The sequence below is a fragment of the Lysinibacillus sp. A4 genome (genome assembly GCF_024919535.1).
Lineage (GTDB): Bacteria > Bacillota > Bacilli > Bacillales_A > Planococcaceae > Lysinibacillus > Lysinibacillus capsici.
In genome coordinates this window covers 1-230,686 of sequence record NZ_JANWTB010000003.1, presented here as the reverse complement: position 1 = coordinate 230,686, position 230,686 = coordinate 1, and the positions used below count along the sequence as shown (strand labels likewise).

Annotated in this window: 233 protein-coding genes, 1 other RNA gene, 1 pseudogene, 3 riboswitches and 4 other annotated features (1 of these 242 cut by a window edge); of the genes and pseudogenes, 183 read left to right on the top strand and 52 right to left on the bottom strand. The window is 37.8% G+C overall.

From position 1 onward, the window contains the following. The 8 genes from NY607_RS06455 to NY607_RS06420 form a co-directional block, all read left to right on the top strand. Positions 1–88, top strand: partial view of a chorismate-binding protein gene (locus NY607_RS06455; protein WP_131520498.1) — the 3' end only. The gene continues 1,241 nt to the left of window position 1, outside the view; the window shows 88 of its 1,329 coding nt (coding positions 1,242–1,329); its start codon lies off the left edge, out of view; its stop codon occupies positions 86–88. Further along, positions 88–1,116 (top strand): anthranilate phosphoribosyltransferase, encoded by a 1,029-nt coding sequence (gene trpD, locus NY607_RS06450; RefSeq protein WP_259419343.1) that lies wholly within the window; start codon positions 88–90, stop codon positions 1,114–1,116. Before NY607_RS06455 ends, trpD begins: the two co-directional genes overlap by 1 nt. Then, a complete protein-coding gene (gene trpC / locus NY607_RS06445) occupies positions 1,116–1,907 on the top strand; it encodes an indole-3-glycerol phosphate synthase TrpC (protein WP_259419342.1) in 792 nt (263 codons plus the stop codon). The genes trpD and trpC overlap by 1 nt, the downstream gene beginning before the upstream one ends. After that, positions 1,904–2,518 carry a phosphoribosylanthranilate isomerase gene (locus NY607_RS06440; RefSeq protein WP_131520501.1) on the top strand — a complete coding sequence of 205 codons (615 nt, stop codon included), beginning with the start codon at positions 1,904–1,906 and terminating at the stop codon, positions 2,516–2,518. The genes trpC and NY607_RS06440 overlap by 4 nt, the downstream gene beginning before the upstream one ends. Continuing rightward, positions 2,518–3,729 (top strand): tryptophan synthase subunit beta, encoded by a 1,212-nt coding sequence (gene trpB / locus NY607_RS06435; protein ID WP_004226717.1) that lies wholly within the window; start codon positions 2,518–2,520, stop codon positions 3,727–3,729. Before NY607_RS06440 ends, trpB begins: the two co-directional genes overlap by 1 nt. Then, positions 3,726–4,517 carry a tryptophan synthase subunit alpha gene (gene trpA / locus NY607_RS06430; protein ID WP_259419341.1) on the top strand — a complete coding sequence of 264 codons (792 nt, stop codon included), beginning with the start codon at positions 3,726–3,728 and terminating at the stop codon, positions 4,515–4,517. The genes trpB and trpA overlap by 4 nt, the downstream gene beginning before the upstream one ends. 157 nt (positions 4,518–4,674) lie before the next feature. Further along, positions 4,675–7,005 carry a single-stranded-DNA-specific exonuclease RecJ gene (recJ, locus tag NY607_RS06425; RefSeq protein WP_259419340.1) on the top strand — a complete coding sequence of 777 codons (2,331 nt, stop codon included), beginning with the start codon at positions 4,675–4,677 and terminating at the stop codon, positions 7,003–7,005. Between the two features lie 23 nt (positions 7,006–7,028). Then, complete coding sequence (locus NY607_RS06420) at positions 7,029–7,541, top strand: adenine phosphoribosyltransferase (RefSeq protein ID WP_004226730.1); 513 nt, start codon at positions 7,029–7,031, stop codon at positions 7,539–7,541. Between the two features lie 39 nt (positions 7,542–7,580). On the opposite strand, the gene NY607_RS06415 is transcribed toward NY607_RS06420, so the two are convergent. Next, positions 7,581–8,039, bottom strand: a complete 459-nt coding sequence (locus NY607_RS06415) for a MarR family winged helix-turn-helix transcriptional regulator (protein ID WP_009373748.1) — start codon at positions 8,037–8,039, stop codon at positions 7,581–7,583. Between the two features lie 184 nt (positions 8,040–8,223). Between NY607_RS06415 and NY607_RS06410 the strand changes: the two genes are divergently transcribed. The 7 genes from NY607_RS06410 to NY607_RS06380 all read left to right on the top strand — a co-directional run bounded on the left by NY607_RS06410 (position 8,224) and on the right by NY607_RS06380 (position 16,804). Further along, positions 8,224–9,474 (top strand): MFS transporter, encoded by a 1,251-nt coding sequence (locus NY607_RS06410; RefSeq protein WP_259419339.1) that lies wholly within the window; start codon positions 8,224–8,226, stop codon positions 9,472–9,474. Between the two features lie 114 nt (positions 9,475–9,588). After that, a complete protein-coding gene (locus NY607_RS06405; protein ID WP_009373750.1) occupies positions 9,589–10,680 on the top strand; it encodes a carbohydrate kinase in 1,092 nt (363 codons plus the stop codon). Positions 10,681–10,684: 4 nt separating this feature from the next. Continuing rightward, on the top strand, positions 10,685–11,599 hold the full coding sequence (locus tag NY607_RS06400) for a pseudouridine-5'-phosphate glycosidase (protein ID WP_048392113.1): 915 nt from the start codon (positions 10,685–10,687) through the stop codon (positions 11,597–11,599). Between the two features lie 205 nt (positions 11,600–11,804). Beyond that, entirely contained in the window at positions 11,805–14,000 is a 2,196-nt protein-coding gene (locus NY607_RS06395) for a RelA/SpoT family protein (protein ID WP_048392114.1), read from the top strand. A gap of 32 nt (positions 14,001–14,032) precedes the next feature. After that, complete coding sequence (dtd, locus tag NY607_RS06390) at positions 14,033–14,473, top strand: D-aminoacyl-tRNA deacylase (protein ID WP_048392115.1); 441 nt, start codon at positions 14,033–14,035, stop codon at positions 14,471–14,473. Positions 14,474–14,544: 71 nt separating this feature from the next. Next, positions 14,545–14,760: a DUF2642 domain-containing protein gene (locus NY607_RS06385; RefSeq protein ID WP_004226745.1), complete on the top strand. Its 216-nt coding sequence runs from the start codon at positions 14,545–14,547 to the stop codon at positions 14,758–14,760. Positions 14,761–15,397: 637 nt separating this feature from the next. Next, positions 15,398–16,804 carry a YfcC family protein gene (locus NY607_RS06380; protein ID WP_054550044.1) on the top strand — a complete coding sequence of 469 codons (1,407 nt, stop codon included), beginning with the start codon at positions 15,398–15,400 and terminating at the stop codon, positions 16,802–16,804. 47 nt (positions 16,805–16,851) lie between these two features. On the opposite strand, the gene NY607_RS06375 is transcribed toward NY607_RS06380, so the two are convergent. Then, positions 16,852–18,438, bottom strand: a complete 1,587-nt coding sequence (locus NY607_RS06375) for an N-acetylmuramoyl-L-alanine amidase family protein (protein ID WP_131520506.1) — start codon at positions 18,436–18,438, stop codon at positions 16,852–16,854. Positions 18,439–18,602: 164 nt separating this feature from the next. Then, positions 18,603–18,845, top strand: a binding site (T-box leader). Between the two features lie 227 nt (positions 18,846–19,072). Between NY607_RS06375 and hisS the strand changes: the two genes are divergently transcribed. The 15 genes from hisS to NY607_RS06300 all read left to right on the top strand — a co-directional run bounded on the left by hisS (position 19,073) and on the right by NY607_RS06300 (position 32,754). Further along, positions 19,073–20,341, top strand: coding sequence for a histidine--tRNA ligase (gene hisS / locus NY607_RS06370; RefSeq protein ID WP_054550047.1), 1,269 nt, complete (start codon positions 19,073–19,075; stop codon positions 20,339–20,341). A 65-nt stretch (positions 20,342–20,406) separates the two neighbouring features. Then, positions 20,407–22,176 (top strand): aspartate--tRNA ligase, encoded by a 1,770-nt coding sequence (gene aspS / locus NY607_RS06365; RefSeq protein WP_004226768.1) that lies wholly within the window; start codon positions 20,407–20,409, stop codon positions 22,174–22,176. Positions 22,177–22,315: 139 nt separating this feature from the next. Continuing rightward, positions 22,316–22,515: non-coding RNA, 6S RNA (ssrS, locus tag NY607_RS06360), on the top strand. Positions 22,516–23,065: 550 nt separating this feature from the next. Further along, entirely contained in the window at positions 23,066–23,788 is a 723-nt protein-coding gene (locus NY607_RS06355; protein ID WP_004226770.1) for a GntR family transcriptional regulator, read from the top strand. 4 nt (positions 23,789–23,792) lie between these two features. Beyond that, positions 23,793–24,512 (top strand): SIS domain-containing protein, encoded by a 720-nt coding sequence (locus NY607_RS06350; RefSeq protein ID WP_259419338.1) that lies wholly within the window; start codon positions 23,793–23,795, stop codon positions 24,510–24,512. A gap of 17 nt (positions 24,513–24,529) precedes the next feature. Then, a complete protein-coding gene (locus NY607_RS06345; RefSeq protein ID WP_131520508.1) occupies positions 24,530–24,808 on the top strand; it encodes an HPr family phosphocarrier protein in 279 nt (92 codons plus the stop codon). An 87-nt stretch (positions 24,809–24,895) separates the two neighbouring features. Beyond that, positions 24,896–26,071, top strand: a complete 1,176-nt coding sequence (locus NY607_RS06340) for a GNAT family N-acetyltransferase (RefSeq protein ID WP_131520509.1) — start codon at positions 24,896–24,898, stop codon at positions 26,069–26,071. Between the two features lie 226 nt (positions 26,072–26,297). After that, a complete protein-coding gene (locus tag NY607_RS06335) occupies positions 26,298–26,609 on the top strand; it encodes a PTS sugar transporter subunit IIB (RefSeq protein ID WP_103118482.1) in 312 nt (103 codons plus the stop codon). Between the two features lie 18 nt (positions 26,610–26,627). Further along, a complete protein-coding gene (locus NY607_RS06330; protein ID WP_004226783.1) occupies positions 26,628–26,948 on the top strand; it encodes a PTS lactose/cellobiose transporter subunit IIA in 321 nt (106 codons plus the stop codon). A gap of 47 nt (positions 26,949–26,995) precedes the next feature. Next, a complete protein-coding gene (locus tag NY607_RS06325; RefSeq protein WP_237898299.1) occupies positions 26,996–28,321 on the top strand; it encodes a PTS sugar transporter subunit IIC in 1,326 nt (441 codons plus the stop codon). 24 nt (positions 28,322–28,345) lie between these two features. Further along, complete coding sequence (locus tag NY607_RS06320; RefSeq protein ID WP_259419337.1) at positions 28,346–29,428, top strand: DUF871 domain-containing protein; 1,083 nt, start codon at positions 28,346–28,348, stop codon at positions 29,426–29,428. Positions 29,429–29,732: 304 nt separating this feature from the next. Further along, complete coding sequence (locus NY607_RS06315) at positions 29,733–30,494, top strand: tRNA threonylcarbamoyladenosine dehydratase (protein WP_048392126.1); 762 nt, start codon at positions 29,733–29,735, stop codon at positions 30,492–30,494. Positions 30,495–30,635: 141 nt separating this feature from the next. Then, the gene (locus tag NY607_RS06310; protein ID WP_237898297.1) at positions 30,636–31,022 is read left to right on the top strand and encodes a hypothetical protein; all 387 of its coding nucleotides are present in this window, start codon (positions 30,636–30,638) and stop codon (positions 31,020–31,022) included. Positions 31,023–31,231: 209 nt separating this feature from the next. Then, on the top strand, positions 31,232–31,750 hold the full coding sequence (locus NY607_RS06305; protein WP_237898296.1) for a hypothetical protein: 519 nt from the start codon (positions 31,232–31,234) through the stop codon (positions 31,748–31,750). A 287-nt stretch (positions 31,751–32,037) separates the two neighbouring features. Beyond that, positions 32,038–32,754, top strand: a complete 717-nt coding sequence (locus NY607_RS06300; RefSeq protein ID WP_237898295.1) for a hypothetical protein — start codon at positions 32,038–32,040, stop codon at positions 32,752–32,754. Between the two features lie 82 nt (positions 32,755–32,836). On the opposite strand, the gene NY607_RS06295 is transcribed toward NY607_RS06300, so the two are convergent. Further along, a complete protein-coding gene (locus tag NY607_RS06295) occupies positions 32,837–34,123 on the bottom strand; it encodes a replication-associated recombination protein A (protein ID WP_237898294.1) in 1,287 nt (428 codons plus the stop codon). 200 nt (positions 34,124–34,323) lie between these two features. Between NY607_RS06295 and cymR the strand changes: the two genes are divergently transcribed. The 5 genes from cymR (at position 34,324) to NY607_RS06270 (ending at position 39,724) form a co-directional block, all read left to right on the top strand. Further along, positions 34,324–34,743 (top strand): cysteine metabolism transcriptional regulator CymR, encoded by a 420-nt coding sequence (cymR, locus tag NY607_RS06290; RefSeq protein ID WP_004226809.1) that lies wholly within the window; start codon positions 34,324–34,326, stop codon positions 34,741–34,743. A 275-nt stretch (positions 34,744–35,018) separates the two neighbouring features. Further along, positions 35,019–36,167, top strand: a complete 1,149-nt coding sequence (locus tag NY607_RS06285) for a cysteine desulfurase family protein (protein WP_237898293.1) — start codon at positions 35,019–35,021, stop codon at positions 36,165–36,167. A 78-nt stretch (positions 36,168–36,245) separates the two neighbouring features. Next, a complete protein-coding gene (gene mnmA / locus NY607_RS06280; protein WP_259419336.1) occupies positions 36,246–37,370 on the top strand; it encodes a tRNA 2-thiouridine(34) synthase MnmA in 1,125 nt (374 codons plus the stop codon). A 74-nt stretch (positions 37,371–37,444) separates the two neighbouring features. Beyond that, positions 37,445–38,104, top strand: a complete 660-nt coding sequence (locus NY607_RS06275; protein WP_259419335.1) for a tetratricopeptide repeat protein — start codon at positions 37,445–37,447, stop codon at positions 38,102–38,104. Between the two features lie 174 nt (positions 38,105–38,278). Further along, positions 38,279–39,724 (top strand): MDR family MFS transporter, encoded by a 1,446-nt coding sequence (locus NY607_RS06270; RefSeq protein ID WP_237898290.1) that lies wholly within the window; start codon positions 38,279–38,281, stop codon positions 39,722–39,724. An 88-nt stretch (positions 39,725–39,812) separates the two neighbouring features. On the opposite strand, the gene NY607_RS06265 is transcribed toward NY607_RS06270, so the two are convergent. From NY607_RS06265 to hisA, 4 genes are all read right to left on the bottom strand, one after another. Then, a complete protein-coding gene (locus NY607_RS06265) occupies positions 39,813–40,562 on the bottom strand; it encodes a GTP pyrophosphokinase (RefSeq protein ID WP_237898289.1) in 750 nt (249 codons plus the stop codon). Beyond that, positions 40,552–41,430 (bottom strand): putative peptidoglycan glycosyltransferase FtsW/RodA, encoded by an 879-nt coding sequence (locus NY607_RS06260; protein WP_237898288.1) that lies wholly within the window; start codon positions 41,428–41,430, stop codon positions 40,552–40,554. Before NY607_RS06260 ends, NY607_RS06265 begins: the two co-directional genes overlap by 11 nt. Positions 41,431–41,561: 131 nt before the next feature. Further along, positions 41,562–41,849, bottom strand: coding sequence for a hypothetical protein (locus tag NY607_RS06255; protein ID WP_048392136.1), 288 nt, complete (start codon positions 41,847–41,849; stop codon positions 41,562–41,564). Then, on the bottom strand, positions 41,846–42,613 hold the full coding sequence (gene hisA, locus NY607_RS06250) for a phosphoribosylformimino-5-aminoimidazole carboxamide ribotide isomerase (RefSeq protein WP_237898287.1): 768 nt from the start codon (positions 42,611–42,613) through the stop codon (positions 41,846–41,848). Before hisA ends, NY607_RS06255 begins: the two co-directional genes overlap by 4 nt. A gap of 189 nt (positions 42,614–42,802) precedes the next feature. Here hisA and recD2 point away from each other — a divergent pair, with 189 nt between their 5' ends. The 16 genes from recD2 (at position 42,803) to mtnN (ending at position 60,520) form a co-directional block, all read left to right on the top strand. Then, on the top strand, positions 42,803–45,235 hold the full coding sequence (recD2, locus tag NY607_RS06245) for an SF1B family DNA helicase RecD2 (RefSeq protein WP_237898286.1): 2,433 nt from the start codon (positions 42,803–42,805) through the stop codon (positions 45,233–45,235). 123 nt (positions 45,236–45,358) lie between these two features. Further along, positions 45,359–46,792 (top strand): 4-hydroxyphenylacetate 3-monooxygenase, oxygenase component, encoded by a 1,434-nt coding sequence (gene hpaB / locus NY607_RS06240; protein ID WP_259419334.1) that lies wholly within the window; start codon positions 45,359–45,361, stop codon positions 46,790–46,792. 57 nt (positions 46,793–46,849) lie between these two features. Further along, positions 46,850–47,015, top strand: a riboswitch (M-box (ykoK) riboswitch). Between the two features lie 246 nt (positions 47,016–47,261). After that, the gene (corA, locus tag NY607_RS06235; RefSeq protein WP_131520515.1) at positions 47,262–48,227 is read left to right on the top strand and encodes a magnesium/cobalt transporter CorA; all 966 of its coding nucleotides are present in this window, start codon (positions 47,262–47,264) and stop codon (positions 48,225–48,227) included. Positions 48,228–48,295: 68 nt separating this feature from the next. After that, positions 48,296–48,511, top strand: a binding site (T-box leader). A gap of 87 nt (positions 48,512–48,598) precedes the next feature. Beyond that, positions 48,599–51,259 carry an alanine--tRNA ligase gene (gene alaS / locus NY607_RS06230; protein WP_259419333.1) on the top strand — a complete coding sequence of 887 codons (2,661 nt, stop codon included), beginning with the start codon at positions 48,599–48,601 and terminating at the stop codon, positions 51,257–51,259. Positions 51,260–51,347: 88 nt separating this feature from the next. After that, positions 51,348–51,614 (top strand): IreB family regulatory phosphoprotein, encoded by a 267-nt coding sequence (locus tag NY607_RS06225; protein ID WP_004226839.1) that lies wholly within the window; start codon positions 51,348–51,350, stop codon positions 51,612–51,614. A 2-nt stretch (positions 51,615–51,616) separates the two neighbouring features. Next, positions 51,617–52,033, top strand: coding sequence for a Holliday junction resolvase RuvX (gene ruvX / locus NY607_RS06220; protein ID WP_004226840.1), 417 nt, complete (start codon positions 51,617–51,619; stop codon positions 52,031–52,033). Positions 52,034–52,051: 18 nt separating this feature from the next. Then, on the top strand, positions 52,052–52,360 hold the full coding sequence (locus NY607_RS06215) for a DUF1292 domain-containing protein (protein ID WP_004226842.1): 309 nt from the start codon (positions 52,052–52,054) through the stop codon (positions 52,358–52,360). Positions 52,361–52,705: 345 nt separating this feature from the next. Next, positions 52,706–53,233, top strand: a complete 528-nt coding sequence (locus tag NY607_RS06210; protein WP_131520516.1) for a DUF1292 domain-containing protein — start codon at positions 52,706–52,708, stop codon at positions 53,231–53,233. A 149-nt stretch (positions 53,234–53,382) separates the two neighbouring features. Next, positions 53,383–54,510 (top strand): endolytic transglycosylase MltG, encoded by a 1,128-nt coding sequence (gene mltG, locus NY607_RS06205; protein ID WP_048392143.1) that lies wholly within the window; start codon positions 53,383–53,385, stop codon positions 54,508–54,510. 286 nt (positions 54,511–54,796) lie between these two features. Next, positions 54,797–55,429, top strand: a complete 633-nt coding sequence (locus tag NY607_RS06200; protein WP_131520517.1) for an O-methyltransferase — start codon at positions 54,797–54,799, stop codon at positions 55,427–55,429. Between the two features lie 5 nt (positions 55,430–55,434). Further along, positions 55,435–56,367 (top strand): peptidase U32 family protein, encoded by a 933-nt coding sequence (locus NY607_RS06195; RefSeq protein WP_131520518.1) that lies wholly within the window; start codon positions 55,435–55,437, stop codon positions 56,365–56,367. 14 nt (positions 56,368–56,381) lie between these two features. Then, complete coding sequence (locus NY607_RS06190; RefSeq protein ID WP_259419332.1) at positions 56,382–57,662, top strand: peptidase U32 family protein; 1,281 nt, start codon at positions 56,382–56,384, stop codon at positions 57,660–57,662. Further along, a complete protein-coding gene (gene udk, locus NY607_RS06185) occupies positions 57,662–58,300 on the top strand; it encodes a uridine kinase (RefSeq protein WP_004226858.1) in 639 nt (212 codons plus the stop codon). The genes NY607_RS06190 and udk overlap by 1 nt, the downstream gene beginning before the upstream one ends. Before the next feature lie 175 nt (positions 58,301–58,475). Further along, a complete protein-coding gene (gene greA / locus NY607_RS06180; protein WP_004226860.1) occupies positions 58,476–58,964 on the top strand; it encodes a transcription elongation factor GreA in 489 nt (162 codons plus the stop codon). A gap of 143 nt (positions 58,965–59,107) precedes the next feature. Next, a complete protein-coding gene (locus tag NY607_RS06175) occupies positions 59,108–59,767 on the top strand; it encodes a YrrS family protein (RefSeq protein WP_131520520.1) in 660 nt (219 codons plus the stop codon). Positions 59,768–59,827: 60 nt separating this feature from the next. After that, a complete protein-coding gene (gene mtnN / locus NY607_RS06170; protein ID WP_016994157.1) occupies positions 59,828–60,520 on the top strand; it encodes a 5'-methylthioadenosine/S-adenosylhomocysteine nucleosidase in 693 nt (230 codons plus the stop codon). A gap of 330 nt (positions 60,521–60,850) precedes the next feature. Here mtnN and sigK read toward each other — a convergent pair whose 3' ends face one another. Beyond that, positions 60,851–61,558 carry an RNA polymerase sporulation sigma factor SigK gene (gene sigK / locus NY607_RS06165; RefSeq protein ID WP_004226867.1) on the bottom strand — a complete coding sequence of 236 codons (708 nt, stop codon included), beginning with the start codon at positions 61,556–61,558 and terminating at the stop codon, positions 60,851–60,853. An 86-nt stretch (positions 61,559–61,644) separates the two neighbouring features. Then, the gene (gene pssA / locus NY607_RS06160) at positions 61,645–62,145 is read right to left on the bottom strand and encodes a CDP-diacylglycerol--serine O-phosphatidyltransferase (RefSeq protein WP_048392670.1); all 501 of its coding nucleotides are present in this window, start codon (positions 62,143–62,145) and stop codon (positions 61,645–61,647) included. Between the two features lie 136 nt (positions 62,146–62,281). On the opposite strand from pssA, the gene NY607_RS06155 reads away from it, so the two are divergent. The 12 genes from NY607_RS06155 to NY607_RS06100 all read left to right on the top strand — a co-directional run bounded on the left by NY607_RS06155 (position 62,282) and on the right by NY607_RS06100 (position 71,964). Next, a complete protein-coding gene (locus tag NY607_RS06155) occupies positions 62,282–63,064 on the top strand; it encodes a phosphatidylserine decarboxylase (protein WP_048392148.1) in 783 nt (260 codons plus the stop codon). Positions 63,065–63,100: 36 nt separating this feature from the next. Continuing rightward, a complete protein-coding gene (locus NY607_RS06150) occupies positions 63,101–63,622 on the top strand; it encodes a YqeG family HAD IIIA-type phosphatase (protein ID WP_237898284.1) in 522 nt (173 codons plus the stop codon). Continuing rightward, positions 63,619–64,722 carry a ribosome biogenesis GTPase YqeH gene (yqeH, locus tag NY607_RS06145; RefSeq protein ID WP_054550069.1) on the top strand — a complete coding sequence of 368 codons (1,104 nt, stop codon included), beginning with the start codon at positions 63,619–63,621 and terminating at the stop codon, positions 64,720–64,722. Before NY607_RS06150 ends, yqeH begins: the two co-directional genes overlap by 4 nt. A gap of 32 nt (positions 64,723–64,754) precedes the next feature. After that, complete coding sequence (aroE, locus tag NY607_RS06140) at positions 64,755–65,585, top strand: shikimate dehydrogenase (protein WP_259419331.1); 831 nt, start codon at positions 64,755–64,757, stop codon at positions 65,583–65,585. A 5-nt stretch (positions 65,586–65,590) separates the two neighbouring features. Further along, on the top strand, positions 65,591–65,893 hold the full coding sequence (gene yhbY / locus NY607_RS06135) for a ribosome assembly RNA-binding protein YhbY (RefSeq protein WP_048392151.1): 303 nt from the start codon (positions 65,591–65,593) through the stop codon (positions 65,891–65,893). A 9-nt stretch (positions 65,894–65,902) separates the two neighbouring features. Beyond that, positions 65,903–66,493: a nicotinate-nucleotide adenylyltransferase gene (locus NY607_RS06130; RefSeq protein ID WP_221679999.1), complete on the top strand. Its 591-nt coding sequence runs from the start codon at positions 65,903–65,905 to the stop codon at positions 66,491–66,493. Next, positions 66,462–67,034, top strand: coding sequence for a bis(5'-nucleosyl)-tetraphosphatase (symmetrical) YqeK (yqeK, locus tag NY607_RS06125; protein ID WP_048392153.1), 573 nt, complete (start codon positions 66,462–66,464; stop codon positions 67,032–67,034). The genes NY607_RS06130 and yqeK overlap by 32 nt, the downstream gene beginning before the upstream one ends. Next, a complete protein-coding gene (gene rsfS / locus NY607_RS06120) occupies positions 67,031–67,375 on the top strand; it encodes a ribosome silencing factor (RefSeq protein WP_004226890.1) in 345 nt (114 codons plus the stop codon). Before yqeK ends, rsfS begins: the two co-directional genes overlap by 4 nt. Then, positions 67,376–68,113 carry a class I SAM-dependent DNA methyltransferase gene (locus tag NY607_RS06115; protein WP_259419330.1) on the top strand — a complete coding sequence of 246 codons (738 nt, stop codon included), beginning with the start codon at positions 67,376–67,378 and terminating at the stop codon, positions 68,111–68,113. It begins immediately after the preceding gene. A 258-nt stretch (positions 68,114–68,371) separates the two neighbouring features. Further along, the gene (locus NY607_RS06110) at positions 68,372–68,998 is read left to right on the top strand and encodes a helix-hairpin-helix domain-containing protein (protein ID WP_259419329.1); all 627 of its coding nucleotides are present in this window, start codon (positions 68,372–68,374) and stop codon (positions 68,996–68,998) included. Positions 68,999–69,103: 105 nt separating this feature from the next. Continuing rightward, positions 69,104–69,673 carry a ComE operon protein 2 gene (locus NY607_RS06105; RefSeq protein WP_237898279.1) on the top strand — a complete coding sequence of 190 codons (570 nt, stop codon included), beginning with the start codon at positions 69,104–69,106 and terminating at the stop codon, positions 69,671–69,673. 14 nt (positions 69,674–69,687) lie between these two features. Next, positions 69,688–71,964, top strand: coding sequence for a DNA internalization-related competence protein ComEC/Rec2 (locus tag NY607_RS06100; RefSeq protein WP_259419328.1), 2,277 nt, complete (start codon positions 69,688–69,690; stop codon positions 71,962–71,964). Between the two features lie 28 nt (positions 71,965–71,992). Here the strand turns inward: NY607_RS06100 and NY607_RS06095 are convergent, their stop codons facing one another. Continuing rightward, positions 71,993–72,130 carry a YqzM family protein gene (locus tag NY607_RS06095; protein WP_004226902.1) on the bottom strand — a complete coding sequence of 46 codons (138 nt, stop codon included), beginning with the start codon at positions 72,128–72,130 and terminating at the stop codon, positions 71,993–71,995. 165 nt (positions 72,131–72,295) lie between these two features. Between NY607_RS06095 and holA the strand changes: the two genes are divergently transcribed. Continuing rightward, on the top strand, positions 72,296–73,306 hold the full coding sequence (gene holA / locus NY607_RS06090; protein ID WP_259419327.1) for a DNA polymerase III subunit delta: 1,011 nt from the start codon (positions 72,296–72,298) through the stop codon (positions 73,304–73,306). A 95-nt stretch (positions 73,307–73,401) separates the two neighbouring features. Here holA and rpsT read toward each other — a convergent pair whose 3' ends face one another. Next, positions 73,402–73,650, bottom strand: a complete 249-nt coding sequence (gene rpsT, locus NY607_RS06085; protein WP_004226906.1) for a 30S ribosomal protein S20 — start codon at positions 73,648–73,650, stop codon at positions 73,402–73,404. 163 nt (positions 73,651–73,813) lie between these two features. Here rpsT and gpr point away from each other — a divergent pair, with 163 nt between their 5' ends. The 7 genes from gpr to NY607_RS06050 all read left to right on the top strand — a co-directional run bounded on the left by gpr (position 73,814) and on the right by NY607_RS06050 (position 83,615). Continuing rightward, the gene (gpr, locus tag NY607_RS06080) at positions 73,814–74,830 is read left to right on the top strand and encodes a GPR endopeptidase (RefSeq protein WP_066036467.1); all 1,017 of its coding nucleotides are present in this window, start codon (positions 73,814–73,816) and stop codon (positions 74,828–74,830) included. 120 nt (positions 74,831–74,950) lie between these two features. Next, positions 74,951–75,805 (top strand): stage II sporulation protein P, encoded by an 855-nt coding sequence (gene spoIIP / locus NY607_RS06075; protein WP_225340378.1) that lies wholly within the window; start codon positions 74,951–74,953, stop codon positions 75,803–75,805. A 581-nt stretch (positions 75,806–76,386) separates the two neighbouring features. Next, the gene (locus NY607_RS06070) at positions 76,387–78,282 is read left to right on the top strand and encodes an acyltransferase family protein (protein ID WP_259419326.1); all 1,896 of its coding nucleotides are present in this window, start codon (positions 76,387–76,389) and stop codon (positions 78,280–78,282) included. A gap of 518 nt (positions 78,283–78,800) precedes the next feature. Beyond that, positions 78,801–80,627: a translation elongation factor 4 gene (lepA, locus tag NY607_RS06065; protein ID WP_004226914.1), complete on the top strand. Its 1,827-nt coding sequence runs from the start codon at positions 78,801–78,803 to the stop codon at positions 80,625–80,627. A gap of 772 nt (positions 80,628–81,399) precedes the next feature. Continuing rightward, positions 81,400–81,639 (top strand): hypothetical protein, encoded by a 240-nt coding sequence (locus tag NY607_RS06060; RefSeq protein ID WP_036076270.1) that lies wholly within the window; start codon positions 81,400–81,402, stop codon positions 81,637–81,639. Positions 81,640–82,146: 507 nt separating this feature from the next. After that, positions 82,147–82,536: a tautomerase family protein gene (locus NY607_RS06055; RefSeq protein ID WP_066036462.1), complete on the top strand. Its 390-nt coding sequence runs from the start codon at positions 82,147–82,149 to the stop codon at positions 82,534–82,536. Between the two features lie 215 nt (positions 82,537–82,751). Then, positions 82,752–83,615, top strand: coding sequence for a GH25 family lysozyme (locus NY607_RS06050; RefSeq protein WP_131520530.1), 864 nt, complete (start codon positions 82,752–82,754; stop codon positions 83,613–83,615). Between the two features lie 131 nt (positions 83,616–83,746). On the opposite strand, the gene NY607_RS06045 is transcribed toward NY607_RS06050, so the two are convergent. From NY607_RS06045 to NY607_RS06035, 3 genes are all read right to left on the bottom strand, one after another. Beyond that, complete coding sequence (locus NY607_RS06045; RefSeq protein ID WP_004226973.1) at positions 83,747–83,881, bottom strand: hypothetical protein; 135 nt, start codon at positions 83,879–83,881, stop codon at positions 83,747–83,749. A gap of 355 nt (positions 83,882–84,236) precedes the next feature. Then, positions 84,237–84,782, bottom strand: coding sequence for a GNAT family N-acetyltransferase (locus NY607_RS06040; RefSeq protein ID WP_259419325.1), 546 nt, complete (start codon positions 84,780–84,782; stop codon positions 84,237–84,239). A 13-nt stretch (positions 84,783–84,795) separates the two neighbouring features. Next, positions 84,796–85,137 carry a hypothetical protein gene (locus tag NY607_RS06035; protein ID WP_259419324.1) on the bottom strand — a complete coding sequence of 114 codons (342 nt, stop codon included), beginning with the start codon at positions 85,135–85,137 and terminating at the stop codon, positions 84,796–84,798. 149 nt (positions 85,138–85,286) lie between these two features. Between NY607_RS06035 and NY607_RS06030 the strand changes: the two genes are divergently transcribed. The 7 genes from NY607_RS06030 to NY607_RS06000 all read left to right on the top strand — a co-directional run bounded on the left by NY607_RS06030 (position 85,287) and on the right by NY607_RS06000 (position 90,462). Then, positions 85,287–86,039 carry an SMI1/KNR4 family protein gene (locus tag NY607_RS06030; RefSeq protein WP_259419323.1) on the top strand — a complete coding sequence of 251 codons (753 nt, stop codon included), beginning with the start codon at positions 85,287–85,289 and terminating at the stop codon, positions 86,037–86,039. A gap of 58 nt (positions 86,040–86,097) precedes the next feature. Next, on the top strand, positions 86,098–86,436 hold the full coding sequence (locus tag NY607_RS06025; RefSeq protein WP_131520534.1) for a cupin domain-containing protein: 339 nt from the start codon (positions 86,098–86,100) through the stop codon (positions 86,434–86,436). Positions 86,437–86,522: 86 nt separating this feature from the next. Beyond that, complete coding sequence (locus tag NY607_RS06020; protein ID WP_259419322.1) at positions 86,523–87,206, top strand: VOC family protein; 684 nt, start codon at positions 86,523–86,525, stop codon at positions 87,204–87,206. Between the two features lie 69 nt (positions 87,207–87,275). Next, complete coding sequence (locus tag NY607_RS06015) at positions 87,276–87,686, top strand: GNAT family N-acetyltransferase (protein ID WP_036076278.1); 411 nt, start codon at positions 87,276–87,278, stop codon at positions 87,684–87,686. 18 nt (positions 87,687–87,704) lie between these two features. After that, positions 87,705–88,694, top strand: a complete 990-nt coding sequence (locus NY607_RS06010) for a zinc-dependent alcohol dehydrogenase family protein (RefSeq protein ID WP_259419321.1) — start codon at positions 87,705–87,707, stop codon at positions 88,692–88,694. A gap of 266 nt (positions 88,695–88,960) precedes the next feature. Continuing rightward, positions 88,961–89,983: a DUF1835 domain-containing protein gene (locus NY607_RS06005; protein WP_259419320.1), complete on the top strand. Its 1,023-nt coding sequence runs from the start codon at positions 88,961–88,963 to the stop codon at positions 89,981–89,983. A gap of 50 nt (positions 89,984–90,033) precedes the next feature. Then, positions 90,034–90,462, top strand: a complete 429-nt coding sequence (locus NY607_RS06000; protein WP_259419319.1) for a GatB/YqeY domain-containing protein — start codon at positions 90,034–90,036, stop codon at positions 90,460–90,462. Between the two features lie 81 nt (positions 90,463–90,543). On the opposite strand, the gene NY607_RS05995 is transcribed toward NY607_RS06000, so the two are convergent. Next, entirely contained in the window at positions 90,544–92,241 is a 1,698-nt protein-coding gene (locus NY607_RS05995; protein ID WP_259419318.1) for a methyl-accepting chemotaxis protein, read from the bottom strand. Then, a complete protein-coding gene (locus NY607_RS05990; RefSeq protein WP_259419317.1) occupies positions 92,225–93,868 on the bottom strand; it encodes a pyridoxal phosphate-dependent decarboxylase family protein in 1,644 nt (547 codons plus the stop codon). The genes NY607_RS05995 and NY607_RS05990 overlap by 17 nt, the downstream gene beginning before the upstream one ends. 552 nt (positions 93,869–94,420) lie before the next feature. On the opposite strand from NY607_RS05990, the pseudogene NY607_RS05985 reads away from it, so the two are divergent. Next, positions 94,421–94,756: pseudogene (locus tag NY607_RS05985) on the top strand (hypothetical protein); the annotation flags it as partial. A gap of 213 nt (positions 94,757–94,969) precedes the next feature. On the opposite strand, the gene NY607_RS05980 reads toward NY607_RS05985, so the two are convergent. After that, a complete protein-coding gene (locus NY607_RS05980) occupies positions 94,970–95,722 on the bottom strand; it encodes a hypothetical protein (RefSeq protein WP_259419316.1) in 753 nt (250 codons plus the stop codon). A 424-nt stretch (positions 95,723–96,146) separates the two neighbouring features. Between NY607_RS05980 and NY607_RS05975 the strand changes: the two genes are divergently transcribed. From NY607_RS05975 to NY607_RS05905, 15 genes are all read left to right on the top strand, one after another. Then, positions 96,147–96,353, top strand: a complete 207-nt coding sequence (locus NY607_RS05975) for a helix-turn-helix transcriptional regulator (RefSeq protein ID WP_054550090.1) — start codon at positions 96,147–96,149, stop codon at positions 96,351–96,353. A 43-nt stretch (positions 96,354–96,396) separates the two neighbouring features. Beyond that, the gene (locus NY607_RS05970; protein ID WP_255501587.1) at positions 96,397–96,528 is read left to right on the top strand and encodes a hypothetical protein; all 132 of its coding nucleotides are present in this window, start codon (positions 96,397–96,399) and stop codon (positions 96,526–96,528) included. A gap of 220 nt (positions 96,529–96,748) precedes the next feature. Further along, positions 96,749–97,948: a DHH family phosphoesterase gene (locus tag NY607_RS05965; protein ID WP_259419315.1), complete on the top strand. Its 1,200-nt coding sequence runs from the start codon at positions 96,749–96,751 to the stop codon at positions 97,946–97,948. 101 nt (positions 97,949–98,049) lie between these two features. After that, a complete protein-coding gene (locus NY607_RS05960) occupies positions 98,050–98,898 on the top strand; it encodes a DUF4179 domain-containing protein (RefSeq protein WP_259419314.1) in 849 nt (282 codons plus the stop codon). Between the two features lie 64 nt (positions 98,899–98,962). Then, complete coding sequence (chrA, locus tag NY607_RS05955) at positions 98,963–100,147, top strand: chromate efflux transporter (protein WP_259419444.1); 1,185 nt, start codon at positions 98,963–98,965, stop codon at positions 100,145–100,147. A 173-nt stretch (positions 100,148–100,320) separates the two neighbouring features. Continuing rightward, positions 100,321–101,466 (top strand): radical SAM family heme chaperone HemW, encoded by a 1,146-nt coding sequence (gene hemW, locus NY607_RS05950; RefSeq protein ID WP_131520544.1) that lies wholly within the window; start codon positions 100,321–100,323, stop codon positions 101,464–101,466. Positions 101,467–101,555: 89 nt separating this feature from the next. Next, a complete protein-coding gene (gene hrcA / locus NY607_RS05945) occupies positions 101,556–102,584 on the top strand; it encodes a heat-inducible transcriptional repressor HrcA (protein WP_131520545.1) in 1,029 nt (342 codons plus the stop codon). Between the two features lie 17 nt (positions 102,585–102,601). Next, a complete protein-coding gene (grpE, locus tag NY607_RS05940; RefSeq protein ID WP_131520546.1) occupies positions 102,602–103,174 on the top strand; it encodes a nucleotide exchange factor GrpE in 573 nt (190 codons plus the stop codon). Between the two features lie 74 nt (positions 103,175–103,248). Continuing rightward, positions 103,249–105,090, top strand: coding sequence for a molecular chaperone DnaK (gene dnaK, locus NY607_RS05935; protein WP_131520547.1), 1,842 nt, complete (start codon positions 103,249–103,251; stop codon positions 105,088–105,090). Between the two features lie 233 nt (positions 105,091–105,323). Further along, positions 105,324–106,442 carry a molecular chaperone DnaJ gene (gene dnaJ, locus NY607_RS05930; protein WP_016995416.1) on the top strand — a complete coding sequence of 373 codons (1,119 nt, stop codon included), beginning with the start codon at positions 105,324–105,326 and terminating at the stop codon, positions 106,440–106,442. Positions 106,443–106,463: 21 nt separating this feature from the next. Beyond that, positions 106,464–107,405: a 50S ribosomal protein L11 methyltransferase gene (prmA, locus tag NY607_RS05925; protein ID WP_004227050.1), complete on the top strand. Its 942-nt coding sequence runs from the start codon at positions 106,464–106,466 to the stop codon at positions 107,403–107,405. Positions 107,406–107,486: 81 nt separating this feature from the next. After that, positions 107,487–108,224 (top strand): 16S rRNA (uracil(1498)-N(3))-methyltransferase, encoded by a 738-nt coding sequence (locus NY607_RS05920; RefSeq protein WP_259419313.1) that lies wholly within the window; start codon positions 107,487–107,489, stop codon positions 108,222–108,224. Between the two features lie 278 nt (positions 108,225–108,502). Continuing rightward, entirely contained in the window at positions 108,503–109,303 is an 801-nt protein-coding gene (locus tag NY607_RS05915) for a CsxC family protein (protein ID WP_131520548.1), read from the top strand. 320 nt (positions 109,304–109,623) lie between these two features. Then, positions 109,624–111,105 (top strand): BC_2427 family protein, encoded by a 1,482-nt coding sequence (locus NY607_RS05910; protein ID WP_259419312.1) that lies wholly within the window; start codon positions 109,624–109,626, stop codon positions 111,103–111,105. Positions 111,106–111,230: 125 nt separating this feature from the next. After that, a complete protein-coding gene (locus NY607_RS05905) occupies positions 111,231–111,998 on the top strand; it encodes a CsxC family protein (protein WP_131520549.1) in 768 nt (255 codons plus the stop codon). Positions 111,999–112,214: 216 nt separating this feature from the next. Here the strand turns inward: NY607_RS05905 and mtaB are convergent, their stop codons facing one another. Further along, positions 112,215–113,564 (bottom strand): tRNA (N(6)-L-threonylcarbamoyladenosine(37)-C(2))-methylthiotransferase MtaB, encoded by a 1,350-nt coding sequence (gene mtaB / locus NY607_RS05900; RefSeq protein WP_048392185.1) that lies wholly within the window; start codon positions 113,562–113,564, stop codon positions 112,215–112,217. Positions 113,565–113,877: 313 nt separating this feature from the next. Here mtaB and deoC point away from each other — a divergent pair, with 313 nt between their 5' ends. The 4 genes from deoC (at position 113,878) to NY607_RS05880 (ending at position 115,762) form a co-directional block, all read left to right on the top strand. Then, positions 113,878–114,549 carry a deoxyribose-phosphate aldolase gene (gene deoC, locus NY607_RS05895; RefSeq protein WP_237898270.1) on the top strand — a complete coding sequence of 224 codons (672 nt, stop codon included), beginning with the start codon at positions 113,878–113,880 and terminating at the stop codon, positions 114,547–114,549. Positions 114,550–114,684: 135 nt separating this feature from the next. Further along, entirely contained in the window at positions 114,685–114,912 is a 228-nt protein-coding gene (locus tag NY607_RS05890; protein ID WP_004227061.1) for a spore coat associated protein CotJA, read from the top strand. Then, positions 114,905–115,168, top strand: coding sequence for a spore coat protein CotJB (locus NY607_RS05885; RefSeq protein ID WP_016994107.1), 264 nt, complete (start codon positions 114,905–114,907; stop codon positions 115,166–115,168). The genes NY607_RS05890 and NY607_RS05885 overlap by 8 nt, the downstream gene beginning before the upstream one ends. 24 nt (positions 115,169–115,192) lie before the next feature. Beyond that, positions 115,193–115,762, top strand: coding sequence for a manganese catalase family protein (locus NY607_RS05880; protein WP_004227065.1), 570 nt, complete (start codon positions 115,193–115,195; stop codon positions 115,760–115,762). A gap of 46 nt (positions 115,763–115,808) precedes the next feature. Here NY607_RS05880 and NY607_RS05875 read toward each other — a convergent pair whose 3' ends face one another. Both NY607_RS05875 and NY607_RS05870 read right to left on the bottom strand, forming a co-directional pair. Continuing rightward, on the bottom strand, positions 115,809–116,465 hold the full coding sequence (locus tag NY607_RS05875) for a potassium channel family protein (RefSeq protein WP_004227067.1): 657 nt from the start codon (positions 116,463–116,465) through the stop codon (positions 115,809–115,811). 25 nt (positions 116,466–116,490) lie between these two features. Beyond that, the gene (locus NY607_RS05870) at positions 116,491–117,828 is read right to left on the bottom strand and encodes a TrkH family potassium uptake protein (protein WP_259419311.1); all 1,338 of its coding nucleotides are present in this window, start codon (positions 117,826–117,828) and stop codon (positions 116,491–116,493) included. Between the two features lie 116 nt (positions 117,829–117,944). Beyond that, a riboswitch (cyclic di-AMP (ydaO/yuaA leader) is annotated at positions 117,945–118,086 on the bottom strand. Between the two features lie 253 nt (positions 118,087–118,339). On the opposite strand from NY607_RS05870, the gene rpsU reads away from it, so the two are divergent. The 13 genes from rpsU to recO all read left to right on the top strand — a co-directional run bounded on the left by rpsU (position 118,340) and on the right by recO (position 129,726). Continuing rightward, positions 118,340–118,513: a 30S ribosomal protein S21 gene (rpsU, locus tag NY607_RS05865; RefSeq protein ID WP_004227078.1), complete on the top strand. Its 174-nt coding sequence runs from the start codon at positions 118,340–118,342 to the stop codon at positions 118,511–118,513. 312 nt (positions 118,514–118,825) lie between these two features. After that, positions 118,826–120,154: an NfeD family protein gene (locus NY607_RS05860; RefSeq protein WP_131520553.1), complete on the top strand. Its 1,329-nt coding sequence runs from the start codon at positions 118,826–118,828 to the stop codon at positions 120,152–120,154. A gap of 3 nt (positions 120,155–120,157) precedes the next feature. Further along, the gene (gene floA, locus NY607_RS05855) at positions 120,158–121,162 is read left to right on the top strand and encodes a flotillin-like protein FloA (protein WP_004227087.1); all 1,005 of its coding nucleotides are present in this window, start codon (positions 120,158–120,160) and stop codon (positions 121,160–121,162) included. A 26-nt stretch (positions 121,163–121,188) separates the two neighbouring features. Continuing rightward, complete coding sequence (locus NY607_RS05850; RefSeq protein WP_131520554.1) at positions 121,189–121,665, top strand: hypothetical protein; 477 nt, start codon at positions 121,189–121,191, stop codon at positions 121,663–121,665. A 55-nt stretch (positions 121,666–121,720) separates the two neighbouring features. After that, positions 121,721–121,981 carry a hypothetical protein gene (locus NY607_RS05845; RefSeq protein WP_048392190.1) on the top strand — a complete coding sequence of 87 codons (261 nt, stop codon included), beginning with the start codon at positions 121,721–121,723 and terminating at the stop codon, positions 121,979–121,981. After that, positions 121,971–123,083, top strand: a complete 1,113-nt coding sequence (locus tag NY607_RS05840) for a sporulation protein YqfD (protein ID WP_259419310.1) — start codon at positions 121,971–121,973, stop codon at positions 123,081–123,083. The genes NY607_RS05845 and NY607_RS05840 overlap by 11 nt, the downstream gene beginning before the upstream one ends. 2 nt (positions 123,084–123,085) lie before the next feature. Continuing rightward, positions 123,086–124,042, top strand: a complete 957-nt coding sequence (locus tag NY607_RS05835; protein WP_016994096.1) for a PhoH family protein — start codon at positions 123,086–123,088, stop codon at positions 124,040–124,042. 349 nt (positions 124,043–124,391) lie between these two features. Next, positions 124,392–126,512: an HD family phosphohydrolase gene (locus NY607_RS05830; RefSeq protein WP_259419309.1), complete on the top strand. Its 2,121-nt coding sequence runs from the start codon at positions 124,392–124,394 to the stop codon at positions 126,510–126,512. An 8-nt stretch (positions 126,513–126,520) separates the two neighbouring features. Continuing rightward, complete coding sequence (gene ybeY / locus NY607_RS05825; protein WP_048392192.1) at positions 126,521–126,994, top strand: rRNA maturation RNase YbeY; 474 nt, start codon at positions 126,521–126,523, stop codon at positions 126,992–126,994. Then, complete coding sequence (locus NY607_RS05820; protein WP_048392193.1) at positions 126,995–127,345, top strand: diacylglycerol kinase family protein; 351 nt, start codon at positions 126,995–126,997, stop codon at positions 127,343–127,345. 59 nt (positions 127,346–127,404) lie between these two features. After that, complete coding sequence (locus NY607_RS05815) at positions 127,405–127,818, top strand: cytidine deaminase (protein ID WP_081011012.1); 414 nt, start codon at positions 127,405–127,407, stop codon at positions 127,816–127,818. Continuing rightward, a complete protein-coding gene (era, locus tag NY607_RS05810) occupies positions 127,805–128,722 on the top strand; it encodes a GTPase Era (protein ID WP_004227129.1) in 918 nt (305 codons plus the stop codon). Before NY607_RS05815 ends, era begins: the two co-directional genes overlap by 14 nt. A gap of 218 nt (positions 128,723–128,940) precedes the next feature. Continuing rightward, entirely contained in the window at positions 128,941–129,726 is a 786-nt protein-coding gene (gene recO, locus NY607_RS05805) for a DNA repair protein RecO (protein ID WP_048392194.1), read from the top strand. Positions 129,727–129,750: 24 nt separating this feature from the next. On the opposite strand, the gene NY607_RS05800 is transcribed toward recO, so the two are convergent. Next, positions 129,751–131,151, bottom strand: a complete 1,401-nt coding sequence (locus NY607_RS05800; protein WP_259419308.1) for an S-layer homology domain-containing protein — start codon at positions 131,149–131,151, stop codon at positions 129,751–129,753. An 838-nt stretch (positions 131,152–131,989) separates the two neighbouring features. Here NY607_RS05800 and NY607_RS05795 point away from each other — a divergent pair. Beyond that, the gene (locus NY607_RS05795; RefSeq protein ID WP_259419307.1) at positions 131,990–133,708 is read left to right on the top strand and encodes an HD-GYP domain-containing protein; all 1,719 of its coding nucleotides are present in this window, start codon (positions 131,990–131,992) and stop codon (positions 133,706–133,708) included. Between the two features lie 44 nt (positions 133,709–133,752). Here the strand turns inward: NY607_RS05795 and NY607_RS05790 are convergent, their stop codons facing one another. Then, positions 133,753–135,138, bottom strand: a complete 1,386-nt coding sequence (locus tag NY607_RS05790; protein ID WP_259419306.1) for a glycine--tRNA ligase — start codon at positions 135,136–135,138, stop codon at positions 133,753–133,755. A gap of 427 nt (positions 135,139–135,565) precedes the next feature. On the opposite strand from NY607_RS05790, the gene ccpN reads away from it, so the two are divergent. From ccpN to NY607_RS05735, 11 genes are all read left to right on the top strand, one after another. Then, positions 135,566–136,198 (top strand): transcriptional regulator CcpN, encoded by a 633-nt coding sequence (gene ccpN, locus NY607_RS05785; protein ID WP_004227151.1) that lies wholly within the window; start codon positions 135,566–135,568, stop codon positions 136,196–136,198. Positions 136,199–136,213: 15 nt separating this feature from the next. Beyond that, the gene (locus NY607_RS05780) at positions 136,214–137,026 is read left to right on the top strand and encodes a pyruvate, water dikinase regulatory protein (protein WP_004227157.1); all 813 of its coding nucleotides are present in this window, start codon (positions 136,214–136,216) and stop codon (positions 137,024–137,026) included. A gap of 206 nt (positions 137,027–137,232) precedes the next feature. Next, positions 137,233–139,065, top strand: coding sequence for a DNA primase (gene dnaG, locus NY607_RS05775; RefSeq protein ID WP_081011013.1), 1,833 nt, complete (start codon positions 137,233–137,235; stop codon positions 139,063–139,065). A gap of 32 nt (positions 139,066–139,097) precedes the next feature. Next, positions 139,098–140,225: an RNA polymerase sigma factor RpoD gene (gene rpoD / locus NY607_RS05770; protein ID WP_004227165.1), complete on the top strand. Its 1,128-nt coding sequence runs from the start codon at positions 139,098–139,100 to the stop codon at positions 140,223–140,225. Positions 140,226–140,470: 245 nt separating this feature from the next. Next, the gene (locus NY607_RS05765) at positions 140,471–141,037 is read left to right on the top strand and encodes a hypothetical protein (RefSeq protein WP_004227167.1); all 567 of its coding nucleotides are present in this window, start codon (positions 140,471–140,473) and stop codon (positions 141,035–141,037) included. Positions 141,038–141,499: 462 nt separating this feature from the next. Next, positions 141,500–141,862 carry a cytochrome c550 gene (cccA, locus tag NY607_RS05760; RefSeq protein WP_016993532.1) on the top strand — a complete coding sequence of 121 codons (363 nt, stop codon included), beginning with the start codon at positions 141,500–141,502 and terminating at the stop codon, positions 141,860–141,862. 164 nt (positions 141,863–142,026) lie between these two features. Further along, positions 142,027–142,719, top strand: coding sequence for a tRNA (adenine(22)-N(1))-methyltransferase (locus NY607_RS05755; RefSeq protein ID WP_048392198.1), 693 nt, complete (start codon positions 142,027–142,029; stop codon positions 142,717–142,719). Position 142,720: 1 nt separating this feature from the next. Then, complete coding sequence (locus NY607_RS05750; protein ID WP_048392199.1) at positions 142,721–143,842, top strand: Nif3-like dinuclear metal center hexameric protein; 1,122 nt, start codon at positions 142,721–142,723, stop codon at positions 143,840–143,842. Positions 143,843–143,856: 14 nt separating this feature from the next. Further along, entirely contained in the window at positions 143,857–144,081 is a 225-nt protein-coding gene (locus NY607_RS05745) for a hypothetical protein (RefSeq protein ID WP_048392200.1), read from the top strand. Between the two features lie 112 nt (positions 144,082–144,193). Further along, entirely contained in the window at positions 144,194–144,442 is a 249-nt protein-coding gene (locus NY607_RS05740) for a DUF2164 domain-containing protein (RefSeq protein WP_048392201.1), read from the top strand. A 214-nt stretch (positions 144,443–144,656) separates the two neighbouring features. Beyond that, on the top strand, positions 144,657–145,196 hold the full coding sequence (locus NY607_RS05735) for an NADPH-dependent FMN reductase (protein WP_048392202.1): 540 nt from the start codon (positions 144,657–144,659) through the stop codon (positions 145,194–145,196). 65 nt (positions 145,197–145,261) lie between these two features. Here the strand turns inward: NY607_RS05735 and NY607_RS05730 are convergent, their stop codons facing one another. Continuing rightward, complete coding sequence (locus NY607_RS05730; protein WP_054550103.1) at positions 145,262–145,441, bottom strand: hypothetical protein; 180 nt, start codon at positions 145,439–145,441, stop codon at positions 145,262–145,264. A 261-nt stretch (positions 145,442–145,702) separates the two neighbouring features. Between NY607_RS05730 and NY607_RS05725 the strand changes: the two genes are divergently transcribed. Further along, entirely contained in the window at positions 145,703–146,329 is a 627-nt protein-coding gene (locus NY607_RS05725) for a hypothetical protein (protein ID WP_048392204.1), read from the top strand. A gap of 73 nt (positions 146,330–146,402) precedes the next feature. On the opposite strand, the gene NY607_RS05720 is transcribed toward NY607_RS05725, so the two are convergent. The 3 genes from NY607_RS05720 to NY607_RS05710 form a co-directional block, all read right to left on the bottom strand. Next, positions 146,403–146,939: a tubby C-terminal domain-like protein gene (locus NY607_RS05720; RefSeq protein WP_048392205.1), complete on the bottom strand. Its 537-nt coding sequence runs from the start codon at positions 146,937–146,939 to the stop codon at positions 146,403–146,405. Positions 146,940–147,093: 154 nt separating this feature from the next. After that, entirely contained in the window at positions 147,094–148,353 is a 1,260-nt protein-coding gene (locus NY607_RS05715) for a dicarboxylate/amino acid:cation symporter (protein WP_048392206.1), read from the bottom strand. 263 nt (positions 148,354–148,616) lie between these two features. Next, positions 148,617–149,666 carry a TRAP transporter substrate-binding protein gene (locus NY607_RS05710; RefSeq protein WP_048392207.1) on the bottom strand — a complete coding sequence of 350 codons (1,050 nt, stop codon included), beginning with the start codon at positions 149,664–149,666 and terminating at the stop codon, positions 148,617–148,619. A gap of 111 nt (positions 149,667–149,777) precedes the next feature. On the opposite strand from NY607_RS05710, the gene NY607_RS05705 reads away from it, so the two are divergent. Both NY607_RS05705 and NY607_RS05700 read left to right on the top strand, forming a co-directional pair. Then, positions 149,778–151,358, top strand: coding sequence for an ATP-binding protein (locus tag NY607_RS05705; protein ID WP_048392208.1), 1,581 nt, complete (start codon positions 149,778–149,780; stop codon positions 151,356–151,358). A gap of 17 nt (positions 151,359–151,375) precedes the next feature. Then, positions 151,376–152,077 (top strand): response regulator, encoded by a 702-nt coding sequence (locus NY607_RS05700; protein WP_016993520.1) that lies wholly within the window; start codon positions 151,376–151,378, stop codon positions 152,075–152,077. A gap of 47 nt (positions 152,078–152,124) precedes the next feature. On the opposite strand, the gene NY607_RS05695 is transcribed toward NY607_RS05700, so the two are convergent. The 4 genes from NY607_RS05695 to NY607_RS05680 all read right to left on the bottom strand — a co-directional run bounded on the left by NY607_RS05695 (position 152,125) and on the right by NY607_RS05680 (position 157,231). Further along, positions 152,125–153,093 (bottom strand): 4-hydroxy-3-methylbut-2-enyl diphosphate reductase, encoded by a 969-nt coding sequence (locus tag NY607_RS05695; protein ID WP_048392210.1) that lies wholly within the window; start codon positions 153,091–153,093, stop codon positions 152,125–152,127. A gap of 76 nt (positions 153,094–153,169) precedes the next feature. Then, complete coding sequence (vrrA, locus tag NY607_RS05690; RefSeq protein ID WP_004227219.1) at positions 153,170–153,664, bottom strand: VrrA/YqfQ family protein; 495 nt, start codon at positions 153,662–153,664, stop codon at positions 153,170–153,172. Between the two features lie 161 nt (positions 153,665–153,825). Beyond that, positions 153,826–154,533 (bottom strand): response regulator transcription factor, encoded by a 708-nt coding sequence (locus tag NY607_RS05685; protein WP_004227221.1) that lies wholly within the window; start codon positions 154,531–154,533, stop codon positions 153,826–153,828. Then, on the bottom strand, positions 154,526–157,231 hold the full coding sequence (locus NY607_RS05680; protein WP_259419305.1) for a sensor histidine kinase: 2,706 nt from the start codon (positions 157,229–157,231) through the stop codon (positions 154,526–154,528). Before NY607_RS05680 ends, NY607_RS05685 begins: the two co-directional genes overlap by 8 nt. 373 nt (positions 157,232–157,604) lie before the next feature. Here NY607_RS05680 and kdpA point away from each other — a divergent pair, with 373 nt between their 5' ends. Genes kdpA through kdpC form a run of 3 tightly spaced genes read left to right on the top strand, consistent with a single transcriptional unit; the run spans position 157,605 to position 162,034 of the window. Beyond that, the gene (gene kdpA / locus NY607_RS05675; protein ID WP_054550105.1) at positions 157,605–159,299 is read left to right on the top strand and encodes a potassium-transporting ATPase subunit KdpA; all 1,695 of its coding nucleotides are present in this window, start codon (positions 157,605–157,607) and stop codon (positions 159,297–159,299) included. A 15-nt stretch (positions 159,300–159,314) separates the two neighbouring features. Next, positions 159,315–161,378 (top strand): potassium-transporting ATPase subunit KdpB, encoded by a 2,064-nt coding sequence (kdpB, locus tag NY607_RS05670; protein WP_103118447.1) that lies wholly within the window; start codon positions 159,315–159,317, stop codon positions 161,376–161,378. Between the two features lie 11 nt (positions 161,379–161,389). After that, entirely contained in the window at positions 161,390–162,034 is a 645-nt protein-coding gene (gene kdpC / locus NY607_RS05665) for a potassium-transporting ATPase subunit KdpC (protein ID WP_115674097.1), read from the top strand. A gap of 50 nt (positions 162,035–162,084) precedes the next feature. Here the strand turns inward: kdpC and NY607_RS05660 are convergent, their stop codons facing one another. Beyond that, positions 162,085–163,140 (bottom strand): 2,3-butanediol dehydrogenase, encoded by a 1,056-nt coding sequence (locus NY607_RS05660; protein WP_259419304.1) that lies wholly within the window; start codon positions 163,138–163,140, stop codon positions 162,085–162,087. A 293-nt stretch (positions 163,141–163,433) separates the two neighbouring features. On the opposite strand from NY607_RS05660, the gene NY607_RS05655 reads away from it, so the two are divergent. After that, complete coding sequence (locus NY607_RS05655; RefSeq protein ID WP_048392216.1) at positions 163,434–164,735, top strand: DEAD/DEAH box helicase; 1,302 nt, start codon at positions 163,434–163,436, stop codon at positions 164,733–164,735. A gap of 12 nt (positions 164,736–164,747) precedes the next feature. After that, entirely contained in the window at positions 164,748–165,641 is an 894-nt protein-coding gene (locus NY607_RS05650; protein WP_259419303.1) for a deoxyribonuclease IV, read from the top strand. Between the two features lie 44 nt (positions 165,642–165,685). On the opposite strand, the gene NY607_RS05645 is transcribed toward NY607_RS05650, so the two are convergent. Beyond that, the gene (locus tag NY607_RS05645; RefSeq protein WP_004227236.1) at positions 165,686–165,922 is read right to left on the bottom strand and encodes a Nif11 family protein; all 237 of its coding nucleotides are present in this window, start codon (positions 165,920–165,922) and stop codon (positions 165,686–165,688) included. A gap of 165 nt (positions 165,923–166,087) precedes the next feature. On the opposite strand from NY607_RS05645, the gene NY607_RS05640 reads away from it, so the two are divergent. From NY607_RS05640 to NY607_RS05630, 3 genes are read left to right on the top strand one after another with little or no spacing between them, the layout of a single operon-like run. Further along, complete coding sequence (locus NY607_RS05640) at positions 166,088–166,834, top strand: metal ABC transporter ATP-binding protein (protein ID WP_131520575.1); 747 nt, start codon at positions 166,088–166,090, stop codon at positions 166,832–166,834. Positions 166,835–166,847: 13 nt separating this feature from the next. Then, the gene (locus tag NY607_RS05635; RefSeq protein ID WP_131520576.1) at positions 166,848–167,711 is read left to right on the top strand and encodes a metal ABC transporter permease; all 864 of its coding nucleotides are present in this window, start codon (positions 166,848–166,850) and stop codon (positions 167,709–167,711) included. Continuing rightward, positions 167,708–168,136, top strand: a complete 429-nt coding sequence (locus NY607_RS05630; protein WP_004227247.1) for a Fur family transcriptional regulator — start codon at positions 167,708–167,710, stop codon at positions 168,134–168,136. The genes NY607_RS05635 and NY607_RS05630 overlap by 4 nt, the downstream gene beginning before the upstream one ends. 64 nt (positions 168,137–168,200) lie before the next feature. Here NY607_RS05630 and NY607_RS05625 read toward each other — a convergent pair whose 3' ends face one another. Both NY607_RS05625 and serC read right to left on the bottom strand, forming a co-directional pair. Beyond that, positions 168,201–168,584 carry a hypothetical protein gene (locus NY607_RS05625; protein ID WP_048392221.1) on the bottom strand — a complete coding sequence of 128 codons (384 nt, stop codon included), beginning with the start codon at positions 168,582–168,584 and terminating at the stop codon, positions 168,201–168,203. 279 nt (positions 168,585–168,863) lie between these two features. Continuing rightward, positions 168,864–169,952, bottom strand: coding sequence for a 3-phosphoserine/phosphohydroxythreonine transaminase (serC, locus tag NY607_RS05620; RefSeq protein WP_131520577.1), 1,089 nt, complete (start codon positions 169,950–169,952; stop codon positions 168,864–168,866). A 395-nt stretch (positions 169,953–170,347) separates the two neighbouring features. Between serC and NY607_RS05615 the strand changes: the two genes are divergently transcribed. After that, positions 170,348–170,884: a hydrolase gene (locus NY607_RS05615; RefSeq protein WP_131520578.1), complete on the top strand. Its 537-nt coding sequence runs from the start codon at positions 170,348–170,350 to the stop codon at positions 170,882–170,884. 303 nt (positions 170,885–171,187) lie between these two features. Beyond that, a complete protein-coding gene (locus NY607_RS05610) occupies positions 171,188–171,424 on the top strand; it encodes a hypothetical protein (RefSeq protein ID WP_259419302.1) in 237 nt (78 codons plus the stop codon). A 216-nt stretch (positions 171,425–171,640) separates the two neighbouring features. Here the strand turns inward: NY607_RS05610 and NY607_RS05605 are convergent, their stop codons facing one another. Beyond that, complete coding sequence (locus NY607_RS05605; protein ID WP_131520580.1) at positions 171,641–172,153, bottom strand: PCYCGC motif-containing (lipo)protein; 513 nt, start codon at positions 172,151–172,153, stop codon at positions 171,641–171,643. Between the two features lie 79 nt (positions 172,154–172,232). Then, a complete protein-coding gene (locus NY607_RS05600; protein ID WP_131520581.1) occupies positions 172,233–174,527 on the bottom strand; it encodes a YhgE/Pip domain-containing protein in 2,295 nt (764 codons plus the stop codon). A 195-nt stretch (positions 174,528–174,722) separates the two neighbouring features. Between NY607_RS05600 and NY607_RS05595 the strand changes: the two genes are divergently transcribed. The 5 genes from NY607_RS05595 (at position 174,723) to cyoE (ending at position 179,292) form a co-directional block, all read left to right on the top strand. Further along, a complete protein-coding gene (locus NY607_RS05595; protein ID WP_048392230.1) occupies positions 174,723–175,202 on the top strand; it encodes a thioredoxin family protein in 480 nt (159 codons plus the stop codon). Positions 175,203–175,302: 100 nt separating this feature from the next. Beyond that, positions 175,303–176,004 (top strand): tetratricopeptide repeat protein, encoded by a 702-nt coding sequence (locus NY607_RS05590; protein WP_131520583.1) that lies wholly within the window; start codon positions 175,303–175,305, stop codon positions 176,002–176,004. Positions 176,005–176,779: 775 nt separating this feature from the next. Then, on the top strand, positions 176,780–177,337 hold the full coding sequence (locus tag NY607_RS05585; protein WP_131520584.1) for a hypothetical protein: 558 nt from the start codon (positions 176,780–176,782) through the stop codon (positions 177,335–177,337). A 37-nt stretch (positions 177,338–177,374) separates the two neighbouring features. Further along, positions 177,375–178,028 carry an alpha/beta hydrolase gene (locus NY607_RS05580; protein WP_066036432.1) on the top strand — a complete coding sequence of 218 codons (654 nt, stop codon included), beginning with the start codon at positions 177,375–177,377 and terminating at the stop codon, positions 178,026–178,028. Between the two features lie 313 nt (positions 178,029–178,341). After that, entirely contained in the window at positions 178,342–179,292 is a 951-nt protein-coding gene (gene cyoE / locus NY607_RS05575; protein ID WP_048392234.1) for a heme o synthase, read from the top strand. A gap of 69 nt (positions 179,293–179,361) precedes the next feature. Here the strand turns inward: cyoE and NY607_RS05570 are convergent, their stop codons facing one another. From NY607_RS05570 to NY607_RS05545, 6 genes are all read right to left on the bottom strand, one after another. Then, on the bottom strand, positions 179,362–180,096 hold the full coding sequence (locus tag NY607_RS05570; protein WP_259419301.1) for a metallophosphoesterase: 735 nt from the start codon (positions 180,094–180,096) through the stop codon (positions 179,362–179,364). 260 nt (positions 180,097–180,356) lie between these two features. Next, positions 180,357–180,806 carry a helix-turn-helix transcriptional regulator gene (locus NY607_RS05565; protein ID WP_009370152.1) on the bottom strand — a complete coding sequence of 150 codons (450 nt, stop codon included), beginning with the start codon at positions 180,804–180,806 and terminating at the stop codon, positions 180,357–180,359. Positions 180,807–180,944: 138 nt separating this feature from the next. Beyond that, positions 180,945–181,349, bottom strand: a complete 405-nt coding sequence (locus NY607_RS05560) for a hypothetical protein (RefSeq protein ID WP_004227282.1) — start codon at positions 181,347–181,349, stop codon at positions 180,945–180,947. Between the two features lie 90 nt (positions 181,350–181,439). After that, complete coding sequence (locus tag NY607_RS05555; RefSeq protein ID WP_048392236.1) at positions 181,440–182,774, bottom strand: hemolysin family protein; 1,335 nt, start codon at positions 182,772–182,774, stop codon at positions 181,440–181,442. A gap of 32 nt (positions 182,775–182,806) precedes the next feature. Beyond that, positions 182,807–183,148, bottom strand: a complete 342-nt coding sequence (locus NY607_RS05550; protein WP_233732834.1) for a MerR family transcriptional regulator — start codon at positions 183,146–183,148, stop codon at positions 182,807–182,809. A 215-nt stretch (positions 183,149–183,363) separates the two neighbouring features. Then, complete coding sequence (locus NY607_RS05545; RefSeq protein ID WP_231595623.1) at positions 183,364–183,849, bottom strand: hypothetical protein; 486 nt, start codon at positions 183,847–183,849, stop codon at positions 183,364–183,366. Between the two features lie 198 nt (positions 183,850–184,047). Here NY607_RS05545 and NY607_RS05540 point away from each other — a divergent pair, with 198 nt between their 5' ends. From NY607_RS05540 to NY607_RS05530, 3 genes are all read left to right on the top strand, one after another. Further along, positions 184,048–184,176: a hypothetical protein gene (locus tag NY607_RS05540; RefSeq protein WP_255349862.1), complete on the top strand. Its 129-nt coding sequence runs from the start codon at positions 184,048–184,050 to the stop codon at positions 184,174–184,176. A gap of 436 nt (positions 184,177–184,612) precedes the next feature. Continuing rightward, on the top strand, positions 184,613–184,780 hold the full coding sequence (locus NY607_RS05535; protein ID WP_259419300.1) for a hypothetical protein: 168 nt from the start codon (positions 184,613–184,615) through the stop codon (positions 184,778–184,780). A 159-nt stretch (positions 184,781–184,939) separates the two neighbouring features. Continuing rightward, the gene (locus tag NY607_RS05530) at positions 184,940–187,027 is read left to right on the top strand and encodes a methyl-accepting chemotaxis protein (RefSeq protein WP_259419299.1); all 2,088 of its coding nucleotides are present in this window, start codon (positions 184,940–184,942) and stop codon (positions 187,025–187,027) included. A gap of 60 nt (positions 187,028–187,087) precedes the next feature. On the opposite strand, the gene NY607_RS05525 is transcribed toward NY607_RS05530, so the two are convergent. From NY607_RS05525 to NY607_RS05510, 4 genes are all read right to left on the bottom strand, one after another. Continuing rightward, positions 187,088–187,660, bottom strand: a complete 573-nt coding sequence (locus NY607_RS05525; protein ID WP_259419298.1) for a 5' nucleotidase, NT5C type — start codon at positions 187,658–187,660, stop codon at positions 187,088–187,090. A gap of 12 nt (positions 187,661–187,672) precedes the next feature. Next, complete coding sequence (ispG, locus tag NY607_RS05520) at positions 187,673–188,788, bottom strand: flavodoxin-dependent (E)-4-hydroxy-3-methylbut-2-enyl-diphosphate synthase (protein WP_004230987.1); 1,116 nt, start codon at positions 188,786–188,788, stop codon at positions 187,673–187,675. 96 nt (positions 188,789–188,884) lie between these two features. Beyond that, entirely contained in the window at positions 188,885–189,229 is a 345-nt protein-coding gene (locus NY607_RS05515) for a hypothetical protein (protein ID WP_004230996.1), read from the bottom strand. Positions 189,230–189,281: 52 nt separating this feature from the next. Next, complete coding sequence (locus NY607_RS05510; RefSeq protein ID WP_103118434.1) at positions 189,282–189,800, bottom strand: DUF1189 family protein; 519 nt, start codon at positions 189,798–189,800, stop codon at positions 189,282–189,284. A gap of 194 nt (positions 189,801–189,994) precedes the next feature. Between NY607_RS05510 and NY607_RS05505 the strand changes: the two genes are divergently transcribed. The 4 genes from NY607_RS05505 (at position 189,995) to NY607_RS05490 (ending at position 195,434) form a co-directional block, all read left to right on the top strand. Then, a complete protein-coding gene (locus NY607_RS05505) occupies positions 189,995–191,626 on the top strand; it encodes a Na/Pi cotransporter family protein (RefSeq protein WP_054548525.1) in 1,632 nt (543 codons plus the stop codon). A 62-nt stretch (positions 191,627–191,688) separates the two neighbouring features. Further along, entirely contained in the window at positions 191,689–192,168 is a 480-nt protein-coding gene (locus tag NY607_RS05500; protein ID WP_004230999.1) for a DUF456 domain-containing protein, read from the top strand. A 175-nt stretch (positions 192,169–192,343) separates the two neighbouring features. Further along, on the top strand, positions 192,344–192,949 hold the full coding sequence (locus NY607_RS05495) for a superoxide dismutase (protein ID WP_016995356.1): 606 nt from the start codon (positions 192,344–192,346) through the stop codon (positions 192,947–192,949). A 280-nt stretch (positions 192,950–193,229) separates the two neighbouring features. Beyond that, positions 193,230–195,434, top strand: coding sequence for a peptidoglycan D,D-transpeptidase FtsI family protein (locus tag NY607_RS05490; protein WP_259419297.1), 2,205 nt, complete (start codon positions 193,230–193,232; stop codon positions 195,432–195,434). Between the two features lie 340 nt (positions 195,435–195,774). On the opposite strand, the gene NY607_RS05485 is transcribed toward NY607_RS05490, so the two are convergent. Continuing rightward, positions 195,775–195,966: a hypothetical protein gene (locus NY607_RS05485; protein WP_009370174.1), complete on the bottom strand. Its 192-nt coding sequence runs from the start codon at positions 195,964–195,966 to the stop codon at positions 195,775–195,777. Positions 195,967–196,209: 243 nt separating this feature from the next. Here NY607_RS05485 and NY607_RS05480 point away from each other — a divergent pair, with 243 nt between their 5' ends. The 9 genes from NY607_RS05480 to NY607_RS05440 all read left to right on the top strand — a co-directional run bounded on the left by NY607_RS05480 (position 196,210) and on the right by NY607_RS05440 (position 205,136). Further along, positions 196,210–197,184, top strand: coding sequence for a PstS family phosphate ABC transporter substrate-binding protein (locus tag NY607_RS05480; RefSeq protein WP_004231003.1), 975 nt, complete (start codon positions 196,210–196,212; stop codon positions 197,182–197,184). Positions 197,185–197,248: 64 nt separating this feature from the next. Continuing rightward, positions 197,249–198,196, top strand: coding sequence for a phosphate ABC transporter permease subunit PstC (gene pstC / locus NY607_RS05475; protein WP_004231004.1), 948 nt, complete (start codon positions 197,249–197,251; stop codon positions 198,194–198,196). Position 198,197: 1 nt separating this feature from the next. Next, a complete protein-coding gene (gene pstA, locus NY607_RS05470; RefSeq protein ID WP_048392246.1) occupies positions 198,198–199,076 on the top strand; it encodes a phosphate ABC transporter permease PstA in 879 nt (292 codons plus the stop codon). 12 nt (positions 199,077–199,088) lie between these two features. After that, the gene (gene pstB, locus NY607_RS05465; protein ID WP_131520599.1) at positions 199,089–199,922 is read left to right on the top strand and encodes a phosphate ABC transporter ATP-binding protein PstB; all 834 of its coding nucleotides are present in this window, start codon (positions 199,089–199,091) and stop codon (positions 199,920–199,922) included. A gap of 13 nt (positions 199,923–199,935) precedes the next feature. After that, a complete protein-coding gene (gene phoU, locus NY607_RS05460) occupies positions 199,936–200,595 on the top strand; it encodes a phosphate signaling complex protein PhoU (protein WP_048392248.1) in 660 nt (219 codons plus the stop codon). Between the two features lie 177 nt (positions 200,596–200,772). Next, positions 200,773–201,645, top strand: a complete 873-nt coding sequence (locus tag NY607_RS05455; protein ID WP_259419296.1) for a vWA domain-containing protein — start codon at positions 200,773–200,775, stop codon at positions 201,643–201,645. 77 nt (positions 201,646–201,722) lie between these two features. After that, positions 201,723–202,793, top strand: a complete 1,071-nt coding sequence (locus tag NY607_RS05450; protein ID WP_131520601.1) for a mechanosensitive ion channel family protein — start codon at positions 201,723–201,725, stop codon at positions 202,791–202,793. Between the two features lie 39 nt (positions 202,794–202,832). Beyond that, positions 202,833–203,043: a binding site (T-box leader), on the top strand. A gap of 138 nt (positions 203,044–203,181) precedes the next feature. Beyond that, positions 203,182–204,567, top strand: coding sequence for an anthranilate synthase component I (trpE, locus tag NY607_RS05445; RefSeq protein WP_259419295.1), 1,386 nt, complete (start codon positions 203,182–203,184; stop codon positions 204,565–204,567). Beyond that, positions 204,564–205,136, top strand: a complete 573-nt coding sequence (locus NY607_RS05440; RefSeq protein ID WP_131520603.1) for an anthranilate synthase component II — start codon at positions 204,564–204,566, stop codon at positions 205,134–205,136. The genes trpE and NY607_RS05440 overlap by 4 nt, the downstream gene beginning before the upstream one ends. A gap of 46 nt (positions 205,137–205,182) precedes the next feature. Here NY607_RS05440 and NY607_RS05435 read toward each other — a convergent pair whose 3' ends face one another. Both NY607_RS05435 and NY607_RS05430 read right to left on the bottom strand, forming a co-directional pair. Continuing rightward, positions 205,183–205,665 (bottom strand): hypothetical protein, encoded by a 483-nt coding sequence (locus NY607_RS05435; protein WP_131520651.1) that lies wholly within the window; start codon positions 205,663–205,665, stop codon positions 205,183–205,185. 3 nt (positions 205,666–205,668) lie between these two features. After that, on the bottom strand, positions 205,669–206,121 hold the full coding sequence (locus NY607_RS05430) for a hypothetical protein (protein WP_259419443.1): 453 nt from the start codon (positions 206,119–206,121) through the stop codon (positions 205,669–205,671). 150 nt (positions 206,122–206,271) lie between these two features. Here NY607_RS05430 and rpmG point away from each other — a divergent pair, with 150 nt between their 5' ends. The 5 genes from rpmG (at position 206,272) to tyrS (ending at position 211,359) form a co-directional block, all read left to right on the top strand. Next, positions 206,272–206,421, top strand: coding sequence for a 50S ribosomal protein L33 (gene rpmG, locus NY607_RS05425; protein ID WP_008408521.1), 150 nt, complete (start codon positions 206,272–206,274; stop codon positions 206,419–206,421). A gap of 112 nt (positions 206,422–206,533) precedes the next feature. After that, positions 206,534–207,127 (top strand): 5-formyltetrahydrofolate cyclo-ligase, encoded by a 594-nt coding sequence (locus NY607_RS05420; protein WP_259419294.1) that lies wholly within the window; start codon positions 206,534–206,536, stop codon positions 207,125–207,127. Further along, positions 207,120–207,329 carry a YqgQ family protein gene (locus tag NY607_RS05415; protein WP_004231021.1) on the top strand — a complete coding sequence of 70 codons (210 nt, stop codon included), beginning with the start codon at positions 207,120–207,122 and terminating at the stop codon, positions 207,327–207,329. The genes NY607_RS05420 and NY607_RS05415 overlap by 8 nt, the downstream gene beginning before the upstream one ends. A gap of 280 nt (positions 207,330–207,609) precedes the next feature. Then, on the top strand, positions 207,610–209,505 hold the full coding sequence (locus NY607_RS05410; RefSeq protein ID WP_237898259.1) for an LTA synthase family protein: 1,896 nt from the start codon (positions 207,610–207,612) through the stop codon (positions 209,503–209,505). A gap of 256 nt (positions 209,506–209,761) precedes the next feature. Beyond that, positions 209,762–210,003: a binding site (T-box leader), on the top strand. A gap of 141 nt (positions 210,004–210,144) precedes the next feature. Continuing rightward, positions 210,145–211,359 (top strand): tyrosine--tRNA ligase, encoded by a 1,215-nt coding sequence (gene tyrS / locus NY607_RS05405; RefSeq protein ID WP_131520607.1) that lies wholly within the window; start codon positions 210,145–210,147, stop codon positions 211,357–211,359. Between the two features lie 55 nt (positions 211,360–211,414). Here the strand turns inward: tyrS and NY607_RS05400 are convergent, their stop codons facing one another. Further along, on the bottom strand, positions 211,415–211,594 hold the full coding sequence (locus NY607_RS05400) for a DUF2759 domain-containing protein (protein ID WP_004231029.1): 180 nt from the start codon (positions 211,592–211,594) through the stop codon (positions 211,415–211,417). 169 nt (positions 211,595–211,763) lie between these two features. Between NY607_RS05400 and NY607_RS05395 the strand changes: the two genes are divergently transcribed. After that, entirely contained in the window at positions 211,764–212,408 is a 645-nt protein-coding gene (locus NY607_RS05395) for an MBL fold metallo-hydrolase (RefSeq protein WP_131520608.1), read from the top strand. Between the two features lie 75 nt (positions 212,409–212,483). Here NY607_RS05395 and NY607_RS05390 read toward each other — a convergent pair whose 3' ends face one another. Both NY607_RS05390 and NY607_RS05385 read right to left on the bottom strand, forming a co-directional pair. After that, positions 212,484–212,726: a DUF2626 family protein gene (locus NY607_RS05390; RefSeq protein WP_004231035.1), complete on the bottom strand. Its 243-nt coding sequence runs from the start codon at positions 212,724–212,726 to the stop codon at positions 212,484–212,486. A 117-nt stretch (positions 212,727–212,843) separates the two neighbouring features. Next, the gene (locus tag NY607_RS05385) at positions 212,844–213,554 is read right to left on the bottom strand and encodes a helix-turn-helix transcriptional regulator (protein WP_131520609.1); all 711 of its coding nucleotides are present in this window, start codon (positions 213,552–213,554) and stop codon (positions 212,844–212,846) included. Between the two features lie 327 nt (positions 213,555–213,881). Between NY607_RS05385 and comGA the strand changes: the two genes are divergently transcribed. The 20 genes from comGA to NY607_RS05285 all read left to right on the top strand — a co-directional run bounded on the left by comGA (position 213,882) and on the right by NY607_RS05285 (position 230,598). Then, a complete protein-coding gene (comGA, locus tag NY607_RS05380) occupies positions 213,882–214,901 on the top strand; it encodes a competence type IV pilus ATPase ComGA (protein ID WP_131520610.1) in 1,020 nt (339 codons plus the stop codon). Then, on the top strand, positions 214,876–215,949 hold the full coding sequence (gene comGB / locus NY607_RS05375) for a competence type IV pilus assembly protein ComGB (RefSeq protein ID WP_237898258.1): 1,074 nt from the start codon (positions 214,876–214,878) through the stop codon (positions 215,947–215,949). Before comGA ends, comGB begins: the two co-directional genes overlap by 26 nt. A 10-nt stretch (positions 215,950–215,959) precedes the next feature. Next, positions 215,960–216,298: a competence type IV pilus major pilin ComGC gene (comGC, locus tag NY607_RS05370; protein WP_131520612.1), complete on the top strand. Its 339-nt coding sequence runs from the start codon at positions 215,960–215,962 to the stop codon at positions 216,296–216,298. After that, a complete protein-coding gene (comGD, locus tag NY607_RS05365) occupies positions 216,298–216,735 on the top strand; it encodes a competence type IV pilus minor pilin ComGD (protein ID WP_131520613.1) in 438 nt (145 codons plus the stop codon). Before comGC ends, comGD begins: the two co-directional genes overlap by 1 nt. Then, entirely contained in the window at positions 216,728–217,042 is a 315-nt protein-coding gene (locus tag NY607_RS05360; RefSeq protein WP_259419293.1) for a hypothetical protein, read from the top strand. The genes comGD and NY607_RS05360 overlap by 8 nt, the downstream gene beginning before the upstream one ends. After that, complete coding sequence (comGF, locus tag NY607_RS05355) at positions 217,039–217,464, top strand: competence type IV pilus minor pilin ComGF (RefSeq protein ID WP_131520615.1); 426 nt, start codon at positions 217,039–217,041, stop codon at positions 217,462–217,464. Before NY607_RS05360 ends, comGF begins: the two co-directional genes overlap by 4 nt. Positions 217,465–217,480: 16 nt before the next feature. Next, positions 217,481–217,642 (top strand): hypothetical protein, encoded by a 162-nt coding sequence (locus NY607_RS05350; RefSeq protein ID WP_225340350.1) that lies wholly within the window; start codon positions 217,481–217,483, stop codon positions 217,640–217,642. A 20-nt stretch (positions 217,643–217,662) separates the two neighbouring features. Continuing rightward, positions 217,663–218,178 (top strand): shikimate kinase, encoded by a 516-nt coding sequence (locus tag NY607_RS05345; protein WP_004231053.1) that lies wholly within the window; start codon positions 217,663–217,665, stop codon positions 218,176–218,178. Positions 218,179–218,322: 144 nt separating this feature from the next. Continuing rightward, a riboswitch (glycine riboswitch) is annotated at positions 218,323–218,415 on the top strand. Positions 218,416–218,663: 248 nt separating this feature from the next. Further along, positions 218,664–219,767, top strand: coding sequence for a glycine cleavage system aminomethyltransferase GcvT (gcvT, locus tag NY607_RS05340; RefSeq protein ID WP_131520616.1), 1,104 nt, complete (start codon positions 218,664–218,666; stop codon positions 219,765–219,767). Between the two features lie 25 nt (positions 219,768–219,792). After that, positions 219,793–221,139, top strand: a complete 1,347-nt coding sequence (gcvPA, locus tag NY607_RS05335) for an aminomethyl-transferring glycine dehydrogenase subunit GcvPA (RefSeq protein ID WP_016993971.1) — start codon at positions 219,793–219,795, stop codon at positions 221,137–221,139. Next, positions 221,132–222,595 (top strand): aminomethyl-transferring glycine dehydrogenase subunit GcvPB, encoded by a 1,464-nt coding sequence (gene gcvPB / locus NY607_RS05330; RefSeq protein WP_016993972.1) that lies wholly within the window; start codon positions 221,132–221,134, stop codon positions 222,593–222,595. Before gcvPA ends, gcvPB begins: the two co-directional genes overlap by 8 nt. Before the next feature lie 837 nt (positions 222,596–223,432). Next, positions 223,433–223,570, top strand: a complete 138-nt coding sequence (locus NY607_RS05325; protein ID WP_156113261.1) for a hypothetical protein — start codon at positions 223,433–223,435, stop codon at positions 223,568–223,570. Continuing rightward, positions 223,542–223,697 (top strand): hypothetical protein, encoded by a 156-nt coding sequence (locus NY607_RS05320; protein WP_176408523.1) that lies wholly within the window; start codon positions 223,542–223,544, stop codon positions 223,695–223,697. The genes NY607_RS05325 and NY607_RS05320 overlap by 29 nt, the downstream gene beginning before the upstream one ends. Before the next feature lie 149 nt (positions 223,698–223,846). Further along, complete coding sequence (locus tag NY607_RS05315) at positions 223,847–224,272, top strand: membrane-associated protease 1 (protein WP_259419292.1); 426 nt, start codon at positions 223,847–223,849, stop codon at positions 224,270–224,272. 314 nt (positions 224,273–224,586) lie between these two features. Next, positions 224,587–225,273, top strand: a complete 687-nt coding sequence (locus tag NY607_RS05310; protein ID WP_245188805.1) for a hypothetical protein — start codon at positions 224,587–224,589, stop codon at positions 225,271–225,273. Continuing rightward, complete coding sequence (locus NY607_RS05305) at positions 225,270–226,694, top strand: DUF2345 domain-containing protein (RefSeq protein WP_259419291.1); 1,425 nt, start codon at positions 225,270–225,272, stop codon at positions 226,692–226,694. Before NY607_RS05310 ends, NY607_RS05305 begins: the two co-directional genes overlap by 4 nt. A 36-nt stretch (positions 226,695–226,730) precedes the next feature. Beyond that, positions 226,731–227,861 carry a pentapeptide repeat-containing protein gene (locus tag NY607_RS05300; RefSeq protein ID WP_259419290.1) on the top strand — a complete coding sequence of 377 codons (1,131 nt, stop codon included), beginning with the start codon at positions 226,731–226,733 and terminating at the stop codon, positions 227,859–227,861. Positions 227,862–227,886: 25 nt separating this feature from the next. Beyond that, positions 227,887–228,444, top strand: coding sequence for a serine protease (locus tag NY607_RS05295; RefSeq protein ID WP_259419289.1), 558 nt, complete (start codon positions 227,887–227,889; stop codon positions 228,442–228,444). 183 nt (positions 228,445–228,627) lie between these two features. Then, positions 228,628–229,035 carry a DUF4280 domain-containing protein gene (locus tag NY607_RS05290; RefSeq protein WP_259419288.1) on the top strand — a complete coding sequence of 136 codons (408 nt, stop codon included), beginning with the start codon at positions 228,628–228,630 and terminating at the stop codon, positions 229,033–229,035. Between the two features lie 33 nt (positions 229,036–229,068). Further along, the gene (locus NY607_RS05285; protein WP_259419287.1) at positions 229,069–230,598 is read left to right on the top strand and encodes a contractile injection system protein, VgrG/Pvc8 family; all 1,530 of its coding nucleotides are present in this window, start codon (positions 229,069–229,071) and stop codon (positions 230,596–230,598) included. Positions 230,599–230,686 lie beyond the last annotated feature (88 nt).

Sequence of the window (230,686 nt, the reverse complement as noted above, 5' to 3'; positions counted from 1 at the left end):
TACAAATGTGCAAAACGTTTTACATCAAGTGCAAGAGGAAGAACTGGCATTTTTACAGTTACTGGTGAACAATGGGGGGCAAAACTAATGGAACGATTACAAAGGAAAGTACTGCAGGGAACACATCTCATGTACGAAGAAATGCTACAGGCAGCGCAATGGTTATTTCAGGATGATACTCCTAAAGAAGAAATAGCAAGCTTTTTAACAGCTTTAGCTACGAAGGGAGAAACTGCACATGAAGTAGCCGCATTAGCAACTATTATGCGATCTTTTGCTCTTGATATAGCAGTAAAAGAAGGTGGCTATATGGATAATTGCGGTACAGGTGGAGATGGTCTTCATACTTTTAATATCAGTACAGCTTCTGCTTTCGTGTTAGCTGGGGCAGGTGTCAAAATTGCCAAGCATGGGAACCGTAAAATCTCTTCCTCCTCTGGTAGCTCAGATGTGCTAGAGGCACTAGGTATTCATACAGCTATTTCCATCCCACAAACAGCCCATTTGCTAGAGCGAGAGGGAATCGCTTTTATTTATGCACCGAATGTTCATCCGAAATTAAAGAGAATTGGTGAAGTTCGCCGTTCATTAGGAAAACCGACAATCTTTAATCTTGTTGGTCCTTTAACAAATCCGGTCCCATTATCCACACAATTTACAGGCATTAATCGACCGAATTTTGTTATGGAATATGCCTCAGTCTTACAAATGCTTGGACGTGAGCGGGCCATTGTCGTCTCAGGACCACAAGGCTTAGACGAGGCTTCATTAGCAGGTCAAAATACATTGGTTTTAGTAGATAAAGGAGATCTAATTCCCTTTTCCCTAACCGCAGAAGATGTCGGTCTTCAAATGGCCCCTTTAGAGGCCATCCGTGGTGGCAATGCAGATGAAAATGCGGTGATTATGCAAAAAATATTGGCTGGGGAACGGAGTCCTTATTTAGATACAGTCGTATTAAATGCTGGCATCGGCTTATTTGGCTATGGTCAAGCGGAAACCATCAAAGAGGGTGTAGCTATGGCAAAGGAAAGTATTTTTAGCGGGAGAGCACAACAAAAATTAGAGGCGGTTGTAACATATAGCATGCAAATTAAAGAAGTGGAGGTAGGGTAATGAATATACTCAATAAAATATTACTGCAAAAAAAGATTGAGGTAGGTGCTTTATTAGAGCAGCCAGATCCTTTAGCAAACTTTACAGAAACGCCACGTCGCTCGTTCATTGAATCATTGTGTCAAGCTCATACACTGCAAGTCATCGCGGAAATGAAGCGTGCTTCCCCTTCCAAAGGGTTAATAGCTGGCGGAGCAGACCCAGTTGCTCAAGCAAAAGTCTATGCACTAGCAGGAGCAGCAGCTATTTCGGTCTTAACAGACAAGGAATTTTTTAAAGGCTCCTTTGAAGATTTAGCAGCAGTTGCTGCTGCTGTAGATACCCCACTTCTTTGTAAGGATTTTATGATTGATCGAGTGCAGATTCGATTTGCCAAGGCGGCAGGTGCATCCATTATTTTATTAATTGTGGCAGCCTTAACAGACGATGCCTTACGTGATTTATATCGCTATGCAACGGGCTTAGGCCTAGAGGTTTTAGTGGAAGTACACGATTGTGAAGAGCTTGAACGCGCTCTTGCGGTAGATGCAAAGTTAATTGGCGTTAATAATCGTGATTTACGTACCTTTGAAGTAAGCCTAGAGCGTACCAGAGAAATTGCTAATGTGTTTCCATTTGATGAGAATCGAGTATTAATTAGTGAGAGCGGTATATGGACGCAGGACGATGCGAAGCTAGTAGCCTCGATGGGGGCTAGTGGTGTCCTGGTAGGTGAAGCTTTGATGAGGAGTGGAGATGCGGGGCAAGCACTACGAGATTTGCAAGTAAGTAAAGAGGGGGCATCGGTATGACAAAGGTCAAAATTTGTGGTCTACAGGAGCAAGAACATGTCAAAACAGCTGTTCATGCTGGTGCAGATGCTATAGGGTTTGTTTTTGCACCGAGTAAACGCCGTGTATCCATTGAGCAAGCCCAACAGTTAGCGAAGCATGTACCACAAGGTGTTTTAAAAATAGGTGTCTTTGTGAATCCAACGTCAGCCGAATTAAAGGAAGCAGTAGAGCGAGTGCCCTTAGATTATGTGCAATATCATGGGGAGGAAACGCCAGCATTTATTCAGGAGCAAGGTTATCCCGCTATAAAGGCATTATCGATACGAGAAAAAGAGGATGTTCAAGCGGCTGCTAGCTATCAGGTAGATTATTATTTATTTGACGCGCCTGGTACAGAGTTTAAAGGCGGGAGTGGTCACACTTTTGATTGGACACTCCTTGAGCAAGTAGGGATTCCCAAAGAAAAATTACTATTAGCGGGTGGTCTCAATGTAGACAATATTGAAGCGGCTATTACAGATGTAGGGCCTTTTATGGTGGATGTTTCGAGTGGTGTAGAAACAGATGGAAGCAAGGATTCTAGCAAAATACAAGCTTTTTTACAGGCAGTAAAGAGGGGGAGCAGATGATGGGAATATCAATAGCAAATAGTGTACCGACAAAAGAAGGGCGTTTTGGACAATTTGGTGGTCGGTTTGTGCCCGAAACATTAATGACAGCCTTGCTTGAATTAGAAGCTGCTTATGAGCAAGCATTACTAGACCCTGCATTTACAGAGGAGCTGTCCTATTATTTAGAAGACTATGTTGGCCGTGAAACACCGCTCTATTACGCAGAAAATTTAACGAAGGCGCTAGATGGAGCAAAGATTTATTTAAAGCGTGAAGATTTAAACCATACAGGTGCACATAAAATTAATAATGCGATTGGGCAAGCACTTCTAGCCAAACGTATGGGTAAAAAGAAAATCGTTGCTGAAACAGGAGCTGGGCAGCATGGTGTGGCAACAGCTACTGCATGTGCATTATTAAATCTAGAATGTGTTGTATTTATGGGAGCAGAAGATATAAAACGTCAGCAGTTAAATGTCTTTCGTATGGAGTTGCTTGGCACAAAGGTTCAATCGGTGGAAAGTGGTTCTAAAACATTAAAGGATGCTGTGAACGCTGCCCTACGTTACTGGGTGACAAATGTTGAGGATACCCACTATATTTTAGGCTCTGCCTTAGGTCCTCACCCATTCCCAAAAATTGTTCGGGACTTTCAGCGTGTCATTGGGGTAGAAACAAGAAGGCAAATCGTGCAAAAAGAGGGGCGTTTACCTGATGCAGTTGTTGCCTGTATTGGAGGTGGCAGTAACGCAATCGGTATGTTTCACCCATTCGTTGATGATGAATCAGTTGCCTTATACGGTGTTGAAGCAGCAGGAAGTGGTCTTGAAACTGGGAAGCATGCTGCGGCCATCGCAGGTGGACAATTAGGTGTATTACATGGCGCCTACATGTATTTATTACAGGATGAAAACGGCTTTGTCCAAGAAGCACATTCTATTTCAGCTGGGTTAGATTATCCAGGGAAAGGACCAGAGCATTGTTATTTACATGATATTGGTCGAGCTCAATTTGACTCCATCACAGATGCTGAAGCACTGGAGGCACTACAATTATTAAGCCGAACGGAAGGGATACTACCTGCACTTGAAAGTTCTCATGCCATTGCTTATACGGCAAAACTTGCAAAGACTATGGCGAAAGATCAGATCATTGTTGTGTGCTTATCTGGTCGAGGAGATAAAGATGTTCACACAGTTCGAGCAGCACTAGGGGGGGATGTAAAATGACAACTTTACAGCAAGCGATCGAACAGGCAAATGCTGCAGGTCATAAGGCTTTCATACCATATATCATGGCAGGTGACGGAGGGCTAGAGACCATTAAGCCAATTATCTTAAAACTGCAGCAATTAGAGGTAACGGCTATTGAAGTAGGAATTCCTTTTACAGATCCTGTTGCTGATGGTCCAACGATCGAACGAGCAGGAGAACGTGCTCTCATAGCTGGTGTGACATTAAGAAACGTGTTGCAAACACTCGCGTCATTTAAAGATGAAATAACAGTGCCTCTCGTAGTCATGACTTATTTCAATCCAGTATTAGCATATGGCTTAAAGTCTTTTGCACAAGCCTGTGTAGCTGGAGGAGTTAAGGGATTAATTGTACCAGATGTCCCTTTGGAAGAGAGCGAGTTGTTACGTGATGCATTAAATCCATATGGCATTGATGTGGTACAGCTTATCTCATTGACAAGCCCTCCAGAGCGTATAGCACGCATCGCAGCAGCTAGTCAGGGCTTTGTTTATGCAGTGACCGTTAATGGGATCACAGGAGCAAGATCACGTTTTGCCGATAATTTAGAACAGCATTTTGCCAGCTTACGTCAAGCAAGTCCAATCCCTGTGCTTGCAGGCTTTGGTATTTCAACACCTGAGCAAGTGAAAAAGATGGGGGCTTTGGGAGATGGTGTAATTGTCGGTAGTGCCATTGTGACGGCATTGCATCAAGGAGATTTGGCAATGGTGGAAGCATTAGTAGCCGCCTCGAAAGGTATGTTAGAAAAGTCTACTCTTTAGAAGAGTAGGCTTTTTTTGATGAAGTGCTTTAATTGGCGGAAAGAAATGGAAAAGTGACGGATAGAAATTAAAAACCAATGGATAAAACTATCAATCTAACGGATAGTGCGCAACCAATAGAAATTCGGTATAATAGCTTTCGTAAGGAAGTGAGCAGATGATTCTATCGAAAAAAAGATGGCAGGTGGAGCGTCCTGACGCAACACTTGTACAAGCATTACAAAATGACTTACAACTTTCTGCGATTGCAGCAAAAATTTTAGCAGCACGAGGCTGCGAAACAACGGCTGAGGCAGAAAGCTTATTAAATATGACTGAGGCAAATATCCATGACCCATTTCTTATGCATGGTATGGCTGAAGCGGTAGCACGAATTGAACAAGCACTAGAAAATGGTGAGAAAATTTTAGTGTATGGTGATTATGATGCGGATGGTGTGACAAGCACAACCGTTATGTTACATGTTTTACTAGATCTTGGAGCAGACGTCTCCTTTAAAATTCCGAATCGTTTTATCCATGGCTATGGTCCGCATGAAGCCCTATTTCGGGAGGCCTATGAAGATGGTGTACAGTTAATCATTACAGTGGATAATGGTATATCTGGTATTGAGCCTATTCGAGTAGCAAAGGAGCTTGGTATGGATGTCATTGTGACAGATCACCATGAACCAGGTGAGGAGCTACCACCAGCAGATATTATTCTTCATCCCCGAATACCAGAAGGGCAATATCCATTTGGCGAGCTAGCAGGAGTAGGGGTAGCCTTTAAGCTGGCACATGCTCTTTATGGTGAACTACCAAGCCATCTAATAGAATTTGTGGCGATTGGCACTGTAGCAGATTTAGTTCCGTTGGTGGATGAAAATCGCTATCTCGTGAAGAGGGGCATACAAGAAATGCGTCGTTCCCTTAGTCCATGGGTACAAGCGATGTGTGACATAGCCAGTACAGAGCAGACGAAAATTACAGAAGAAACGATTGGCTTTTATTTTGGTCCACGATTGAATGCTGTTGGTCGTCTAGGTGAAGCAGCTCCTGGTGTTGAATTATTAATGGCGGAGGATAATGCTAAAGCAACCGCATTGGCAAAAAAGCTAAATGCCTGCAATACCGAGCGCAAAGATATTGTGAAAAGTATTACAGATGAAGCCATCGCACTGATTGAAGCAGATGAAAAAATCGGCAATTCCTTAGTTCTTGTTGTTGCTGGCGAGGGCTGGAACGCAGGTGTTGTAGGAATTGTAGCCTCACGTCTCGTTGAACTGTATTACCGTCCAACGATTGTGCTGTCACTCGATCCAGAAAAGGGCATAGCAAAAGGTTCTGCTCGAAGTATTGAAGGTTTTCATCTATATAATGAACTAGCTAAAAATCGAGATATTTTACCACATTTTGGTGGACATCCTATGGCTGCAGGTATGACCTTATCAATAGAGCATGTGGATGAACTACGTACTCGCTTAGATGCTCAGGCAAGAGCCTGTTTAACAGAGGAGCAATTAACACCTGTAGTGCATATTGATATACCGCTCAGCATAGATGAAATTTCAGCGGATGCTATTGAGGAAATTTCAACACTAGGACCATTTGGCACAGATTTCCCTAAGCCTGTGTATGTGCTGGAGGATGTAGAAATCGCCTCCATGCGTAAAATTGGAGCGGGCGAGAATCATATTAAAATGGAAATAACAAACGGCTATGATAAATTGGATAGTGTTGGTTTTAACAAAGGGCATTTACATGATGAATTAACGTATGGCATCAAAGTTTCCTTTATAGGCGATTTGCAAATTAACGAATGGCAGGGGCGTAAAAAAGCCCAATTTATGATCGAGGATGTCCAAACTACAGAATGGCAGTTATTTGATATTCGTGGTATCCGTCAAACAGCTCGATGGCTGAATACCGTACCGAAGGACGTGGCCCGGTTTATCGCCTTTCGTCCAGAAACGATGACCTATTATCAATCATTAATAGGTGCATCTATTACACTGGTTGACCCAGCCCTTTCAAATATTGAACAAAGTGATTACATCGTGCTCTTAGACTTGCCACACAATGTTCAAAAGCTAGAGGACGTTTTACAGAAGACAGCCCCTTCACGTATTTATGCTCATTTTTATATGCCTGACTCACAATACTTCAGTGGTCTACCTACTCGTGAGCAATTTGCTTGGTATTATAAGTTCTTGAAAAATCGACCAGCCTTTCCGCTTGATATGCATATCGCAGATTTAGCGAAGCATACGGGGTGGCCATTAGATACACTAAAATTTATGACACAGGTGTTTTTTGAGCTTGATTTTGTTAAAATGGAGAGTGGACTGACGACTGTCAACGTGAATGCTCCAAAACAAGCACTAACAGAGGCACCGTTTTACAAACAACGTTCAGAACAGATTGAAATGGAGCAAAAGCTTGTCTATGCTCCTTATATAGAATTAAAACAATGGTTTGATGAACGTTTAACATCAGCGGACGAATAACGTTTCGTAGGAGGAGCAATAACATGGATTTAAAGCAATACGTTACAACGGTTGAAAATTGGCCGAAAGAGGGCATTACCTTCAGAGATATTACAACAATTATGGATAATGGTCCTGCATACAAATATGCAACAGACCAAATCGTAGAATATGCAAAAGAAGTGGGCGCTGAAATTATTGTTGGCCCTGAGGCACGTGGTTTTATTATCGGTTGTCCAGTTGCCTATGCACTTGAAATCGGCTTTGCCCCTGTTCGTAAACCTGGTAAATTACCACGTGAGGTAATAAGTGCAGACTACGGTCTTGAATATGGTAAAGATACGTTAACAATGCATCATGATGCAATTAAGCCTGGTCAAAAAGTTTTAATCTGTGATGATTTACTAGCGACTGGTGGTACAGTTGAAGCAACGGTTCGTTTAGTAGAACAATTAGGTGGTCAGGTAGTAGGCTGTGCATTCCTGATTGAACTTCTAGAATTAAATGGTCGCGAAAAGCTTGGCGATTTAAATATTAAAACACTTATTCAATATTAAGAGCATGGCAAAAAGCGCCCTATACTGTGGGCGCTTTTTTTATACTTCGTCATAGGCTTGAATAATTTTTTGCATTGTTCGCAAGGTATCGTAGAAATCTGCGTATTTTTCGGTTCCAATATCCTCGATAATTCTATCTTGAATGCCTTGCCAAATCGGTGCTGCTTCATGCAGCTTTTCTAAACCTTTTTCAGTGAGCGTTATTTTTTTGGTACGAGCATCATTGGTATCTCGCTTTAACTCAACATAGCCATGTTGCTTTAATAGATTAATATTACGTGTTATAGTGGTTTGATCCAGTTGTAAAATTTCACCTAAACGGCTGATTGAGACAGCTTGTTGAAGGTCAATATGTGCAAGCATTGAATATTGTGTAACTTTTAAACCTGTAGGCTGTAGCAGCTTATCATATAATTGTGTGACAACCCTTGTTTTTTTTCTAAGGTTTGCACAAACACAAATTTGTGTATAATCAATATTTTTAAGTTGATTCTTCATCGACAGTACTCCTTTAAGGGGATTCTACTCATTATAAGTATACACCCAATAACTAGAAATTACTTCTTGACAGCTTTATGAACGCTTACTATGATTATACATGTATATACATATAAATGAAATAAGCAGACTTAAACATGTATATACATGTTTTGTAGTCTATCAAAGAAAAGAAGGTGTTGAGGTGAAACGTGTTCATTATAGTTGGTTTATTTTAATCGTCACATTTTTCTCGATAATTGTCGCAGGAATTACAATGTCATCATCTGGCGTGTTTATCGACCCTCTTGAAAAAGAATTTCACTGGGATCGTTCAACCATTGCTTTAGCCTTTGCTGTAAGTTTGTTTTTATATGGCATATCTGGACCATTTATGGCTGCATTACTTGAAGTCATTGGCTTAAAGAAAATGATGCTAGGTGCTATGGCAACTTTAGTATTAGGAATGACTTTAACATTTTTGATGAGTGAATCCTGGCAGCTAATTGTTATTTGGGGGGGCATTATTGGTCTTGGAGCAAGTCTTTTTTTAACTGTCCTTAGCCCATATGTTGCGAATCATTGGTTTGTAAAACGCAGAGGATTAGCGGTTGGTATTTTAACGGCAAGTACAGCCACGGGCCAGTTAATTTTATTACCAGTTCTAGCTATCATTATTGAACACTATTCTTGGCGATGGGCTATCGCATTAATGCTACTCCTTAGTATCATAATGTTTTTCATGATTGCGCTTTTTATAAAAAATAGACCTCAGGATATGGGGTTAACTCCTTATGGACAAGAGGAGGCTATAGAGGAACAACAAATACAGCAAAAAAAGAATCCAATAGCTATGGCTTTTAAAGGTTTATTTGAGGCGATTAAGGTTAAAGCATTTTGGCTCTTAGCAGGTAGTTTTTTTATTTGTGGGCTATCGACAAGCGGATTAATTGGTACTCATTTTGTTTCTTATTGTATTAGCTTTGGCGTTCCTTTAGTCACTGCCGCATCATTCCTTTCTTTTATGGGCATTTTTAATTTATTAGGTACAACTGCGTCTGGCTGGTTATCTGATCGCTTCGATAATCGGTGGTTATTGTTTTGGTATTACCTGTTAAGAGGTGCATCTCTATTATTGCTCCCTTATGCACTCGCACAAGGATCATTTGTTTTATTAACGATTTTCACGATTTTTTACGGACTAGATTGGATTGCTACAGTGCCACCAACCATCAGTATGACACGACAAATTTTTGGTATGCAAAAAAGCAGTATTATCTACGGCTGGATATTTGCTTCACATCAAGCAGGAGCAGCGGTTGCTGCGTATGGTGGGGGGTTAATTTATAAATTTTTCAATTCTTATACATGGGCATTTTTCCTTGCAGGAATGTTTTGTGCAATGGCCAGTTTATTCGTTATCATTGTTAAAAAACAAACACCCCAGCAAGCGTAAACACATAAAAGTTGAACCTCGGTAAGATGAGGTTCAACTTTTTTAATAAAGAATCTTTTGACATAACACAAACAAAAGTTTATAATATAAACAAATATAATAAAAGGTGATGCTATGAATGAAAGAGAACAGGCGGTGCTTGCTTTAATTCGCCAGAATCCGTTTATGTCTCAGCAAGAAATGGCAGATGCAATGAATCTGTCGCGTCCTGTGCTTGCTAATTTAGTGTCTAGTTTAACGAAGCAAGGAAAAATTGTAGGTCGTGCTTATATATTACCCGAAGAAAATGAAATTATTTGCATCGGTGGAGCTAATTTAGACCGCAAATTCCATGTAAAGGGCAATGTTCAATTTGGAACATCTAACCCTGCCAGCTCTTCCTTTAGTGTAGGTGGCGTTGGTCGAAATATTGCTGAAAACTTAGGCAGATTAAACCACCAAGTGACGTTACTGACAACGGCAGGTAAGGATGCTGATTGGCAAGTGATCCAAGAGGCTTCGGAATCCTTTATGAATCTACGTTATGTAGAGCAGCTTGCAGAGGCTTCCACAGGTTCTTATACTGCCATCATGGATGAACAGGGTGAGCTAGCACTAGCTGTAGCAAATATGGAGGTTTACGATCTTCTGTTACCGAGCTTGTTGAAAAAACATGAAACAATGCTTGTAAACGCGGGCTGTTTTATTTTGGATTTAAACTGTCCAAAAGAAACAGTGGCGTATATCCAGCAAGTAGCCCTTGCTCGTGATATTCCACTTGTCATTGTGCCAGTATCTTCGCCAAAAATGAATCGACTACCTGAAACATTACAAGGCGTAACTTGGTTTATTTGTAACACAGATGAAGCGGAAACGATTGTTGGACATAAAATTGAAAACGCTACCCATTATGAAAAAGCTTTACAACAGCTCCTACAATTAGGTGCGGAGCATGTCATTATCACGGCTGGCAGCAAGGGCGTTTATGCAGCATCTACAACGATTGCCCCTTGTCATGTTGCCGCTAAAGTGATTGACAAAATTGAAGATGTGACAGGAGCAGGAGATGCCTTTGTCAGCGCTGTTATTCACAGCTGGCTGACTGGACAATCTTTTGAGACATGTATTGATGCTGGATTAACCAATGCAAAAAATACATTGGCATCTCCTTATACAGTAAGACCTGAATTATCAGTAGATTTGTTGAAAAATGAAATGGAGGAATAACAACATGAAAGAATTCATCGTATTATCAGAAGAAGTAAAAGCAGGACAAGCAAAAGGTCTACCGATCGTTGCGTTAGAATCAACAATTATTTCACACGGTATGCCATACCCACAAAACGTGCAAACTGCGCGTGAAGTTGAGCAAATTATTCGCGATAATGGTGCAGTCCCAGCAACAATTGCATTAATTGATGGGAAAATTAAAATTGGTCTATCAGATGAAGAGCTAGAAATGTTCGGTAATGCTCAAGGTGTTGCAAAAGCTTCACGTCGTGACTTAGGCTACTTACTAGCAACGAAAAAATTAGGTGCGACAACAGTTGCAGCGACAATGATCTGTGCAGAGCTTGCAGGTATTGAAATCTTTGTTACAGGTGGTATTGGTGGTGTACATCGTGGTGCGGAAACAACAATGGATGTCTCTGCTGATTTAGAAGAATTAGCACAAACAAATGTTGCCGTTATCTGTGCGGGTGCAAAATCTATTTTAGACATCGGTCTTACATTAGAATATCTTGAAACAAAAGGTGTGCCAGTGGTTGGTTATGGTACGAATGAATTACCAGCATTCTACACACGTCAAAGTGGATTTGATGTAAACTTCCAATTAGATACGCCAGAAGAAATTGCAGCAATGCTATCTGCGAAATGGCAATTAGGCTTAAAAGGTGGCGCTGTCATCGCAAATCCAATTCCTGAGTCTGAAGCATTAGAGCATGCATTTATTACAAACATTATTGAAAAAGCTTTAGTTGAAGCTGAAGAGAATGGCATTCAAGGTAAAAATGTTACACCATTCTTACTTGGCAAAGTTAAAGAATTAACAGAAGGTAAAAGTCTTGATGCCAACATTGCATTAGTGAAAAACAATGCAGTAGTCGGCGCGAAAATTGCTGTAGCTTACAATCAATTACATTAATCAATTTGTCGAAACAAGGACTCTTTGTGACGTGAAGTCGCAGAGGGTCTTTTTTATTAAAAAGAAGAATATTTTTTCCATTTTTCGAACTGTTCACGAGATTAACTAAACTAAATGATACAGTCTCTTTACAATAGACCACAATATTTTATACAATTAAGTTTATATCTAATCTGAAAAATTTGACGAGCAAGGTGGACATGTTATGGCGAAAGAGCAAATTTTGACTCCTGAGGACGTTTTTGAGTTAGTCAAATCCTACATGAATGATGAAAATGTCGCATTCGTGAAAAAAGCATATGAATTAGCAAGGGATGCCCATATTGAGCAATTCCGTAGCTCTGGTGAACCGTATATTATTCACCCAGTACAAGTAGCAGGTATTCTAGCTGAATTACAAATGGACCCAGAAACTGTAGCGGCAGGTTTTTTACATGATGTTGTCGAAGATACGGATTTTACACGGGATGATTTGGTACGTGAATTTGGCGAAGAGGTGGCCGTGCTTGTTGATGGTGTTACCAAACTAGGGAAAATTAAATATTTATCTAAAGAGGCGCAGCAGGCAGAAAATCATCGGAAAATGTTTGTGGCTATGGCGCAAGATATTCGTGTCATCCTCATTAAGCTAGCAGACCGTCTTCATAATATGCGTACGTTAAAGCATTTACCTGCTGAAAAGCAACGACGCATTTCAAAAGAGACGCTCGAGATTTTTGCACCACTTGCTCATCGTCTTGGAATTTCGACTGTAAAATGGGAGCTTGAAGATACAGCACTGCGCTATTTAAACCCACAACAATATTATCGTATTGTCAGTCTGATGAAGAAAAAACGTGATGAACGTGAAGCTTATTTAGAAAATGTGATGGCTGAGATGAAATCACAACTGAATGAGGTTGAAATTGACGCAGATGTCTATGGTCGACCAAAACATATTTACAGTATCTATCGAAAAATGGTGTTACAAAAGAAACAGTTTAATGAAATTTATGATTTATTAGCCATTCGTGTTCTTGTCGATAGTATTAAAGATTGCTATGCCGTATTAGGGATTGTGCATACACTTTGGAAACCAATGCCAGGACGCTTTAAAGACTATATTGCTATGCCAAAACAAAACCTGTACCAGTCTCTACACACGACTGTTATTGGACCTTATGGTGATCCGTTGGAGGTACAGATTCGTACAAAGGAAATGCACAAAATTGCAGAGTACGGGATTGCGGCGCACTGGGCATATAAAGAAGGTAAAAACGTTGATCATCAAAAGCAAAATGTCGACCAAAAATTAACGTGGTTCCGTGAAATTTTGGAGTTTCAAAATGAATCTTCCAACGCAGAAGAATTTATGGAATCCTTAAAATTTGATTTATTTTCTGATATGGTTTATGTCTTTACACCTGAAGGTGATGTCATTGAATTGCCAGCAGGTTCTGTTCCTATTGATTTTGCCTACCGTGTTCATTCCGAAGTAGGAAATCGTACGATTGGAGCGAAAATCAATGGGAAGATGGTACCGCTTGATACACCATTAAAAACGGGCGATATCATTGAAATTTTAACTTCTAAACAATCCTTTGGTCCGAGTCGCGATTGGCTTAAAATAGCTCAATCCTCGCAGGCGAAGAATAAAATAAAGCAATTCTTTAAACGACACCTGCGTGAAGAAAATATTGTCAAAGGTAAAGAAATGATTGAAAAAGAAATCCGTGCTCAGGATTTCGATTTAAAGGAAACGATGTCCTCCGAAAACCTAAAACGGGTATGCGACAAATTTAACTATACGAATGAAGAAGATTTGTATGCGGCAGTTGGTGTGAATGGTATTACTGCGCAACAGGTCGTAAATCGTTTAGCTGAAAAACGTCGTAAAGAACGTGAGCAGGAAGAAGCACTAGAGAAAATTGAACAAAAAATGAAAAATCCAATTCCACAAAAGCGTACGGAATCGGGTGTTATTGTAAAGGGTATTGATAATATGCTCATTCGACTTTCTCGCTGCTGTACGCCCGTTCCTGGGGATGATATTGTAGGCTTTATTACGAAGGGGAGAGGTGTTTCTGTCCATCGTGAGGACTGTCCAAATATTCAAATTGAGGATGAGCAGGAGCGCTTAATTGAAGTGGAATGGGAGCATGGTGTCATTCCTGAGAAAAAGGAATACCCTGTTGATATTGAGGTTTCAGCTTTTGATAGACCTGGCATTTTAAATGAAATCATGCAAATTGTTAGTGAAACGAAAACGAATATTTTAGCAGTAAGTGGACGTGCTGACCGTGATAAAATGGCAACAATTCATTTAACAATTTCTATTTCAAATATTTCACATTTGCATAAAGTAGTTGAGCGAATTAAACAAACACCTGATATTTATTCGGTGCAACGCGTCATTAACTAATTGATAGGCAATATAGGATTGGGGTTTAGTACATGAAAGTAGTATTACAACGCAGTAAAGCTGCCTCTGTAACAGTGGACGGAACTGTTACAGGAGCAATTGATCATGGCTATGTTCTTTTAGTGGGAATTACACATGAAGACACACAAGAGGATGTTGCCTATTTAGCAAAAAAAGTAGCCAATTTACGTCTCTGGGAAGATGCAGATGGAAAAATGAATCATTCGATCTTAGAGCATGGGGGCGCTATTTTATCCGTCTCGCAATTTACACTGTATGGGGATGCAAAAAAAGGGAATCGTCCAAGTTTTATCAATGCAGCTAGACCAGAAGCAGCTGAGCCACTGTGGGAGGCTTTTAATCAAGCTTTACGCGAACAGGGCTTACATGTGGAAACAGGTATTTTTGGTGCCATGATGGATGTAGCACTAATTAATGATGGTCCAGTCACAATTCTTCTAGAGTCAAAATAATGGAACATTTCCTATAATTCCTTCATATACTAAAGAGTATGGTTAGTTTTATAGGAAGGAGTGTCTTAAACATGACGCAGACGAGAAGTATAACAAATCCATATTTATACGAAACTCTTAACATGATGATTGGTCAGGCAGTAGTTGTGCAAACAGAAAAAAATATTCAACAAGGTATTTTATTATCCATACTACCTGACCATATGGTTCTTGAGATAAATCGTACGCCTTTCTTCATTCGGATGGAGGAAATTGTATGGGTTACATTGGAAACTACAAAAAAATGAGAAAGTATGAACCTTCAAATCATCATAAATGATAGAAGGTTCTTTTTTATTTGTTTAATGCAAATAATAATACCTAAATAGCAAATTTATTTCGAAGAGATAAAAACTATTAAAACAGTTGCTACTCTTTGAATATTATTTTTTTAAAAAAATATAAACGATATGTAAGAAAGTCCATTTGATTCCTCATGGATAGTTAATCTACGATTTTCCATTCTACTTACAACCTTTGATGTCTTTCATCATTAATTTATCCCACTAATAAGGGGAACTTTATGAAGTTCATGAATAAAAAGCATTTAAGGACAATCCATTTAAACTTTATCATTTCTAACACCGCCGCATATTGCTCCTGCCTTAATTAAAAACAATTCGTCATATAAGATAAAATTATTATTTTGGAAAACAAAAAATAACGTTGAAAATGCCCATTATTATTTGAGTATGTGAATAAAATTTTCCATGTTTATAGAAGAGGAACAAGAGGTTTAATTAGGAAAGATAGCGTGTGCTTTCAGAAATAATAGAAAATTAATACTTTACAATAAATTTAAACTCATGTATATTTATTTTCAATTAGCGACAAATAGCGACAATATACGGCTAATGTCTAAATCAGAAAAAGGAGCGCGATTTAATGGAAAATGAACAGGGGGTCAAGAAGAAAAGCTGGTTGAAAGTACCTCATACATATACGATTATTTTTGCTATTATTTTTTTAGCAGGTATTGCAAGCTATATTATACCAGCGGGTGAGTTTGAACGTGTAGAGGATGAAGAAGGGCGAATGCTCGTTGTAGATGGAAGCTATCATCATATTGAGAGTGAGCCAGTTTCCTTTTTTGAAATGTTTACAGCGGTTCCAATGGGTCTCGAAAAAGGGGCTCAAATTATTTTCTACATTTTTTTAGTCAGTGGTGTATTTGGTATTATTCGTTCTACAGGTGCTATTGAGGCTGGTGTTTATAAAGGAGTAAAAGCTTTAGAGGGCAGAGAGAAATTACTGATTCCTTTATCGATGATTTTATTCTCTGTTGGTGGTTTTACAATGGGGATGGCGGAAGAAACTATTATTTTCGTACCAATTGGTGTGGCCATTGCACGCGCGATGGGCTTTGATGCTGTAACAGGAACAGCCATGATTACACTTGGTGCCGCCAGTGGATTTTTTGGAGGAATGCTTAATCCCTTTACGGTAGGTGTAGCACAATCATTAGCGGATGTACCATTATTCTCAGGGATTGGCTTCCGTGCTGTTGTCTATGTTTTTGTATTAAGTTTTGCTATTTTCTATGTATCTCGCTATGCTTTTAAGGTGAAAAAGAATCCTCAAGCAAGCGTTATTTACGATATTGAGCAAAAAGCTAAATCCAATGTTTCAGCGATTGACATCCCTGCATTAACAGGCAAGCATAAATTCGTATTTATTGTCATGGCTTGTGGGATTGGCTTTAATATTTATGGTGTCTTTAACTGGGGCTGGTTCTTAACGCAGCTAACTGCATCCTTTTTAATTATGGGGTTAATTGCAGGATTAATTGGTGGTTTAAAACCTGCTACTATCTTTGATTCCTTTATTGAGGGAGCCAAGGCCGTAACATTTGGTGCTTTAATTGTAGGTTTTGCCCGTGCTATTACAGTTGTTTTAGAGCAGGGGAAAATTATTGATACAATCGTTTATGCAGCATCAGAAACAATTGGACATTTGCCACATGCTATCAGTGCAATCGGCATGCTATTTATCCAAGCTCTTTTGAATTTATTTATTTCATCTGGTAGTGGACAGGCAGCTGCAACAATGCCGATTATGATTCCAATCACTGATTTATTAGGATTAGAGCGACAAGTGGCTGTTTTAGCCTTCCAATATGGGGATTCCTTAACGAACTCTATTATTCCTACTTCGTCTGCATTAATGGCGTATCTAGCTGTTGCAGGTATCCCATATGAAAAATGGATTAAGTTTATCTGGAAGATGATTCTTGGGTGGGCATTGATTGCCTGTCTGGCGCTAATTGCTGCGGTAGCATTAGGAATATCTTAAATATAAAAAAGCTGTGGATGTTATCATCATCCGCAGCTTTTTTTTGCTTATTCATCTTGTTCATTAAAGTAGCTGAGAATTCCCTGATAAATACCAAGAGTCGCTTGTTCACGGAATTTAGCTGTTGTAATGACGCGCTCCTCACTGGAATTACTTAAAAAGCCTAACTCAATAAGGACGGCCTTTTGACGATTCTCTCGTAAAACTAAATAATTTCCTTGTTGTGTACCACGGTCTCTTAAATCTAGTTTACTGGAAAGACCATCATGAATTGCTTCAGCAAGCCCTTTTTGATTACTATTCATATAATAGGATGTGAAGCCGTTAATGGAGCTATCATCTGTCGCATCATAATGAAGGCTAATAAAGGCATCTGCCTCATATTGATGGGCAATCGATACACGCTTACGCAATGCCACATATTCATCCGATTCTCTCGTCATGACAACGTTTGCGCCAGCAGCACTTAACTTGGAAGCAAGCAAAGTAGCCGTTTTTAACGTAATGCCCTTTTCCTCTGTACCTCGTTGACCAGTTGTGCCATGATCATTTCCACCGTGACCAGCATCAACAACGATCGTTAATCCAGTTAACGTACCTTTTTTGCGAGGCTCTTCCTTTTCTTTCTGTGGACTTGTCGCTTTATTGGAACTTGTTGTAACTACCCAGTTCGCGACAAAAGCTGTTTTTTCGTCGTCTATTTGTATTTCATAAAAATCATTTTTAACGCCTACAATTGGGTAATTTCCACCAGCATCTACTCGTTCAACTACTTCTGCAGCTGTTGAGGCATCTGTTCGTAGGTTTGTCCCATTATAGATAATCGTAACAGATTCTAACTCTTTGGAAGTTGACGTTTTTGAGGTACTTTTTACTTTATTGGAGAATGTACCGTAAAAACTATAGACCCAACCTACTTTTTTATCATTGTACTGAATTTGTACCCAATTATGCTCATGTGTAAGTACTTTAAAGGCTTGTCCTTTTGTTGCTGTGCCGATTTTTTTAGCGTTCAAATCTGGCTTCTTACGAACATTAAGGGTGTCCACTAAAATGGTGAAGGTTGTATCTTTGTTGGCGGGTGCTGTGGGTGTAGTAGTTACTTCAACAGCATCTTCCTTGGGTTCCGTTTCTTTTTTAGGGTTATCGTTGATCGTGACATAATCCTTTGACACCCATCCTGTTAATCCATTCCAATCGATTTTTGCCCATTCTTCATTTTCTTCAACGAGGTTTGCTTGGTTACCTGTAGAAAGTTGACCAAGAACAGCTGAAGAGATATCTGGTTCTGTTCGAATATTTAAACGGTCAACTTGTGAAATGACGGTTTTGTCAATCACTTGTTTAGCATTAGTAGGTGCTGTCAGCCAAGAGGCAACCCATCCTTCGTAATTACCTGCTTTGACTTGGTACCAATCACCTTCTCGACCGATTGAGGTTAAAGGGTCACCTTCTTCTAAAGTCGTAATAATGGGATAAGACAAACCAGGACCCTCTCGCAAATGAAGAATCGTTCCAGCGACTTTTAGATCACTGGTGTCAGCGGAAGCTCTTTGAACAAAGTTCTTATTTGGAATCGCCATCGTTACCATTAGTACGAAGATGATTATACTATGTAAAATTGTTGTCCTCATCAGATTCCTCCTATTCCTTGTGCTATTTTACCATGCTTTTATCATAAAATTCGTGGTAAAATGGTAACAGAATTAGTTATTTTCAAGATAGACTGATGAAAAATACAAAAATAGTTGACATTGCTTTGGCTAGTGACTAACATAAAGGGTAATCGAAAAATGATTAATCGCTTATGACCAAGCAAGTAGCGTATACCACTATTGGAAAAGAGAGGGAAAGACTTAGGCTGCAATCTTTCCTACAAAAATGTATCACGTGAATAACACTTGAGAGGCTTTTTTCTGAAAAGCAGTGCCTAGTAGGAAAAAACGGAATCGGCCGTTATCCGATTAAGAGGAGGACACATGTAATCATTTGTGTCAACTAGGGTGGAACCGCGGAAGCTTATACAGCTCTCGTCCCTTGCTATTGCAAGGGACGAGGGCTTTTTTGTTGTTCAAAAAGTAATGAGTTTTTGAAGAGGGATTGTTGTTTTTGCTCAGAAAAGAGGGGAAGGCGCTCTAATTAGTATGAAAAGCGCTCATCAAGGCTGTAACCCGCTCCAACAGGACAAAAATTTGCTCAACCAAAGCATTCGCTCAAAGTGGGACTACAGCTGCTCTATCATAAGCAATCAATATAGGAGGGAATTACATGAGTTTTAAAGTGCCACGAGGGACACAAGATATTTTGCCAGGTCAATCTGAAAAATGGCAAAAAGTTGAAGCGATTATTCGTGATATTTGTCGTGTTTATCGCTATAACGAAATTCGCACACCAATTTTCGAGCAAACGGATCTATTTGCACGTGGTGTTGGGGAAACAACTGATGTTGTACAAAAGGAAATGTATACATTTGAAGATCGTGGAGGGCGTTCATTAACACTACGTCCAGAAAATACGGCTGGTGTCGTACGTGCCTATGTGGAGCATAAAATGTTTGGTGCTCCTGATCAGCCAGTTAAGCTTTCTTATTTAGGACCAATGTTCCGCTATGAGCGCCAACAGGCTGGTCGTTATCGTCAATTTGTACAGTTTGGGGTAGAAGCAATTGGTTCAGCAGATCCTGCGATTGATGCAGAAGTCATTGCTCTTGCGATGGACGTCTACGAATCAGCGGGTTTAAAGGATTTAAAATTAGTGATTAATTCTCTTGGCGATAAAGAAACACGTGATACACATCGTACTGCTTTATTACAGCATTTTGAGCCACATATTCATGAATTTTGCTCAGACTGTCAAAATCGTTTACAAAAGAATCCATTGCGAATTTTAGATTGTAAGGTAGATCGTGAGCATCCATTAATGCAAACGGCTCCAGCGTTAACTGATTTCTTAACAGAAGAGTCAGCTGCTTATTTCGCTCAAGTGAAATCGTACTTAGATACATTGGGTATTTCATATGAGGTCGATCCAAATCTTGTACGAGGACTTGATTATTATAATCACACAACTTTTGAAATTATGTCCACAGCATCAGGCTTTGGTGCTATTACAACATTATGTGGTGGTGGACGCTACAATGGATTAGTGCAAGAAATTGGCGGTCCAGATGTACCAGGTATAGGTTTTGCATTAAGTATTGAGCGCTTGTTGCTGGCACTTGAAGCGGAGGGTGTTGAATTAGACACAGCATCAGGGCTAGATGTTTACATTATTGCAATGGGCGATGAAGCGAAGCAAAAGGCTGTTGAGCTGACAAGCACTTTCCGAGCAAAGGGACTTGCGACAGAGATGGATTATTTAGACCGTAAAATGAAAGCTCAAATGAAATCAGCGGATCGACTAGGTGCAAAATATACGCTTGTTCTTGGCGAAACAGAACTTGAAGAGCAAGCAGCGGCTGTAAAACATATGGAATCTGGGGAGCAGCACAAAGTGGCGTTTTCAGAGCTAGTGAACTATTTAACACAAAAAGCTTAAAAATAAACAGAGGGCATTTCTAGGAAATGCTACATAAATTGAAGATATTTTGGAGGAATTTAACAATGGCTACAAGAACACATGCTAGTAACGAGCTGTCAGAAGCGTTACAAGGCGAAAAAGTCGTATTAAAAGGTTGGGTACAGCGTCGTCGTGACCTTGGTGGTTTAATTTTTATTGATTTGCGTGACCGTACAGGTATTACGCAAGTTGTGTTTAGTCCAGATGTTGCAGAAGCACACGCATTAGCGGATAAAGTGCGTAGTGAATATGTGATCGAAGTGGAAGGCACAGTCATCCTTCGTACAGAGGATCAAATCAACCCGAATGTACCAAACGGTAAAATTGAAGTGGAAGCAACAAAATTAGTCGTAATTAATACGGCAAAAACAACGCCATTCCAAATCGAAGATCGTACAGATGTATCAGAAGATTTACGTTTAAAATATCGTTATCTAGACTTACGTCGTCCCGTAATGTTCGATACTTTCAAAATGCGTTCTGATGTGACACGTACAATTCGTAACTTCCTACAAAATGAAGGATTCTTAGAAGTTGAAACACCAATTTTAACAAAATCAACGCCAGAGGGTGCTCGAGACTATTTAGTTCCTTCACGTGTACATGAAGGTGAATTTTATGCCTTACCACAATCACCTCAATTATTTAAGCAATTATTAATGGTTGCTGGTTTTGAAAAGTACTTCCAAATTGCGCGTTGCTTCCGTGACGAAGATTTACGTGCTGACCGTCAACCAGAGTTTACACAGGTGGACATTGAAACGAGCTTCTTAACACAAGAAGAAGTATTAGAAATGAACGAGCGCTTAATTCAAGCGGTTATGAAAGAAGTAAAAGGAATTGACATTCCTGCACCATTCCAGCGCATGAAATACCAAGAAGCAATGGATCGTTATGGTTCAGATAAGCCAGATGTACGTTTTGGATTAGAGCTTGTGGCGTTAAATGATATTTTTGAAGGCTGTAATTTCAAAGTATTTGCTGATACTGTTGCACAAGGAAAACAAGTGAAAAGTATCAATATTAAAGGTGCAGCTGACAAATATTCTCGTAAAGACATGGACGAGTTAACAAAATTCGTTGGGATTTACGGAGCAAAAGGTCTTGCCTGGTTAAAGGTAACAGAAGAAGGCTTAAACGGACCAATTGCGAAATTCTTTGACGAGGCATTAGCAGCAGCCTTAATCGAGCGTATGGGAGCAGAAGTTGGCGATATTCTAGTATTTGTAGCAGATAAAGCCGCTGTTGTAGCAGCTTCATTAGGTGCTCTTCGTACAAAATTAGGACAAGATTTAAATCTGATCGATGAATCACAATTTGCTTTCCTTTGGATTACTGATTGGCCATTATTCGAATACTCAGAGGAAGATGGACGCTACTATGCAGCACACCATCCATTCACACGCCCGTTTGATGAAGATATAGCGTTAATGGACACAGACCCTGCAGCAGTACGTGCACAAGCATATGATATCGTTTTAAACGGCTATGAACTTGGTGGTGGTTCATTACGTATTTACGAACGTGACCTACAAGAGAAAATGTTTGAATTACTTGGCTTCTCAGAAGAAGAAGCACAAGCACAATTTGGCTTCCTATTAGAAGCGTTTGAATACGGCGTACCACCACATGCAGGTCTTGCCTTTGGTCTTGATCGCTTCGTTATGCTATTAGCAGGTCGTACTAATTTACGCGATACAATTGCATTCCCTAAAACTGCTAGTGCTAGCTGCTTGATGACAGAAGCACCAAGCGAAGTATCTCCAGAGCAATTAAGTGAGCTAAGTCTGGCCATCAAACCATTTAGAAAATAATGTATAATACAAAATACCTGGATTACCTAGCAAATACTGTAGGGAATCTAGGTATTTTTTGCGTTTTCTTATAAATTTATAGATTATTAGAGAAAATCGTTTGAATTATCAGAAAAGTGGTGTTATGATAACTGTAATACGAATCCTGATGTGTTTGTCTAACTGCTAACTCTACTTCACAGTTTTGACCGAACATTATAGAATCGGGAGCCTTCATTTTGTAGTCGCAAACATGCCCCTAATAAAGCGGGACGTTTAAAGTTGCAAAGCGGGCACCCACCTGCAAATTGCGGGTTCAAAACGAATGTTTCTTGGCATTACGGCACAATTGGGATTCGTCCTATACATAGGATTGAGAGGAGCTTATTAATAGCTCCTTTTTTTACATAAAATTAAACAAGAACTAGTAGAATATTTTAAGTGAATGTTTAGAAAATATGGAAAATCACTTTTTATTTCTGATGAAGCAGCATATAATTGGTATAGACAACTATACCTTTTGAGAAGCTATATCCGCTAAAGGAAAAGATACATTATATCTTTAGGCAGATATTACGAGGATAAACACTTTATTTAAATGATTTTGAAAGCGTTTTAATTGTGATTGATACAAAACACATGAGGGAAAAGCCTATCGAAAAAAGGCAAATTGGATCAAAATTACAAGACGGTGATTAGTCAGTTGAGAATATAATGGTACAATGATTGAGCGCAGATGCTACAATGATAGTGAGAAAGTTACCACATCAAGCGACAAGTAAATATGTCCTTTTCACACTGTTATCGTGGATATCATTTAGCTTTGTTGAATCATGCGAAATACAAAAACCGATCTAACGAGGTAAAGTTGTATGGAGAAATCATAAAGGTGATAAGGAAGGTGCAAGAATTGTTAGAGAAAAATTCTCATATACCTATTTATATACAAATAGAAGAGATTATTAAACAACGAATTTATTTAGAAGAATACAGAATTGGTGAGACCATCCCATCAGAACGAGAGCTTTCTGCACAATTTGATGTAAGTAGAATGACTGTTCGTCAATCCATTACCAATCTAGTAAATAGTGGTCTGTTATATCGAGAAAAAGGGAGAGGAACGTATGTTGCAAATCCAAAATTAGAGCAACCGTTAAAAGGCTTAACGAGTTTCACGGAAGATATGCGGGCAAGAGGAATGGAACCAAGCAGTAAGGTATTACGATTTGAGAAAATCATACCACCAGTGGATATTGCAAGAGATTTGATGATAGAGTCTGGCGAAGAAGTATTTTTTGTAGTGCGCATAAGAAATGCAGATGCGCAACCAATGGCAATCGAAAGAACATATATCCCAGTTAAAATTTATCCGGAGTTGGATGAGAAGCAAATAATGGGCTCGCTTTATGCCTTAATCGAAGCAAAGTTCCATCAAAAAATTGGGAATGCGGTACAACAGATGGAGGCAGCCATCGTATCGAAAGAGGATAGTAAGTTTCTACAAATTAATCAAACAGCACCAGTTTTAATTATCAAACGTACAAGTTATTTATCAGATGGTAAGCCCTTTGAGCTTGTACGCAGTACGTATCGAGCTGATCGTTATAAATTCATAAGTGAAATAAAAAGGTGATTTTATGCATGCATATTTTTCTGAAATCGAAAAGCTTATCCAGGTTGTGAAGGAACAGGAGGCATCACATATAAGTGATGTGGCTCAAATTATTGTCCAACGTCTCCAAAAAGGTGGGATAATTCAATTATTTGGTTGTGGTCATTCACAGCTATTGGCACAGGAGGCATTTTATCGAGCAGGTGGTTTAGTACCCGTCCGTCCTGTTTTTATTGAACCATTAGCTTTACATGCTGGGGCATTAGCTTCTTCAATCAATGAGAAAGATTCAACTATTATTGGACTGCATAAGGAACAGTTTGACTTTCGTGAAAATGATGTTTGCATCGTCATTTCAACCTCTGGGAGAAATGCAGCACCTATCGACGCTGCTTTATTAGCAAAGGATTCAGGGATATTTGTGCTATCCCTCCAATCGCTCCACTATAAGGAACAGACTACACGTCATCACAGTGGGCTGCGGCTAGAAGAGGTGGTAGATTTTGTAATTAATACCCATATACCGATTGGTGATGGTGTACTAACTATACATGACATTCAGTATGCGCCAGCATCTACTGTTATTGGTTCATTACTATTAAATGCTTTGTTCAGTGAAATCATAGAAACACTAGCAAAGTCCTCAAGAGAGTTACCGATTTTTGTCAGCAATAATGTTGATTCGGATTGGTCACATAATGAGAAAATGATTGCCAAATATCAACATCGGATTAATTTTACGTGAAAGAGTGGGGTATGTAAATGAAGAAAATGTATAAAATTACATCTACTGAAGGTATTCATGCCAGACCGGCTGCATTACTCGTAACTGCAGTGACACCATTCCAAAGTGATATTAAATTAACATATGAAGAAAGATCCGTTAATTTAAAGTCTATTATGGGCGTAATGTCACTAGGTGTAAAACCAGGGAGTATAGTGGAAATTTCAGCAGATGGGCCAGATGTAGCAACATTATTTCAAACTATTACTGAAGTCATGTTGTCTAAAGCAATAGGAGAAGAATGGCAAGAGGGATAAAAGATTCTTGCAGTGGTTGTGATTATGCCACTGTAAAAGAATCTTATGAATAATTATCTGAATATTTGGAATTTAAGGGGTGATTAAATGGACATTCACATCGTCTCGCCTAATGATTATGGGCAGATTCATCGATTGAGAGACTATTGCTTTCCAAATAAGTACTCAGGGGCTCGTCGAGAGGATTTTCATTATTGGATTGAACAAAGCACGACCTTAGGTGCTTATGATGACAAAAAAATTGTTGGGCAGCTATTAATATTACCGCTAAATATTACAGTGCATGGAGTTTCATTTAAAATGGGAGGCATCGGCTTTGTTGCAACGTATCCTGAGTATCGACAACAGGGTATTATCAAAAGGCTTATGACAGAAGCGCTGCAAAAAATGAGAGACAATGGACAAACGATTTCAGTATTAGCGCCATTTTCTGTGTCCTTCTATCGTTATTTTGGTTGGGAATTATTTTTTGAGAAGCTCCATTATACAATCCCTCAAACTATGTTTCCCTCTTTAGGGAAACAAGTAGACGACATGAAAAGGATGAGCTTTGAGTGGTTAGATCCTGCGCTCTTTCAGATGATTAAGGATTTTCATAATGCACAGGCAATCATTCGAAATGGTGGCATGGTAAGGGATGAAGGATGGTGGAAAAGACTTGAAAGAAGGAGCCCAGATAGTCACTTTGCTGCCTATTTTCAAGACAATAACTTAGAAGGCTATATTCGTTATACGATTCGAGATGGGACATTTACTATCCAAGACTTTATTGTAGCAAATCTCTTAGCTGAACAAGCTATGTGGCGTTATATGACATCTCATGCAGCAAGTGTCAGTAGCATAACTGGAGTTACTAGTAATCATTATCCTTTTGGCTTTTATTTCAAGGAGCCGCAATTCAAAAGGGAAGTCATACAGGATGTGATGATTAGAGTAGTAGATGTTTATGTATTTATGCAGCAGTATCCGTGGAAGGATATTCAAGAAACACTAACTATTCGTATTGAAGATCCATTTTGTCTCTGGAATGAGCATGTTTATCAAATAAATAAAAATGGTCAGGTCTCAATAATTGAGACAAATTCGGTCTCTGACAAGCATATGCTAACACTACCAATTAATCTTTTTTCTGCGATGATGGTAGGTTATCTTTCTGTCAAAGAAGTGGTGGTCTATGCTAATCAACCTACGGTAGAAAAGGTTATCGAACAGTGGCAATGGGCAATCCCTACTGAAAAACCAGCATTTTATGAGTATTTCTAGGTATTGAATAATAAGAAAATTTAAAATTTTTTTGCGTTTTTTTCTGGACTATACCAGTTGGTTTTAATCATTAATTTCACGACAAAATTGACATAGTCCAATTTTGTAAATAACTTGATATAAATAAAATTAATGGAAAATTTGTATTGTGGTATATACCAATAGGTGCTATTCTCAAAATAAGTAAGCGATTACACAATCGAAGAAAATAAAAGGAGTGTATCGAATGAAAAACATCATGTTAGTGTGTGTAGCAGGTATGAGTACTAGTTTATTAGTGTCAAAGATGCAAAAAGCAGCGCAAGAGCAAAATATTGAAGCGGATATTTACGCCATTGCAGAAGGAGAGGTGGAAAAAATATTAGCGACAAAGAAAGCTGATGTTCTTTTATTAGGCCCACAGGTTCGTTATTTGAAAGGGTCATTTGAAACAAAATATAAGGATAAAGGTTTTCCAATCGATGTGATCAATATGGCGGATTACGGCATGATGAACGGTGAAAATGTCCTGAAACAGGCTCTACAACTAATTGGATGAAAGAAGGGGCAATGGGGAATGGAAGATACAGCATTAATGGCATCCATTATGGGACTGATTGTGCATAGTGGAAATACGAAAAGTGAGTGTATGGAAGCTATTCAGCTAGCAAAAAAGGGGCAAATTGAGGCAGCAAAAGAAAAAATCAAATTAGCGAATGAGTCATTAATTGAAGCGCATCATGCTCAAACGGGGTTACTGTCTCAAGAAGCAAGGGGAGAAAAGGTAGAGGTTTCCATGTTATTAATTCATGCCCAGGATCATTTAATGAATGCTATTACTTTTCGAGATTTAGCACAGGAAATGATTGAGCTATATGAACGAATCCAAGGGGAGTAACATCAAATTTTGATGTTATCAATAAAAAGTAAAGGGAGTGTATGTGAGTGTTCCGTTTTTTAGAAGAAAAGTTTGTACCGGTTGCTGCTAGGGTTGGGAATCAGCGTCATTTAGTTGCCATTCGTGACGGATTTATTACGATTATGCCTTTAACGATTGTGGGATCTTTGGCTGTACTTATTAACAATTTGCCTATCAAATTTTATCAAAATACACTCGATGCCATTTGGAAACATGAGACATGGACTCAATTTGGCGGTAATATTTGGAGTGCTACATTTAATATCATTTCACTGCTACTTGCCTTTACTGTTGCTTATCATCTTGCTAAAAGTTATCAAAAAGATGGTCTGTCTGCTGGAGTAATTAGTCTATCAAGCTACATGACGTTTGGGACTTTCGGGGAAGGCGGATTAACCGGCTTAACAACAGGCACGGGTGGTATATTTATTGCTCTGATTGTAGCACTACTTTCTACAGAATTGTTTTGTAGATTGTCTGGCAATCCTAAACTACTAATTAAAATGCCAACTGGTGTACCACCAGCTGTTGCCAAATCATTTGCTGCGTTACTTCCTGCCATTATTACGATTGGAATATTTGCTTTAGTACGTACAATTATTTCAGCAGGTTTTGATATACCAGATATTGTCGGGTCCTTCTACTCTGCGATTCAAGAGCCATTTATGGGTCTAACAAATACATGGCTTGCTGCTTTAATTTTGGCATTTATACCTACATTTTTATGGACACTTGGCGTACATGGAGCAAATATCATCGAACCATTCATGCAAACGATTAATTTACCAGCTATTAATGAAAATGTTGCAGCAATCTCTGCTGGTAAAGTTGCGCCTTACATTGTCAATAAACCATTCTTTGATGCTTTTATTAATATGGGAGGCTCTGGCACAACAATAGCACTTATTATTGCGATTTTCATATTTGCGAGAAAGAATAAGCAATATAATACAGTTGGGAAATTATCCGCAGCACCTGGGATTTTCAATATCAATGAGCCATTACTTTTTGGGTTACCAATTGTATTAAATCCGGTTTTATTTGTTCCGTTCATTTTGACACCAATGATAAACGTAACAATTGCATTCTTTGCAACGAAATGGGGCTGGGTGCCAGCCGCTACCGTTTCACCGCCTTGGACAACACCGCCGATTATTAATGGTTTTTTAGCAACTCAATCTTGGCGTGGTGCAGTTTTGAGTATGGTTTTAATTGTCATCGCTGTTTGTATTTATCTGCCATTTATCTCAATGGCGAACCGTATGGCAAGGCAGAATGAGCAAAAAGCTGCTTTAGCGGCACAGAGTGAGGAATCTGTAGTGGAATCCAGAGGACAAAAAGTGGAAGTATAAGCGTCAATTAACGGAGGGTTTGAAGTGAAAAGATTAGGAATCTCGCTATATCCGCAGCATAGTACGCTAGAGGAGATGAAGCGCTATGTTCAACTGGCTCATGACAATGGCTTTGATCGTATATTCACATGCCTAATGTCATTAAAACAGGATGAGGAGCGTCAAAAATTACAACAAATCAACGAATTTGCGCAACGCCTTGGCTTTGATATATCCGCTGATATTGCACCAGGTATTTTTGATGATTTAGGCTTAACCTATAAGGATATTGGCTATTTAAAAGAACATTATTATTTGGCAGCCTTACGTTTAGATATGGGATTTTCAGGTCAAGAAGAAGCGTTGATGTCACTTGATGGGAGTCATCTAAAAATAGAATTAAACATTAGTAATGGTACGAAGTATGTAGATAATATTATCTCTTATCAGCCCAATAAAGAGAACATTATCGGCTGTCATAATTTTTATCCAAAACGCTTTACTGGGCTATCTCGTCAGCATTTTTTACAAACGTCACAGCACTTTAAAGCGCACAATGTGAGAACGGCAGCGATGATCTCCTCACAACATGGTCAATATGGACCTTGGGAGCAAACAGAGCACGGGTTACCTACATTAGAGGAACACCGTCATCTCCCAATCACTGTACAGGCGAAAGATTTATGGCATACAGGGTTAATTGACGATTGTATTATTGGCAATATGTTCGCTTCTAAGGAAGAACTACGTGCATTAGGACAATTAAATCGTAATAAGCTTGAGTTAAAGGTTGTCCAGTCTGAAGACACAAGTATTCTAGAGGAGACAATTCTTTATAAAGAGCCTCATTTTAATCGAGGTGATGTGTCTGAATACGTGATTCGAAGCACCCAATCCCGTGTGAAATATAAAAATGGAGATTTTCCTGTGCATGATATACGGCCATTAAAAAGAGGAGATGTCACGATTGATAATAATTTAGATGTTCGTTATAAGGGAGAGCTACAGATTGTGCTAAAGGACATTCCGAATACAGGATCGAGTAATGTCGTAGCTAGCATTGTAGAGGAAGAACTATTTTTATTAACATGCATTCAACCATGGGCATCATTTGGTTTTACAAAGTAAAGAAGAGTGAGAAAGAGATTGAGTCATCAATCTCTTTTTCTTTATGTGGTTGAGCATAATGTTATCTAAGATTTACCTAATTAAATTAACTAATTTTTAAAGTGCTATTTTACCATATATTGAACTAAAAGGGATGAAATCTTTTTATGGATTATTATCTCAGAGGATTTAAGTAGACAATTTTGACTTTTTCTTTATATTTTTATCTTGAACAATAACATGATAAAATGTAAGATAGGTTTTGATTTTATCTTAGTATATAACTAGGTTTACTAATAAAATTTCATAGATGGAGAGTGTCAGGATGTTACATCAATTTTCACGTAACGAGCTCGCAATAGGAACAGAGGGTCTCGAGAAATTAAAAAATACAACGGTTGCCATTCTTGGCGTGGGTGGTGTTGGTTCATTTGCTGCTGAGGCATGTGCACGAAGCGGAATCGGCCGTATTATTCTAGTCGATAAGGACAATGTAGATATCACAAATGTCAACAGACAACTTGTTGCATACTTATCAACAGTTGGTCAATCAAAATCAGCTGTCATGAAAGAGCGTATTGCAGATATTAACCCAGCATGTGAAGTGATTGACATGCACATGTTTTATACGGAAGAAACCTATGAAGAATTTTTTGCACAAGGTATTGATTATGTGATCGATGCAAGTGATACAGTGATGTATAAAATTCATATAATGAAGGAATGTTTAAAGCGTAATATTCCTATTATTTCAAGCATGGGTGCAGCAAATAAAATGGACCCTACTCGCTTCCAAATTGCAGATATTTCAAAAACACATACAGACCCATTGGCTAAAATCATTCGTACTAAGCTACGTAAAGAAGGAATTCATAAGGGTGTTACGGTTGTATTTTCAGATGAAAGTCCAATTGTCGTACGTCCAGATGTTGTCGAACATGTAGGTAAGCCTGATGCAGCAATTCGTAAAGCAAAGATGCCACCTTCATCTAACGCTTTTGTACCGTCGGTAGCAGGTTTAATTGCAGCAAGCTGGGTAGTCAATACCATCCTAAAAGATGTGAAAATTACGCGCGTACAAGGTTAATACCAAGTACGGTGCTTTGGTAATAGTCAAAAAACAGCATAAATGTTCATTTTCGTAGAAGTAGCTGCCTTAATTGTCTTTAGAGGTAGCTACTTTTTCTATGTTACAATTAGACCGTTGTAAAAAAGGAGGCGTATACAAATGGAAAAAATTTATCAAATGGCGTATAGAGGTTTAAATCTTTTTGACGAGATTAGTACAGTAGAGTTAGCTATAGATGAAGAAAACCAAACTATACATATTTTTGATGTTGGACAGGTTGTCAGCCCCATTTTTAATTTTGATGTATCAGCCTACGAATTGTCAGATGGTTTTTATAAAATGGCCGATGTTCTGCGACACAAAAAAATCTTAACGAATCAACAAGCAGGTAGTGATTTAACATTAAGTGAATGGTTAATTATGAACAATGCTTATTTTTATATACCTCAAAAGCGCATTAAAAAATATGTGCATGGAAGTATTATTGAAATTATCGATCGAGCAAACGAACCATGCTTATTTGAGGATTATGTACAAAGGGTATAATTTTACCAAAATAGTTCCTCTTATGTACATAAAATGCTATTAATTCACGAAATTGTCTTATTTTTTTCATGTCCACACTACTTCAGATGGTTTATTGCTATAATTTGAATCATCCATTAGATAATCGATCTGTTTGTTTGGGATGCTTGGTGCTACTCAGTGAATAGCCAGGAAGCTAAACAGCAAATGACATATGGGAGAGTGGGAAAATGGAAATTCAAGTAATTCGTGATCATTTAGATATTGTTAAACTTCAAGAGAAAATGAATGCCATTGTATTTGACTATTTGGATACATCCAACAACTATCCGAAAGCCATGAGAGAATTGAATCCTTTATATATACAAGTCACTACCTATTATAAGGAATATGTTAATCAACGGGCAGGGGAATTACCAAAAGCAAATACGTATTGGCATTTATTTATCGATTGTTGTGCAAAATTATGCTACTTTTTAGCTGCATCGACCTATTATTCTTCGAATGCTTTGCAAGAAACACCTGAAAAAGTAGAGCATTTATTAAAAATAGCAGCGTATTCCTTACCGAGTATTGAGCAGGAAGAGAATGAGCAATTATTAGAAGATATCATGGCTCTTTTAACTGAAGTGCTAGAGGATGAAGAAAAAGCAACAAACATACGCAACGAGGTGCTGTCACAAAAAGGTGAAGTGAAGCAATGTCTTCAACACTTTAAATTATTTGTGGATCAAGAACTTCCAGCATAGACCTTAGACAATAATAGACTATCTATTTTCTGAAAATAGCCTATACGTCAAGAATCTACGTAACTAATAGGAATTGAATCAGTCTTTCTACAATGTTCGATTGGAAAGAGAGTGATTTACTTGCCTTTTTTAGTAGCGTGGATTCTTTTTTAGTTGTAGGGAAAGTAAAAAGACATATTTTCTAGAAAGGTATTTATGTTTTTTTGTCGAATTATAGTTAAAAAATGGGTAATAGATATGCTCACTCTGCTTAACGCTGTAAAAACTTATGGGAAGGGGGCTAAGCAATGATTGTAAATGGAATAGAAATAGATTTGGCGAATTTGGAAAATCCGCTTTTATTAGTTAGTGAGGAAGATGAACTTTTATTTCTACAGCTTATCCAACCGACAATTGAGCAGGAGCTTATTCAATGTCAATTAGCGCTCTCAACAAGGAAATCTATTTCATTGGTCAAAGATATTTGGTTGGCTATGTATAGAGATCGAGAAAAGCTGTACATCAATAGCGGTCATGCCATGCTTTATCCAATACGTTTAATTCTTTTTGAACTAGTCACACAAGCAGAATATTTCCAACGCTTAGCAAAAAAATCACGTGGCGATGAATGTCTTTCCCTTATGTATGCAGTCATTCTTTTGCAATTTGTCTTGCAATGGTTAAAAGATCGATTTAGTGGAAATAAAGAGGTATATGGTGCATTAAAACGGTTATACAGAGTGTCGGATGATGAATTAAGTAAGGAGCCCTCCTGTGAAACAAGAGAACAAAAAATTGCACAAGCAATTGCTGTAAAAGCAATTCGCTTTGAGGTAAGAGAAAACAGTCAAGAGTTCGCGAGCTTGTTGTATCAGTCGTATAATTTGATTGTTTTTTTGCATAGTAAGGCAAATGAAGGAGATGTGAAAGAATCCATCTTGCCATCACTTCGACATTTGGCAGAACCATTAAATTTGTTTTATCAAGAACGATATACGACAAATAACCCGAGCTTTACGGGATGATTGCTAGAGCAGCCCATCCTGTTGTTATATAAAAAGCAAAGTCATTTCAATTACTTAAGATAGTGACTTTGCTTTTGTTTTATTATTTCTTATCATGAAATGATTTTAGTTTGTCGTAGATGCCAGCCATGCGCTTTTCCTCACCAGCAATAACAGGTTTGTAGAATTCAGTTCCTACAAGTTCGTCTGGCAAATATTGTTGGTCTACCCAACCACCAAAAGTACCAATTGGTGTGTTATGAGGATATTGATAGCCAACGTGTCCTAAATCTTTTGCACCCTCGTAATGAGCATCTCGCAAATGATGAGGTATATCACCTGTTTTGCCTTCATGAATAGCTTTAATGGCAGCATCAATTGCCACAATGGCTGAGTTGGATTTTGAGGCAAGGCACATTTCAATGACAGCACTCGCAAGTGGGATACGTGCCTCTGGTAATCCTAGTCGTTCTGCTGCTTGAATAGCAGCTAATATATGAGGTCCGACGTCGGGATTAGCTAGACCAATATCTTCATAGGCCATCACAAGTAGGCGTCTGCTGACAGCCACTAAATCACCTGTTTCCAATAAATGCGCTAAATAATACAGAGCAGCATTAGTATCACTGCCACGCACAGATTTTTGCAGGGCTGATAGTAAATTATAAAAATGTGATCCTTTTTTATCACCATACACACCAATTCGACTAATGAGATGTTCAATGACATGGTCGGCAGCAACCGTTTGTCCATCCACCTCATCACTGGCATAGTAAATGGATTCTAGCAAAGTTAATGCCTTTCGTGCATCTCCGTTTGCTGCGGCTGCAATTTGTTCAATTTGTGATGGTGTTAAGGCAAAATGATATTTACCTAGTCCCCGTCTTTCATCAGCCAGTGCTTTTTCAACTAGTTCGATTAAATTTTCCTTCGTTAAGCGTTTCAGCTGGTAAATTTCGCCACAGCGCGAACGAATTGCTGGATTAACATCATGATATGGATTTTCTGTCGTGGCACCAATTAATACAATTGATCCATTTTCTACATGTGGTAACAGCGTATCCTGCTGTAATTTATTGAAACGGTGAATTTCATCTAAGAAAAGTATTACTTTCCCTGAAATTCTGGCTTCCTGTACAATATCTTCCACATCTTTTTTGCCAGCTCGTGTGGCATTAAGTGCGAAGAAAGGGAGCTTGGAACTTCCTGCAATGGCATTGGCAATGGATGTTTTACCGATTCCAGGTTCTCCATATAGCAACATAGAAGGGACATGTTCATTTTGAATCATTTTATAAAGGGCTGTGTTGGGACCAATGAAATCCTGATGACCAACAATCTCATCAAGGGTCAAAGGTCGCATTCGAAAAGCGAGTGGTTCATTGTGCAAAATAACTTCCCCTTTCTGTCGTTGTCATTTTGTTTCATACATTTTTTACGCTAAAATAAAGCACTCATATGGATTTTGAACGATTTTGAATCGCTTTAATTAGTATATCATATCCTTCTAGGTGTATTTCCGAGTTCATCAAGAGGAGATTATGATATACTGTTGGTAGTATTTTGACTAGACTAATTGAGGGTGATAAAATGAAAATTTCAACAAAGGGCCGTTATGGGCTTACAATTATGATTGAATTAGCAAAGCATTATGGGGAAGGGCCAATTCCCTTGCGTAAAATTGCGGCGGAAAAGGAGCTTTCAGAGGCATATTTAGAGCAATTAGTATCTCCGCTTCGTAATTCAGGCTTAGTAAAAAGTGTACGTGGTGCTTATGGTGGTTATATGCTAGCAAATCCACCTAGCGAAATTTCAGCAGCCCATGTTATTAGTGTGCTAGAAGGGCCGATTCAACCAGTAGAGGGTATTGAAAATGAAGAAGCACCTCAGCGTGAGTTATGGCTACGTATTCGCGATGCAGTAAAAAATGTGTTAGATACAACGACAATTGAAGATTTAGCACAGTATACAGAAGAAAATGTAGTGGAAGGCTACATGTTCTATATTTAAAATAGTTTAAGCTAAAGCGCTACTCCTGCATTCACTTCATCTTTATGGGAGATTGTGAACTATTCACATCCCAATGACTATTTTTACGATGAGTGATGTGGGTTTTGTGCTTTTATCTCGATTCAGCAATGTTTTTGTACTAAAATGAACCACTAAGTACGGAAGACTCCCCACTTATAGAGGAGCGAAGAACACTTGTATTATTTTGCAAGCATTAACTGAATCAAGCGAAAGCCTCTGGCGGATGTCACAGAGTTTAAAAAGGAGTTTTCAACATGAATTCATATATCTATCTCGATCATGCGGCCACATCTCCAATGAATGGCCAAGTAATAGAAGCGATGACGACTGCTATGCAAGAGGTTTTTGGCAATGCATCGAGTATTCATAAAGCAGGTCGAGAAGCAAGGAAATATCTAGATGATGCACGTGAGCTATTGGCGAAATCAATTGGTGCGCAAGCAGGGGAAATTATTTTCACAAGTGGTGGCACAGAAGCTGATAATATGGCAATTTTAGGAACTGTCTATGCCCGTGCAAATGAAGGAAAACACATCATTACAACGCAAGTAGAGCATCATGCAGTATTACATACGTGTGAAAAACTTGAACGTGATGGCTTTGAGGTGACCTATTTACCTGTCGATCAAAGAGGGCGTGTCGCGGTTGAGGATGTCCAAAAAGCCCTTCGTGATGATACCATTTTAGTAACAATTATGTATGGAAATAATGAAGTAGGAACGATTCAGCCAATTGCTGAAATTGGCGCGTTATTGCGTGAGCATAGTGCCATATTCCATACAGATGCGGTTCAGGCTTATGGCTTAGAGTGCATTGATGTAAATGAATTACAGGTGGATTTATTAAGTGTATCTGCTCATAAAATCAACGGTCCAAAAGGTGTTGGATTCCTTTATCAAAAAGCAGGAACACCGTTAGCAAGTTATGCTCTTGGGGGCGCACAAGAGAAAAAACGTCGTGCAGGTACTGAAAATATACCTGCCATTATTGCTTTTGCGACTGCAGTGCAAGTTGCAAATGAGTTGCGTGAAGAAAAGCGTTCACTATACAATCACTTTAAGCAAATTATGCTTGCTGTTTTTTCACAGGAAAAGCTAGCATTCCATGTAAATGGTGATGAGGTGTATTCGTTGCCTCATGTCTTAAATATTAGCTTTGCAGGCATGGAGGTAGAATCATTTTTAGTGAACCTTGATATGGCAGGTATCTATGTTTCGAGTGGTTCGGCATGTACTGCAGGATCGATTGATCCTTCTCATGTGTTAGTAGCAATGTTTGGACAAAGTGCAGAGGAGCTACGGAATTCAATCCGATTCAGCTTTGGGCAGGGTTTAACGGAAAAGGATATACAAGATGCAGCAGAAAAAACGGCTCAAATTGTGAAAAAACTAGCTAAAAAATAATTTGCAAAATACTTATGTTATGTTTCGTTAAAATATGGAAACATAAACTGTAATTAGATAAAAGAAAAGGTGACCACAATGAAAGAAACACGTGACCCCTCTCAAATTCGAGTTGTTGTCGGCATGTCAGGTGGGGTAGATTCATCGGTGGCGGCATACTTGTTAAAACAACAAGGGTATGAAGTAATCGGGATCTTTATGAAAAACTGGGATGATACAGACGAAAACGGTGTTTGTACGGCAACGGAAGATTATGACGATGTAATAAAAGTATGTAATCAAATTGGTATCCCATACTATGCTGTCAATTTCGAGAAACAATATTGGGATAAAGTTTTCACATACTTTTTAGAAGAATATAAAGCAGGGCGTACACCAAATCCTGATGTTATGTGCAATAAAGAAATTAAATTTAAAGCATTTTTAGAGCATGCCATGAACCTTGGTGCTGATTATTTAGCGACAGGTCACTATGCACGAATTGATCGTAATGGTGATGGTGAAGTTAGAATGTTACGTGGCGTTGATGATAATAAAGATCAAACATACTTTTTAAATCAATTATCGCAAGAGCAATTGGCGCATGTAATGTTCCCAATTGGTGATATAGAGAAAAAAGAAGTACGAAAAATTGCAGAAGAAGCTGGCCTTGCTACGGCAAAGAAAAAAGATTCAACAGGCATTTGCTTTATCGGTGAACGTAATTTCAAGGAGTTCTTAAGTCAATATTTACCAGCGCAACCTGGGAAAATGGAAACAATGGATGGCGTTGTAATGGGCCAACACGATGGTTTAATGTACTATACACTTGGCCAACGACACGGGCTTGGTATTGGTGGGGATGGCGAGCCTTGGTTTGTGCTAGGAAAAGATTTAGCACGTAATGTTCTACTTGTTGGACAAGGCTTTGACAATGAATATTCGTATTCAACATCATTAACAGCTGTGAAAATGAGCTATACTTCGACAAAAAAATTGCCTGGGAAATTTTCTTGCACCGCAAAATTCCGTTATCGTCAAACTGATACACCAGTAGAAGTTGAAATTTTACCAGATGGGCGTGCACACATTACATTTGCAGAACCTGTACGTGCAATTACACCTGGCCAAGCTGTAGTACTATACAATGGAGAAGAGTGTATGGGTGGCGGAACGATTGATGAAGTCTTTAAACGTAATGAAAAACTAACATATGTTGGATAAATTGCGTTAAGACTGCTTTTATGGCCTCTTGGCTTCCTAAAAGCAGTCTTTCGCTACATAGAGGTGAAGAACAAATGAATTATAATGAACAGGGCATCCAAGCATTTCAAGAAAAACGTTATGAGGATGCTGCTCAACTATTTACAAAAGCAATAGAGGCAGAGCCTGAAAATGCTATTGGGTATGTAAATTTCGGCAATTTATTAGCCGTATTAGAGGATACTGAACGCGCAGAACGTTTCTTCCAAAAGGCAATCACTGTAGATGAATCAGCAGCTACAGCCTATTACGGTCTAGCGAATTTATATTACAATGCTGAACGCTATGCCGAGGCTGTGAAGCTATATGAGCAAGCGCTAAAACATCATATTGAAGGTGCCGATGTCTATTATATGATGGGGAAATGCTTTGAACGGTTGGATAACCCAAAATTGGCATTACCATATTTACAACGTGCGGTAGAAATTGCTCCAGAGGATACACAGATTCGTTTAGCCTATGCGATAGTGTTATGTGCATTAGAAATGTTTGAGGAAGGGAAGCAGGAACTGGATCTTTTGGTTGAACAGGATTGGAATAATGCAGATGCACATTATAATTTAGGCGTACTATATGCCGTGTCTACTGAACAAACAGAGGATGCAATGTATCATTTGAAACAAGCCTTTACCTTACAACCTGAATATGACCAAGCACGTTATATTTACGATATGATTGCTCAACGATTTAACTGATAGATAATAAGCAGCGAGTGAATGTTGATTAACATTCTTGCTGCTTTTTTATTGATTTTTTCTAGTAAAACATAAAAACATCGTTTATTTTTTTCATAAATTGAATCCCTTTCTCTTTTAATTCTAGTTCAAACTTGGTAATGTATGTCATGCAGGAAAGGAAAAGGTGACAGAATGAATAAAGTATTTATTGCACTATTACTTGTAACAGCACTCGCTGCAATTGAGGGAACTATTGTTAGTACTGCTATTCCGAGTATAACAGCTGATTTATTAGGCGTAGACTTAATAAGCTGGATTTATTCTGCTTATTTACTAGCTTCAGCCATAGCGGCGATTATTTTTGGTAAATTAGCCGATTTATTTGGGCGTAAACGGATGATTATTACAGGTATCATTATTTTTTTAGTAGGTTCTATGTTATGTGGTTTAGCTCAATCCATGGAGCAATTAATTGTTTTTCGAGCAATTCAAGGTATCGGCGCAGGTTCAATTTTGCCGATTACATTAACAATGGTGGGTGAATTGTTTAAGACTGAAAAAGAGCGTGCCAAAGGACAAAGCTATTTAAGTATGGTATGGGGCGTTTCTGGTGTAGTAGGTCCGTTATTTGGAGGCTTTATAGTTGACCAAGTATCTTGGCATTTTATTTTCTTCATTAATGTACCGTTTGGTTTAGCCTCTATTTATTTAATTGCTAAACATTATAAAGAACAACTAGAGGCAGTGAAGCGTAAAATTGACTACCTAGGTGCAGTGTTTTTTACAATTGGCATGGTTGCGTTACTATTTGTTATTATCGAAAACAGTAAAACACAAACCTGGTTATCAGGTCAATCGCTGTTAATGTACGGTGTTGCTCTTGTATTCTTAAGTATTTTTATCTGGGTGGAGTTACGAGCAGAGGAGCCAATTATTCCGTTAACACTGTTTAAAAATGGACGACTAATGGTCATTAATGCATTAACTTTAAGCGGTATGTCTATTGTCATTGGTGTAACTGTTTATATTCCTATATTTGCTCAAAGTGTTTTAGGCAAAAATGCAACGCAGGCTGGTTTATTATTAACACCAATGTCTATTTTTTGGACGGTGAACTCGATTATGGCAGGTTATTTAATCGGTCGTTTAACAAATAAACGCATTATCCAAATGGGTACGATTTTACTTGTTACGGGTACACTATTGTTGGCAAGACTATCTTCAGATTCTAGTGATTTCAGCGTTTATTTCGCCTCATCGTTAATAGGGCTTGGGATGGGCTTTATTATGCCGATGTTGATGATTTCCATACAAAAGGTGGCAGATCCAAAGCAGCTTGGTATTTCAATTGGTTTGAACTCTTTTACAAATACATTTAGCCAAGCGATTGGTGCAGCGCTATTCGGTATGATTTTCAACCTAGCAACGAGTGAAAAAATGGCTTCATTAGGAAAAGGTGAAATTCAATTAAACGGTGAATTTGCAAAAGGTGGGTTTAATTTAGAAGAAGTAAGCTTTTTAAAGGACACTATCGCGAATGGCGTCAGTTATGTATATATAGCTACCTTTATTTTTGCTATTGGTGCACTTATTTTCTCCTTTTTTGTAGCAACGAAATCCACAAGGAAGGCGCAATAGCAACTAATAGTAAAATCCACCTCACATTCTGTGGTCAAGCAGCATGTGAGGTGGGTTTTTTATTTGATGACTAAACCATAGCATAATTTTACTTTTTGAATAGAGCGTCATCCATTATTTTATTGCCAGGTAGTTCCGTTAAGTATTTCGCTAAATGTGCGATGGGGGTACTGTCTAGCAATGAAGGCTCGGCTTCATTTTCTTTTAAAATATTGATTTCCTTATTCAGTCGCTCCATTTTTCGATCTAATTCAGCTGCTTGTAGCGCGGCTTCCTTTAATTCATGTCGAATATGCTCAGGTACTTCTTTGTTATACTTATAATAAATTTTGTGTTCTAAGCTTGCCCAGAAATCCATTGCAATTGTACGAATTTGGATCTCTGTATAGACCTTTTCCATATGGTCTGACATAAAGATAGGAATTTTAATAATGAGATGTAAGCTTTGGTAGCCATTTTCTTTTGGATTGGCTATATAATCCTTCACCTCAACAACTTCTATGTCATGCTGTGCTTGTAACATGGCGCTTACCTTGTAAATATCCTCCACGAAGGAACAGGTGATGCGAGCACCAGCTATATCGCGGATATTTTCACGCACAGCTTCTATCGATGGAGGAAGCTCTTTTTTCATCATCTTCGTTAAAATACTTTTAGGTGATTTTACACGTGTAGATACATGCTCAATTGGATTATATTCATGAATTAACTTAAATTCTTCTTGTAATATATTAATTTTCGTTTCCACTTCCTGTAGAGCAAATTTGTAAGCTAAAAAGAAGCGTGTTAATTCAGTTTGAAATGATTTTAAAGTGTTTACTTCTAGTTCAGTTTTCATCGTTTGTAAATCCTTTCTTTTCGGTTTGTTCAATTTTTATTTTTTGTATAGCTGTGATGGCAATGAGATAGCCAATAATTGGTGAAATGCCATAGCCCATAATAGGCATAGGAAAATGACCCGCGAATGTGACAAGGATTGTCATTAGAAAATATAAGCCTAAAGCTAATGACAAGGTATCTTTTTTCCATGGGATAAAGAATGGATAAATTAACAATAGGAGTGCTAAAACACCTAAACAAAGAAAAATACTGCCCATATCAGCCACTAAAAAAATAATTTGCTCGACATATGGGACTGGAGCTAAATGATCAAGAAAAATCCATGATGCGATGACAAAAAAAGCTAATAAGAGTAGTGAAATGTACTTCCAAATGGAATTTTCTATAGCTCTCCACAAAATAATGGTGGATGCACTAGCGAACGCAGTGATTTGCCCTGCATCAGGTTGCAATAATAATATACCTTCTATGAGGAACATGAATCCTATCATGAATGATAAATTTTTATTGATTGAAAGCGTCCATAAATTAATAATTAATATAGGCAAACAAATACTAGCTATATAAAAATTAAAAGGACCGAAAGTTATCCATCGATGGACACCCTCTATACCATTAAACCAAAAGGGCATAATGAGTAAAAAGATTAAAAAAGTTAGAATAGAAAGAGGGCTAATATCTAAAAATTTAAAGGTATTTTTTGTTGACATAACATAGCAAAAACTAATGCCAACAACCCAGATGAACATGTTCTGTATCCAAATATGAAAGCCTACGCCATAGGAGATCATGGTGATCATCCCTATTAGAAGAGCAGGGAGCATAAAAAAATAAGGAAGGAAATTTTGAGTATGTAGATTAGTCACGTAAACCTCCTATGGTTATGCTATACAATATATAACTCACATAACAATGAAAAGGTTTCATAAATAGGGGTAAGGAAGAATGCAGAAGAGGATTTAAGGTTAAAACAAAGGGAACCATCTGTCCCCCTGTTTTAACTAATAATTTCAGCATTTAAGTTATAGCGCTTATTAAACTCATCAACGAAAATTTGTAAATCAATATAGGTTCCGATATAAGGCTCTGTTTCTTGATCGCGTAAGAACCCACATGTTGCCTTCAGTGATTTTGAAAATTCCAGTAACATTTGTTCGTTGTCAAGTTGCACATGAATCGCAAGAGAATGATCTTTTTTATTCACTTTAAAATACTTACCATCTATAATTCTCTCTAAATTTGTTTCTTGAAATGGAAAAACATAATCTTTATAAATAAGCTTCACAAGATCCCGCCTTTTTTACAATATTCGACTACATCTGTATAAGGTAAATCGCCACCAAAAATTGAGAGCGCACTTCCAATGGTTACATGAAGTTTTCCATGGGCTAATTGATTAAATTTTTCTAAGTCTTCGATTGAACGAACGCCACCTGCATAGGTAGTTGGAATAGATGTCCAGTCAGCTAAATCCTGTACCAGGCTTTCCTGCATGCCACCCTTTTTTCCTTCAACATCGACAGCATGTATTAACAGCTCATCACAAAAATCTTCAATATAGGCAATCGATGCAGCATTAACTTCGAAATGACTAAATGTAGTCCATTTATCTGTCATGACAAACCACTTCCCGTCACGCATCTTACAACTAAGATCGATGACAAGGTGTTCTTTACCAATTAATTGATTTAAACGCTTTAAACGCGCTAAATCGAGCTGACCATCATGAAAAATATAGGATGTGACAATGACATGCGAAGCACCTGCGTCAATATATTTTTGAGCATTGTCAGCCGTAATACCACCACCTATTTGCAAGCCTTGAGGATAGGTTGTTAAAGCGGATATGGCAGCTTCTTCATTACCAGAGCCTAGCATAATAACGTGTCCACCTGTTAAACGATCTTGGGCAAACATTTGTGCATAGTAGCTAGCGTCATGTTGAGAAATAAAGTTTTCTATAACTGCTTGATTTGTATATCCCAAAGTGCTGCCCACAATTTGCTTTACTTTGCCATCGTGTAAATCGATGCAAGGTCTAAATTCCAATAATTTCACAATCCTTCCGTGCAACTAATTCATATTAATCATAGCATGGAACGGAGGATAAAGGCAGAGAATTGTCATTTGTCAAAATAATGTAAAAATAACGAAGTGAATATATTTTTGTCTGCGATATTTTCATGTGGCTATGGTAAAATAAAAAGATTGAAAACTATAAGAAAGGACGGACCGAACATGACAGATCATTTAGATTTATTTGAACTCAATAAATTTTTTATACTCGGACGTCCGATCGTCTCTATCTTTCATAATGCGCAAAATATGTATTCGATTGTACGTGTGAAAATTCAAGAGACGAATTTGCAATATGAAGATAAAGAGATTATTGTTGTAGGTTATTTTCCCCCACTACAAATGGATGAACAATATCGATTTACTGGTATTTTAAAACAGCATCCTAAATACGGCGCTCAATTTCAAATTGAGACATTTACAAAAGAGGTACCAGCAACCGAGCAAGGAATTATTCATTATTTATCTAGTGATCTCTTTGTAGGGATCGGGAAAAAAACAGCTGAAACGATTGTTGAAAAACTAGGTGCTAATGCACTCCGTGTTATTTTAGAAGATCCCAGTGCCCTCGATGCTGTTCCACGTCTATCTGCTGAAAAAAAAGAAGTCATTCACCGCACCATTGAGCAAAACTTAGGCTTAGAGCGGGTCATGATTCAATTGAATGAGTGGGGATTTGGTCCACAGCTTGGGATGAAAATTTACCAAACCTATCGAACAGAAGCCATTGAATTACTGACAGAAAATCCATACCGCTTAATTGAAGATGTGGAAGGGGTAGGTTTCTTTCGAGCTGACGAGCTAGGTGCGAAATTGGGTATAACTGGTAAACACCCTGATCGTGTCAAAGCAGCGATTTTACATATTTTAAATACAGCAGCTTTATCGGATGGACATGTTTATCTAGACGCAGAACATGTTTTACCGCTCGTTAAGGAAATGCTTGAACAAAGCCAACGACAGGAGATACCATTCGAGGATATTTCTCAAGCCTGTATCGGTCTCCGTGAAGAAGGCAAAATTTGTGGTGAAGAGACAAGGTTATATTTACCGTCACTCTATTTTTCAGAGGTAGGGATTGCATCGAAAATCTTATCGCTTATCGAGCGAAATAATAAGGCTGAACATTTTAGTAAAGATGAAATTCGAAAAGCCATTGGAGAAACAGAGGAGCTACTCAATGTTACCTATGCAGAAACACAAGCGAATGCCATCGAACAGGCTTTAAATTCAGCTGTTATGATTTTAACGGGTGGTCCTGGTACGGGGAAAACCACTGTTGTACGGGGAGTTGTGGAAGTTTATGCAAAGCTTCATGGCTTATCCTTAAATCCAAAAGAGTATGCTCAAAAAGAGGAGCCTTTTCCGATTATTCTTTGTGCACCAACTGGACGTGCTGCTAAACGATTAGCCGAATCAACAGAGCTTCCTGCGATGACCATTCATCGACTGCTCGGTTTTACAGGGCAAGAAAAAGAGGAAGAAACAGAGCGTGAAGTGACAGGTAAGTTGATTATCGTGGATGAAATGTCCATGGTTGATACATGGCTTGCCCATCAATTATTAAAGGCTTTACATGAAGATGTTCAAGTTGTCTTTGTTGGAGATCAGGATCAGCTTCCACCAGTAGGTCCAGGACAGGTGTTAAAGGATCTATTAGCATCCAAGCAGCTACCAACTGTCGAGCTAACAGATGTTTACCGACAAGCAGAAGGCTCGACGATTATTGAACTTGCCCATCAAATAAAAAAAGGAACGATTCCACAAGAGTTAACAGCTAAAACCTCTGATCGTTCGTTTATAAAGGCTTCAGCCGATCAAGTTGCCAACGTTGTTACACAGGTTGTCAAAAGTGCTGTCGCAAAGGGCCAGGAAATCCGTAATATTCAAGTGTTGGCGCCCATGTATAAAGGACCAGCTGGGATAGATAATTTAAATAAAATGATTCAGGAGCTAATTAACCCAAATGATACTGGCACACGAAAAGAGCTAGTTTTTGGGGATGTCACCTATCGAATAAAGGATAAAGTGCTTCAGCTTGTCAATCAACCTGAAAGCAATGTCTTTAATGGAGATATGGGTGAGGTCATTAGTATTATTAAAGCGAAAGAGACGGTCGAAAAACAAGATTTACTGATCGTATCCTTTGATGGCATTGAGGTGACCTATCAACGAAGTGATCTCAATCAATTGACACTAGCTTATTGTTGCTCCATCCATAAATCACAGGGCTCTGAGTTTCAAACGGTCATTATGCCAGTGGTTAGAGGGTATTCCAAAATGTTACGGCGTAACCTTTTATACACAGGTATTACACGTGCTAAAAACTTTTTGATTTTATGTGGTGAACCAGATGTGCTTGCGGATGGTTTACAGCGTACAGATGACCTTCAGCGTTTCACCTCTTTACGTGCAAGACTTAACCCAATGGAAATTGAGGAAGAACTTGTGGAAGTCGAGGCAGTGCCAGTAGAAAATGAAGGGATGCAGGAGCCGGTTTCCATTGAACCAAAGCTAACAGTAGAAACAGCCCCTTATATTCATCCAATGATTGGTATGAATGATGTCTCTCCATATGATTTTTTGGATGACTAAAATATATATTCCCGATTAGACTGTCTAATCGGGTTTTTCTAATTGATGTATCGTCACCTAATATTTGGACATTTCATATACTAGATGAGTACAAAAACATAGGGAATATATAGGGGTGACAGCATGCCGATAATGACAGGGCAGCAGTATATTGAACGAATTGATGCTTTAAAAACGTATATTTCGATAGATGGGAAAGTCGTGACAGGAAAGGTGTCAGAACATCCTGCCTTTAAAGGAATTATCCAGAGTCAAGCGAAACTTTTTGATTTACAACATCAAGAGGCACTTCTTGAAAAAATGACCTATGAATCGCCAACTAGTAAACAGAAAGTTGGCATGTCATTTCTTCAAGTATTGACGCCAGAAGATCTTGTGAAAAGGCGCCAAGCGGCAAGGGAATGGGCATTATCTTCTCAAGGCTTTATGGGGAGAAGCCCTGATTATATGAATACAACATTAATGGCCCTTGCATCAGCGTCAGATTTTTTAAAAGAGAAGCCAAATTGTTTCCCAGAGCATTTGCTAAAGTTCTATGAGTATGCTCGCGAGAATGATATTACGATGACACATACCTTTATCGAACCACAGGTAAATCGCAAGCGCTTTTACTATGAGGATGAAGAAGTAACCATTGCAGCTAAAATCATTGGGAAAACAAGTGAGGGCTTAATCATTAAAGGGGCAAGATTACTAGCGACACAGGGTGGCATCACAGATGAGCTTCTTGTTTTATCGACAAATGGCTATGATGAAGGAAAAGGTTTCGGGTTTTCTATTCCAAGTAACACGAAAGGCTTAAAGTTTTTATGCCGGCAATCATTTGTAGGGGGAGATTCTACCTTTGATTATCCGTTAAGTGCACGTTTTGAAGAAATGGATGCAATCGTTGTGTTTGAGGATGTAGTTGTCCCCTGGGAACGAGTATTTTATTACGAAAATGTTGAAGTAGCCAATCAATTTATGAATGTTAGTGGCTTCCAAGCGTATACTTTGCATCATGTGCTGTCACGTCAAATTGCTAAGACGGAATTCATCTTAGGGGTTGTACAAATGATTGTGGATTCCATAAATATTGGGGATTACCAACATGTCCATCAAAAAGTGGTAGATGTCATCGTAGCATTAGAAACGATGAAAGCATTGCAATTAAAATCAGAAATTGAGGCACAAAGGGATTCCTTTGGCTTTATCAGACCAGACCAATCAACATTACAGGTCGCTATTCATATCTTCCCGAAAGTATATCCTACCTTTACAGATATCATCCAGCAACTGGGAGCAAGTGGATTAATGTCTATACCGAGTGCAAAAGCTTTTGCAACGGATGACGGTGATCTTGAACATTATTTGCAATCATTCAAAGACAAAGGAGAAGAGCGAGTAAAGAAATTCCGTTTAGCTTGGGATTTAACGATGAGTAGTTTTGGCACAAGACAGACATTGTACGAACGCTTTTTCTTTGGTGATCCTGTACGTTTATCTAGCCTGCTTTATCAATCTTATCAACGAGAGCATCTAGTGCAAAGAGTGGAAGACTTTTTGAAAAATGAATGATAGAAAGTTTGACAGTTGTGAAACTATCCGTTATCATTTACAGGAATAAAAAAATAAGACTCCCTTCGTTAGGTGAGGCTCCTATGCTGGAGATACGCTACTACCCAAAAATGTCGAGAGACGCCAATGGGTCAACAGAAATCATCGAAATAAGGTGTTTTTTAACGTAGCTGGACATATTCCTATGCCGCATAGTGCTAAAACTCAACGTTTGAAGGTAACAAGCATGCAATGTATTTTATTGCTATTTTTTTGATATGTGTATTCAACACGCCTTCATTCGTCGAAGGCGTGTTTTTGTTATGGAAGGAAGGTGATGAGAAATGGATAGTAGTCCTGAACCGAATAAGTATCATTTAGGCAAACGGAAACACATAAAAAGTCATCGATTTCTGATCACCGATGCAGACAAAGGGTGATTCAGGATGACCTTTTGTTTCCCTCAATAACAAACACGAGGTGAAATGCAATGATTAAAATCCACTATTATAATAGCTGCAGTAAGACAGTCCAACATGATTTCAATATGATTGATTTACAACTCCCTATTCATAACGAAGATTTATTATGGGTAGATTTATATGCTTATAGTTATAATGAATTGAATAATATAGCTGATGTATTTGGCTTTCATCCACTCGCAGTTGAAGATTGCTTACATGAAGGCTCACGTCCAAAAATGGATAGTTATGGTGATTATAAATTTTTTGTGCTCCATGCACCAATTTATAATGAGAAAAGTAACAATGAAATTACAACCGTTGAGTTAAATATTTTTATGGGACCAAACTATATTGTGACTGTGCATAAACAAAAGTTGCAATGGCTAGGAAAAATGGAAAATGTTTGTGTTAATAGCCCAAGATTTTTGGAAAAGGGTACTGATTTTTTATTGCATACAATTATTGACGGTATTACAGACGAATACTTCCCAGTATTAGAACGAATTCGCGCACGTATAGATGAACTAGAAGAAGAAATTTATGATTATCAACCAAAAGTGGTGACAGAGGAATTTCTTGCATTGAAGCGGACAATTATTTTAATTCGTCAGGCCATTATGCCACAAAGAAGAATTTTTTCTACAATCAATGGCCAGTGGAAATTTGATATTCAAGAAGAAAATATTCCATTCTATAAAGATTTGAATGACCATCTAGAGCGTATTGTCGACTCCACAGAGACATATCGCGATTTAGTGAACAGCACGCTTGATACGTATTTTTCAATTATCAGTGGGAAATCCATTGAAAAGCTGAATTTATTAACGGTCATTTCGACAATTATGTTACCACTATCAGTAATTACTAGTTTTTTTGGAATGAATGTACCTTTGCCTTATCAAGATACCCCTTATACAACTATTGCAATTAGCGCCTTCTTAGTTATCTTTACATGGGGTATGTGGATATATTTCAAAAAAATGATTGCTTAGTTAGTGTTAGTCATACTAGTACTAATTGACAGCGCAATAGATTTTTTTTATAATTTTCGATAGAAAAAGTAAAAACGATGATGGAAAAAGTACGTATTTGTGTGTGCACAAGAAAGGGATTTCTAGGCTGAAAAAATCCTCACAACAGCAAATGCCGAAAGCTACTCCAGAGTGCAGCTAATCCCTGCCGTTCACTGACGTTACAAGTGCTAAAGAGGTAAGTAAGGTTTTTACTTACAACTAGGGTGGTACCGCGAGACTAATGACAAGTCCTCGTCCCTTTTTGGGGATGAGGGCTTTTTTTATTTTCTTCGGTAAATCGCAGGATTCGTATCGTGATTTTACAATATAAAATAGGAGGAATTTATCCAATGAAAGCAGTAGATATTCGCCGTATGTATTTGGAATTTTTTAAAGAAAAGGGGCATCATCATGAGCCATCAGCACCACTTGTGCCAATAAATGATCCATCACTTCTTTGGATCAACTCAGGTGTTGCAACTTTGAAACCATATTTTGATGGCCGTATTATCCCTGATAATCCACGTATTACAAATGCTCAAAAATCGATTCGTACCAACGATATTGAAAACGTTGGGAAAACAGCTCGACACCATACATTCTTTGAAATGTTAGGAAACTTCTCTATTGGTGACTACTTTAAAAAAGAAGCAATTCATTATGCTTGGGAGTTTTTAACAGATAAAAAATGGATGGGCTTTGATCCAGCATTATTATCCATCACGATTCACCCAGAAGACCAGGAAGCATATGATGTTTGGCATCAGGAAATCGGTATTCCAGAAGAACGTTTAATTCGTTTAGAAGGGAACTTCTGGGATATAGGAGAAGGCCCATCTGGTCCGAACTCAGAGATTTTTTATGATCGCGGCGTAGAATACGGCTCAGATGAAAATGACCCTGAAATGTATCCAGGAGGAGAAAATGAGCGTTACCTAGAAATTTGGAACCTTGTGTTCTCTCAATTTAACCATAATCCTGATGGCACTTACACGCCACTACCAAAGCAAAATATTGATACAGGTATGGGCTTAGAGCGTATTGTGTCCGTCGTGCAAAATGTACCAACAAACTTTGATACTGATTTATTTATGCCAATTATTGAAAAAATCGAGGAGTTTGCCAATCGTAAATATAAACGACCTGGCGAAGTAGACTTAAATGAAATCTTTGGCTCAGATGAAGATATTAATACACCATTTAAAGTGATTGCAGACCATATCCGTACAGTAGCATTTGCTATAGGCGATGGTGCCCTGCCTTCAAATGAAGGCCGTGGCTATGTATTACGTCGCTTACTACGTCGTGCCGTTCGCTATGCTAAACAAATTGGTATTGAAAAACCATTTATGTTTGAACTTGTACCAACTGTGGGTAAAATTATGGAAGACTTCTATCCAGAAGTTACAGAGAAATGCGAATTTATTCAACGTGTCATTAAAAATGAAGAAATTCGTTTCCACGAAACATTAGATGGTGGTTTAGCTATCTTTAATGAAGTAGTGGAATCTCAAAAAGCAGCTGGTCATGATTACATCCCAGGAGCAGATGCTTTCCGTTTATATGATACGTATGGTTTCCCAATCGAGCTAACGGAAGAATATGCAGAGGAAGTAGGCATGAAAGTAGATCATGAAGGTTTTGAGGCAGCGATGGAAGAGCAACGTGAACGCGCGCGTGCTGCACGACAAGATGTTGATTCGATGCAAGTCCAGAATGAAGTATTAGCAAACTTAACGGTTGCAAGTGAATTTGTTGGCTATGATACGTTAAGTGTTAATACTGAAATCGCTGCAATGATCGTCAATGGTCAAGTTGCGAAAGTCGCTTCTGAAGGTCAGGAAGCATTGGTTATTTTAGCGAAGACACCATTCTACGCTGAAATGGGTGGTCAAATTGCTGATAGTGGTACTATTTCAAATGATAGCTTTACGGCTGTTGTAAAAGATGTTCAAAAAGCACCGAATGGTCAACCGCTTCATACAGTAGTAGTTGAATCTGGGGAAATGCATGTGGAAGATGCAGTGCAAGCAGTGGTCAATCGTGATGACCGTAATTTAATCATTAAAAACCATACGGCAACACATATTATGCAACGTGCATTAAAAGATGTGCTAGGTGATCATGTGAACCAAGCTGGATCATATGTAGGACCTGATCGTTTACGTTTTGATTTCTCTCACTTTGGTCAAGTTACAAAAGAAGAATTACAGCAAATTGAACGTATTGTAAATGAAAAAGTGTGGGATGATATAGAGGTCATTATTGAAGAAAAAGGCATTGATGAAGCAAAAGCAATGGGTGCTATGGCATTATTCGGTGAAAAATATGGAGATGTTGTACGTGTAGTATCCATCGGAGATTATTCGATTGAGCTATGTGGTGGTATCCATGTTAAACGCTCTTCTGAAATTGGCTTCTTTAAAATTGTTTCAGAAGGTGGTATCGGTGCAGGTACTCGTCGTATTGAAGCTGTTACAGGAAAAGTTGCTTATGAAGCAGTAAAAGAAGAAGAAGCATTATTAAATGATGCAGCAGCATTATTAAAAGCAAATGCTAAAGATATTGTTACAAAAGTACAGGCATTACAAGCAGACTATAAAGAATTACAACGTGAAAACGAAGCATTATCTCAAAAAATCGCCAATGCACAGGCAGGGGCAGTTGTTGATGCCGCTCAAACAATTGGAGATGTGACAGTGCTATCTACAAAAGTGGAAGCGAAGGATAACAATCAACTCCGTCAAATGATGGATGACCTGAAAGCAAAAATGCCAAAAGCAGTCATTGTTCTTGGAGCAGTTGATGGTGAAAAAGTTATGTTATGTGCTGGTGTTTCAAAAGAATTAGTTGGTGGCAATTACCATGCAGGGAATATTGTGAAAATGGTTGCGGAAGCATGTGGTGGTAAAGGTGGCGGTCGTCCAGATATGGCGATGGCAGGTGCAAAAGATGCATCAAAACTTGATGAAGCACTACTTTCTGTGTATGATTATGTTAAATCCATTTAATTAATTCACCAAAACATGTTATAATAAAGAGAAATTGGAGATGAGCTTGTTTGCACATCTCCTTATTTCTGAAAGCGAGGTGCTGGTCATGAGTTCATTTGATCAAACGATGAAATTTAATTTTCCAGAAGAATCAATGGAACAGGAAGTCAAGCAGGTAATGTTGAAAGTTCATTCTTCATTAGAGGAAAAGGGATATAACCCTATCAATCAGATTGTTGGTTACTTACTTTCTGGTGATCCGGCGTATATTCCTCGCCATCAGGATGCTCGTAATTTAATTCGCAAGCTTGAGCGTGACGAAATTCTAGAGGAGCTTGTTAAATTTTATATCAAAAAGAATAACGAGGACTAGAAATGAGAATTATGGGATTAGACGTTGGGTCAAAAACTGTGGGTGTTGCTGTAAGTGATGCACTTGGTTGGACCGCCCAAGGTATTGAAACCGTAAAAATTGATGAAGCTAATGGTGAGTTCGGTATTGACCGTATCGCTGAGCTAGTAAAGGAATATACTATAACAGAATTTGTTGTAGGTTTTCCAAAAAACATGAATAATACGGTTGGACCGCGTGGAGAGGCTTCTGAAAACTATAAAAAGCTATTAGAAGAGCATTTCTCACTACCGGTCAAATTATGGGATGAACGTTTAACGACGATGGCTGCTGAACGTATGCTGATCGAAGCGGACGTGAGTCGCAAAAAGCGCAAGCAGGTCATTGATAAAATGGCAGCTGTGATGATTTTACAAGGCTACTTAGATAGCAAAAATTAATTGATGAGGTGACAATGCATGGCACACGAGCATAACCATGAAGAAGAACTACATGTTCAACACATTACAGTGATTGACGAAAACGGAAACGAGCAGCTTTGTGAAGTGATTCACGTTCATGAATCTCCAGAGTTTGGCAAATCATATGTGTTTTACTCAATGGTAGGCGCAGAGGAAGATGAAGATGGCTCAGTTGAAATCTTTGTATCTTCATTTGTACCATCTGAAAATGGTGAAGATGGTGAATTAACACCAATCGAAACTGAAGCAGAGTGGGATATGGTAGAGGACGTTTTAAACGCTTTAGAGGATGAAAACGAAGACTAATCTTCTAACTCAAAGCTTGGAACAAGGATCGCAGCTTGCAGTCCTTGTTCCTTTTTTATTGAAGCTTTTCTAATGTAGAAGGATTGTTAAATTGAAGAATGAATGCATTGTAGATGTGTGAATTTGATCCACAATTGTTGAGAAACGTTCATAAAGTTTGTGGATTCGCTTAGAAATAGAGTGTAACCGCTCCAAGCCCCACTCCAAACATCGAGAACCTGCTCAAAGGTAGAGAAGAAATGCAGGGAAAACTTGCTCAAAAATAGGAGAAGCTATTCTAAAGTGTCTAACCTCAAAAAAACGATTTAATAAATGACATCAAATTGTCATAAAGGAGGAAACAGAATGAATGAAGAAACGCAAGAATTTATGATCATTGGGAAAGATGGTAAGGAACAGCAGTGTCGTGTGGTCTTTACCTTTGATGCGGAGGACAAGTCCTATGTGTTATTTTCCCTTCTAGATGAAACAGGTCAAGAAATTCCAGGAGACCTTTCGGCGATGACTTTTGATTATGATGACAATACAGGTGAGATGACAAATTTACAGCCTGTTGAAACAGATGCCGAATGGGAAATGATTAATGAAGTGGTGTTAACATTACTTGATGAATTTGAAGAAGAACCACAGCTAATTACTGTGACAGACGAAGAAGGAAAAGATCAAGTGTGCGAAGTCATTCATACATTTTCATCTGAGCAATTCGGTAAATCGTATGTATTATATGTGCCAGCAACAGATGAACCGATTGATGAGCGTGATATTTTTGCAGCCCAATATCTAGCTGGAAATGAAGGCCAGATTGAAGAGTTATACCCGATTGAGTCAGATGAAGAATGGGAATTTGTAGAAGAAGTATTAAACACTTTATAGGATAAACTATTTCTAGAATGCTCAAAAATCTGCTAACGAAAGTTGTTGGCAGATTTTTTACATATGTAATTTCTCCTGAATTGTCGATTTCTGTTTGTCGTGAAAGTTGATTTCTAGTATGATATTGAATAGTGATAGGGGGGAAACCCGTGGATAACGGTTCAAAAAAACAAGAAATGTTTTCAAAAATGCAAGAAAGAAAATCTGAGGTAAAAATGGTGAGAAAAATCGTCGCAATTATTGCCATTGTTTTCGTACTAATAATTGGAGTTGTTGGTTTATTTGGGTACAATTATGTAAAAGGTGCTCTAAAACCATTAGACCCTAATGCAACGAAAACAATTGCAGTAGAAGTACCAATTGGCTCTAGTTTGTCCTCCATTTCAACACTACTAGAGAAAAAAGGTGTCATAAAAGATGCACGTGTTTTTAAATACTATGCAAAATTTAAAAATGAATCACAATTTCAAGCGGGAAATTATGATTTAACACAGGCAATGACATTTGATGAACTCATTGAAAGCTTGAAAACAGGGAAGGTATATCGTAAGCCTGTCTTTACGATGACAGTCCCAGAAGGCTTAACACTTGAACAAATTGGGAAAGTGATTGAAAAGAAAACACCGTACACACAAAAAGAATTTATGGATCTTGTGACGAGTGACACATTTGTTCAGCAAATGATGGCTAATTATCCTGAGCTAGTTACAGAGGCGGTTTTAGCTGACAATATTCGCTATGACTTAGAGGGCTATTTATATCCAGCTACGTATTCTTATTATGAGGAAAAACCATCCTTACAAGCGATTGTAGAAGAGATGATAGCAGCCATGAACAATGTGGTGAAGAACTATAGTGATGTATTAGCTGAAAAACAAATGTCCGTACATCAGCTGTTAACATTTGCTTCATTATTGGAAGAAGAAGCGACTGCTCAAACGGATCGAGAGACTATTGCAAGTGTCTTCTATAATCGAATCAATGAAGGGATGCCACTCCAAACCGACCCAACCGTACTCTATGCACTGGGTGATCACAAGGATCGTGTTCTATATGAGGATTTAGAAGTGGATAATGCCTATAACACATACAAAAATAAAGGTCTACCACCTGGTCCAATAGCGGGTGCAGGTAAAACCTCGATTGAGGCATCATTAAATCCAAGTCAAACAGATTATTTCTACTTCCTAGCAGATAAAGAGGGTGTCAACCACTTCTCAAAAACCTATGATGAGCATTTGCAGAAGGTAGAAAAATATTTACGAAAAGAAGAGTAAACGTATAGGAAGAACAAAAATCATATAGCAAACAGATGGATAGAAGGAAAGAAAAATAGCTTTCCTTCTATTTTCATGCTATTATAAAGTGTGATTTTTGATCAATCCGTTCATTTATGCGGGACAAATATGCGTGGTGGCAATTGTTTGAGCATATCGAAGCAATTGCTCATTTTTGTATGGCAAAGTACCAAGACATCACGTTTGGTCTTTTTCTTTTTGTTGATAAATGATGAAGTACAGACAACGGCAAACGCTCGTTGCCTTTTAAATGAGGGTGGAAACAATGGAATTATCAGATGCATATATACAATCATTTATACAGCCACGTAATGAATTGCTTTTAGAAATGGAAGCATATGCGGAGGAGCATCACGTACCGATCATGCAACTAGCAGGTATTGATGCATTAAATCAACTGTTGCGTATTCAGAATCCGTCAAAAATTTTAGAGATAGGTACAGCAATTGGTTACTCTGCTATTCGTATGGCAGAGGCATTGCCTCATGTCCAAATTGTTACAATTGAACGTGATCAAGATCGTGTAGCAAGGGCAAAAGCCTATATTAAACGTTCGACTGTATCAGATCGAATTACGGTCATTGAGGGTGACGCTTTAGAAGTGGATGACGAGGCTATTAACACAACATTCGATGCGGTCTTTATTGATGCTGCGAAGGGACAATACCAACGCTTTTTTGAAAAATATGCACCTTTAGTAAAATCAGGAGGGGTATTGTATATCGATAATATGTACATGCATGGTTTGTCTGATTTAGAGTTGAAGGATGTTCCACGTCGTAAGCGAACAATGATTCGCAATTTAAAAAACTTCACGGATTGGATTATGCAGCACCCGGAGTATACAAGTGCTTTTTTACCAGTCGGTGATGGTTTATTACTATGTTTGAAGAGGTGACTACTATGAAAAAACCAGAATTGCTTGTGACACCACAATCATTAGAACATATAAAAGCACTTTTAGTTGCTGGAGCAGATGCTTTTGTTATTGGTGAACAACAATTTGGTCTACGTCTAGCAGGAGAGTTCTCCGTTGAAGAAGTAGAACAAGCGACAAAGCTTATACACGAAGCGGGTAAAAAGGTATATGTTGCAGTCAATGCACTTTTCCATAATGAGAAACTAGAGGCACTTGCTGATTATGTAAAAGAAATGCAACGTATCGGTGTGGACCGTTTAATTTACGGTGATCCAGCGGTACTCATTATTCGTAGAGAGCAAGGTGTTACGATTCCGTTACATTGGAATCCAGAAACGACAGCTACAAACTGGTTTACGGCTAATTACTGGGGGCAACGTGGTGCAACGCGTGCTGTGTTAGCGCGTGAGCTTTCTCTTGATGAAGTATTAGAAATTAAAGAAAATACCGAGATGGAAATTGAAGTACAAGTACATGGAATGACATGTATGTTCCAATCAAAACGTCCATTACTCGGCCATTATTTCTTATATCAAGATAAAGTAATGGCGATTGAAAATCGCCAAGAAAATCGTAATATGTTCCTACATGATGATGAACGAAATAATAAGTATCCAATATATGAAGATGTAAATGGTACACATATTTTCAGTCCAAATGATATGTGTATTATTGATGAACTAGGCGAATTATTTGAAGGTGGCATCGATGCTCTAAAAATTGAAGGTGTTCTTCAAACGCCAGACTATGTAGTCGCAGTAACAGAAGCTTATCGAAAAGCGATCGATACGTATTTTGACGAATCAGAAGAGGCATATGAAGAAATAAAAGACGATTTATTAGCAAAAATTGAAGATATGCAACCAGCTATTAGACCATTAGATACAGGCTTTATCTTTAAGGAAACAGTTTACTAGGAGGGGACAATAACATGGCATTAGCGTTAGAGCAAAATGACAAAATCCGTGAGATTGTCAACGGTAAACGTGTCATTACTAAAAAACCAGAGCTACTTGCTCCAGCGGGTAGTTTAGAGAAATTAAAAATAGCTGTCCATTACGGAGCAGATGCTGTATTTATCGGTGGGCGAGAGTTTGGTCTACGATCGAATGCGGATAACTTTTCAATTGAAGAGATGCGTGAAGGTGTAGAATTTGCCAATCAATATGGTGCGAAAATATATGTAACAACAAATATTTTTGCCCACAATGAAAATATGGATGGCTTAGAGCGTTACTTAAAGGATATTGAATCAGTGGGCGTAACAGGTATTATTGTAGCAGATCCGCTTATTATTGAAACCTGTCGTACAGCAGCACCTAAGCTTGAAATTCACCTTTCTACTCAGCAATCATTGTCCAACTGGAAGGCCGTGCAGTACTGGAAAGAAGAAGGTTTACATCGTGTTGTATTAGCGCGTGAAGTCGGCGGAGAAGAAATGAAGCTGATGAAGGAAAAGGTCGACATTGAAATTGAGGCCTTTGTTCATGGAGCAATGTGTATTGCCTACTCTGGTCGTTGCGTTCTTTCTAATCATATGACGGCTCGTGACTCAAACCGAGGGGGATGCTGCCAATCATGCCGTTGGGACTATGATCTATATGAATTAGAAGATGGTGAAGAAAAAGCACTTTTCGATGATAGCCATGCACCATTTGCGATGAGTCCAAAAGATTTAAAATTAATTGAAGCGATTCCTCATATGATTGAGCTAGGTATCGACTCGTTAAAAGTTGAAGGTCGTATGAAATCCATTCACTATGTAGCGACAGTTGTTTCTGTGTACCGTAAAGTGATTGATGCTTATTGTGCAGATCCTGATAACTTTAAAATTAAACGTGAATGGCTAGAGGAATTAGACAAATGTGCTAACCGTGATACGGCTGAAGCATTCTTCCATGATGCACCTGGCTTTGAGGAGCAGATGTTTGGTGTGCATGGTCGTAAAACAACCTATGAATTTGCTGGACTTATTTTAGAGCATGATCCAGAGACAAAAATAGTGACAATGCAACAGCGTAATTATTTTAAACCTGGTGACGAAGTAGAATTCTTTGGTCCTGAAATTGAGAATTTCCGTTTAACAATGGGTGAAATTTGGGACGAGGATGGCAATAGCCTAGATGCAGCTCGTCATCCATTACAAATTGTCAAATTTAAATGTGATACACCATTGAAGCCGCATAACATGATGCGAAAGGAGAATAACTAATGGCAGTGAAGCGTCCTGTTGTCATCGGAATCGCAGGTGGCTCATGCTCGGGAAAAACGAGCGTGACGCGTGCCATTTATGATGTTTTCCGTGAGCATTCTGTTGTGGTAATTGAACAAGATTTTTATTATAAGGATCAAAGTCATTTAACATTTGAAGAACGCTTAGGAACTAACTACGATCATCCGTTAGCTTTCGATAATGATTTATTAATTGAGCACATAAAAAAGTTGTTAGTGCGTCAACCAATTGAAAAACCTGTGTATGATTACGTCCAGCATACAAGGGCAGAAGAAGTTATACACGTTGAACCAGTAGATGTTATTATACTAGAAGGTATTCTAGTCTTAGAGGATGCTGATTTACGTGATTTAATGGATATTAAATTATTTGTGGATACAGATTCAGATTTACGTATTATTCGCCGCATTATGCGTGATATTAAAGAGCGTGGACGTACAACGGATTCGGTGATTGAGCAGTATTTATCAGCGGTTCGACCGATGCATAATTTATTTATTGAACCAACGAAACGTTATGCTGATATCATTATTCCTGAAGGTGGGGATAATGAGGTGGCGATTGATTTAATGGTAACGAAAATTAAAACTATTCTTGAAACCGACAACGTATTGTAATAAGATAGAGTGGTATTGACAATATTTACATGCATATTTTGAAAAAGCATGCATACTATTAGGTCAAAGCGTAATTTGAAAACGTTTAAAAATAATAAAATTCGATTAGATGCATCTTCCATGCATTTAGTCGAGTTTTATGTTTTTATATTGAAGAAACAAGGAGTGAAGGACTTTGGCAAATGAAAAACAGTACCCTATGACAGCTGAGGGAAAACGTAAATTAGAAGAAGAATTAGTAAAATTAGAAACTGAAACACGAAAAGAAATCGTTGAACGCATTAAAATAGCACGTGATTTTGGAGATCTTTCTGAAAACGCTGAGTACGATTCTGCTAAAGAAGAACAAGCCTTTTTAGAAGGTCGTATTTCAACATTAAAATCTATGATTCGCAATGCAGTGATTATTTCTGAAGACGAGACAGATAACAGTGTAGTATCATTAGGGAAAACGGTTACATTCGTAGAAATCATCAATGGTAAGCCATCAACAGATGAAGAATCTTATACAATTGTTGGTTCTGCTGAGGCAGATCCTATGGAATTCCGTATTTCGAATGAATCACCAATTGCAAAAGGTCTACTTGGTCGTGCTGAAGGTGAAGAGGTTGTCGTTCAAACACCTGGCGGCGAAATGAAAGTGAAAATTCTCTCAATTAAATAATATGTATAGGTACAAGCAGTTAGCCTTTGGCTGACTGCTTGTACCATTTTTAGCGTGAAAACTATTTAATAAAATAGTGAGTAGAATTATTTTGCAAGTGCTGTCGAACTTGATAGAATATTGCCTAGAGAGGGGGAGACATTATGAGTGAACGACAAACTCGAAGTGGTCGTCATTTGCAGCCATCTCGTAATAAAAAGCTAGATAAACTATTGAATATTTTAATTGGTGTTGTGGTTGTCCTCATTATTATCACAGCAACCTATGTGTTTAAATGGCAAGATGATGCAGATCAAGCGGTGAAAGAGGAACCAGCTCAAGAAGAACAGAGCGGTGATGAAGAAAAAGAAGTAGAGAAAGAACCGACGGATGAAGAAAAAGAAGATCTAGCTGTAGAAGAAGATAAACCTTCAGAGGAAGAATCAGAACCTGAGACATCCCAGGAAGAACAAGGCACAGCAGAAGAATCAGCCTCAGATAATCCTATTGTTGAGAAGGTTATCACGAATAAAAATTGGCAGCCAACACCAACAACTCAAACAGGTCAGCATGTGTCTTCATATGACGACAAGTCTGTAGACTGGGCTGAGAAAGTAGCAACAGTATCTACGGTGACTGGTATTGACCAAAGCAATATGATCATCTGGCGTATGCAAAATAATGGTGGTCCTAATTCATCCATTGCTACTGTTTCGACCAATGATAAGTCTCAAATGTATCGTGTAAGTATGGAATGGGTTGATAATGAAGGTTGGAAGCCAGTGAAGCTTGAGCAACTAAATACATTAGAAGGCGCCTATTGACGAAAATCACTCTTTTGATTATTTTTAATAGAGTTGATAAAAGAAGGGAAGTAACAGTAGATGAAAATTGCAGTAATTGGCGCAATGGAAGAGGAAGTGGAGCTTCTAAGAGCAGCATTAGACGATGCACACAGCACAACGATTGCAGGTAGTGAGTATACAACAGGAACTTTTGAAGGAAAGGAAGTCGTATTATTAAAAAGCGGTATTGGTAAAGTAAATGCTGCTATGTCTACGACAATCCTTTTACATGAGTTTAAACCAGATGTTGTCATTAATACAGGCTCTGCAGGTGGGTATGATGAAGCACTTGAGGTAGGCGCTGTCGTTATTTCTGATGAAGTTCGTCACCACGATGTAGATGTCACAATCTTTGGCTATGAAATTGGACAAATGGCTGGTATGCCAGCAGCATATAAATCAGATGAGAAATTGATGAAGGTAGCTGAGGAGGCTGTAAAGGCAGTTGGAGAGCACCAGTATGGCGTTGGTTTAATTTGCTCTGGGGATGCTTTTATGAATGATCCTGAACGTGTAGAGGCTGTTCGACGCCATTTCCCTCAAATGAAAGCTGTAGAGATGGAAGCGGCTGCAGTTGCACAAGTTTGTTATCAATTTGCTACACCTTTTGTAGTCATTCGTGCATTATCAGATATTGCAGGTAAAGAATCGAATATTAGCTTTGATGAATTTTTACCAGTTGCTGCAAAACATTCGACACAAGTCGTATTAAAAGCAATTTCCTCACTATAAACTACACAGAATGGTCAAAATGTGTGGTTTATTCTGTGAGAAAAATCACAGTTGATACAAAAAACAAATGCTACACTGACATTAATCAATCTCTTCATAATAGAATGGGAGGCATTCATGATGTTATTTTTAACAGCAGGTGTAGTCATTATTACAACTTTAATAGGTACGTTGATTTCAGCAGAACTATCTGAATCAGCACACTAGTATGACGGGAAAGCTCCTTTGCGACATAGTCATGTCGCAAAGGAGTTTTTTTATATGCCATGAAATAGGCATATTCTTCGCCATTGAAGGATTGAATTTTTTTCATAACCATTTTACAATATATTATTCAATAGTTTTTTGATCTCGTTTATATAGTTGATAGAGTTTAATAAGTGCCCGTTTTTCAATGCGAGATACATAGCTACGTGAAATATTTAAGCGTGCTGCAATTTCCTTTTGCGTAAGTGCATCCTGTTGATTTAAGCCATAACGGAGTGTCACAATTTCGAGCTCACGTTCATCGAGCATATGCAAATAGTGGTATAGTTGTGCTACATGCTCTTTATGCTCTAGCTTTTCTGTGGCACTTTCTTCATCACACTGAAGTAAATCGCGAATTTGCAGTGCGTTCCCATCTTTATCAGTTCCAATCGGCTCAAATAGCGAAACGTCTTTTTGCACTTTCTTTTGGGTGCGTAGATGCATTAAAATCTCATTTTCAATGCAACGAGCTGCATATGTGGCAAGTCTAGTTTTTTTATCAGGAGTATAGCTCTCAACGGCTTTCATTAGTCCAATTGTTCCAATAGAAATATAATCATCGAGTTGCTCATGTTTTGGATGGAATTTTTTAACGACATGTGCGACAAGCCTCATATTACGTTCTATTAGATCAAGACGCGCTTGCTCATCGCCACCTAAAAATCGTTCAATACAAGCAGCTTCCTCTTCTTTTGAAAAGGGTTTATGGAATGTTTGCCCCTTTAAATAGCCAAGCAACGCAGGGATTTCAAGCCATAACTGCAACATCGATGTAAAAATTCCGCTCATTGAAAGATTTCATCCTTTCCCCATTTTTCGACAGTATATGTTTAAAAGACGTGGGAAATGAAAAAAGTGCAACAGCAAATGTGCTGTTACACTTTTTTTAACGTAAATGTACTAATCATGAGTAAAGCTAAAATGGGGAAAAGGAAAAGATAAAATGCCGGATGGAACGTATAAGCTGCGAAATACGTTAAAGTTAAGAACGTACCTGCGGCTGTAATTGGTAAACCTGTGAAATAACCGTTCGCTTCGCTAATATTGAAGCGAGCTAAACGCATCGCGCCACAGACGATAAATAATACGGCCATCATCATGCCGACAAAACCAAAATCAACTAGAACAACTTCATACATTAATAATGCAGGCGCCACACCAAATGATATAATATCACTCATAGAATCTAATTGTTTACCTAATTCTGACACTTGTCCGAGCGCTCTCGCTACCTTACCATCGTAGCGATCAAGAAGAGCTGCTATAAAGATAAACAAGACACTATAGCTATAGTATTCATGTAGAGTGGCCATAATAGCCGCGCCTCCAAAGGACATATTACTAATTGTTATGAAGTTAGCTGCGTGCGATTTCATTTTCTTAACCGTGGTATCCACCAACTTGTGATAAAAAAACAAGGGGGATCACTCCTTTGCACTTAAGATATTGTACCATTATACTTCGAATGCGAAAAAATTGACAGTCTAAATTAATGGATAGGGGTTTTACTGTATGAAAGAAAAACTATATCAACGCTTGATAGAACTAACGAATGGTAAGCAATCTTCCCATCTTTTGCAGACAATAGCAAAAGCGAAGTGGAGTAAACGTATAATACCAAGCTACATGAAGTTATACGATATTAACCTTGAAGAAGTTTCAAAAAAACAACAACAATTTTCATGTTTACATGATTTTTTTACAAGAGAACTTATTGAAGAAGCTCGACCTATTGAAAAAAATCCAACTGTCTATGCCAGCCCAGTGGACGCAAAAGTGGAATCCTTTGGACGTATTGAATGGGATATGACATTTCTTGTGAAGGGTAAGCCTTATGCATTACAAGATTTACTCGGCAATACAGAACGAGCTGCACAATATGCAGACGGACATTTTATCGTTTTTTATTTAAGTCCTGCTGATTACCATCGTATCCATAGCCCGATAGATGGAGAAGTCTTACGACAATATACACTTGGTCAGAAATCTTATCCTGTGAATCAGTTAGGTCTTACATACGGTAAAAAACCAATTTCTCATAATTATCGTTTAGTGACTGAGCTGAAAGCAGCAAATAATCAGCATGTTGCATTTATCAAAGTAGGTGCAACCTTTGTGAATTCCATTGTGCTTACCAATACAACAACGAAATGGCAGAAAGGGCAGGAAGTTGGTTATTTCTCATTTGGTTCTACTGTTGTGATGCTGTTTGAAAAGGATACAATTAAATTTACGGATAATGTTGTAAAAGGAAGCCCAATTCGAATGGGTGAAGCCTTTGCAAATATGCTATAATGGTCGAATAATACGTTAAGATTAGGGGTCGCTATTTTGTATAATTTTTTATTACCGAACGAATTTGTGACGAATATTTTTGAAATTACGCCGGAAAAGTTACAAGAATTAGGGATTAGAGGAATCATTACGGATTTAGATAATACACTTGTTGAATGGGATCGTCCAGATGCAACAGAAGAGCTAATCATTTGGTTACGCATTATGAAAGAATCAGGTATTCGTGTTATTATTGCGTCAAATAACAAGGAAGCTCGTGTAAAGCATTTTGCTGAGCCATTAGGTATTCCTTACATTCACAAGGCGAAAAAGCCACTTCGTAATGCTTTTTATAATGCGCTGATACAACTAGGCTTGCGTCCACATGAAGTAGTAATGGTAGGAGATCAACTCCTTACGGATGTAATGGGCGCAAACCGCTTAGGCTTGCACACAGTGCTCGTGAAGCCTGTTGCACAATCAGATGGGCTTGTAACAAAATTGAATCGTTTCATTGAACGTCGCGTTTTTAATGATTTGAAACGAAAAGGAATTATAACTTGGGAGGAACAAGAATGATTGAAATGCCAAATTGTATTGGCTGTGGTACAACAATTCAAACAGAAGATAAAACAGCAGTTGGGTATGCACCCCCATCATCATTAGAAAAGGATGTGGTCATTTGCCAGCGTTGCTTCCGTTTGAAAAATTACAATGAAATTCAACCAGTATCGTTAACAGATGACGATTTTTTACGTATTTTAAATGGTCTTGGTACACAGCAAGGCTTAATCGTAAAAATTGTTGATATATTTGATTTTAATGGAAGCTGGCTACCAGGGCTTCATCGTTTTGTAGGGAAGAATCCTGTCCTATTGATTGCCAACAAAGCTGATTTATTACCAAAGTCAGTGAAGCCAAAAAAAGTTATCAACTGGCTGAAACGTGAAGCAAAGGCTCTTGGGCTACAGCCTGTGGATGTCCTATTAGTCAGTGCCCATAAAGGCAAAGGGATGGCAGAAGCAATGGAAGCCATCGATGAATATCGTAAAGGACAAAATGTATATGTTGTTGGCTGTACAAATGTTGGGAAATCTACGTTTATTAACCGAATTATTAAGCAGGCAACAGGTGAGGGTGAAGTGATTACAACCTCACATTTCCCAGGTACTACTTTAGACATGATAGATATTCCATTGGATGATGGTAGTGCATTATATGATACACCAGGTATTATTAATCATCATCAAATGGCTCATCATATTGATGCCAGTGAATTAAAATATATTATGCCGAAAAAAGAAATTAAGCCGAAAGTCTATCAACAAAATGCTGGGCAAACGCTATTTATTGGTGCATTGGCAAGATTTGATTTTATTCAGGGTGACCGTTCTGCCTTTACCATCCATGTGGCAAATGATTTACCAATTCATCGTACAAAGCTTGAGAAGGCAGATGCGTTATATGAAGAGCATAAAGGAGAATTATTGGCTCCCCCAACTGCGGACTTTATCGACCAGTTACCGCCATTGGTTCGTCACGAATTTTCCATCAAAGAAGCGAAAACAGATGTTGTATTTTCTGGACTTGGCTGGATTACCGTTCAACATGCGAATGTAGTAGTAGCAGCTTACGCCCCAAAAGGTGTACAAGTTTCAATTCGTCCTTCGCTGATCTAAATGGAGGACATAGTAGAGAGAGGGACTAGAAAATGAAGAAATGGTTTGCAGTTATGGGTGATCCAATTGAACATTCAAAATCACCTGCCATGCACAATGCTTGGTTTGAGGACATGTCAATTGATGCGACATATATTCCTTTACATGTAACGCCTGATCAATTAGAATCTGCTGTTGCTGGTTTGAAGACATTAGGGGCAAGTGGCTGGAACGTGACCATTCCTCATAAAACAGCAATCATTCCGTATCTAGACGAGCTAGATGAGCTGGCACAAAAAATGGGCGCAGTGAATACAGTCGTACGAACAACAGAAGGAAAGCTGAAAGGCTATAATACAGATGGTATTGGATTTGTTCGATCACTGGAAGAAGCCGTTGGGGTTTCTCATAAAGACAAGCCTGTATTACTTGTTGGTGCTGGAGGTGCTGCTCGAGGCATTGCCTTTGCTATGCAGCAACAAGGCTATTGTCATGTAACCATTGCCAATCGTACGGTGACGAATGCACAAATGATTATTGATGAAATGGGTATGGGACGTGCTATTTCATTACAACAAGCGGAAGAAACGCTAGCTGATTTCAGCATTATTGTGCAAATGACATCAGCTGGCCTTTCCACGGGCAATTTTTCAATGCCATTTTCATTAGATCTGCTGATGAAAGAAGCAATTGTTGCGGATATTGTGTATAATCCATTAATGACGCCTTTTTTACAAGCGGCTGAAGAAAAAGGAGCAACGATTGTCACTGGCTTAGGAATGTTTGTCCATCAAGGAGCCATCGCTTTTGAACACTGGTTAGGAAACTATCCAAATACAAATTCAATGATTGCGCAACTGAAGGCGCAATTAGGAGGAAACTAATTTTTATGTTAACAGGTAAACAGAAACGTTTTTTACGTGCAGAAGCACACCATTTAACACCTATTTTCCAAGTGGGAAAAGGTGGCGTTAATGATGAAATGACAAAGCAAATTCGCGAGGCATTAGAAGTACGTGAATTGATTAAAGTACGTATTTTAGATAACTGTGAAGAGGATAAACATGAAGTCGCAGAAGCATTAGCCACAGGTGCTCATGCGGAGCTTGTCCAATTAATCGGTCTGACAGTTGTTTTATATAAAGAGTCACGCAATCATAAAAAGATTGTATTACCAAAAGTAACGAAATAAGGTGAGACGATGAAAAGGGTCGGTTTACTTGGAGGTACATTTAACCCGCCACATATGGGTCATCTTTTAATGGCAAATGAAGTATTTCATGCGCTAGAACTTGATGAAATCCGCTTTATGCCTAATGCCATCCCACCACATAAGCATGCACGTTTTGATGCTAGTAATGTTGAACGACTTGAAATGGTAAAACGTGCGATTCGTCCATTTCCTTATTTTTCAGTAGAGTCGTATGAGCTTGAGAAGGGTGGCGTATCCTATTCCTATGAGACACTTTCTGCATTGTGTAGAAGAGAGCCGAATGTGAAATTTTACTTTATCATCGGTGGCGATATGATTGATTCGCTACATACATGGCATTGTATAGATGATTTAGTGAAACTTGTTCAGTTTGTCGGAGTAAAACGTCCAGGGACAGCTGCGGCAACAGAGTACCCTATACGTATGGTGGAAATACCTCAAATCGATTTATCGTCCACACTGATTCGTGAACGCCTGGCTACAGGAGGAACGGTGACATTTCTACTACCAGAAGCGGTAGAGACGTTCATACGAGAGGAAGGTCTTTATGGAACGCGAACAGTATTTAGCGGCGATTAAGCCAAGAATGCCTGAAAAACGTTATATTCATACAGTCGGCGTGATGGAAACGGCCATCAACCTAGCTCATAAATATGGCGAGGACGTAAAAAAAGCTGAAACAGCAGCTATCCTCCATGATATTGCTAAATATGCTGATATTGAGTGGATGGAAAATATCGTTCGTGATGAAAAATTAGATGAAAGACTAATTGGATGGGGTAGTGAATTACTACATGGTCCAGTAGGTGCATATATAGCACAAAGTGAGTTCGGTATCACAGACGAAGAGCTGTTGAATGCTATTCGTTTCCATACAACTGGAAGGGCTAATATGAGCCGTTTAGAAAAAATTATTTTTGTCGCAGATATGATTGAACCGAACCGTCGATTTGATGGAGTTGATCGTCTGCGCAAAAAAGCACAAAAAAATTTGGATAAGGCGATGAGTGCATGTGTACGCCATACTTTGGCATTTTTAATTGACACAAAGCAGCCGATTTATCCTTTATCTATAGAATGTTATAACGATATGATGAACAGAGAGGATAGTGAAGGATGACTTCAACTTTATTACAAGCAGCGTACAAAGCAATTGACGACAAACATGGTGAGGATATTGTCGTTTTAAATATGCAAGGAATTTCCCTTTTAGCAGATTATTTTATCATTGCTCATGGTAACTCAGATCGCCAAGTGCAAGCCATTGCACGCGAATTACAGGATGTAGCTGAACAACAAGGCTATGAAATTCGCCGTGTCGAAGGATTCGATGGAGCTCGTTGGGTACTAGTTGACCTAGGCGATGTTGTGGCACATGTATTCCATAAGGATGAGCGTGCTTATTATAATTTAGAGCGTCTTTGGGGCGATGCACCGCAACTAGACATGCCAGAGGCCTAAGTGAGTTACGAACGCTTTGCTCATGTCTATGATGAGCTGCAAACGGATATTCCTTACAATCTTTATGTAGATTGGGTTGTACAGCATGCACCAAGCAGCCAGTACCCAAAACTGTTGGATATGGGTTGTGGTACAGGTGTACTTAGCTTGTTATTTGCAAAGTCTGGCTATCAAGTCAGTGGAATCGATTTATCAGAAGAGATGCTGTCCATTGCAGCTGAACGCTTTGCTGGTGCAGGCTACCATGCCCCATTATACTGTATGTCTATGGTCGAACTAGATGGCTTTGAGGAAATCGATGTTGTCACAATCACAATTGATTCCTTGAATTATGTGGTAGAGGAGCACTCTGTTTATACGACATTAGAACGTATCTATGCGGCGTTGCGTGATGGAGGTCAGCTGTTTTTTGATGTTCACTCGTTATTTAAAATGAATGAGATTTTTTTAGATGGTCCGTTCACATATGATGATGGTGACATTAGTTATATATGGCATACGGAGCCTGCCGACTTTGAACATTCGGTTATTCATCAAATGACCTTTTATGTACGAGATGACGCAAGTGAATTATACGAACGCTTTGATGAGGAGCACGTGCAACGTACTTACACTATCGAGCAGTATATGGCTTGGTTGCATGCCATCGGTTTTAGTCATGTGGAAATTACAGCAGACTTTACAGATGAGGCACCTGATGAGGAAAGTGAACGCATTTTTATTCGTGCGCTGAAATAAAGAAAAGGGAGCTACACTGTGTAATACGCAGTGTGGCTTTTTTGATGGATAGAAAGATTAAAGTAGCGGATAGAACACTTAAACAGGCGGATAAAGAGGCTAAATTGTCGGATAAAACTGGATATAACTAAGAATATAGCTCTCTTCAACAGGTAAATTGAAACTCCTGATGTTTTTTTATCATTTTCAACCACCCATCCATAGTGTAAGATATATATAACTCCATATGATGACCTTTCGCAAGGAAAGGATGGTACTGTGCTACAATCTTTATGGCAAAAGTACAAAAAAAGTATGTTATTCCCCAGCATACTAGTCGTCAGTGGACTTTGTTACTTCTATTTTTCGAGTTCTGACTCTTCACCTCCCCAAGAAGAGCTCATCGAAACAATCCAACCTATTGAAGAAAAAAATTTGAGTGAATCTGCTGAGGAAGCGGTTATGCAGCAGGTATTTGTGGAAATAAAGGGTGCTGTAATGTATCCAGGCGTTTATGAGCTTCAGCAAGATCAACGTATAAAAGATGTTGTACAGCTTGCTGGTGGCTATACAGAGATGGCTGACACACAATTGATCAATCATGCCCAAAAGGTACAGGATGAAATGGTTATCTACATTCCTATCAAGGGCGAACAGCTAGAGGAAGAAGCCTCTTCCCTGTTAACGCTACCTACTGAGACTAATAAGGAGCAAAAGATTAATATCAATAAAGCTGATGTAGCAACGTTAGCAACATTGCCAGGAATCGGTCCTTCCAAAGCACAAAGTATCCTTACGTATCGAGAGGAGAATGGGCAGTTTCAAACTATAGATGACTTAAAAAATGTTAGTGGGATTGGTGATAAAACATTTGAGAAGCTAAAGGATGCGATTACTGTAAAGTAATGCTTTTACAGGATGGTATATTGACGCCCCTTTTCTAAAAGGGCTACACTATAGTAGAAAAGCAAGAGAAAGTTAATTTGTTAGACAATTTTTGGAGGTAGTCATATGGAGCGAATTACTTGGGATCAATTTTTTATGGCACAAAGCCATTTACTCGCATTACGCAGTACATGTACAAGACTAGCTGTAGGAGCAACTGTTGTACGGGACAAACGCATCATTGCAGGTGGGTATAACGGTTCCATTACAGGGGACGAGCATTGTATCGAAAAAGGGTGCTATGTGGTTGACAACCATTGCGTCCGCACCGTGCATGCTGAAATGAATGCCTTACTGCAATGTGCTAAATATGGAACACCGACAAAAGGTGCTGATTTGTATGTAACACATTTCCCATGTTTACCATGTACAAAATCTATCATTCAAGCTGGCATCGAACGTGTGTATTACGCAACGGATTATAAAAATAATCCATATGCACAGGAGTTATTTGCAAAAGCTGGAGTAGAAGTAGTTCATGTACCCTTTGATGAACGTAAAATCGATTTTTTACGAGATGACAAGCTAGCTTTGTATACAGAAATGCTGCACGAGCTTCGCGAGAGTGGGATATCTGCTGAAAAATTGCTCCCATATGAACAGAAGGTGAGTGCATTATTTGGCATCAAGCTTTAAAGCATAGATGGATTATGGTAGCTCTTGCTGTACTAATAGCTGCTATTGCAGTATACAAATCAGCATGGCTACTCATTTTTTTACTGCTACTAGTCCTGTGGCTCACCATAAAAGGTGAGTCACGTTTTCTTGCAATTTTTGTGCTAACTAGTGGTCTCCTAACTTATTGTTTCCTTTCTATCAATCATCTGACGGAACCTTCCTCTTTACCGTCAACCTTCCCTATAACTTGGTCAAGTGACTATAAAATAAACGGGCAAAAACTCCGTGGGTTTGCGACAACAACACATGGCCAAAAACTTTACGTAGTTTATACTTTTTCCTCGGAACAAGAGAAAAATTTTTATGAAAATACCTCATTAACTGGAATGACGTATTCTGCAAAAGGTGAACTTGTGACTCCCTCTCCATCTGCCCATGCTTATGCCTTTTCCATGTCAAATTATTTAACGAGCAAAGGAGCAACAGGCGTTGTTGAAATCAAGAATTGGCATTATGTAGGAAAACGAACATCCATCTTCACTATTCTTGCCGAAATAAGACACAATATGAAAAAGCATATAGAGAAGACTTTTCCCAAATCACTTGTAGCAGAGGCTCAAGCACTTTTAATAGGGGTGCAAGATCAGATGGAGGATGAACTGCAGCGTGCCTATCAAAAGCTCGGTATTACCCATTTATTTGCGATTTCTGGGCTACATGTCGCGCTGATGTCTTGGCTCTTTTTTCAAGGATTACTTAGAATAAGAGTTCGCAAGGAAATGGCTACAGTCGTGCTATTGATCCTCTTACCGATTTATGGAGTCATTGCAGGGGGAGCACCTTCCGTATGGCGTGCTGTTTCTGTAGTAGAATTGATGATGTTACTGCGCTTTTTTAAGTGGGTTCTTTCGATCGATGATGCATTAGCTATTAGCTTTATAGGCTTTGTTTTGCTTGAGCCAGGTGTTATTTTCCAAATTGGTTTCCAGCTATCCTATTTAGCAACCGCTAGTCTTCTTTATTCTGGTATTATTTTTAAGCAGACAAGAACTTGGCTAGGTCGTTCTTTTTTTATCACATTCGTGTGCCAACTGCTCGTTTACCCACTATTACTCCATCATTTTTATGAATTATCTTTATCCTCATTTTTTGTCAATATTGTTTTTGTTCCACTGTTTTCCTTTATTATATTACCCTTTAACATGATTGCCTTTGTGCTATCTTATCTTTCTTTACCACTTGCTAATGTCCTATTTGCTGGCTATGAACCACTGCGTAATTGGCTGACCGAAATAATCCTTTATATGCAAGTGCCTCCTTGGCAATTATGGTCACCAGGCAAACCATCTATTTGGCTGAGTAGCGTGGCGATGGTAAGTGTTTTAGCGAGCTTTTATTATTTGGAAATAAAAAGATTCAGGAAAGCTATGTTGATCCTTGTCATCCCTGTTATTGGGATTCATTTGGCACCCATGTTGTATCACGAAACAAAGATTACCTTCTTAAATGTAGGTCAAGGAGATAGTATCGTCATTGAATTGCCTTTTAGACGGGCTGTCTATGTTATAGATACAGGTGGAGTATTGCGCTTTGAGCAGGCATCGTGGAAGAAAGCAGATAGTCCATATGAGGTAGGGAAGCAAGTCGTGGTCCCATTTTTAAAAGGCAAGGGTATACGAACTATCGATATTTTTATTGCTTCGCATGCAGACGCAGATCATATTGAAGGAGCAGAGGAAGTCTTACAAGAGATTAACATGAAGGAAATACACGTTACACCTGGTTCATTGAATGAGCCTTTAATGGATGATTTATTGCGAGAAGCAAATAAGCGACATATTCCTATTAAAGAAAAAATGAAGGGGACTTCGTGGCATGTAGGGGATACAGATTTTTATTACTTATGGCCTGATGACGCCTTGTATGAGGGAAATGATGATTCTCTTGTCCTGTACATGCAGCAAAAGGCGTTTACAGCGTTATTTACAGGGGATTTGGAGCAATATGGCGAACAACAGCTGATCAAGCGTTATGGACCTTTATTGGCCAATCTCACATTGCTGAAGGCAGGGCATCATGGGAGTAAGACATCAAGCACAGAAGAATTTGTCGAGCTGCTACAGCCCCAATTAACCGTTTTTAGTGCAGGTCTCCATAATCGTTATGGTCATCCACATGAAGAAGTAGTACAACGTTTTGTCAGTAGAGATTTAGTGACATGGACAACAGGGGTGAATGGATCAATCGAAATACGTATTCGTGATAATCGCTGGTCCGTTAGCGTAAATGAAAAGGGCCTTGTCCAATGACTAAGGCCCTTCTCCTGCATAAGTCCAATTACTGTGATACAAATTCTACTATAGTTGCAATAATAAACATAAGCGTGAAAACGCCAAATGATACACCGAAGCCAACACCAGAATCGATGGCATCGTTACGTCGACATTGTATGTTTTTTCCTTCAAATGGATTCATTGTTATCCCTCCAATTCTGTTATTTATTATAAGACAACATGGTCATAAAAGCTATATCGAAAAGGTGATTTCCCCGTCTGGCAAGGAATCGACACAATTCGGTCAAAGACACAAAGGACTATGAAATCATGTATACTAATAGTATTGCTAGATGGAGGGGAAATTATGATTTCAACGGTTTGGAATACAATAAAAAAAGGTGAGCTTGCACCAGTATATTTGCTTGTTGGTGAAGAAAGCTATTTTATAGATGAAACTATTAAACGTTTAAAAGAGGCAATGGGTTCAGAAGAAGATCTGGAGATGTCCACATTTGATTTAGAAGAAGTACCAGTAGATGCAGTCATGGATGAAGCAGATACCATTCCTTTTTTCTCAGAACGTAAGCTTATTATTGCTAAAAATGCTTCGTTTTTAAAGGCAACCGAGAAAGGGAAGGAAAAAATCGATCATGATGTGAAACGATTGGAAACATGGTTGTCGAATCCTTCTGATTTTTCCGTAACGGTTTTTATTGCTCCTTATGAAAAATTGGATGAGCGCAAAAAAGTGACTAAAATGATGAAAGAGCATGCATTATTTGTACAAGCAGAAACACCAAAAGAGCAGGATTTAGCCGTATGGATTCAAGGCATTGTCAAAACACAAGGTAATAGCATTACACAAGATGCTATTGAATTGCTTGTTACGATGGTCGGAGCCAACATGCTACAATTACAGATGGAAATTGACAAGCTAACCCTTTATTTAGGTGATGGTGGCGAAATTACAACTTCTTTAGTGGAGGATTTGGTGGCAAAAACATTAGAGCAAGATGCCTTTAAAATGCTTAACGCATATTTGGCAAATGACTCTGTCGGAGCCTTGTCTATCTATCATGATTTATTGCGACAAAAACAAGAACCTATTATGTTAGTGGGCTTGCTAGCATCCAATGTTCGTACCATGTCAAATGTTTTTTATTTATTGAAAAAAGGTTATCACCCTCAACAAATCGCTAAAAATTTAAAAATTCATCCGTATCGCGTCAAACTTATGATTGAGCAACGGCATCGGCCTTCAGAAGAAAATTTGCTACGGGCATTATATCAATTAGCAGAGGTTGATTTACAGCTAAAATCGTCTGGTGGAAATCGAGAGCGCTATCTAGAGCTATTTTTATTGCGCCAACTATAGGCAAAGAAAGCTGTCCAATAAGGGCAGCTTTTTTTGTTCTCTATAAAATTAAAAAGATCAGCTACTCCTAATAGAGTATCTGATCCTTTAAACAATTACGCTTTTTTAGCAAGGCGAGACTTTTTACGAGCCGCCGCGTTTTTGTGGATAAGTCCTTTTGAAGCTGCTTTATCTAAAGATTTGAAAGCTGCTTGTAAAAGTTCTTGTTTGTTTTCAGCGTTAGCAGCAACAGCGTTTTCAGCTTTTTTCACTGTAGTACGCATTGCAGATTTAGCTTGAGAATTAGCAATGTTAGCTTTTTCGTTAACTTTTACGCGTTTAATCGCAGATTTAATGTTTGGCATATATTTCACCTCCTAAATTAGGTACGAGATGATATCTTCTCATTGATTTCTTGTGTCAATACAACAAAAATCATTTTAACAAACGCTTGGCCAAATTGCAATAGATAAATGCAAAGAATATTTACTTGACAGTTTGAACAAACTACAGCTTGAGGTGAACTGTATGCAAAATTTTAATTGGCAACGAACAGATTTAATCGATGAATCAGAAGAGGTAGTTGTCCATCAGACCAAAGAGCAAAAAGAAAAGCTTGAACAATCAAGTGGCATTCAAATTGAAGATCGGAATGCTGGTAGAGTAAAAATCACAGATGTTCTTGTAGATGCTGAAGGGGAAAAGCAAATTGGTAAAAAAGAAGGGCAGTATATTACCCTTTCTGTCCCGACACTAACATTAGAAGATCAAGAAGGCTTTGCACAACTTGAACAAGAATTGCTTGTAAATTTCAAAAAAATGCATGACGCACTTTCTTGGCAAGAAGACGATAAAATTTTAATAGTCGGTTTAGGAAATCGCACTATTACCCCCGATGCAATAGGTCCCTATTTAATTGACCATTTGCATAGTTTAGATGTCATTGATGAAAAATTTGTCATGTATGCTCCTGGTGTAACAGGACAAACAGGCTACGAAACAGGTGAGTTTGTGGCTGCTATTGCTGAACGTCTGCAACCAAAATTAATCATTGTAGTAGATGCACTTGCTACAAGAGCGAGTAATCGACTCTGTAAAACGATTCAATTAACAGATACAGGCATACATCCAGGTTCAGGAGTAGGCAATCAACGGCAAGAGATTTCCTATGAGATGCTTGGCATTCCCGTAACAGCAATAGGGATCCCTACTGTAGTAGATGCACCTGTATTAATTGCGGATGCGGTAGAAACTATGCTACGTTCGATAGCTGCTCGTGTGGCTGAACGCAGTAAACCGTCATCAAAGCTTTCATTATCCTCATGGCAACCAGATATCAACAAGGAACTGGATATGACATTAGTACAACCTATATTTGGAGAATGGGCGACATGGACGAAGGAGGAGCGCCAGCAGCTGTTTGAGGAAACCTTCGCTGGCTCCCACACACAACTGATGGTTACACCAAAAGAAGCAGACTATTGGATTGATCGCTATGCAAAATTAGTGGCTTCTATGCTAATGAATTGGGCAAGTGATTTATAAAATAATGAAGAAACAACGCTTAGAGTAGTCCTTCTAAAACACGCTTATTTATGCGTAAAACAAGAAATTTATTTTCGTTCTAATTAACATCCCCCCTCCATACGATATGGGGAGGAGGGTGTGACTTTGCTAAAAAAACTACAATGGTCATTTGGTATATTATTGTTCTTTTTCGTATTACCTGTCATTGCTGGGCAACTTCCGTTCAACAAGCAAGCATCGACTCCGATCAAACAATCAGAAGATAAGCAAGTCGTGTTTGCTGCTACCAATTTAGCTGAACAAAGTGTACTGGAACAAACGAAAGAACCTGAACCAGATCAAGCCCTAGACCCGGACCCATTTAAAGTGTTAGTGTTATTTACCCATACGCATGAAGCATATGAACCCATGGTGAAAGCAGTGAGTGGTAAGGTAGCGACTTCTCATGAAACGGTCAATATTATGAGCCTGAAGGATAAGATTGTGAATCATTTTAATGTAAATGGTTTAAAGACGGATGTTCTTGATGTAGATATTATGAAGAAATTACAAGAAGAGGGTAAAGGCTATCATGAATCTTATAATGTGATGAGGCCATATTTAAGTAAGCATTTAGAAACAAATAATTATGATTTAATAGTTGATTTACATCGTGACTCATTAAAACATGATCTTACAACGATCTCATATAATGGGGAAAATTATGCGAAAATTGCTATTGTTGTTGGGGCAGAGCATGCTAATTACCGCTGGAATACAGCCTATGCTGAAAGTTTATCATCCACACTAAATGCCATCGTTCCAAAAATTTCTAAAGGGGTTATTTCTAAAAGTGGTGATGGGGTTGATGGGCGATACAATCAGGATTTAGCAAAGCAAATGATGATTATTGAGATTGGTGGAATTGGTAATACTGAGGAAGAGGTTAATCGTACAATTGCTGTAATTGGTAAGGCCATATCAAAAGCGTTTGTCAATGATTCAACAAAATAGACCAATCATATTAAAAAGTGGGACTCTTGTGGGCTCACTTTTTTAATATTGTATGATAATAAAATTTCCAGAAATAATTCTCATTAATTGTCTTTCCATTGCTCCATTCTTGTCTTATAATTTTCAAGTTGGCTCGCGAATTTCATGATAAAACGTTAAGTGAAGGCATATGCAAATAAAGCAAACATACTTTTGAAGTATATCCCATTTTTGGAATGCCTTTTTAAGTCTATAGCAAAATATACATATGAATTTTTAGAAGATAAAAAGTGATAACGTTTCATTTTTCTCTCAAACTTTTATCGTATTTCAATCGTCAAACATATAAGTGAATAAGTAAAAATAATAGAGAGGGGATGGTTATTAATCAAAAGGTTCTATTACGTGACAACAGGTTTTATCTTGATACGGAAGGGAATACCTTCAAAAAGCGCTACTCCCTAACATCATTTATCCAAAGCCGTGTGCGGTTATTACAGATTGTGACAGCGCTTTTAGATTGACTTCTACTTTGTACAGCTAGAAAAAACCAACACATTATACCGAAACGAAATTGAGAGATTATTGAAGGAAGGAATAGTATGTCAGGCAAGTCATTAAATCATCGTTATATTCCTGGACTAGACGGGATTCGAGCATTGGCTGTGTTAGCAGTTATTGCTTATCATTTTAATTTCAGTTGGGCTAGAGGTGGCTTTTTAGGAGTAGATATCTTCTTTGTATTATCGGGCTATTTAATCACCTCTACCATCTTACCTTTAAAGGGCAATCAATTAACAGTCAGCCTAAAGAAATTTTGGGTGGGACGATTTAGAAGGCTACTACCAGCTGCCTACGTTATGATTGTTACATCATTTGTTTGGGCAATGCTCTTTCATAAAGAGCTTCTCCATACTTTGCGCGGGGATGCATTGTCCTCCATTTTTTATTCAAGTAATTGGTGGTTCATTTTTCATAAACTCTCTTATTTTGATAGTTTCGGTTCTCCATCACCTTTAAAAAACCTATGGTCATTAGCTATTGAAGAACAATTTTACTTGATATGGCCATTGCTCTTAATGATTGGACTTTTTGTTGTTAAAAAACAAAATAAACTAGCAAATATCATCTTTTGTGGTGCCCTTTGTTCAGCATTCGTAATGGCATTACTCTATCAGCCAGGCGTTGATCCTAGTCGTGTTTATTATGGAACGGACACACGTTGTTTTGAATTATTAATAGGCTGTTGGCTAGCACTTGTTTGGCCAATGAAACGACTATCTTCTCAGAAATTATCAGCGAACCATGTGAAGAAACTAAATATTATGAGTTTCATGGCACTTACTATTTTTTTAGTAAGCATAGTGTATGTGGATGAATATCAATCCTTTCTTTATAGAGGAGGCATGTTTTTATTTTGCTTGAATGCTGCCGTTTTGATTGCATGTATTTCTCATCCAGTCAGCATACTAGGAAAAATATTAGCATGGAAGCCATTATGTTGGATAGGCTCTCGTTCCTACGGCATTTATCTATGGCATTATCCTGTCATGGTTTTAGGGACACCCATTCATGAAATTGGTAATCCCTCCTATTGGCGAATATTCCTGCAGCTTTTACTAATCCTAATGATTGCAGAGCTATCCTATCGCTTCATTGAGATGCCCATCCGAAAAGAAGGGTTCAGAGTCTATTGTCAAAAATATCTGATTTGTAATAAAAATAAGTGGGGAAGCCTTACTTTTCCACGAAAAATATCAACGGTTATGGTTCCTCTTTTCCTGCTTGTATTTTTCACAGGCATGACAGGTGTAGTGGGTGAAAGTCAGCAACACCCATCTAAAACGCTGCCAACAACGATAAAAATTAATGGCGAAGAGCCTACAGCCAATCTGAACAAGCAGGACAAACAAGCTGAAGCCTCCACTGACAAGCCTTCTCAAAGTAAGGATGAGGGAGGAGAGGATGTTCAGGAGATAGAAACACCTAAACAAGAAGAAAATAACACCATTATAGAGCCTGAAAAGGATGAGTTTTATCGTGGCATACTAGCCATTGGCGATTCCTTAATGATTGATATTGCCCCGAGCTTACATACTATGTATCCGACTATTACAATCGATGGAAAAATAGGCCGTCAAGTTTCGCAAGCTGTAAAACTTGCCCCAAATTATGCAAGTTTTAATCAACCTAATCATGCCGTCATTCTACAATTGGGGACAAATGGTTATTTTACGACTGACCAAATGGATGCCCTCCTTGAAGCTTTTTCAAATGCCGATATTTATTTAGTGAATACACGTGTGCCGCGATCTTGGGAAGCAAAGGTGAATGAAGCTTTACTGCAAAAAGCACAGGAACATGAGCGAATAACACTAATTGACTGGCATGCAGCAGCAATCAATCACCCTGAATACTTTGCCCCTGACGGTGTACATTTAGAGAAAAAAGGGATAGAAGTTTTAACAAAGCTCATTCAACAATCCTTAAATAAATAAAATAAAAAAGGTCAGTATACACAGTTTTATCTGCGTAGCTGACTTTTTCTATATCTTAGAAAGGGAGCTATTTGCTCTACCTATATTTATTCTATTAGTTGTTCCTGTATGGTAAGCTTGATATTTGATCTGTTCCATTATGTGGAAGATGGTGCGATGTCCATTCTTTCTTTTACTAATCATAGTTTAGGTTTATAAAAATGGGATTGTGTTTACGCTTTTTAGCAATATGGATGATGATATCTTTTGGAGATAGCGTGCTTTTCTTGGTTGATCAGGCGAAGATTCATCCATCGAATCTCTCCTCATGTCGAGTAGACGCATTTTCATTTCCACTGCTACACATCGAGTACTACTATAGCTGATTTGTCTGCATTTATATACTTAATACTGTAAAATTTAAAAACGACATGAAACACTGAAAGTATTGATATTATAGGCTTTCAAGTCTAGTTGCTGTTGTACTTTGCGTTATGTTCATAGTATAATTCATTATAGTTTAATTAGGAGTGGAAAAGATGAACCGAGAAGCACGTTTAAAACGACAAGAGAATATACGAAATTTCTCTATTATTGCACATATTGACCATGGGAAATCAACGCTTGCTGACCGTATTTTAGAGCAAACAAAATCTTTAACTTCCCGTGAGATGAAGGCACAGCTCCTCGACTCAATGGATTTAGAGCGTGAGCGAGGCATTACAATTAAGTTAAATGCAGTTCAATTAAAGTACGAAGCAAAAGACGGCGAAGTGTATACATTTCATTTAATCGACACACCAGGACACGTCGATTTCACATATGAAGTATCACGTAGTTTAGCTGCTTGTGAGGGTGCCATATTAGTTGTGGACGCAGCACAAGGTATTGAAGCACAAACACTAGCAAATGTTTACTTAGCACTTGACAATGATTTAGAAATTTTACCTGTAATCAATAAAATTGATTTACCTGCAGCTGACCCTGAACGTGTACGTCAAGAAGTAGAAGACGTTATTGGATTAGATGCATCTGAAGCAGTATTAGCGTCTGCGAAAGCAGGTATTGGTATCGAGGATATTTTAGAGCAAATCGTAGAGAAGGTACCAGCGCCAACTGGTGATCCAGATGCACCACTACAAGCTTTAATTTTTGACTCTGTTTACGATGCCTATAAAGGTGTTATCATTTCGATTCGTGTCATCAATGGTACTGTTAAGCCTGGCGATAAAATTCGCATGATGGCAACAGGTGCGGAATTCGAGGTTATTGAAGTTGGGGTACATACACCAAAAGTTGTGCCACAGGCTGAGTTAACAGTGGGTGATGTAGGTTACTTAACCGCATCTATCAAAAATGTAGGGGACACACGTGTAGGGGATACTGTAACCTATGCAAACCGTCCTGCAGCTGAGCCATTAGCTGGTTATCGTCGCTTAAACCCAATGGTCTACTGTGGTTTGTATCCAATCGATACAGCCAAATACAATGATTTACGTGAAGCGTTAGAAAAGCTAGAGTTAAATGATTCTGCTCTACAATATGAGCCAGAGACATCGCAAGCACTTGGTTTTGGTTTCCGCTGTGGATTCTTAGGATTACTACATATGGAAATTATTCAGGAGCGTATTGAGCGTGAATTTAATATCGACTTAATTACAACAGCACCTTCCGTAATTTACAATGTTCATATGACAGATGGTACTGAGCTGAAAGTCGATAATCCTTCCTTTATGCCAGACCCTCAAAAAATCGATCGTGTCGAGGAACCATATGTGAAAGCAACAATCATGGTACCAAATGATTATGTGGGAGCGGTTATGGAACTTTGTCAAATGAAGCGTGGTAATTTCATGACGATGGATTATATTGATACATCGCGTGTAAGTATTATTTATGAAATGCCATTATCAGAAATTGTCTATGATTTCTTTGACTATTTAAAATCAAATACAAAGGGCTATGCTTCATTCGACTATGAACTTATTGGTTACCAGCCATCGAAATTAGTGAAAATGGATATTTTATTAAATGGTGAGCAAGTCGATGCCCTAAGCTTTATCGTACATCGTGACTTTGCCTACGATCGAGGTAAAATCATCGTAGAAAAATTAAAAGAATTAATCCCACGCCAACAATTTGAAGTACCAATTCAAGCAGCAGTTGGACAAAAAATCGTGGCGCGTTCAACAATTAAAGCCATCCGTAAAAACGTATTAGCGAAATGTTACGGGGGAGATATTTCCCGTAAACGAAAACTTCTTGATAAACAAAAAGAAGGTAAAAAACGTATGAAACAAGTAGGCTCAGTCGAAGTCCCTCAAGAGGCATTCATGGCTGTGCTGAAGATGGATGATTCGAAGTAATATTGATATAACAGGGTTTATAGGGGTTTATAAGGGTTTAAGCAAATAGATTTGTATCAGTTAGGTGGAGATTGCCACCGATTTTCCACTGCATTGAAATTGTGCAAGCAATTTAAAAATCTTTAGCGATGGAATCAAAAATATCGGCAGCATCTCTTGCCATCTTCTGTGTTAAATGGACATAGCGGTCTTCAGTAATTGCTGATCTGCTGTTAATGGAAAGAGTAATAATAATGCCCAGTTACTCGTTTTTATTGAGTACTTGGGCATTTTTTGTTTTGGCTACTATCCTCTGCTTTTTTTTCAGATAGTTTACAGTGAATCTTTTCAAAGGTCTCGAATCTCCTACTTTTAATTAAGTTATTTTTCCTTACTTTTTTCTTTTTCAATTTTTCTAAATAATAAATAAACTATTGAAATTATAATATAAAGTATGACAAAATTTAGAAGCACGCTATTTTCACTTTTACTGGCTATATATACGTATAACCCTATTACCACCGCTAATATGAATGATTTGTATATTGAAATCATATTACTTCCACCTTTTCTCAATATTAGAAATAATTTTATAGTACTTTCATATAATTTTATATTAATATCCCTTTGTAATTGCAATCTCTTTAATTTTCGGAAAAATCAAATTATTTACAAAGTGCAATTTAAAGATTTTACGAAACGATCCGTAGCTACTTGCTTTGAAATATGGAATTCAAATTCCTAACAATACATTCATCTAGATTATTTCTATTACTACGTAGGAGTTTATGAAATGACTATTAAATGGAACAGAGAAGAAATACTTTTCGATACTCTATATGAAGCTGACACCTGGGCAGATTCAATTGCAAATGAAATATATGGAAGAATTTATAACGGATATGATACACCAGATTACAAAATAGCCTATTCGCTTGCTTTTAGATTAGCTTCTATAAAAGAGTGTAGAGTTTATACAGAAAATAGTATTGAAGGTAGATATAAAGTTTGGGTCATTTTTGAAATTGAATAGTAAAGATGAGGTGCTCATTTAAAATTGAGTAGTTAATTTTTAGTAATTTAAGGTTCTTCCTTTTCATTTATTTAAATGTAGTGGTGTAGAAACTAACGAAGCAACAGTATGTCCTGAGCTTCTCTCACTCTCTCTTTCATTTCCTGGAGCTTTAAGGTATATAGGCACCCACAACTTCAAACGTTAGTTTGTCATCAACAATAATATATTTTATATCTATTTCTTTATCAGATTGGAACAACAGAATGTGTACTATTTGGATAACTGTTTCTACCTGAGCTTGCAGCGTATTGCAGTTAATTATGGTCACAGTTAAGTAGAGTTATTATTTTGGAATTGTTGGTTTAAATAGTTCACATTTGTTTCATGAATAAATTGGGTGATTGTTTAAATGAAACCAAGCATAGAATTAGCTTGATGGTCATGTTGAAGAATTTTATAATATCGTTATAGAACAGTATTTGGTAGTTGAGTTTAGATTAGTAAGTCAAGAAAGGTGAGAGGTCGTTGGGACAAATTAAAATTTATGGTGTTAAGAGAAGGTTAAATCCCATTAAGGAAACATTATCGAATATTATCCATTCTTGTATGGTGGACGCACTTGAATATCCATTAGATAAGAAATTTCATCGCTTTTTTCCTATGGACAAAGAGGATTTTTATTTTGCAAGTGAAAGAACTGAATCATATACAATAATAGAAATTAGTATGTTTGAAGGTAGAACGATTCAAGCTAAAAAACAATTAGTAAAGCTACTATTTGAACGCATAAATAACAAATTAAATATTTCACCTCAAGATGTTGAAATTACAATTTTTGAAACGCCTAAACATAATTGGGGAATAAGAGGGTTACCTGGGGATGAATTAGCACTTAATTACAAAGTAAATATTTGATATAAAGCCGCTATTTTTTTAGAGTTAATTCGACTATGTGAAATGTGCTCTGTCTTATTAATTATCTGACCACTAAAAATCGGTAAATGAAGAACCTATAAGGACTAAAATAATCTACATAACTTTATTTAATGAATGATTCTAAATAATGCTTGAAGCAATGGGTTTGTCGCTATTCATAATTTATTTACTATTTTTAGGGAGGAGAAAATTGTATGAGTTATATCATAGACATTTCACATCATCAAGGAGATATTGATTGGTCTGAAGCGGTTAAAGATGTTGATTTGGCTATCATCCGCACACAATATGGTACAAGCACAATTGACCGTAAATACGTTCAAAATATAGAAGCATGTATTAAGTACAAGGTACCTTTTGGTGTTTATATTTATGTTACCTTTAAAAATGGTACTGAGGCATTGGAACAAGCAAAAGACTTCTATAACAGAGCAAAAAACTATAATCCGCTATTTTATGTTGTAGATATCGAAGAAAGCTTTGGTGCTAGTGTCCAAAATATCGTACAAGGCACACAGGTGTTTATTGATTATTTAAAAAGTAAGACTGTAAAAGTCGGGCTATATACAGGCCATCATTTTTACAAACCTTATCTGATGGATACCGTTAAAAATTATGATTTCCTGTGGATTCCTCGCTATAGTGGCTCTAGCTCACCGGGACTAAAGCCAAACTTTGCTTGTGACTTATGGCAGTACACAGACAAAGGGATTGTAGCAGGTATTAAAGGAACTGTAGATTTAAACCAATTAAATGGATCTAAGTCTTTATCCTGGTTCACAGATACTGATAAGAAGAAGGAAATAGCATTTTCTCAGTATGAAGAATTAAAGAAAGAAAATAAACAACTAAAACAGGAACTTACTGAAATGAAAGAGTTATTAGTTGGGATAAAATCAAATGCTAGGGTATCACCAGCACATAAAGAAGATTGGGAGTGGGCCATTGAAGAGGGAGTTATACGAGGCGATGGCAAGTGTATGAATCCTACAGATACACTCACAAGACAACAAATGGCAACGATGCTCAAACGGTTCTATGATAAATTTATTAAATAATAGCATTGTCTCGCCCATAAGTACCTGAGAACTAGCAGCAAAATATTTAGCCTAATATTGAGTGTATTCGTCATAAAAGGAATCACTATTTATAGTGATTCCTTTTATAGTGGGACCAACCTGTTTGAAATTTAGTGAAACAATAGGAAAAACTTGGCTAATAAAAAAATGGGGACTCCTACAATTATTACGCCTGCAAAGAAATAACAAAACAACATAAAAACATCGAAAACCGCACCAGCTAAATCATCAATGAATTTTAACATTTCATTCCCCTCCAAACATAATAAGTATTAGCATTTATAATCTCTTTATTGCTTACCAATCATCATACTGATCTAAAGTCTTTTTTAGAGTCTTATCCCACATATCGAGAGTCCCGTAAATTGTTATTAGGATATTTTCATCAGATGGTAACACTTGAAAGCTAAGTGGAAATCATACTGAATATTCATTGTAATTTGTCATACCCTAAACCACGAAGCTTGTGTGTATCTCCTAATAACGACCCTGTAAATCTTTTGGAAAGTGTTTTATATTGTATGCATAAAGCATGTTATTGACTAAAGATTTGTTTTTTACATAAAGTTCTTGTGTAATCGGATAGAGCATTTTTTACTTCTATATTCGAAATGGTAGTGTTCGTTTCCATATCATATGTTGACTATTTGCTCCCCAATAGTTTTCAAGGATAAAATCAGGCTGTCCAAATTTCTTCTGCCAGATCATTTGCGCTTGTTTATATCCACTATCTAAACAAAAACTAGGAACCCTTCGATTTTCTAACGTTAGGAGCATTTTCTGTAGTAGTATGGTGCCGATCCCACGATTTTGATAGTCAGGATGAACAAAAAGGGTACCGATTTCTAGACAATTGAATAGTTCTTCTTTGATCGTTTGTTGAATGATTTCGTTGGCTTCACCGCATTCGATAGTACCTATTATGTCATGGGTTTCTTCATTTAAAGCTAACCAGAAAAATCTTTTTTTGCCCTGGCTTTCTAAGTCCATTGCTACATACTGTTTTTTCGTTTCCCATTCATCCTGTTGATCGTCCACTAGCTCGGCAATCCCTTCTTTTTTATAAGTATCCCGAATGACAAGATCAAAGAATTCGTGTAACGCCTGGATGTCCGACTGTTCTGGACGTCTAATAAGTAATTTCATGATTGCTTGCTCCTTATAATGGATGTCGTTGGTGGTTTAGTAGGGATCGAGCTCGATGCACATCCACATCCACATCTAGTAAGTCATTTATATCTTGCTGTACTGCGGTCAATCGATCAAGTGCCAGCTGTAACCAATGATCGGAGGTATCATATTTTTCAGCGTGCCATAGCAACTCTCCATAACAAATGGCAGCACGAATAAATGTGATATGGTCATTCAGCAGATTTGCCAAATGGGTGGCTTGTTTGAGACATGCTTCCCCTTGTTTTACCTTGCCATAATCTAAATAGCGAAGTGCTTTCAAAAATTCCGTGTTGGCTTGCTGTATTATCTGTTCATTCGTATGTTGCATGACAGATCGCTCCCATCCGTTATTTTTGTTCACGTTATGCATACTACCAGTCTATTTTAATGATTATAACATGTTCCCCTTATTTGGTTAATGATGGGGTATGTTAAAATGCAAGAAAGACACTTGGTCATCAAAAGGAGAGAATTCCATTGAAAGATTCAGAAAAGAAACTCGATGCAGTATTACAGCAAATGCATGATTTTATTGATGAACTTCAGGAGCGGGAGTCAGCCTATCCCATGGTTTTTTATCATCAATCAGAAGAGGATATTAGCCAATTTGTGGATGGTGGGTGGTCATTGCCAGCAGAGTATGTTTATTTTTTGAGACATTATGTTGTGGAAAGGGTTACATGGGCTACAGGTGATTATATTAATCTAAATATCTATGGCGCAAGAGATTTAATACGTGGGCAGGAGGGCTATAATTATAATCCGGTGACAGATGAGATGATTGAGGATTGGCCACATGATTATTTAGTCATTGCCACAGATGAAGGCGATCCCTATTGTCTGGATCTATCAAGAGGTGATACGGCTGTTTTTACCGCTCCCCATGGGACAGGCAATTGGCATTTTTCAATGGCTTATGACAATTTAATTTTGTTCCTTGAAAGTGTACTGATTCCACCTGGTTTAGAAGACATGTTGCCTGAAGAAAGTTCTGTAGCGTACTATGAACTAACTATTACTGGGGACGGAAAAGATAAACTAAAGACATTATTGTTGCTAAAAAAATTATTATCTTATGATTATTCACAAGCGAGAAAGGCTTTAGAACAGCCCCCGCTAGTAATTTATAGGGGAGTTGAAGCAGGTGCCTTAAAGTTAGAAGCCGAGTTACAGGCTATCCGTGCAGATTTTCAAAAAAGGAAAATTAGCCTAGCTGAATTTATTGAATGAGGGAAATTAACAAGAATGATGGATATCCCTCCTCTAAAGCAGGAAAGGAGGTGTAAGGATGAAAATTAACAAAGCATTAGCACAACACTATCAATGGGGTGCACAGTGTGATGGCTGGCATCTTGTTCAAAATAAGGAGCTTAGTGTGATACATGAGCGAATGCCTGCTCAAACAGCTGAGGTAAATCACTATCACCATCATGCACAGCAGTTTTTCTTTGTTCTTTCAGGCACAGCTACAATAGAACTGAATGATCAAAGAATTGAGTTAAAGCAGCATGACGGAATTGAAGTACCTCCACATGTACCACATCAAATGCGAAACGATTCACAAGAAGATGTAGAATTCCTCGTGATATCGCAGCCAAATAGCAGGGGAGACCGAGAGCGGCTTTAACTACACGAAAGTAAACTTCATTCTTTTGCATGAAGCCATTCTTATCAGCTGCTTGTATAGTAGGGAGGGTAAAGGGGTGCTTAAAGATGAAGATTACGAAGGTAAAATTATATGCCTATGATATGCAAAAAATGGAGCAGTTTTATGTTGATTTGTTAGGCTTTACTTTGTTAGAAAGAACAGCTGACTATTTTACAATAGCCATGGGGGAAAGCAGGATGACATTTGAAAAGTTGTCTTCTAAAATGCCAAAGCAGTATCATTTTGCATTAAATATTCCTAGTAACTTATTTCAACAGGCAAAGATTTGGGCAGAAGAGCATGTAGGCTTGCTGGATTCAGAGGGGCAGGATGAAGTCTATTTTGAGTTTTTAAAAGCATATGCATGCTATTTCTACGATCCAGAAGGCAATATAGTGGAGCTTATTTCAAGACAGGAAATAAATCCAAAACATGCTGAAGTTAATTTTTCTGTAGAGCAAGTGTTACATATTGGAGAAATCAATTTAACGTCAGATGACATTCAAACAATTGCTGAAAAATTAAAGAAATATGCTATAAACCCTATAGCAAACAAGGAAATTCAACTGGATGGCCTTAATTTTCTAGGAAACTATGAAGACGGAGCCAATATCCTATTAGGACCGAGTGGACGTCTGTGGTATTTTTCTGATAAGAAAGCAGTTATCAGTCCAATTAGTATTGAAATAGACGAAGCTTTACAATTAAATTTGGATGAAAAAGGTCAATTAACGCTTCTGCAACTTTAACATCATAAACTTATTGTTGATTAAATATATATTTTTTTGTATATTTATTCAAAATAAGGAGGGTGTTATATGTATATAATCAAAGAAACAAATCCGACGATAGACTCGTATAAAGCATTGCACCAAACAACTGGCTGGAATGCAAAAGGGCAGTATACGTATGAACAATTATACAAGGCTATTTGTAATAGCTGGTTCAGTACATCTATATATGATGAAGGCAATCTAATTGGCTATGGACGTATTATCTCTGATGGTATCTATCAAACATTTATCTGTGATGTGATGGTGCACCCTGATTATCAAAGAAAAGGAGTTGGCACAATGGTGATGGATGCTCTTTTAGAGCAATGTCAGAAAGAAAATATAAAATGGGTTCAATTATTTTGTGCCAAAGGTAAACAACCTTTCTACCAGAAGCTTGGCTTTAAGGAACGTGAAATAGATGCTCCTGGTATGATGTTGTTTTATACGGAATGAATAAAGGAGCTAGAATCGTTGAAAGCAAAATGCCTAAAAATTTATGAATTTGGAAATCCGCAAGAGGTTGTAAGGCTAGAGAATAAAACAATCGAGCCTCCTCAAGGTCAAGAAATTCTTGTTCGCATGCTAGCCAGACCGATTAATCCCTCAGATTTAATCCCAATATGGGGGAAATATGCTCATAGAATCACTTTACCAACTATCCCTGGCTATGAGGGAGTAGGAATAATAGAAGCTGTTGGACCGCTTGTTTCACCAAAGATTATTGGACAGCGCGTATTACCGTTAAGGGGGGAGGGAACTTGGCAGGAAGTAGTGAAAACGCAAGCAGATTTTGCAGTGACTATTCCTGACACGATGGATGATTTTACAGCAGCACAAATGTATATTAATCCAATTACAGCCTTCGTAACATGCTCAGAGGTACTTAATTTACAAGCAAACGATGTCTTATTAGTAAATGCTTGTGGTTCTGCCATTGGACATCTTTATGCTCAACTTGCGAAATTGCTAGGCTATCGACTTATTGCAGTGACACGAAATAATCAGCATACTGAAGAACTACTGCAACTTGGGGCAGCATTTGTCATTGATACCTCTCAAATGCCACTTTACGAAACCGTTATGGCATTAACAGATGGTAAGGGAGCAGATGCAGCAATTGATTCGATTGGTGGAGAGGCTGGCAATCAGCTTGCCTTCTGCGTAAAGCCCGAGGCTATTTTTTTAGCTATTGGCCTTTTATCGGGTATTCAGGTAAATTGGACAAACATTGTGAAGGAAGCAAAGGTACAAGCGAGGATGTTTCATTTACGCCATTGGCAACGTCAAACGTCAATTGAAAAATGGCAACAAACGATGCAACAGCTTATATACCTTGTACAGGATGGCTCCTTAAAAATGATGAATGTACATGCTCATTATCCATTATTGGATATCCATAAGGCGATCGATGCTGTTGAGGGAACTAAAAAAGGAAAAGTATTTTTAACGAATGTTGATTAAATAACATACTACCGTCGTAGTTGAGCTACTACGTGTAGTATGTTTTTTTATAGGGACATGAGTGTTTTTAGCTCTGGAGAAAATAGTTCATACATTGTCCTGCTCCAAAAAGTGAGCAAGTCGCTCAAAAGAAGTGAGCCTCCGCCCAGATTAAAGAATTCACTAGCAATAGTAGTAACATATCTTTAAAACTAACTAAATTAGTAATTTGAGGTAATAAAGAGGTATGATTAGGCTAGGTGTTTTGAAATAAAGGAGTACAGATGATGAAGAAGATCAATCAACTAAAAAAGTCAATACAACGACTGAGTGAAGCTGATGCAAAGAAGATGCTGCTTTTAACTTTAATAAATGAACAGTCAAGAGACAGCATGTTACAGTTTTTATTACAACAAGCCGAGGAGCGGGATCCTTCAAAGGTACAAACGGTGCATATTGTATTCGGTCATTCACCTGGGGGGAGCTTGAAAGCAGCCTTTCGTAATCCTGACTATGCTAAGTCCGAGGAGATTATTGTTGTGCCAGGTAATTTTTCTGTTGGTCCTTTGAAAGATGTACATACACGGGACGGAATTGAAGCTCGTTTTCAATGGTTGGAACAGCGCTATTTAATAGAAGACGATGGATTGATGATAGGTGAGCGGGAGATGAAGGAAGCAATAGAGAAAATTAAAAATATTCCCCCTCATCAGGATATAATCGTTTGGACTTGTCAAAATGCTCATGAGCAAATAGGACTTCGACTCGTTTTGGCGATGCTCAAACAGAAAACAAATGATATCTATGTATTAGATACTTTTCAGTTATTTCATGAGTTGTATACTTTACCACAGTTAGCAGAGGATCATTATCCAAGATCAACTGGTGAAGTCAGAGCAGAGGATTTATGTTATTTTTATGAGCATTTCCAATCACGGCCATTAAAAGAGGCATTGAGGCACTCCCTATGCAAAGAAGGGCTAAATCTGTTAATGGATGATTACGATTGCATACATACCTGGAAATATCATGAACTTTGGGGCAATAATAATGAGGATAGAGAGGATGACTTGATCATTGCCTGTGCGAAACGTTTACAGGAAGAACAAGAGGAAATTCATTATCAAGTTGCAGCTAGGTTAATTGGAGAGGTAATGGGGCATATGGAGGAATTGAGAGAGGTTGAATGGATTGACTATCGTCTACGCCAATTAATTCAGCAAGGCATTTTTTCTTATGAAGGCGAGTTAAAGGGAATATTACACTATAAAGTAAAGTTAGCAGATGCAACGAACTATAACCCTTCATGATTTTTATGATATAATTTTTTTGATATAGACGGTTAGAAGGAGTGAGATCATTGTTAAAAACTGAAGTATTTGAACAATTAAAAACGGCAATGAGAGAAAAAGATACGTTAGCGAAGGGTGTATTATCTCTTTTAAAGTCAGCATTAGATTTAGCTGAAAAAGAAAAGGGAGAGGCTTTAACAGCTGACGAAGAAATAGCTATTATTAATCGAGAGGTCAAACAAACAAATCAAGCTTTAGAAGGTGCACAAACGGCAGGGCGAGCAGACCTGATTGAAAAAGAGGAAGCCAAATTGACACTTTTGAGATCCTTTTTACCAAAGCAATTATCAGAAGAAGAAATTGCAGAGAAATTAGTGGCAGCTGGTGTTGGAAAAGGAATGAACATGGGAGAAGCCATGAAAATTGCAAAACCATTGCTGACAGGTCAGGCTGAAGGTGCCGTTATTTCAAAAGTTGTGAAAAATATTATTGCCTAAACTTTTACCATTTTTGTAGGAGAGTTTTTATGGAAAGAAGAATCCGCTATGCCGAAAATGTGCATAGCGGATTTGTTATTTTTATAACTGGAATTTTTGAATAATATTGCGAAGCTGTTGCGCCATTTCAGCTAAGTTGTTCGAAGAAGCGGTTATTTCTTCAATACTTGCGGATTGCTCCTCAGAGGCAGCTGCTACGTTTTGAATATTGCCTGAAGCTTGTACAGCTACAACCCCCACTTGTTCAACAGAACTAGCAATACTACTAACACCTTCATTGATATTGGACATCACGTTATTGACATGGTCCATTTCTCTCGTCAGTGCAGTGACTTGGGCATAGATTTCAGCAAATGCCTCTCCGGATGCATTGAATGTTGTGGAGCTTTCGGCAAGATTACTGCTACTGATAGCCATTGATTTGACGGCTTGTGAAGATTCCTCTTTAATCGTTTCAATGCGTGTTCGAATACTGTTAGTTGCCTCCAATGATTGATCGGCTAATTTACGGACTTCTTCCGCTACAACTGCAAAGCCTTTACCGTGTTCGCCTGCACGCGCTGCCTCAATCGAAGCATTTAATGCAAGTAAATTCGTTTGATCCGTAATCTGGGTAATCAATGTCACAATATCCCCAATTTCATTTGTGTATGTGCTTAAACGTTCTACTACAGCTGCTGACTCTTGAATAGCCTGAGATGTTACGGCCATTTTTTCAGTAGCATCTTGGATTGTTGTGTTGCCTTTTTCTGATATAGCAGATGCTTGGAATGCCTTATCTGTAACATCGGTTACACTTGTCACTACCTCTGACATTTTGTTTGAGATGGTTGTAATATGACTATCTACTTCTTCAATCGAAGAGGTCTGCTTTTCCGAACCCGCTGCAACCTCTTGCATAGAAGAGGTTATTTGCTGAATGGATGCACTTGTCTGTTCAGAGCTTGCTGTTAATTCCTCCGACATGGCGGCCACTTGTTCAGCATTTTGGGCGATTTGATGAATCAACGAGCGTAAATCTTCCGTCATATTTTCTATCCCTGAAGACAGCTGGGCAATTTCATTGGACCCTTTTATTTGGAGAGGTTCGACGGCTAAATCACCTTGTGCAACTTGACTGACATAGCGAGTCATTTTTTTGATTGGCTTCGTAATACCTACACTAATAAAGTAAGCAACGATCACGCCAAAAATAATAAATATAACTGTAAGAATAATACAGATCCATAGTGTTTCCGTTTGAAGTTCAGCGATGAAGGAGGCATCCATATCTAAACCGAAAATAATATCTGTATCTTTAAATGGGATAAAGATGGATTTGTGGATACCATACTCATCCTTATAAATATCACTTGTTTGTGTATTACCAGTAGCTACGGCTTCATGCATTTCTTCACTAAATACATAATCTTGCTGATGATTGTCGGTATTACTTAGAGCGACGATATGTTCCTTACCATTTGCTTTAGAAAGGATATAGGCGTTTTCAACATCATATTTTTTAACCGTTGCATTCAATTGATCTAAAAGCTTTTTGTATTTGTCAGGGCTACCATTATCCGCTGCCTTTACATCATTTTTCTCAATATCTTCAAAAATCGTTGTCGATGTAATCTCTAAAGTAGATTCAAATTGTTTAATAACAAAGTTGTCAATAATGCGGTAAGAAACGGCAAATAACACAATACTAAAGAGCAAGGAAATAATCGCTATTGGAATGGTGAAACTGGCTATATATTTATAGAGTAAAGAGCTCTTAAATTTAGTGACGATACGCAATGTGAGACGCCTCCAGTACTTTAAGCTTTTGCTGTAAGAATTGAATCATATCAGGAATATGCGCTGTCTCCGTATAAGGTGAAATTGAGAAGAATTTTGCCGCTGCAACTGGAACATGTTGTGTTGTATCACTTGTATGAACGGTGCAAACTCGTGTTGTGTCACCAAAGAATACTTCGTCTCGACCTTCTCCAATAATTTCAAAGAATGAAGCGTTGATGCCATTAATATGTTCAATTTGATCTTGTGTATAATGACCAGCTTGTTCAGCTTGCCAATTCAGCCCATCTGGATACAAACGGAAAGCTGTTACAGGACCGATATTCATTTCATTCACCACTTGTAACATTGGTGTTTTATCAGCTAATTGAGCACGGAACGCTAAATTCACTCGTACATAATTAGCTAATAGTTGTTGATAGCCCTCTTTGCCGAATGCCTGTAATGCAGCAAAAATTGCAATGGAGCTACCCATACGAGAGCATTCTAATGTATAGCCAGTATGATAAGAGCCATAGCCACGATTGCCTACATATGGCGTATCAAAGTCCTCAATATCTAGTAGCTGTAAACTTTTACCTTCCTTAATTAAGAATAGACTAGTTAAATAAGGTGTTTGTCCAAGCTTTTGGAAGTCAAAGCAAAGACTATCTGCAATGGCTAGATGTTGCATACGTTCATGGATTTGTGCTAATCCTTGTAAAACCTCTGCCTCGAATTGGAGTGGATTTTTATTAAAATCATAATCATTGAAGAAGGCATAAAAACCACCTAAAGCCGAATCAGCATGAATATGTACTGGTTGTAAGTTGTATTTCTTCTCAAGGGTTGTTGTGACTTCTTTGATGGCTTGGACATCATCAATACCAAATTGATCAGTAGCACCTGTTGTCGCTACTACATAGACAGGAATACCGCCATTTTCGATGACTTCTGTCATACGTGCTCGTAAGTCCTCCACATCCATCGAATGATCTTTACCCGCTTTTACACGCACTAAATGTTTACTGCCGATACCCACTGCTTCTACTGATTTTAAAAGACTGTAATGGGCATTCTCTGAAGCAAAGCAATATAAATTAGTAGGAACACCATCTTCTTTTGCTTGTGGGAATTGTTTTGCAATGGCAAGACGAAGTCCACTGAAAACAGCACCTTGTCCACCCCATGTTGTGTAGCCAAAACTTTTTGTATAATCATAGCCTACTAATTTAGACATCATTGCGACTACTTTAACCTCACACTCAGCTGCAGCAGGACCATAAACATCCCATAAATTATTGCCATTCAATAGCGCATTTGTAAACTGTCCTAACACTCCAGGAATACTTGCCATTGGTAAAACATTTGTTACAAAATTACGTGTATGATAAGGGTGTCCTTGCATTAAATGTGTCAATTCTTTTACAACTTGATCTAGTCCAATCCCAGTTGTTGGCACTTGATGCTCTTGCATAAGCTCTTGATAAAAATTAGCAGATCGCTCTTTCATTGGACCAAGAGTTGTCTTATTTGGGTTCTTTAATTCATCTAATGAGGAAACAATTTTCTCTAATAGGGACAAAAAATTCTCTCTTTGTTGGATATTTCCATCTTCGCTCTGGAATAATTGTTGGATATTTTGCATATTCATCATCCTTTTATAGTTCATATTTCCTCTATTTTTACTTCCATAAAAATAGGACATTATACTAAAGGTATAATAGCATATTTTAGCAGAGATGGTGATTATATTTTACTGAAAAAATATTTATAGACATTTCTGAAAAATCTAAGTTTTATTGACAAATTCTAACTATGTTACTGCAGCTTGATTTTTAAAGAAATATCTTAAAATGAAAAAGGATGATGATATTATTATAGGAAAAACTTTAATAGCTATTACTTTTTATCTATTTGCCTAGTTAAAAGAAAAAATCTGCACAAAGAAAGTGCAGATTTTAAGAATTTCGTTATAGTTTGTTTATTTTGTGGTTTCAAAATTATAGACATGCTGTGCTTGTTTTTGAATCATTACTTGAGGTGTTAATTTTAATAACTTATTTCTCAGGCTAATTAAAAAACGATTATTCATCTGAGCCATTTTGCCAATATTCCATGATTGCTTAGAGTAGTTGGCAAATGCTTGAGTGATATTTTTAAGATATTCATAGTAAACTCGATGAAAGCTATGGAAGACAAAGAAAAAGAAAAAGAAAAAGATATTTTAAAAACAGCAATCAAGATGGATAAGATTTTAGACAATATGGAATATATAAATGTTCCTGTTAAATACAAAGACATTCACAAAGACATACAAGTAGGGGTTACAGATGCAAGAAAAGCAACAAAGCTTATTAAAGACGCTAGTAAAGAGGATAAACCGAATATGCAAGAAGCTGTACTAAAAAGTACTCCACATTTATCGGGTGTAGATGGGGAAAATTGGGATAATGCACTTTATGAGTTAAGTAAGGAAAATAAAGATGCTTATCTTAAAGCACTTGATAAAATAATGAAAGAACATGCGGAATAATATAGTACTATACAACAATTATAAAGGAATTATTTCGTAAAATTAGTTCTTCAACTAACAGGGTGCTTTAGTTCAATAAGAATTAAACAACTTTAAAGAGCCTTACTACACGCTAGAGTGTAGCAAGGCTCTTATATTTTTATAATAATATTAAACAATTTTATTATCGGTTTACCTTTTAAACGTCCATAGAAGGGGATTTTTAATTAACTATTAATGGATTAGACATACCATAACATGAGAACCTAAACAACTAGCACACGCAACAGCACCTACAACATTGCCACCAAATATTACTGACGCACATGCGGCACTACAAATTTGTTTTGTTAGTTCAGGGGCATCATACCAATAGTTTTTTAAGCATTCCCATGAATCACTCCAATAACCTGCTTTAGCAATATTGGTTGATAAAAGGGAAACTTCTGAATTTTCATCGAAATAAACTTGTTTATCAATTACTTTATTTGTACCTACTTCAAGAGTCATACCAAGCATGTCTTCATTGTTTAATGTTGCATAAGTAACATTGATTTCATTATTCTCTATATCTAAAGTTGATTTCATAATGATAAATTCGCCAACTTCACCAGTGATTTTATCATAAGTAGTCAATAATCGAATATCAAAACTTTCATTGTTCTTTTTATAAGGAATCATCAAACCATCTTTATTCTTACCGTAATCCATATACTCAGTATTTTGCCAATCAAAGTCTTCTCTACTGTATTCACTATGTGTGAAATTCTCTGCAATATCTAAATCCTGTTTCACTTCATTTACAACTACTGAGTCATTAAGGAAACCATTCTTTTCAATTTGCAAAGGTGCTTGTTGTGAGCAACTATTACAATCAGTAGTGTCAGTAGTTTCATTTTTTTCTTTAGCTAAAGCACCTAAATTTACAGATAGGGGTTGAAATGCTAAAAACATAACCATTACAAAAAAGATCAATTTTTTCTTCATTTACTATTCCTCCTAAATTTAAATTTACTTTTTTTTGAAAAATTTGTACCACGGGGTACCTATAAAGAAAACAGCAAACAATAGGATAAGAAAATCATAGGTTTGTATCCCATCTGAAAAAAGGATAAGCAATACGGCTATAAATGCCAATACTCTAAGTAGGACTGATTTTTTCATTTAAGACCCCCATTCTTTTCTGATATTTCGGGAACGGTTGATATACAAAAACCATTCATGGAAAATTCTAACATAAAAAATATTTAATTACCATAAATATACCAATTATTTTATTTTCTTTTATACTACGAAGTATATTCTGTTCTACTAAATAGGTGTAACATTAGATATTATTTTTAAAATATATGTGATATATAATTTACATAAAGTAAACTATATTTTACTCCATATATATGGAGGTTAATATATGAAAAATCATGTAAAAATTGCACGTGTCAAAGCAGATTTGACACAACAACAATTAGCCGATGCAGTAGGAATATCAAGACAGACTGTACTACGGATAGAGAAGGGGAGTTTTAATCCATCCTTGAAGCTTTGTTTACTGATTTGCTATACAGTGAATGCGACATTGGATGAAATATTTTGGGTTAATCAAGGAGATTTTGAATAGAGATTCTAAATAACCTATTTTAATGTAGAAGGAGCAGAGGGAAATGAATGTAGAAACAACTTTGATAATGATGGAAGCTGAAAGACAACAGGCTCAGATTAAAGTGCTAGAACAAATTAAATTGGCAACATACGATAAAGTGATCGCCCAATTGGAGAAAATTTCGCAAGAATAAAAGAATTTAATTACAATTACAAAGGTTTAAAACAAAGACAAAATAAATCCGATTCCACTATAAGCTAGTTTCCTTTTCATTCACTGTGTCCCCTTTCATCCTAAAGATATATGGTTTTAATGTATGTTATCTGAAAAACAATATCAATGGTGTTACGTATTGAACGTCATTAGCTGTTTGAATACCGAAAAAATACTCATACTACAATCGAGGTGAGAGCATGTATAAATTATTATCACATAACGATTTAGACGGAGTAGGGTGTGGGATTTTAGCCAAGCTTGCTTTTAACGATGAGGTGAAGATACGCTACAATTCCATTACTGCACTTGATCGCGAAATCGAATTCTTTTTGGAGAATGAGCAACAGAAAACATTTTTGTTTATTACAGATCTTTCTCCAAATGAAGAGAATGAAAAAAGGATTCATGATTATTATCAGGCGACTGGTAATGTGCAATTGCTGGATCATCATAAGACAGCAATCCATTTCAATCAATATGAATGGGGAAAAGTATTAATTGAGGACGAGCAAGGCTTTTTAACGTCAGCTACATCTTTATATTATCAATGCCTGGTTATCCATGGACTATTAGAAAAAACAGAAGCCGTTTCTGAATTTGTAGAGTTAGTAAGACAATACGATACATGGGAATGGGAAAAGAACGGCAATTTACAAGCGCAAAGATTAAATGCACTCTTTTTTCTAGTGTCTATTGAAGAGTTTGAAGAGAAGATGCTTGAGCGTTTAAAAACAAGTGATCACTTTGACTTCGATGATTTTGAAAAGAAAATTTTAAGCATGGAAGAAGAAAAAACAGAACGTTACATTCGGCGTAAGAAACGGGAACTTATTCAAACCACTTTGGGTGAATACTATGCTGGGGTTGTCTATGCAGAATCCTATCTTTCTGAACTTGGCAATGAATTGGGAAAGGAAAATCCGCATCTTGATTATATTGCGATGATTAATATGGGCAGTAAAAAGATATCCTTTCGAACAATCCATGATCATATTGATGTGTCAGCAATTGCTGCCAAATATGGTGGAGGTGGGCATCAAAAGGCTGCTGGCTGCTCATTAACGGTGGAAGCTTACAACCAGTATGTAGTGGCAACATTCCATATAGAGCCTATTCCAGAGGATGCTAAAAGAAATCGCTATAATGTAAAAGGGTCTACGTTTGGGAGTTTCTATAAAAATCAGCAAGATGAAATGTTCGTGCTTTCTTCAAACGATGAGGTTGATTGGATAATTGAAAAAAATAACATGCCACTGACACAATCCTTTGCGAGCTTTAATGAAGCAGAGTGGTTTTTAAAGCGAAATAAACAAGCATGGCTAGTAAGAGATGATCTCTTTGTGGACTATTTAATGCGTGAAGTCAATAAAGTTCGTCATCTACATAAAGGGATGTAAATCCTTTTATACATAATGAATCTTCAACATAGAAGGTTATATAATGCATGATTGAGCACTACAATGAATCATAACGATTTTTATAAAAATGAGGTGTACGGTTGTCCAATGATATGATTCGAGTTGTGGATTTGGATAAGGAAAATCGGAGAAGTAAGAAATGGCTTATTATTGTGATCCTTTTATTAATGATTGCTAGTGGATCGACGCTGTATTTGTGGTGGGATCAGGATGTGAATTTTGAAGCCTATAAAACGGATGTGGGGAAAACAGCTAGCAATAGCTTAGGACGGTTAACATTAAATGAAGTGATTATAGATGACAATCAAATTTTACTGAATGCAACTTTCGAACCTGGAAAAGAGTTTAAGCCAGACCATCAAGTGTTTTTCTTTCCGCAAATTCTCGTCAATGGTCAAGATTATATGGTTCGTAATGGAGGACAGTCCATAGCAAAGTCTGCCAACGTCTATACGATATACAATAGTATTAAAATGGATGATTTTCCGACTGATGAACAATTAGAATTAGTTATTCGTTATAAAGATTGGAATGTTGAAACACCAATTGAGAAGCCATGGGAATTTCAGGTAGATGCTTCACAAGAGCAATTACAACAAGATCGTGAAATCTTTTCCATTGATAAAAAAGTGAAGCATGTTGATCAGCAGGAAATAACCATTGATAAAGTTGTCTCCACACCTATTTCTACAACGATTTATTTTCATACTGAGGAAAGTGTTGTCAATGATGCGCTACACTTTAAAATCCAATCAAAATCTGGACAATCATGGACTTTTGCAACACCCTATCCATTAAATAAAGAGGGTACTAGGTGGGGAAGTCGTGTAGATGCACTCTATCTAACAGAAAAAAAATACACTTTAATTCCAATCAATAAAGAGGGTAGTAAAGTAGGTTCTGCAATTAAAATAAAGAGAGATGAATAATGAAGTAAATTTTACAAACTCTTAACCTAAAAAACATAGCCTTCCGTGTAAGATGAAATAAAAGATATGGAAAGTAGTTGAGAGTTTGCGAAGGCTTTGGGAGATTTTTTTTGTTGCTTTAAAATTGGGCTGTACCTCGTTTGGAGGCCCAACAGCTCATCTAGGTTATTTTCAACAGGAATATGTACAGAAACGTAAATGGCTTTCTGCACATGATTATGGTCAACTTGTTATGTTAAGTCAATTTTTGCCCGGTCCTGCATCTAGTCAGGTGGGGATGGGAATTGGTTTACTTAGAGGAGGAGTGTTAGGAAGCTTTCTATCATTTCTTGGTTTTACCTTACCATCCGTTCTGATACTTATACTTTTTGCCTATTTCTCCAAGTATACAGAGTTAAAGATGGATTGGATTCATGGTTTGAAGTTAGTAGCAGTGGCGATTGTCGCCCATGCTATTTTTGATATGAGCAAAAAGCTACTCTCGACAAAATGGCATTGGTTGATTGCTTTATTGACAATGATAACAGTATTGACATGGCTAAATCCATTTGCTCAAATCGCAGCAATATTGATCGCTGCTTGTTTAGGCTTTCAACTTCTAAAAAAAAGTGACGAGGGTAATACCTCAAAATTAGTTCTTATACCTATTTCTAAAACAACTGGCACGGTTTTACTAGTACTTTTTTTCATGCTACTCCTAGGTTTACCTATATTAAGTGCCTTATGGCATCATGAGTGGATTTCCATGATAGAGAAGTTTTATCTTGCAGGTGCCTTAGTATTCGGTGGCGGTCACGTAGTTTTACCTTTACTGGAAACACAATTTGTTCAAAGTGGTCAAATAAGTACTTCAGATTTTTTAGCTGGCTACGGTATGACACAAGCAGTTCCAGGACCTTTATTTACATTTGCTGCATATATCGGTATGGTTATTGCAGGCGTTCCAGGAGCAATTATTGCTACTCTTGCAATATTTTTACCAGCGTTTTTGCTAGTGGTTGGGGCGCTACCATTTTGGATTAGCCTAAGTCGAATTGCACGTCTTAGAGGTGCGATGGCAGGCGCGAATGCGGCGGTCGTTGGCATTCTAGCCGCTGCTTTTGTAGATCCTATTGTGACACAAACCATCCTTAGCATGTTAGATATTTTCATAGTGGCTATTTTTTTATGGTGTTTAATTCGGTGGAAAATACAGCCTTATTTATTGGTGCTGTTAGGAATGGCTGTGGGCATCATTTTTTATACATGAAAAATTCTGCACTTTCGATTGTTAGATTCTAACTAATAATCGGAGGTGCAGTTTGTTTTGTCATTACAGAAGCAATATTCATTAAAAGAACCTATGGGGTTTCATAGCGTTCCTTCTATCGATTCGTTATAATGTAGAAATGGAAAAGACTTAACGGGAAAGAAGGGATTGCTATGGCACGAGGTGTTTACATTCATATTCCTTTCTGTCATCAAATCTGCAATTATTGTGATTTCAATAAATTTTATTTTAAAAATCAACCAGTGGATGAATATATAGAAGCGCTTGGAAAAGAAATGGCCTTGACAACAGAAAAACATCCTGAAAAATTCCATAACATCGAGACGATTTTTCTGGGTGGTGGAACACCGACAGCTTTATCTCCTGAGCAATTGGACAAACTACTAACGTCTATTCATACGTATATTCCAATGAATAGTGTGACAGAATTTACATCAGAGGCAAATCCGGATGAATTGTCTGCAGCCAAATTGCAGGTGTTGTTTGACGGTGGTGTTAATCGATTAAGCATGGGTGTACAATCTTTTGACCAAGGATTACTACAGAAGATTGGACGCACTCATAGTAATGATCATGTCTATGAAACGATCGCCTTGGCAAGAAAAATTGGCTTCCGTAATATTAGCATTGATTTAATGTATGGTTTACCTGGACAAACAATGGCTCAATGGAAGGACTCCTTAGCCAAAGCTTTTACTCTTGATTTGCCACATTTCTCCGCCTATTCTCTTATTGTGGAACCCAAAACGATTTTTTATAATCAGTACGCTAAAGGGAAACTGTATTTACCGACAGAAGATTTAGAAGCGGATATGTATGATGTGCTGATGCAACAAATGGCCTTACATGGGCTTCAACAATACGAAATTAGTAATTTTGCAAAGCCTGGGTATCATTCAGAGCATAACAAGATTTATTGGGATAATGATGAATATGCGGGGTTTGGCGCAGGGGCTCATGGGTATTTAGCAGGTATACGCTATTCCAATCATGGTCCATTAAAAAAGTATATGGAAGCTGTTGAGGCAAATGAGCTACCAATTGTCCACGCACATGAAGTATCACAAGTGGAAAAAAGAGAAGAACAAATGTTTTTAGGGCTAAGAAAAACAGAGGGTGTTATGCACACTTTATATGAAGAGAAATTTAATACACCGATGTCTGCCCATTATGATGTGGTAATAAAAGATCTAGTGTCAAAGGGGCTTTTAGAACAGGATGAACTTGGTGTACGCCTGACAAGAAAAGGACGTTTTGTGGGCAATGAAGTATTTCAACAATTTTTGCTAGAAGATTGAGCGATATCGTTGACATAAAATGTGGGATTTGATAACTTAATAATAGTATTAGCACTCCTCTTAGTTGAGTGCTAACAGAGGTGATAATCATGCTAACAAATCGGCAGTTACAGATATTGCAAGTCATTGTAGACGACTTTATTGTGTCTGCGCAGCCGGTAGGTTCTCGCCAAATCTCCAAAAAACAAGGGATTACATTTAGTCCAGCCACTATTCGAAACGAAATGGCGGATTTAGAGGAATTAGGCTTTTTAGAAAAAACGCATACCTCCTCTGGTCGAGTGCCTTCGGAAAAGGGTTACAGATTTTATGTAGATCATTTGTTGAGTCCTCAAGGTATTAATTCCAAGGACATTCAACAAATTCAATCAATTTTTAATGATCGACTAGTAGAAGTAGAGCATATTATCCGAAAGTCAGCCAACATTTTATCAGAGCTGACATCTTATACTTCCATACTTTTAGGACCTGATGTCCAGAGGCATCGTGTTAAACGGTTTTCAATTGTCCCCCTTTCTAGCGACACAGCAGTAGCGATTATCGTGACGAATAATGGGCATGTAGAAAACCGCATGTTCACTCTACCACCTGACTTTACCGCTTCTGATTTAGAGAAAATGGTGAATATCTTAAATGATCGCCTTATTGGAGTTTCATTAGAAGATCTCCATAAAAGCCTTGAAGCTGAAGTGCTAGCCGTGTTACAGCAACATGTTCGATCAGCGGATGATTTTATTCGCGCACTTATCACAGCAACAATGCATAATTCAGAAAGTAAAATTTTCTATGGTGGGAAAACGAATATGTTCAACCAGCCAGAATTCCATGACTTAAATAAAGTCCGGATGATTTTGGACTTAATGGAGACGACTAGCCAAGTGCAGTCACTTTTCCATCCGAATGAATCAGGTATTCATATTCGGATAGGCTCAGAAAATAAACAACTAGAAATGGAAAATTGCAGTGTCATTACCACTACCTATTCTATTGGTGATGATCAACAGGGAGCCATTGCTATTATTGGCCCTACACGTATGGATTATAAGCGTGTTGTGGCTTTATTAGACGTAATGCGCTTGGATTTAACACAAGCCTTTATGAAGAATCGTAGTGAATGATAATGAGGAGGATTCAAGTGACGGAAACAACTGAAAACAAAGATTTAGTACAAGAAGATGTACAAGCTGAAACGACAACTGAGGAAGTAGAGCAAACAGAAGTTCAGGAAGAAGCAGAGTTATCAATTGAAGAACAGTATGAGGCTAAGCTGGCTGAACTACAAGCAAAGCTGGCTGATGAGGAAAATCGTCACCTACGTTTACGTGCTGACTTCGATAATATGCGCCGTCGTAATCAGTTAGACCGTGAGGCAGCTGAAAAGTATCGCGCCCAAAGCTTACTATCTGATCTATTACCAGTCCTTGATAATTTTGAACGTGCTTTACAAGTTGAGACAACTTCTGAAGAGACTGCATCGATCATTAAAGGAATTGAAATGGTGTATCGCTCTTTAATTGAAGCAACAGAAAAAGAAGGTCTACAAGTCATTAAAGCTGAAGGTGAGCAATTTGATCCAACGATTCACCAAGCTGTTATGCAAGAACAAGATAGTGAAAAAGAAACGGGTATCGTCTTACGCGAACTACAAAAAGGGTATATCTTAAAGGATCGTGTATTACGCCCAACAATGGTATCTGTGAACGAATAGTCTTGCACTATTTAATCAATTAAAATTAGTTAGAAAACGCATCCCTTGCGTTGACATAATAGGAGGAAATTTTAATGAGCAAAATTATTGGTATTGACTTAGGAACAACAAACTCTTGCGTTTCTGTACTTGAAGGTGGAGAACCAAAAGTAATTCCAAACCCAGAAGGAAACCGTACAACGCCATCTGTTGTTGCCTTTAAAAATGGTGAACGTCAAGTTGGTGAAGTGGCGAAACGTCAATCAGTAACAAATCCTAACACAATCATTTCTATTAAATCAAAAATGGGTACAGCTGAAAAAGTAACAGTAGAAGATAAAGACTACACGCCACAAGAAGTATCTGCAATGATTCTTCAATACTTAAAAGGCTATGCTGAAGACTACTTAGGGGAAAAAGTGACAAAAGCAGTTATTACAGTTCCTGCTTACTTTAATGATGCACAGCGTCAAGCTACTAAAGATGCTGGTAAAATCGCAGGTCTAGAAGTAGAGCGTATCATCAACGAACCAACTGCTGCAGCTCTTGCTTATGGATTAGATAAACAAGATCAAGATCAAAAAGTATTAGTATTTGACCTTGGAGGCGGTACGTTTGACGTATCTATCCTTGAGTTAGGTGACGGTGTCTTTGAAGTACTAGCTACAGCTGGTGATAACAAACTAGGTGGAGATGATTTCGATGACGCAATTATCGAATATCTAGTAGCTGAATTCAAAAAAGAAAATGGCATTGACTTATCAAAAGATAAAATGGCGATGCAACGATTAAAAGATGCAGCTGAAAAAGCGAAAAAAGATTTATCTGGTGTAACATCAACTCAAATCTCTCTACCATTCATTACAGCTGGAGAAGCAGGTCCATTACACTTAGAAATTTCTTTAACGCGTGCGAAATTTGACGAAATTACTTTACCATTAGTAAATCGTACAGTAGGACCAGTACGTCAAGCATTATCTGATGCAGGTCTGTCAACTTCTGAAATTGACCAAGTTATTTTAGTTGGTGGTTCTACACGTATTCCAGCAGTACAAGAAGCAGTACGTAAAGAAACAGGAAAAGAGCCTCACCGTGGTGTTAACCCTGACGAAGTTGTTGCAATGGGTGCTGCAGTACAAGGTGGCGTATTAACAGGTGATGTGAAAGACGTTGTATTACTTGACGTAACACCTCTTTCACTTGGTATTGAAACAATGGGTGGCGTGTTCACAAAATTAATCGACCGTAACACAACTATCCCTACTTCAAAATCTCAAGTTTTCTCTACAGCAGCTGATAACCAACCAGCTGTAGATATTCATGTTTTACAAGGTGAGCGTTCAATGGCAGCTGACAATAAAACATTAGGTCGCTTCCAATTAGCAGATATTCCACCAGCACCTCGTGGTGTACCTCAAATCGAAGTAACATTCGATATTGATAAAAACGGTATCGTATCTGTAAAAGCAAAAGATCTTGGTACGAACAAAGAGCAAACAATTGTGATTCAATCTGATTCTGGTTTATCAGAGGAAGAAATTGAACGCATGGTAAAAGATGCTGAAGCTAATGCTGAAGCAGATGCTAAACGTAAAGAAGAAGCAGATCTTCGTAACGAAGCAGACCAATTAGTATTCCAAGTGGATAAAACAATTGCTGACCTTGGTGAGCAAATTACAGAAGACGAGAAAAAATCTGTGGAAGATGCTCGTGATGAATTGAAAAAAGCGCTTGAAGCTGGTGAATTAGAAGGTATTAAAGCAGCTAAAGAAAAACTAGAAGGCGTATTACAGCCACTAGTGATGAAAGTTTACGAACAAGCGGCAGCAGCTGCTCAAGCAGCTCAAGGTGGCGATGCAGGTGCAGACACTGATGCTGGTAAAAAAGATGACGGTGTTGTAGACGCTGAATTCGAAGAAGTAAAAGATGATAAATAAGAAGTAACACAGTAAAGTGAAAAAGCCAAAGACCGCTTGCGGCTTTGGCTTTTGTCATGATGTGAGGTCACTTCACGTAAATGCACCATTTATGGGATAGTTGCATACGTTAGCTGCTAGGAAGTGAATATCTTCATTATTGGAATTTATAGAACCTTTAATCGAAAAAATGAGGCAGTTTTTTCAACTGCATGTTACAATAGATTTTATGCAAACAGAGCGGAGTGTGAATCATGGAGAAACGCGATTATTACGAGGTGCTTGGTTTAACAAAATCGGCTACAAAAGATGAGATTAAAAAAGCATACCGTAAATTATCAAAACAATATCACCCTGACCTTAATAAAGAGCCAGGTGCAGATGAAAAATTCAAAGAAATCGCTGAAGCATATGAAGTATTAAGTGACGACCAGAAAAAAGCACGCTACGACCAATTTGGTCATGAGGATCCGAATGCTGGTTTTGGTGGTGGCTTTGGAGGGGGCGGCTTTGGCGGCTTCGAGGATATTTTCAGTTCATTCTTTGGCGGAGGTGGTCGCCGTCAGGATCCAAATGCGCCACGTAAAGGGGATGATCTGCAATATCGTATGAACATCCAATTTGAGGAAGCTATTTTTGGAAAAGAAACAGAAATAGAAATCCCAAAAGATGAAACGTGTGAAACATGTCACGGTTCAGGAGCAAAACCAGGCACGCAACCAGAAACATGTTCGACATGTAAAGGTGCAGGACAAATCAATCAAGCAGTGGATACACCATTTGGTCGTATGATGAATCGTCGTACATGCTCAACATGTCATGGAACAGGTAAAATTATTAAAGAAAAATGTACGACTTGTCGTGGAGAAGGAAAAGTCCAAAAACGTAAGAAAATTAAAGTGACGATTCCAGCAGGTGTGGATGATGGACAACAAATTCGTGTATCTGGTCAAGGTGAACCAGGTATAAACGGTGGACCTGCAGGGGATTTATATATTATGTTCCGCGTTCAAGGACACAAGGATTTTGAACGAGATGGAGACGATATTTACTTCGAGTTGAAATTAACATTCCCTCAAGCAGCACTTGGGGATGAAATTGAAGTACCAACAGTCCATGGGAAAGTAAAATTACGTATTCCAGCTGGAACACAGTCAGGTGCTCAATTCCGTCTAAAAGATAAAGGTGTTAAAAATGTTCATGGTTATGGTATGGGTAATCAATATGTGACAGTAAAAGTGATGACACCAGAAAAATTAACGGAAAGACAAAAACAATTACTACGAGAATTTGCAGAAATTAGTGGCGATATCCCTGAAGAACAAGGTAGTTCACTATTCGATAAAATTAAGAAAAAATTCCAAGGTGAATAATTAGAGGAGCTGAAGAGCTACGTGAAGTGGTCAGAATTATCCATTCATACAAAAAATGATGCGGTAGAAGCAATTTCGAATATTTTGCATGAAGCAGGTGCAAGTGGTGTTGTCATCGAAGATTCTGCAGAGTTTGCGAAGCCACGTGAAGATCAATATGGTGAAATTTATGCGCTAAATGAAGATGATTTTCCGAAAGATGGCGTGATTGTTAAAGCTTATTTATCAGAGTCTAGTTTTTTAAATGAAACAGTCGAAGAAATAAAAGCAGCTATCACAAATTTAACGAACTTTAACATTGATATCGGTGAAAATGTGGTATCCATTGTGGAAGTCAATGAAGAAGATTGGGCAACTGCCTGGAAGCAATACTACCATCCTGTTAAGATTTCTGAACGCTTTACTATCGTACCGACATGGGAGGAATACACACCTGTTTCAACAGATGAACTAATTATTGAATTAGACCCTGGTATGGCATTTGGTACAGGTACCCACCCAACAACGGTAATGTGTTTACAAGGACTTGAAAAGGTCATTAAAGAAGGGGATACAGTTGTTGATATCGGTACAGGATCGGGTGTATTGTCTATTGGTGCAGCATTACTTGGTGCCAAAAGTGTGCATGCGCTTGATTTAGATGAGGTTGCTGTACGTTCAGCGCGAGAAAATGTAGCATTAAATAAAGTGGAAGATAAGGTGGCAGTGTTCCATGGTAACTTATTGGATACTGTAAAAGAACCAGCAGATGTAGTAGTCGCTAATATTTTGGCTGAAATCATCATGTCCTTCACAGATGACGCGTATACAATTGTAAAACCAGGTGGATTATATGTCACTTCGGGCATCATCGGTGCAAAACGAGATGATGTGAAAGTAGCACTAGAAGCTTCAGGCTTTGTGATTGAAGAAGTATTATTAATGGAAGATTGGGTAGCCATTATTGCCCGTCGTCCACTATAACATGACTGAGGAAGCGCCAAATCGTGAGCCGTGTGCTTGTGATTTGGCGTTTTCCTTTCTTGCTAGAAAGGACTGTGTGGCATGCAACGTTATTTTATTGAGACAGCTATCGAAAATGCACGTATTAGTGGAGAAGATGCACGGCATATTGAACGAGTGATGCGTATGAAGCAAGGCGACAACATTGTAGTTGTTGCACAAAACACTGCGTATATATGCACAATTGAAGGATTTGAAGGGGATAAGGTTGTCATTGAAGCGACTGGACAAACAATCCCTTCCCCAGAGTTACCCATTCAAGTAACAGTAGCATGTGGTTTACCGAAGGGTGATAAGCTGGAGCTTATTACCCAAAAAGCCACAGAGCTAGGAATGTTTGCTTTATTACCCTTTGAAGCTGAGCGCTCCATTGTGAAATGGGACAAGAAAAAAGGAGCAAAAAAGCAAGAAAGATTACAGAAAATTGCTAAGGAAGCTGCGGAACAAGCTCACCGTACGCATATTCCAACAGTTTTTGAACCCATATCATTTAAACAGCTAGTACAACAAATAGATCAATTCGATGCCGTTTTTATTGCTGATGAAGAGGATGCAAAGGCTGAAAAGCGCACAAGGTTTGCGGAGAAGCTAAAAAACGTGTATGATAAGAAATCGAAATCAATGCTTATTATCTTTGGTCCTGAGGGAGGCATTTCTCGTCAAGAGTCGGAAGCGCTATTACAAGCAGGCGCTCAAACGATGTCATTAGGACCGAGAATTTTACGAGCAGAAACAGCGCCATTATACGCACTGTCTGCCATATCCTATGAATTTGAATAACAGCTTGTATAATTTATTATCAACATAACTTAGAGAAAGCCACTTAATATTATTAAGTGGTTTTTTTACGTAAATCATATTTGAAGGGGGTCTGCGTTAAATTCCTGCTTAAATGGAGTTTTAGCCCATTGTGTAAGATCAACCGGGAAAATCACAACCTCAAACATTCCAAATAAAATATGTAAAAGAACAAGTTCAATGTCCATACATAGATTTAATTGCGACATACTCTAGCGATAGGAGAGCTCACTAATACTATATTGAAATGAGGGAATTTTTTGAGTGAACAATTTAATCAAATTCAACCTTGTCCAGTAACATCAACTGAACAAATACCCTTAACGAATGAGATTACACCACTAGTTACTACACCACTTACGACGCCAACTATTAAAATTCCAGTTGTACTGGCAGAACCAACACTGCAAATCGTTGTCGAGTCGGATATTACACTTAGTCCTGCAGCGACAGAGATTAAACGAGTGAAAAAGAATGTCTTTCTAAATCAAGTGAAATTGGTACCAGTTAGCTTTGCGCGTATTGCTAACACTGATTTCTTTAGAGTAACACGAGCTAAATTATTTGTAGCAGGACATATTCGGAAAAATATCGAATATGCTTCATCATCATGTAATGGGGCACTTCAGGATAGAATTGCTGATGTTCCGTTTTCGGGTTTTACAGATCTTATTTTCCCACAAACACCTGGAGGCGCAACACCAATCTTAGGCATTTCCGAGTTTGCTGAAGCGAACTTCCTTAACGAAAGAACACAAATGGATGCTCGATTAGATAAGGCTTTTTTCCAAAATCTCGTTAAATACAATGAACAACCATTTGGTGAATTAGTAGCAGCCAATTTCTTTGAACTTGATTTTTCACCGATTATGGCAGCTCCTGAAGAAGCATTCAGCACATTACGTGAAAAAATTGTCTTAGAACTTACTGTAAAAGTATTGCAAGTTCAACAAATCCGTTTGGGCGCTGGAAGTAGTGTAGTAACACCTGTTCTACCAGGGCTTACTCCACCAGCAACACCAATTGTTCCTGATATGATTCCGCCTACTGAGCCTTGTTAATTTTTTTATGTAGTGGAGCAAAAATGGTAACAATAATACTGATATAAAATCAAATATGTTGTTGGGCAGTTGAAAGTTCACTTTTACTCGAACTTTTAACTGCTTTTTTTGGCAAGATAAGGACATGCGTCTTCCAATTGTATCTCATGGTGGGACTGTGACAAAAGTAAAAATATTGCATAATATGGATTGTAATTAGTATTGTAGATTTTCAATTGTCCTAACATAATCGTATCAGAAGAATTAGCTAATGGATTAAAACTTAATTAAAAATTGATGGTTATGCTTTTTTTGTCAAATCATTATTTGGGAGTGAATGAATGGCAACTCCATGGATTAATTTTAGAGAGATGAAAAAAATATCCTCTAAACAAAATAAATACACTGAGTGGAGATATCAAACTAAAATAGATGACGAATCTCCATTAGAACAGACTTTTAATGGAAATAATAATCTGCTTGATGAAAAAGAATATAAACCAATTACAGAGGAATCAACTTTAACAGACCATATAATCTCTAATGAAGAGCTCTCCGAACCTATGGAGCCGACTATTGAGGAAGAAAACGAACATCACCCAAATTTTGAGAACTTCAGGGAGGATGCTAGCCTAGCAGAGCTATTACCATCTAATGAAGATCTACCTATATCTAAAGAAACAAATGTTGAGCAAGAAAACGAACATCACATAGATATCGATGAGAGTCACACAAAAGTGACCTTAATAGAGCAATTAGCGTCCATACCCATACCTATAGAAGCGAATGTTAAGGAGAACGAAGAAAATTTCCGACATATGGATGAGAACCATGTAGAGGAATTCACTTTAGACCAGATAGCATGCTATCAAATCGTACCCAGTCCAACAAAGGTAGAAATTGACCATCTACTAGATAGTGATGAGAACTCCCTTGAAGAACAAAATTCAACAGCCCAATCAGACAATAATCCAAAATCTTTCAATAGAGCTCTGTCAGAGGCTGAAAATAATATGCATTTGGATGATATAGCAGAAAAGGAGAAAAACAATCCTCCAAATCGTAATAAAGAGATTGCAAAGTCTTTACAAGGAGAAGTATGCACCATTATCCAAAAAAGTCCCTTTTCTACTTATGTAGAAATTAACGATTTTCTTCATGCTCCTATTTATGGTGATAATGTTCAAAATACAATATTTGATTTTCTTGATTTAAATGATAACCTATCTCCCCAACTTCAGACGAAGCTACTCCAAACGATTTCGATTTACCCTGAACAACCATATTGTCGTTTGGTTAGCTCCAACATTAATCAAATGATTTCTTTAATGAGAACGGATACTAATAAAAAAAATGGTAGTGAGCAGCATCCGTTTAAATCAGTAGTAGTTCCCTTACATAACTCACAAGCAATTAAAAAAGGAGAGATTAACTCCTCTGAGCCTTTTATACATATACGAGTTCCTGTTGTGCTAGGGGAATACAAAATAGAAATATGTATGGAGGAAAAAATTGCTTTTGATAAAGGAATTGAAGAGGTTAAAGAGATCACAAATGAGGTAGTACTATCCGATTGTAGATTTGTACCTATTCATAGATCCCAGTCATTGGGAAATGGAACAAGAACTGTATTAAAGGGGAATTTATTTATAGAAGGCTACATACAGCATAATATTGAATATAGGGTATCTAATACGCAAAATAAGTCAGCCATTCATCCCAATCGATTGTGTCAAAATATAGTATTAGAATTAATTATCCAAATGTTACAAGTACAAAAAATTAAAGTACTGTTTGACTGGCAAGGTAATGGAGGGTTATAGAAATTTATCCCTTAATTCAAATAAAAAATAAAACTAATATATACGTCCATGTATAGATTTAAATGCTACATATTCTAGCGATAGGAGAGCTCTCTAATACTAAAAAAATGAAATGAGGGAATTTTTTGAGCGATCAATTAGAAAGCCAATTTCAACCTTGTCCTGTAACATCAACTGAACAAATTCCATTAACGAATGAGATTACACCAGTAGTCACTACACCAGTTACAACGCCAACTATCAAAGTTCCAGTTGTATTGGCAGAACCAACACTGCAAATCGTTGTTGAGTCGGATATTACACTTAGCCCTGCTGCTACAGAAATCAAACGAGTGAAAAAGAATGTCTTCCTAAATCAAGTGAAACTGGTACCAGTTAGCTTTGCACGTATTGGTGGTACTGATTTCTTTAGAGTAACAAGAGCTAAATTATTTGTAGCAGGACATATTCGGAAAAATATTGAATATGCTTCATCAGCATGTAATGGGGCACTTCGAGATAGAATTGCTGACGTTCCGTTTTCTGGTTTTACAGATCTTATTTTCCCACAAACACCTGGAGGCGCAACACCAATCTTAGGCATTTCCGAGTTTGCTGAAGCGAACTTCCTTAACGAAAGAACACAAATGGATGCTCGATTAGATAAGGCTTTCTTCCAAAATCTTGTTAAATACAATGAACAACCATTTGGTGAATTAGTAGCTGCCAACTTCTTTGAACTTGATTTTTCACCGATTATGGCGGCTCCTGAAGGGACATTCAGCACATTACGTGAAAAAATTGTCTTAGAACTTACTGTAAAAGTATTGCAAATTCAACAAATCCGCCTTGGTGCTGGCAGTAGCGTAATAACGCCTGTTCTTTTAGGACTTACACCTCCTCCTAGTCCTTGATAAATGCTAGTTTAGAGGACAGTAGAAGATTATAATATATTAACAAAGCTGGTAGTACAGATGGATATTGTGTTTGTACTACTAATTTTCTTATAGGAGCTGTCAATCTTTAAAAGCATTTATCAATATTATGAAAAATCAAATACAAGTGAATGATTAGCTTCATTAAAAGGAAAAAGGGTTGCCATATATAATGGGCAACCCTTTTTTCACTATTTATTTCACTGTTTCTAAAACGCGTACAAATTGTCCTTTTGAGTGAGGGTAGCCTGCTTGTGTAATTTTTACTTTTACAAGTTGTCCGATTAGACTTTCTGGACCCTCAAAAACTACTTTTAAGTAATTGTCTGTATAGCCTGTTAGAAGGCCTTCTTCTTCACTGTCATCATGCACAAATTCTTCAGGGATAACTTCTAGCACTTGATCTTCAAAACGAGAAGCATACTCTTTTGCTAGCTGATCGTTTAAAGAGATGAGTCGATGCACACGCTCATTTTTAATGTCTTCATCAATTTGATCTTCCATACGTGCAGCAGGGGTTCCTGTACGAGGAGAGAATGGGAAAACGTGTAGCTCAGAAAATTTATGATCGCGAATAAAGTTATATGTGTCCATAAACTCTTCCTCTGTCTCACCTGGAAAACCAACGATTACATCAGAAGTAACAGCTAAATCAGGTAAAGCCTCATGTAATTTTGTTAAACGTTCACCGAAGAACTCCATTGTATATTTACGACGCATACGTTTTAATACCGTATCAGAACCAGATTGAATAGGGATGTGTAAATGATTCACGACAATCTTTGATTCACGTAGTACTTCAATTACTTCATCTGTTAATTGACTAGCCTCAATGGATGAAATACGAAGACGCTTTAAGCCTGTTACATTGGCCTCTAAATCACGTAGTAATTGAGCAAGATTATAATCTTTTAAATCCTGACCATAGCCACCTGTATGAATACCAGTTAAGACAATTTCAAGATAACCAGCATCTACTAATTGCTGTGCTTGATGTAATACTTCTTGTGGGTCACGAGAACGCATTAAACCACGTGCCCATGGAATAATACAAAATGTACAGAAATTGTTACAGCCTTCTTGGATTTTTAACGAAGCACGTGTACGGTCTGTAAATGCTGGTACATCTAATTCTTCGTATACTCGGTTTTTCATAATATTACGTACAGCATTAATCGGTTGTCGTTCCGCACGATATTGTTCAATATAACCAAGTAATTTCGTACGATCTTGTGTTCCAACAACAATATCAACACCAGGGATTGCCATAATTTCTGCAGGGGATGTTTGTGCATAGCATCCTGTTACACAAATAACTGCATCCGGATTTTGGCGAATTGCTCGACGAATAACCTGACGTGATTTTTTATCTCCAGTATTCGTAACTGTGCATGTATTAATGACGTAAACATCTGCTTGTTGATCAAATTCTGTTCGATCATAGCCTTCTTCTTTAAACAGCTGCCAAATTGCTTCTGTTTCGTAATGATTTACTTTACAACCTAGAGTATGAAAACTCACGATTTTTGATCGCTCGTTACTCATGATATATATCATCCTTTCAATTCACATTACCTTGTGTTTCCAAACATTTAATAAGTTTTTCGTTGTACATATTTTAGATACGTGATTTATGATAACATAATCCTTATAAAATCAGTACATATAAGATTTTTTTGTGAAATAATTAAGTTATCACTTTCTATACAATCTTTTGAGGACTTCAGATAAACATGACTCGTTCTGTAATGTTTATATTTGGGTGTTCATTATATAGAAAGAAATTAGACGCCATCGCGAAAAAATGATATGATTCGAAGAGGTACGTACATCTTGTTTAATGAAGGAGCGTTCAACAATGGAAAAAAATTTTGCACGTATGATTGATCATACATTATTAAAGGCTGAGGCAACAAAAGAACAAATTGAAAAATTATGTGCAGAAGCTAAACAATTTAACTTTGCTTCTGTTTGTGTAAATCCAACTTGGGTAAAACGTAGTAGTGAATTATTACAGGGTACAGACGTGTTAGTTTGTACGGTTATCGGCTTCCCACTTGGTGCCAATACGCCAGCAGTCAAAGCATTTGAAGCAAAAGACGCCATTGCTAACGGTGCAAAAGAAGTAGATATGGTTATTAATATCGGTGCGTTGAAAGATAAAAACTATGAGCTTGTACAGGCAGATATCGCAGCTGTGGTAGAAGCAGCTAAAGATAGCGCACTTGTAAAAGTCATTATTGAATCATGCTTACTAACAGACGAAGAAAAAGTGAAAGCATGTGAGTTAGCTGTAGCAGCGGGTGCTGACTATGTGAAAACATCTACAGGTTTTTCTACTGGTGGAGCAACAGCAGAGGATATCGCGCTGATGCGTAAAACTGTAGGTCCAGAACTTGGTGTAAAAGCATCAGGTGGTGTTCGTAGCTTAGAGGACATGAAAAAAATGGTAGAAGCAGGTGCGACTCGTATTGGGGCTAGCTCTGGTGTAGCTATTATGAATGGTTTAATTGCCGACTCCAACTATTAATATTATCTTTTTATAGCGCCATAAGCTCATGTGTACATTGACATGAGCTTATGGCTTCTTTGTGTTTAATCAGCATAATAATTTTCTATGCACATATACTCCACTGATGAATGTAAATACAGAAAGGAGGATGTCATGTTTACACAGTATAAGTCTTGGAGGCCCTATATTAGCCCCTTTGATCCTTGTAAGCCTATAGAAGTTAAATATTATGCAACACCCCCACAATTATATATGGGTTTTCAACCACCTGGACTTCCACAATTTCCAACCGCAAGAGAAGCGCTAATGGCGGGTACACTATGGCCACAGTTGTTTAGCCCATATCCATTTCCCCTAAAAGGAGGGAGGAAGCATGACTAAAAAGATGCCGCCCGAATTTTATAAGCAATTAGAAGAAATACAAGCAATTGATTTCGTCATTGTTGAATTAAACCTCTATTTAGACACTCATCCGCACGATTATGACGCTATTCAGCAATTTAATGAAAATACAGAGAAAAGTATGAAACTTAAAATTGATTTTGAGCAAAAGTATGGACCACTCATGAATTTTGGGAGAAGCTATTCGAATTATCCTTTTAACTGGATTGATACACCATGGCCATGGCAAGTCTAAACAAAAGACTAGGAGGAAAAATCTTTGTGGTATTATGAAAAGAAACTCCAGTATCCGGTAAAAGTTAGTACATGTAACCCAATGCTTGCAAAGTTTTTAATTGAACAATATGGAGGAGCGGATGGGGAACTGGCAGCAGCTCTACGCTACATGAATCAGCGCTATACGATTCCTGACAAAGTAGTAGGGTTATTGACCGATATAGCAACAGAGGAATTTTCACATTTAGAAATGATTGCCACGATGATTTATAAGCTAACAAAAGATGCAACACCAGAAATGCTGAAAGAAGCTGGTTTGGGTGATCATTATGTAAATCACGATCGGGCTCTATTTTATCAAAATGCCTCAGGTGTACCATTCACAGCAACCTATATTCAAGCAAAGGGCGACCCTATCGCGGACTTGTATGAGGATATTGCAGCTGAAGAAAAGGCACGTGCCACATATCAATGGATTATTGACTTATCAGATGACACGGATTTAAATGATAGTTTGAAGTTTTTACGTGAACGGGAAATTGTTCATTCCCAACGCTTCAGAGAGGCTGTTGAAATTTTAAAAGATGATAGAGATCAAAAGAAAGTTTTCTAAGACAAAAAGGCTGTATCAAGTTGAGCTTGAAACAGCCTTTTTGTGGTTACTGAATATTTGAGAATAAGCTAAGATCTTTTCGATGACCAATCATTACTAATAAATCTTCCTTTTCAATAATTTGCTCAGGAGAAGGGGAGATAATAATTTCTCCCTCGCGCACAATTGCAATTACACTGACGTTATATTTTGCGCGCAAGTCTAAATCACGAAGGTTTTGTCCAGCCATTTTGGAAGGAATCATAATTTCTTCAATGCTGTATTCCTTTGATAATTCGATATAATTCAACATATTTGGGGATAGGAGTTGATTAGCCACACGTTCACCCATATCTCTTTCTGGGTAAATAATCCAATCAGCTCCTACTTTATCTAACACTTGCCCATGTCTTTTACCAAGTGCCTTTGCAATCACTTTTTTGATCCCTAGCTCTTTTAATAAAGAGACGGTTAAAATACTAGATTGCATATCATTACCGATCGCCACGATAACACAATCGAAGTTACCAATACCAATCGATTTTAAGGCTTTTTCTTCTGTTGTATCTGCTACCACAGCGTGAGTCACATAGGGTTCGGCATCCTCTACTCTTTCTTCATTTATATCAATTCCTAATATTTCCTGTCCAGCTTCATGCAATCTGCGAGCGACGCTTGTTCCGAATCTACCTAAGCCAATCACAGCGTATTGTTTAATGGTCATAGCGTTCTGTCTTCCTCTCATTTGGTTATCCAATCATAATATTTCCTTTTGGGTGGCGGAAACTCTCTTTTTTTCTTCGTTTTGCAATGGCAAAAGCAATGGTTAGTGGTCCTACTCTTCCTGCGAACATTGTAATAATCAGAAGAAGACGACCAGCAGGTGTTAGCTCTGGAGTTAGGCCCATCGAAAGACCAACAGTACCAAACGCAGAGGTAGCCTCAAATAAGTACATCATAAAGCTATGATGCTGTTCCGTGATACTGAGAAGAATCGTCACGACTATAACAATTAATCCTCCACACATTGTAACCGTCAAAGCCTTTAAGATAGTTTCAGTAACAATTCTACGTTTAAAGAGAACGACATCTTCTTTTCCTCGAATTTGTGACCACATAGTAGCTACTAAAACAGCAAAGGTTGTGATTTTAATACCTCCAGCAGTCGACCCAGAGCCTGCCCCAATAAACATGAAAAGAATCATTAAAAATAATGTAGAATGCGTTAAGTCCCCAATAGCCAGTGTATTGGAGCCAGCAGTTCGTGGTGTAACCGCTTGGTAAAGGGAACCTAACACTTTACCCCATTCGGATAATGGTCCCAGTGTCTTTTGGTTGCCATACTCAAACAAAAATATCAAAATGGTTCCACTAACAGTGAGCAAAAGTGTCGTTACTAAGACTATTTTTGAATGGACAGAAAGCCTTTTAGTCACACGATATTCATATAATTCATTCATCACAATAAAGCCTAATCCGCCGATTGTAATAAGAGCACAGATGGTGAAAACAACAAAGGGATCATCAACATAGGCAGTCATTCCGTTAAAGCCACCCATTAAATCGAAGCCAGCGTTGTTGAAGTTGGATATGGCATGAAAAAATCCAAAATAAAGGGCCTTTCCAATAGGCATATCAAAAGAAAAACGAATGGATAGAATAAGACCACCGATTATTTCAATACATGCTGTAAAGAGTAATATTCTTTTCACTAATCGAACAAGACCAGCAATGGAGATATTATTAAATGCTTCTTTTAGCAACAGTCTTTCTTTTAATGAAATTTTCTTTCCAAGCAGTAAAAATAATAATGTGGCAAATGTCATAAATCCTAAACCGCCAATTTGGATTAAGAATAAAAGAACCACTTCGCCAAAAGTAGAGAAGGTATCACCTGTATCGACTACAATTAAACCTGTGACACAAGTAGCTGATGTAGCAGTGAATAAAGCATCTAAAAAGGGCAAACCCTTCCCATCCTCAGTAGAAAATGGCATTGTTAAAAGAAACGTACCTATGGCAATGATGAGGGCAAAGCCCAATACAAGAACTTTGGGAGGATTTAATGCTCTTTTAAAATTGTTCATTTAATTTTTCCTCAATTCTGAATAGTAAACAACTGTTTGTTAGATGGCATAATAAAAAGACCTACGATTAGAGCATGAAAAGGGTAGAAAGCATGCTAATAATGGTGGTCAATAACGACCTCCTTCGCTTTAGCCGACGAAGTTAGCTGACGGGTAGGATGGCGAAAGAGCTTTCTCATCCCTTCTGCTAAAGCAGAATTAACCCCAAAAGATTGGTTCCTCCGTTCTCAAATAGTTGAGATTTGGCCGATATGAAATTGAATGTGATTTATTCTACGCCCTTATTCTATTTTTTGTAAACCCCTTAATTGTTAAGAAAATGTAATTATTTTTATTGTGGGCGAATTGTGTATGAATAATTCGAGCAAAAATAAAACCAAAAATTCACTTGATAATTTCGCATACTTTCTATTGACCATTATTAGACAATACGATATAATTTTTTAGTACACAACAGAAGGTGATTTGCCTAATTGTGTATTGACGTGTGTTCGGAGGGAGGGAAAGAGAGATGTCAAAAACTGTCGTTCGCAAAAACGAATCGCTTGAAGATGCTCTTCGCCGCTTCAAACGTACTGTATCAAAAAGTGGTACAATTCAAGAAGTTAGAAAGCGCGAGTTCTACGAAAAACCTAGCGTAAAACGTAAAAAGAAATCAGAAGCTGCACGTAAACGTAAGTGGTAATTTAATTTCCCATTAAAAATCCCTACGTTCATAACACGCAATTGTATGATTCACTGAGCAGACAAAGTTATACCTGAAATTAATCACATTTTTGATTAATTTCAGGTATTTTACATTGCTCAACTTTACGTACATATGAAAAAGCCGAATGAATCAAAATGATTTCATTCGGCTTTTTTTCACATACTAAGTGTTGATAATTGGGATTAGATCTAGTGATAAATAAGTGAATAAATTTTTAAGATTTGTGAAACTTTTCGCATGATTGACCGTATATACAGAGGAGAGGCATGTTAGAAGGGAGGGGAAAAGATGCGAAAACGGAGAATCCTCAGCTATTTACTAGTGATATGGATGACTTTTTTGTTAGCGTTTCCATTAACTTCGGCTTTTGCCAGTAATAAGGTTTATCATGTTCCGATTCGTAATGAAGTAGAGCGAGGACTTCATGCATTTTTAGAACGAGCTTTTAAAGAGGCTGAAGAAAACAATGCAGAGGCAATTATCTTAGAAATACATACGCCTGGCGGTTTTGTGAATGCAGCAAGCGATATCGCCATGCTTATGGATGCAACGCAAATAAAAACGATTGCTTATATTAATAAGGATGCGCACTCAGCAGGAGCGTTTTTAGCCTTACATGCGGATAAGATCTACATGGTTCCAAATGGAACAATTGGTGCAGCAGCAGTTATCGATTCAGCAGGTAATGCAGCCGACCTAAAGGCCAATAGCGCTTGGCTTGCTCAAATGAAAGCAGCAGCAGAAACGTCAGGGCGCGACCCTAAATATGCATTAGCAATGGCAGATACCAACTATGAACTACCAGAATACCGTGCTGGCGGAAAGAATTTGTTAACCCTATCAGCCTCAGAGGCAGCAAAGGTTAAATATTCTGAAGGGACGGTTAAAGATTTTCAGGAGCTTTTAGAAGTAACCAACTTGAATGGTAGTGATGTTGTTCCCATTGAACCAACCTTTTCTGAAAAGTTAGCTCGTTTTATTACAAATCCCATCATTGTACCTATTCTATTGTCTATCGCTAGCTTAGGACTTGTGATGGAGCTTTATTCGCCAGGATTTGGTGTTCCAGGTATAATGGGCTTATCAGCACTTGGTTTATTTTTCTTTGGACATATGGTGGCCGGCTTTGCGGGATATGAAACATTATTGTTATTTATTGTTGGCTTAGCCCTTTTAATTGCAGAGTTTTTTGTCCCCGGTGGAATTATTGGTATTTTAGGTGGTGTCTTAATAGTACTAAGTCTGATACTGGCAGGTGCAAATATGATGCAAATGATAGTAGCAATTCTCATTGCGCTTGTGATAGCGATGATAGGAATGGTGATTCTGATGAAATTTTTCGGAAAAAAACTGCATGTCTTAAACAGGCTTGTGTTAATGGATGCAACCACGACAGAAGAAGGGTATGTATCCAATGTGAATCGCACAGAACTGTTAGGAAAAATTGGGAAAACGCTTACGCCACTTCGTCCATCTGGAACAATGGTACTTGGTAGTGAACGCATTGATATTGTATCAGAAGGTGGCTATATCGATGTTAATCAACATGTAGAAATTATTAAAGTTGAAGGCTCACGCATTGTTGTGAGACAAACAGATAAAGAGATGGAGGAATAGAAAATGGGTTTTGATTTAGCTTTGATTGGTCCTATTGCTGGACTAGTTATTTTATTCATTGTGCTTGCGGTATTCTTTACCTTTGTACCCGTAGCATTGTGGATTTCTGCATTAGCAGCAGGTGTACGTGTGAGTATTTTCACATTAATTGGGATGCGCTTACGTCGTGTTATCCCGTCTCGAATTGTTAATCCGTTGATTAAAGCACATAAAGCTGGTTTACCTGTAACGATTAATCAGTTAGAGAGTCACTATTTAGCAGGTGGTAATGTTGACCGTGTAGTGAATGCCTTAATTGCGGCTCACCGTGCCAATATAGAGCTGTCATTTGAACGTTGTGCAGCAATTGATTTAGCTGGGCGTGATGTATTAGAAGCTGTTCAAATGTCTGTTAATCCAAAAGTTATTGAAACACCGTTCATTTCAGGTGTAGCAATGAACGGGATTGAAGTAAAAGCAAAGGCTCGTATTACCGTGCGTGCCAACATCGAGCGTTTAGTCGGTGGTGCTGGTGAAGAAACAGTTATTGCTCGTGTTGGTGAGGGGATTGTTTCAACTATCGGTTCAGCGACACATCATACAGAAGTTTTAGAAAATCCAGATATGATTTCGCAAACAGTATTATCTAAAGGGTTAGATTCAGGAACAGCCTTTGAAATCTTGTCCATTGATATTGCCGATGTAGATATCGGTAAAAATATCGGTGCAGAATTACAGATTGAACAAGCACAAGCAGATAAAAACATTGCACAAGCAAAAGCCGAGGAACGTCGTGCTATGGCTGTTGCAAATGAGCAAGAAATGATTGCACGTGTTCAAGAGATGAAGGCGAAAGTAGTAGAAGCAGAGGCAGAAGTACCACAAGCGATGGCTGAAGCCTTACGTTCCGGTAATCTTGGTATTATGGATTATATGAACTATCGTAATATCCAAGCGGATACAGCGATGCGCGATTCGATTTCAAAAGTGAGCACAGATAAACCTGAAACAAATGAACCTAATGCTTAATAACGGAAAGGAGCAGAACTAATAATATGGAACAATTAATACTCTTTGCCATAATTGCCATAGTCAGCTCTATTTTCGGAAAATCAAAAAATAAAAAGCCTCAGAAGCAGATGCCTCCTTTTAATAAAGATACCGTGGTAGAGCCTCCAGTTACGGAGAAAGCGCCACATCGGACTGGGAAAGCACAGAGTTTTGAAGATTTTGCACGAGAATTTATAGGAGATTGGATTCCAGAAAATGAGAAAGTCGAGGAACCTAAAAAGTTTGTTGAAGCACAAGTGAAAAAAGAAATGCCAAGCTATGTTGCCCCAACTGTCATTCCCGCAGATATCCCTAGCCGTTCTTCTAATCGAGAAGGTCGAGGACGATTAGCTGCTGGAAAAAAGGAAGTGCAATCAGTTGGCACAAATTCGACTTTACAACTACCTCAATCTAAAAATGATCTTATGCAAGCAATCGTGATGGCTGAAATATTAGGTCCACCGAAATCAAAAAGAAAATAACTAGCATGTCCTCCTTTTTCGATGCATATATTGCCGAAGAAGGAGGCATTTTTTTATGAAAAAACTATTTCAATTAACGCCACTACTTGAGTTGTTAGAATACGAATCATTAAAAATTATTGGACCCTACCGTTTTATTCATGCAGATGCGACGACCTGTTCGTTTGTCTATGCAGATTATCATATTACTGTTAATGCGGATTCAGTGACAATCAATGCGCTCAAAGAAGAAATGCTACATCTCACTGTTGACAATCTACAGGAGCTTCATATGAAAATGACAAAGAATATGGGTGTGAGCAAAAATGTGGAATAATCGGCCAATTATTATACGTATAAAGCGCCATGAAAATGTTCATCCTTTTATTCAAGCATTGCACGCTCAACATGTCCCATTAAAGCGTGTTGTCTTTCGTGAGCAGGAAGTTTCCTTTGAAACGACGATGCATTATCTACCAAAAATTCGCCGTGTACGAAGACGTTTTCGCTTAAAAATGGCTGTATTTTATGCAGATGAGCTTCAAGTTTTTCGAGCGCAAATTTGGACTTTATTGGGCTTAGCCTTTATGATTGCTATTCCAATTCTTTGTGCACAAGTCATATGGCGAGTGGACATAGAAGCCGCAACACCAGAACTAGAGCAGCGTTTAGGTAAGACCTTTCATGAAACCTTTCAATTAGAAACCCCTTTATCTCAAAAAAGGTTACCTTCCAATACGGTTATACGACAAAAGCTGTTAGAGCAACACCGAGAGCTATCATGGGTTCATATTGATAAACATGGCGGACGAGTAATTTTGAGACCACAAGAATCACCTAAACAAACAGAGCAAACAACTGATAAATTAGCCTCCCATATAGTAGCAACGAAAAGTGGTGTCATTACACATTTTAATATACAGCATGGCGAGCGAAAAATTTCAGTAAATGATACAGCCTACGAGGGTGACGTCCTCGTAAGTGGGGTATTAGAAAGTGGTACAGATCAAGTTTTTGTAGGGGCGAAGGGAGAGGTTTATGCAGATTATTGGCTTGAATGTTCATTTAAAATTCCAACAAAAATTACCGTGGAAACCTTGCAGCAAAAGCAGTGGCGAGTGTTGATAAAGGGTATACATCAGGAAAAGGTGGATTATGTACAAAAGAAGGATTTACCGAATTGGCTATCCCCCTATGTTTCGATTGTAGAGGAGCAGCAGACGAAAACCATGCAAGTGGAGTTGGATGAATCGAAAATTGAGTCATTGCTGATTCCTTTATTGCATGAAAAAGTATTACGCTCGTTACCTGCAAAAACAATCATCAAGAAAGAAAACCTTTTACAGGCAAAGTGGGGGAATGGTACAGTTGAAGGGAAAGTTCTATTTTTAGTCAATGAAAACATTGCAAGTCCAATACAAGGCCTACAAGGAGAATGATTATGTCAGAACAGTTAACTGTATTACAGGTGGATAATCCAAATGAAGCGGTTATGCTACTAGGTATTTCCGATGCAAATATGAAATTAGTTGAAGAAGCACTTAATGTTCATATCATTACGCGTGGTGAACAAATTCAACTTGCGGGTGAAGAAAATGCTAAGGAACAGGCAACATTTCTTCTGCATGCTTTATTGAAGGTCATTCGCAAAGGAATTAATATTGATCAACGTGATGTCACAACAGCTATTGAAATGACACAAAAAGGAACAATCGAGTATTTTGCAGAACTATATGATGAAGAAATAGCACGCACGACGAAAGGTAAGTCAATTCGTGCAAAAACAATTGGTCAACGAGAATACATACAAGCAATCCGTCATAAAGACGTTGTTTTCGGTATTGGTCCAGCCGGTACTGGGAAAACGTATTTAGCGGTAGTCATGGCAACACAGGCACTTAAAAACGGCCATGTTAAGAGAATTATTTTAACTCGTCCTGCTGTTGAAGCTGGAGAATCTCTAGGCTTTCTTCCAGGGGATTTAAAGGAAAAGGTCGATCCATATTTACGACCTCTCTACGACGCTTTAAACGACATCTACGGCTCGGAACAAACACAGCGGCTAATTGAACGCGGAACAATTGAAATCGCCCCTTTAGCCTATATGCGTGGCCGTACATTAGATGATGCCTTTGTTATTTTAGATGAAGCACAAAATACAACACATCAACAAATGAAAATGTTCCTAACTCGTCTAGGCTTCGGCTCTAAAATGGTCATCACAGGTGATAAAACACAAATCGACTTACCCAAAAATACAGAATCTGGCTTGATTGTAGCAGAACGTACATTAAAGTATGTTAAATCTATTCATTTCCAAGTACTAGAACAAGGCGATGTCGTACGTCACCCAATCGTAGCCAAAATCATTCAAGCCTACGAAGAACAGCAACTTTAGAATTGCGTAGCAATTCTAAAGTCTGCCCCGAAAGCGAAGCGACAGGGGCAACGAGGTTTAAAGTCTGCCCCGAAAGCGAAGCGACAGGGGCAACGAGGTTTAAAGTCTGCCCCGAAAGCGAAGCGACAGGGGTAACAGGTTTTAAAGTCTGCCCGAAAGCGAAGCGACAGGGGCAACGAGGTTTAAAACATCCGTATAGTTAAAACCTAAACCACGAATTTAATCAAAATATGGAAAAAAATGTGACAGCTATGCGAAGATGCATAGCTGTTTTTTGCTTTCTTATACATTTTTCGAGAAAAATGTATGCTGAATTGGTATGATAGTAGGTAGATAGAGGAGGTGCCAGATGGAGAAACAACTTCGAAAATTTACAGAGCTTATCGGTTTTCGCTACTTTCTTATCATCATTCTCATTTTAACAGGTGGCCTACAATTTGGGTTCATGTATGGCGATGTTAAAGGGGTTACATATGATTTCAAACCATTACAGCTTGCGCCTGAAACCGTACGATCTACTAAAACGATTGAAGACACTTATAAAACACAGCTAGAGCGAGAAAAAGCTGCCAATGCAGTGGATTCAGTCTATCAATTTTCGGAGGATGTCGCCAAGCAAAGAGCAGCGATTGTAACATCATTATTTGATTATGTTTTGGAAGTGAAAAAAGATGTTGCAAATAGTAAGGAACCTATTCCTATTGCAGACCAGGTTACACAGCTTCGAAAAAAATTTGAATCCATTGACGAAGACCAGATGCCGTTAATTTTTACAGATTCTCAGCTGGAAGGTCTATTAGTACAAAGTGAAGATGATTTAACTAGAACAAGTACGCAATTATCTAAATTTGTAGAGGAATATTTACAAAAATCCATCCGACCAGAGAACGTCTTTGTTGCACAAAATGATTTTGAAACAAAGATTCGTGGACAAAGAGGATATCCTGATAAAATATTCAATACAGTCGTGTTAATAGGACGTACAAGCATTATTGAAAATGAAACAATTAACGAAGAACAAACAAAGATTCGAAAACAGCAGGCCAAAGAAAGTGTAGAGCCGACACGAATTTTACAAGGTCAGATTATTGTTCAAGAAGGCCAAATTATTGACAATGAGGCTTTTAGACAATTAGAGCTATTAGGGATGGTTAGTAATAAAGCCTCCTTTAAGCCGATAGCAGGGCTTATTATTTTAACGCTACTACAAATGATGTTTATGTATATTTTATTTGAGCGTTGGGAGACGAACGAACGAAAAAAACGTAATGCACTGTTAGTGACAGTGATTGTTTATAGCTTGTCTATTTTGCTAATGAAATTTATTAGCTTAGTTTCTAGTGGCTTTGATGTGACGATTGCCTTTTTATTTCCGACAGCACTAGCGACGATGCTTGTACGATTGCTAGCAGATGAGCGAGCAGCCGTATTAATTACAGTTATGACGGCTGCTTCAGCAGGGGTAATTTTTCAAGAAGGCTATTCCTCAGTTATGCAAATGGAAATTACGCTGTATATCATATTCGGAGGGTTTGCAAGCCTATTCTTTTTGCGTAGTGTGGAAAAACGCTCACATATTTTACATGCGGTTGGTGTGATTTCCCTTGTAAACATGGCATTTATTGCGTTTTATTTGTTAATGACACAATCATCCTATGGCTTACCAGAATTAGCATTTTACTTAATAGCGGCGATGTTATCAGCCTTGCTTTCAGGGGCATTAACGATGGGACTTTTACCATTCTTTGAATCGGCGTTTAGCTTGCTTTCGTCTTTACGCTTAATTGAGCTATCCAATCCCAACCATCCATTATTAAAAAAATTATTAATGGAAACTCCAGGGACATATCATCATAGTGTGATGGTAGCGAACTTAGCGGAAGCTGCGTGTGAAGAGATTGGTGCTGACGGTTTATTAGCGCGTGTAGGTTGTTATTATCATGATATTGGTAAAACCAAACGACCTTCCTTTTTCATCGAAAATCAGATGTCGGGCATCAATCCGCATGATTCGTTACCACCTGAAACAAGTGCAGAGATTATTATCGCCCATACGACAGATGGTGCCAATATGTTAAAACGTTATAAAATGCCCCAAGAAATTATTGATATCGCTTTACAACATCATGGCACAAGTTTGTTAAAATTCTTCTTGTTTAAAGCAAAGGAAGAAGGAAAAAATATTGATGAGGCAAAGTTCCGATACCCAGGGCCCAAACCACAAACAAAAGAAGCAGCTGTTATAAGTGTTGCGGATAGTGTCGAGGCAGCAGTACGTTCTATGAAAGAGCCAAATGCAGAGAAAATTCAGAAGCTAGTACGAGCGATTATCGATGATCGCGTCCAAGATAATCAGTTTGATGAATGCGATATTTCAATAAAAGAGTTAAAATGTATAGAGAGAGTACTTTGTGAAACGTTGAATGGGATATTCCATTCACGTATTGAATATCCAAAGGCAGATAAGTAGGAGGATCTATGATTTTAACAATTGATTTTACGGATGAAACAAATGAAGTGGGAGCACAACATATCGAACTTGTTGAAAAGCTATTACAGCATGCTGCAAGTGTAGAAAATATTGAGCCAGAAACAGAGGTTTCGGTGACGTTTGTAACGAACAAGGCAATTCAAGATATTAATCGTGAATATCGTGGCAAAGATCAGCCCACAGATGTTATTTCCTTTGCACTAGAGGAGCTAGGTGAAGGGGAAATGGAAGTTACTTTTGAAGGTATGCCACGTGTATTAGGTGATATCATTATTTCGACTGATCGTGCAAAAGAGCAGGCAGAGGAATATAATCATTCCTTTGAGCGAGAATTAGGCTTTTTAGCTGTACATGGTTTTTTACATTTACTTGGTTATGACCATATGGAGCCAGAAGAAGAGAAAGTGATGTTTGCAAAGCAAGATGAGATTCTCCAAACTTTTGGCTTAGGTCGAGATTAGATGAATTTGCGAAAATACTTGCGATCTTTTGGCTATGCTTTTGAAGGCATCATAACTGCAAGTAAAGAACAAAATTTGAAATCACATATAGTAAGTGCAATCATTGTTATACTGGCTAGTTATTTGACAGGTTTATCTCGTATGGAGTGGTATATTGTGCTACTATTAATAGCACTAATGTTTGCGCTGGAAATGATGAATACAGCTATCGAACGGGTAGTCGATTTAGCTTCCCCTGAGATACATCCGCTTGCTAAGCAAGCAAAAGATATTGCAGCAGGTGCAGTGCTTGTATTTGCGCTATTCAGTGCTATAATCGGATTACTCATCTTTCTGCCAAAATGGTTTTAATGGAAATGAGTGTCTTCTAATTGAAAATAAACCATAAATGTGAGGGAGAATTAGTATAGATGACAATGGATATGCATGCATTATTAGAAGAATCAAAAAAGGCACGTGAAAAAGCCTATGTTCCTTATTCAAAATTTAAAGTAGGGGCAGCTCTACTAACAAAAGATGGAGAGGTTATTCACGGTTGTAATATTGAAAATGCAGGCTATAGTATGACAAATTGTGCTGAACGTACAGCGTTTTTTAAGGCAGTATCGGAGGGGATTTACGAATTCGAGGCCATTGCCATTGTAGCTGATACGGACGGACCATGCGCCCCATGTGGAGCATGTCGCCAGGTCATGATGGAGTTTTGTGCTCCAACTATGCCTGTTTATTTAACGAACTTAAAAGGTGATGTGACGGTAACGTCAGTGGGCGAATTACTACCGTTTGCATTTACGACGGAGGATTTAGAGAATGCAGGAAACTAAAAATGGCTATAAATCAGGCTTTATCTCCATCATTGGTCGTCCAAATGTTGGCAAATCGACATTTTTAAATCGTGTCATTGGCCAAAAAATTGCGATCATGAGTGATAAGCCACAAACAACACGAAATAAAGTACAAGGCGTACTAACAACAGATGATAGCCAAATGATTTTTATTGATACACCAGGTATTCACAAGCCAAAACATAAACTAGGCGATTTCATGCTGAAGGTTTCTAAAAACACATTGCGTGAAGTAGACGTTATTATGTTTATGGTTAATGCTGAGCAAAAACTCGGTAAAGGTGATGAATTTATTCTAGAAATGCTAGCAGGAAACCCAACACCTGTCTTTTTGGTCATCAATAAAATTGATGCCATTCATCCAGATGAACTAATGGGAATTATTGAGAGCTATAAAGAGCGCTATGACTTTGCGGAGATTGTACCGATTTCTGCGCTACAAGGCAATAATGTTGAAAATTTATTAGTGACATTGGCGAAGTATTTACCAGAAGGACCTCAGTATTACCCAGCTGATCAAGTGACAGATCATCCTGAACGATTTATTATATCTGAACTTATTCGTGAAAAAGTCCTACATTTAACGCGTGAAGAAATTCCCCATTCTATCGCGGTGGTAATTGATAAAATTCGTCGTGATGAAGAAAATGAGGATAAAATTCATGTAGCGGCTACAATTATTGTGGAGCGTGATTCTCAAAAAGGGATAGTTATTGGAAAACGTGGAGCCTTGCTAAAAGAAGTAGGGACACGTGCGCGAAAGGATATCGAAATGCTTCTAGGGTCTAAAGTTTATTTAGAGCTATGGGTAAAGGTGCAAAAAGATTGGCGTAATAAAGCTACACATTTACGCGATTTTGGATTCCGTGATGATGAATATTAAGTTTTTACTGGCTTAGCCAATGAATTGTAACGTTGGCGAACATTGCCCGTTGAATCAGGAATAGACGCCAAATTTTGACGTGACGGTTTTAGGTTAACTTCTTCTTGTAGGCACAAAAGGATCTAGAAGTATTTGATCATTTTTATTTTTGAGCTGTCCAAAATTATTTTGGGCAGCTCTCTTTGCATGGATAGTTCTTTTAAGAAAGGAGGGGGATTATGCTTCATAAATGGGAGGGGATTGTATTAAAGGTTCGCGCTTATGGGGAATCTAATAAGATTGTTATTTTGCTAACTCGGGAAGCTGGTAAAGTGGCTACGATGGCTAGAGGGGCAAAAAAACCTTCTAGTAGATTGGCTTCCATCACGCAACCCTTTACCTATGGGATGTTTATGGTACAACATCATACAGGCATGGGAACTTTGCAACAGGGAGAACATTTAAATTCAATGCGCCATATTCGTGAGGATATTATGGCTACTGCTTATGCTAGCTATATTATGGAATTAGTGGAGCGAGTTGTGGAAGAAGGAAAGCCAGAGCCATTTGCGTTCGATGTTTTACTACATGCACTACAAGCAATTGAGGATGGCTATGATCCTGAAGCTATTACGTTATTTGTTGAATGGAAAATGTTGCCCTATACAGGCGTACAACCTATTTTACATGCCTGTGCTGCGTGTGGCGCAGTAGATGGGGAATTCGCTTTTTCCTTTGCTCAAGGAGGATTCTTATGCCATCGCTGTTATCAGCATGACCCCTATATCATTCGCTTAACGCCAACTCAGCTGAAACTTATCAGGATGTTCTACACTGTTCCTATCGACCAAATCGGGAAAATAGAACTAAAAAAAGAAACAAAATATTTCATTAAAAAAATTATAACAACCATCTATGAAGAACAAACCGGTATTCGGTTTAAGACGAGAAAATTTATAGAGCAACTAGAACGTACCCCTGAACTGCAAATACGCTCGAAAGACAAAATGCCAGATGAATCATAATGTTCATCTGGCATTTCACGTTATTTAAAATTCATCCTCATCCTCTGTCACTAAAAAGGCCCACTGTCCAGCAATTTTTTTACTTTCAATATAAAGGTATGCTGTTTCATTGTCTTTACCTGTTAAATGGAGAATCGCTAGACCTTCAGCTTTTGGCGTAATATGTAGTTGCCCGTCAAGAATTGTCGCTTTTACAGGCACTGGCTCAAAACCAAAGCTTTCGAGTGCTACATGTGTTGGTTCAAAAGGTAATTCTTGCGCTGTCAGTATTAATTCATCTGTCAAATGATATAAATCAATGCTGCGAACAAAATCATAGGAATACACATCTGCGGCCATCTTTTGTTGTTGCGTCCCATCTGAAAATGTAACAATGTATTGTCCATTTTGCGAGATGGACAGTGTTTGATCTTGTTGATTAAAGTTATAGAAATTTGAAGCGAGTGGCTGTCCATTCGCGTTTTGAACCGTCACCTCTGTTGGTATGAATGGTAATTTGCTCTCAGACAAATCGAGTGGTAAATTTTCGATATAATCATCTTCTTTTACTTCTTCAAGTGTTACCTTCAGCTTACCATTTACATTTTTGACATGTACTAAATAAAAAATGTCAATAAAGTCCTCTGAATCATCAGTCAATCCAGTAATCACTAATTTACCCGTACCTTCTTTTATAGGGGTAATCGTGATAGACTCTGTCATATCTTCCTCTTCATTCCATGTGAAAATATCCTCTGCTGGCTCAAGACCACCATAAGAAGCAAAAATATAGTCCTGTTTAAATTGACTTGCATAGACGGTTGCATTGCCTAGCAACTTTTCAGCTCGTACAACAAAAGCAGCCAGCTGAGAGCGCTTTACATTGCTTTTTGGGCCGAAAGTCGTTGCAGATGTTCCTTTGGTAATCCCATTTGCAAACAATGCTTTAATATGAGGCTCAAATTCATTCCCCTTTTTAACGTCTGTAAATGGTAATTGCGTGTTACTCGTACTTGTTAATGCAAAGCCTTTCGCAATCATTTTAGACATTTGCTCGCGAGTTATATTTTGAGTAGGGTAGAAATAACCATTTGCACCATTAATAATGCCAGCATTTGCTAATGCTGCAATGGCTCCGTAGTTTTCATCGCCAGGTTTGATGTCTTTGAATTGGGGATTTTTTACGTGAACTGTATCTAACTTTAAAATACCTGCTAAAATCTTCGCAGCCTGTGTACGTGTAATAGGATTAGCGGGTTTAAATGTCCCATCCATATAGCCTGAAATAATGCCACGCTCTGCTAATTGAATAATAGCCTTACCTTCTTCATTGGTTGGGTTGATATCAGGAAAAAATGATGCTGCGTGTGCGGGTGGTGCGATAATAATCGCACTTGTTGCTAAAGCAGAAGCCATAGCTAGTTGAAATAAACGTTGAGACTGCAATTAAATTCCTCCAAAAAGTACAATAGAAAATTTTATAGTATATATATTTCTGGTCAGACCTTCCTATGTATCAGTTCAAACTTCCGGACGAATGAATGTTAAAAGGTGATGTGTCTTTAGCCTGTCAATTATTCATTATTTAACAGCTAATACTAACTATAATAACTTATTTATACCAAAAAGATGGAACAACGCATAGAGGGAATTTCATCCATATCATGACTGTTCGGTAATCGATTATACCTTATGTAAAAAGGGGGAGCTAAAACTAATTAACTTGCATAGCACAGAACTCGCTTCATTTTATCTTTTAAATAAAAAGAAATACCTTTGATTTTATAGGAGGATGCAACTAGATTACCTTTCTTTTTAATGAATAAATTTCAATTTTTACAAAATAAAATTATTGCGTAAATTTAATTTTATTTGTTATTTTTCCGTCTTTAAATGAATAATATGAAGTCTTATTTATCTATATTTTTATTTATTTATATATTTATAAGTATTTTAATAGGTAAAAAGATTTGTATTTTTGTTTAGTTTTCATTATATAAGTGGTAGAAACTGTTCATTCGAGACCCATATACTAGTTGAAAAGGCATTTTAACCTATGATATTGTAAATGGTATAGATAATGGTAATTATATTTTTTAAATATAATTAAGTCGTTTAATCTCCATCGAAACTGATGTACGCTAGATCACTTTAGACATGCCTATGAAATATAAAAGCCTCTATCAGCAAAACGTATTGTTATACGTTTATCAGAATAGCGCAGTCCTATGGAAGAAGGAGGGAGTCACATAGTGCTTAGTACATTGCGTATGTGGCAAAATATATGCTACGAAAAGTAACCTTAAGTATTCATGAAGTTGAAGCAAATGATATATTAGCAGAAGATATTTTTTCAGAGTATCGTTTATTGGCTAAAAAGGATTTAGTTTTAACGGAGCGAATTATTGCCTTACTTAAACTTCGTAAAGTAGATGAATTATCTGTCTATTTGCCATCTGATTCAGTTCGAGTTGTCCATGATTTAAGTGCTCAACGAACAAGAGAATATGAAGATCTATTTGCCCCATTAATTGAAAAAAGAGATCCTGTGGATGATTATAAAGAGACAGTTAGTCAGCTTTTTATGACAACGTTGGAGAATGTCGTGCACGAATTACGCTATGGACAAATTCTTAAAAGCATACAGGATACGGCTTATGTAAGAGGTGTTTTTGAAAAGATTTTGGAAAAAAAACATCGCTATGAGCTACTTATGCGTTTAAAGGAATGGGACGAGTATTCATTTGTCCATTCATTTGATGTGTTTGTATTAGGTACAATTTTTGCTAGATACCTAGGTTTAACAGATATTGAAACATTAGCTAGGGGCTACCTGTTCCATGATATCGGGAAGGTTTTTATACCCCAAGAAATATTAAATCTGAAACGTAAACTCTCTGAAGATGAGTTCGATATTGTAAAGACGCACACAACAAAAGGCTACGAGCTACTCATGGAACATAACGAGGAAGACATTGCCTATTTGGCACGAGATCATCATGAACGCTTTGCGGGAAAGGGCTATCCAAATCAACTTTGTGCGGATGATATGAGTGAGGGTGTACAATTATTACAAATTGTTGATGTATATTCAGCGATGACATCCAAGAGAGTCTATCATGTTGGCTATGGTGCTACAGATGCTTTAGCTGTCTTATACAGAGATCGACATTTATATAATGAGAGCTTTATGCATAAATTTGTAGAGTGTTTAGGGATTTACCCAGTAAACTCTGTTGTTATGTTATCCGATAATCGTAGTGCACAAGTAGAACTTGTTTATGATTTATTTCCTACATTACCAAAAGTAAGGTTGTTAGATGAGCAAAAATCAATGAATCTTCCTTTGAACTATAGTGTGAGAATTATGAAAATGATCGACTATCGAGCTAATAGCTTTGAAGAGATTTTCAACTTATTTGTAGAGCAATTAATCCGCTGTGACGAAAATAATCTGAGAATTCATTTTAATAAATTAATTGACCATTTACATCCTAAAGAAATTGTCTTAAAAATTTTTCTGCCAGCCTTTCGTATTTTACGTTTACTAACAAGGGAAATCCAAACGGATATGACAAAGTATCGCAATTCTATTGGTATTTTAAAAACGCTCCTAGAGGAGCAATTAAACGTTTTATATATGGATTATCAACATGAGCAAACGACCATATTAGTTGTGGAGACATCGTTGCGTGAAAATTTCTTCATTAAGCTTGTTCAAAGTATTTTGTATATTGATAAAATTGTGCCATTCTTTATAAACCCAGGTGATGATCAACGTATTACACAATTGATGGAACATTGTGATGTTAATGTCGCTTACTTTATTGAAGATGAACTAACTTTTGACAAACGGGTTCGTCCAATGCGAGAAGGTACATTCCTTTATTACTCACTAGCGGATATTGAGGAGCTATTAGTAAGCTTAATAGGTTTGAGCATGAAAAAGTTTTCATTCGAGGAAAAAATGCAAGAGCGTTTATTTTCAACATTTAAAGCATAAGAAAGAGGGAGTTGCCTGCTGGCTACCCCCTCTTTTTTAAGTGATTAGAATTGTAGGTGTTTTTCAATATATGCTTTTACTTCAGCAATAGGCATACGAACTTGTGTCATAGAGTCACGATGACGTACTGTTACTTGGCCATCCTCTTTTGAATCAAAATCATATGTGATACAGAATGGTGTACCAATTTCATCTTGACGACGGTAACGTTTACCAATTGATTGTGATTCATCAAAATCAACAGGGAAGGCTTTACGTAGTTCAGCCCAAACATCTGTAGCTTCATCAGATAATTTTTTAGAAAGTGGTAGCACGGCAGCTTTAAATGGAGCTAGAGCAGGGTGGAAACGTAAAACCGTACGTTTATCATCACCTTCTAGTTCCTCTTCATCATAGGCATCACACAGGAAAGCTAATGTTACACGATCAGCGCCTAATGATGGTTCAATACAATAAGGAACATAACGTTCGTTTGATACAGGATCAATGTAAGTGAAATCTTCACCAGAGTGCTCCATATGTTGTTTTAAGTCGTAATCTGTACGATCTGCTACACCCCAAAGCTCTCCCCAGCCAAATGGGAATTTGAATTCGATATCTGTTGTAGCGTTAGAGTAGTGAGATAGCTCATCAGCCTCATGGTCACGAAGGCGCATCGAATCTTCTTTCATGCCTAGGTTTAGTAACCAATTTTTACAGAATTCTTTCCAATATGCATGCCATTCAAGGTCTTCACCAGGTTTACAGAAGAATTCAAGCTCCATTTGTTCGAATTCACGTGTACGGAATGTGAAGTTACCCGGTGTAATTTCGTTACGGAAAGATTTACCGATTTGTGCGATACCAAATGGTGTACGTTTACGCATAGAACGTTGAACGTTTTTAAAGTTCACGAAAATACCTTGTGCCGTTTCTGGGCGTAAATAAATTTCATTTGTAGAGGATTCCGTTACACCTTGGAATGTTTTAAACATGAGGTTGAATTGGCGAATATCTGTGAAATCAGCCTTTCCGCAATCAGGACATACTACGTCATATTTAATCATTGTTTCTTTCATTTGGTCGAATGTCATACCATCAACAATGATTTCATCGCCTTTCGCTAATGCAGCGTCTTCGATAATTTTATCTGCACGGTGGCGGGCCTTACATGATTTACAGTCGATCATTGGGTCATTGAAGTTTCCTACGTGACCAGAAGCAACCCAAGCTTTTGGATTCATCAAAATAGCAGCATCAATACCTACATTGTATTCAGATTCCTGAACAAACTTTTGCCACCATGCTTTTTTAATATTATTTTTTAATTCGACACCTAGTGGACCATAATCCCACGTGTTTGCTAAACCTCCGTAGATTTCAGAACCAGGGAAGACAAAGCCTCGATGCTTCGCTAAAGATACGATGGTTTCCATTGATTTGTTAGCCATAAAATAGCCTCCTTTAAATTTTTAATACGTTGTTTTAGCGGTAAAAACGCCATAGTTTTTTCATTCAGTTGCAACTAAATGAAAATAGCACCCGTCTCCGGGCACATTGTATGCCCAGGGACGAGTGCTAATACCCGCGGTTCCACCCTGATTGTTTTAAACGAGTAGTTTAAAACCTCTTTTCAAAAAGTTAGCTCAGGGAGTGCCTTTTCTCTGTTGCTGTGTAGACTTTCACCATCTTCTACTCGCTATAGAATGGAACAGATACTTTTTTCCCATCATCGCCTGTATAACGCAATTTGCTCGAAAATACAGATAGAGCAAGCGTATGTGTCAATATTGTAGCATGTAGTTCTTTAATTCGCAATAATTATTAAAATAGTATATAATAATTGAGCATAAGTATAACACTATTAGATTTGAGGCGGTGAGTCCAATCGAACTCAATAAACGTCAGGAAGACATATTACAAATTGTGAAAGAAAATGGCCCTATTACGGGGGAACATATTGCCGAACGTCTCAATCTGACAAGAGCAACTCTAAGACCGGATTTAGCAATCCTAACAATGGCAGGATTTCTGGATGCAAGACCAAGGGTTGGTTATTTTTATTCAGGTAAGAAGGCATCTGTTACATTAATAGATAGTATTCACAATTTAAAAGTGAAGGATTTTCATTCAGGGCCAGTAGTTGTCCCTGAAACAATGACGGTTTATGATGCAATTTGCTTTATGTTTTCAGAAGATGTTGGTACACTCTTTGTCGTAGATAAGAATGAGTTTTTGACAGGCGTACTATCTCGCAAAGATTTACTGCGTACAAGTATTGGCACGCAGGATTTAAATAAAATTCCAGTACATATTATTATGACGCGTATGCCAAATATTTCGTACTGTGAAAGATCAGATTCTTTAATTGTTGCAGCGAACAAACTTATTGAACGTGAGGTTGATTCACTACCAGTAGTTGAACCGCAAGAGGGTGGTTTAACGATTGTTGGTCGTCTTACAAAAACAACGATTACACGGGCTTTCTTATCTCTTGCACAAAATGTCTAAATGAAGGAGAGCTGCATGAAAAGACTACGCGTATTTGTTGTATCTGATTCTGTCGGTGAAACTGGTGATCAAGTTGCAAAAGCGGTTATTAGCCAGTTCCGACCGGGTCTTGAAAATACTGTGATTCGTCGATTTCCACATATTCAATCAGAGGAGCTTATCCGTAAAATTGTTTTTCTTGCTTCGCAACAGCGAGCGTTTATTGTTTATACACTTGTTCGCCAAGAAATGCGTAAATTATTACATGATTTATGTGAACAAGAAAAAATTCAGGCTGTTGATATTTTAGGGCCAGCCTTACAATCAATGGCAGCTTTTATGGAAGAAAATCCATTAGAAACGCCTGGTATTGTTCATCTGCTGGATGATGATTATTTCAAAAAAATTGAAGCGATTGAATTTGCGGTAAAATATGATGATGGTAGAGATCCAAGAGGATTATTACAGGCTGATATTGTACTAGTTGGTGTATCACGAACTTCTAAAACACCACTATCACAATATTTAGCCCATAAAAAATATAAAGTGGCGAATGTACCTTTAGTGCCAGAGGTAGAACCACCAGAAGAGCTATTACAGATAGACCCTAAAAAATGCTTTGGATTGATTATTTCCCCTGAGAAGTTAAACTCAATTCGGAAAGAAAGATTAATGTCTCTCGGCTTGAATGATGATGCTATCTATGCACAGCATGAAAGAATTCTTGATGAGATTCAGCATTTTGAAAAAATTGTCGGTAGAATAGGTTGTCAAGTTATCGATGTGACAAATAAAGCTGTTGAAGAGACAGCAAATACGATTATCGAACATATTTTGACCTGTAAATAAGGATAGAATTTTAAACCACCTCGGTTAGCAGAGGCGGTTTTTTTGAGTGGATTTTGAAAATGGTATAGATAAAAACTAATTTTTGTTTTATAATAATAAAATTGTGGTAAAAATATTTATAAGAGAAAAATCCTAATTTTTTGTCGAGAAATAAAGGAATTTTAAAACGAATAGCGAATTGTGTTTCTAGAACGCAAATATTAAAGATGGTGATGGATTTGGCAGGGAAGATTCCAGAAGAAGTAATTGAGCAGATTCGCACACAATCAGATATCGTTGATGTTATTAGTGAATACATGCAGCTTACTAAGCGTGGGCGAAATTGGTTTGGTCTCTGTCCATTTCATGGAGAGCAAACACCGTCTTTTTCTGTATCTACAGACAAGCAAATTTTTCATTGCTTTGGTTGTGGTGCAGGGGGCAATGCCATTACTTTTGTAATGGATATTGAAGGCATTTCTTTTCCTGATGCAGTTGTGAAACTTGGGGAACGTGTTGGCATACACTTAGATGTTGAGCCAAGTTTCCCTGGAGGAACGAAAAAGATATCTAAAGCGGAAGAAAGGATGAAAGAAGCACACGCTTTTGCAGCAGATTTTTTTCATCATTTACTGTTGAATACAGAAGATGGTGAAGAACCTTTAAATTATTTGCTAGAAAGAGGATTTACAAGGGAACTTATCGAATCTAATAACATTGGTTGGTCTCTCCCAAGCTTTGATGCATTAACAATATTGCTTGAAAGAAAAGGTTATAACTTACAAGAAATTGCCGAAAGTGGCTTAATCATCAAAAGAGAGGGAGAAGAGCGTTATTTTGATCGTTTTAGAGGACGTATCATGTTTCCTATTCGAGATGAGAATGGTAAAATTATTGCCTTCTCAGGACGTATCCTTTCATCCAATGGTGAGGAAGCAAAATATTTAAATAGTCCAGAATCACCAATTTTCCAAAAAAGTGAAGTGCTGTATAACCTAGATAAAGCACGAACTTCTATCAGAAAAAATCGTCAAGTAGTATTGATGGAAGGATTTATGGACGTTTTAGCAGCCAACTCTGTAGGTGTCATGAATGTTGTTGCGACAATGGGTACTTCGTTAACAAATCAGCATATCACAAAGCTAAAGCGCTTAGTAGAGCAAATTACGATTTGCTATGATGGTGATAATGCTGGATTTGATGCAGCGAAACGAGCGGCGCAGCTACTGCATACAGAGCGAATGAAAGTTGATATTGCCGTGTTGCCAGAAAAATTAGATCCTGATGAATACATTCACACTTTAGGTGGACAAGCATTTAAGGAACAAATTTTGGAAAAACCTCATGCGTATATTGCTTTTATGATGATGCATGCTAGACGCAATAAGAACTTTCAATTTGAAAATGATACGCTTCAATATATTCAAGAAGTTCTTGAGCAGCTAGTGGGAAGATCTTCACCAGTTGAACGAGATTTGTATATACGACAGCTATCAAATGAAACAAACATCTCGGAAGAAGCCATTTATGCCCAATTCCGAAAACTGGAGGCTAATCAGGTACGTTCTGCTAAAGTAGAAATGCCTACACAGATACCTTCAATGCCAGTCACGCAACAACAAAAGCCTATGGACGCAGCCGAACGTGCCGAACGTTTATTACTGGCTCATATGCTTCATAATATAGATGTAGTGGACAGGGTATTACGTAGTGAGCAAAAAGAGCCATTTGTACGAGATGCCTATATGGCAGTTTTTGTTCGCTTAGTTGGATTTTATGAGGAGTATGGTCATCCTGATTATCAACGTTTTGTGGAAATTTTGGATGACGCTGAATTACGAAAAATTGTCATGGAAGCGGCTTTAGTTGAGCGAGATCCAGATCAAGCAGAGGCAGAGGTTATGGACTCTATCCGTCAGCTTCAAAAATATAGAATTGAGCAAGAAATTTATCAAAAGATGCATGAGTCAAAGGAAGCGGAGAAGATGCATGAGTATGCACGTGCACTTGAAATCGCCCAACAGATTATTCATTTAAGAAAATCGTTATCGGCGATTTAACCCGATTCGGTTGTTTAGAAGGAGGAAGGTTTATGGCGGACAAGTCAGAACGTTCAAAAGAGATAGAAGTAGAAATTACATTAGATGATGCAAAAAAATTCCTACAAGAAAAAGCAAAAACAGAGGGTGAAATTTCAATGAAAGAAATTTCAGAGAAACTAACACCTTATGAATTGGAAAACGAAGAAATTTTCCATTTTGCTGAGGATCTTGAAAAGCATAAAGATATTCAAATCATTGGAAAAGAAGAATTTGAAGAAGAAAGTCTAATGAAAGAAGAAGCGAACGAAGAAACTTTCGACTTAAATGATTTGAGTGTGCCACCAGGTGTTAAAATCAATGACCCTGTACGTATGTATTTAAAAGAAATCGGCCGAGTAGATTTATTATCTGCTGAGCAAGAAATTGCACTTGCTGAACGTATTGAGCAAGGGGACGAGGAAGCGCGTAAACGCCTTGCGGAAGCGAACTTACGTCTAGTTGTATCGATTGCAAAACGCTATGTTGGTCGTGGAATGCTATTCCTTGATTTAATTCAAGAAGGAAATATGGGTCTTATTAAGGCTGTTGAAAAATTCGATTATCGTAAAGGATTTAAGTTCTCGACTTACGCTACATGGTGGATTCGTCAGGCGATTACACGCGCAATCGCTGACCAAGCGCGTACGATTCGTATTCCTGTTCATATGGTCGAAACCATTAATAAATTAATACGTGTACAACGTCAACTTTTACAAGATTTAGGTCGTGAGCCTTCTCCAGAGGAAATTGGAGAAGAAATGGATTTAACACCTGAAAAAGTACGTGAAATTTTAAAAATTGCACAAGAACCAGTATCTCTTGAAACACCAATTGGAGAAGAAGATGATTCCCATTTAGGAGACTTTATCGAGGATTCAGAAGCACAATCTCCTTCCGACCATGCAGCCTATGAACTGTTAAAAGAACAATTAGAAGATGTACTAGATACGTTAACAGACCGTGAGGAAAACGTACTTCGTTTACGTTTTGGGTTAGACGATGGTCGCACACGTACATTAGAAGAGGTTGGGAAAGTCTTTGGCGTAACGCGTGAACGTATTCGTCAAATCGAGGCGAAAGCACTAAGAAAATTACGCCATCCTTCTCGTAGTAAACGTTTAAAAGACTTCTTAGAATAAAATTTAAAATAGCTGGAGCTATCCAAGTAGTGAGAAAATGACTAATTGGTATAGCTCCTTTTTTATAGAATTGAAAAGTCAACAAAAAGAAATTAGCCCTGCTATTCACCTATCGATGCTATGCAATCATAGATAATTAGAATGAGGGAAATGCTAGATTTGCGACTTTATACAGATGTGTTTTCAAATAGTGTGAGATAAAATTGTAATACAACCATTATTAAGCAATGTTTGGAGCTAACACTATGACAAATCCTCGCAAAAAAATAATCCTTAATGAAATTTTGTTTTGGAAGCAAAATAAACTTTTACCTGAGCACTATTGTGACTTTTTAGCAGCTCTTTATACGGAGGGGGCTGACATAGAGGAGTTAGAACCAGTGCAACATCCTAAACAAGCGGTCTTGCCATCAGAAAAAAGAAAAATGATCCTATTGGTAGTGGGTCTATGTATCGCCATAATGGCTGTTTTGGCACTCTATTTTACAATGCAATCTTTAACATTGATTTTTACAGTAATCGTGGGAGTAGGTGCATGCATCTTATTTATTGCTGCGTGGCAAATGGCTCGAAAAAAACATCTACTAGCTCCCATTTTTCATGTACTAGCGGCCATCCTGTTATTTAGTATGTCGATCCGAATTTGTACTACATATTTTAGTGGAAATAATACGGTTTTATTTTGCTTGATTGCAGCAAATTGTGTCATTTGGCTGTTGTCAGGTATTAAAATGAAACTTCTATATTTCACAGTCTCAGGTGCTTTAGGATTAATAGCACTAGTTGGGTACTATATCATAAATTTATCCTGATTTAGCAAATGGTATTTCTATCGATGTACAAGGAACTCCATCTACTAAATCAGGTTAGAAACTTAATTGATCTTTAGTGTTTATATAAAACCATAATTTGTGACAATTTATCTATAATAGGGTCAGTATCATGTTAAAGTTTTTACCTCAGAAGATTCAAAATCTGTACGCTAATTAAAAACGTACAGATTTTTTAATTTTGGGTATATCAATGAGTGAAAAGGGTATGATAACAGCATAAATATAATGAAAAAGAAATTGTATAAAAGGATAAATTTGACCAATTTTGGATGTTGGCAAGACATATTTTATCCAATAGATACAGAAATGTCGAATTTGTTACAAACAAAGGAAAACTTAGCGAATAGGGCTTTTCGTTTCTTTGTTAATGAAGTACAATATTAGATGTTGACTGATTCTATATTATAATAGAAGTAGACTTAAAATGAGGAGGGGAAACTTATGAAAAACAATCCAGTCGTTCCTTACATCTTAATTCTGGCATTTGGTATTGGTCTTATTTTCTTCATGTCTTTACAAGGTGCAGATAACAAGAAAGAAATTGCTGCTGAACATGAGGGTGGTGGCGAAACTACTACAGAAACAACAGATGCAGAAGCTGATGGTTCAGCACTAGTACAATCTTGTATCGGTTGTCATGGTGGTGACTTAACTGGTAGTATGGGTCCAAATCTACATGGCTTAGATGAAGCACATATCGTAGAAGTTTTAACAAAGGGTATCGAAGGTACTCCAATGCAACCAAACATGAAAACTGAAGAGGAAGCAAAAGCAATCGCTGAATACATTTCTACTTTAGAATAGTAAAACTGACAAGTAGCTGTACTGAAATAGTACAGCTACTTTTTAGATTTAAGCATCATGAAGATGGGGTTGTCCACATAGAAATGTGAGACAACTCCATTTGTTTTTTTTCACGACATCATCCATACTATTAATGGACTCTATTGAAGATAGGCGGTATAAAAATGAACGCACAAAAACTTTCAAAGCGATTAGAAGCAGTAGCGAAATTTGTTCCTACAGGAGCAGTCATGGCGGATATTGGTAGTGACCATGCCTATCTACCATGCTATTTAATTCACAAAGGGACTGCCTCATATGCCATAGCAGGGGAAGTTGTAAAAGGACCCTATGAATCGGCGGTAGGACAAGTACAGAAGGAAAACTTAACTGAAAAAATTACAGTACGCCTTGCAGACGGTTTAGCAGCGATCGAAGAAGCTGACCATGTGGATACGGTGACAATAGCTGGCATGGGGGGACCATTAATTGTTTCCATTCTAGAGAAGCATCCAGAAAAGCTTCAAGGTGTCACACGTCTAATCCTACAGCCAAATATTCACGCCAAGGTTATCCGTGAGTGGGCTTTAGCACATCAATGGGCGATTCTTGATGAAGAGATTTTAGAGGAAGATGATAAAATCTATGAAATCCTTGTGTTACAAAGAGGGCAAATGGAGCTCTCTACAGCAGAGATTTTGTTTGGACCTAAGCTAAGCCTGCGTAAATCACCAGCATTTACGAAAAAATGGTTGCGTGAAAAAGACAATTGGCAACGTGTACTACAATCCATTGAAGGAGCAGAACAAACACCTGAAATTGAAGAAAAGCGTGCAGAGTTAACGGCTCTGATACATTTAGTAGAAGGAGTTTTGTAAGATGAAAACGGTAAATGGCCAAGAAGTTATTCAAGTGTTCGAAGCATGGTCGCCCAAAAAACTAGCTTGTATGGACAATGATCCAATTGGACTAGCGATAGGGACCCTCAACAAACCTGTAAGTAAAGTTTTGGTGACGTTAGATGTCAATGAAGCCGTGGCAAATGAGGCAATAGAAAAAGGCTGTGAGCTGATTATCGCACATCATCCACCAATCTTTAGACGCCTAGCGAATATCCGCACAGATCATCCAGCAGGGCGCTTATATGAAAAGCTCATTAAACACGATATTGCTGTATATGCCGCTCATACAAATTTAGATGTAGCCGAAGGTGGGGTAAATGATTTATTAGCAGATGCCCTACAGCTAAAAAACCGGTCAATATTAGAAGAAACGTATGCTGAGAATTTGTTGAAGCTGGCAGTCTTTATACCAACTGCTAATGCCCAAGCATTACGTGAGGCGCTTGCAAAAGCTGGGGCGGGTCGTATTGGCGACTATGAAGCATGTAGTTATACAACGACTGGAGAAGGTCGGTTCCGTGCATTAGCAGGAGCTAATCCTTTCGTTGGCTCTGTTGGTGAATTACATGTGGAGGAAGAAGTAAAGGTAGAAGTTGTTTTTCCTGAATCCATTAAAGGCCGCGTGTTAAAGGCCATGCTTACTAGTCATCCTTATGAGGAGCCTGCCTATGATGTGATACGTCTTGAGCAGCAAACAAATGTGATGGGATTAGGGCGTGTAGGTTACTTAACAAAGGACATGACGTTACAACAATTTGCTGAATTCGTTAAACAGCAACTAGATGTGCCAGCTGTGCGTGTAGTGGGTGATTTACAATCGAAGGTCAGCAAGGTTGCGCTTGTTGGTGGAGATGGTAATAAATATATCTATGCGGCAAAACGTGCAGGAGCTGATGTTTTCTTAACAGGCGATATGTACTTCCATACAGCTCAGGACGCACAAGCCATTGATCTGCAAATAGTAGATCCTGGTCATCATGTAGAAAAGGTAATGATTGCAGGAGTAGCAAAAAAAATGGCTGAACTATGTGAGGATAAAAAATATTTGGTTGAATTCATCCAATCAACGATTCATACAGAACCATTTTTATTTGTATAAGTGAGGGAACTAATATGGCTAATGAAAGACCAGCTGGTAATAAAGCAGGCAAGCTATGGATCATGATTGGTTTATTCATCGTTGTTTTTGGTATTGGTATGACGGTGATGACCAATATGGTCAATGATAAGAAAATCGATGCAATGACACAGCAATGTGAAGATGATGGTGGACAAGCAATTGTAGCAAAGGAGAAAAACTTTTTATCCACTAGCTACTCATTTGAATGTAAACAATGAGATGGGGCTGAACGCTAGCAGTACTAGTGTTTCAGCCTTTTTGAATGCAAGGAATCTATGAACAGTGATAAGATGTAGAGAAAATTGATTAACAGAAGTGGAGAGAGTTGTCTTGTTTATTCGTTTATCTAAAGATCAGCAGGAAATGATTCTTGCTGATATTCAACGTTTTTTTTATAATCAGCGTGATGAAGACATTAGTGAATTTGAAGCTGAACGTATGTTAGATTTTATCAAAGAGCATATTGCCCCCTATATTTATAATGCTGCCTTGTCAGATGCCAAGTATGTTGTGGAAAGACAATACGCCTCTATTGAAGAGGAATTAGAGGCATTGGAGCAGCCCATTAAAACAAAATAATCCTCTTTATCCCTCTAGATTAAATATTTGACAGGAAAGAATGGTTGATGATACCTTAATCTTGAATTAGAGATAATTCAATTCTAACTATTCAGAGCTAATTAACGGGTGATGAATAAAGGGATATTTTTCTGACCAAAATGGTTACGAGTGGCGAACACGTACGATAAACCGTGATGGAGTCACAAGAATGGATGATAAGAGGAGGCGTCATATGTTAAAAATCGGTATTATTTTAGGAAGTACGCGAGAAGGTCGTGTAAGCCCACAAGTTGGAGCTTGGGTAAAGGAAGTTGCGGAAAAACGTCGTGATGCGGAATATGAAATAATTGATATCGCTGAATTTAAATTACCATTTTTAGGGGAACCAGGTGGAGATACTTCTGGGGTAGCTGCATGGTCAGAAAAAGTAGCAGCTTGTGACGGCTTTGTATTTATTGTTGCTGAGTACAATCACTCCATTACAGGTGCATTAAAAAATGCATTAGATTATTTACGAGTTGAATGGAACAATAAAGCTGCTGGTATCGTCTCTTATGGTTCTGTTGGAGGTGCGCGTGCAGCAGAGCATCTACGAGGAATTCTTGGAGAATTGCTAGTTGCAGATGTTCGAGTACATCCAGCATTATCATTATTTACTGATTTTGAAAACGGCTCTGTCTTTAAACCAAAAGAGGTGCAAGCAGATTCAGTTCATCAAATGTTAGATCAGCTTGTGCCATGGTCAACTGCTTTGAAAACAATTCGATCCTAAACTTAAAGCTTTGATTCAGACGGCCGCTTTCAGAAAGCGGTCGTTTTTTGATGAGGTAAAATCCATTAATGTTTGATTTCTTCAAGGACTTTTTCCTTTAAATCATTCTCCATCGAAGATAGTTTTACTGTATTGGTGAGGCGCTCTTTTAGTTCTTTATCTGTCATAATGCCACGTTCCTCTAAGATTTGTACAAGCAGATTTAATGTCAGTATATTTTTAATATCCGCTGCTTTTGATGCCATTTAAAACCCTCCATAATGATAGAATTACTACTTCTTAAGTGTACTCCTTTTTGAGAAGCATGACACAGAAAGGACAAAACAAAGCAAATTTATTTCGCATCCCGGAATATATAGGGAAAAATAAGCGATACAAATTCCATTATGAAAAGTGGAGATACTGTATGGACACTGCATTTTAATATGAAAAGTATGTGCTGTTTCAAGCTAGAAAAGCGAATATTGTAGTAAAAGGGGACATACCTTCCTATCAGGAGGGATTCAATGGGTAAACGGTTTGGGCTTGTCATCGGACTGTTGGTAGTCATTATATCTATGTTGGTCCTATTTGATAGATTTGCAGGAGAAAAAAGGTCAGAAGCAAATAAAGAGGCTCAATCGCTTATAACAAATGAAGAGTTGAGTCTGGCTCGATTGAAGGATAAGCTACTTGAAAAGTATGTCGGCATTGACGTTAAAACGACGGAAGAAAAGGAATTAGTAATCCAAGTTGTAGGCGGAGAAGACTATTTCCAGTCAATTAAAAAAGATATGGAATCCATAGCAAAAAATGCTTTAAAAACGTCTCCCTTAAAGGACTATCCCATAGTTTTTGAAAGATGGGAGTTTACCTCCTTGCTTGATAACAACAAGATAATGGGGGATGATATGAACCTTTTGATGGAAGATTTAATTGCGGGCTTAGAAGCTTTTGACGTATATGAATATTTAGTTATTGAAAATCGAACAACCATTACCATACAAACAACGATAAAGGGCGCTACGCATGAGGCACTTGAGTTAGCTTTAAGGATGGAAGAAGCCATCAAGAAGATTGTACAAGCAAAAGCATCACAAAATGCTTCCTATGTTATTAACATATTAAATGCCCAACGAGAAAAAATAAATTAGCTGTGTAGAAAAATATCATAGGATTAAGGCATCGAGATTTTAATGCTCGATGCCTTTGACATGTTTAAAGCAGCTATGTAGTTGTTGCAAAGAGAGCTTGATAAAGAGTTGCTAGGAGTGCAACAAAGCGCATATCATCCGCATGGAAAAGCTTAAACTGTATACCTATCTGTACTAGCTCAGTCTCAATAGAGCTTGCACTCGCAATCTTTTCATCATTGCAATATAAATAAGCAGTAGAGGTAAAATCCTTTTCAAAACGAAATTCTAAATCGTCCATTGTAAATGAATAAGAGGATTCTAATAATTGCACTGTTTTCCGTTGAATGGGTATCAAGCTGCCATCAGGCATAACAATTTGATGGCTGACTCCTTTTGTTAACAGGGTAGATTGTACTTGAAAAAGTGGTGCACCTAAAGTAGTTCGTGTCTCATAACGGTACGGTAATGTTTGCTGTGCAGCTACCAGCAAGACAGCATTCAGTACTTTACCAGCAGAGGTACGCTCCATTTTTTGAAGTACACATACTGTTTCGTTCTGTTCATTCACGATTGGAATATCAGTGAAGCTTTTAAAGCCCTTCGGATAGGTAAGTGTAAAAGTTGTCATAAAGAAACCTCCAGTCATTATTTATACGAGTAGGTAGTCGATGAGGTTTCAAAAAACTAGCTCTACGGTGTTTTTTATCTACTTGCCTCTTTATAAATAAAAGAACAGGCTGCTGAAGTAGCAAATTATTTCCGCTTTCAGCAGCCTGTTCATTTTATGACATTTGGGTATGACCGGATAGAGCACGCTTTTCCTGCTCTGTATCAAATTCTTTTTCCATTTTTGACACGACCACTGTTGCTACACCATTACCAATTAGATTTGTAACTGCACGTGCTTCTGACATGAAACGATCTACGCCGATTAAAAGGGCAATCCCCTCTACTGGGATCATCGGGAAGGCTGCTAATGTTGCTGCAAGTGTAATAAAGCCAGAGCCTGTTACACCAGCTGCCCCTTTAGAAGTAAGCATTAAGATGGCTAATAGCGTAATTTGATGCCAAACATCTAAATCCACACCATAGGCTTGCGCAATAAAGATAGCAGCCATTGATAAGTAAATGGATGTTCCATCTAAGTTAAATGAATAGCCTGTAGGAATCACCAGCCCAACCACTTGCTTTGAACAACCATAGTTTTCAAGCTTACGCATCATGGAAGGTAATGCAGATTCAGATGAAGATGTTCCGATAACGATAAAGATTTCATCTTTAATGTACTTGATAAATTTAAAAATACTAAAGCCAAAGTAATGGGTAATCAATCCAATGATCACAACAATAAAAATGAACATTGTAATGTAAACAGATAGCATTAAAAATCCTAAGTTTCCTAATGATTTAAGTCCAAAATTTCCGATTGTATAACTCATGGCACCAAACGCACCAATAGGAGAAATTTTCATCACCATGTTAACGATTTTAAAGAAAATATCTGCAACTTGCTCGAAAAATTTAATAACAGGTTTAGCTGGTTCTCCAATCGCCGCCGCAGCTAGTCCAAATAAAACAGCTGAGAACAAGACTGGTAATAATTCACCATTTGCTAAAGCACCAACTACATTTTCAGGAATAATTTGCATAATAAATGCACCTAAACCATGCTCTGCAGCCGCCGCGTCTGTATATTGTGAAACATCAGCACCGCTTGCTGCATCTGTATTAAAACCTTTACCTGGTTGAACAATATTGACAACGATTAAGCCAATTGCAAGGGCAAAAGTTGAAACAATTTCAAAATAAATTAAAGCTTTTCCACCAATTTTACCAACCTTTTTGACATCCCCCATGCTACCAATGCCGATTACGACTGTTAAGAAGATAATTGGTGCTATTAACATTTTAATAAGTTTAATAAATATATCCGCCAAGATTTTGAGCTTTGCCCCGAATTCTGGGAATGTTGCTCCGACGATAATCCCTAGTACAATGGCAATCAATACTTGTACTGTTAAGTTTTTAAAATTTATCCGCATATAGTTCTCCCCCTACAACATCTATGAATATTGTGTGAACGCTTTCATGTGGTTATCATAGCTGAAATTTTCCGACAATAGTGTTTATGACCGTAATGGTTGTATTGTTCATTTTGTTCATTCTGAGAGAAAGGGGTATTAAGGCTAGTAATATCAAGGGTTTTAAGCTGTTTTATAGTAGTTGTGAGATTCGCGAATCTATTATAATACAATAGAAAAAATCCTTACGTTTTGTAAGGATTTTTCATTAATGAACAAAAGTATTAGGGATCAACGATTTTTTCAATCTCTGCTAAGATTTGATCGTTTTGAATATGGGCTCTATAAAAATCATAAACAGGTGCAAGTTGTTCCTTAAAGCGCTGTCTTTCTTGGGGACTCATTGTATACACATCAAAATCATCTAGCTGTTTCAGCTTGTCCATATCTTGTTCATTCATAAGTTCAGCCTGCTCAAATTGCCAATCGGTTGTTTCTTTCATAGCATCCAACAACTGATGCTGAATTTTGATAGGTAGAGAATTCCAAAAGGTTTCATTCATTAACACAGCATAGCCTAAAATCCCATGCTGAGTGATAGTCATATGCTTTTGTACTTTGTAAAAACCCTTTGAATAGATATTAGAAGCGGTATTTTCTTGTGCGTCTATTGCATGCTTCTCTAAATCCGAAAAGACCTCACTAAAAGAAATAGGTATAGGTGTTGCTTTGACCACTTCAAATTGCTTTTCTAATGTTTTACTTGGCATCGTACGCACTCGTAAGCCCTGTAAATCTTCAAAGTTATGAATAGGCTGCTCAACAGAGGTTAGATGCTTAAACCCATTGTACCAAAAGCCAAGCCCTTTAATATGGAACGGCTCTAGCTCATTAACCAATTGTTCACCAATAGAACCCGTTAGGACTTCCTTTACTTCCTCATTTGTATTAAATAGAAAGGGTAAATCAAGCACCTGCCAATTAGGAACATAAGCTGTCATTTTAGAAAAAGTAGGGATGATCATTTCCACTTCTCCCTTTTGCAATGCCTGAAATTCATTTTCATCATTAAATAAAGAGGAGTTGGAGTAGACATGTACTTTGACCTTCCCGTTTGTTTTTTCTTCTACTAGCTCAGCAAATTTGTTGGCAGCTTGGCCTTTAGGGGTATTTTCAGCGACGACATGACTTAAATGAATTGTTATCTGTGTGTCTAAACCCTTTTGCTCATCATCATAGGGAAGTGGCTTGGCGAATAGTAATCCTTGTTGAACACTGATAGTGAGGATTAACACAAGCACAGTTATAATCGTACCAATAATAAATTTTTTCATTGTATACACCCAATTAATTCGTATTTTCTGATGTTTTTGTTATTCTAACATATGGAGTAAGCTAAAATATAGTAGGAGGGAGGCGGTCAGTTGAAATTTCAGAAGTTATCCATGCAAAGAAAAATTATGTCTCTGACTTTTTTTATTCTCATGCTTTCCTTTAGCATTGGCGGTACTTTTTTGTTAGGTTTTGTCATGAATGAGCAAAAGACCAAACTAAGTGATCAAGCACTCCTTGTAGCAAAAACCGTCTCTCAGCTTCCTGAAATAAAAACATATATTGCTAGTGAAAATTACTATGATGCCGTACAGCATATTAATCCTGTTGTAGAGGAAATCCGTGATATCAATGGGGCAAAATATATTGTTGTTCTTGATATGCAACGACGAAAATATTCCCATCCTAATAGCCAGGAACTTGGTCGAATATCTCAATCTGGAGATTTAAACGCCGCTTTTTCAGAGCATTACTATACGTCGATTGCACGTGGAGAACACGGTAATATGGTTCGTGCGTTTGTTCCGATTATGAACCATGAAGGACAACAAATAGGTGTTACAGTAGTAGGGTACAGTGTTCTTACGGTAGTGGAGTTACTGCAAACAATGCAAACCGAACTAATGGTTACTGTTCTATTATCGTTACTATTTAGTGTATGGGGAGCACGAACATTGGGGCTTCATATGAAAAAGCAAATGTTTGGGTTAGAGCCGCATGAAATTGCCAAAATGTATGTAGAACGTACAGAAACGTTTAATGCCATGCACGAAGGCATCATTGCTATCGATAATGATTTGACCATTACGATTTTTAATGAAAAAGCCTGTGATATCTTAGGCGTTTATGAAAAACCCTCTACATTGATTGGACAGAAAATCTTTCATGTCTTGCCAGATACACGACTTCCTGAAATTTTAGAGCTGGATCAGCCGTTATTTAATCGTGAGCTGTATATTAATAATCATAGTATTATGAGTAATCGAATTCCGATACAGGTTAATGGCGAAACTGTTGGGGCAGTGGCCATGTTTAAAGACCGTACGGAAGTGAAAAAGCTTGCCGAAGAATTAACAGGCGTTAGAGCATTTGTCCAAGCCCTTCGTGTACAAACACATGAACATAAAAATAAACTGCATACGATAGCGGGTCTTTTACAGCTAGGTCATCATGAACAGGCACTTTCTTACTTAACACAAGTGAAGGAAGAGCATGATGAAATCACTAACTTTTTAAACGAACGAATAAAAAATGAAAATATTTCTGGGCTATTGCTCAGTAAAATTTCCTATGCGAAGGAACAAGGAATTCGATTGGAAATTGACCGTGAAAGCCGATTTACATCATTTCCAGCTAATTTGGATCATCATGATTTCGTCATTCTCTTTGGTAATTTGATAGAAAATGCGTTTGATGCATTAAAGGATGTACAGGTCGAGGAGAAGGTGATTCATGTTTCTGTGGATGAAGATGATGACGTATTAGCCATATTAGTAACCGATAATGGTGTTGGCATGACGGAAGAGGTCAAGCAGCACATTTTTGATAATGGTTATTCTACAAAAGAGAAAAACTACCGTGGAATAGGGTTATTTTTAATAAAGGAAATTGTCGAAAAAGGGCAGGGTGACATCGAAGTCATCAGTGAGCCTAACAAAGGAACAAGTTTTTTAATCACCTTTTATTATTCATAATGGATGGAGGGCTAGCAGTGGCACAGATTAGAGTATTATTAATTGAGGATGATCCAATGGTACGAGAGGTAAATCGTCAATTTATTGAGAAGGTAGAGCATTTTCAAGTGGTTGGACAGGCACCTAATGGGTTAGAAGGCATTACGCAAATTTGCCAACTGAAGCCTGATTTAGTTTTTATGGATATTTTTATGCCAGAGCAAGATGGTATTACAAGCTTACGCAAAATACGTGAGCTCGATCTACCAGTAGATGTTATTACCGTGACAGCCGCAAATGATATGGAGACAGTGAAACAGATACTGCATCTAGGTGTTTTTGATTATATTATGAAGCCCTTTTCTTTTGAACGTGTTAAAGGGACACTTGACAATTATTTACGCTTTAACAAGCAAACTCAAACAGAACGAGAGCTCACACAGGGAGAATTAGATCAGTTATTTCATTATCGTGATGGACAAACTATGTTGGATCAATCTGTTACATTGAAATCCGAAAAAAATCTCCCAAAAGGTTTTAATCGTACAACACTTGAAAAAGTTGTGCACTTTTTACAATCGGTGGATGGTGCCTCAGCGGAAGAAGTAGCCAGTGGAATTGGCATTGCCCGCGTAACAGCTAGAAGATATTTAGATTACCTTGAAAAACAAGAGGAAATCACAATGGATGTCCATTATGGTGGCATTGGTCGTCCTATAAACTATTACTTTAGTAAATAAAGAAAATCCTGATTGTCATAATAACAATCAGGATTTTTTGTGATTAACTAATAGGGCATGATTTTATCAACAGGTGTTGGTGTCTTAATCTTTGGCAGAATTTTATCTAGTGTTACTGTACGCTTAATCTCGTGTGTAGATGGATCATTTTCATCAAATTGATCAAGGAAGTTAATAACCTCTTTTACAATTGGTGTTGGCGTAGAAGCACCTGCTGTTACAGCAACGATGTTGATACCTTTTAACCATTCTACTTTTAGCTCTGAAACATCTGCAATTCGATAGGATGGTGTTCCTGCAATTTCTACAGAAACTTGTGTTAAGCGGTTCGAGTTATTGGATTTAGGATCACCTACAACAATAAGTAAATCCGCTTCACCTGCTTGCTGTGCAACAGCCTCTTGACGTACTTGTGTAGCTAAACAGATCTCTTTGTGTACCTCTATATGTGGGAATTTTTCTTTTAAACTATCCATTAAATGGGCGACATCCCATTGGCTCATTGTCGTTTGATTTGTGACAAGTAATTTATCATTCGTTAATTGTAAAGCATCAATATCGTTAGAAGACTGTACTAAGTGGACATGATCCGGGGCAACGCCAATAGCACCCTCTGGTTCGGGATGTCCTTTTTTACCAATATAAATAATGTCATAGCCTTCTGCTGATTTTTCACGAATTAAATCGTGGGTAACTGTTACATCAGGACATGTAGCATCAATGGACACTAAGCCTTTTCGCTTCGCAATCTCACGAATTTCCGGTGAAACACCATGTGCTGTAAAAATGACAGTACCTGTTTCAACTTGTTCAATAATTTCTAGGCGGTTATCACCATCTAACGTGATGATCCCATCCTCTTCAAACGCATCTGTGACGTGTTTATTATGCACAATCATCCCTAAGATGTAGATAGGTCTTGGTAATGTTTTATCAAGTGCGGCGTTACGAGCGATCACCATCGCATCCACAACACCGTAGCAATAGCCACGTGGATTAATTTTTAATACTTGCATGGTGGTTGTGACTCCTTTCAAGCTTACCTATCTACATTATAACGGACAGTGACAGTGAATACAAAGAAACGTTCATTTACATTGGTGGTTGGAAAATACGTGGTTTAGATGGAAGTGGCTCGGGAGGCGTAAATGATGCACTTTGCCTAGATGACCGTCTACTTCCAGCAGCCTTACTATCGCTTCCTGCTGCTTCTGTTGCTCCACCGCCAGCGGAAGGAAGTCCTTGGAATCCTTTATACAATTTTAAAAGTGATGGAATATTTTTCACCATCGGCATAGCTTGTTGGATATAAGGGGTATAGGTTTTGGCTGTATTAAATAAACTGTTGGCTTGCTGTAAAAATGAACCGACTTTCGAAGCTTCTTGCACAGGTGGCATCGGCATTTGCCCTCCAAATGAACCTATTCCATTAGCCATTGGAAAGCCGCCTGGAATTCGTGGTTGAACAGGGAAGCCTCCAGGCGGGAAAAAGGACTGTGGCGACATCTGTGGAGGTGTTTGCATGGGCATGGGCATTCTCATGCCACCCGGATACATTGGGTATGGATAAGGTGGTCGAAATACCATAATGATCTCCTTTCTACTTGTTTTTCATTGATGACATACCTGACTATAGCTATGATATGCAAAGGCTAATAGGAGGGTTCAATAAAGCTACATAAAAGCAAAATGTAATATGGAATTTGTAAAGTAGAAGTCCAAATACAGCTAGACCTTAGGCTCCATATTCATTCATCCTCTTCATGATAGCGAAGCATTCGGTAGCCTACCCGTACATGTGTCTGAATAAGTTTGGGCTGTGCTGGATTAACTTCTATTTTTTTTCGAAGTGTAGCCATAAAAACTCGTAAACTTGGAACATCTGATTGAAGAGCGTTTTGCCAGATTTCCTTTAAAATATAATTATGTGTTAGAACTTTCCCAACATTTTTGGATAAAACAATTAAAAGTTTATATTCAATCGGCGTCACATGTATTTCTTTTCCATTTACAAATACTGTATGATCAACATAATTAATTTGAAGATAACCATTTGTGAAAATGGGATTCTCTTTTTCAAGTGGTTGTTCATAGGCCATTCTTCTTAAGGCAACCCGAATTCTTGCTAATAATTCTTCCACACTAAATGGCTTTGTTACATAATCATCTGCACCTGCATCCAAAGCATTAATTTTATCATGTTCTTCTCCACGAGCACTTACGACGATAATTGGTGTTTGATTCCAACTTCTAATTTTTGTGATTAGTTCTACGCCATCTATGTCTGGTAGACCTAAATCTAAAATAAAAACGTCAGGTTTTATGGTAAGAGCCTTTTGAAGGGCACTATTACCATCACGTGCAATGTCGAATTCATAATGGTTTGTCGCTAATGTCATTTTAATTAAATTGGCAATTGCTACATCGTCCTCAACTACTAGAATTCTTTTACTCATCAAATTTCATTACTCCTTTTTTCAGCGAAAAGTTAAAAATCGTTCCTTGTGGTTTATTATCTGAAACGTTTATGCTACTACCATGTAATTTTAAAATTGTTTGACAGAGTGCTAAGCCTAAACCAAGACCACGTCTACTATCACTGCGTTGTACTTTTCCAGTTGTAAATGGTTCAAACAAGCTACTTTTTAAAGCGTCATCGATTCCAGGCCCATTATCAGAAATACTAAAACTTACGAATCCATCTGATTCTTTCACTATGATCGTAATGGCACTACCTGGTGGGGTGTAAGTCAATGCATTATCGATAATATTAATGAAAACTTGTATGATGAGTCGAGCATCCATTAAAGCAAATAAAAACTCAGGTTTAATTTCATAAGATATTTTATGTGTATTGTTTTGACGAATAACATGGGAAAGTGCCTCTTGAATAATATCTTCTACTAGTTCAATTTGCATTTCTAACGCAAATTGCCCATCCTCTAACTTAGATACAGCTAGTAAATTTTCAACCATTTGTACAAGCCATTTTGAATTTTTATAAATATCTTCATACAATTTATTTTTTTCAATCTCTGGTATTAGTGGTGCATTGTTGAGTAAGATATCTGCATTTCCAGAGATAGCAGTGAGTGGTGTCCTAAGGTCATGAGAGATTGCACGTAAAAGGTTAGCTCGCATCTGTTCCATTTCAGCTTCTCGCGCTACTTCCTCATTAAGTTTCTGTAAATACCATTTATCCAAAGCGAATGAAAAATCATTAATAATGGCGTGCAAAATATTGCGCTCAAATGCAGGCAATGGGGAGACTTTAGATAGGGCAATACCTATAACACCCTTCACATCTCCATTAGAAATAACAGGTATATAATAAGCGTTCACTTCAGGAAAGATGTCTGTAGATACACCTGCTACATGCCTATTATTTGTAACCCAACTAACAACACCACATTCATTTGGATTATCGAAAAGTACAGCTATTTTTTGATTTTCACTACTAGACATTGTTTCAGTACGAAAGAAAGATGATTTCTCAATTACCTGGTTATTTATTTCGAAAAATTGTACAGGCTTTTCTACTAATTTAACAATTTGAGACATGCCTTCAACTATTATTTCTTCAATAGACTTAGCATGTTGAAGCCTACGATTTGTTTCAAGGAGCACCTCCATTCGATAAGATTTACGAATGGCTATAATGGTTTGCTCCTTTATCTTTTTTGTTAAGCTACTCGTAATTACGCCAGAGATAAACATGATAAAAAATGTCATTGGATAGTCACGATGATAAGCATCAAATGAAAATCGAGGCTCTGTAAAAAAGTAATTAAAAAGTAAGACAGCAATAATGGAGTTAATAATACTCATCATCGATCCAGTTGACCAAATAGCAAGGATGAGGACCCCTAAAATGTAAATTGTAATGATGTTTGACTCGCTTATACCTATTGAATATAGATACAAGCCGACAATTGATATGAAGCAAAATACGATAAACATTTTGAACAAATCAAGCCATTCAAATGATAATTTATTACTTATAATAGGAAAATAAAATGGTTCATTTTCTTGATCTGGTACTATGTGTAGGGCTAAGTTCGGAACAAATTCATTCAGGCGGTCACTTATTTTTGTGCTTGGTCGCCACCATTTTTTCCTCATACTTGTTCGTCCGATAACAAGTTTCGTGACCCCACTAATTTGAGCATAATTAGCAAGGGCTGCTGCTACGTCGTCTTCTTGAACGATGACGACATGGCCGCCAAGCTGTTCCACAAGTTTAATGTGTTGTTGTAATCGTTCTGAATTTGCACTACTTCCTTCTTGCTCCTGCAGGTTTTGTACATAAAGAGCAGTAAATTTACCGTGTAATGCTTGTGCAAGTCTTGCAGTGGTTCTAATAACTTTTGCATTTGTAGGAGAACTACTGATACCAACTAGTAGGTGTTCTTCAATTTGTACAGGGTGTTTGACAGATTCATGGTTGTTTATTTGTTTATAGTTGATTGTATCCGCTGCTCTACGTAATGCAATTTCTCGTAATGATACTAAATTTTGTTTGCGGAAAAAAGAATGCAGTGCTTTTTCCGCTTGTTGTTTTGCATAAACTTTACCTTCTTGTAGGCGTTGTATTAGTTCATCTGGTTCAATGTCTACAACTTTTATTTGAGATGCTTGATCAATTAAGTAATCAGGGATACGCTCTCGTACTTTAATGTCAGTAATTTCTTCTACTAAGTCATGAAGGCTTTCAATATGTTGAATATTTACAGTTGTATAAACATGAATTCCCTTTGACAGTAGTTCTTCAACATCTCCAAAACGCTTCTTGTGCCGCATTGTTGGAACATTGGAATGTGCCAATTCATCGATAAGAACAATTTCTGGCTTGCGCTGCAATACGGCATCAATATCTAATTCATAAAAAGCTTTTCCTCTATAGGTTATTTTTTTCGTCGGAATTTGCTCAAGCCCTTCTAGTAAAGCTAACGTATCTGGACGAGGATGTGGTTCTACATAGCCAACCACCACATCTTTACCTAATTTTTGAGCTTGATGTGCTGCATCTAACATTGCGTAAGTTTTACCTACTCCAGCAGCATAACCGAGAAAGATTTTTAAATTCCCTAAAATTTGTTGCTCCTGTTGAAGTCTTGCTAAAAACATCTCAGGAGTTGGACGTGTATTTTCCATCCTCGTTCACCTCATTTGTATTATAGCGTTAACTCCCATTAAGAAAGTATAAAGATTTTGCCTCTTTATGCTTTCTTAATAGAAAAGTAGATTTCCTAACACTACATTAATTTGAAAGTCAGTATGATGAGAACAACCTAAATGAAGGAGGGGTATTTTATTGATGGACTTTTATATGGTTGTATTGTTACTGATAAGCTTCGGAAGTCTTTTGTCATTAACTACATGGTGCTTCAAACTAGTGGATGAGCAATAAGGAGGAGATAGGAATGTGGATTTTTATCGGGATTGTACTTGTATTCTTGTTTGGTTATCTAGGGCATGCATTACTTTGTCCTGAAAATTATTAAAGGCTGTTAGGAGGTAATGCACTATGTGGCAAATAGCCATAGTATTAATTATTTATTTACCGCTCGTTATCTTAACTGGGCATTATCTATATCGGGTAACATTACATCAAAAAACATGGCTTGATCCTATTTTAGACAAAGTTGATGCAGTAATTTATAAATTGTGTGGCATTAAACAAGTAGATATGAATGGTAAAGAATATGTACTTTCATTAATACTTACAAATGCAATTATGGTTTTTATTGGATATTTTTTGTTGCGCATTCAATCATTCCTGTTTTTAAATCCAAATAATATTAGCAATATGGAAGCTACACTTTCATTTAACACGATTATTTCTTTTATAACCAATACAAATCTTCAACATTATAGCGGTGAATCTGGACTCAGTTATTTATCACAGATGCTAGTCATTATCTTCATGATGTTTACATCTGCAGCTACTGGTTATGCAGCTTGTATGGCGTTTTGTCGTCGCCTTGTTGCGAAAACAGATACTATTGGGAATTTCTTTATTGATTTTGTTCGTGTTATTACGCGTATTTTAATGCCTATCTCCATCATTGTTGCCATTATTTTAGTATCTCAAGGGACACCACAAACCTTAAGTGCAAATAAAACAGTACAAACGATCGAAGGAAAATTACAAGATATTGCACTTGGACCTGTTGCTTCTCTAGAATCGATTAAGCATATAGGTACGAATGGTGGGGGCTTTAACGGAGCCAATTCAACAACACCTTTTGAAAATCCAACCGTTCTCTCAAATATAGTGGAGATGTTATCGATGATGCTATTGCCGGGCGCTTGTGTAGTTGCCTTTAGTTTGATGATTGCTTATAGAAAAAAGAAAACTATTTTTGGAAAACAAGGTTTAGCTATTTTTGCAGCAATGAGTATATTGTTTCTACTCGGATTAGTGACTGTGTACATAGCAGAGAAGGCTGGTAATCCAATTATAAGTGAACTCGGTATAACACAGGAGCTAGGGAGCATGGAAGGAAAAGAAATGCGTTTTGGAGTAGTACAATCAGCATTATTTACCACTGTCACTACTGCGTTTACAACAGGATCTGTTAACAATATGCACGATACATTGACGCCTCTTGGGGGTCTAGTACCGATGTTTAATATGATGCTAAATGTTGTGTTTGGTGGTAAAGGGGTCGGCCTGATGAACATGATGATGTATGTTCTACTAACAATTTTTATTGCCTGTTTAATGATTGGGCGATCTCCTCAGTTTTTAGGTAAAAAGATTGAAGAGAAAGAAATGAAATTAATTGCTCTATGCATTTTGATTCATCCGGCTATTATTTTGCTATTTTCAGCACTAGCAGTTGTAACACCAACAGGAATAGCAGGCATAACGAATCCAGGTGCTCACGGATTATCACAGGTTTTATATGAATTTGCTTCAGCCTCTGCCAACAACGGCTCAGGGTTCGAAGGGTTAGCAGATAATTCCACATTTTGGAACGTGACAACAGGACTTGCAATGTTCTTTGGACGATATTTAACCATTATCATTCAACTTGCGATTGCGTCACTACTTGCCAAAAAATTTTGGCACAGTGATTCAATAGGAACATTAAAAACGGATAATACTACTTTTACTTTTTTACTAGTGGCTATCGTTTTAATGATTGGTGCATTAACATTTTTACCAGCTTTAGCACTTGGTCCAATTACAGAGCATTTACAACTTTATTCTTAATGGAGGAGTGAGCATATGGAAACAGTAAGAAAGAGTTTTTTGACAAGTAAGATGCTGAAAAATGCAATGATAGACGCTTTAAAAAAGTTTAGTCCCACTTATATGCTAAAAAATCCTGTTATGTTTGTTGTAGAAGTAGGATTTTTGTTTGTGGTGCTATTAGTTCTTTTTCCAAATATGTTTGGGAGTGTAGTAGAAGAACATGCTCGATTATACAATGGAATAGTTGCTATCCTACTTTTTGTTACAATTCTATTTGCTAATTTTGCAGAGTCAATTGCAGAAGGAAGAGGTAAAGCACAAGTTCAAACTTTAAAAAAAACAAAGACAGTGACACAGGCTCGTGTGTTGCTTCATGATGGTACGGAAATCCTTAAACAGGCCAATGACCTAAAAAAAGGAGATATTGTATTAGTTCAAGCTGGAGAGGTAATTCCAAATGATGGGGAAGTCATTGATGGCATTGCTACTGTGGATGAATCGGCAATAACAGGTGAATCTGCCCCTGTTGTAAAAGAACGAGGTGGAGATTTTTCATCCGTTACGGGTGGTACGACGGTTACGAGTGATTGGTTGATGATTGAAATTACTTCATTGCCTGGCGAATCATTTCTGGATAAAATGATTACGCTAATTGAAGGGGCTAGCCGTAAAAAAACACCAAATGAAATAGCCCTTAATACACTTCTAGTAAGTTTAACAATTATCTTTCTGTTAGTGGTAGTGTCCCTCTATCCAATGACTATGTATTTGAATGTGCCAATTTCTATCGCAACATTAATAGCACTTACAGTTTGTTTAATTCCTACAACGATTGGTGGATTATTATCCGCAATTGGTATTGCAGGTATGGATAGGGTAACACAATTTAACGTCATCGCAATGTCTGGGAGAGCGGTGGAAGCCTGTGGAGATGTGGATACATTAATCTTAGATAAGACTGGCACGATAACATATGGCAATCGAATGGCAGCTGAGTTTCTACCAGTAAAAGGAGTTGCCAGGGAAGAGTTAATGCAAGCTGCATGGCTTAGTTCTCTAACAGATGATACACCTGAGGGAAAATCTATCTTATCGCTTGCTTGCGAATTAGGGGTGAATACGGACGGTGAAAAAAGCATTATCCAGACAAGTAAACATATTCCCTTTACTGCACAAACACGAATGAGTGGCTTGGATAGGGTGGATGGCACAAAAATTCGAAAAGGTGCCTATGATACGATAAAAAGAGAGAGTTTGAAGGCAGGGTACAGTATTCCTTCAAATCTAGAGTTGCTGGTTCAACAAGTATCTACAGTAGGGGGGACGCCTCTGGTCGTAGCACTGAATGATAAAATTTTAGGCGTTATTTATCTAAAGGATATTGTCAAGGCTGGACTAAAGGAACGTTTTGAACAGCTTCGTGAAATGGGGATTAAAACCATTATGTGTACAGGAGATAATCCACTTACAGCAGCAGCCATTGCAAAGGAAGCTGGAGTAGATAGCTTTATCGCAGAAAGCAAACCTGAGGACAAGATTCAAGTCATTAAGGATGAACAGGCACAAGGGAAGGTAGTAGCAATGACTGGTGATGGTACAAATGATGCACCAGCGTTAGCGCAGGCCAATGTTGGGCTTGCAATGAATTCAGGTACAAATGCAGCAAAAGAAGCAGCTAATATGGTTGATTTAGATTCAAATCCAACTAAAATTATTGAAATTGTAGAGATAGGGAAGCAGCTTCTGATGACACGTGGCGCTTTAACAACATTTAGTATCGCTAACGATATAGCAAAATATTTTGCCATCATACCTGCTATGTTGATGGTGGCTGTACCTGAGATGAGCGCATTAAACATAATGAAACTTAATTCTTCAACAAGTGCGATTATTTCTGCCTTAATTTTTAATGCAGTCATTATTCCCTTGTTAATTCCAATTGCAATAAAGGGAGTAACGTATAAACCAATGAGTGCTACAAAACTTTTGAATAAAAATTTATTAGTCTATGGTATAGGTGGTATTATAGCTCCTTTTATTGGGATTAAGTTAATTGACATACTAGTTGGTCCACTATGCCGTAGTTTTGGGCTATAGGAGGAAGGTACATGCGAAAACTATTTATGAACTTAAAGCAAGCAATTCTGATTACAATAACAATGTTTATACTGTGTGGGCTAATCTATCCTTTTGCGGTGACTGCTTTAGCTCAAGGATTACTCCATCATCAAGCAAATGGTAGTTTACTAGAAATCAATGGTAAAGCTGTTGGTTCAGAACTGATCGGTCAATCCTTTTCAGCACCATCATATTTCTGGGGACGTGTTTCAGCCATTCATTACAATGTTTATACTGAGGATGATACGGTACCAGACAAAAATGGTCAGTTAAATTATAGTGGTGTGACTTCTGGAACTTTTAACTATGCACCATCTAATCCAGAATTGAAGAAGCGAATTGAAGCAGATATCAAGAAGTTTCTACTTGCAAACCCAACAGTAAAACGCCAAGATATACCTGCAGATTTAATGACAGCTTCTGGCTCAGGGCTGGATCCACATATTAGTGTGAAGGCTGCAAACATTCAAGTGAAGCGCATTGCCCTAGCAAGCGGTCTTTCAGAAGAAGAGATTGAAAAAATCATTGAAGAAAATACGGAGAAACGAACACTAGGAATCTTTGGAGAAAATAAAGTGAACGTTCTAATGGCGAATTTAACTATCATGAAAAAAATGGATAATAGACAAGAATAATAACTATAAAATCAGGTAGAGAAATGCTTTATTCTCTACCTGATCGTATTTTATGCTTGAGAATTTACAAGAATTTTAATATGATTACGTTCCATCATTAATGCCTCAAAGCCTTCTGTTACCACTTCATCAAGAGCAATTCGTTTCGTAACAAGCTTGTCTGCAGGGAAGTAACCTTGGGTCATCAGCTCCATTACGGCTGGGAAAATATCGCGGTAGGCAATAATTCCTTTGACTGTTCGCTCTGATAGAACGATATTGTTCGGTTGGATAGCAGCTGTAGACTCCCAAATCGACACGATGATTGTTTCACCTTCAAAAGTTGTTGAGTCAATAGCTTGTTGTAATACCACAGGAACGCCCGTTACTTCAAAGGCAACATCTACACCACCATTTGTTAATTCATGTAGACGCGCAACGGCATCTTCCTCTTTAGGATTAATGACGGCTGTTGCACCAAGTTCTAAAGCTTTTGCGGCACGCTCTGCTGAAAGCTCTACAGCATAGATTTCTGATGCGCCCGCTGCACGTAATGCTTCAATGACAAGTAGCCCGATTGGTCCTGTTCCAAAGACGGCAGCTTTGTCACCGGCTTTTAATTTACTTTGACGCACAGCATGTAAAGCGACTGCTGCTGGTTCAACAAGTGCTCCTTGCTCATAAGAAAGCCCTTCTGGCATTTTGTGAACCATTTTTTCATCTACCATTGTATATTCGGAGAATCCACCGCCACCGCCTGAAAGACCGTGAAAACCTAAATGTTTACAAATATTATATTTACCTTTTTTACAGGCAGCACATTCGCCACATGCAAGGATTGGTTCTACTACTACAGGATCACCGATTTTAACAGATGTAACACCATCGCCAATTTCAACTACTTCACCTGAAAATTCATGTCCCATTACAATAGGTGCGATGTCTTTACTTACATAGTGAGGTTGCTCCACTGGAATAAAGATTGGCCCAGCTGCGTATTCATGTAAATCACTGCCACAAATCCCTGTCCAATGTACTTTGATTTTTACTTTTCCAGGTGCGATGACTGGTTCTTCAATGTTTTCTACACGGATGTCTTTTGCTTTATACCATCTTGCTGCTTTCATAATCTACCAACCTCCCATAATATCTTACAGCTCTATCATAACATGTGGGGAATCTGCTAATCATTAGTTCCCTATAAATTGACATAAAAATTACATATTACAAGCGTTTTCGAACATTGTTACAGCGCTTTTATGATTGCATATTCTGCGTATTTCAAGTACCTTTGATAAGGGCTTTGTTACGGTGATAATAAAACATTAAAAATATGTTTATGCTAGTAAGAAATAGGACGTAAATATACCTTAAAGTTCGAATCATGGTACAATGAAAAAGATGTTAGGAGGAACGAATGATGTCAAAATATACTGATTATAATTTTCAGCCATTTTTGCAGGACGCCATTGCAAATCTTGGCTTTACAGAACCGACACCAATTCAAAAAGAAATTATTCCGCTTTTATTAAAAGGGAAAAGTGCTATTGGACAGGCACATACAGGAACAGGGAAAACACATAGTTTTTTAATTCCAATTGTTCAACGTATTGATGTAGAAAAACAGGAAGTACAGGCCGTTATTACTTCTCCTACACGAGAGTTAGCACAGCAAATTTTTGATGCATTAAATCAATTAATAGAAGGAACAGCTATTCAAGCAAAACTATTTATTGGGGGTACGGACAAACAACGCTCCATTGATAAATTAAAAACACAGCCACAAATTGTTGTTGGAACACCAGGACGTATTCGTGACCTTGTTTCAGCACAAGCGTTATTTGTGCATACAGCACCAATTTTAGTTGTCGATGAAGCGGATCTAGCTTTTGATATGGGCTTCATTGAAGAGATTGATGGATTTGCTTCACAGATGCCCGAAAAGCTTGAAATGTATGTTTTCTCTGCAACAATACCAGAAAAACTTCAGCCGTTTTTAAAGAAATACATGGAAGCACCAGTGCATGTCCATATGAATGATAAACGACCAGTGGCAGAAGGTATCGATTTTGTACTTGTACCAGTGCGCTCAAAATCGCGTAATAAACGTTTATTAGAAGTCATTGAGGGCATTAATCCCTTTTTAGCTGTTATCTTTACCAACACACGTAAGACAGCAGAACACGTTGCTGGCTATTTAAATGAGCATGGTATCCGTTGTGGCCAAATTCACGGTGATTTAAGTCCACGTGATCGTAAAAAAATGATGAAGCAAATCCGTGATCTTGACTACCAATACATTGTAGCAACTGACTTAGCTGCTCGTGGTATTGATATCCAAGGCATTTCTCATGTTATTAACTACGAGATTCCAGAGGACTTAGAATTCTTTATTCACCGCGTTGGTCGAACAGCGCGTGCAGGCAATAAAGGGACAGCCATTACTTTATTTGAGCCATCAGACGAGGATGCAGTAGTGCGCGTAGAAAAAATGGGCATTCCTTTTGTGCAAAAAGATGTAAAAGATGGCGAATGGTCAGAGTTAAAAGAGCGTCATGCCCGTAAAAATCGTGTGAAGCAAGAGAATGAAATTGATGTGAAAGCAAAAGCGTTGGTACGTAAGCCTAAAAAGGTAAAACCTGGCTATAAACGTAATATGAAGTGGGAAATGGAAAAAATTAAAAAACGTGAACGTCGCTTAAAGGCACGCGGTAAAAAATAAGGGGGCTTTTACATGTTACTTGGCTCACATGTTTCGATGAGCGGGAAAGAAATGCTACTTGGCTCTAGTAAAGAGGCACTGTCATACGGAGCCAATACATTTATGATTTATACTGGAGCACCGCAAAATACACGTCGCAAAGCCATTGCTGACTTAAACATTATGAATGGACTCCTGCATATGAAAGAGCATGGGATGACCAATATTGTTGTACATGCACCTTACATTATTAATATTGGCAATACGGAAAAACCAGAAACATTCCGTCTCGGTGTAGATTTTCTACAATCGGAAATTGAACGTACTGCTGCACTGGAGGCAACGCAAATTGTTTTACACCCTGGTGCCCATGTAGGAGCTGGTGCTGATGCTGGTATTGCTAAAATTATTGAAGGTTTGAATGAGGTATTATCTCAGGACTATCCCGTTCAAATTGCATTAGAAACCATGGCAGGGAAGGGAACAGAATGTGGACGTTCCTTTGAAGAACTTGCTAAAATTATTGATGGTGTAACGAATAACGAGCGACTTTCTATATGCTTTGATACCTGTCATACACATGATGCTGGCTATAATATCGTGGAAGATTTTGATGGTGTATTAAACGAATTTGATAAAATGATAGGCGTGGAACGCATTAAAGTATTGCATATCAATGACTCCAAAAATGTGCGCGGTGCAGGTAAGGATCGTCACGAAAATATTGGCTTTGGTCATATTGGGTTTGATGCCCTTAACTATGTCGTACACCATCCACAATTAATGGATGTTCCTAAAATTTTAGAAACACCCTTTGTCCCTCTCAAGAGTGACGCTAAATCTAAGGTAGCTCCGTATAAAGTGGAAATCGATATGTTACGAAGCGGTACTTTTAAACCTGAGCATATTGAAGCTTTAAAAGGCTAACAGAAATAACCCGAAATCAGGCTAGTTCTGATTTCGGGCTTTTTTTATTTTGTAAACAAGGCGATGAGTTGACGAGAGCGCTTTCTTCCTAAAACGGCCTCCACTTCAACAAGAATATCTTTAGGAATCCCTAAAAATAGCCAAGAAAATGAGAATTGCTCCAAATAAGGTCGAAGTTTTTTTACTTCAGAAGTCGTAATGCTAAAGCCTTCTTCACGAGCAATCGCGACAATTTCCTTATCCGTGCTTTGTGCTAATTGCTGTAAAAATTGAATACTCAAAGTCAATCCTCCTTTATCTCATTAATTTTCACGAAATCATTTATACACTTGCAATCAGCTATTCGAAAAAGCATCCATCTTCTTTTCTTTACAAAAACTGCACTTTCCTTTATACTTACAATTTGTAAATCGTAATGATTTTGAATTAGAAAGAAGCGATCATGCATGAAAACAACACTTATTGACATTGAAAATGTGTCATTTCAATATGACTATACGCAAGTTTTAAAAAACATTTCTTTTCGTGTAGAAGAGGGAGATTTTTTAGCACTTCTCGGCCCAAATGGTTCGGGAAAATCAACATTATTAAAAATTATTTTAGGTTTGCTGAAACCTTTATCCGGAGACATAAAATTATTTGGTGAACCAAGTGCAAATTTTAAGCACCGTGAATGGATTGGCTATGTCTCGCAAAAATCCAATGCCTTTAATTCTGGGTTCCCGGCAACCGTGCAAGAGGTCGTGAAAAGTGGATTAACGAAAAAATTAGGGCTTTTTAAAAGACCTGGCCGAGATGCCAAAGACAAAGTTCAAGAAGCTTTAAAGGCAGTTGGTATGGATGCTTATATGAATCGCAACATTGGAGAACTATCTGGTGGACAACAACAACGTGTTTTTATTGCAAGAGCTTTAGTCAGTGATCCCAAACTGCTCATTTTAGATGAGCCAACTGTCGGCATTGATCACGAGAATGTGCAGTCATTTTATGATATGCTGGCGAAATTAAATCGGGAACAAGGAATTACGATGATTCTTGTCACACACGATGTCGATACGGTATCGAATCGTATTAGCCATGTGGCATGTTTGAATCAAACGATTCACTTCCACGGCTATAAAAATGAATTTGATAATATTTCTCAGGATGCGCTAGACGCTTGGTATGGCCATTCCGTGAGAAAGATTCATTAGAAGGAGCAGGCATATGATTGAAGCAATTTTACATTATGAATTTTTACAAAATGCCTTTTTCTCTGGATTATTAATTGGCATACTTGCGCCCCTGCTAGGTGTGTTTATTGTTGTACGTAGGCTATCCTTGATTGCGGATGCTTTGTCGCATGTAACACTTGCTGGAATTGCTGGGAGCTTATACATTAGTCAATCAGTAACAGCCTTAGCAATGCTCAATCCTATTTATCTAGGAATACTAGCCTCTGTGAGTGGCTCTGTCTTGATTGAGCGTTTAAGACGTTTGTATAAGCACTATGAGGAGCTTGCCATTCCTATTATCATGTCAGGTGGTATTGGGATTAGCGCCATCTTTATTTCACTTGCCAGTGGTTTTAGCACAGATTTAATGAGTTATTTATTCGGCTCAGTTTCGGCTGTATCTCGTCAAGACTTATGGGTAGTGATTGGCATTGCTGCCATTGTGATAATCTTTTTGTTTTTATTTTTTAAAGAATTATTTGTTTTGTCTTTTGATGAGGAATATGCAAAAGCTAGTGGACTTCCAGCTCGTTGGGTTCATCTTTTATTTATGATTGTCACAGCGCTTGTCATTGCGGCAAGTATGCGCATAGTTGGTATTTTACTTGTATCATCTCTAATGACATTGCCTGTTGCAGCAGCAATGCGCTTAGCAAAGGGCTTTAAGCAAACCATCATTTATGCCATTGTTTTTGGAGAAACAGCTGTACTAATTGGTCTAATTAGCGCATTTTATATGGATTTAGCGCCAGGAGGCACGATTGTTGTCACTTCTATTCTGATTTTGTTACTTGTAATCCTAGGGAAGAAAGTAGCCTTTAAAATAGCTGCAAAGCAGGGGGAGGTAGCGCAATGAATATTTCAAGAGCGTGGGAAATATTAAAGGAAAATGGCTATAAAAAAACAGATAAACGGGAGTTAATATTAGATATGTTTGCAGCAACAGATAAATATCTAACAGCCCGTGATTTATTGGATGTTTTAAAAAAAGATTTTCCGGGAATGAGTTTTGATACTATTTATCGTAACCTTGCTACTTTTGTGAAACTTGGGATATTAGAAGAAACAGAGCTATCAGGGGAACGTAATTTCCGTATGCACTGTGAATCTGCGCATCATCACCATCATTTTATCTGTATGGACTGTGGCAACGTCAAAGAGCTTAATCTTTGTCCAATGGAAATGTTAGGTGAAAAATTGCCTGATTATGAAATTGAAAATCATAAGTTTGAAATATACGGTAAATGTCCTGATTGTAAGCATGAAACTCTGTCACATTAAATGTTGACAGAGTTTTTTTCTATGTAAGAAGAGGGTGCCAATAGAAGGCTACCCTCTAAAAGGATTAAGCTACTGCCACTCGACGAATCGCAACAATTTTATTGCAATCTACAATTAAAGGAGAAGCAGCTGCTGCACCTGGCTCAAGGAAGTATGCACAGCAATTTCTTGGATCGAAGGAAATGAAAGTCACACCTAAGAAGCTAATACCTCCAGATAAGAAGATATCTAGTGTAGTAGCTAGCTCTAATTTTCTTAATTGGTGACAAATACAGCCTCTACAGTTGCTGCTCATTCTTGGTGTACATTTTTCTTCTTTTTTACAGTGACATTTTTCCTCTTTTTGGCAATGGCATTTTTCAACTTTACGTTGACAGCATTTTTCCTCTTTTTTAGGACATTTACAGCCTTGCCAGTTCATATGTGACATATATCTTTTATCTTCCATTGTCTAGACCTCCCTTCCTCTAGTTTCGTAAGGGTAACCCTTACAGTAATAATCTATGTTTGGTGCATAGCTAGAGGCTGGCGATATGTCCGATAGGCTGCTTAAAAATCTATATTTTTCTCAAAAACTTTTGCAATGTGTAAAGCCCTAAGCTGAAATATTGCTATAAACATCTAATCAAGCTAATGGTATGGGAATAGATTTCTGATTTCCTTCTACAAGCGCGAAAAAAAGATGAATCTTTACATTTCTGTAAAGATTCATCTTTTAAATAGAAGTTTATTGATGTTTTTGTTGGAAATCTACCATGAAATCTCGTAAAGCTTCACATGCCTCAAGGGGCACTGCATTATAAGTGGAAGCACGACAACCACCTACAGAACGATGTCCATTCAGCCCAACAAAACCTGCTGCCTTTGCCTCTACAAGGAATAATTTTTCCAGCTCCTCATCTGCAACACGGAATGTAATGTTCATTAAAGAACGACTTTCTGGTGTGGCATGGCCTTTGTAGAAGCCATTACTATTGTCAATGGCATCATAAATGACTTTGGCCTTTAATTCATTATGTTTCTCAATTTCTGTTACGCCGCCTTTAGCTTCAACCCATTTTAACACCTCGCCTAGCATATAGATCCCAAATGTTGGAGGTGTATTATAAAGTGAATTACTATCAGCATGTGTTGTATACTTTAGCATCGTCGGAATATTTTTATTGGCTTTTTCAAGTAAATCTTTGCGAATAATTACGACCGTTACACCTGAAGGACCAAGGTTTTTTTGAGCACCAGCATAGATGATTCCGAACTTTTCAATATCAACGGGTTTTGATAGGATGTCACTTGACATATCTGCCACTAATGGAACATTTCCTGTATCAGGGTAGTTTTTCCATTGCGTACCATATATCGTATTATTGGATGTGATGTGAACATATGCATCATCTTCATTGAATTGAATATCTTCTAAAGCAGGAATATTGCGGTATTGGTTTTCTTTTGTGCTTGCAGCTTCAACAGGTGTCCCAAATAATTTAGCTTCCTTAAAAGCTTTCTCAGACCATGAGCCTGATAATACATAGCTAGCTTTTTGCTCGGTTGTTAAGAAGTTCATAGGCACCATTGTAAACTGAAGGCTTGCTCCACCCTGTAAGAATAGTACCTCATAGTTTTCAGGAATAGCATAAAGTTTTTTTAATAAAGTAATGGCTTCGTTATGTACTTCATCAAAAATGGCACTACGGTGACTCATTTCCATAATGGACATACCTGAATCACGGAAGTTTACTAATTGCTGTTGAGCATTTTCTAATACTTCTTGTGGTAGAGCAGATGGACCTGCGTTGAAATTGTATGCACGTTGTGTCAAAGTGGTACACTCCTTGTTTGGTTAATAACAGAACTTTACTGGATTATAACCTAATTTTCAAGAGAAAAAATAAAATTCTTAATATTTGAGCAGAATGGAGACAGACTCGCAACAAAATGTACACATTTAAGCAGGTATTTTTCATTAAAAACGAACAAATAGAAAGTTATTTTTGAAATTAAGTGATATTTTCCGTATATTAAATATTTTTTGTTGCCATAAAAACGATAATGTTCGTGTTTTAATTTACAAGTATTTCCTTCTCGGGAGTATGAAACCTACAGGCTAAAGCAAAACCATTAAAATCGATTGTTAGAGAAAACTCCTTATTACTTTACGAGAGATAAGCAGGTTTTTGTATAATATTATAAAGAAAAGAAAAAGAGGTGTTCAGGATGTTTACAGTAGAGAAAGCTTGTTTAGTAGTGGTAGATGTGCAAGGAAAGTTAGCAACAATTGTTGATGACAGTGAAATGGTAATTGAAAATGTGGCAAAGCTCGTACAAGCAATGCAGGCACTGGAAGTACCTATTTTATGGCTAGAACAAAATCCAAGTCGTTTAGGGGGAACGGCTCTTGAGATTGCTCAGCATTTAGAAGGGCAACCGATTCCTAAAATGGCCTTTAGTGCGTGCCAAGAAGAGGCATTTGTAGAGGCGATGAAGGAAAATGGACGTACTCAATTCATTGTGACAGGTATCGAAACACATATTTGTGTGTACCAATCGGCTAGACAACTGAAAGAACAAGGATTTGAAGTAGAGGTTGTTGTAGATGCCGTATCTTCTCGAACAAAGGCAAATAAAGAAATTGGGCTTACAAAGATGCATGCGCTCGGTATTTACCCAACTAGCACCGAAATGATCTTGTATGAGCTACTACAACGTGCAGATCATGAACATTTTAAAACCATTTTGAAGCTTGTCAAATAACGTCACTAAAATCGAAACAATTGGTATATGTATTCCATTCATTGTAATAACAATTTTGTTTTCAAGAGAAATATATACAAAGAAATTGGGTTAGATTGAATAAATGTAGATGTCTAATGGGTCTATAGACCTTTATTGGGCATCTTTTTTATTTTAGGGCTAGATTATGTGTGACATTACTCATATAAAAACTTAGCCATTCCATTTGTTGTATACTATAATTAAAAATCGGGAATTCGTTATGGGTAAATAACTTTTAATTAGGATGATGACGATGAAAAAACAGTCATTTTTATGGGAGAAATGGAACAGCTAACATGGCTTGCCAAGCAATCCTCAAAAATCCCTCACACATCTGAGCAGCTTATCTCACAAGGATTTTTACCTGTGGCAATTGGCCAATATGTGTTCATAACAAAAAATTCCTGGCAGCTTAAAGAGCCTTTATTATGGATTCATTCATTAGAAAATGCCTCTGTAAAAGGTAACTTTTATGCTCACTTGAAAGAGACGAATTCACCAGGCAGACGCTGCGATTGAAACAAAAGAAGGGCAATTTGTTGTAGCCATAAATCAAAATGCTGATAAGGAAGACGGGAAAGTAGCTAAAAAAGGTGAAATATCCTATGTTTTAATGGCAGAATTTGCTGGGCTCATCCTTGTCATTGCCGTTATCCTGTATATCATCCTTCGTAAACGAAAGAAAAATCAACTGAAACAATAAAAGCAAAGTCGCGAATGTGCGACTTTGCTTTTTTATGCAGGCATGTCCGTTGGTGTTGGTTTTGCATAGCCCTCTTTATACGTGTCATCAATGAACTGACGAATTTCTTTTAAGCTCTTGCCTTCCTTGTGCAGTTGTGCTGATTGGACAGCAATCTCTAAGCACACTAAACAGCGTGTCCCATGATCATCCCAAACAATCGAACCATCCTCACGTTTTTCCTGAATAAAGCAATTTAAATTACTTTTATGGCCAGCAGATTCCCCACAGCCGCAATAGCATGGCATCCATTCGAGAATCTCTGTTGATTGTCCAGCGATTTGATAGACTAAGCGTATATTTTCTTGCTTGCCCTCTAAAAAGGTTGGTAGGACGTCAGCAGAAGCCGTTTCTTCTTGGATATCACCAGATGCCTCTGCATGGTCATGACCTTCATGTGAAGCGTCATTTGCTTTAGGAGAGGTTTCAGCACTGTTTTTATTTTCTCCACAAGCACTTAGTAACAGTAACGCCAATATAACAAAAATAGTAATCGATTTCTTCAAAAATAGCGCCTCCTACATGTTTACAATACTTCCATTATAACATCGTTTTCATAAACATTTACAGACGCCTCGTAGAAAATCAGTGAAATATATCTAATCCACGTGTTTTGTTCATGAAATGTTCCATTTTCTCGCTCAATAATTTTTTTAAGAAGAATCCGAACAGGATAAAAATGAACCAGAAACCAAATAGGAAGATGAGGTCCATCCAGACTGTTGACCAAATAATTCCGCCGACAGCTTCCCGCATCATTTCAATCGCATACGTAAATGGTAAAAAAGGGTTGATTATTTGGAAGAACCTCGGCAATAACTCGACTGGATAGGTTCCACCAGAGCCTGCAATTTGTAACACAAGCATCACAATCGCTAAAGCTTTTCCTACATTACCGAAGACGGATACGAGTGTATAGACAACCGTTACAAATACGAGACTAATAAAAAGTCCAAATAAGATAAAGTAGGCAGGTGCTTGAATGGAGCCGTCTACTAAGAAAATATCTCCAATGGTAATAATGAGAGTTTGAATAAACGAGAAAGTTGCAAATGTTAAGAGTCGACCAAAGTAAATTTCTCGAATACTATAAGATGAATCTCCGTGGAGATTCACAGACAATAATGAAATTAACAGTAAACAGCCTACCCAAATAGAGAGTACTGTGTAAAACGGTGTCATGGCTGTTCCATAGTTCGCAATAGGGAATACGCGATGTTCCTTTAATTTAATAGGCTCCTCAAAGAAATCACGTTCGGCGTTGACATCATTTTTTAGTAATTGCACAATCTCTGCTAGATCCGCTTCTTCTTCTAAAGTTCGTAGCTTATTCGCTAATTCTTTGATTTTAGCACTTAAAGTTGGAAATTCAGTTTGTATTTTTTGAATAGCTTGATTTGCTGTTCCTAGCGTGTTTTTGGCCTGTGTCAATTTATCTGTTGCCTGAGGTATGAATTGTTTTACATTTGTCAGCATGGTAGAAGCGTTAGTTAAAGTTTGCTTCGCACTGGTAAGGGTAGATCGAATTTGTGGCTCTAGACTTTCGCTATAATAGGATAAGAATTTTTGTAAATTAGCTGTAGCATTTTGTGCGATTTGCTGAATAGCTGTAATGTCTTGCTTGATAACATCTTTATCAATTGGCTTTAATTGATCCACTTTATTTAGTAAATCGTCATGTAGCGTCTGTAATTGTTGTAATGAGCTAAGCGCATTTGACGTAGAATCAATGAAGTTTGGAGGATGTTCCAAAGCTTCGCGAATGGCTGTCAGCTGTTCGATGATGGGTTGATTCGCTTCGGCATTACTTTCCTGTAAAGAACCAATAATGGTTGTTAAAGAGTCTTCTAATTGCTTACGAGTCGAAGCATCTGCCTGAATTAATTTTTGCAGTGCCTCAAGCGTTTGAATACTCTTGTTTATGTTGTCTTTAGAAGTTGACAATTGATTTTTAAGTGCCTCTTTCGTTTGCGTAATGGAGGCAGGGTCAAAATTTATACGATTGAGCTTATTGATGATCTCTGTAAAATGTTGGGCAATATTTTGAACAGTTGTGACATCCTTTTTGATGATAGGGGATAGTTCATTAAATAAAGCATCTGCTTCATTCACTAAATGTAAACCCTTTTGAATGGTAGTTAAACCATCTGTTGTTAGTTGTTCCACCTGTGGAACTTGTGTCAGCGCCTGATTAAGTAATTGATTTGCCTCTTTTCCTTGAGTAGAGGCTTGCGTTAAAAATGAATTAATATCAGGTAAATGCTGTTCGATAGTAAAAACATAGTTTTCGAATTTGCGAAAATCAGGTATGTCACGTTCCATTTCAATTCCAATTGAATTAAAAATAGAAAAAAGTGTCCCATTGACGGTGGATACAAATTCATTCGAAACCTGCTGTGTAAGTACGCTCGCTCCTTTACTTGTAATTTTAGGGGCAATAGGATTCTTTTTTTCATTTACATAATAATCAATATGGGCCTTCGTTGGTTGGTCGGTTAAAATAGAGGTTAGTTTTTGCGAAAAATCATTTGGAATGATTATGACTGCAAAGTAATCACCATTTTTTAATTGTTCCTTAGCTTTTTTCTCTGTTTCCAGCTTCCAAGTAAAGCTTTTATTCGTACGTAAAGTCTCAATTACTTCATTCCCGACATTAATTGCTTCATCTCTTACCGTGGTTCCCGTATCTTCATTGACAATCGCGATTTTCATATTAGAGGTGTGGGCGTAAGGGTCCATGGAGGCATAAATATTTAGCCAGGCATAAAGAGATGGAAGAAAAATTAGCCCACCTATAATGACAGCTACGACCCAGTTTGTGACAATATTACGGATATCTTTTGTATAAATTTGAAAAACATGCTGGAACGAGTTTTTCATCATGATCACCCCACATTCAAATTTTCATGAACTCTCACTATGTATGTTCCCAAATATACTTGAAATTATGTTATAAATGTGAAATATCTTCATTTAAAGGCGAATTAGTTTACTAGGTTTTCAAAACAATTTATAATCAATCGCGAATGCACTAAAACTAGGGCTTTTAGTGCAAAAAAGGAGGTCACTACTTTAGTGAAAAAATTATTAATTATTGGTTCAGTGATTGTTGTTTTATTTGCAGCAATTATTGTGCTTACCAACGTCTCAAACAAAAGTAAATTAGAAAGTGCAAATAACCCTTATGGCGATAAAAAGCTAAAACAAGAAACAATTGATCAATTGGATGATGAAAACTATCAAAACATTATGTTACCAGACGAACTAGAAGCTAAAATTAAAGCGGGTGAACCGGTCAATGCTTACTTCTTCAGTCCAATCTGTGTACACTGTCAAGCATTTACACCAGTATTAATGCCAATTGCCGATGAGCTTGGTGTTGATATTGCTCAATTGAATGTCTATGAATACGATGATCTATGGGAAAAATATAATATTGAAGCAACACCAACATTCATTCGTTTCGAAGATGGTAAAGAAGTAAATCGCTTTGTAGGAGCTCTTAAAGAAGAAGATTTACGAACGTTCTTAAATACGGTTGTGTTAAATAAATAGAAAAGGAAGAGACTGTATCATAATTATTTAGATACGGTCTCTTTTGTTTTTGTAGTGTATACTAAAAATACTGAATAGTTGTACACTGGAGGAATTCTGAATGTCAATGGATGATTATTTTTATAATGGTGAACTGATGAAATGCTATGAATTAGCGAAGCAGGTGACAAACGAAGAGGACAAAGTATTGGCACAAAAATATATTCGATTATTAGAAGAATATGAATATGATCGTTATCCAAAGCCAACTGCTCATCTCGAAGTACAGCATGTGGAACGAGCTGATGAAAGCTATCCAGAATCAGATCTAGTTGCAGATATACGGGCAATAAAAGATGAAGAGTCATTTGCGAAGCGTATTCAGCAATTGGAGGAAGTCGCAAAAACTGGAACACCCGCAGACAAGGCGCAATCTTTTTTTACACAGGGGGAGCTGTTCCTATTCGCACATCAATACAATGAGAGTGTTCACTGCTTTCAGCAAGCAGTAAAGCAAAATCCGAATAAGGCTGTCTACTGGGGAATCACAGGGCAGACGATGCATCGTTTTGGTTGGATGCCATTTGATGCGCTCGGTTATTTAGAACAAGCGATACAGCTAGATCCAACAAATCCTCGTTGGAAATGGAATAAAGCGCTCGTACTAATTCAATTAGCTAAGGATTTGCAAATGGCTCCATTTATGGCGAATGCAGCAATCACCTTAGAGGATGCACTAGCTTCTTGTGGCGAACAACAGCGGTCATTGAAAGAGGCCATTCAAAATACAGTAGATAATATGGATAGCTATGTTTTCTCCTGATATTTAGGGATTCCTATTTTCACCTTTCACAAACGATAATTACTTTACAACACTATGCGGATGTCCCCAATGTATATGGAGACATCCTTATTTTCTTGAAATAAGATTATGTCAACAGCGAAAAAAGACCTTTTGGCAAGGGAGAGGGTTGATTTCCGTTCCGCCAGCGTCCTTTCCAGGGGTCGTCCGATGAGACGCTTCACTCACTTGCGTTTGCTTCAGGGTCTCACCTGTGAAGCTAAATTCCCTAAGACTGAGGCTGGCTCCACTCCAATCAATCATTCTGCAAAGTGTCTTTACTTTTTTCATAGGAGCATAGCAATCAAATGGCCCATTATTTGTATTCTTAGAGGGAATAGGCTCTTATTTTCCATGTGGAGAAGTGAAGCGTGACACCACCTCTCCATAAAATGAGTAGTAAATACCTTCACTTTAATTGATTTTGCTAAGAAGATACATTTTTATAGAGTGGAGTGGGAGCCTACTTGACTCCCGTTGGATAGCGAGACAGGCGAGCCCCTGCATGGATCGGTAACGGAGGAAACAATTTGGCGCTCGCCCACAGGAAAGCAAGTAGTCTTCAACGAAAATCTCTTTTCACCTTTCAAAAAATACTTTGGATGATTTTGTTTTCCAACACAGTGAGGATGTCTCCAATGCATATGGAGACATCTTTTTTACTGAGAAATCTAGTGAGCCGGGTTCGTTGCCATATTTCACAATCATGGTATGATAAGAAAGAAAATGATTTGTAGATATAAAGGACGGATTTTTTATGGCACAAGAAGCGGCAAATAAGTTTATAGAAAACGTATGTAATCATTTAGTTCGCAATATGAATATTACAAAAGTGGAAGAGCATTTTAAAGAAACAATTACTATGCAGCGACAATCAGCCGCAACATCTATGGATTTTTGGGACATGTTGATGATTAATATGCTTTATTTTACTGAGAATGAACAGGCTTGGCAGCAGGAATTTCTAAAAATGCTTCAAGCTAAGGAGTGGCTAAAGCCATCAGCTCTTGAAGAGGAATTATTAATGCATCAGATGCGAATTCGTCAACAAGTGGCAGAGCAATTGGATGCTGCAAAGAATTTATTCCATAAGCAATATGAGACAGAAGGCATGACAGAGGAAGCGATTATTTATGATTATGCCTATAGCTCTGCTGGGCATTCCATGCGTATGGATTTATTAACCGTGCTTGTATCAACGCCAGAGCAGTCAAAAATACTCTTTAACGCAGATCCACAAGAAACGATACGAATTGTCAATGGCTATATTGCCTATCATACTGATGGATTAATTAATAAAACAAAATTACACTAATTTTGTTACAAAGCTTCACGTGAAAGGAATTTGATTAATGAATACACCATTTACTTTTAACCATACACAACCAACAAATATGGACCCTACGAAGAAATACCCTGCTATTTTTTTGCTTCATGGCATGGGCAGCCATGAAGATGATTTACCACAATTAGTGCAAGATTTTCAAGAGCAATGTCATATATTTAGCTTGCGAGGGCCAATTACTCAACATCCTGGCTATGCTTTTTTTACCATTCAAGAGGTGGGGCAACCAGATCGTGCAATCTTCGATAAAGTGTTGATTGCATTGCAACGATTTATATTAGAGGCCATCGAAGAATATCAAATCGATCCTCATAAAGTATTTGTTTTAGGCTTTAGCCAAGGGGCGGTTTTAGCACAATCACTGGCCTTTGTGATGGGGAATTTAGTGACGGGTATTGTTGCATTAAGTGGCTATACGCCAAAGTTTGTGACGGAGGAATACGCTATTCGTTCTGTAGAACATTTACATGCTTTTATTTCGCACGGTGATTATGATTATGTAATCCCATCTCAATGGGGAATGGAAAGCAAGGAGATCTTTGAACAATTTGGTGCTACGGTGACATTTAAACAATACCCAGATGGACATGGTGTAACACCCGATAATCTTCGTGATCTAGTGGCATTTTTAGCGCAGCAACTACAGGAGGAAATTCAATAAAAGGAAATCCGAGGCAAAAATTTGTCTCGGTTTTTTTGGCTATCGTAGTATGACCTATTATCAAATTATTTTTCTCCAATAGTGTTTGGAAGAATCGAGGCAAGAAGGTTCAAATTCACGTCAGTCGGTGGTATCATAGTAGATGTTGTGAATGAACGTGCTTTGTTAGATGAAAAACATGTACTTTATGTGAAAAGAGAGACAGAACAGATCTAAAAGGGGTAAAATAATAATTTGATGTGCTAGATGCAAATTTTGTCGCTTTCTATCGATGAAAGCGTGTAGAAATTATGGAGAAAAGGAATTAAGCTGAATGGAACAAAATCTGAAAACGGAGCATAAACCACTATCCTCCGAAAAAACAAGAGGGAAGTCATCACGTTCTTCTATTTTAGCGCAAACCGTCAAGACAGGGATTATCAAATCCAATTTAATACCTATGTGGGCTGGTTTAACGCTAGGCATGTACAAAAATAAAATGACATTTGTAGACAATATACCAGAAATTATTTTTTCAACAATCGGTTCCGCCCTTGTCATTGGAGCTGCGGGGGCCTTTAATAATGTCTATGATCGTGATATTGATGCAATTATGCCTCGTACACAAAGCAGACCAACTGTAACGGGTGAAATGTCAGCAAAATCGACTTTATCATTAGCTGTTGTAATGTTAATTATTGGCGTAGCTGTGTTGGCACTTGCTTCACCTTTAGCAGCGGCATTTGGATTATTAGGCGTATTCCTATATGTAGTCCCTTATACAATGTGGACAAAGCGTCGTACGATATATAATACAGAAATCGGTAGTATTAGTGGTGCGGTGCCACCATTAATAGGTTGGTCTGCTGTATCTACAGATATTACACACCCAGCGATACTTGGTTTATTTTTTGTTATGGTCATTTGGCAAATGCCTCACTTTTATGCTATTGCCATTCGCAAACGTGTAGACTATGAAGCAGCCAGTGTACCCATGCTACCAGTTATCAAAGGGATGCGTCGAACGTATTATCAAACCAATTTCTATTTAATACTATTGATTCTATCAAGCTTTTTATTTGGCTCGCTAAGTGTAGGCATCATGCTTGTGGCATTGATCTTAAGTGTTGCTTGGCTAGTGATGAGTATTTACGGTTATCATAGTAATACAGATCAAGTGAAATGGGCTACCAAAATGTTTGTTTTTTCCCTATTCCATATGACTATACTATTCACAACTGTTATTGTGTACTCGCTAGTAGGAGTTATTTTTAAGTTATATTAATTTTTCAAAAATTGCCCTGAAAAAAATAAAGTTGTGCGAAAACAATTACGAAAATAAAAACCAACAAGTTTACTCGTCACTTGTTGGTTTTTTATTGTTGACAGAAATGATTTGGCGGCTAGGCCACTCGAATGCATGTAACTGTCCGCCAAACACAGCGCCACCATCAATGCCAATAATATTATTTTCTCCGAAATAAACACGATAATCGGTTGGATCATGATGCAGGTTATACGTAGGGGTATGGCCAAAGATTACTGTTTTTTCCCCTTGATAGCCTGCGTGGAATTCCTCACGAATCCAAAGTAAGCGCATGGGGTCAGTTTCGGCTATTGCAGCACCGGGCACAACGCCACCGTGGACGAAAATAGCATCCTCTAACTCAATATATATTTCAAATGTCTCGATTAACTGTAAATGTTCTTCAAGCTTAGGGAGCGTTTTAATAAAGCTAGGCAGAGTATTACTTTGGATGGCTTCCTCAAAGTCTGCCAACTGATAGCCATAGCTTGCTAATGTTGCCTCACCACCACAAAGCCCTACCCAATGGTTCCATGGCTTAGCAAGACCTGAACGGCATGCATGGAGCATGATCGCCTCATGATTGCCTAGTAAAACTCGTGCACCTTTTGTCTGTAATTCACTCACTAAATTTAACACACCACTAGAAGAGGGCCCTCTATCAATATAATCACCAAGAAGAAAAAGCTGGTCGTTCATTGGGTCATAGTTTGCTTTTAATAATAATTCTTCCAGTAGCCCTAATTCTCCATGTATGTCACTAATTGCTAGTATACGGTTCATTTACGAGCATCCTTTCTAATAGTACAGCTTTACCCTTAAGTATAGAGAATTATTCTACAAGTTTCGACTTTTCTAGCTTCTCCTAGCTTTTTTCATAGAATTTTTAAAGAAACAATTCTCTTACTACTATGTTTATCATATGAAGGATGTTTTTATAGCTTTATTCATTTGTCTAGAGAAGATGGGTGATGAGAGGAGGGAAATGCTTGAAACGTAACAGCAGAAGCAAATTGCAATGCTCCTACTGTTTGACTTAATAATTATATCTGTAGTTTTTCCCATGCTTGCTTCGCTATTTGTTCATCAAATGTTGAAATGAGGCGAAAATTATTGCTGTCTAAAATGCGATAATGCTGACTGATGACGTTTTGCTGTAGTCGAAAACCACCATACTCCTGAATGTTTTTCCACCATATGTATCCACCCATTGTTTTCTCTTTTGGCTGCAATGTTCCATTATTTGCGATTAAATCTACAACCTCTAATGGATCACCACCAAGCTCATGCTGTAAAATCGTACTGTCTCTACACAATGTGCAAACTGTAACAGTGGTTGTCCAGCCAGCTAGTATACGGCCCTTTTCAATTTGGACAAGTGTTTTTTTTGATAATCCTAGTAAATCACTCATTTGATCCTGTGTGAAAGCTTTTTCTGTACGGATTAATTTCAGTTTTTCTGAAACGAGTGTGATTAATTGTTCACGATTCATCCTAACACCCCTTATTTTCAGATTGTTAAGTTCCATTATACATGAAAGTAAAGAAGCGTGTTTTTCTTTCCCCTTGAGAAGTGGCAGAGGTCGCGTAAAATAAAAACAGACTGCCCCTAATGGACAGTCTGTTGGATGTTAGATTTCATATTTTTTCGTATCCGAGATCACCCTGAAGTGGATGCCTTTAATCTGTGCGCTGACTTTATGGCGGAGTGTATCAATATCCACAAGCTCCTCTTTATTTTTGACACACACAGCAATCTCTTGTAAAAGCTTTGTAAAAGATTCTTTAAATAGAGAGCGCATATTATCGAAATCTAAACTACGAAAACTCCCATCAATATCGAAAGCCTCCACTGAATTTAATTGTTTGGAAGCTCCTGCAAACCGATCATCGTAGACTGTGTAATTTTCATCTGTTACCACGATAATAAATAGAACTTCTCCTGTGATTGTTTTTAACTCAATATTTGTTTTGTGTTTTTTTACATCAGTAATAATGTGAATACCATCTGAATGATATAGCTTAAATAATGTCATGTGTATGGCCCCCTGCAACTAAAATCATTTTCTCTATTCATTATATAGTGAAATGGCTAATAATGGAATAAGGAATACTGTTTCCTACTGTTACGATTGAACCTCTGTTTTAAGAGGTAGACTTTTTCGAAGAGGACGAACCTCTATATAATGAATTTGATGACCTTGTTGCTCATAGATGCTAAAAATATAGGAGCCTAGCTCAATATTTTTTGAAGCTTTAATGCCGTTATTCACAGTTAAGAACCAACCACCTAATGTTTCCACTTCTTCAGCATCCAGGGTAATGTTTAATAGATTTTCTACATCTTCCACAAGCATTTTTGCATTTAATAAATAGTGATGATCTGTAATTTTTCGAATATCCGCAATTTCATCATCATCAAACTCATCTCGAATTTCACCAACAATTTCTTCTAAAATATCTTCAACCGTTACAAGACCAGATGTACCACCATATTCATCCATTAGGATAGCCATATGGATTCGTTCCTTTTGCATACGTACAAGTAATTCTTGAATGGGCATTGTTTCAATTACGCGAATGACAGGATTTATGAAATCTTCTAGAACTAAGGAGTCGTCTGTAAGTTGTTCAAGTAGACCCTGCGTTAATAGTTCTTTCGCATTGATGAAACCTAATATATTATCTCGGTCCCCATCATAGATCGGGTAACGCGTATATTTTTCAGAAGCGATGTAATGAATAATGTTTGTAAAAGATTCATTTTGTTCAATCCCAATAATTTCTGTTCGGGGAACCATGATTTCACGAGCAATACGTTCATCAAATTCAAAGACGTTATTGACATATTTGAGCTCAGATTTATTGATTTCACCACTCTTAAAGCTTTCAGACAGTAATAATCGCAATTCTTCCTCTGTATGAGATAGCTCATGTTCGCTAGCAGGTTTCATTCCGAATAAGCCAACTAACACGCGTGCAGAACCGTTCAAGAACCAAATAAATGGATACATGATCTTATAGAAAAACATAATGGGTTTTGCAAAAAGAAGTGTAATGGATTCAGCTTTTTGAATGGCAGCTGTTTTTGGGGCTAATTCGCCGACCACTACATGTAAAAATGTAGCAATGGCAAAGGCTGTTCCAATTGTAAAGATCGTCATATATTTATCAGAAATGCCGATTATTTCGAATAGCGGGTGAAGCATAAATTCAAAAGTTTTTTCACCAACCATCCCGATACCAAGAGCGGTTACAGTAATCCCTAATTGACACGCTGATAAGTATTCATCTAAGTGTTGAACAACATGTTTAGCAGCAACTGCTTTTTTATTGCCTTCTGCAACCAGCTGATCGAGTCTTGAGGAACGTACTTTTACAATGGCAAATTCTGTTGCCACGAAAAAGCCTGTTAAAGCTAATAGAATGGTAAAAATCGATAGGTTTATTATGGTCTCCAAATAGTCGTTCTGTAAAAACAGAACGTCACCTCCTAATTATGAATGAGTAATAATAAAGATTGCATTAATGCAATACTTTCGGGTGAAACATTTTTCTTAATCGTTTCAATTTTTTTATCATCTTGCTTGTTCATTTGTGCGAGCAGAGATGTAACATCATGCTCTAAATCTTGCATTTTTAAACGAAGCACCTGTACATCGATTTCTTCATAGGGTGTGATGTTTAACTCATGTTGGATTTGTACAAGTGAAAGCCCCTGTTGTTTGCGCTGTTCAATAAATTGAAGCCGTTTAATCATGGCTTGGTCATAGTAGCGATAATTTGCTGCAGAACGTTCTGCATCTAGCAAACCAATATTTGTATAGTAATCAATTGTTCGTTTAGTAATGCCTGTTTTTTCTGCAAGCTCGCCAATCTTTAATTTTTCTGTCCCAATGCAAACACCTCCAAACCATCACGTGATACTTTGATTATAACGTGATGGTTTTAGTTTATTCAAATGATAGCCTTTGATATTTCGAAATTATAAGATTTTTTACAAAAAAAGAACGTTTCTACCATGATTAAATGGTAGAGACGTTCCTAGGTTTAAGGAAGTAAATAAGTATCGTATAGGTGATGGAGTGCTTCCTCACCATTTTTTTGTAAGAGAATTTCATCATTATATGTAAGTGTTATGCTCGTTTGTTGGCTATCAATTTTGTCGTCAATTATTTGACAGGTAACAGTCACAAAGCCTGATTCAGTAAGCTTTTCTTTCATATCGTCACTCCACGCCTGATCAGAAAATAGTGGAGGCTGCCAAGTACCTCTCACATGTAGCTCATTTTTTTCAAGGTCATAATCCCAGCGTATGTCACGTAAAATAGTTTTAAATAGGTCATTAACCGTAAACGATGTATCTTTATAGTTAATGTCTAGAGCACGTATTGCATGGACATCTCGGCTAACTGCACTAGCTGCGGAATTAGCAGCTGAATTGATGCCTGAGGCAGCATCTTTAATTTCTGAAAATCGACCACCACAGCCAGAAAGTAGTGCGCAGATGCATGTGATACAAGCAACTTTTGTCATCCATTTCACAAGTAGTCCCTCCAGTCTAGTAAGTTGTTATAACTATCTTAACGAAAAGAAAAATATGAAGAAAGGGCATGAAGGCGGTAGTTTGTGACGGTTTTGCAACGATGCGACCTCCACTTGATTGTTCGGCATTTGAGAATTATATAAGTCTGAATATTTAGTAAAAAAACAAAAGAATGGGAGCGGTTTGTGATGAAAATTAATGATGAAATGCTTGATCGATTAGGAACATATTTTGTTTATCATGCTGTTTATGATACTTATGGGATTACGTTTGAAAACTTTGTGGAGCGTTGGCTACGAGGCATACTTGACATATAATGAGCTGTACTTTAAAAAACTCCTGGAAACAGGAGTTTTTATCTATAAAAAATACATATTTACTCTTAAACGAGATACTTTACTCATATCTAATGATGCTATAATTAGCTTAATTGGTTACCTATCTATTACTTTCTATCTAAAGGGGATGATGCATATGAATTTATTGGGGAAAATTCTCACAACTGTCATTGGAACAGTAGGTATTCGTAATTCTAACAGCTGTGAATATTTATCAAACAAAAAATTTAACGATAGAAACAGCTCAAAAAATGGCACAAGCAGAAACATCTAATATCGCGTACCAGATTCAAAATTTAATAAACAAGCACTTGATGCCATCTTACAGCATATCAATGATACTGTAGCGCAAATTGACGAAGTGACAACTGCCTCTCATTTAATTCAAAAGGAAACAGTAGAGGTAGTGCGGGCAGTGGAAAATATGACGGCTGTCAGCCAGCAGTCCTCAGCAGGAACAGAGGAGCTATTAGCAACGATGGAGCAGCAAAATACCGCGGTTCATGAGCTGAAAAATATGGCGGAAAGCTTATCTGGTATGACGAACTCCTTACAACAAACACTAGCAAAATTTCATTCTTAGTAGAGAACTAAGGTTGCGTGTCATCTTCTGTACAACGGGATGACATGCAGCTATATTGTGAGTTACTTTCTAAAGAAAAAATTTTTCTGAATATTTTGTTATTTATTGTCGCATAAATGCTATTATTTATTTAGTTGCTATAGGCAGGAGCTGGTACATATGAAATTACTACATAAAATTTTACTGACAACGTTATCTACAATGATGTTTGTGTTCATCATTATTTTAAGTGTCAATATTGTAAAAACTAATTCATTAGCAGTGGAGGATGCACGACAGCTTGCTCAATCGAGGGCGTCCGAAAGTGCATATCAAATGCAAATGGAACTTGATTATGCGATGGATACAGCAAGGACAGTAGCCTCTAATCTCCAAACAATGGTAGCTAATCATAAGGGAGATCGTGATTTAGCAAACGAGATGCTCAAACAATTACTCGAACAAAATGACACCTTTCTAGGGGTTTGGACAATTTGGGAGCCAAATGCCTTTGATGGACAAGATGCTCATTTTGCCAATTTGAAAGGGCATGATACATCAGGGCGTTTCCTTCCATATTGGGCACGCAGCAACAAAGGTGTGACGCTTGCTCCTCTAGAAGACTATGAAACTAGTGATTATTATGTATTACCTAAAACGTTGAAACAAGAGGTTATTTTAGAGCCGCTCACTTACCCAATTGATGGTCAAGAAGTATTAATGACGTCCACAGCTATCCCTATTCAAATAGATGGAAAAGTCGTTGGTCTTGTTGGAATTGATATAAGCTTAGAAACATTGGTTGCCATTAATAATAAAATCGTACTATATGATACAGGGTATAGTGCCATTGTGTCTCATAAGGGGTCATTTGTTTCCCATCCATCTCCTGATTATGTCAATAGACCAGTGACTGAAATGGAGAAATATAAAAGTGCGGATAAAATTTTGTCTGCTGTTGAGCAGGGCAAACCCTATCTAGTAGAGGATTATTCAACCTATTTGCAGGAAGCTTCCTTTATTGCTGTCTCACCTATCCAAATTGGTCAAACGTCGACACCGTGGGCATTGCAGGTAATTATTCCATCTGAAGAGGTAATGGCCGCCGCAAGTGAGGCAATGTGGTTATCGATACTACTAGCTATTATTGGTATTATTGTATTAGTTGGTGCCATTACTTGGATAGCTCAACGGATCGTCAAACCAGTGGTTCAGACAGTGGAACAGGTCAAAACTATTGCTGGTGGAAATTTAGCAGTGGAGCCGTTACAGGTTCGTTCGAAGGATGAAATTGGTGAGCTTGCACATGCAATGAATCATATGACAGACAATATGCGCGAGCTGTTACAAGCAGCTACACATATTTCCAATCAGGTGAATGTATACAGCGGAGAATTACGTGCTTCTACCAATGATATGAGCATCAGTATCGAACAGGTGTTAACCACAACAAGTGAGTTGGCGACAGGTGCTACTGTACAAGCCGAACAGGCATCTACCACATTAGGCGTTACACAAGAGGTTGAGCAGAAATTGCAAGCAATTCAAATGGCAATTGAAGAAATGCTTCAGGATTCTCAGCATACAACAGCGTCTTCTAAACAAGGTTTAATTCATGCAGAGCAGTCTATTCAAGGGATGGAAGTGATGTCTGAAAAAGTGTCACTGACAGCTATGGTCGTCCAACAGCTCAGTGACCAATCAACAGAAATTAATCGTATTTTACAAGTCATTAATGCTATTGCAGGTCAAACAAATTTATTAGCATTAAATGCGGCGATAGAAGCTGCTCGTGCAGGTGAGCATGGCAAGGGCTTTTCGATTGTGGCAGAGGAAGTACGAAAGCTTGCAGAGGAATCAGCCAAATCAACGAGCCAAATCGCCTCCATTATTGATATGGTTGTGAGGGAAGCAGCAAAGGCTAGTGATGCTATGCAAAGTGTTGTCTTAGCTGTGGAAAACAATACGCAATATATTGATGCCAATAAGCAGGCACTTGATGCGATTTTACGCCATATTGTCGATACAGTAGCGCAAATCGATAATGTGACAGCTGCCTCCAGTGTCATTCAAAGGGAGACGCAGGAGGTTGTACGTGCAGTGGAAAATATGACAGCTGTTAGCCAGCAATCCTCAGCAGGAACAGAGGAGTTATTGGCAACGATGGAACAGCAGAATTTAGCGGTTCATGACATCAATAGCAAAGCCCAACAATTAACAGCTATGACGGACTCTTTACAGGCAGCACTAGCTAAATTTCAATATTAAATTAAAAGAGCTGTAGGCAAGGTGAAATTTTCATCCAACCTTGCCTACAGCTCTTAATACTTATTTGAAAAATTGTGTAATAAATTGATTCGCTTCCTGCCAGTTATAAACCCTTACAACATTATTAGGAACGGCAAGACGATTATAAGGTGTATCAAATAACACAACAGGTATTTTTAATTCCTCTGCCAGCATCACCGCATTATCATGCTTATCCTCAAAGAAAGCTTCTACACGATGTTTTTTTGCAGCGGCTAGTTTATCATGGCTGCCGAGAAGCTCGATATGGTCGTAAGGTATAGCTTGCGATTTAAACCAATTGACAGTGATGTCTGCTACATTTTCACCACGTGCAGAAATATAATACAGCTCAAAATTATTTTTCCAAGCGCTTAGAATATTTTTTGCATCTTTTGCCACCTCAGAGACTTCGTACATATAAGGTTCATTTTCCTTAAACCAAGTATTAAAGGCACTTCGGTCAATAGGGTGTGGGAAGGCAGATAAAAAATCATATTCACAAACATCATCTAGCGTAATATTTACATTGTACTGTTTATTAATATGTGGAATGAGTGTACTTGGACATGTCACAGTCCCATCAATATCAATACCAAAGCAGGGCTTTTTCATGCTAGCACCTCCTTAGGCATTCGCTTTTTGAGCTTCTTCCGCTGCACGTTTTTCTTCCATTTCTGCTGCTAATTTATCAATTTCTTTCTTCAGTTCTTCCACCATTGTTTCTTCTGGCACTTTACGGACTGTTTTCCCCTTCATGAATAACAAGCCTTCACCACGGGCACCAGCAATACCGATATCTGCCTCACGCGCTTCTCCAGGACCGTTTACCGCACAGCCTAGAACAGCCACTTTTAACGGTACATTTAATTTTGAAATATATTCTTCTACTTCATTTGCAATAGAAATTAAATCAATTTCAATGCGTCCACATGTTGGGCAAGAAATCAAAGTTGCCATATTAGAAGCGAGGCCAAAGGATTTTAATAGTTCCCGTGCTACTTTAACCTCTTCTACAGGGTCAGCGGAAAGGGAGATACGTAATGTGTTTCCTATACCTTTTGATAGGATGGCTCCAAGACCTGCTGCTGATTTTACAGTACCAGCAAATAATGTTCCTGATTCTGTAATCCCTAAATGTAGCGGATAATTAAAGGCTTTAGACGCCTTTTCATAGGCTTCAATGGCAAGGTTAACGTCAGATGCCTTCATTGATACGATAATATCGTGGAAGTCCAAGTCTTCCAAAATTTTAATATGGTGTAGAGCAGATTCTACCATACCATCAGCCGTAGGATAACCGTATTTTTCTAAAATATGTCGCTCTAATGAACCGGCATTTACACCAATACGAATTGGTATACCTTTTGCTTTGGCTGCATTAACAACAGCTTCCACTTTTTCTTTACGACCAATATTACCTGGATTAATACGTACTTTATCAATACCATTTTCAATGGCTTTTAATGCTAATCTATAATCAAAATGAATATCAGCTACTAATGGAATATGAATACGTTTTTTGATTTCGGCAATCGCGTCCGCTGCACGTTCATCTGGTACAGCAACACGAACAACTTGACAGCCTGCTTCCTCAAGACGAAGAATTTCTGCAACTGTTGCTTCTACATCATGTGTTTTGGTTGTACACATACTTTGAATGAATAATTCATTACTACCACCAATTGTTAAGTTACCGACACGCACAGGACGTGTATTTGAACGGTGACAAATTTCACTCATTAACTTTCTCTCCTTTTCGGGCCACTATTTTCAGCCGTCACTGTCATTTATTTTAGCAGTGTAAGAAAATAAGGACAAGGAAGAAACGCTAACTTTTCATTTTCCGCATTTGTTTTCAAGCTCAAATGAGAGAGGAAGCTTGATATTTTCACCTGGAACTAGTGCTTGTAATTGTAAGTGTGGGTTTAAGTTGTAAAAAAGTTGTAAGCGTTCTGGAAAGGTCATGGGAACTTTAGCAGGGTGTAGAGCAAATAAACTATGAATGGTATCTCCTTCAATCGTTTGTACAGTAATATAATTTGGCTCACGCTGTTGTTCACAAAGTCCGTTTTCTGAGCTCTTTGTGGATAAAGCCGCAAGTGGGATGGACCCTTCTGTTAAATCTACTTTGACGACAAAGGCAATTACGATGATGATAGTTGTTAAGATGAATGCTCGCAAAAAATCCCCTCCTTTTCTACACTATATTGAGAAGAGAGGGGATTCATGCACATTATTTTATATTTGGTTGTTTTGGATATTTTGTAAAGGCCACAATTAATAGAGAAATGGTTAAAAATAAAGATAGTACAGTGATAACAGAACTGCTAACGGGCAGATAGTCTGCTAACATCGAAAGTAACGTAGCCCAAGTGATCGCAAAGGTAGTTGTTCTCCAGATATGGCGATACTCACCCCGACGCTTCATCGCTTTCAAGATAAATAACCCTGCTAAAGCATAAAGGGCAATTTGTGCAAAAATAAGCATTGTTGTCACGACGAAAAGCATTAGGAAGGTGAATGGATATAAGAGCCATTTAATGCCCTCTATGTAATCTGTTAAACCAGTTAAACTATCCATATCGAATGTATCAACGGACATACCTGCTGCAAAACGACCTAAAGAGAATACGGACACAATGGTAATCAGTAGAAAAGTATATTGAATAACCTTTCCAATAGGTAATAAACGATAGGCTGCTAGTTTTTTAGGATGTATAAGACTATCAATAAAAAGCTGTGAGTGTTTCATGCTATATCTCCTCCAATCGATATTTTAACATGTTCAATGAGGACAAGATATGAAAGAAGTATAAATGAGGAGGGTCTTGATGTTAAAATGTTAACATTATGTAAAGAAGTTAAAGGATTTCTTTACTTTTTGTTTGGAATCATTTAATGATTAGAACGAGGGTAGTAGAGATGTAGGAATTGGAGCGAAAACAATTGACAATAGATTGGCAAAGCATTCTCTTTCAGTTTTTAGGCGGGCTAGGGGTCTTTTTATTTTCCATTAAATTCATGGGGGATGGACTTCAAAAATCAGCGGATGATCGGTTACGTGAATGGTTAAATCGTTTTACCACAAACCCTATTATGGGTGTCCTGGTTGGTATATTTGTAACAATTTGCATACAATCAAGTTCTGCCACAACAGTCATCACTGTAGGATTAGTGAGTGCTGGTTTTTTAACATTGCGTCAAGCAATCGGCGTCATCATGGGGGCAAATATTGGTACAACTATTACAGCATTTATTATTGGTATTAATATTGGACTCTATTTTTATCCCTTATTGGCAATTGGGGCAGCCTGTTTATTTTTCTTAAAGAAAGCAACGTATCAACATATTGGTCAGATTCTATTTGGCTTTGGCGGTTTATTTTTAGGGCTAGAGTTGATGAGTGCTAGTATGCAGGCGTTACATCAGCTTGCAGATTTTGCATCGTTAACGCTTCATTTAAGCAATCAACCGATATTAGGCATATTTTTAGGAACCATTTTCACATTACTTGTGCAAAGCTCTACCGCAACGGTGGGGGTATTGCAAGGTTTATATGCAGAACAATTAATTGGTTTAAATAGTGCATTACCGATATTGTTTGGGGAAAATATTGGCACGACCATTACAGCTGTTTTAGCTTCTCTTGGTGCTTCTATTTACGCTAAGCGTGCAGCAGCGGCTCATGTATTATTTAATGTGATTGGGACGATTATTTTCATGTTATTGTTCACACCGTTTATGCAATATGTACAGTGGATCAGTGGCGTATTTCATTTAGAGCCTCGCATGCAGATTGCCATTGCTCATGGCTCATTCAATGTCTTTAATATGATGATCCAACTACCATTTATTGCTGGACTCGCAGCCTTAGTTACAAAGCTATTGCCGGGACATGATGGCCATATCAATGTAACAACTAAGCATTTAGATCCTTCATTCATTGATTCCTCTCCTGCTATTGCGCTAGGTCAAGCTAAAGAAGAGGTATTACGCATGGGTGAGCATGCATTGCGTGGGTTAGAAGAAACGTTTTTATATATGAAATCTGGAGAGACAGAGCATATTCCGACGGTGCTACAGCTAGAAGTCGGGCTTAATCATCTAGACAATGAAATTACTGATTATTTAGTAATGGTGTCTAAGCAGCCTCTTTCCCGTGCAGACTCTGTAAGACATCATACTTTATTGACAAATGTAAGGGATTTTGAACGAATTGGGGATCATTTTGAAAATATATTAGAGCTTTTACAGTACAAGGATCACCACGAGGTAAGCTTAAGTAAATCAGCGCGACAGGACTTAATAGGTATGTTTAGTTTAGCCATAGAGGCAGTGCGCAAAAGTATAGAAGCATTAGATACAGCTAGCTTAAGTTTAGCTCAAGAAGTAACAGAGCTAGAAAGCCTGATTGATGATATGGAAGATAAACTACGTCAAAAGCATATTGCCCGATTAAACACAAATGAGTGTAGTGGGGCTGCAGGAATTGTTTATATGGATATCGTTAGCAACCTAGAGCGTATAGGAGACCATGCAGTAAATATTGCAGATTCTATTTTAGGCATTCGTCATTAATGAAACTTTTCACTTTGTTATTTCGTATGAAAGGCAATGCACGTTAAAAGGAGAGAATCTTTATGGAAGTTGTTGGCTGGATCTTAGTGATTGCCTGCTTTATTATTTCATTTATTGGTTTAGTATATCCAATTATTCCCGGAGTACTATTTTTAGTCGGTGGGTTTTTGCTCTATGGCTTATTTTTCTCATTCGCAGAGCTAAGCTGGTGGTTTTGGGTCATTGAAATACTATTTGTCGTGTTGTTATTTGGGGCAGATACTGTGGCAAATGCGTTTGGTATCAAAAAGTTTGGTGGTTCCAATGCTGGTATGTGGGGGAGCACCATTGGGTTATTAATTGGTCCATTTGTGATCCCTGTGGCAGGGATTTTAATTGGACCATTTTTAGGGGCTGTGATTGCGGAACTAATCGTTGAGAAACGTACATTTAGTGAGGCAGTGAAAAGTGGTGTAGGTTCTTTAATTGGCTTTTTGACATCTACTGTTGTCAAGGCTGTTATTCAAATTGTTATGATTATTGTATTTTTTATCGCCATTTAATGCCTTTCTTTTAAGGTTTAGTGTGTGAGAGAAAAGGGTAAGATAGTAAACATATCGGTATTTCGGTCAAAAGGCTGAAATCTTCAAATTGAAGTATTTTTCGTTGAATGGTTTGACCAATTTTGATAATCTAAGGATGTACTAATTATTTCTTATTTTAGGGAGGAACTTTACAATGGCTTACGAATTACCACAATTAACTTACGCTTATGACGCATTAGAACCACATATCGATGCAAAAACAATGGAAATTCACCATTCTAAACACCACAATACTTATGTAACAAACTTAAACGCAGCAGTAGAAGGTACTGAATTTGCAGAAAAAGACATTAACGACTTAATCGCAAACCTAGATGCTCTTCCAGCTGACAAACAAACTGCTGTACGCAACAACGGTGGCGGACATGCTAACCATACATTATTCTGGGAAGTAATCGCTCCAGGCGGTTCAAATACACCAGTTGGTGAAGTAGCAAAAGCAATCGATGCTAAATTCGGTTCTTTCGACGCTTTCAAAGAAGAATTTGCTAAAGCTGCTACAACTCGCTTTGGTTCAGGTTGGGCTTGGTTAATCGTTGATGGTGACTCAGTTGCTGTTACGTCTACTCCAAACCAAGACTCTCCAGTAATGGAAGGGAAAACTCCAGTTTTAGGCTTAGATGTATGGGAACATGCATACTACCTAAACTACCAAAACCGTCGTCCAGATTACATCGGTGCTTTCTGGAACGTAGTAAACTGGGATGTAGTAGAAGCTAAATTTCAAGCTGCAAAATAATAACGGATAATTGGCTGTGCCTAAAGTGAGCAATCACGGAGGCATAGCCTTTTTTTGTTGGATAAAACAGCAAATTAAGGGATAGAATCTGAAAATATCAGGATAATGAAGACGAAATATAAGGAGAGCGTGAAATAGGGCAACCTTTCTCCATAAAGTACCGTCAAATAAATGATGTTTTACATAAGAAATCGAAAGTGCGTGCTTTTCTGTCATACCTTCGAATGGTATACTAGGTATCGTGTATTGAAATGATCAGAAGATGAGGAGGGGAATACATATGCGCAAAGCACCTGGAAAAAATCGCGCGGCGAGTGTTAAAGCAAAACATCATTCTAACTTAACATTTCGTATGAATATCCTTTTCTTTGCAATATTTATCGTATTTTCAATGTTAATTTTTAGACTTGGCTATATGCAAATCGTCAAAGGGGAAGATTATGTACGTGATTTAGAGCGTAAAGAAGAGGTACCTGTGAATACAAGTGTACCAAGGGGACGCATGTATGATCGTTATGGTCGTATTTTAGTGGATAATCACCCAGAAAATGCCATAACGTATACGAAAATGCAAACGACCACAACAGAGGAGATGCTTGATATCGCGAAAAAGCTGGCACAATTGATTGAACAGCCAACAAAGCGTGTCACATTGCGTGATAAACAGGATTTCTGGATACTACAAAATCACGATGCAGCTTATGAAAAAGTCACAGAGGCAGAAAAAACAAAGATTAATGCACAAGAAAATATTACAACCAGCCAAATTAATGCAGAGATTGATAAACTGGTACGCGAACGTATAACAAACGAAGAACTTTTACAATTAACAGAGGCAGATTTAGAAGTATTAGCGATTTATCGTGAAATGGTGTCTGGCTATAATCTATCCCCTCAAATCATTAAAAGTGAGAATGTATCAGCAGATGAATTTGCTCGTGTATCGGAGCGTTTAACTGAACTACCAGGTGTTAATACAACAACAGACTGGAAACGTGTCAAATTATCATCTTTATCTATTCTTGGACGTACAACGGTCCCAACAAAAGGGATACCGAAAGAGAAGCTCAATTACTATTTAGCACGTGACTACTCACGTAATGACCGTGTGGGAGAAAGTTACATTGAAGCACAATATGAAGAATTACTACAAGGTCAAAAAACAGTCGTCAAAAATATTACCAATAAAAAAGGTCAGGTAGTCGATACAGTCACAACCTATGAAGGGGAGCCAGGTAAAGACTTAATCCTTTCCTTGGATAGTGAACTGCAGGCTGAAACGGATAAGATTGTAGAAGAAGAACTGCTTAAATTAAAAGCTCTTCCAGGCTCCTATCTATTAGACCGTGCCTTCCTAATTATGATGGATCCAAATACAGGCGACATTTTATCGATGGTAGGTAAGAAAATAGAAAAGAATCCCGAGACAGGGCAAAATGAAGTCGTTGACTATGCATATGGATCGTTTACAACGGCTTATGAGGCAGGTTCATCTGTTAAAGCAGCAACAGTTCTCACTGGCTACAATCAGGGCGTTATTTCGATGGGTACTTCAATGGGAGACGAGCCGATTAAATTAGCTAGCACGGATCCGAAAACGTCTATTTTTAACAGGGCTGGATATATTCCGATGAATGACTTGTTGGCATTAGAACGTTCTTCCAACTCCTATATGTTTAAAATTGCGTTGCTGCTTAATGGAACCCCTTATAGTTATGGTATGCCATTACGCTTAAAGGACGATACGTTCTCAAAAATGCGTAATAATTATGCGCAATTTGGTTTAGGTGTGAAAACAGGCATTGATTTACCAAATGAATTTAGCGGAGTGCGTGGTCCATCCGGTCCAACAATGGGTGGTAAAACACTTGACTTGGCGATTGGTCAGTATGATACGTATACACCACTTCAACTTGCACAATATATTTCAACAGTTGCCAATGGTGGCTATCGTATTCAGCCACATGTTGTGAAAGAGGTTCGAGACCCATCACAGGATGGGAAGCAATTAGGGCAGTTAGTAACAGAAGTAGGTCCAACTATTTTGAATCAAATAGATAATCCTAAAGAAGAGATCGATTATGTAAAGCAAGGGCTACGTCGTGTATATACTGGTTCACATGGTACAGCACGAGCACAATTTGCCGATACTCCATATACAGCTGCAGGGAAAACAGGGACAGCAGAGGTAGTGTATTATGGTCCGTTACGTGAGCACTACGGCACAAATACGATTAATTTAACGCATGTTGGCTTTGCCCCATATGAAAATCCTGAAATTGCCTATGCAGTTGTGATCCCATGGGTTAATACAAATTTAGCGCCACACTACTATCAAAATAATGTCATTGCTAGACGTTCTTTAGATAAGTATTTTGAATTAAAAGCAAAATATCAAGCTGAAAAAGTAACTGATAGCAATGTAAAACAGCCAATTTTACCAGCGATTACGGAAGAAAAAATTGGAGAGAATGAGCAGGAATAAAGGGTATTGGATATGCGCTAATACAAAACGGATTTGGAAAAATTATTTTCCAAATCCGTTTTATTTTTACTTTTTTATGAATTTTGAATGATGTTAAGCTAATCTTAAGTAAATATGGAATGTATAGCTTGTTTTGGCAATAATAAGGTATTGAAATACCAGTTGGGTGATTTCTATTCATTTTCAAAAATCCACTATAGCGATCGTTGACACTGTGCGCAATTCAGAGGCACTTGTCAAAATTGCTGATGAACTGAATCAGTTGTGAAATTTAAACTTAACGTAAGTAGTGAAAGGGGCGTTTGCATAGCAAAATGCCCCTTTCAGTTATTTAGTGCCTTTATGCGGATAATTGCTGAATGGCTAATTCAAATTGCTCTCTTGGTTTTACCCCATAAAGTTCTATATTGTTATAGAAATAAGAAGCTAGCATAAAATCAATCGCCTCTTGAAGTGTGTAGTCCCGATGTTCCATTACTAATGATAAATATGTTTTAAAATAATCGACATTTTGTACTTTTGCATGTTTCATGACAAAGGTCAAACTCTCCTTATCATTAAAATAAATATTTCCTGACACAATTGCTTATTATAACACCTTTCCTATAGGAAGCAAGTTTCCTCTATTGTAAATTCATCTTTACAAACGTTTACAAAGCATTACATTCCTTTACATCTCTTTTACGAACCGTTTATACGACTTCAACAATCAGTCATTATAGTAAAGATTGTAAGACAAATAACTATAAAACAGTTCATGACGGAGGCAAATGAGATGAAAAAGTGGAAGTACTTAACGATGACAGCGGTAATGGGTTCTGCATTAATGCTAGGTGCATGTGGTAGCGATTCTGCACAAAACGGAAACAATACAGAAACGAACGCACCAGCAAGCTCAGGACAAGAAGCTGCTGATGAAAAGCTACAAGGGTCTGTAGCTGGAGATGGCTCATCAACAGTAGCACCAATCATTGAGGCAGTTGTTGAAGAGTATGCAGGTACACAACCAGATGTCAAAGTATCAGTGGGGGTTTCTGGTACTGGTGGTGGTTTTGAAAAATTCATCGCAGGTGAAACAGACTTTTCAAATGCATCTCGTAATATAAAAGATGAAGAGAAAGCGAAATTAGAAGAAGCGGGCATTGATTTTACAGAGCTAGCTTTAGCATATGACGGTTTATCAGTAGTCGTGAACCCAGAAAATGATTGGGCGAAGGATTTAACGGTAGAACAACTACAAAAAATTTGGATTGAAGATGGGACAGAGAAAAAGTGGTCTGATATTGATCCATCTTGGCCAGATGAAAAAATCGTTTACTATTCACCAGGTACTGATTCAGGCACATACGACTACTTTGATGAAGTGATTTTAGATGGAGCAGATCTAGTAAGCTCAGCAACATTATCAGAGGATGATAATATGCTAGTGCAAGGTGTAGCTGGTGATAAAAATGCGATCGGCTTCTTCGGTTATGCGTACTACCTTGAAAATAAAGATAAATTAAACATTGTCAAAGTAAATGGCGTAGAGCCAACAAATGAAACAATTGAAGGTGGCGAATATACACCACTTTCACGTCCATTATTCACATACGTAAAAAATAGTGCGATGAAGGACAATGAAGCAGCTTACGACTTCATTAAATTTACACTTGAAAACGCAGGCGATATGGCTGAAGCAGTAGGCTATGTTCGTTTACCTGAAGAAAAATATACTGAAGGCTTAAAAACTTTAGAAGGCTTAAAATAAGAAGACATGCATAGAGGGAAAGAGATGTGTGCTCTTTCCCTCACTTATTTGAAAGGAGCTCCCAATGGTTTCTCAAAAGGAAGATAAGACATCATCTGTGCAGCAATTAATTGCAAATTCGCGCAACCAAAAAACAAAGAAAATAGTGGAAAAAGCCATGCCAGCTCTATTATTTTCTGCAGCTATTATTTCGATATTAACAACATTTGGCATTGTTTTCACCCTTATTTTTGAAACGTTTGAATTCTTTAAACGTGTGTCGATTACGGATTTCCTTTTCGGTACTAAATGGTTACCGTTTTCAGGTAACGAACCGTTATTTGGGATTCTGCCATTAATCGCTGGTACATTAAAAGTGACACTTATTGCAGTTGTAGTAGCTGTACCATTTGGAATTGCTTCAGCTATCTATTTAAGTGAATATGCAAGTGAGAAAACACGACGAACAGTGAAACCTATTTTAGAGGTATTAGCAGGTGTGCCAACAATTGTTTATGGCTTCTTCGCTTTAACATTTGTCACTCCAGTTTTACAAGAAATTGTACCTGGACTAAAACTTTTTAATGCATTAAGTCCTGGTATTGTTGTAGGGATTATGATTTTACCAATGATTACATCTCTTTCAGAAGATGCCATGTCCTCTGTACCAAATAGTATGCGTGAAGGAGCCTTAGCTCTAGGTGCTACGAAATTTGAAGTAGCAATCAAAGTAGTATTACCCGCTGCGCTTTCAGGGATTATCGCTTCTGTTGTGTTAGCTATTTCCCGGGCAATTGGAGAAACAATGATTGTATCGCTTGCAGGTGGTTCAACACCGAAATTTGACCTTAATGTAACAGACTCTATTCAAACAATGACTGCATACATTGTACAGGTTTCAACTGGTGATGCGGGTTATGGTACAACCATTTATTATTCAATTTATTCAGTAGGATTCACACTATTTATCTTTACTCTAGTAATGAATTTACTTGCTCACTATATTTCGAAACGCTTCAGGGAGGTTTACTAGCATGCGCTATATGGATGACACGGTCGTCATGAAACGAATGACAAAGCGTATTACAGCAAATAAAGTTTGGAAAACGCTCTTTTTCTTAGCTACTACGTTTGCACTTGTTGCTTTAGCTATTTTACTGTATCGCATTGTGACACAGGGGATTGATTACTTAAATATCGATTTCTTGACGAATTTTGCCTCACGATTTGCGGATAAGGCAGGTATCAAAGCTGCTTTAATCGGTTCGCTTTGGTTAATGGCAGTTGTAGCACCAGTATCAATTATTTTAGGAGTTGGTACTGCGATTTATTTAGAGGAGTATGCCAAGAAAAATAAAATCAATGACTTTATTCGCATGAATATATCGAATCTAGCAGGTGTTCCTTCCATTGTTTTTGGATTACTTGGATTAACTATTTTTGTACGTATGATGGGTCTAGGAAAAAGTATTTTAGCTGCTGGCTTTACAATGAGTTTGTTAATTTTACCTGTTATCATTGTAGCGGCTCAAGAGGCTATTCGTGCAGTGCCAAACGAACAACGTGAAGCTTCATATGGCATGGGTGCAACGAAATGGCAAACGATTTTGCGTGTTGTATTGCCAGCTGCCATTCCAGGTATTTTAACAGGAAGTATTTTAGCCTTATCTCGTGCCATTGGAGAAACAGCTCCACTAGTTGTAATTGGAATTCCAGTTATCCTGCAGTTTTTACCGAATGGCTTGCTGAGTCAATTTACAGCATTACCAATGCAAATCTATGATTGGGCAAAACGACCACAAGAAGCCTTTCAGTATGTAGCAGCAGCAGGTATTTTAGTGCTTATGACAGTGCTGCTATTAATGAATTCGATCGCCATCTATATCCGAAATAAATTCCAAAAACGTTATTAATGAGGTGACCTTATGGTAGTAGATTTTAAAGAGGAAAAAACAATTGTCAAACGGAATCAGGCAACGACTAAGTCTGTAGCAGATGTGGCGAAAAATATTGTCTATGATACACGCGATTTAAACTTATGGTATGGTGATCATCATGGTTTAAAAGATGTTAATTTAAGCATCTATGAAAATGAAGTAACGGCTATTATTGGACCATCTGGCTGTGGGAAATCTACGTATCTAAAAACATTAAACCGCATGGTTGAACTTGTACCAATCGTACGTACATCAGGAGAAATTTTATATCGTGAGCGAAATATTTTAGATAAAAACTATACGGTAGAGGAATTAAGAACACGTGTAGGTATGGTATTCCAAAAGCCAAACCCGTTTCCAAAATCTATTTATGATAACATTGCCTATGGACCAAGAATTCATGGCATTAAAAATAAAAAAATTCTCGATGAAATTGTGGAGAAATCATTAAGAGGGGCAGCCATTTGGGACGAGGTAAAAGACCGTTTGAATCAAAATGCCTACGGATTATCAGGTGGTCAGCAACAACGTATTTGTATTGCACGTTGCTTAGCGATTGAGCCTGATGTCATCTTAATGGATGAGCCAACATCTGCCTTGGACCCGATTTCTACGTTGAAAGTGGAAGAGCTGGTCCAAGAACTGAAAAAGGATTATTCCATTGTCATCGTGACACATAATATGCAGCAAGCGGCACGTATTTCTGATCGTACAGCATTCTTCCTAAGTGGAGAGGTTGTCGAATACGATAAAACGGATGTTATTTTCCAAACACCAGCAGATCAACGTACAGAAGACTATATTTCAGGACGTTTCGGCTAAGGAGGAGCAATGAATGATCGTACGTGAACGTTTTGAACAAGAGTTAAAAGAGGTACAGGGGCAATTTCTTGCCATTGCCAATAGCAGTATCCTTGCATTAAAAACAGCTTTTGAAGCATTGGTAGAGCAGGATTTAGAAAAGTCTTTGAAAATTTTGGAGGACGATTTAATCATTAATCGCCTTGAAGAAGAAATTAATGACCATGTGATCCTAATGATTGCCAAGCAACAACCAGTAGCAACAGATTTACGCCGTCTCATGGTTCTCGTAAAGGCAGCTTCAGATATGGAAAGAGTAGGGGACTATGCGGTTAATATAGCTAAAGAAGCAATTCGAATTGGTAAGGAGCCAATGATATTCCCAATAACAAATCTCCAAACCATGTGCAATAAAACAGTAGAAATGCTAGAGAGCATCATGAAGGCCTTTACTGAGGAAGATACGGTACGCGCTAAAGAGATTGCAGAGTTAGATGATTACGTGGACGATTTATACGGGGCAACGATCACCCTTTTACTCCGTGCTGGGGTAGAAAACCCCTCCCATATTTCACAGATTACGCACCTAACATTTATTTGCCGCTATTTAGAGCGTTCTGCTGATCATGCTACAAATATTGCTGAACATCTATTTTACTTAGTAAAAGGCAAACATTATGAATTAAATAATTAAGAAAGAAGAGCTGCGTTTTAGCTCTTTTTTTCATTTGCCGAAAAAAATCTCCTGAAGCAGCAACATTGTCTTTGGCTGTAGCGTCTTTATAGCAAGCGTTTTTGTATTGTCAAAAATTTTTTTTGGTTATACTATAGACATTATCCAAAAAATGTGGTGCTTAGGAGGTGCTGCTATATGAAAGATGCAATTGAATCCCTCATCAAGCAATTTGACAAGCAGTTGACAATAGAACAACTTGACTATTTACGTTTTCTCTATGAAAACCTACATATAGAGGAGTTAAGTGAAGGGGAACAACATTATTTTATCGATTATTTTTTCAAGAGTGAGCCATTACGAAATATGGCAGCATTTGCTCTGGAATTGACGGATATCATGCATGAAATCCAAGAGAATATTCCTGCTATTGAGAAGGCAGAACGCTTAGCAAATGGCAAAGAGCAACGCCAGTATTATGAACGAAAATGGTCAGAGCTTAGACGTCAAAAGCTGAAGCAACAGACAACGAAAAGCGGCAATATTTACTATGTACCCTTTCATGATTATCAACAAGACCCTGGCCCGATGATTATTTGTTTAGAACAAACGACAGGAATGGCCGCTTATTCTGAGATTTGTAAAAGTATGATTTTAGCGTTATTTATGAGTGCACATCGAGAAGGCCGTGATTTATACATTGTACCGTATGATCGGCAAATTCATGTCCACTACCGCTTTGAAAATGGTCATTTAAATTTAGCTGATTTTAAAAGTTTTATCGAATATAAGGCAAAGGGAGAGGCAGCCATTTTACCTGTTTTACAATTTGTGAAAGCATTGCTACAGGAAAATCAATTAGGTACAGAAGCAGATGTCATTATTTTTACAGAAGGAGCACCTATTGATGGGCAGCATCTCGTTGGCAAGCAAGCAAAAATGATGCTAAAGGAAATGAAGCAAAAATATCATGCTGAATTTTCGGTAATTGCCATGCATGAACATAACTTTAATAAACAGCAATTTTGGTTTGCTAGTAGGGCTTTTTTTGCAGATGATGCCATACAATAACAAGAACGGGGCTAACCATTACTGAAGGTCGGCTCCTTTTTGCTGGCGATACATAGGTAGTTATAAAGGAGAAATACATGGATTCATTACATTGGTTATTACCTAAATTTACAGTCCCAACCTGGCTAGATGGCTTAATTGCTGTCATTATTTGTTTAGTAGGGTGGCTTATTCAACGATTCATCATCAAAAAAATTATTCATCGTGTTGTGCTATTTTTAAAAGATCGTCAGCGCAATTTCCAAGCAAATGTACTGGCTCAATTTAGTAAAGCAATTGGCTATGCCTTTATGACGACGGTCATTGTGCTAAGCTTATCTTATTTAATAAAAGTCCCTTTATTTACACATCCATCAACAAAGAATTTTGTATTGTCTATTATGGTGTTTCTTGCTTTTAAAGGGATTTATGATGTTTTGAATTTTTATACGAAACAACCATTTGAATTAACGAGCGAAGAGGATCAGAATGTTTTATTACCGTTTTTTCTACGAATCGGTAAAGTACTTATCATGATTTTTGCTATGTTTACGATTGCTTCCTTTTGGGATTTTAATCTGAATGGCTTTTTAACTGGAATCGGCTTAACGGGTGTGGCGATTGCCTTTGGGATTCGCGATACACTAGCGCATGTATTTGGTGGCATGTCCGTAGCTTTAGATAATCCATTCCAAATAGGAGATTGGATTGCGACAGAGGATCAAAAAATTGAAGGAACGATTGAGGATATCAATTTAAGAAGTACGTTAATTCAAACAGGCGATAAAGGACTTGTGTATGTGCCGAACTCCTATTTAGTGAATCGTCCTCTTTATAATTTATCTAAACGAGAAAAACGGAAGTGTGAGCAATTTTTATATATCGCTGCTGATAATGATGAGGAAGACATACGTAGCGCTTTAACGGCCATTCATAAGGAAATTTATTTACATGCTAAAACAGAGAAAGACATGATTCATGTATTTATAGATGAATTTCATCATGATTCGTATCGCGTGCTTGTTCGATTCTTTGTTGCCACAAATGATACTGCTGTTATGCTGGAAGTGCGGCAGGATATTTTATTTGCGATTCGTCAAATAATGGAGGAGCTATCGATTACATTAGCTAGCCATCCTGAAGAAGAAAGTCTGCGAAATAAAAAATAAATTGAATTGTAAGATAGTTTGCTTTACAATATTACCAAGAAATCAGCTTTGATGAAGAGTAGTAGCTAGTACAATTTGTTATAGAGAGCTAGTGGTTGGTGAAAACTAGTACAAATGTTTAGTGAATGGACTTCGGAGCTCTAATCCTGAAAAAAGTACGGATTAGCGGATGCCTACGTTACAAGGCTTAGAGAGGGTTTTCCTATCAGGAGACCAATGAAGGTGGCACCACGGCTTTTCCGTCCTTTTGTGATGGAAAGGCCTTTTTATATTTTTTTCTTTAGACGGCAAATGTTTTAGCTGAATGAAGAGAAAGCCTTTAGCAGATTTCTGCTGCTAAAGATAGATGAGGTGTAGATGAGAAGAGCTTAGAGAAGGAGAGAAGAGTATGACAGTTGAGCTTAGAAAGTATGCTATGAAAGTATTACAGGGGGATATGATGACCCCGATCTCTGTGTATCAATCACTGAAAGGGCAGCATAAAATGTTGTTCGAATCCTCAGCGAAACATGAGGAAAGTGGGCGATATTCCTTTATCGCCATCAATCCAGTGGCTGAACTAAAAGGAAACAATGAAGAATTCGTGTTTTCAAAAGGAGCAGAAAATGACAAGGCTAGGGGCAATGTGCTTGATCGATTAAAAGAACTAATACCCTTTCATGAAGAAAGCTATCCTTTTGCTTTCTTTGGAGGAGCGATAGGTGTCTTTGGCTATGAAACAGCATTTTACACAGAAAAAATAGGGGACTATTTACAGGATGATTTAGCTATGCCTGATGTTCATGTTTTTTTCTATGATACATTTATTGTTTTTGATCATCTAACACAGGAAATTACACTAGCTTCGATTGATCTATTTCAGGATGGGCGTTCATTAGAGGAGATGGAAGCTGCTATTACAACGATGGAGCAACAGCTTTGTGCAGGTACGACCTTTGAGGCATTAAAGGTGGATGAGCTACAGTTTAAGCCTATGATTTCAAAGGAACGATTTGTTGCTTTGGTGGAACGTGCTAAGCAGCATATTTTGAGAGGTGATATTTTCCAAATTGTGTTATCGCAACGTTTTTCTGCGCCGTTTACAGGTTCGCCATTTTCGCTCTATCGTCAATTGCGCACGTCTAACCCGTCACCCTATATGTTTTATATGGATTATGGTGACTATGTTATTTTAGGAACATCTCCTGAAAGTCTTGTAAAGGTAAAAAATCGAAAAGTGACAACCAACCCAATAGCAGGTACAAAGCCGCGTGGCATGACAATAGAACAGGATGAAGCAATCGCAAATGCGCTATTAGAGGATAGCAAGGAAATAGCTGAACACCGTATGTTAGTGGATTTAGGTCGCAATGATCTTGGTCGTATTGCAAAAGTCGGTTCCGTCAAGCTAAATAAATATATGAAAATAGAGCGCTATAAATATGTGATGCATATGGTATCTGAGGTGATTGCCGAATTGCGAGATGACCTCCATGTTCTGGATGTACTTCGTGCTTGTTTACCTGCTGGCACAGTGTCAGGGGCGCCAAAAATTCGGGCCATGCAACTGATTAATGAATTAGAACCAGTAAAGCGTGGGGTATATGCGGGAGCAGTAGGCTACATTTCGACAACTGGTGATATGGACTTGGCCCTCGCGATTCGCACGATGCTCATTAAGGATCAAAAGGCACATGTACAGGCAGGAGCAGGTATTGTTTATGATTCGATTCCATTGTCAGAATATGAAGAAACACTGAATAAGGCACGTGCCCTATTGGAGGTAAAAAAATGATTTTAATAATAGATAACTACGATTCTTTTACCTATAATTTATTTCAACAAATCAGTATGCTTGGAAAAAGCGTCAAGGTTGTACGAAATGATGCCATTACTATAGAAGAAATTCAAAAACTATCGCCAGAAGCCATCATTTTATCACCAGGGCCAGGAACGCCAAATGAAGCAGGGATAACGATAGAGGTCATCAAGGAACTCTATCAAAAATTCCCTATTTTAGGTATTTGTCTTGGGCACCAATCGATAGGGCTGGCTTTTGGCGCAAATATTGTGCAGGCCAAAAACATTATGCACGGAAAGCTGTCCCCATTACAATACGAGCAAACGGGTTTATTTGCCAAATTAGATGGAGATATCGAGGTTATGCGCTATCATTCACTTATTATTGAAGAACAAACTTTACACATGGATTTTAAGATACTCGCAACAGCGGGGGATGACGGAGAGATTATGGCCATCCAACATAAAGAATATCCTCTTTATGGGCTGCAGTTTCATCCCGAATCAATTGGCACAAAAGAAGGCAGTATGATGATGCAAGCCTTTCTAGAAAGTTTAGCGTAATAAAAAAGCTGTCGCCTCATATCTGAATGGGCGACAGCTTTTTATGTTATTGTTTCTTGCCTGTAATTAAATTAGCTATTTCTTCTAAAGTCATGGAAGAATTGACCTCATAGGAGCCGATTTGTAAGCTTCTAGCATATTTAGGGTTAGCGAGTAGTAACTCCATTTCAACACTATTGGTAATAATGCCACCGTCTTCAAGTTTTTGTGCCACACTATACGGTGTGATACCACTATAGATTTGCAGAGACATCGTTGTAACATCTGTATCCGCTTCTTCATCAGCTTGTTCAGATGCATCTGTTGTCGAAGTTTTTTCAGTCGTATGTACTTGCTTTAATTGATCCTTTAACGAGGCAATTTCTTGATTGGCCTTACTTAATTTGTTTTGTAGTTCTTTTACCTGTTGTTGATTGGAAAATTCCTTGGTAGGAAGACCAATATTTACATCGAAGTGGTTTGCGAGTGCAAGCAATGCCCCAACAAGAAAAATGGCTATACCAAATGCGCGAATGGCAGACATATTCATCAATCAACGCCCCCCGTTTGCAATCACTTGCCGAACTTGCTCTTCTGTTAAATTTGAGCGAATACTAATATCTGCTATAGAAAGACCCTGTTTATTTAATTCAAGTACCTGACTAATAATAATTTGATGAATCGGTTTTGCTTGTGCTGTTGTTTGTCCAACTTTTGCCCCCTGTGCAGCCTGTTGAACAGCCTGCATGACTTGATGCACTTTAGAATCTTGGCCTTTTGGAGGGATACTTGATTTTGATTTCACTTGGAACTCAGGCCCTAGTAAAAGTTCTTCCTCCACAATCTTTAGACGACGCTTTAAATTATTCGTTTCTTGGAAGATGGAGATAGATAATTCTTCGACATCTTGTTCGATTTTTTTCGAGCTATTTTTGAAAAAGAACGAAACGATGATCAGAAAAATGCCAATACTCATTAATACGATGGATAAATCCAATAGCTTCACCTCAATGTAGTATGTAATTATAAGATATTTTACCATATGCAAACTTAATATGAAATGAAGGTAGATTTTTTTTCAGTTTATGTTATAATAGGTTAGTCGTATAAATCATGCTCAAATTTAAATTCTTGATATAGAGTGGGAGGGTTAATGATGCGCGTAAATATTACTTTAGCTTGCACAGATTGCGGCGAACGTAACTACATTTCTAAAAAGAACAAGCGTAACAATCCAGAGCGTCTTGAACTTAAAAAATATTGCTCTCGCGAGAAGAAATACACTCTTCACCGTGAAACTAAGTAATCGCTCATTAAGCCAAAACCACAAGTGGTTTTGGCTTTCTACATTTTATCACATCATTCAATGTAACAATTCCAGGAGGATATGAAGTTTTACGATATAGGAGGTAGCCTAGATGGATAAAACAACTTTACGAAACACGGTACGCCAAGCCCTTGCAACTATGACGGATGAGGACTATCATCGTCAATCATTAGCTGTTTTAAAAAAGGTGCTACAGGAACCATATATAATAGAAGCAAATATAATTGGCATGACCATTTCAAATAAGCCAGAAGTCGACACAATTCTTATAATTGAGGAATTATGGAAACTAGGTAAAAAGGTCGCAGTTCCTAAATGTCACCCGAAAACAAGAGAAATGTCGTTTTTTGCCATTGAATCATTTGCACAGCTTGAAACTGTATATATGCATTTGCGTGAGCCCATTCCAGCAAAAAGTGAGTTTGTTGACGCAAATGAGATGGATATCATTGTTGTACCAGGCGTTGTTTTTGATCCATACGGTTATCGAATCGGCTATGGCGGTGGTTATTATGACCGCTATGTATTAAACTATAAGAAGGGTAAGCTGATGTCGCTACTCTTTGATGAGCAAATCATTGATTGTGTTCCTACTGAAGCACATGATTGCCCAGTAGATATCATTGTGACGCCCACAAAACGTATTGACTGTGTTGCACAACGAGGAGCGAACGAAAATGGATAAAATGCTAGATATTTATGAACTCTTGAAAACATATGGTACCTATATTTATACACGTGATCCTATTGGCGATTTAATGCTGATGGAGGATGAAATACGTGAGCTCTATAAAGCGAATGTACTAGACATAAAAGATTATCAGATGGCCCTACTGCTTATTCGACAAGAAACAACAAGACTTCGTATGGAAGAGCATAAAAAGTAATGTTTGAAATATAATGTAATTGGGTATTGTAAAATTAATGTAACATGTATGTAATATTCTTAAAAACAGTGGGTTTCCGCTGTTTTTATGTTTTTATGAAACTTTTTACAATGCAAAACGTATATATAGATATCTGGTGCATAGAAAGAGCAGGGTGAAAAAATTTTCCACAAGATATGTGTTGATTATCTGTTAAAAAAGGATTAAGATATATTTTGTTTCCGAAACAAAATGTAAAAAATTATTATTTTTTTGTAAGGAAGTAGGGAGGATGTTAGGAATGAAATCAATAAAGTGGCCTAAACATTCATTTATGATACTAGCAATTATAGCAACTTGGATCAAAACGGTCATTGTTTACCACACAAGCTTTGAAATGAAAATTGAAAATGCAATGCAACAGTTTATTTTATTTATTAATCCATTAAGCTTCTTGCTATTTACGTATGGTTTATCACTATTCTTTAAATCAGCAAAAGCTAGAAATCGTTATTTGATTACGGTCAGCGTTATTTTGTCCATTGTTTTATACGGAAATGTAGCGTTCTATCGATTCTACAATGATTTTATTACGCTACCAGTATTATTCCAAACAAGTAACTTTAGTGACTTAGGAACATCAGTAGCAGCCATTGTTGAGCCTTGGGATGTATTATATTTCGTTGATGTCGTGATCTTAATCTTAGCGAATAAATTTTTACCAAAAATGAAAGATGCATTTAAAGTGAATATTGAATTCCGTCGTGCATTCTTTGTGCTTGCAATAGCAATGACATTCTTAAATTTAGGATTAGCAGAAACTGAGCGTCCACAATTACTAACACGTAGTTTTGACCGCGAATTATTAGTAAAAAACATTGGTACGTACAATTACCACTTGTATGACATTTATATTCAATCTAAATCATCTGCACAACGTGCGTTAGCTGATGGTAGTGAACTAGTAGAAGTGAACAACTATATACGTTCTAATCAGGCTGCTGTAAATCCAGAGATGTTTGGGAAATATAAAGGTCGTAACCTGATTGTGGTATCGATGGAGTCATTACAAAACTTTGTCATTAATAATGACATGAATGGTCATGAAATTACGCCATTCTTAAACTCTTTAACAAAGGATAAAGATACGTATTATTTCAGTAACTTCTATCACCAAACAGGTTTAGGAAAAACATCTGACTCGGAGTTTATTGTTGAAAACTCATTGTTTGGTTTAGGTCGAGGTGCTGTATTCTTCACGCATGGTGGAAATACGTATAATTCAATGGCTGAACGCCTTGGAGAAAATGGATACTTTACAAATGTCATGCACCCTAATAATAAATCATTCTGGAATCGTGACATGATGTATCAATCGTTAAAAATTAATAAATTCTACGATATAGATTCATATACTGTGGAAGAGGGGCAAGCTGTAAACTGGGGAATGAAAGATGTTCCATTCTTAGAGCAATCAGCTGCTTTAATGAAAGATATGCCTCAGCCATTCTACTCTAGACTGATTACTTTAACGAACCATTATCCATTTACATTGGATCCAGAAGATATTATGATTCCTGAATATGATTCAAATTCAGGTACATTAAATCGTTACTTCCAAACAGTACGTTACATGGATGAGGCTTTAAAAGACTTCTTCCAACAGTTAAAAGATCAAGGTGTCTATGATAATTCTATTATTGTGATGTATGGGGATCACTATGGTATTTCTGAGAACCATAATAAAGCAATGGCGCAATATTTAGGAAAAGATCAAATTACACCAATGGATAATGCAATGCTTCAAGAAGTACCTTTATTCATCCATATCCCAGGAGCTGGCGATGGAAAAGAAATGGCTGAGATTTCAGGACAAATGGATTTACGTCCAACGATCTTACACCTTCTTGGCGTTGAAACGTCAAAAGATATGCAAATGGGTGCAGATTTATTCTCTCCAGAGCATGAGGACTTTGTAGTCTTCCGTGATGGACGTTTTATTACAGATAAATACGTCTATGCTGGTGAAGCTTGCTATGACAAAGCAACTGGCGAAGAAATAGATGGTGAGCCATGTCAGTCTTATGCTGATCGTGCTACAATGGAGCTAGAAAATTCTGATGCCATCATTAATGGAGACTTACTTCGCTTCTATGACGAAAAAACAGGTAATTTAAAGCAGGATTCAGTTAAATAATCAAAGAGAGATCTCGTATAGGGGATCTCTCTTTTTATATTGCTGATAAAAAGGAATGAGTCTCAAGCATCCATTCATAAAATTTTTGTGAAGCCTATGCTAACGAAAACATCTTTCGCAATGTTTTACAACACTATGCAACGTGAATACACTTTATTGAACATTTCTTTTTATTGACAAATAGCAAGATACGATTATAATAAGTGTAAATATCTGCATAACGAAGATTTGTTTTTCGCATTTCGGAGTATAAGAGTGAAAGGCATCGAAAAGAACGAGTAACTTTAATGGAACTGACAGAGAGTAGCCGGTTGTTGAGAGGCGCAAGGGGATATTAAAGTGAATACATCTTGGAGCTGCGTACCGAAACTATAGTAGGCTACGACGGGGTTGCATCCGTAATCATTGCAAAAGTATCGCTATGGCTGTACTTGTTGAGGAGAGCTATGTGAATAGCTCTCGAAAAAAGGTGGTAACACGTTTATCTACGTCCTTTAGGAATTTCCTAAAGGCGTTTTTTTTATGCCTTCTAAGCCAAAACGTGTAAAGTGATTAAGGCCTTGTCAACAAAATCGGTACCCCATATACTCTTATAGAACTTGCAATATTAATATTTAATATTACAAGGAGATGTTTCGTATGTTTTTTACACCAAAGGAGCAAATAGCGATTATCAAGAAAGGTGCTAGCAAGATTGTTGATGAACAGGATTTACTTAAAAAATTAGAGCGATCGTATAAAGAACAGCGACCTTTAACGATTAAGCTAGGGCTCGATCCGTCCGCACCAGATATTCATTTAGGTCATGCGGTTGTTCTACGGAAAATCAAGCAAATGCAAGATTTAGGCCATCATGCAGTGATTGTTATCGGTGATTTTACAGGACGAATTGGCGATCCTACAGGTAAAGCTAAGGGGCGAACAGCCTTAAATGACGATATAGTGAAGAAAAACGCCCAAACTTATTGTGAGCAAATTTTTAAAGTACTAGATCCGAACAAGACAACGGTTCGTTTTAATAGTGAATGGTTAGCGAAGCTGTCCTTTGAAGAAGTCATCAAGCTAGCAGCCACAACATCTGTTGCTCGACTTCTAGAGCGCGAAGATTTTCAGAAACGTTACCAACAGCACATCCCAATTGGTATACATGAGTTTTTCTACCCGCTTATGCAAGCATATGATTCAGTAGAACTTGAGGCAGATATAGAGTTAGGTGGAACGGATCAGACGTTCAATATTTTAATGGGACGCACCTTACAAAAGCATCGAGGATTAGAAAAACAAATTGCTATTTTTATGCCCTTACTAGAGGGGTTAGATGGTATTGAAAAAATGAGTAAGAGTTTAGGTAATTATATTGGCATCAATGAAGCACCTGAGATTATGTTTAAAAAGGTGATGGAAGTACCAGATACTTTAATTATCAAATATTTCGAATTAGCAACAGATGAGCATCCACTACACGTGCAGGCTATTCAAGATAGACTACAAAAGGGAGAGAATCCCCGCGATTTGAAATTCCTATTAGCAGAAATTATAACGGCTTTATACCATGGATCTACAGCAGTGGAGGAAGCAAAAGCTTATTTTGAAGCAGCATTTCAAAAAAAGGAAATACCGAAAAACATTCCTATACTGCTCTTAGAAATTGATAAGGAAAGAATCGTGGATATCATTCCACAACTAGTGGCAATGGGTTTTATTCAAAGTAAGAGTGAGTTTTTGAGGGTAATCAAGCAAAAAGGAGTATCCTTGAATGGAGAAAAAATGGCGATGGATGACATATCACAAGTATTAATGAATAATGATGTTCTACAAATCGGCAAGAAGCGGTTTCTTCAATTCAATAAGTAATAATAGACAAAAAAAGAGCAATCTCCGAAGAGACTGCTCTTTTTCTGTCTGAATTTTAGTGTAATTTTGGTGGGTAACCGCTGTGAACAATCGTCATGATGACGAACCATCCGAATACAGCAGCACTTAATAAGTTGAAAACAACGCTTAATAGGTTCTTTTCTTTAATTGCTTGGAATGTACCAAATACAGCTAAAATCGCTACTAGACCAAAAATAACCATTAATAAGTTCATTAAAAATAGACACTCCTTTCGACATCAGAAAATGAATGTCGCAAACAATATTCCTCCTTAATTGTAAACGTTCTACTTGTTTTTGTCGAGGACTAAAATACTGTAAACTATGAACATTTATCGTCAAATTGTGGCAAAGCCTGTATAATAGGAAGTTGAGGTGATAACTATGATGAACGTACGAAGTTATTCTCTTGGTCCCGTCCAAACGAATTGCTATATCGTATCGAATAAAGAAAAAGAATGTATCGTATTTGATCCAGGTGAAGAGGCGGAGCGTCTAATTAAAACAATCCGTAGCAACGGCTTAAAACCTCTTGCTATCTTTTTAACACATGCCCATTTTGATCATATAGGGGCAGTAGATGCAGTGCGTGAGGTATTTGACGTTCCTGTATGGATTCATGAAAAGGAAGTTAGTTGGCTAGCAGATCCAACGAAGAATGGCTCTAGTAAATATCCTGCATTACCAGATTATAGGGTAGCCGCACCAGCGCAAGATACAATCATCAAAAAAGAGCAGCAAATTGAAATAAGTAATTTTGTGTTTCAAGCTGTTTTTACACCTGGGCATTCACCGGGGAGTATTTCTTATATCTTTGAAAATGACGGTTTTGCCATCGTGGGAGATACGTTATTTGAACAAGGTGTAGGACGTACAGATCTATTAGGTGGATCAACCAAAATTTTATTGGAATCTATCCATCATAAACTGTTGACATTACCTGAGGATACTATTATCTATCCTGGACACGGTAATTATACAACGGTAGGTGCAGAAATGGAGACAAATCCTTTTTTAAATGGATTTTAAAATAGGGACAATAAACTGTTTTAGCACATAAAAAAGCGTATCTCACCGAAAGTGAGATACGCGATTTTGTTTGTATTAATGACCGCCACCAGGTACGTGAATGAATGTTGTATAGTACGTGAAGCCAGCGAAGAATACAGTTAAATATGCTCCGAAAATGTACATGTACATACGTTCTGAAAGGTTTAAGAAGCCTAATAATAAGAATAAACCTGTATTACCTAAGAATAATAGCGATACCTCGTTCATACCTCCAAGGTAGAACATAACGGCAAAAATACCTGTCCAGAATGCCATAACTTTATACATATTATCCATGAAATTTCCCCTCCTTTTGCCCACGACACAATAATCTCTTACTCATTATAAATGATATGAAAGGTGTCTGTAAACTGGAACTTCTCCATGTTTGTGACAAACAAATGGATTTTTAATCTAGCTATCGATTTCTGTCACGTTTATTTCATATTTACATAAATCGCAATTATGTATCATACTTTCCATTTGCACAAATTCATTATTCGTAAACAATGCATCTAATTGACCTTTTAAATAGGATTCATGTAATGAACAAACAATTTCAGAATAGGCTGTCAGTTGCTCCTGGAATGGACAATTGAAAATGGAGAAGATAACTTTTTTTCCTTGCTCAGTTTGTTGAATTTGTGGAATATAGCCAATTAAAGCGGCATTGTCCGTTAATAGCTGAAGCTTTTCATCGAAGGAAAGAGAATTACTTACTGTCAATTCAGCACTCATATAATTTTTCATTTGCTGGTAGCCGTCTTGGTAGCTAATTTCCTGGCACTTTGTTAATGCAGATGGACCAAAGTCTTCAATTAATTGTATCGTCCATTTTAATAAACGATCTTCCTCGCGTCTTGGAAAAGTAAGAGATACGCCTTTTTCTGAAGCTTTATAAACACGTCCAGGTCTGCCACCTTTACCTGTTTTTACATAGTCAGCTGTAATAATATTTATTTCTGAAAGCTTCGTTAAATGAAGTCGAGCAACGTTTGGATGGATACCGAATTTATCAGCAATATGTTGTACAGTAACTGTTTTTTTCTCTTGCAATATGTACTCATAAATAGAGTATCTTGTTTCATCCGCTAGTGTACTAGTAATTTTTAATGGATGGATCATGAGCTTCACCTCTTTAATTTATTATAAAAATTATGTTCGTCTACCAAGTGTTAGGAAAATAATCATGTTGATACTATTATATTGTATTATTGAAAAAGATACAGTTCATTTCGGCATAAATATTAATTTTTTCATGTATTTATATTCTTTTTTAGTGGAAAATTGCACTTTATCCACATTTTTATAGCAAAAAACATTTTTGGTAGAAAATTAACTTACAAATTTTTATTTTCTGAAAAGGGCTTTTCTCGTGGCGAGTTCCTCTTTATACTAGGAAATAACGAATAGAGCGGTCATATTCGAATGAACTAAAAGAGAGGTGCATATATGCAGAATTTTGAAACAGTTGTCGAACAAAAATGTGAGCAACTTTTACTAAAGGCCTATCATTTTGGAGCATCCGATTTATTGCTAGTTCCAGGAAACATAAAGTATCGGATCTATTTTCGAAAATATGATAAACTTCTACAAGCTGGTGAGCTACCTTATGAACTTGCAGAAAGAATGATCTCTTACTATAAATTTCTTGCAGAATTAGATATTAGTGAGCGTCGTAAACCTCAAAGCGGTGCCTTTCAAAAGGCAATGGAGCAAAATTCTTATTCGTTTCGAGTATCCACACTTCCTTCTGTATTTTTAAAAGAAAGCTTAATTATTCGTTTACTTCTCCAAAATCATGCATTTCCACTAACTTCCCTAAGCTTTTCCAAAAGCGCAGCTCACCAACTCATGGAGCTGATACAAAACCGACAAGGTCTTCTGTTTTTTACGGGAGCAACAGGCTCTGGCAAGTCTACTTCACTTTATTCCCTCATCCACTACTGTTCCACAGAATTGAATCGACATGTAATCTCTTTAGAAGACCCTGTAGAAAACAGTCAAGCCAATTTACTTCAAATTCAAGTCAACGAGCGAGCAGGCGTTACGTATGCTGCAGGATTAAAAGCCATTTTACGCCATTCACCTGATGTCATTATGATTGGTGAAATTCGCGATAGAGAAACAGCAAATATTGCCATCCAAGCCTCTTTAACAGGGCACTTAGTTGTCTCCACTATTCATGCAAAAGACTCCATTAATTGTCTCTATCGTTTAATGGATTTAGGTGTGTCGATAGAAGAGCTTCGTCAAACGGTTATCGGTATAGTTGCCCAAATGCTTGTTCAAACCTCAGCTATACATGAAGAACGTCGAGCTGTCTATGAGATATTACATGATGACCATCTATCAAGAGCCATCACCGCCATCAAAGATAAGGGCAATTACAAACTTCCTTATGATTTAACATTAATGGGACAAAAAGAATTAGTGGAGAGCCTATATGCAGTTACAAACATACATCGATAAAATGGCTCTTTTTTATAATCGGGCTACGAAATGGCGGGTAAAGGAGCAAGCTCAGCTTTTCAATCGTTTATGTGTATTAATGCAGGAAGGATATTTATTTCCCCAAGCTATTTCCATGCTACTACCTCATCATATTGAAGCACATGAGGACATACAACAGCAAATTGATGAAAAGCTCAGACAAGGAGTAGGCGTTGCAGGGATATTTGAAACATTACAGCTAGGGAATCATTATTTAATGGCAATTAAGGTGGCGGAAAACAATGGTCATATGATAGAAGCGTTTGAAGGTGTAGCTAAACAGATAACAGTAAGTGAAAAGACTAAAAAAAAGTTAATCAAGCTGCTGATCTATCCTGTCACACTGATTATCTTTTTATTGTTATTATTTTTTGTGTTTCGTACATTTTTTTTGCCGAACATTGAAAGAATGGTCGGCAGTCGTACCTCTGAAACAGAGGAGACAAGCATTGCATTGTCCAATCTGTTATTGCATGTTCCAGATGTAGTTATCTCGACCATGTTCATAGTAATAGGTAGCGTATTCCTTTTTCGATTCTATCTTAAACGACAAGCTGTTGCTCATCAACTTACAGTCTTATTAAAAATCCCCTTTCTACAACGCTATTTTAGGTTGACTTTGACAAGGCAATTTGCTGCTTATTTAGGAAGCTTACTACAAAGTGGATTTTCATTACAAGCAAGCCTACAGCTATTAGAGGAACAGCAACTACAACCATTTCTTCAAGTTCTTTCACAGCGTATAAAAGATAGAGTCATCTTTGGAGAATCACTCACACAGGCGGTAACGATCATGGCCGTTTTTCAAAAGGACTTTCCGATGTTCGTTGAGCATGGCGAGCACAGCGGTTATTTAGCAAAAGAGTTAATATTGTATAGCGATTTATTAATGGAAAAGCAGGAACAGCTTTTGCAAAAAATATTATCGTTTGTGCAGCCTAGTTTCTTTATCCTTATAGCTGCTTGTATAATAGCGGCTTATATCAGTTTATTATTACCCATCTATCACATGATTGAATTAGTTTAGGAGGAAGATGATGAAACGTCTTAACCAACAAGATGGTTTTACTTTAATTGAGATGCTTATAGTTTTGTTAATTATATCTATTCTTATTTTAATTACAATCCCAAATGTTACAAAGCATTTCGCCACAATAGATAAGAAAGGCTGTACGGCTTATATAAGCATGGTACAAGGTCAAGTAGAGGCGTATCGTGTAGATTATATGGCTTATCCTACCTTAGAGGATTTAGTGGCAAAGGGCTATTTAAAGGAAAATGAAACAACCTGCCCAAATAAAGAAGAAATAGTGATTACTAATGAGGGAGAGGTACGTCCAGCCAATGTCAACTTGGAAACAGGTACGGATAGCTAATGAATGTTCGTAAAAACGGCGGTTTTACCATTCTTGAAATGCTGGTTGTCTTATTTCTTGTTATGAGTTTAACAGCAATTGTTAGTAAATTCTCATTGAAAATAGCAGAAACCAAGGAATTAGAACGATTTTTTACGCAATTACAGCTAGATATTCAATATATTCAAACCTATAGTATGAGCCAACGACAATATATAGCCTTGAAAATGGAAGGTTCAATAAATCGTTATACTATTCAAAAAGATATTTATACTCATTTATATGAACGTTCTTTTCCGAAGGGGGTTGAATTTTTGCCAGCTGAGAGTTCCATTCAAACACTTGTCTATAACTACAGCGGCAATGTGATGTCAGCAGGCACCATGGCATTTAAAACACCACAGGGCAAGAAAAAAGTAATCATAACATTAGGGCGAGGGAGAGCTAGGATTGAATGAGTCAGGCTATTCTTTTGTAGAAACTATTTTAGGTGTGGGTATTTTGATGTTACTTTGTACCTCGTTAATCCCCATTACCTATACGATGAAAACAAATCTTGCTAATAAAAAAATGGAGCTAATTGCAGCTGAAACAGCATACGAAGGTTTAAAACAGTACCATGCGATTCAAGTAACAGAGGGCTCTCGGACCATTGAACAGGTTGCTTATCATTGGATCGTTGACGAACAACAAATTTGTGTCCAATTTCAAAATTTACAGGAGTCACGCCAAAAATGTATCCAAGTGACAGGTGAAGCCTCATGAATGAAAAAGGCTATACATTAATAGAAGCTATGTTTCAATTAGTCGTTTTTGTGCTTATTTCTCATTTTTTTGTCCTTATAATACTTTGGTTTGCAGAAATGAAATCAACTATGCTAACAGATGAACAAACAAAGTGGGAACTATTTGTTTCCGACTTGAACCTCTCTCTAAAAGAACTTTCCACCTTTTCCATTCGTGAAGATCAAAAAAGAATAACTTTCCAAACAGCTAATACGCTCCATCATGTTGATTGCTACTCAAATATTATTCGTGAGCAGGTAAAGGGTGGACATGTTCCTATGCTAATAGGAATCAATAAATGTCAATTTAGCTATTCCGAAAATAAGCTGACGGTAGCTGTTGAAATGGCGAGTGGTATTCAAAAGGAGCGAGCCTTTTATGTGCCAATTATTGAAAAATGACAGAGGGGCTATTTTTTTGATCGCAATTGCATTATTATTTTTTGTAACTACTTTTGTTCTTGCGTATTATATGTCTTATGAAATGCAGTATCGAACATATGATGGGCTAGAAAAATTGAATGTTCGAGCTACGATAAATTTATTGGGACAAATTTTGTCAGACAGTGTAGAATCGTAGTTATAAGAAGGTGAATCGAATTGCGAAAAATATATTTAGTTGGTTTTATGGGTAGTGGAAAAAGTGCATTAGGAAGACGCTTAAGCTATTTATTGAAGATGCCATATTATGATATGGATCATGAAATTGTGCGTCAGCAGGGGATGACCATTCCACAGATTTTTGAAAAATACGGTGAGGCCCACTTTCGAGAAATAGAAACAGAATTTTTGAAAAATTTCAGGGACGAGGCTTGCATTATTTCGACTGGTGGTGGCGTTGCCATTAATGCTGAAAATCGAAAAATTATGAGACGCAGTGGATTGGTGTTTTTTTTAGATGCGTCGTTTGAGGATATTTATAAACGAGTTCAGCATGATCCAAATAGACCCATTGTACAGAGCTCTACAAAGGAGGAGCTAGAAAGTCTGTATCACTACAGAAGGAAGTTTTACCGTGATGCAGGTCATATTCAGGTACTGACAGAAGGTAGGACGATTCGCCAAATTCTAGAGTATTTAGTATTTCAAGTGAAAAGGTTAAAAAACGAACGATGAATATATTATGTCAATTTAATGTTCGTGTTTTATTATCTTTTAAAAAATGATTGCCTTTCCAATGCATTTAATGTTAGGATATAGACAAATAAGTAACTAAATGTTCATTGAATACTAAATAGTACCAAGATTTATCTTGGGCGGATGATTGTGCGGGGAGAGAGCGTGTAGACGCCACCGAAGGAGCAAGTAGCAATGGGCTATGAATCTCTCAGGTAAAAGGACTCGTACAAGACGCAACTCTGGAGAGAGCTGTAGTATAACAATAACAGCCACCAAAGGGGAAAGCCGACTGATTGGCAAGGGTAAAGCTTGCGAGCCAGTCTGGTGTAACTTTCAGGTGCAAGGACAGAGAATCCCGAAAAGGGGTTCGTCTGTCTTTTTTTATGTCTATAGCCAGTTTTACGTAATTGATTGTAGGAATGCAAAAAGCAGACGAACTACTACCAGTAAAAATGTAACTAACAATAAGGGGGCAAAAAAGAATGGCGAATGAATTAAAACGTACACCTCTATTTGAAGAATACGCGAAATATGGTGCAAAAACAGTTGACTTCGGTGGATGGGAATTACCTGTTCAATTCTCTTCTATTAAAGAAGAACATGATGCAGTGCGTAATCGTGCAGGCTTATTTGATGTATCACATATGGGAGAGATTTTAGTAACTGGTCCCGATGCATTAGGTTTTTTACAAAATCTGTTATCAAATGATGTCTCAAAAATTGTTGACGGTCAAGCGCAGTACACGGCAATGTGCTATGAAGATGGTGGCGTTGTTGATGATTTATTAACATATAAATTAGCTGACAATCACTATTTATTATGTGTCAATGCAGCTAACATTGAAAAAGACTATGATTGGATGATGGAAAATCAACATCAATATGATGTGACGATTGATAACCAATCGGATGCCTACGCACAAATTGCTCTGCAAGGACCATTAGCAGAAGAAGTTCTTCAATCCCTTACTTCAACTGATGTAAGTGCCATTAAATTTTTCCGCTTCCAAGAGAATGTGGAGGTTGCCGGACATAAAGTATTAGTTTCGCGCAGTGGCTACACAGGTGAAGATGGCTTTGAATTATATGGCGCTCCAGAAGACATCAAAGCGCTTTGGGGTAAAATTTTAGAGGCAGGTCAAGAAAAAGGTGTGGTTCCAGCTGGACTAGGATGTCGTGATACACTTCGTTTTGAAGCGGGGCTACCACTATATGGTCAAGAGCTATCAGCAACAATTTCTCCTCTAGAGGCTGGTATTGGCTTCGCTGTGAAATTAAATAAAGAAGGCTTCATTGGTCATGAAGCATTAGTAGCTCAAAAGGAAAATGGTCTACCACGCAAACTTGTAGGCATTGAAATGATTGATAAAGGCATTCCACGCCATGGCTACAAAGTGTTTAAGGATGGTCAAGAAATCGGTGAAGTGACAACTGGTACACAGCTTCCTTCATCTAAACGTAATGTTGGTCACGCATTAATTGACAGTCAATTCGCAACAATCGGAACTGAGCTAGAAATCGAAATTCGCGGTAAACACTTAAAGGTAATAACAGTAGAAACACCGTTTTACAAGCGTTCAAAATAATAGTTGAAAAGAGGGACCTACATTTATGAAACATCGTTATTTACCTATGACGGAGCAAGATCAAAAAGAAATGTTAGACGTAATCGGTGTATCCTCAGTCGATGAGTTATTTGAGGATATTCCTGAGAAAGTCCGTTTTAAAGGCCTTTATGATATTAAAGAAGCTAAATCAGAATCTGCTTTATTAAAAGAATTAACGGCACTTGCTGCTAAAAATAAGGATACAAATGCCAATGTATCATTTTTAGGCGCAGGTGTTTATAACCACTATAAACCAGTGATCGTGGACCATGTTATTTCTCGTTCAGAGTTCTATACGGCTTATACACCATATCAGCCTGAGATTTCACAAGGTGAGCTACAAGCCATCTTTGAATTCCAAACGATGATTGCCGAGCTAACGGGTATGGATCTTGCAAACTCTTCTATGTATGACGGTGGTACAGCTTTAGCAGAGGCAGGTATGCTGGCAGCTGGTCATACGCGTCGCAAGAAAATTTTAGTGTCTGAAGCAGTGCACCCAGAATATCGCGATGTTGTTGCTACATATGCCTACGGTCAATCCATTGAGATTGTGACTATCCCGCAAAAAGATGGTGTGACAGATGTGGATGCATTAAAAGAGTTGATCGATGACAACACAGCAGCTGTTATTGCACAATATCCAAACTTCTTCGGCCAAGTGGAAGACATCCAAGTGATCGGGGATATTGCACATGCTGCAAAAAGCTTACTTGTTGTATCTTCTAACCCACTTGCATTAGGAATCTTAACGCCTCCTGGCAAGCTTGGCGCTGATATTTGTGTAGGTGATGCGCAAGTATTCGGTATTTCTGAAGCCTTCGGTGGCCCACACTGTGGTTTCTTTGCAGTAACAACAAAATTAATGCGTAAGGTCCCAGGACGTCTTGTTGGTGAAACAGTGGATGGTGAAGGCCGTCGTGGTTACGTTTTAACACTACAAGCACGTGAACAACATATCCGTCGTGATAAGGCAACTTCAAATATTTGCTCAAACCAAGCACTTCTTGCACTTGCAGCTTCTGTAGCGATGACAGCTCTAGGAAAACAAGGTATCCGTGAAATGGCTACTCAAAATATTGCGAAAACACGTTATGCAAAAAATGCCTTTGAAGCAGCAGGCTTTACAGTAGCATTCCAAGGTGCACACTTTAACGAAATCGTAGTGAAAACGAATAAATGTGTGAAGGAAATCAATAAAGGCTTAATCGAAAAGGGTATTATCGGTGGCTATCCTTTAGGTCAAAATTATGACTCTCTGAAAAATCATGTGCTAATCGCAGTAACTGAATTACGCACGAAGGAAGAAATTGATGCACTTGTTGCAGAAATGGGGGCTCTTAATGCATAACGAAAATCAATCACTCATTTTTGAAATTTCAAAAGAAGGTCGCGTTGGCTATAGTTTAGAAGCACTAGATGTGCCTGAAGTAGACCTAGCAGATTTATTACCTGCAAACCTAGTACGTTCAGAGGCAGCAGAACTACCTGAAGTATCTGAGCTGGATATTATGCGTCATTATACAGCACTTTCTCGTAGAAACCATGGGGTAGACTCGGGCTTCTATCCGCTTGGCTCTTGTACGATGAAATATAATCCGAAAATTAACGAAACAGTTGCACGTCTTTCAGGCTTTGCAAATGTTCACCCATTACAGGATGAATCAACAGTCCAAGGGGCAATGGAACTTCTTTATGATCTTCAAACGTCTTTAGTAGAAATTACAGGGATGGATGAAGTTACATTACAACCAGCAGCAGGTGCTCATGGTGAATGGACAGCGTTAATGATGATTCGTGCCTTCCATGAAGCAAATGGGGAAGGTCACCGTAACAAAGTAATCGTGCCTGACTCAGCTCACGGTACAAACCCAGCCTCAGCGACAGTAGCGGGCTTTGAAACAATCACTGTCAAATCGGATGAAAATGGCTTAGTTGATATCGAAGACCTTCGCAAAGTAGTAGGTTCTGATACAGCAGCACTCATGTTAACGAACCCGAATACACTAGGGTTATTTGAAGAAAACATTATCGAAATGGCAGAGCTAATTCACTCTGTAGGCGGTAAAGTGTACTATGATGGTGCGAACCTCAATGCCGTTATGAGTAAAGCACGTCCTGGCGATATGGGCTTTGACTGTGTGCATTTAAATCTACACAAAACATTTACAGGCCCACATGGTGGCGGTGGTCCAGGTTCTGGTCCAGTAGGTGTAAAAGCAGATTTAATTCCATTCCTACCAAAACCAGTATTAGTAAGAACTGAAGAAGGCACATACCACTTTGACTACGATCGTCCACAATCAATCGGACGCGTAAAACCTTACTATGGTAACTTTGGTATCAATGTTCGTGCTTATACGTATATTCGTACAATGGGGCCAGATGGCTTAAAAGCTGTTACAGAATATGCTGTATTAAATGCAAACTATATGATGCGTCGCTTAGAGCCATTCTACGATCTACCATATAACCGTCACTGTAAACATGAATTTGTCTTATCAGGTCGTCGTCAGAAGAAGCTAGGCGTTCGTACATTAGATATCGCAAAACGTTTGTTAGACTTTGGCTACCATCCACCAACAACATACTTCCCATTAAATGTGGAAGAGGCGTTAATGATCGAGCCAACTGAAACTGAATCTAAAGAAACATTAGATGCATTCTGTGATGTAATGATTCAAATTGCGAAAGAAGCAGAAGAAAATCCATCAATCGTTCAAGAAGCACCTCATACAACAGTCGTATCTCGTCTAGACGAAACACGCGCTGCTCGTACACCAGTGCTTCGTTATCAAAAAGCATAGTCTACAAAACCGTTCACGTTTAGGTGAGCGGTTTTTTTGCACCTTAAATTACAAGCTGAATGAATGAACATTGGATTTTAGCGTGCTGGCGACGTAATATAAAGCCAAATAAAAGTGTGACTGATTACTGCCTCATGACTTTTGGGAAGAAAATCATAAAAGGAAAGCAAGGTTTTCGATTATTTTGTTTAGATGTAACTTTTCAAGGATAAGAGGGTGAAGTTGTAAATGAAGAGGTGAACAATGCTATTTCTCCTAACTATTTTTGGAGGTTGGACTTTCCTTTTTGAAATTCATAATATCCTGAAAGAAAAGTACAAATGCTTAAAGAACTATTTTATATATATTCATCCTAAAAGACTAATGTCGTTATATGATTAATACTTTTTATTCATTTTTCCTATATAGAAGATTATTTTAAAAAACAGCTTTGGGCCCAAGAGTAATTGAACCTTTAGTTTTTTTTTTATAAAAAAATAGGATTAATCCTATATTAACTGAAAAAATATCATAATTATTATATGTAACATTTTTACTAAAAATACTTTAAATTGTTTTTAATTACAATATCTTCTATAGAAAATATTGACATTAATTTTTGGTGTTGTATAGTTACTTTTGTGATACATCCTATCATTAGTGAATAAAAAATGCATAAAAGTAGAATTAGAGTTTCTAGTACATAGCTTAGCCTCAAATTGATTTTTATTCCTGAAATATTCTTTATAAGAAGTAGTTATATAATTCTAATCCTGTATTTTTATCACTAAATGTTTATGCTTACCCGAAATTCGTTATCTAAAGGAGGGACGGCTGTAGAAATATACAGCCAAATGAATGGAGATTATTAATCAAACAAACAGAACCATGCTATTTGAAGAAATTAATCCTGAAAAAATGGACTTAATTACGCTTGTTGGAGATGTGAAGGGAATCGACAGTCTAAGTGATGAAAAGATTAAAGAAATTCCATGATGGAGATGATATCGGCTACATTATCGACGAGAAAACGAGCACGTGTCAAATTGACCTTGTGTTTAATGGCAATGTGAAGAATTTAGAAGTAATGATTACAAAAGGGACAAGTGCTGTTAAAGCCTAACAAGTATAAACCTACAATTATTCAATTTTTTAGTCGTATGTTTAAGATTTTTTAAATCTTTTAACATAAATAAGAATCGAGAGACTAATTGCTAATATTCTGCAGAACAGTTAGATGTCTTGATTTAACAAATTTTAGGGGGTAAGAAAATGGGTTTTGTATTAAAAGTAGAAGGTTCAGAGGCAATTGAACTAGGCTTAGAAAGCATCATGACTGTCGAATATGAAACAGATACACCAAATGATTCGAACGCTCGCTCTACAGATGTTGGAGCCACTTTAAAAGTAAGAGGTAAAATTCTTACAGCAACTGATGGTGATAATTCTGATGATACGATGAAATTAGGTTTATGGTCATTAGTACCAGCTGAAAAGGCTGACTGTTACCGTAAAGTGACATTAGAGGTTGTTTCAGCAGATCAAGTAGTAAGAAAAATTCATTTCCCGAACACTTTTGTGGTGGATTATACAGAAAGATATGGTGACACAGAAGGTATTGGTGAATTCTTCTTATTTGTTAAACAAAAGAAAGACAAAACAGATTTGGCAAAAATCGAAGGCGGCTACGCTGTCTAAGATTGCAGCAGGATAAAACACTACTAATTATCTAAGGAACTTTTATAGTTCCTTAGATTATTTTTAATCTCCCTAAAATTACTTTAAAGGCGGAAATAAAAGATCCTATACATAGAAAAGATAGCACTCAAACTCATATTTTTGTGAGGAAGAAGTAGAGAGAAGCATTGCCAACAGGTATGCCTTTGATGAGATGGTTGAGGCAATGGAAGGATCAGATTTCAAATTCTGTGTCATGAAGGATGTGTAGGGACTAAGCAAATAATAGTTGATAGGTTGAAATATAGTTGATGAAAAAACGGAAGGTGATTGGGATGAAGTTTATAGATGAAAAAATTATTGCATTAAGAAATGAAATGAGAGAGCAGGAGCAACATGAGCTAGCCCAGCGACAAGTAGCCATACAAAAGGAACAGGAGCCTGAGCAGGCATCTAAGCAGGAGGAGCAAGACCTTGAAAAAGTAAATATCTATCAAAGCTACATCATCATTGATGATGAGAAGATAGGGGTGATGGAGCAGTCATTATTGGATGGTAAAATGACGATTCGTATGCCAAAACTATTTTCTAAGATGTCTACTGAATTAGCAGCCTTAAAGTACCCATCGGACCGTCGACCAAATCTAATTTATACAGATGAATCCTCATCGATTAATCTTGCCTTCAACCTGACTCCACATCGATTACAGGAGGAGGGAGTTGCTGCTTTTCAAGAAAATATGATTGATATCCTTGAACAAGCTCAACCTTCAGCTGATTGGCTTGATACGGATGTCCTGAAGATTGACGAAAAGACAGTAGGCTTTTTAGAGATTATTACACCGGCTATTGATGGCGATATTTTTAATTTAATGTTCTTTGCCTCTATCGAAGGAATAGCACTTATTGGAACCTTCAATTGTATGGAGGAGGACCTTGAAACTTGGCGTCCGATTGCGAGAGCTATGATGGAATCCTTGCGATTTGCTTCAAATAGTAGGAACGGAGGGGGAATACGATGAGTAGTGTCGTGACAGCTTATCATAATATTCAAATTCTACCTTTTGAGCTTATTAGTATTCAAGAGCTTACTATCGTAAAAAAAATGAATGAACATGCTACGTTACGTTTTACTGGTATTGTGCCTGAAGTAGCGAGAGACACATATGTGGAAATGACGGAGGCAAAATCAGCAATTGAAGTAAATCAGCTTAATCATCTTGGTATCCCTTCACCCTTATTTAAAGGTGTAATTTTAGATGTGAAGGTTCGTTCAGTTCGTGGCATTTATTATATTGAAGTAGAAGCGGCTTCAAGCACCTACCAGCTAGACATTAAAAAGAAAAATCGCTCCTATCAGGATAAGGAAATGACCTATTCGTCTTTATTCAAACTATTACATCCTTTTTATCCTGGTCTTGACATTATTGATGAAGCAACAAAGGGTGCTAAATTAGACAAGTTTACCCTGCAATATCGAGAGACAGATTGGCAATTTTTAAAAAGACTAGCCTCACGTTTTAACACTGGACTAGTGCCTGCTGCTACCTTTGATAAGCCAAAGTTCCATTTTGGTGTGCCTGCTGGTAGAGCTAAAGGCAAGCTAGAAGATTACCATTATACGACCCGAAAAAAACTAGCAGATTACCTTCTATATACAGAGAATGGTAATGGAGGTATGGGAGAGCATGACTTTCTATACTATGAGGTGGAAACAGATAAGGTAATGGAAATAGGAGATCATGTCACTTTTCATCAACAAACGCTTTATATATGTGAAGCATACACAACCATGAAGGATGGCTTGCTGAAACATTATTATACGCTGTCAACGAAAAATGGCATGAATAAAAGTGAACTATTTAACGATGCGATCTCAGGCTTATCACTGGAAGGAAAAGTATTAGAAGTCGCAAAGGATCATATTAAGGTGCATTTAGCGATTGATGAGAAGCAGGATAAAGGCAAAGCACATTGGTTTCTTTATTCTACAGGCTATACAGCAGAGGGACATAGTGGTTGGTATTGTATGCCTGAAATTAATGATTTTGTTCATGTCTATTTTCCTTCACATCGGGAGGAGGAAGGAATTTCTAGCAGCTCCATACGAAAAAATTTAGATACTTCAGCAACGAACAAACTAGATGATCCCTCAACCAAATATTATCGTACAGCCTTTGGTAAAGAAATTAAAATGAGTCCAACTGAAGTGGTTATTACTGCACAGGATGGGGATATTTTTATTCGGCTAAACGAAGCAAATGGTATTGAAATATTTAGTAAAAAAGAAATTAAACTAATCTCTGAGGCAGATATATCAGTGAATGCGAGTAAGAAAATTCTTTTGTCTGCGGAGGAAGAAATTTCTTTACAATGCAAAGAAAGTAAAATAACGATGAATGGCAGTGTGCAGATTTTTGGGAAGGAAGTAAAGGCAAATTAAAATGGTTGCGTGTGAATGAGAAGGAAGGAGACTTATATGCAGACACAGGGAGTTTTACAGCATTTTTATGATAACGAAGTAGAAAAAAGACGGTTGAAATATCTCTTATTGCTCGAGGATTTTTTTCAAGCCTCCAAGGATAGGCTCGCTGAGGATTTTAGGATGTCTTTTCAAAAAATATGTCAGCAACTCAAACAACAGCAAACGCTTCAACAGAAAGGACCGATTGCACATATTACGTTTTCAATGCTACGCACAGAGCTACTAGAGAGCAACCCTCACTATTTAGTAGAAGCTACGGATGAGGAATGGTTTTTTGATATTCATCCACTTTTAACTACTTATGATGCAGGTTGGGCGCATCATTTTTTAGAGCAATACATTGAAGAATTAAGTTTGTATAGCAAAACTTTTATGGGGGCAATTACTCAGGCAGATATAGATCGCATTAGACTTCAGGAAGCCAAACATTTTCACCAATATGTAATAAGTCTCGCTAGATATGCGCTACCTGACATTATTCGATGTCCAGAGTATTTGGCGCTAGATCGGGATGTGGCTGTCGAGATACGTGTAGGCGAGTTTATGGATATGAACGAGGTTGTCTATAGCGAGGATTTTTCAGCGAAGGATAGTGAAGAAATAAAGGCTTGGCTAGATGAACAATTAGAGGAGGAATATCCATACGAGGTATTTAGCCATTTAAATTTAGCAGGTGGGCGATATGAAGGCTTGGATATTCGCTATGCCTTTTTCCACAAAGCCAATTTAACCAATTGTCATATGCGTGAATGTCTGTTGATTGGTACTAGCTTTCGGGAGAGTCAGCTAATGGACACGGATTTGAGCTTTAGCACAATTTATGAGGCGGATTTTAGTAATAGTCAGTTACAGGGAGCGAATTTTCAACAAGTACAAGGAGCGAGTGGTCTACTAGATCGTCAGAAATGGGAAATACCTGGCTATTTACCGGTTCGTTTTACCGATGCGAATTTAGAAGGCGCCAATTTTGAGCTAGCGAATTTACGAGGGGCCAGCTTTATGGGGGCAAATGTTAGAAATACAAATTTTGCGGGAGCCAATTTAGAAATGGCTATTTTCTCTAAGGAAGCAAAGGAATATGTAAAGCTAGATCCATTCCAGGCTGCTAGTGTCATTTGGAAGTAGACAGTGTGAAAAAAGGAGACGAAAGATGAACTATTTTATTCTATCTCAAGATGAACGTATCACAAATGCTGTGAAACCTGTTGGTATCGCCCAAGTGATTAAAAAAGAGCTATTAACCATTGAAAGAATGGAAGAATTAGAGGAACTTGAACGGCAATTTCCTGTATTAGAAAAAGGCGAGATGGTGTATACCGATCTCATAGAAAAGCCAATCATGCTTATTTCTGATGCTGTTAAACAATTAGTGGAAAAGTATGTCCCAAATATGCCATTTAAAGCAGTTGTTCTCACGGATATGCCTAAATTAATGCAAACCTTATATTGGCTGGTGATCCCACCAAGAGTGCGTTGTCTTTCCGCTCAAACGGAATTTCATCTGGATGGTACGTTGAAGAAGCTAGTCATAGATGAGCAGTTGGCTGCTCCTTATTCATTCTTTCAAATCGAGGGCATTAAAGAACAGTTTATAGTGGTGAATATTGAATTAGCAGAGAGTATTCTACGCAGAGATTTTCGGGGAATACGATTACAAAAAATACAAACTGAAGGAAGATGGAACGACATTCTTTCTGTAGGAAAATAGATGAGGTGCTTGAAAAAGGATTAAAGCACATGATGGAGGTCCTTTAGGTAAACGGTAGGGAGAAAATAGCGAGATTAAAATTAGAGCAATTTGAAGAAAGAGTCGTCAGGCGTACGTATTGCAGTTAAATCTTATGTTTAGCAAAAGTGGTAACACCTTACGTATCGAAAGGATGGTTTTTCTATGTCAGAAGAAATGCAGACAAAGGGTGGCGACCAACGGAGTTATGTCGTAGCTGGTGCCAAATTATCCTGTTCACAAGGAGATCAAACGAGTATTTTAAAAATGCCAGTCAGTCACGGTGTTTATACGAAAAATAAGGCGCAGATGAATACGATGGATTATAAGCCTTATGTCAATATTCAACCATTTGGCTTATGCCAGACATTAGCGAATCCAACTGTTGCGGCAGCTACAGCTGCTAATAATGGTGTCTTAAAGCCCATGCCCTGTACACCTGTGATTACAATGCCCTGGATTAATGGGAAGGATGATCAATTAATTGAAAATCATCCAGCGTTAGTTAGTCAATCGATTAATATGTGTATGTATTGTGGAACGATAAAAGTAGAAGATGATGGGCAAGAATAAGCGATTGTCCCCTGAGGAAAGAAGGGAATTCATGTGAACACATACGAGGAAGTAATCGGATACGGTGAGCTTGAACTCGTATCCCCCTATGAAATCCAAACATTGCATAATCTCACGTTGACTCAAACAGTGAACGACCATGCAAGATTAGCAATAACGGGATTTATTCCTGCGGAAAAGAAAGATAGTTGTATGCAGCTTGCCAGTACGACAGATCGAATAGAGCTCTATCAAAAACACAAAGGTCAACGGCTGGATGCGCTTTTTAAAGGGCAGGTAACAGAAATTGCGGTACGAATGACAAGGGGTGTATATCAAGTTGAATTAGAGGCTGTTTCTTCTACATTCACCTTGGATTGTAAACAAAAATACCGCTCCTTTCAGCATCATAAAATGACTTATGAGGCGATGTTAAAAAAGGTGCTAGAAGATTATTCAGGTGCAGATGTTATTGATACTGTATCGAAAGCTACTCCTCTTAAGCAATTTATATTACAATATAAGGAGACGGATTGGCAATTTTTACAACGTATGGCCTCCCATTTTCGGGCTGTATTAGTCGCCGCAGTGGATGCTGATAAGCCGAAGTTTTGGTTTGGCCTACCTGAAGGGCGAATGCAAAAGCTTTCCTTGGCAAATTATACGATCTTAAAGGAACGCTCTAAGTTTTTACATAGTAAGCATAATGACATCGAGCAGCCAATTGAAGAGCGGGATACAGTTGCCTACGTGATAGAATCTAGAAAAACATTGAAACTGGGTGATCGCGTTCTGCTCCAGGGCAAGGAGCTGGTAGTAGCCAAGTCTATCGCCCGCATGAAGCTAGGCATCCTTACCTATGAGTATCATCTGCTGTTCGAAAAAGGCATACGTCAAGATAGGCGCAGTATTCCGTTCCTACCGGGCACAGCGATTGAAGGAAAGGTATTAGAGGTCAAAAAGGATCAGGTTCGAGTCCACCTCAGTATCGATGAGACACAAAAAAAGGAAGAAGCTACGTGGTTCCCACTTGCTACGCCTTATACGGCAGAGGGACATAGTGGCTTTTACAGCCCACCAGAGGAAGGAGATAGCGTCCACCTAACCTTCCCAACACATCGAGAGGAAGCAGCGTTTGTTCGTCATAGTGTACGAAAGGGTGGCGAGTCCAACCCGAAAACAGCTGATCCCAAAACGTCTTACTGGGGTACACCGAAAGGGAAGGAAATGAAGCTAGACCCACAGTCCGTAACATTTACCGCCAAGGAGGGTGCCGTCTTTCTGCAGCTCCATCAGGACAGCGGCATCACTGTGCATAGTAAGCCCTCCTTGCTGGTCAAAGCCAACGACACGATCACCTTTGCCGGAAAACGTGTGTCCATGAGTGCAGCGGAGTCGATGCGTTTCACATGCGGCTCAAGCAGTCTTGTATTTGATGGCAATACCGATATTCAGGGACAGGTAGTGACGATGGATGGCTCCATTAAAGCCCCTGTATCTGTCGCAGCGCAAGAAGAGGAAGCAGACCTGGAGGCAGCCCTAGACGTCATGGGGATGATCCCTGTTGGTGGGGGTGATGCCTAATGGGTCTATTAGGATTAGCAGGAAGCTTACTAGGGATGATTCCGAAAGTAGGCTCCCCAAGTGGAAAGAAAAAAGGAAAGAGCGGCGG

Bases quoted from the DNA above. Each gene is read 5' to 3' on its own strand.
- trpD (WP_259419343.1), top strand. From the start codon at position 88: ATGGAACGATTACAAAGGAAAGTACTGCAGGGAACACATCTCATGTAC.
- trpC (WP_259419342.1), top strand. From the start codon at position 1,116: ATGAATATACTCAATAAAATATTACTGCAAAAAAAGATTGAGGTAGGT.
- NY607_RS06440 (WP_131520501.1), top strand. From the start codon at position 1,904: ATGACAAAGGTCAAAATTTGTGGTCTACAGGAGCAAGAACATGTCAAA.
- trpB (WP_004226717.1), top strand. From the start codon at position 2,518: ATGGGAATATCAATAGCAAATAGTGTACCGACAAAAGAAGGGCGTTTT.
- trpA (WP_259419341.1), top strand. From the start codon at position 3,726: ATGACAACTTTACAGCAAGCGATCGAACAGGCAAATGCTGCAGGTCAT.
- recJ (WP_259419340.1), top strand. From the start codon at position 4,675: ATGATTCTATCGAAAAAAAGATGGCAGGTGGAGCGTCCTGACGCAACA.
- NY607_RS06420 (WP_004226730.1), top strand. From the start codon at position 7,029: ATGGATTTAAAGCAATACGTTACAACGGTTGAAAATTGGCCGAAAGAG.
- NY607_RS06415 (WP_009373748.1), bottom strand. From the start codon at position 8,039: ATGAAGAATCAACTTAAAAATATTGATTATACACAAATTTGTGTTTGT.
- NY607_RS06405 (WP_009373750.1), top strand. From the start codon at position 9,589: ATGAATGAAAGAGAACAGGCGGTGCTTGCTTTAATTCGCCAGAATCCG.
- NY607_RS06400 (WP_048392113.1), top strand. From the start codon at position 10,685: ATGAAAGAATTCATCGTATTATCAGAAGAAGTAAAAGCAGGACAAGCA.
- NY607_RS06395 (WP_048392114.1), top strand. From the start codon at position 11,805: ATGGCGAAAGAGCAAATTTTGACTCCTGAGGACGTTTTTGAGTTAGTC.
- dtd (WP_048392115.1), top strand. From the start codon at position 14,033: ATGAAAGTAGTATTACAACGCAGTAAAGCTGCCTCTGTAACAGTGGAC.
- NY607_RS06385 (WP_004226745.1), top strand. From the start codon at position 14,545: ATGACGCAGACGAGAAGTATAACAAATCCATATTTATACGAAACTCTT.
- NY607_RS06380 (WP_054550044.1), top strand. From the start codon at position 15,398: ATGGAAAATGAACAGGGGGTCAAGAAGAAAAGCTGGTTGAAAGTACCT.
- NY607_RS06375 (WP_131520506.1), bottom strand. From the start codon at position 18,438: ATGAGGACAACAATTTTACATAGTATAATCATCTTCGTACTAATGGTA.
- hisS (WP_054550047.1), top strand. From the start codon at position 19,073: ATGAGTTTTAAAGTGCCACGAGGGACACAAGATATTTTGCCAGGTCAA.
- aspS (WP_004226768.1), top strand. From the start codon at position 20,407: ATGGCTACAAGAACACATGCTAGTAACGAGCTGTCAGAAGCGTTACAA.
- NY607_RS06350 (WP_259419338.1), top strand. From the start codon at position 23,793: ATGCATGCATATTTTTCTGAAATCGAAAAGCTTATCCAGGTTGTGAAG.
- NY607_RS06345 (WP_131520508.1), top strand. From the start codon at position 24,530: ATGAAGAAAATGTATAAAATTACATCTACTGAAGGTATTCATGCCAGA.
- NY607_RS06340 (WP_131520509.1), top strand. From the start codon at position 24,896: ATGGACATTCACATCGTCTCGCCTAATGATTATGGGCAGATTCATCGA.
- NY607_RS06335 (WP_103118482.1), top strand. From the start codon at position 26,298: ATGAAAAACATCATGTTAGTGTGTGTAGCAGGTATGAGTACTAGTTTA.
- NY607_RS06330 (WP_004226783.1), top strand. From the start codon at position 26,628: ATGGAAGATACAGCATTAATGGCATCCATTATGGGACTGATTGTGCAT.
- NY607_RS06315 (WP_048392126.1), top strand. From the start codon at position 29,733: ATGTTACATCAATTTTCACGTAACGAGCTCGCAATAGGAACAGAGGGT.
- NY607_RS06310 (WP_237898297.1), top strand. From the start codon at position 30,636: ATGGAAAAAATTTATCAAATGGCGTATAGAGGTTTAAATCTTTTTGAC.
- NY607_RS06305 (WP_237898296.1), top strand. From the start codon at position 31,232: ATGGAAATTCAAGTAATTCGTGATCATTTAGATATTGTTAAACTTCAA.
- NY607_RS06300 (WP_237898295.1), top strand. From the start codon at position 32,038: ATGATTGTAAATGGAATAGAAATAGATTTGGCGAATTTGGAAAATCCG.
- cymR (WP_004226809.1), top strand. From the start codon at position 34,324: ATGAAAATTTCAACAAAGGGCCGTTATGGGCTTACAATTATGATTGAA.
- NY607_RS06285 (WP_237898293.1), top strand. From the start codon at position 35,019: ATGAATTCATATATCTATCTCGATCATGCGGCCACATCTCCAATGAAT.
- mnmA (WP_259419336.1), top strand. From the start codon at position 36,246: ATGAAAGAAACACGTGACCCCTCTCAAATTCGAGTTGTTGTCGGCATG.
- NY607_RS06275 (WP_259419335.1), top strand. From the start codon at position 37,445: ATGAATTATAATGAACAGGGCATCCAAGCATTTCAAGAAAAACGTTAT.
- NY607_RS06270 (WP_237898290.1), top strand. From the start codon at position 38,279: ATGAATAAAGTATTTATTGCACTATTACTTGTAACAGCACTCGCTGCA.
- NY607_RS06265 (WP_237898289.1), bottom strand. From the start codon at position 40,562: ATGAAAACTGAACTAGAAGTAAACACTTTAAAATCATTTCAAACTGAA.
- recD2 (WP_237898286.1), top strand. From the start codon at position 42,803: ATGACAGATCATTTAGATTTATTTGAACTCAATAAATTTTTTATACTC.
- hpaB (WP_259419334.1), top strand. From the start codon at position 45,359: ATGCCGATAATGACAGGGCAGCAGTATATTGAACGAATTGATGCTTTA.
- corA (WP_131520515.1), top strand. From the start codon at position 47,262: ATGATTAAAATCCACTATTATAATAGCTGCAGTAAGACAGTCCAACAT.
- alaS (WP_259419333.1), top strand. From the start codon at position 48,599: ATGAAAGCAGTAGATATTCGCCGTATGTATTTGGAATTTTTTAAAGAA.
- NY607_RS06225 (WP_004226839.1), top strand. From the start codon at position 51,348: ATGAGTTCATTTGATCAAACGATGAAATTTAATTTTCCAGAAGAATCA.
- ruvX (WP_004226840.1), top strand. From the start codon at position 51,617: ATGAGAATTATGGGATTAGACGTTGGGTCAAAAACTGTGGGTGTTGCT.
- NY607_RS06215 (WP_004226842.1), top strand. From the start codon at position 52,052: ATGGCACACGAGCATAACCATGAAGAAGAACTACATGTTCAACACATT.
- NY607_RS06210 (WP_131520516.1), top strand. From the start codon at position 52,706: ATGAATGAAGAAACGCAAGAATTTATGATCATTGGGAAAGATGGTAAG.
- NY607_RS06200 (WP_131520517.1), top strand. From the start codon at position 54,797: ATGGAATTATCAGATGCATATATACAATCATTTATACAGCCACGTAAT.
- NY607_RS06195 (WP_131520518.1), top strand. From the start codon at position 55,435: ATGAAAAAACCAGAATTGCTTGTGACACCACAATCATTAGAACATATA.
- NY607_RS06190 (WP_259419332.1), top strand. From the start codon at position 56,382: ATGGCATTAGCGTTAGAGCAAAATGACAAAATCCGTGAGATTGTCAAC.
- udk (WP_004226858.1), top strand. From the start codon at position 57,662: ATGGCAGTGAAGCGTCCTGTTGTCATCGGAATCGCAGGTGGCTCATGC.
- NY607_RS06175 (WP_131520520.1), top strand. From the start codon at position 59,108: ATGAGTGAACGACAAACTCGAAGTGGTCGTCATTTGCAGCCATCTCGT.
- mtnN (WP_016994157.1), top strand. From the start codon at position 59,828: ATGAAAATTGCAGTAATTGGCGCAATGGAAGAGGAAGTGGAGCTTCTA.
- sigK (WP_004226867.1), bottom strand. From the start codon at position 61,558: ATGAGCGGAATTTTTACATCGATGTTGCAGTTATGGCTTGAAATCCCT.
- pssA (WP_048392670.1), bottom strand. From the start codon at position 62,145: ATGAAATCGCACGCAGCTAACTTCATAACAATTAGTAATATGTCCTTT.
- NY607_RS06155 (WP_048392148.1), top strand. From the start codon at position 62,282: ATGAAAGAAAAACTATATCAACGCTTGATAGAACTAACGAATGGTAAG.
- yqeH (WP_054550069.1), top strand. From the start codon at position 63,619: ATGATTGAAATGCCAAATTGTATTGGCTGTGGTACAACAATTCAAACA.
- aroE (WP_259419331.1), top strand. From the start codon at position 64,755: ATGAAGAAATGGTTTGCAGTTATGGGTGATCCAATTGAACATTCAAAA.
- yhbY (WP_048392151.1), top strand. From the start codon at position 65,591: ATGTTAACAGGTAAACAGAAACGTTTTTTACGTGCAGAAGCACACCAT.
- NY607_RS06130 (WP_221679999.1), top strand. From the start codon at position 65,903: ATGAAAAGGGTCGGTTTACTTGGAGGTACATTTAACCCGCCACATATG.
- yqeK (WP_048392153.1), top strand. From the start codon at position 66,462: ATGGAACGCGAACAGTATTTAGCGGCGATTAAGCCAAGAATGCCTGAA.
- rsfS (WP_004226890.1), top strand. From the start codon at position 67,031: ATGACTTCAACTTTATTACAAGCAGCGTACAAAGCAATTGACGACAAA.
- NY607_RS06105 (WP_237898279.1), top strand. From the start codon at position 69,104: ATGGAGCGAATTACTTGGGATCAATTTTTTATGGCACAAAGCCATTTA.
- NY607_RS06100 (WP_259419328.1), top strand. From the start codon at position 69,688: ATGGTAGCTCTTGCTGTACTAATAGCTGCTATTGCAGTATACAAATCA.
- NY607_RS06095 (WP_004226902.1), bottom strand. From the start codon at position 72,130: ATGAATCCATTTGAAGGAAAAAACATACAATGTCGACGTAACGATGCC.
- holA (WP_259419327.1), top strand. From the start codon at position 72,296: ATGATTTCAACGGTTTGGAATACAATAAAAAAAGGTGAGCTTGCACCA.
- rpsT (WP_004226906.1), bottom strand. From the start codon at position 73,650: ATGCCAAACATTAAATCTGCGATTAAACGCGTAAAAGTTAACGAAAAA.
- gpr (WP_066036467.1), top strand. From the start codon at position 73,814: ATGCAAAATTTTAATTGGCAACGAACAGATTTAATCGATGAATCAGAA.
- NY607_RS06070 (WP_259419326.1), top strand. From the start codon at position 76,387: ATGTCAGGCAAGTCATTAAATCATCGTTATATTCCTGGACTAGACGGG.
- lepA (WP_004226914.1), top strand. From the start codon at position 78,801: ATGAACCGAGAAGCACGTTTAAAACGACAAGAGAATATACGAAATTTC.
- NY607_RS06060 (WP_036076270.1), top strand. From the start codon at position 81,400: ATGACTATTAAATGGAACAGAGAAGAAATACTTTTCGATACTCTATAT.
- NY607_RS06050 (WP_131520530.1), top strand. From the start codon at position 82,752: ATGAGTTATATCATAGACATTTCACATCATCAAGGAGATATTGATTGG.
- NY607_RS06045 (WP_004226973.1), bottom strand. From the start codon at position 83,881: ATGTTAAAATTCATTGATGATTTAGCTGGTGCGGTTTTCGATGTTTTT.
- NY607_RS06040 (WP_259419325.1), bottom strand. From the start codon at position 84,782: ATGAAATTACTTATTAGACGTCCAGAACAGTCGGACATCCAGGCGTTA.
- NY607_RS06035 (WP_259419324.1), bottom strand. From the start codon at position 85,137: ATGCAACATACGAATGAACAGATAATACAGCAAGCCAACACGGAATTT.
- NY607_RS06025 (WP_131520534.1), top strand. From the start codon at position 86,098: ATGAAAATTAACAAAGCATTAGCACAACACTATCAATGGGGTGCACAG.
- NY607_RS06020 (WP_259419322.1), top strand. From the start codon at position 86,523: ATGAAGATTACGAAGGTAAAATTATATGCCTATGATATGCAAAAAATG.
- NY607_RS06015 (WP_036076278.1), top strand. From the start codon at position 87,276: ATGTATATAATCAAAGAAACAAATCCGACGATAGACTCGTATAAAGCA.
- NY607_RS06005 (WP_259419320.1), top strand. From the start codon at position 88,961: ATGAAGAAGATCAATCAACTAAAAAAGTCAATACAACGACTGAGTGAA.
- NY607_RS05990 (WP_259419317.1), bottom strand. From the start codon at position 93,868: ATGCAAAATATCCAACAATTATTCCAGAGCGAAGATGGAAATATCCAA.
- NY607_RS05980 (WP_259419316.1), bottom strand. From the start codon at position 95,722: ATGAAGAAAAAATTGATCTTTTTTGTAATGGTTATGTTTTTAGCATTT.
- NY607_RS05975 (WP_054550090.1), top strand. From the start codon at position 96,147: ATGAAAAATCATGTAAAAATTGCACGTGTCAAAGCAGATTTGACACAA.
- NY607_RS05970 (WP_255501587.1), top strand. From the start codon at position 96,397: ATGAATGTAGAAACAACTTTGATAATGATGGAAGCTGAAAGACAACAG.
- NY607_RS05965 (WP_259419315.1), top strand. From the start codon at position 96,749: ATGTATAAATTATTATCACATAACGATTTAGACGGAGTAGGGTGTGGG.
- hemW (WP_131520544.1), top strand. From the start codon at position 100,321: ATGGCACGAGGTGTTTACATTCATATTCCTTTCTGTCATCAAATCTGC.
- hrcA (WP_131520545.1), top strand. From the start codon at position 101,556: ATGCTAACAAATCGGCAGTTACAGATATTGCAAGTCATTGTAGACGAC.
- dnaK (WP_131520547.1), top strand. From the start codon at position 103,249: ATGAGCAAAATTATTGGTATTGACTTAGGAACAACAAACTCTTGCGTT.
- dnaJ (WP_016995416.1), top strand. From the start codon at position 105,324: ATGGAGAAACGCGATTATTACGAGGTGCTTGGTTTAACAAAATCGGCT.
- NY607_RS05920 (WP_259419313.1), top strand. From the start codon at position 107,487: ATGCAACGTTATTTTATTGAGACAGCTATCGAAAATGCACGTATTAGT.
- NY607_RS05910 (WP_259419312.1), top strand. From the start codon at position 109,624: ATGGCAACTCCATGGATTAATTTTAGAGAGATGAAAAAAATATCCTCT.
- mtaB (WP_048392185.1), bottom strand. From the start codon at position 113,564: ATGAGTAACGAGCGATCAAAAATCGTGAGTTTTCATACTCTAGGTTGT.
- deoC (WP_237898270.1), top strand. From the start codon at position 113,878: ATGGAAAAAAATTTTGCACGTATGATTGATCATACATTATTAAAGGCT.
- NY607_RS05890 (WP_004227061.1), top strand. From the start codon at position 114,685: ATGTTTACACAGTATAAGTCTTGGAGGCCCTATATTAGCCCCTTTGAT.
- NY607_RS05885 (WP_016994107.1), top strand. From the start codon at position 114,905: ATGACTAAAAAGATGCCGCCCGAATTTTATAAGCAATTAGAAGAAATA.
- NY607_RS05875 (WP_004227067.1), bottom strand. From the start codon at position 116,465: ATGACCATTAAACAATACGCTGTGATTGGCTTAGGTAGATTCGGAACA.
- NY607_RS05870 (WP_259419311.1), bottom strand. From the start codon at position 117,828: ATGAACAATTTTAAAAGAGCATTAAATCCTCCCAAAGTTCTTGTATTG.
- rpsU (WP_004227078.1), top strand. From the start codon at position 118,340: ATGTCAAAAACTGTCGTTCGCAAAAACGAATCGCTTGAAGATGCTCTT.
- NY607_RS05860 (WP_131520553.1), top strand. From the start codon at position 118,826: ATGCGAAAACGGAGAATCCTCAGCTATTTACTAGTGATATGGATGACT.
- floA (WP_004227087.1), top strand. From the start codon at position 120,158: ATGGGTTTTGATTTAGCTTTGATTGGTCCTATTGCTGGACTAGTTATT.
- NY607_RS05850 (WP_131520554.1), top strand. From the start codon at position 121,189: ATGGAACAATTAATACTCTTTGCCATAATTGCCATAGTCAGCTCTATT.
- NY607_RS05845 (WP_048392190.1), top strand. From the start codon at position 121,721: ATGAAAAAACTATTTCAATTAACGCCACTACTTGAGTTGTTAGAATAC.
- NY607_RS05840 (WP_259419310.1), top strand. From the start codon at position 121,971: ATGTGGAATAATCGGCCAATTATTATACGTATAAAGCGCCATGAAAAT.
- NY607_RS05835 (WP_016994096.1), top strand. From the start codon at position 123,086: ATGTCAGAACAGTTAACTGTATTACAGGTGGATAATCCAAATGAAGCG.
- NY607_RS05830 (WP_259419309.1), top strand. From the start codon at position 124,392: ATGGAGAAACAACTTCGAAAATTTACAGAGCTTATCGGTTTTCGCTAC.
- ybeY (WP_048392192.1), top strand. From the start codon at position 126,521: ATGATTTTAACAATTGATTTTACGGATGAAACAAATGAAGTGGGAGCA.
- NY607_RS05820 (WP_048392193.1), top strand. From the start codon at position 126,995: ATGAATTTGCGAAAATACTTGCGATCTTTTGGCTATGCTTTTGAAGGC.
- NY607_RS05815 (WP_081011012.1), top strand. From the start codon at position 127,405: ATGACAATGGATATGCATGCATTATTAGAAGAATCAAAAAAGGCACGT.
- era (WP_004227129.1), top strand. From the start codon at position 127,805: ATGCAGGAAACTAAAAATGGCTATAAATCAGGCTTTATCTCCATCATT.
- recO (WP_048392194.1), top strand. From the start codon at position 128,941: ATGCTTCATAAATGGGAGGGGATTGTATTAAAGGTTCGCGCTTATGGG.
- NY607_RS05795 (WP_259419307.1), top strand. From the start codon at position 131,990: ATGCTACGAAAAGTAACCTTAAGTATTCATGAAGTTGAAGCAAATGAT.
- NY607_RS05790 (WP_259419306.1), bottom strand. From the start codon at position 135,138: ATGGCTAACAAATCAATGGAAACCATCGTATCTTTAGCGAAGCATCGA.
- NY607_RS05780 (WP_004227157.1), top strand. From the start codon at position 136,214: ATGAAAAGACTACGCGTATTTGTTGTATCTGATTCTGTCGGTGAAACT.
- dnaG (WP_081011013.1), top strand. From the start codon at position 137,233: ATGGTGATGGATTTGGCAGGGAAGATTCCAGAAGAAGTAATTGAGCAG.
- rpoD (WP_004227165.1), top strand. From the start codon at position 139,098: ATGGCGGACAAGTCAGAACGTTCAAAAGAGATAGAAGTAGAAATTACA.
- NY607_RS05765 (WP_004227167.1), top strand. From the start codon at position 140,471: ATGACAAATCCTCGCAAAAAAATAATCCTTAATGAAATTTTGTTTTGG.
- cccA (WP_016993532.1), top strand. From the start codon at position 141,500: ATGAAAAACAATCCAGTCGTTCCTTACATCTTAATTCTGGCATTTGGT.
- NY607_RS05755 (WP_048392198.1), top strand. From the start codon at position 142,027: ATGAACGCACAAAAACTTTCAAAGCGATTAGAAGCAGTAGCGAAATTT.
- NY607_RS05750 (WP_048392199.1), top strand. From the start codon at position 142,721: ATGAAAACGGTAAATGGCCAAGAAGTTATTCAAGTGTTCGAAGCATGG.
- NY607_RS05745 (WP_048392200.1), top strand. From the start codon at position 143,857: ATGGCTAATGAAAGACCAGCTGGTAATAAAGCAGGCAAGCTATGGATC.
- NY607_RS05735 (WP_048392202.1), top strand. From the start codon at position 144,657: ATGTTAAAAATCGGTATTATTTTAGGAAGTACGCGAGAAGGTCGTGTA.
- NY607_RS05730 (WP_054550103.1), bottom strand. From the start codon at position 145,441: ATGGCATCAAAAGCAGCGGATATTAAAAATATACTGACATTAAATCTG.
- NY607_RS05725 (WP_048392204.1), top strand. From the start codon at position 145,703: ATGGGTAAACGGTTTGGGCTTGTCATCGGACTGTTGGTAGTCATTATA.
- NY607_RS05720 (WP_048392205.1), bottom strand. From the start codon at position 146,939: ATGACAACTTTTACACTTACCTATCCGAAGGGCTTTAAAAGCTTCACT.
- NY607_RS05715 (WP_048392206.1), bottom strand. From the start codon at position 148,353: ATGCGGATAAATTTTAAAAACTTAACAGTACAAGTATTGATTGCCATT.
- NY607_RS05710 (WP_048392207.1), bottom strand. From the start codon at position 149,666: ATGAAAAAATTTATTATTGGTACGATTATAACTGTGCTTGTGTTAATC.
- NY607_RS05705 (WP_048392208.1), top strand. From the start codon at position 149,778: ATGCAAAGAAAAATTATGTCTCTGACTTTTTTTATTCTCATGCTTTCC.
- NY607_RS05695 (WP_048392210.1), bottom strand. From the start codon at position 153,093: ATGCAAGTATTAAAAATTAATCCACGTGGCTATTGCTACGGTGTTGTG.
- vrrA (WP_004227219.1), bottom strand. From the start codon at position 153,664: ATGGTATTTCGACCACCTTATCCATACCCAATGTATCCGGGTGGCATG.
- NY607_RS05685 (WP_004227221.1), bottom strand. From the start codon at position 154,533: ATGAGTAAAAGAATTCTAGTAGTTGAGGACGATGTAGCAATTGCCAAT.
- NY607_RS05680 (WP_259419305.1), bottom strand. From the start codon at position 157,231: ATGGAAAATACACGTCCAACTCCTGAGATGTTTTTAGCAAGACTTCAA.
- kdpA (WP_054550105.1), top strand. From the start codon at position 157,605: ATGTGGCAAATAGCCATAGTATTAATTATTTATTTACCGCTCGTTATC.
- kdpB (WP_103118447.1), top strand. From the start codon at position 159,315: ATGGAAACAGTAAGAAAGAGTTTTTTGACAAGTAAGATGCTGAAAAAT.
- kdpC (WP_115674097.1), top strand. From the start codon at position 161,390: ATGCGAAAACTATTTATGAACTTAAAGCAAGCAATTCTGATTACAATA.
- NY607_RS05660 (WP_259419304.1), bottom strand. From the start codon at position 163,140: ATGAAAGCAGCAAGATGGTATAAAGCAAAAGACATCCGTGTAGAAAAC.
- NY607_RS05655 (WP_048392216.1), top strand. From the start codon at position 163,434: ATGTCAAAATATACTGATTATAATTTTCAGCCATTTTTGCAGGACGCC.
- NY607_RS05650 (WP_259419303.1), top strand. From the start codon at position 164,748: ATGTTACTTGGCTCACATGTTTCGATGAGCGGGAAAGAAATGCTACTT.
- NY607_RS05640 (WP_131520575.1), top strand. From the start codon at position 166,088: ATGAAAACAACACTTATTGACATTGAAAATGTGTCATTTCAATATGAC.
- NY607_RS05635 (WP_131520576.1), top strand. From the start codon at position 166,848: ATGATTGAAGCAATTTTACATTATGAATTTTTACAAAATGCCTTTTTC.
- NY607_RS05630 (WP_004227247.1), top strand. From the start codon at position 167,708: ATGAATATTTCAAGAGCGTGGGAAATATTAAAGGAAAATGGCTATAAA.
- NY607_RS05625 (WP_048392221.1), bottom strand. From the start codon at position 168,584: ATGGAAGATAAAAGATATATGTCACATATGAACTGGCAAGGCTGTAAA.
- NY607_RS05615 (WP_131520578.1), top strand. From the start codon at position 170,348: ATGTTTACAGTAGAGAAAGCTTGTTTAGTAGTGGTAGATGTGCAAGGA.
- NY607_RS05610 (WP_259419302.1), top strand. From the start codon at position 171,188: ATGGAACAGCTAACATGGCTTGCCAAGCAATCCTCAAAAATCCCTCAC.
- NY607_RS05600 (WP_131520581.1), bottom strand. From the start codon at position 174,527: ATGAAAAACTCGTTCCAGCATGTTTTTCAAATTTATACAAAAGATATC.
- NY607_RS05590 (WP_131520583.1), top strand. From the start codon at position 175,303: ATGTCAATGGATGATTATTTTTATAATGGTGAACTGATGAAATGCTAT.
- NY607_RS05585 (WP_131520584.1), top strand. From the start codon at position 176,780: ATGGCACAAGAAGCGGCAAATAAGTTTATAGAAAACGTATGTAATCAT.
- NY607_RS05580 (WP_066036432.1), top strand. From the start codon at position 177,375: ATGAATACACCATTTACTTTTAACCATACACAACCAACAAATATGGAC.
- cyoE (WP_048392234.1), top strand. From the start codon at position 178,342: ATGGAACAAAATCTGAAAACGGAGCATAAACCACTATCCTCCGAAAAA.
- NY607_RS05570 (WP_259419301.1), bottom strand. From the start codon at position 180,096: ATGAACCGTATACTAGCAATTAGTGACATACATGGAGAATTAGGGCTA.
- NY607_RS05565 (WP_009370152.1), bottom strand. From the start codon at position 180,806: ATGAATCGTGAACAATTAATCACACTCGTTTCAGAAAAACTGAAATTA.
- NY607_RS05560 (WP_004227282.1), bottom strand. From the start codon at position 181,349: ATGACATTATTTAAGCTATATCATTCAGATGGTATTCACATTATTACT.
- NY607_RS05545 (WP_231595623.1), bottom strand. From the start codon at position 183,849: ATGACAAAAGTTGCTTGTATCACATGCATCTGCGCACTACTTTCTGGC.
- NY607_RS05540 (WP_255349862.1), top strand. From the start codon at position 184,048: ATGAAAATTAATGATGAAATGCTTGATCGATTAGGAACATATTTTGTT.
- NY607_RS05530 (WP_259419299.1), top strand. From the start codon at position 184,940: ATGAAATTACTACATAAAATTTTACTGACAACGTTATCTACAATGATG.
- NY607_RS05525 (WP_259419298.1), bottom strand. From the start codon at position 187,660: ATGAAAAAGCCCTGCTTTGGTATTGATATTGATGGGACTGTGACATGT.
- ispG (WP_004230987.1), bottom strand. From the start codon at position 188,788: ATGAGTGAAATTTGTCACCGTTCAAATACACGTCCTGTGCGTGTCGGT.
- NY607_RS05510 (WP_103118434.1), bottom strand. From the start codon at position 189,800: ATGAAACACTCACAGCTTTTTATTGATAGTCTTATACATCCTAAAAAA.
- NY607_RS05500 (WP_004230999.1), top strand. From the start codon at position 191,689: ATGGAAGTTGTTGGCTGGATCTTAGTGATTGCCTGCTTTATTATTTCA.
- NY607_RS05495 (WP_016995356.1), top strand. From the start codon at position 192,344: ATGGCTTACGAATTACCACAATTAACTTACGCTTATGACGCATTAGAA.
- NY607_RS05490 (WP_259419297.1), top strand. From the start codon at position 193,230: ATGCGCAAAGCACCTGGAAAAAATCGCGCGGCGAGTGTTAAAGCAAAA.
- NY607_RS05485 (WP_009370174.1), bottom strand. From the start codon at position 195,966: ATGAAACATGCAAAAGTACAAAATGTCGATTATTTTAAAACATATTTA.
- NY607_RS05480 (WP_004231003.1), top strand. From the start codon at position 196,210: ATGAAAAAGTGGAAGTACTTAACGATGACAGCGGTAATGGGTTCTGCA.
- pstC (WP_004231004.1), top strand. From the start codon at position 197,249: ATGGTTTCTCAAAAGGAAGATAAGACATCATCTGTGCAGCAATTAATT.
- pstA (WP_048392246.1), top strand. From the start codon at position 198,198: ATGCGCTATATGGATGACACGGTCGTCATGAAACGAATGACAAAGCGT.
- pstB (WP_131520599.1), top strand. From the start codon at position 199,089: ATGGTAGTAGATTTTAAAGAGGAAAAAACAATTGTCAAACGGAATCAG.
- phoU (WP_048392248.1), top strand. From the start codon at position 199,936: ATGATCGTACGTGAACGTTTTGAACAAGAGTTAAAAGAGGTACAGGGG.
- NY607_RS05455 (WP_259419296.1), top strand. From the start codon at position 200,773: ATGAAAGATGCAATTGAATCCCTCATCAAGCAATTTGACAAGCAGTTG.
- NY607_RS05450 (WP_131520601.1), top strand. From the start codon at position 201,723: ATGGATTCATTACATTGGTTATTACCTAAATTTACAGTCCCAACCTGG.
- trpE (WP_259419295.1), top strand. From the start codon at position 203,182: ATGACAGTTGAGCTTAGAAAGTATGCTATGAAAGTATTACAGGGGGAT.
- NY607_RS05440 (WP_131520603.1), top strand. From the start codon at position 204,564: ATGATTTTAATAATAGATAACTACGATTCTTTTACCTATAATTTATTT.
- NY607_RS05435 (WP_131520651.1), bottom strand. From the start codon at position 205,665: ATGAATATGTCTGCCATTCGCGCATTTGGTATAGCCATTTTTCTTGTT.
- rpmG (WP_008408521.1), top strand. From the start codon at position 206,272: ATGCGCGTAAATATTACTTTAGCTTGCACAGATTGCGGCGAACGTAAC.
- NY607_RS05420 (WP_259419294.1), top strand. From the start codon at position 206,534: ATGGATAAAACAACTTTACGAAACACGGTACGCCAAGCCCTTGCAACT.
- NY607_RS05415 (WP_004231021.1), top strand. From the start codon at position 207,120: ATGGATAAAATGCTAGATATTTATGAACTCTTGAAAACATATGGTACC.
- NY607_RS05410 (WP_237898259.1), top strand. From the start codon at position 207,610: ATGAAATCAATAAAGTGGCCTAAACATTCATTTATGATACTAGCAATT.
- tyrS (WP_131520607.1), top strand. From the start codon at position 210,145: ATGTTTTTTACACCAAAGGAGCAAATAGCGATTATCAAGAAAGGTGCT.
- NY607_RS05400 (WP_004231029.1), bottom strand. From the start codon at position 211,594: ATGAACTTATTAATGGTTATTTTTGGTCTAGTAGCGATTTTAGCTGTA.
- NY607_RS05395 (WP_131520608.1), top strand. From the start codon at position 211,764: ATGATGAACGTACGAAGTTATTCTCTTGGTCCCGTCCAAACGAATTGC.
- NY607_RS05390 (WP_004231035.1), bottom strand. From the start codon at position 212,726: ATGGATAATATGTATAAAGTTATGGCATTCTGGACAGGTATTTTTGCC.
- NY607_RS05385 (WP_131520609.1), bottom strand. From the start codon at position 213,554: ATGATCCATCCATTAAAAATTACTAGTACACTAGCGGATGAAACAAGA.
- comGA (WP_131520610.1), top strand. From the start codon at position 213,882: ATGCAGAATTTTGAAACAGTTGTCGAACAAAAATGTGAGCAACTTTTA.
- comGB (WP_237898258.1), top strand. From the start codon at position 214,876: ATGCAGTTACAAACATACATCGATAAAATGGCTCTTTTTTATAATCGG.
- comGC (WP_131520612.1), top strand. From the start codon at position 215,960: ATGAAACGTCTTAACCAACAAGATGGTTTTACTTTAATTGAGATGCTT.
- comGD (WP_131520613.1), top strand. From the start codon at position 216,298: ATGAATGTTCGTAAAAACGGCGGTTTTACCATTCTTGAAATGCTGGTT.
- comGF (WP_131520615.1), top strand. From the start codon at position 217,039: ATGAATGAAAAAGGCTATACATTAATAGAAGCTATGTTTCAATTAGTC.
- gcvT (WP_131520616.1), top strand. From the start codon at position 218,664: ATGGCGAATGAATTAAAACGTACACCTCTATTTGAAGAATACGCGAAA.
- gcvPA (WP_016993971.1), top strand. From the start codon at position 219,793: ATGAAACATCGTTATTTACCTATGACGGAGCAAGATCAAAAAGAAATG.
- gcvPB (WP_016993972.1), top strand. From the start codon at position 221,132: ATGCATAACGAAAATCAATCACTCATTTTTGAAATTTCAAAAGAAGGT.
- NY607_RS05325 (WP_156113261.1), top strand. From the start codon at position 223,433: ATGGAGATTATTAATCAAACAAACAGAACCATGCTATTTGAAGAAATT.
- NY607_RS05315 (WP_259419292.1), top strand. From the start codon at position 223,847: ATGGGTTTTGTATTAAAAGTAGAAGGTTCAGAGGCAATTGAACTAGGC.
- NY607_RS05310 (WP_245188805.1), top strand. From the start codon at position 224,587: ATGAAGTTTATAGATGAAAAAATTATTGCATTAAGAAATGAAATGAGA.
- NY607_RS05305 (WP_259419291.1), top strand. From the start codon at position 225,270: ATGAGTAGTGTCGTGACAGCTTATCATAATATTCAAATTCTACCTTTT.
- NY607_RS05300 (WP_259419290.1), top strand. From the start codon at position 226,731: ATGCAGACACAGGGAGTTTTACAGCATTTTTATGATAACGAAGTAGAA.
- NY607_RS05295 (WP_259419289.1), top strand. From the start codon at position 227,887: ATGAACTATTTTATTCTATCTCAAGATGAACGTATCACAAATGCTGTG.
- NY607_RS05290 (WP_259419288.1), top strand. From the start codon at position 228,628: ATGTCAGAAGAAATGCAGACAAAGGGTGGCGACCAACGGAGTTATGTC.